The organism is Sorangium sp. So ce321 (genome assembly GCF_051530195.1).
In the GTDB taxonomy this organism is placed as follows: domain Bacteria; phylum Myxococcota_A; class Polyangia; order Polyangiales; family Polyangiaceae; genus Sorangium.
The window spans coordinates 7035498-7266183 of record NZ_CP150329.1 but is presented as its reverse complement, the minus strand read 5'-3'; the positions used below and the strand labels follow the sequence as shown (position 1 = coordinate 7266183).

General features: G+C 70.9%; 140 protein-coding genes, 1 tRNA gene and 4 pseudogenes (1 of these 145 running past the window's edge). 99 read left to right on the top strand and 46 right to left on the bottom strand.

What is annotated here, in order from left to right; all coding sequences use genetic code 11:
* A protein-coding gene (locus WME89_RS26675) for a cytochrome P450 (RefSeq protein WP_438002544.1) crosses the window boundary here: on the top strand, positions 1 to 229 show its end. 1091 nt of this gene lie to the left of the window's left edge; only the last 229 of its 1320 coding nucleotides appear in the window; its start codon lies beyond the left edge, outside the window; the stop codon is at positions 227 to 229.
* Positions 230 to 365: 136 nt separating this feature from the next.
* Here WME89_RS26675 and WME89_RS26670 read toward each other — a convergent pair whose 3' ends face one another.
* Together WME89_RS26670 and WME89_RS26665 are read right to left on the bottom strand one after the other, a co-directional pair.
* A complete protein-coding gene (locus WME89_RS26670) occupies positions 366 to 527 on the bottom strand; it encodes a hypothetical protein (RefSeq protein ID WP_438002543.1) in 162 nt (53 codons plus the stop codon).
* Between the two features lie 61 nt (positions 528 to 588).
* Positions 589 to 1320: a tetratricopeptide repeat protein gene (locus WME89_RS26665; RefSeq protein WP_438002542.1), complete on the bottom strand. Its 732-nt coding sequence runs from the start codon at positions 1318 to 1320 to the stop codon at positions 589 to 591.
* A gap of 157 nt (positions 1321 to 1477) precedes the next feature.
* Between WME89_RS26665 and WME89_RS26660 the strand changes: the two genes are divergently transcribed.
* Positions 1478 to 2770, top strand: coding sequence for a glycoside hydrolase family 1 protein (locus WME89_RS26660; protein ID WP_438002541.1), 1293 nt, complete (start codon positions 1478 to 1480; stop codon positions 2768 to 2770).
* Positions 2771 to 2796: 26 nt separating this feature from the next.
* On the top strand, positions 2797 to 4629 hold the full coding sequence (locus tag WME89_RS26655; protein ID WP_438002540.1) for a radical SAM protein: 1833 nt from the start codon (positions 2797 to 2799) through the stop codon (positions 4627 to 4629).
* 226 nt (positions 4630 to 4855) lie between these two features.
* Here the strand turns inward: WME89_RS26655 and WME89_RS26650 are convergent, their stop codons facing one another.
* On the bottom strand, positions 4856 to 5344 hold the full coding sequence (locus WME89_RS26650) for a hypothetical protein (RefSeq protein WP_438002539.1): 489 nt from the start codon (positions 5342 to 5344) through the stop codon (positions 4856 to 4858).
* 360 nt (positions 5345 to 5704) lie between these two features.
* Here WME89_RS26650 and WME89_RS26645 point away from each other — a divergent pair, with 360 nt between their 5' ends.
* The gene (locus WME89_RS26645; RefSeq protein ID WP_438002538.1) at positions 5705 to 8560 is read left to right on the top strand and encodes an AAA family ATPase; all 2856 of its coding nucleotides are present in this window, start codon (positions 5705 to 5707) and stop codon (positions 8558 to 8560) included.
* A 13-nt stretch (positions 8561 to 8573) separates the two neighbouring features.
* Positions 8574 to 9425 (top strand): mechanosensitive ion channel family protein, encoded by an 852-nt coding sequence (locus WME89_RS26640; protein WP_438002537.1) that lies wholly within the window; start codon positions 8574 to 8576, stop codon positions 9423 to 9425.
* 72 nt (positions 9426 to 9497) lie between these two features.
* On the opposite strand, the gene WME89_RS26635 is transcribed toward WME89_RS26640, so the two are convergent.
* From WME89_RS26635 to WME89_RS26620, 4 genes are all read right to left on the bottom strand, one after another.
* Entirely contained in the window at positions 9498 to 10967 is a 1470-nt protein-coding gene (locus WME89_RS26635) for a 1-acyl-sn-glycerol-3-phosphate acyltransferase (RefSeq protein ID WP_438002536.1), read from the bottom strand.
* Between the two features lie 54 nt (positions 10968 to 11021).
* Positions 11022 to 12278: an esterase/lipase family protein gene (locus WME89_RS26630; protein ID WP_438002535.1), complete on the bottom strand. Its 1257-nt coding sequence runs from the start codon at positions 12276 to 12278 to the stop codon at positions 11022 to 11024.
* Positions 12279 to 12910: 632 nt separating this feature from the next.
* On the bottom strand, positions 12911 to 13534 hold the full coding sequence (locus tag WME89_RS26625; protein WP_438002534.1) for a response regulator transcription factor: 624 nt from the start codon (positions 13532 to 13534) through the stop codon (positions 12911 to 12913).
* Positions 13531 to 15813 carry an ATP-binding protein gene (locus WME89_RS26620; RefSeq protein WP_438002533.1) on the bottom strand — a complete coding sequence of 761 codons (2283 nt, stop codon included), beginning with the start codon at positions 15811 to 15813 and terminating at the stop codon, positions 13531 to 13533. Before WME89_RS26620 ends, WME89_RS26625 begins: the two co-directional genes overlap by 4 nt.
* A gap of 348 nt (positions 15814 to 16161) precedes the next feature.
* Between WME89_RS26620 and WME89_RS26615 the strand changes: the two genes are divergently transcribed.
* The gene (locus WME89_RS26615) at positions 16162 to 16974 is read left to right on the top strand and encodes a HugZ family protein (RefSeq protein WP_438002532.1); all 813 of its coding nucleotides are present in this window, start codon (positions 16162 to 16164) and stop codon (positions 16972 to 16974) included.
* A gap of 148 nt (positions 16975 to 17122) precedes the next feature.
* The gene (locus WME89_RS26610; protein WP_438002531.1) at positions 17123 to 18082 is read left to right on the top strand and encodes a hypothetical protein; all 960 of its coding nucleotides are present in this window, start codon (positions 17123 to 17125) and stop codon (positions 18080 to 18082) included.
* A 71-nt stretch (positions 18083 to 18153) separates the two neighbouring features.
* Here the strand turns inward: WME89_RS26610 and WME89_RS26605 are convergent, their stop codons facing one another.
* Complete coding sequence (locus tag WME89_RS26605) at positions 18154 to 19440, bottom strand: PAS domain S-box protein (RefSeq protein ID WP_438002530.1); 1287 nt, start codon at positions 19438 to 19440, stop codon at positions 18154 to 18156.
* A gap of 571 nt (positions 19441 to 20011) precedes the next feature.
* Here WME89_RS26605 and WME89_RS26600 point away from each other — a divergent pair.
* The 3 genes from WME89_RS26600 to WME89_RS26590 all read left to right on the top strand — a co-directional run bounded on the left by WME89_RS26600 (position 20012) and on the right by WME89_RS26590 (position 22775).
* Complete coding sequence (locus WME89_RS26600) at positions 20012 to 20287, top strand: hypothetical protein (protein ID WP_438002529.1); 276 nt, start codon at positions 20012 to 20014, stop codon at positions 20285 to 20287.
* Between the two features lie 47 nt (positions 20288 to 20334).
* Complete coding sequence (locus WME89_RS26595; protein WP_438002528.1) at positions 20335 to 21258, top strand: PAS domain-containing protein; 924 nt, start codon at positions 20335 to 20337, stop codon at positions 21256 to 21258.
* A gap of 287 nt (positions 21259 to 21545) precedes the next feature.
* Positions 21546 to 22775, top strand: a complete 1230-nt coding sequence (locus tag WME89_RS26590) for a lysylphosphatidylglycerol synthase domain-containing protein (RefSeq protein ID WP_438002527.1) — start codon at positions 21546 to 21548, stop codon at positions 22773 to 22775.
* A gap of 118 nt (positions 22776 to 22893) precedes the next feature.
* Here WME89_RS26590 and WME89_RS26585 read toward each other — a convergent pair whose 3' ends face one another.
* Positions 22894 to 23469 carry a TetR/AcrR family transcriptional regulator gene (locus WME89_RS26585; protein ID WP_438002526.1) on the bottom strand — a complete coding sequence of 192 codons (576 nt, stop codon included), beginning with the start codon at positions 23467 to 23469 and terminating at the stop codon, positions 22894 to 22896.
* Between the two features lie 151 nt (positions 23470 to 23620).
* On the opposite strand from WME89_RS26585, the gene WME89_RS26580 reads away from it, so the two are divergent.
* Entirely contained in the window at positions 23621 to 24637 is a 1017-nt protein-coding gene (locus WME89_RS26580) for an NAD(P)-dependent alcohol dehydrogenase (RefSeq protein ID WP_438002525.1), read from the top strand.
* 204 nt (positions 24638 to 24841) lie between these two features.
* Here WME89_RS26580 and WME89_RS26575 read toward each other — a convergent pair whose 3' ends face one another.
* Positions 24842 to 25627 carry a hypothetical protein gene (locus WME89_RS26575; protein WP_438002524.1) on the bottom strand — a complete coding sequence of 262 codons (786 nt, stop codon included), beginning with the start codon at positions 25625 to 25627 and terminating at the stop codon, positions 24842 to 24844.
* 766 nt (positions 25628 to 26393) lie between these two features.
* Here WME89_RS26575 and WME89_RS26570 point away from each other — a divergent pair.
* From WME89_RS26570 to WME89_RS26545, 6 genes are all read left to right on the top strand, one after another.
* On the top strand, positions 26394 to 27062 hold the full coding sequence (locus WME89_RS26570) for a TRP-like protein (RefSeq protein ID WP_438002523.1): 669 nt from the start codon (positions 26394 to 26396) through the stop codon (positions 27060 to 27062).
* Positions 27063 to 27066: 4 nt separating this feature from the next.
* A complete protein-coding gene (locus WME89_RS26565; RefSeq protein WP_438011870.1) occupies positions 27067 to 27942 on the top strand; it encodes a DUF4388 domain-containing protein in 876 nt (291 codons plus the stop codon).
* A complete protein-coding gene (locus WME89_RS26560) occupies positions 27939 to 28742 on the top strand; it encodes a ParA family protein (protein WP_437617386.1) in 804 nt (267 codons plus the stop codon). The genes WME89_RS26565 and WME89_RS26560 overlap by 4 nt, the downstream gene beginning before the upstream one ends.
* On the top strand, positions 28714 to 29271 hold the full coding sequence (locus WME89_RS26555) for a hypothetical protein (protein ID WP_438011869.1): 558 nt from the start codon (positions 28714 to 28716) through the stop codon (positions 29269 to 29271). The genes WME89_RS26560 and WME89_RS26555 overlap by 29 nt, the downstream gene beginning before the upstream one ends.
* Positions 29272 to 29322: 51 nt before the next feature.
* A complete protein-coding gene (locus WME89_RS26550; protein WP_438011868.1) occupies positions 29323 to 29697 on the top strand; it encodes a hypothetical protein in 375 nt (124 codons plus the stop codon).
* 155 nt (positions 29698 to 29852) lie between these two features.
* Positions 29853 to 30437: a hypothetical protein gene (locus WME89_RS26545; protein WP_438011867.1), complete on the top strand. Its 585-nt coding sequence runs from the start codon at positions 29853 to 29855 to the stop codon at positions 30435 to 30437.
* A 125-nt stretch (positions 30438 to 30562) separates the two neighbouring features.
* Here the strand turns inward: WME89_RS26545 and WME89_RS26540 are convergent, their stop codons facing one another.
* The gene (locus WME89_RS26540; RefSeq protein WP_438011866.1) at positions 30563 to 31627 is read right to left on the bottom strand and encodes an SMP-30/gluconolactonase/LRE family protein; all 1065 of its coding nucleotides are present in this window, start codon (positions 31625 to 31627) and stop codon (positions 30563 to 30565) included.
* A gap of 167 nt (positions 31628 to 31794) precedes the next feature.
* Here WME89_RS26540 and WME89_RS26535 point away from each other — a divergent pair, with 167 nt between their 5' ends.
* The 5 genes from WME89_RS26535 to WME89_RS26515 all read left to right on the top strand — a co-directional run bounded on the left by WME89_RS26535 (position 31795) and on the right by WME89_RS26515 (position 37261).
* Entirely contained in the window at positions 31795 to 32436 is a 642-nt protein-coding gene (locus tag WME89_RS26535) for a LysR family transcriptional regulator (RefSeq protein WP_438011865.1), read from the top strand.
* Between the two features lie 177 nt (positions 32437 to 32613).
* The gene (locus WME89_RS26530; RefSeq protein ID WP_438011864.1) at positions 32614 to 33309 is read left to right on the top strand and encodes a response regulator transcription factor; all 696 of its coding nucleotides are present in this window, start codon (positions 32614 to 32616) and stop codon (positions 33307 to 33309) included.
* Positions 33310 to 33319: 10 nt separating this feature from the next.
* Positions 33320 to 34906 (top strand): sensor histidine kinase, encoded by a 1587-nt coding sequence (locus WME89_RS26525; RefSeq protein ID WP_438011863.1) that lies wholly within the window; start codon positions 33320 to 33322, stop codon positions 34904 to 34906.
* 49 nt (positions 34907 to 34955) lie between these two features.
* On the top strand, positions 34956 to 36191 hold the full coding sequence (locus WME89_RS26520) for a hypothetical protein (protein ID WP_438011862.1): 1236 nt from the start codon (positions 34956 to 34958) through the stop codon (positions 36189 to 36191).
* The gene (locus WME89_RS26515; RefSeq protein WP_438011861.1) at positions 36188 to 37261 is read left to right on the top strand and encodes a glycosyltransferase; all 1074 of its coding nucleotides are present in this window, start codon (positions 36188 to 36190) and stop codon (positions 37259 to 37261) included. Before WME89_RS26520 ends, WME89_RS26515 begins: the two co-directional genes overlap by 4 nt.
* A 41-nt stretch (positions 37262 to 37302) precedes the next feature.
* Here WME89_RS26515 and WME89_RS26510 read toward each other — a convergent pair whose 3' ends face one another.
* A complete protein-coding gene (locus tag WME89_RS26510) occupies positions 37303 to 38094 on the bottom strand; it encodes a class I SAM-dependent methyltransferase (protein ID WP_438011860.1) in 792 nt (263 codons plus the stop codon).
* Between the two features lie 336 nt (positions 38095 to 38430).
* On the opposite strand from WME89_RS26510, the gene WME89_RS26505 reads away from it, so the two are divergent.
* Complete coding sequence (locus WME89_RS26505; RefSeq protein ID WP_438011859.1) at positions 38431 to 39153, top strand: class I SAM-dependent methyltransferase; 723 nt, start codon at positions 38431 to 38433, stop codon at positions 39151 to 39153.
* 66 nt (positions 39154 to 39219) lie between these two features.
* Here WME89_RS26505 and WME89_RS26500 read toward each other — a convergent pair whose 3' ends face one another.
* Positions 39220 to 39891, bottom strand: coding sequence for a redoxin family protein (locus WME89_RS26500; RefSeq protein WP_438011858.1), 672 nt, complete (start codon positions 39889 to 39891; stop codon positions 39220 to 39222).
* 142 nt (positions 39892 to 40033) lie between these two features.
* Here WME89_RS26500 and WME89_RS26495 point away from each other — a divergent pair, with 142 nt between their 5' ends.
* Both WME89_RS26495 and WME89_RS26490 read left to right on the top strand, forming a co-directional pair.
* Positions 40034 to 42688, top strand: coding sequence for a MopE-related protein (locus tag WME89_RS26495; RefSeq protein ID WP_438011857.1), 2655 nt, complete (start codon positions 40034 to 40036; stop codon positions 42686 to 42688).
* A 329-nt stretch (positions 42689 to 43017) separates the two neighbouring features.
* The gene (locus WME89_RS26490; protein ID WP_438011856.1) at positions 43018 to 44319 is read left to right on the top strand and encodes an endo-1,4-beta-xylanase; all 1302 of its coding nucleotides are present in this window, start codon (positions 43018 to 43020) and stop codon (positions 44317 to 44319) included.
* A 299-nt stretch (positions 44320 to 44618) separates the two neighbouring features.
* Here WME89_RS26490 and WME89_RS26485 read toward each other — a convergent pair whose 3' ends face one another.
* The gene (locus WME89_RS26485; RefSeq protein ID WP_438011855.1) at positions 44619 to 46073 is read right to left on the bottom strand and encodes a glucuronyl esterase domain-containing protein; all 1455 of its coding nucleotides are present in this window, start codon (positions 46071 to 46073) and stop codon (positions 44619 to 44621) included.
* Positions 46074 to 47105: 1032 nt separating this feature from the next.
* On the opposite strand from WME89_RS26485, the gene WME89_RS26480 reads away from it, so the two are divergent.
* The 3 genes from WME89_RS26480 (at position 47106) to WME89_RS26470 (ending at position 51041) form a co-directional block, all read left to right on the top strand.
* The gene (locus WME89_RS26480) at positions 47106 to 47558 is read left to right on the top strand and encodes a hypothetical protein (protein ID WP_438011854.1); all 453 of its coding nucleotides are present in this window, start codon (positions 47106 to 47108) and stop codon (positions 47556 to 47558) included.
* Between the two features lie 1121 nt (positions 47559 to 48679).
* Positions 48680 to 49795: a glucuronyl esterase domain-containing protein gene (locus tag WME89_RS26475; RefSeq protein ID WP_438011853.1), complete on the top strand. Its 1116-nt coding sequence runs from the start codon at positions 48680 to 48682 to the stop codon at positions 49793 to 49795.
* 454 nt (positions 49796 to 50249) lie between these two features.
* Complete coding sequence (locus WME89_RS26470) at positions 50250 to 51041, top strand: hypothetical protein (RefSeq protein WP_438011852.1); 792 nt, start codon at positions 50250 to 50252, stop codon at positions 51039 to 51041.
* Between the two features lie 216 nt (positions 51042 to 51257).
* On the opposite strand, the gene WME89_RS26465 is transcribed toward WME89_RS26470, so the two are convergent.
* From WME89_RS26465 to WME89_RS26440, 6 genes are read right to left on the bottom strand one after another with little or no spacing between them, the layout of a single operon-like run.
* Entirely contained in the window at positions 51258 to 52238 is a 981-nt protein-coding gene (locus tag WME89_RS26465; RefSeq protein WP_438011851.1) for an NAD-dependent epimerase/dehydratase family protein, read from the bottom strand.
* Positions 52235 to 53299, bottom strand: a complete 1065-nt coding sequence (gene rfbG, locus WME89_RS26460) for a CDP-glucose 4,6-dehydratase (RefSeq protein WP_438011850.1) — start codon at positions 53297 to 53299, stop codon at positions 52235 to 52237. The genes WME89_RS26465 and rfbG overlap by 4 nt, the downstream gene beginning before the upstream one ends.
* Positions 53296 to 54069 carry a glucose-1-phosphate cytidylyltransferase gene (gene rfbF, locus WME89_RS26455; RefSeq protein ID WP_438011849.1) on the bottom strand — a complete coding sequence of 258 codons (774 nt, stop codon included), beginning with the start codon at positions 54067 to 54069 and terminating at the stop codon, positions 53296 to 53298. The genes rfbG and rfbF overlap by 4 nt, the downstream gene beginning before the upstream one ends.
* Complete coding sequence (locus tag WME89_RS26450; protein ID WP_438011848.1) at positions 54066 to 55232, bottom strand: glycoside hydrolase family 26 protein; 1167 nt, start codon at positions 55230 to 55232, stop codon at positions 54066 to 54068. Before WME89_RS26450 ends, rfbF begins: the two co-directional genes overlap by 4 nt.
* Complete coding sequence (locus WME89_RS26445; RefSeq protein ID WP_438011847.1) at positions 55229 to 56821, bottom strand: glycosyltransferase family 2 protein; 1593 nt, start codon at positions 56819 to 56821, stop codon at positions 55229 to 55231. The genes WME89_RS26450 and WME89_RS26445 overlap by 4 nt, the downstream gene beginning before the upstream one ends.
* 34 nt (positions 56822 to 56855) lie before the next feature.
* Positions 56856 to 58037: a hypothetical protein gene (locus WME89_RS26440; protein ID WP_438011846.1), complete on the bottom strand. Its 1182-nt coding sequence runs from the start codon at positions 58035 to 58037 to the stop codon at positions 56856 to 56858.
* Positions 58038 to 58232: 195 nt separating this feature from the next.
* Here WME89_RS26440 and WME89_RS26435 point away from each other — a divergent pair, with 195 nt between their 5' ends.
* From WME89_RS26435 to WME89_RS26420, 4 genes are all read left to right on the top strand, one after another.
* Positions 58233 to 58907, top strand: a complete 675-nt coding sequence (locus WME89_RS26435; protein WP_438011845.1) for an RNA polymerase sigma factor — start codon at positions 58233 to 58235, stop codon at positions 58905 to 58907.
* A complete protein-coding gene (locus WME89_RS26430; protein ID WP_438011844.1) occupies positions 58895 to 60109 on the top strand; it encodes a FecR domain-containing protein in 1215 nt (404 codons plus the stop codon). The genes WME89_RS26435 and WME89_RS26430 overlap by 13 nt, the downstream gene beginning before the upstream one ends.
* Entirely contained in the window at positions 60099 to 61205 is a 1107-nt protein-coding gene (locus tag WME89_RS26425; RefSeq protein WP_438011843.1) for a hypothetical protein, read from the top strand. Before WME89_RS26430 ends, WME89_RS26425 begins: the two co-directional genes overlap by 11 nt.
* A gap of 699 nt (positions 61206 to 61904) precedes the next feature.
* Positions 61905 to 62750: an SUMF1/EgtB/PvdO family nonheme iron enzyme gene (locus WME89_RS26420; RefSeq protein WP_438011842.1), complete on the top strand. Its 846-nt coding sequence runs from the start codon at positions 61905 to 61907 to the stop codon at positions 62748 to 62750.
* A gap of 53 nt (positions 62751 to 62803) precedes the next feature.
* On the opposite strand, the gene WME89_RS26415 is transcribed toward WME89_RS26420, so the two are convergent.
* On the bottom strand, positions 62804 to 63748 hold the full coding sequence (locus WME89_RS26415) for a LysR family transcriptional regulator (RefSeq protein WP_438011841.1): 945 nt from the start codon (positions 63746 to 63748) through the stop codon (positions 62804 to 62806).
* A gap of 125 nt (positions 63749 to 63873) precedes the next feature.
* On the opposite strand from WME89_RS26415, the gene WME89_RS26410 reads away from it, so the two are divergent.
* The 6 genes from WME89_RS26410 to WME89_RS26385 all read left to right on the top strand — a co-directional run bounded on the left by WME89_RS26410 (position 63874) and on the right by WME89_RS26385 (position 70105).
* Entirely contained in the window at positions 63874 to 64017 is a 144-nt protein-coding gene (locus tag WME89_RS26410; protein ID WP_438011840.1) for a hypothetical protein, read from the top strand.
* The gene (locus WME89_RS26405) at positions 64014 to 64511 is read left to right on the top strand and encodes an anthrone oxygenase family protein (protein ID WP_438011839.1); all 498 of its coding nucleotides are present in this window, start codon (positions 64014 to 64016) and stop codon (positions 64509 to 64511) included. Before WME89_RS26410 ends, WME89_RS26405 begins: the two co-directional genes overlap by 4 nt.
* A gap of 247 nt (positions 64512 to 64758) precedes the next feature.
* Positions 64759 to 66207, top strand: a complete 1449-nt coding sequence (locus tag WME89_RS26400) for a serine/threonine-protein kinase (RefSeq protein WP_438011838.1) — start codon at positions 64759 to 64761, stop codon at positions 66205 to 66207.
* Positions 66197 to 67195: a hypothetical protein gene (locus tag WME89_RS26395; RefSeq protein WP_438011837.1), complete on the top strand. Its 999-nt coding sequence runs from the start codon at positions 66197 to 66199 to the stop codon at positions 67193 to 67195. Before WME89_RS26400 ends, WME89_RS26395 begins: the two co-directional genes overlap by 11 nt.
* Positions 67195 to 67992: a hypothetical protein gene (locus tag WME89_RS26390; protein WP_438011836.1), complete on the top strand. Its 798-nt coding sequence runs from the start codon at positions 67195 to 67197 to the stop codon at positions 67990 to 67992. Before WME89_RS26395 ends, WME89_RS26390 begins: the two co-directional genes overlap by 1 nt.
* Before the next feature lie 244 nt (positions 67993 to 68236).
* Entirely contained in the window at positions 68237 to 70105 is a 1869-nt protein-coding gene (locus WME89_RS26385) for a CotH kinase family protein (RefSeq protein ID WP_438011835.1), read from the top strand.
* A 119-nt stretch (positions 70106 to 70224) separates the two neighbouring features.
* Here the strand turns inward: WME89_RS26385 and WME89_RS26380 are convergent, their stop codons facing one another.
* Entirely contained in the window at positions 70225 to 72012 is a 1788-nt protein-coding gene (locus WME89_RS26380; RefSeq protein WP_438011834.1) for a hypothetical protein, read from the bottom strand.
* An 839-nt stretch (positions 72013 to 72851) separates the two neighbouring features.
* On the opposite strand from WME89_RS26380, the gene WME89_RS26375 reads away from it, so the two are divergent.
* Complete coding sequence (locus WME89_RS26375) at positions 72852 to 73184, top strand: hypothetical protein (RefSeq protein ID WP_438011833.1); 333 nt, start codon at positions 72852 to 72854, stop codon at positions 73182 to 73184.
* Positions 73185 to 73327: 143 nt separating this feature from the next.
* Here WME89_RS26375 and WME89_RS26370 read toward each other — a convergent pair whose 3' ends face one another.
* Entirely contained in the window at positions 73328 to 74158 is an 831-nt protein-coding gene (locus tag WME89_RS26370) for an alpha/beta hydrolase (RefSeq protein ID WP_438011832.1), read from the bottom strand.
* 301 nt (positions 74159 to 74459) lie between these two features.
* Here WME89_RS26370 and WME89_RS26365 point away from each other — a divergent pair, with 301 nt between their 5' ends.
* The gene (locus WME89_RS26365) at positions 74460 to 76154 is read left to right on the top strand and encodes a DUF1592 domain-containing protein (protein WP_438011831.1); all 1695 of its coding nucleotides are present in this window, start codon (positions 74460 to 74462) and stop codon (positions 76152 to 76154) included.
* Positions 76155 to 76168: 14 nt separating this feature from the next.
* Positions 76169 to 77527, top strand: coding sequence for a DUF1552 domain-containing protein (locus WME89_RS26360; RefSeq protein ID WP_438011830.1), 1359 nt, complete (start codon positions 76169 to 76171; stop codon positions 77525 to 77527).
* Positions 77528 to 77606: 79 nt separating this feature from the next.
* On the opposite strand, the gene WME89_RS26355 is transcribed toward WME89_RS26360, so the two are convergent.
* Positions 77607 to 78779 carry a S1C family serine protease gene (locus tag WME89_RS26355; RefSeq protein ID WP_438011829.1) on the bottom strand — a complete coding sequence of 391 codons (1173 nt, stop codon included), beginning with the start codon at positions 78777 to 78779 and terminating at the stop codon, positions 77607 to 77609.
* A gap of 185 nt (positions 78780 to 78964) precedes the next feature.
* On the opposite strand from WME89_RS26355, the gene serA reads away from it, so the two are divergent.
* Entirely contained in the window at positions 78965 to 80224 is a 1260-nt protein-coding gene (gene serA, locus WME89_RS26350; protein ID WP_438011828.1) for a phosphoglycerate dehydrogenase, read from the top strand.
* 187 nt (positions 80225 to 80411) lie between these two features.
* Here serA and WME89_RS26345 read toward each other — a convergent pair whose 3' ends face one another.
* From WME89_RS26345 to WME89_RS26325, 5 genes are all read right to left on the bottom strand, one after another.
* The gene (locus WME89_RS26345; protein ID WP_438011827.1) at positions 80412 to 81635 is read right to left on the bottom strand and encodes an MFS transporter; all 1224 of its coding nucleotides are present in this window, start codon (positions 81633 to 81635) and stop codon (positions 80412 to 80414) included.
* A gap of 127 nt (positions 81636 to 81762) precedes the next feature.
* Positions 81763 to 82635 (bottom strand): alpha/beta fold hydrolase, encoded by an 873-nt coding sequence (locus tag WME89_RS26340; protein WP_438011826.1) that lies wholly within the window; start codon positions 82633 to 82635, stop codon positions 81763 to 81765.
* Between the two features lie 229 nt (positions 82636 to 82864).
* The gene (locus WME89_RS26335; RefSeq protein ID WP_438011825.1) at positions 82865 to 84790 is read right to left on the bottom strand and encodes a hypothetical protein; all 1926 of its coding nucleotides are present in this window, start codon (positions 84788 to 84790) and stop codon (positions 82865 to 82867) included.
* A gap of 288 nt (positions 84791 to 85078) precedes the next feature.
* Positions 85079 to 86485 (bottom strand): FAD-binding oxidoreductase, encoded by a 1407-nt coding sequence (locus WME89_RS26330; RefSeq protein WP_438011824.1) that lies wholly within the window; start codon positions 86483 to 86485, stop codon positions 85079 to 85081.
* A 50-nt stretch (positions 86486 to 86535) separates the two neighbouring features.
* Positions 86536 to 87360, bottom strand: coding sequence for a GNAT family N-acetyltransferase (locus WME89_RS26325; protein WP_438011823.1), 825 nt, complete (start codon positions 87358 to 87360; stop codon positions 86536 to 86538).
* 102 nt (positions 87361 to 87462) lie between these two features.
* Between WME89_RS26325 and WME89_RS26320 the strand changes: the two genes are divergently transcribed.
* The 3 genes from WME89_RS26320 to WME89_RS26310 all read left to right on the top strand — a co-directional run bounded on the left by WME89_RS26320 (position 87463) and on the right by WME89_RS26310 (position 90840).
* Positions 87463 to 88458, top strand: coding sequence for an alpha/beta hydrolase (locus WME89_RS26320; protein ID WP_438011822.1), 996 nt, complete (start codon positions 87463 to 87465; stop codon positions 88456 to 88458).
* Positions 88459 to 89061: 603 nt separating this feature from the next.
* Positions 89062 to 89484, top strand: a complete 423-nt coding sequence (locus tag WME89_RS26315) for a hypothetical protein (protein WP_438011821.1) — start codon at positions 89062 to 89064, stop codon at positions 89482 to 89484.
* Positions 89485 to 90015: 531 nt separating this feature from the next.
* Entirely contained in the window at positions 90016 to 90840 is an 825-nt protein-coding gene (locus WME89_RS26310; RefSeq protein ID WP_437663351.1) for a CBS domain-containing protein, read from the top strand.
* Between the two features lie 12 nt (positions 90841 to 90852).
* On the opposite strand, the gene WME89_RS26305 is transcribed toward WME89_RS26310, so the two are convergent.
* The 3 genes from WME89_RS26305 to WME89_RS26295 form a co-directional block, all read right to left on the bottom strand.
* Entirely contained in the window at positions 90853 to 92667 is a 1815-nt protein-coding gene (locus WME89_RS26305) for a hypothetical protein (RefSeq protein ID WP_438011820.1), read from the bottom strand.
* Positions 92668 to 92795: 128 nt separating this feature from the next.
* Positions 92796 to 93884, bottom strand: coding sequence for an HmuY family protein (locus WME89_RS26300; RefSeq protein WP_438011819.1), 1089 nt, complete (start codon positions 93882 to 93884; stop codon positions 92796 to 92798).
* The gene (locus WME89_RS26295) at positions 93881 to 96034 is read right to left on the bottom strand and encodes a TonB-dependent receptor plug domain-containing protein (protein WP_438011818.1); all 2154 of its coding nucleotides are present in this window, start codon (positions 96032 to 96034) and stop codon (positions 93881 to 93883) included. Before WME89_RS26295 ends, WME89_RS26300 begins: the two co-directional genes overlap by 4 nt.
* 396 nt (positions 96035 to 96430) lie before the next feature.
* On the opposite strand from WME89_RS26295, the gene WME89_RS26290 reads away from it, so the two are divergent.
* A complete protein-coding gene (locus WME89_RS26290; protein WP_436619199.1) occupies positions 96431 to 96670 on the top strand; it encodes a hypothetical protein in 240 nt (79 codons plus the stop codon).
* Positions 96671 to 96857: 187 nt separating this feature from the next.
* Positions 96858 to 96932: transfer RNA gene (locus WME89_RS26285), tRNA-Glu, on the top strand.
* Positions 96933 to 97017: 85 nt separating this feature from the next.
* Here the strand turns inward: WME89_RS26285 and WME89_RS26280 are convergent.
* Positions 97018 to 97653: a Uma2 family endonuclease gene (locus WME89_RS26280; RefSeq protein ID WP_438011817.1), complete on the bottom strand. Its 636-nt coding sequence runs from the start codon at positions 97651 to 97653 to the stop codon at positions 97018 to 97020.
* Positions 97654 to 98690: 1037 nt separating this feature from the next.
* Here WME89_RS26280 and WME89_RS26275 point away from each other — a divergent pair.
* The 35 genes and pseudogenes from WME89_RS26275 to WME89_RS26105 all read left to right on the top strand — a co-directional run bounded on the left by WME89_RS26275 (position 98691) and on the right by WME89_RS26105 (position 181747).
* Positions 98691 to 99482, top strand: a complete 792-nt coding sequence (locus tag WME89_RS26275; RefSeq protein WP_438011816.1) for a hypothetical protein — start codon at positions 98691 to 98693, stop codon at positions 99480 to 99482.
* Positions 99483 to 99950: 468 nt separating this feature from the next.
* The gene (locus tag WME89_RS26270) at positions 99951 to 100883 is read left to right on the top strand and encodes a hypothetical protein (RefSeq protein ID WP_438011815.1); all 933 of its coding nucleotides are present in this window, start codon (positions 99951 to 99953) and stop codon (positions 100881 to 100883) included.
* Between the two features lie 898 nt (positions 100884 to 101781).
* Positions 101782 to 103400 (top strand): annotated as a pseudogene (ltrA, locus tag WME89_RS26265) (group II intron reverse transcriptase/maturase).
* Between the two features lie 326 nt (positions 103401 to 103726).
* A pseudogene (ltrA, locus tag WME89_RS26260) lies at positions 103727 to 105345 on the top strand (group II intron reverse transcriptase/maturase).
* A gap of 326 nt (positions 105346 to 105671) precedes the next feature.
* Positions 105672 to 107203 (top strand): annotated as a pseudogene (gene ltrA / locus WME89_RS26255) (group II intron reverse transcriptase/maturase); the annotation flags it as partial.
* Between the two features lie 301 nt (positions 107204 to 107504).
* The gene (locus tag WME89_RS26250) at positions 107505 to 108218 is read left to right on the top strand and encodes a hypothetical protein (RefSeq protein ID WP_438011814.1); all 714 of its coding nucleotides are present in this window, start codon (positions 107505 to 107507) and stop codon (positions 108216 to 108218) included.
* A 507-nt stretch (positions 108219 to 108725) separates the two neighbouring features.
* Positions 108726 to 109982 (top strand): eCIS core domain-containing protein, encoded by a 1257-nt coding sequence (locus tag WME89_RS26245; protein WP_438011974.1) that lies wholly within the window; start codon positions 108726 to 108728, stop codon positions 109980 to 109982.
* Positions 109983 to 110102: 120 nt separating this feature from the next.
* Entirely contained in the window at positions 110103 to 111827 is a 1725-nt protein-coding gene (locus tag WME89_RS26240) for an AMP-binding protein (RefSeq protein ID WP_438011813.1), read from the top strand.
* Between the two features lie 25 nt (positions 111828 to 111852).
* On the top strand, positions 111853 to 112239 hold the full coding sequence (locus WME89_RS26235; RefSeq protein WP_438011812.1) for a DUF4280 domain-containing protein: 387 nt from the start codon (positions 111853 to 111855) through the stop codon (positions 112237 to 112239).
* 876 nt (positions 112240 to 113115) lie between these two features.
* Positions 113116 to 114204 carry a type VI secretion system protein IglI family protein gene (locus WME89_RS26230; protein WP_438011811.1) on the top strand — a complete coding sequence of 363 codons (1089 nt, stop codon included), beginning with the start codon at positions 113116 to 113118 and terminating at the stop codon, positions 114202 to 114204.
* On the top strand, positions 114201 to 115223 hold the full coding sequence (locus WME89_RS26225; RefSeq protein ID WP_438011810.1) for a hypothetical protein: 1023 nt from the start codon (positions 114201 to 114203) through the stop codon (positions 115221 to 115223). The genes WME89_RS26230 and WME89_RS26225 overlap by 4 nt, the downstream gene beginning before the upstream one ends.
* Before the next feature lie 126 nt (positions 115224 to 115349).
* Entirely contained in the window at positions 115350 to 117995 is a 2646-nt protein-coding gene (gene tssC, locus WME89_RS26220; RefSeq protein WP_438011809.1) for a type VI secretion system contractile sheath large subunit, read from the top strand.
* A gap of 46 nt (positions 117996 to 118041) precedes the next feature.
* Positions 118042 to 118617, top strand: a complete 576-nt coding sequence (locus WME89_RS26215; RefSeq protein WP_438011808.1) for a hypothetical protein — start codon at positions 118042 to 118044, stop codon at positions 118615 to 118617.
* A gap of 36 nt (positions 118618 to 118653) precedes the next feature.
* Positions 118654 to 119922: a type VI secretion system baseplate subunit TssK gene (gene tssK / locus WME89_RS26210; RefSeq protein WP_438011807.1), complete on the top strand. Its 1269-nt coding sequence runs from the start codon at positions 118654 to 118656 to the stop codon at positions 119920 to 119922.
* Positions 119909 to 120346 (top strand): type VI secretion system baseplate subunit TssE, encoded by a 438-nt coding sequence (gene tssE / locus WME89_RS26205; protein ID WP_438011806.1) that lies wholly within the window; start codon positions 119909 to 119911, stop codon positions 120344 to 120346. Before tssK ends, tssE begins: the two co-directional genes overlap by 14 nt.
* Before the next feature lie 11 nt (positions 120347 to 120357).
* On the top strand, positions 120358 to 121989 hold the full coding sequence (locus WME89_RS26200) for a hypothetical protein (protein WP_438011805.1): 1632 nt from the start codon (positions 120358 to 120360) through the stop codon (positions 121987 to 121989).
* 33 nt (positions 121990 to 122022) lie between these two features.
* On the top strand, positions 122023 to 122616 hold the full coding sequence (locus WME89_RS26195; RefSeq protein WP_438011804.1) for a hypothetical protein: 594 nt from the start codon (positions 122023 to 122025) through the stop codon (positions 122614 to 122616).
* Entirely contained in the window at positions 122613 to 124334 is a 1722-nt protein-coding gene (locus WME89_RS26190) for a type VI secretion system baseplate subunit TssF (RefSeq protein ID WP_438011803.1), read from the top strand. Before WME89_RS26195 ends, WME89_RS26190 begins: the two co-directional genes overlap by 4 nt.
* Entirely contained in the window at positions 124331 to 124963 is a 633-nt protein-coding gene (locus WME89_RS26185; RefSeq protein WP_438011802.1) for a DotU family type IV/VI secretion system protein, read from the top strand. The genes WME89_RS26190 and WME89_RS26185 overlap by 4 nt, the downstream gene beginning before the upstream one ends.
* 14 nt (positions 124964 to 124977) lie before the next feature.
* Positions 124978 to 125298: a hypothetical protein gene (locus WME89_RS26180; RefSeq protein WP_438011801.1), complete on the top strand. Its 321-nt coding sequence runs from the start codon at positions 124978 to 124980 to the stop codon at positions 125296 to 125298.
* A gap of 15 nt (positions 125299 to 125313) precedes the next feature.
* Positions 125314 to 129045 (top strand): type VI secretion protein IcmF/TssM N-terminal domain-containing protein, encoded by a 3732-nt coding sequence (locus WME89_RS26175; protein ID WP_438011800.1) that lies wholly within the window; start codon positions 125314 to 125316, stop codon positions 129043 to 129045.
* Positions 129042 to 129479, top strand: a complete 438-nt coding sequence (locus WME89_RS26170; protein WP_438011799.1) for a hypothetical protein — start codon at positions 129042 to 129044, stop codon at positions 129477 to 129479. Before WME89_RS26175 ends, WME89_RS26170 begins: the two co-directional genes overlap by 4 nt.
* 129 nt (positions 129480 to 129608) lie before the next feature.
* Complete coding sequence (locus tag WME89_RS26165; RefSeq protein ID WP_438011973.1) at positions 129609 to 130607, top strand: DNA/RNA non-specific endonuclease; 999 nt, start codon at positions 129609 to 129611, stop codon at positions 130605 to 130607.
* Positions 130608 to 131256: 649 nt separating this feature from the next.
* On the top strand, positions 131257 to 131598 hold the full coding sequence (locus WME89_RS26160; protein ID WP_438011798.1) for a hypothetical protein: 342 nt from the start codon (positions 131257 to 131259) through the stop codon (positions 131596 to 131598).
* A gap of 17 nt (positions 131599 to 131615) precedes the next feature.
* Complete coding sequence (locus WME89_RS26155; protein ID WP_438011797.1) at positions 131616 to 132155, top strand: hypothetical protein; 540 nt, start codon at positions 131616 to 131618, stop codon at positions 132153 to 132155.
* A 933-nt stretch (positions 132156 to 133088) separates the two neighbouring features.
* A complete protein-coding gene (locus WME89_RS26150; protein WP_438011972.1) occupies positions 133089 to 134396 on the top strand; it encodes a diaminobutyrate--2-oxoglutarate transaminase family protein in 1308 nt (435 codons plus the stop codon).
* Between the two features lie 46 nt (positions 134397 to 134442).
* Positions 134443 to 135864, top strand: coding sequence for an MFS transporter (locus tag WME89_RS26145; protein ID WP_438011796.1), 1422 nt, complete (start codon positions 134443 to 134445; stop codon positions 135862 to 135864).
* Positions 135848 to 145498 carry an amino acid adenylation domain-containing protein gene (locus tag WME89_RS26140; protein ID WP_438011795.1) on the top strand — a complete coding sequence of 3217 codons (9651 nt, stop codon included), beginning with the start codon at positions 135848 to 135850 and terminating at the stop codon, positions 145496 to 145498. Before WME89_RS26145 ends, WME89_RS26140 begins: the two co-directional genes overlap by 17 nt.
* Positions 145495 to 158619: an amino acid adenylation domain-containing protein gene (locus WME89_RS26135; protein WP_438011794.1), complete on the top strand. Its 13125-nt coding sequence runs from the start codon at positions 145495 to 145497 to the stop codon at positions 158617 to 158619. The genes WME89_RS26140 and WME89_RS26135 overlap by 4 nt, the downstream gene beginning before the upstream one ends.
* A 17-nt stretch (positions 158620 to 158636) precedes the next feature.
* Positions 158637 to 175688, top strand: a complete 17052-nt coding sequence (locus tag WME89_RS26130; RefSeq protein WP_438011971.1) for an amino acid adenylation domain-containing protein — start codon at positions 158637 to 158639, stop codon at positions 175686 to 175688.
* Positions 175688 to 176638, top strand: coding sequence for a fatty acid desaturase family protein (locus tag WME89_RS26125; RefSeq protein WP_438011793.1), 951 nt, complete (start codon positions 175688 to 175690; stop codon positions 176636 to 176638). Before WME89_RS26130 ends, WME89_RS26125 begins: the two co-directional genes overlap by 1 nt.
* Positions 176635 to 177789, top strand: a complete 1155-nt coding sequence (locus WME89_RS26120) for a methyltransferase (RefSeq protein ID WP_438011792.1) — start codon at positions 176635 to 176637, stop codon at positions 177787 to 177789. The genes WME89_RS26125 and WME89_RS26120 overlap by 4 nt, the downstream gene beginning before the upstream one ends.
* Positions 177790 to 177979: 190 nt before the next feature.
* Positions 177980 to 178915 carry a phytanoyl-CoA dioxygenase family protein gene (locus tag WME89_RS26115; protein WP_438011791.1) on the top strand — a complete coding sequence of 312 codons (936 nt, stop codon included), beginning with the start codon at positions 177980 to 177982 and terminating at the stop codon, positions 178913 to 178915.
* 157 nt (positions 178916 to 179072) lie between these two features.
* Complete coding sequence (locus WME89_RS26110) at positions 179073 to 180593, top strand: tryptophan 7-halogenase (protein WP_438011790.1); 1521 nt, start codon at positions 179073 to 179075, stop codon at positions 180591 to 180593.
* A 32-nt stretch (positions 180594 to 180625) separates the two neighbouring features.
* A complete protein-coding gene (locus WME89_RS26105) occupies positions 180626 to 181747 on the top strand; it encodes a cupin-like domain-containing protein (protein ID WP_438011789.1) in 1122 nt (373 codons plus the stop codon).
* Positions 181748 to 182017: 270 nt separating this feature from the next.
* Here the strand turns inward: WME89_RS26105 and WME89_RS26100 are convergent.
* The 3 genes and pseudogenes from WME89_RS26100 to tnpA form a co-directional block, all read right to left on the bottom strand.
* A pseudogene (locus tag WME89_RS26100) lies at positions 182018 to 182725 on the bottom strand (IS66 family transposase zinc-finger binding domain-containing protein); the annotation flags it as partial.
* Positions 182722 to 183144 carry an IS66 family insertion sequence element accessory protein TnpB gene (gene tnpB / locus WME89_RS26095; protein ID WP_438005459.1) on the bottom strand — a complete coding sequence of 141 codons (423 nt, stop codon included), beginning with the start codon at positions 183142 to 183144 and terminating at the stop codon, positions 182722 to 182724. The pseudogene WME89_RS26100 and the gene tnpB, both read right to left, overlap by 4 nt.
* On the bottom strand, positions 183138 to 183476 hold the full coding sequence (tnpA, locus tag WME89_RS26090; protein WP_437923758.1) for an IS66 family insertion sequence element accessory protein TnpA: 339 nt from the start codon (positions 183474 to 183476) through the stop codon (positions 183138 to 183140). Before tnpA ends, tnpB begins: the two co-directional genes overlap by 7 nt.
* Positions 183477 to 183926: 450 nt before the next feature.
* Here tnpA and WME89_RS26085 point away from each other — a divergent pair, with 450 nt between their 5' ends.
* Together WME89_RS26085 and WME89_RS26080 are read left to right on the top strand one after the other, a co-directional pair.
* Positions 183927 to 185723 carry a serine/threonine protein kinase gene (locus tag WME89_RS26085; protein WP_438011788.1) on the top strand — a complete coding sequence of 599 codons (1797 nt, stop codon included), beginning with the start codon at positions 183927 to 183929 and terminating at the stop codon, positions 185721 to 185723.
* A 31-nt stretch (positions 185724 to 185754) separates the two neighbouring features.
* Positions 185755 to 187677 carry a PEGA domain-containing protein gene (locus WME89_RS26080; RefSeq protein WP_438011787.1) on the top strand — a complete coding sequence of 641 codons (1923 nt, stop codon included), beginning with the start codon at positions 185755 to 185757 and terminating at the stop codon, positions 187675 to 187677.
* Between the two features lie 58 nt (positions 187678 to 187735).
* On the opposite strand, the gene WME89_RS26075 is transcribed toward WME89_RS26080, so the two are convergent.
* Together WME89_RS26075 and WME89_RS26070 are read right to left on the bottom strand one after the other, a co-directional pair.
* On the bottom strand, positions 187736 to 189559 hold the full coding sequence (locus tag WME89_RS26075; RefSeq protein WP_438011786.1) for an OmpA family protein: 1824 nt from the start codon (positions 189557 to 189559) through the stop codon (positions 187736 to 187738).
* Positions 189560 to 189675: 116 nt separating this feature from the next.
* Positions 189676 to 191730, bottom strand: coding sequence for a thrombospondin type 3 repeat-containing protein (locus WME89_RS26070; RefSeq protein WP_438011785.1), 2055 nt, complete (start codon positions 191728 to 191730; stop codon positions 189676 to 189678).
* A 1057-nt stretch (positions 191731 to 192787) separates the two neighbouring features.
* Between WME89_RS26070 and WME89_RS26065 the strand changes: the two genes are divergently transcribed.
* Positions 192788 to 196411 carry a hypothetical protein gene (locus tag WME89_RS26065; protein ID WP_438011784.1) on the top strand — a complete coding sequence of 1208 codons (3624 nt, stop codon included), beginning with the start codon at positions 192788 to 192790 and terminating at the stop codon, positions 196409 to 196411.
* Between the two features lie 101 nt (positions 196412 to 196512).
* On the opposite strand, the gene WME89_RS26060 is transcribed toward WME89_RS26065, so the two are convergent.
* The gene (locus WME89_RS26060) at positions 196513 to 196938 is read right to left on the bottom strand and encodes a hypothetical protein (RefSeq protein WP_438011783.1); all 426 of its coding nucleotides are present in this window, start codon (positions 196936 to 196938) and stop codon (positions 196513 to 196515) included.
* A 527-nt stretch (positions 196939 to 197465) separates the two neighbouring features.
* Between WME89_RS26060 and WME89_RS26055 the strand changes: the two genes are divergently transcribed.
* Positions 197466 to 199973, top strand: coding sequence for a GH25 family lysozyme (locus WME89_RS26055; RefSeq protein ID WP_438011782.1), 2508 nt, complete (start codon positions 197466 to 197468; stop codon positions 199971 to 199973).
* On the opposite strand, the gene WME89_RS26050 is transcribed toward WME89_RS26055, so the two are convergent.
* A complete protein-coding gene (locus WME89_RS26050; protein WP_438011781.1) occupies positions 199936 to 201309 on the bottom strand; it encodes a PAS domain S-box protein in 1374 nt (457 codons plus the stop codon). The genes WME89_RS26055 and WME89_RS26050 overlap by 38 nt on opposite strands.
* A gap of 352 nt (positions 201310 to 201661) precedes the next feature.
* Here WME89_RS26050 and WME89_RS26045 point away from each other — a divergent pair, with 352 nt between their 5' ends.
* The 3 genes from WME89_RS26045 to WME89_RS26035 all read left to right on the top strand — a co-directional run bounded on the left by WME89_RS26045 (position 201662) and on the right by WME89_RS26035 (position 204008).
* The gene (locus WME89_RS26045; RefSeq protein WP_438011780.1) at positions 201662 to 202804 is read left to right on the top strand and encodes an alpha/beta hydrolase family esterase; all 1143 of its coding nucleotides are present in this window, start codon (positions 201662 to 201664) and stop codon (positions 202802 to 202804) included.
* A gap of 35 nt (positions 202805 to 202839) precedes the next feature.
* A complete protein-coding gene (locus WME89_RS26040) occupies positions 202840 to 203061 on the top strand; it encodes a hypothetical protein (protein WP_438011779.1) in 222 nt (73 codons plus the stop codon).
* Positions 203062 to 203195: 134 nt separating this feature from the next.
* Positions 203196 to 204008, top strand: a complete 813-nt coding sequence (locus WME89_RS26035; RefSeq protein WP_438011778.1) for a response regulator transcription factor — start codon at positions 203196 to 203198, stop codon at positions 204006 to 204008.
* Positions 204009 to 204180: 172 nt separating this feature from the next.
* On the opposite strand, the gene WME89_RS26030 is transcribed toward WME89_RS26035, so the two are convergent.
* Positions 204181 to 205590 carry an aldehyde dehydrogenase family protein gene (locus WME89_RS26030; protein ID WP_438011777.1) on the bottom strand — a complete coding sequence of 470 codons (1410 nt, stop codon included), beginning with the start codon at positions 205588 to 205590 and terminating at the stop codon, positions 204181 to 204183.
* A gap of 101 nt (positions 205591 to 205691) precedes the next feature.
* Positions 205692 to 208118, bottom strand: a complete 2427-nt coding sequence (locus tag WME89_RS26025; protein WP_438011776.1) for a LamG-like jellyroll fold domain-containing protein — start codon at positions 208116 to 208118, stop codon at positions 205692 to 205694.
* Positions 208119 to 208796: 678 nt separating this feature from the next.
* Here WME89_RS26025 and WME89_RS26020 point away from each other — a divergent pair.
* Positions 208797 to 210245, top strand: a complete 1449-nt coding sequence (locus WME89_RS26020) for a B12-binding domain-containing radical SAM protein (protein ID WP_438011775.1) — start codon at positions 208797 to 208799, stop codon at positions 210243 to 210245.
* 83 nt (positions 210246 to 210328) lie between these two features.
* Here the strand turns inward: WME89_RS26020 and WME89_RS26015 are convergent, their stop codons facing one another.
* Positions 210329 to 211042 carry a YsnF/AvaK domain-containing protein gene (locus WME89_RS26015; protein ID WP_438011774.1) on the bottom strand — a complete coding sequence of 238 codons (714 nt, stop codon included), beginning with the start codon at positions 211040 to 211042 and terminating at the stop codon, positions 210329 to 210331.
* A 538-nt stretch (positions 211043 to 211580) separates the two neighbouring features.
* Between WME89_RS26015 and WME89_RS26010 the strand changes: the two genes are divergently transcribed.
* The 8 genes from WME89_RS26010 to WME89_RS25975 all read left to right on the top strand — a co-directional run bounded on the left by WME89_RS26010 (position 211581) and on the right by WME89_RS25975 (position 221479).
* Positions 211581 to 212030, top strand: a complete 450-nt coding sequence (locus WME89_RS26010; protein ID WP_438011773.1) for a hypothetical protein — start codon at positions 211581 to 211583, stop codon at positions 212028 to 212030.
* Between the two features lie 300 nt (positions 212031 to 212330).
* Complete coding sequence (gene uxaC, locus WME89_RS26005; protein WP_438011772.1) at positions 212331 to 213794, top strand: glucuronate isomerase; 1464 nt, start codon at positions 212331 to 212333, stop codon at positions 213792 to 213794.
* A gap of 17 nt (positions 213795 to 213811) precedes the next feature.
* A complete protein-coding gene (gene kduI, locus WME89_RS26000) occupies positions 213812 to 214657 on the top strand; it encodes a 5-dehydro-4-deoxy-D-glucuronate isomerase (protein ID WP_438011970.1) in 846 nt (281 codons plus the stop codon).
* A gap of 307 nt (positions 214658 to 214964) precedes the next feature.
* On the top strand, positions 214965 to 216611 hold the full coding sequence (locus WME89_RS25995; RefSeq protein WP_438011771.1) for a serine/threonine-protein kinase: 1647 nt from the start codon (positions 214965 to 214967) through the stop codon (positions 216609 to 216611).
* Complete coding sequence (locus WME89_RS25990; protein WP_438011770.1) at positions 216608 to 217948, top strand: arabinan endo-1,5-alpha-L-arabinosidase; 1341 nt, start codon at positions 216608 to 216610, stop codon at positions 217946 to 217948. Before WME89_RS25995 ends, WME89_RS25990 begins: the two co-directional genes overlap by 4 nt.
* Before the next feature lie 151 nt (positions 217949 to 218099).
* Positions 218100 to 219110 carry a LamG domain-containing protein gene (locus WME89_RS25985; protein ID WP_438011769.1) on the top strand — a complete coding sequence of 337 codons (1011 nt, stop codon included), beginning with the start codon at positions 218100 to 218102 and terminating at the stop codon, positions 219108 to 219110.
* Between the two features lie 119 nt (positions 219111 to 219229).
* A complete protein-coding gene (locus tag WME89_RS25980; RefSeq protein ID WP_438011768.1) occupies positions 219230 to 220123 on the top strand; it encodes a hypothetical protein in 894 nt (297 codons plus the stop codon).
* 165 nt (positions 220124 to 220288) lie between these two features.
* Positions 220289 to 221479 carry a LamG domain-containing protein gene (locus WME89_RS25975; RefSeq protein WP_438011767.1) on the top strand — a complete coding sequence of 397 codons (1191 nt, stop codon included), beginning with the start codon at positions 220289 to 220291 and terminating at the stop codon, positions 221477 to 221479.
* A gap of 390 nt (positions 221480 to 221869) precedes the next feature.
* Here the strand turns inward: WME89_RS25975 and bla are convergent, their stop codons facing one another.
* Positions 221870 to 222859, bottom strand: a complete 990-nt coding sequence (gene bla / locus WME89_RS25970; protein ID WP_438011766.1) for a class A beta-lactamase — start codon at positions 222857 to 222859, stop codon at positions 221870 to 221872.
* Positions 222860 to 222962: 103 nt separating this feature from the next.
* On the bottom strand, positions 222963 to 224858 hold the full coding sequence (locus tag WME89_RS25965) for a S8 family serine peptidase (RefSeq protein ID WP_438011765.1): 1896 nt from the start codon (positions 224856 to 224858) through the stop codon (positions 222963 to 222965).
* Between the two features lie 347 nt (positions 224859 to 225205).
* Between WME89_RS25965 and WME89_RS25960 the strand changes: the two genes are divergently transcribed.
* Positions 225206 to 226594, top strand: coding sequence for an NAD(P)/FAD-dependent oxidoreductase (locus WME89_RS25960; RefSeq protein ID WP_438011764.1), 1389 nt, complete (start codon positions 225206 to 225208; stop codon positions 226592 to 226594).
* A 179-nt stretch (positions 226595 to 226773) separates the two neighbouring features.
* Here the strand turns inward: WME89_RS25960 and WME89_RS25955 are convergent, their stop codons facing one another.
* On the bottom strand, positions 226774 to 230478 hold the full coding sequence (locus WME89_RS25955; RefSeq protein ID WP_438011763.1) for a LodA/GoxA family CTQ-dependent oxidase: 3705 nt from the start codon (positions 230476 to 230478) through the stop codon (positions 226774 to 226776).
* Positions 230479 to 230686 lie beyond the last annotated feature (208 nt).

Below are 230686 nucleotides of genomic sequence, written 5' to 3'. Positions count from 1 at the left end.
CCTCGAGCGTAAATTCACGCCGTTCGAGTTCTTGCCTTTCGGCGGCGGAGCGCGGCGCTGCCTCGGCGCGGCCATGGCCTCTTACGAGATGCGGCTGGTGCTCGGCACGATCCTGCGGCGCTACCGGCTGCGCCTCGCATCGCTGCGACCCGATCCGGGGAAGGTGCGCGCCGCCAACGTCGGGCCGGCGCACGGCGTACGCATGATCGTCGAGGAGCGGCTGGACTAGCTTTCCGGGATCGATCAGCGCGCTTATCGGGTCACGAGCTTCGGTGGATCGTGACATCGACGATCTCGGCCAGGAGGTCGGCCTTTCACCTGATCGTCATCGATGGCGCGACGCACCAGCTCCGCCGGGTGTGCGCCTATCCCGGGTCGCCCGCTCGCACGCGGACCACCTTCCCATCGAACGCGATGGCCATCGCATGGACCGGCGCAGCGCCGCCAGCGCGGAGCTCGAGATACCCGGCGTGGATGGGCTCGTCGTGCTCGTCGATGAGCATCCCGAACCACCGCCCGAGCCGCACTCCACCATGGTCTCTCCCCCGTTCGACAAGGACGATGATGCGGTGTCTCGGGCGGACCCGATCACCGCCCTTCGCGCCGCTGATTCGCTGTCTGTCCCCGCGCGGGCGCCGCGGCGTGGATCGCGAGCGCGCGCCGGACCGGGCCGCGGTCGCTGCCGCCCGCCCGCACGGGGTCGGCCTCGCCGACCAGGACCGACAGCGCGCGCGCCTGGGTCCTCGCCGCGGCCGCGAGGGCGGCATCGTCGGCCTGCGCGGCGAGCGCCGAGAGCCGCCGCGCCACGCCGAGCGCCGCCGGCAGCGCGCCCGCGGCCACGTACGCGGCCGCGAGCTCCTGGAGCAGCGCGGCGTCGTCGCCCCGGAGCGCCACCGCCGCTTCCAGATCGGCGATCGCCTCGTCGCGCCGCCCCTGGCGCGACCGGAGCGCCGCCCGGGCGCGGTGGCCCTCGACGAAGCCGCTCACGTGGTCCAGCCCCACGGTGTACGTGCGCTCCGCCTCGCGCAGATCGCCCGCCCGCTCATACAGCGCGCCGAGCCCGAGGTACGCCGGGCCATAGGTGGCGTCGAACCGGACCGCCTCCAGGTACCGCGTCAGCGCCACGTCGGGCTCGCCGGCCGCGGCGCGGGCCTCGGCCTGCCGCGTCAGCTCGGCGGCCTGCGCCGTGGCCCAGCCAGCCGCCTCCGCGCGGGCCGGCGCCGCCCCGTGCAGCAGCGCTCCGGCGAGCGCGAGCGCGAGGGCGCAGGCGCGCGCTCGCCGCCTCGCGCTCGCTGCACCTCCGTACCGCCCCGCGCGCACTGCCCCGATCGTAGTGGCGGCTGACCGGTCGGGCAATCGCCGCCCGCGCGGCGCGCCCGCGTGCCACGCCGCAGCGCGCCGCGGACGTGCCCCACGGACGCCGCGCACGTGTCCGGAAGGCAGCCGCCGGGCGCGAGTTCGCGTAGGATGCGCGGCCATGGGTGAGGATCTGCGCTTCCCGGACGCGTTCCTGTTCGGCACTGCCGCCTCCGCCACGCAGGTCGAGGGGCACTGCGCGCAGAGCGACTGGGCCGCCTTCGCGCGCGAGCCGGGGCGCGTCCGCGGCGGGGACACCCCGGATCAGGCGTGCGACCAGCTGCACCGCTTCCGCGAGGACGTCGCGCTCCAGGCGCGGCTCTGCATGGGGGCCCACCGGCTCTCCATCGAGTGGGCCCGCATCGAGCGGGAGCCGGGCGAGTTCGATCCGGCGGGGTGGGACCACTACCGGGACGTCCTCGGGGCGCACCGCGAGGCGGGGATCACCCCGATGGTCACCGTCCACCACGTCACCCTGCCGCGCTGGGTCGCGCTGCGCGGCGGGCTCCTCTCGCAGGAGCTGCCGGCGCTCCTCTCGCGCTTCGCCGAGCGCGCCGTCGAGGCGCTCGGCGACCTCTGCCAGCTCTGGGTCACCATCAACGAGCCGAACATGCTCGCCCTCCAGGCGCACCTGCTCGGCGTCTGGCCGCCGGCGCGCAGCTCGCCCGTCGAGGCGGTGCGCGCCCACCAGAACCTCTTCCGCGCCCACGCCGCCATGTACCGCGCCATGCACGAGGCCGCGGGCCGCCGTGGGCATTCCATCGCCGTCGGCGTGGCGCACCACCTGCGCGTCATCGAGCCGGAGCGGTTCGGGCGCCTCGCCGACCGCATGTGGGCAGCGCTCTTCGAGCGGCTGTTCAACGACGCGTTCGCGCGCGCCGTGTGCGACAGCGGCCTGCACGACTTCTTCGGGGTGAACTACTACAGCCGGGATCTGGTCCGCTTCTCGCCGGCGCACGCGCGCGCGGCGTTCTTCCGGCGGCTCGTCCCCGAGGGGGCCGAGGTCAGCGACCTCGGCTGGGAGATCTACCCGGAGGGGCTCGGCTACGTGCTCGACGCCTGGTGGCCCCGCGCCCGGGTCCCCATCTACATCACCGAGAACGGGATCGCCGACGCGGACGACGACCAGCGCCCGCGGTTCCTCGTGCGGCACCTCGCGGAGGTCGCGCGGGCGATCGAGCGCGGCGTCGACGTCCGCGGGTACATGCACTGGTCGCTGCTCGACAGCTTCGAGTGGGCCGAGGGGTACGCCCCGCGCTTCGGGCTGGTCGAGGTCGACCACGTGACCCAGGAGCGCAGCCCGCGGCCGAGCGCCGAGCTCTACGCGCGGATCGCGCGCGCGCGCCGCATCGACGCCGACGGCGCCGCCGCGGCGCGCGGCACGTCGACCGAGGGCAGCGCCGCGCCCGCCTGACCGATAAGCACCGAGAGGCAGGACCCATGCGCATCGCGCTGCTCTACCCACCGCCCTGGAAGATCCCCGCGCCCGGGGAGGCGCCCGACACGAGCGGGGACGGCCCGCCGGCCGACTACCGGGAGGGAGACCTCGACCCGGACTTCCACCAGACCCCGTACGGGCTCTTCTCCCTGGGCGCGCAGGCGATCCGCGCGGGCCACCAGGTGAAGGTGCTCAACCTCTCGTCGTACCCGTTCTCGCAGGTCGAGCGGATCGTGCGCGAGCTCGACGCCGACGTCTTCGGCCTGTCGTGCTGGACCGCGAACCGGCGCGGCGTGGCGCTCACCGTGCGGTGCATCCGGCGGCTCCACCCCGCGGCGCACATCGTCGTCGGCGGGCCGCACGCGACCCCGCTCGCGGCCGAGATGCTGCGGCACCACCCCGAGATCGACACGGTGACGCTCGGCGAGAGCGAGCACTCGTTCCTGGAGCTCCTCGACCGCCTCGAGGCCGGCGGGCCCGCGCTCGGCATCGCCGGCACGGCCTACCGGGTCGATGGCCGCGTCGAGCTCGGCCCGCACCGGGCCGCGATCGAGGACCTCGACGCGCTCGAGTCGCCGCACGACCACTTCGCCACGCACATCGTGATGACGTCGCGCGGCTGCGCCTGGGCCTGCACGTTCTGCGGCGCCGAGGCGACGTGGGGCCGCGGCTTCCGCGGCCAGTCGGTGCCTTACGTGCTCGACGCCCTCGAGGCCGCCGTGAAGAAGCTCCCCGTGAAGATGGTCCAGGTCAAGGACGACACCTTCACGACGAACAGGAAGCGCGTCATCGAGATCTGCCGCGGCATCCGCGAGCGCAAGCTCTCGTTCCTGTGGAGCTGCGACACGCGCGTCGACGTGCTCGGCGAGGACCTGCTCCGGGAGATGCGGCTCGCCGGCTGCCAGCGCCTGAGCCTCGGTGTCGAGTCGGGCTCGCCGTCCATCCTGAAGAACATCGACAAGAAGATCACGGTCAAGAAGATCATCGAGTCGACCGAGCTCGCGAAGAAGTACGGGATCCAGGTCCGCTATTACATGATGCTGGGCAACCGCGGCGAGACGGCGGAGACGTTCCGGGAGACGCTCGCGTTCCTGGAGGCGGCGAGGCCGCACCAGTACATCTTCTCGTGCCTGTCGATCTACCCCGGGACGCGCGACTTCGACGACGCCGAGGCGGCCGGCTGGCTCGAGCGCGACGTCTACTTCCGCGGCGACTTCCAGGAGCTCAAGACGCCTTTCGACGCCTCGGAGGAGGACACGGCGCTGATGAGCGCCTGGTTCGAGCAGAACAAGGGGCTGCGCGAGCTCTACCGCGAGGGGGTGGAGGAGCGCCGGGCGATCCTCGAGCGGCTCGGCGACCACCACGCCGCGCACCTGGAGCTCGGCGTCGCCTACCTGGACGCGGGGCAGCTCGATCTCGCGGAGCGGCACGCCGCGCGCGCGCTGGAGCTCGGGTATCCGTTGCCGGGGCTCGCGTACAACGCGCTCGCTTGCGTCGCGGCGGGCCGGCGCGACTGGCAGGCCATGCAGGATCACTTCACGACGGCCGCGAAGTGCGACCCGCAGCACGCCGTGCTCATCCGCAACGTGCAGGCGGCGCGGGCGTGGTACGCGAAGGGCGGGCCGGACAGGGGTCTGCCGCTCGACCTCGTCGCGCGCTGCGACTTCCAGCTCCTGGAGCGGACCGTGCAGCCGGCGCTCCCAGGGCCGCTGCCGGAGGACTTCGCTGTGTGGGCGCCGGGCGCCGTGGCCCGGCCCGCGCCGGCGCGCGCGGCCGAGGCGGGCGGACGCGAGCCGGCGGCGCAGCGCGGGCGGCTCCGGGTGGTGCCGTCGTAGCGCCGGGAAACCGGCAAAGCGCGTTTCGGCGACGTCCGGCGCAAGCGCGGAGCGATGAGCAAGCTCATGGCGCGCATGCTGCTGGATGCTCACACGATCCTCGACGAGACGGGCCTCAAGAAGCCCTGGGCGCTCTCGTCTGGCAGCCGCGGCATGCTCGTCACGTCCGGCCATCGACGCCGGCCTTGGTGGGTCGATGCTCGAGCTGGATCGGAGCGCAGGTACGCTACTGGCCGGCCTCCACGCGCCTCCCGGAGAAGGTGTCCGTGGCGAGGGGATCACCCGTGTCGGTCGACGGATCCAGCGGGTCCTCGCCGTCCTCGAAGGTGCGGACCACGAGCGACCCGGCGACGTGATCACAGCCCTGGCCGACGGTGTGAAAGGCAACGTCGATGCGGGCCGTGGTGAGCAGGTTGTTATCGTCGTCGAAGACGAACGCGAGAAGCGTGCCCTTGGCGCCGTCCGCGCCGTCCTTCTTCCAGCTCCCTTGCTGGTTGGAGAAGTTGTAGAGTGGTTGTGTGGATGTGGTTCCCAAGAAGGATCCGTCGGCCTCGAACGTCCAGAAGTCCTTCGCTCCACCATCCTCCTGGATCAGGTAGCTACCGGTGCATGCGCTCGGCGCGCTGCCTGCGAAGAGGGGCCCCGAGGGGAGAGAGAGGAAGAGGAGCACGGCGAGGCAAGAGAGCGAGAGCACGCCGGCGAGCTTGATACGCACTGGGAGGTCCTTTCGGTGATCGGTTGTTCCTCGGAGGGAGAAGGCGTGAGGGAGGGGGCTCCCCGAGCCGTCCTCGCGTCTTTCGCACGGGGAGGCGGAGTGCGAGGTCCCGGCCGAGAACGCGCCGTCCTGGCCTCTGCTTCGCCGCCGTGGCAAGCGGAATCGGCTCCGCCGAGAGCTTCCTCGGTCCGACGCCTTCACGAGCCCAGGTTCGTGAAACTCAGTTACAACGTGACCGGTCCGGCGGCGCCCCTCATCGCCCTGCACCTGCTCGACAATAACCGTTGTGATGAACGCGCATACCTTCTATGCGCGCAGGATGGACAGCGAACAGTGCTGCACGAGATGGTAGCCGCCCGGATGAGTCGACGCGGCAAGACACGCCTGGCGGGCTTTCACGAGGCGCTCGCGGCGGCGCTCCTCGTGCTCTCGGGCTGGCTGCCTGCAGCCGGCGCCGCCGAGGACGGAGGAGCGCCGGCCGTCGCGGCGCCCGCGGGGGAAGCTGTCGCGCCGGACGCCGGGCTCTCCGCGGCGGACAGCGGTCGCGACGCCGCGGCGGCTGGCGCCGAGAGCGCGGCCGCGACAAGGGACGTGATCGCGGCAGACGGTGCGGCTTCAGTCGACGCCGGCGCGCCCGCCGTGGCGGCGGCAGCCCCGGCTCCGCAGGCCGCCGGGGCTCCCGCGCCGGCGCCGGCGCCGGGTCCGGAAGGAGACGGCCTCGCCGAGGAGATCGCCCGCGCCGAGCAGGTCCAGCGCGAGCAGGCGACGCTTTCCCAGGCGCTCGAGGCGCAGCGGCGTGAGCTCGCCGACGACGAGCGACGCGCCCGCATCGAGGGGCTCGCCCGCGAGGCCCGGGAGGTGGCCCACGGCAGCGAGGCGGCGGAGGTCTTGCTCCAGCGCGTCATGGCCGAGCTGCGCTCGGTGCGGCCGGAGGTCGATGCCGCGCTCCGCGAGGTGAACGCGCCGCCCGCCGCGCCGCGCCTCGCCCCGGCGCGCGGAGCGCCGGACCCCGGCGAGGCGGCGCCCCGGGAAGAGGCCCAGCGGCTCGCAGCGCTGCGCCGCGCGCTGGTCGAGGAGGCGAACGCCCTCGACGGCGAGGCGCGCCGGGTCGCCCGAGCGCGCGCCGAGGAGGCGCTCCGCGCCGAGGAGGCGCTCGACGGGGCGCGCCTGCTGCTCCTCGCGCGGCTCCCCGAGGAGCAGCGCGACGCGGCGCTCGGCGTCGACCGCGAGGGCATGGACCAGCTCCGCGCGGAGCTCTGGCATGTCACCGCTCGGGCGCGGTGGTACGGGCTCCGCCGCGACGGCGCCCTCGTCGAGGCGCGCGACGCGCTCCGTGACCCGTACTACGCCGCCGCCTTGGCCGTGCGCGGGGGCCTCTTCCTGGCGGTGGTCCTCGCCGCTCTCTTCCTGGTCCGGCGGCGGCAGCGCCTCCTCGACGGCGTCCACGCCGCGCTCGGCCGCGTGTTCCGCAGGCCGCGCCTCGTGCGCGGCATCGGCCGCGCGCACGCCGCGCTGTCGGCGGTCTCGGGCGGGCTCCTCTTCCTCGCCGCGGTCTGGGGCATCCACGAGGCCCTCGGGCCGGCCGCCGCGCGCGTCCGCGAGGTCGAGCTCTGCTACTCCCTCCTGCTCTGGTACGGGCTCTACCGCGTCGCGCTCGCCGCCGCGCACGAGCTCGTCGCCGCGCTGGGTCCGCCCTCCGGAAGGCGGCTCGACGCGGCGACCAGCGCCAGGCTCGTCGGCTCGCTGCGGGCGCTGGGCCGCTACGCGCTCGCCGCAGGGCTGCTCCTCGTTCTGTCCGAGATCGCGTTCGGCCGGGGGTACATCCACCACGCCGTCCGGCGCCTCGCCTGGCTCGGCGCGATCCCGCTCGCGTGGCTGCTCATGCGCCGGTGGCACGAGGACATCTGCGAGGCCTACCTGCGCCTCCACGGCGCCGGGCCGCTCGCCGCGCTGGTGCGCTCGACGCGCAGCCGGTGGTACGGCTTCTTCGTCGCCGTCGCCGCGTTCCTGGCCCTCTCGCTCGCCGCGCTGAGCCGCACCATCCGGCGCTTCCTGCTCGGCTTCGAGCAGTCGCACCGGATGCTCGCGTTCATGTTCCGCAGGCGCGTCGAGCGGCGCAGGGGCGCCCAGGCCGTGACCGAGGCGCCGTCCGCGTTGCCCGACGAGCTGCTGGCGCGCCTGCCCGAGCAGCCGATCGACGATCCGGCCGTGGGGCTCGACCATTACCCCGGCCTCGACCGCTTCGAGGAGCTGCTCGCCGCCTGGAGGGACAGCTCCCGGGGGGGATCGCTCCTGCTCGTCGGCGGCGCTGGCTCGGGCAAGACGAGCTGGCTGCGCGCGGCCGAGCGCAAGCTCGAAGGGATCCCCTGCCAGCGCATCGCGCTCCGGCAGCGGCTGCTCACGGAGGGGGATCTCGTCGCCACGCTCGGGGCCGCGCTCGACGCGCCGCCCGCCGCGCGCGAGGGCGCCGACGCGCTGTCGGCCTGGCTGCGCACCCAGCCGCGCCGGGTGCTGATCCTCGATGACCTGGAGCACCTGTTCCTGCGCGGCCTGGACACGTGGGGCGCGTGGGAGGCGTTCCTGGAGATCGTCGAGCGCTCGACGCCGCGCATGTTCTGGCTGTGCGCGCTCGCCGACCATCCGTATCGCTACCTGCTCTTCGCGCGCGGCGGGGCCATCGTCTTCCGGGCGGTCGTGCAGCTGGCGCCCTGGTCCGAGCACAAGCTGGGCGCGCTGCTCGGCGGGCGGCTCCGGGCGAGCGGCTACGCGCTCTGTTTCGACGACCTGCTCGTGGACGAGGACGCGCCCGACCAGGAGGGCCATGTGGCCGCTACCGAGCGCAATTTCAGCCGCCTCCTCTGGGATTACTCGCAGGGCGTACCGCGCGTCGCCCTGTATTACTGGCTGCGATCGCTGAGCCCCGCCGGCGAGCGCCGCCTCCGCGTCCGGCTCTTCCAGGGCCCCAGCGAGGACACGCTGGAGGAGCTCAATGAGCTGGAGCGCTTCGTGCTCGCCAGCGTCGTGTGGCACGACAGCCTGACCACCGCGGAGGCGTCGATCTCGCTCGGGTACCCTCGGCTCCCGTGCGACGACGCCCTCGCCAAGCTGGTCGATCTCGGCGTCGTCGACGATCTCGGCGGCCGCCACCGCGTCACGACCCGCTGGCAGAGCGCGGTCACGACGTTCCTCGTGCGCAAGCACCTGATCCAGCGTTGACGAGAGGACGAGCATGGAACCTGACACGGACATCGCCGACAGCGCGAAGCTCATCGAGACGCTCCAGACCGGCGGCGTGCTCACCGGCATCGCGATCCTCATCATCGCCTGGCTCGCCGTCCGGCTGCTCACCGCCGCCATCGAGCGCAGCGGCATCCGGCACGTCCACCGGCGCCTCCTGCTGAACCAGGTCGCGACGCTCCTGCGCTTCGGCATCTACATCGGCGGCATCGCCGCCGCGGTCGCGGCGTCGATCAACCTCTCCCGCGAGGTCGTGCTCGCCTTGACCGGCACGGTGGCCGTGACGGTCGGCTTCGCGCTCAAGGATCTCGCCTCGTCGATCCTCGCCGGCTTGACCCTCATCGTCGACCGACCCTTCCAGGTGGGCGACCGGGTCAAGTTCGGCGATCTCTATGGCGAGATCACGACGATCGGGCTGCGCTCGGTGCGCCTCATCAGCGAGGACAACCTGCTCGTGACGATCCCGAACAACAAGTTCCTGACCGAGGCGGTGGCGTCCGCGAACCACGGTCGTCTGGACATGATGGTCGCCGTCCAGCTCTTCATCGCCATCGATCAGGACGTCGGGCTCGCCAAGCGGATCGTCGAGGAGTGCATCACCAGCAGCCGCTACGTCTACCTCGGGCAGCCGCCCTGCGTGCGCGTGAGCCAGTGCGTGCTCGGCTCCTTCACGGCGGTGCGCCTCGACGCCGAGGCGCACGTCCTCGACATGAAATACAAGCAAGATTACCAGAGCACGCTGACCGAGCGGGCGCTCAAGGCGCTCCGCGAGAAGCGTGTCCTCCTGCACGGCGAGGCGCCCGGACCGGCGCCCGCAGCGGATGGCAAGCGCGCGGCCGCGTGACGGGCGGCGGCGGGGCTCACGCGACGCGCCGAGCAGCCCTCGTCACCATGGGGTCGGAGCGCGGCAGGGCGTCTACGCTCGGGTCGACACGTTGCGCGAAGGCCTCACGAGCGCGCGCGGCGCCGCGAGCGCACCCTCCTCCCGGCTGCGGCCCCCGCCCGCGGGGGACGACGCGTCCCGACCGGCCGGCGCCGCGGCCCGGCGCGGAGCGGCGCGGCCGGCGCGGAGCGGCGCGGCCGGCGCGCGGTCGTCCGCGCCGTTCTTCGCGGGGTGTCTCGCGCGCCATCGATAGAACGTACTCTCGGAGATACCGCTCTCTCGACACAGCGCAGTCACGCTCTTTCCTTTGCTCGCCTGCGCCAGGATCGCGTGGATCCGTTGCTCGGTGAAGCGGGGTCTCCCCCGCCTCTCCGCCTTCGTCGGGCCGGCTGCCGGCCTCGTGCCCGCATCCCGGGCGAGAGGAGGCCTGTCCCCCGGCACGGCGGCCTGAATGCGGCCCGATCTCGCCAGGATCTGCCGGAAGAACTCCACGTCATGCCGCGCCTCCTCGGCGGCACGGGGAGCCACCTTCGCGACGTCGGAGCGCGGCAGTCTCCGGTCCTCGCCCGGACCGGCGATGGCGGACAGTCTGCCGGTCGCCGCCGAGATCCACCGCACGAGCTCCTCGCGGTGCCCCTCGATCCATCGCAGGAGCCGCGCAGCCGCGTCCTTCGCGACGACCAGCGGCGGACGCTTGCGCGTCATTCGTTCGGCTTCCAGCCGTGCGAGCGCGCTCTCGATGGCCCGCTCGACCTTCGCCGCGCCCGCCGCGACCCGGTCCTCGTCGCCATCGCCCGCGGCGCCCTTCTCGAAGACCATCGGCTCGAGGAGCTCCAGGATGATCTTGGAAGGCCAGGGGATGTACGGCGGAATGAACGGGCCCAGGGTCAGGCCCCAGGGAATGCTGAGGATGAGCGGCCAGGCATTGATGCCGAGCCGGCTCTTCGCGCCGAGCGCCTCTGCCAACCACGGTAGATCGTCGAGGATCATCGCCGTCGAGTGGCCGCCGACGCCGACGAAGGGCACGATGGGCACGCCGTACTTCATGGCGAGCCGGACATGGGACGTGCGGCCATCGAACCGGACGCGCGTCCTCTCCCGGTGCGGGCGCATCAGCTCCGGGGCCCCGCCCGGATAGATGAGCAGGGAATGCCCGCTCGACAGCGCGCGCGTGGCGTTCTTCGCCGTCGCCTTGATGCCGCCGATGCGCGTGAAGAACTGATTCAGGAGCGGCAGCTTGAGCGTGAGATCATGGATGAGGAAATACGGGTTCCGGCTCACCCCGTACTCGTTGAAGAGCCCGAGCATGAACAGGAATGCTTCGGCCATGTACGGGTAGCCGTTGTGGTTCCCGACGTAGATGACCCGATCGTGCCCCGAGATCCTCTCCAGGCCGCGCATCTCGAACCGGTGATAAGGCCGGAGGGTGTGGTCGAAGACGCCCATCACCCTCTTGATGAACCGAGGATCGCGGTTCTCCAGCGAATCGGGGTTGTTCAACATGCTGTCCTCCGTGGTCTGGGGGCGTCCCGGGCCCCCCGTCCCCCAAGAGCTGCGTCAGGAGACGCCCACGCCGCCCCGCGACCTCTGGCTCCCGTTCTTCGGGGCCGCGGCCTTTCGCGCGCGCGCCTGCCGAGCGGCGGCGCGGATCGGCGCCTCGAGCACGGGGGCAGGGCGCGCCGGTTGCCGCTTCGCCTGCGCGTTCGCGGAGATCTCGCGGGCGACCAGCGACCACGCGAGGCAGAACCTCTCCTCGTTGAAGTCGCCGCCGCAAGGGAGCCAGTCGGCATGGCGATCGCCGCCGGCGTTCGGGAACTGACCCACCACGTCGAGGTGGTCGCCGAGCAGCACGTCCAGCACCTTCCCGTAAGCCTGGCTCTGGCACGGGACGAGCCCGTCGTTCGACTTCTTCGTGATCTTGATGGTGGTGGACCGCTCGTCGAGGTTGAGCGTGTCGATGTCGAGGGCCGTATAGGGATACTGCTTCGACTCCGATGCGGCGATGCGGTAGAGCACCCAGAACGCGAACCTGGCCGCGGCTTCCGCCGGAGAAACCAGCTCGACCCTGGGGAAGGACGGCGGCGGCGGCGCGATGGTGATGAGCGAGCTGTAGCTGGTCCCCTGACGGTCCGCGACGGCCGCGTTGAAGAGGTGCATGGACTCCCGCGTGAGCTGGATCGACGCGCCTTGATCCTGCGACATCTCATGCAGGAAGCTCCACATCGGGTCGTCGGCGTCCTCGCCGAGCCGCTTCAGCAATTTGCGCACGAGGCTGTCCAGGAAGGTGTCGTTCCTGCCCATCCAGTCGTCGACGCGGGCCACCTTCTCGATGAAGCGCGCGAACGCCACGATAGCCCCCCTCGCCCGCTCCTTCGACGCCAGGAGCCCGATCGCCTCGAGCAGCCGGCCGAAGGGCAGCGCGACCAGCAGGTTCGCCAGCGGCGCGCCGTAATGCGGTGTCGAGATGGTGACGACCGAGCGGATTCGCTGGCCGATCCGCTCCTCGATGTCGCCCGGGATGAGCCTCACGCCCGGCGCCGCGAGGAGCCGCGCGTCCAGCCCGCCCGTCGAGTGACCGACGAGATGGATGCTCGAGGCCTGCTCTCCGCCGCGCTTCGCGATGAGCTCCAGGGCCTTCTGGGCCCTGCGCGCGATGGACCCGCTCGGGAGGGTGGGGCACTCGTGCACCTCGACATCGTCGTGGCCCAGCTCCCGGAGGAACCGGGTGAGCATCTCCGGCACGCGACGGAAGTAGGCGAAATCTCCCAGGGATTGAAAACCCATGAAGCCGGGCACGAGGTATATCTGGAGCATACTTTACCGCTTACAGTGAGCGACCCGGCTCGTCAATGACGGAGTCAGAGCAGCGGGTGCTTGCGAGTAACACTGTCGCCATCGATCTCTACTCGTCGAGACACGGCAGGAGCGCCGATTGCGCCGAGCACAAAGACCACGGCGTCGAGCTCAGACCGAGCTCGGACTGAGCTCAGCTCGACTGGAGAGCATACGTGAGCTGATCACTCCCTTCGGCGAACTCCATCCGATCTTGGATCGGTCGCGGCGCGCACGAGCGAGCGCCCGACGTGACCGCCGCTCTTCCCCTCGGCGTCCGGCCCGTGCGGCCGACCGATGCCCGCGTCGCGCTCGAGCCTCGACGTTGGGTCGAGCAGGTTCGATCGACCCTGCAACGACGTGCCGTATTCGATGTGCCTCATTGCGTTCGGGTGGCGTACACGCCTTGAATCATCGGGCTCATGAGGGCTCTCCGTCGCTATCGGGGCGGCCAGGCCGATGCGGACCGTGGCCCGGACGCGCGCGGCGACCCTAACGCCGACGCCGAGGCTCGGCCTATTGTCCATTGAGACAGCTTGAAATGCGTCGCTATCTGTGCGGTAGCCGGAGCGCCGCACGTTCGTCCGGGCAGCGCCCGGCTCCCGGCGCTGCGCTCACCCGCCCCAGCCGCGGAGCCGCTCCAGCAGCGCCGCGAGCTCCGCCGCCGACGTCACCCCGAGCTTCGCCGTCGCGTGCGCCCGGTGCTGCTTCACCGTCGACTCGGTGAGCTCCAGATCCGCCGCGATCTGCTTGTTGAGCCGCCCCAGCGCGACCTGTTCGCACACCTGTCGCTCGCGCGGCGTGAGCCCGTCGAGCCGCGCCGCGAGCACCTCGTGCTCCGCCCGCGCCGCCCGCGCCCGCGCGTCGCGCTCCATCGCGCGCCTCACCGCCGCGAGCACCTCGCCCGCCTCGAGCGGCTTCAGCAGGAAGTCCACCGCGCCCTCCTTCATCGCCTGCACCGACGACCGAACGTCCCCGTGCCCGGTGATGAAGATCAGCGGCAGGCGGCACCCGGACGCCCGCAGCGCCGCTTGCAGGGCGAGCCCGTCGAGGTCCGGCATCGCAAGATCCACGATCACGCAGCCGGCCCGCGCCTCCGGCGCGACCGACGAGAGGAACGCGCCCGCCCCGTCGAACGTCTCCACCTCGTAGCCCGACACGTCGAGCAGCCGGGCCAGGCTCCGCAGCACCGCGCCGTCGTCGTCGATCACCACGACCTTCGCCTTCACGCCCGTCATCGCTCCTCCTCATCCTCCGCCTCGCCCGGCAGCTCGAGGCGCACCACGACGCCGCCTCCGGGCGCGCGCTCGGCGCACAGCCGACCGCCATGCGCCGCCGCGATCGACCGGCTGATGGAGAGCCCCAGGCCGAGCCCCGCCGGCTTCGTCGTGAAGAACGGCTCGAAGAACCGCTCGGGGTCGTCGCCTGCGCCCCCCTCGCCCGAGTCCTCCACCGCGAGCGCCACGCGGCCGCCGGCGCGCGCCGTCCGCACGATCACGCGCCGGCCCCCGTGCGGCCGCTCCGAGACGGCGTCGAGCGCGTTCGACATGAGGTTCAGCGCCACCTGCTGGAGCTGGACCGCATCGCCCCGCACGGCCGGCAGGTCGGGCGCGAGATCCAGCACGATCGTCGCTCCGCGCAGGAGCGCGTCGTTGCCCGCGAGCCGCGCCACCTCGCGCGCCGCCTCGTTGAGGTCACAGCGCTCGATCTGCACCTCGCCCTTCTTCATCAGCGCGCGCGTCCGCCGCACCACCTGGCCGGCCCGCCGGGCGTCGGTGACGATCTCCGCGAGGGCGGCGCTCGCCCCCGCGACGTCCGGCGCCCCTCGGCCCAGCAGGATCTCCGTCGCCTGCGCGTTCGTGAGGATCGCCGAGAGCGGCTGGTTGAGCTCGTGCGCGATCGAGGACGCGAGCTCGCCCATCGCCGCGACGCGGTTGAGGTGCGAGAGCGCGCTGAGCGACGCCCGCGCCTCGTTTTCGGCGCGCCTCCGGCCGGTCACGTCGAACTGGGAGACGACCGCGCCACCGCCCCCCAGCGACAGTCGCCGCGCTCGCACCTCGATCCAGCGCTCCGTAGCGACGTGGTGGTACTCGACCGTTCCCTCGCCGTCGCGCCCCGCGAGCACCCCCTCCACGAGCTCCACGACCCGCGCCGCACCGGCGTCGCCCGCCGCCGCAGCCTGCCGGAACGCCTCGAGGTAGCTCCGGCCCTCGGTGACGCCGGCGAGCGGCCCCCACGCGTCCTCGCGGGACGGCTGCGACCATCCCTGGTTGGCGCGGCGCAGCACCCCGGCCTGGTCGAGGATGGCCACGAAGCCGGCCATCGAAGCGAGCACGGCGTCGCCCATCACCTGCGCGCGCCCCCGCCGCCGTCGCTCGATGATGAGCCCGGCGATCAGGGTGGCCTGGAGCGTGACCACGGCCGCGGCGCCCACCGCCCACCGACGGTAGAGGTCCCACAAGGACGGCATGCGGAAACGGACCTCGGCGCCCGGCGGCAAGCGATCCTCGGGGATCTTGAAGCGGGCGAGCTCGCGGGCGTCGAAGGCGAGCTCCGTCGCGTCCGCGGCGCGGATCGGGATCGACGACGCGGGCTCGCCGCCGAGGAGCCGCAGCGTCATCCCCCCCAGGTCGCGCCCGACCCGCCCGTAGTCGACCATCACCCCGCCGACTAGCCCTTTGCCGAGCCCGACGCCGTGGACTGAGAAGAACGGGCGCTGGGTGTGCGCTCGGACCCGCTCGAAGACCTGCAGACCGACGAAGCGCTGCCCGTTGCCATCCATGTAGAACGTGTCGAACAGGACGAGCGTGTCCTCCGGGAGCGTGGCGAGGCGCCGATCGAGCTCGGCGAGGGGCAGGCCCGCGAGATCGAGGAGCGCGACGCGGTCGGCGAGGGGGCTGAGCTCGCTGGCGAGCCCGGCGCGGCGCGCGCGCTCCCAGGGGCTCGCGCCCATGACGATCGCGATCTCTCGCGTATCGGGGAAGAGCCGGAGGGCTGTCTCCGTCGTCCTGAGCCACGCGAACTCGATCCAGATCCCGGTGACGTCCGGCGCGGCGGGCACCGCGAGGGCGGCGCCCTGGTCCTCGGCCAGGAAGACCACGGGCACGCCGGGCCACAGCTCGCGCCGCAGATCGAGCACGACCCGGAGCACGTCGAGCCGGAGCGCGACGATCACGCCGGGGTGGTAGCTGCTGTATTTGACCCGGTAGAAGCGGCGGAGCTCGCGCGCGTAATCGGGAGTATCGAACCACGACAGGTCGATGTATTCGAGCTTGAACGTGACCGGCCCACTCCACCCGGCCTGCACCGCCTGCCGGAGCTCGCCGGTGATCGCGGACATGGCCGGCGCGGTCGAGTCGTCCGACACAAACACCAGGACCGACGCCGGCGCTTCGTCTGCCAGCGCCGGCGTGGGCGCGCCGAGGACGATCGAGAGCGTCGCGAGCAGGAGCGAGAGCGCCGAACAAAGCCTGACCGAGCCGGCCCGCCATCCACGTACGTGTGGATCATGTTCCACGGACGAGTGAACCCCCGGCTCCAGTGATGTTGAGCGACGGGAGAGTAGATCGAGCTTTGGATGACATGTCAACTGTCGGGCTGGCTCGCTTACCCATGCGGTCTCGTCAAGGCAATAGAGACCGCCGCCTGGGGGTGTCGGATCCGGTGGTCGGGTCCTCGCGAGAGACCGTGAATCGAAGGTGCTGTCGCTCTCTCGGCATCGTGAGGATGCCGACGAGCTTGCCCGTGGTCGTGCCGTCCTCGTTGATCGCGATCGTGGAGTTGTCTTTGTGACGGCGCTGTCGAGTCCGTCGAGCGCGTGGCACGCGGGTTACAGCGGGCCTCCGGGTGTGCTACCCGCCTTGCCATGTCGACGAGCACAGACCACGGCCGGCCGCGCTCTGGCCCGCAGGCAGAGCACCCCGTTCAGAACGCACCGGCGCCGAGCCACGCCGAGCGCTGCCGCACCCTGGCGGAGCGGGCCCGCGCCGCCACGCTGTGCACCCTCGCGCGGGACCCGGCCGGCTACCCTTACGGCTCGCTCGTCACCGTCGCCGTGGACGCGCACGGGCGCCCGCTGCTGCTGCTCTCGGCGCTCGCCGAGCACACCGGCAACCTCAAGGTCCATTCCGAGGCGTCGCTGCTCCTCGCCGAGGCCGCCGACGGCCGGGTGGACCCGCTCGCGCTCGGGCGGATGACGCTGATCGGCGCGTGTCGGCCGCTCGAGGGCGCGGAGGCGGCCGCCGCCCGGACGAGGTTCCTCGCGGCACACCCGCGCGCCTCGTACTACGTCGATTTCACTGACTTTTCCTTCTACCGGCTCGACCCTGTGTCGATCCGTTATGTCGGCGGGTTCGGCCGGATGTCCTGGGTCGAGGCCGCCGAGTACGCGGCCGCCGAGCCCGATCCGCTGGCGCCCGACGCCGCGCGCATCCTCGAGCACATGAACACCGATCACGCCGACGCCATCCTCGCGTACGCGAAGGCGCTCGCCGGGATCAAGGACGCGACCGGCGCCACGATGACCTCGGTCGATCGCTACGGCTTCGAGCTGGACGTCATCACGCCGGCGGGGCCGAAGGCGGCGCGGCTCGGGTTCGACGCGCCCGTATCGACGACGGACGAGGTGCGCAAGGCGATGGTCGCGCTGGTGCGCGAGGCGCGCGGGCGCAGCGCGTAGCGGCCACCGCGTCGACGCTCCAGCGGCGATGAGGGCGAGTCGCCGCCCGCCATGGCGCCGCCAGTCCCGCAGTACGCATCGCTTGCTGGTACCACGCTGAATCCCGCATCTCCGACCCATGGCATGCGATCTGCCGATGGCGCGCCGCATGGGAAACGCCGACATCACCTTGCGCCACATCGCCCGAAGGCGCCCCGGAGACCTGGCGCGCGTTTTTGCCCCCGAGGACCGCTCGTTCGAGGTCCTCGGCTGGATCGACACCCAGGTCACGAAGCTCGAGCGACGCCTCGACAAGGCGCTGCGCCTGCGCGTCGGCGGCGAGCTGCGCGTATTGCACGTCGAGTTCTGCTTCGCGTGGCGCGACGACGTGCCCGATCGGATCTTCGAGTATCTCGGCTTCCTCTTCACCGTGCTCCGCACCGAGGCTCCAGGAGACCCGGTCCCGCCCATCGAGAGCGTCGCCGTCGTCCTCTCGGGCCCCAGGCAGCGCCTGCCCGCGACGGGCAAGCGTCGCACCGCCTGGCCGGAGCGGCGGTTCAGCGGCACGCACTTCCACATCGACGCCGTCTACCAGCGCACGATCGCTGAGCTACAGGCGCGGGGCAGCGTGTTCTGGCTGGCATTCGCCCCGCTTGCTCGGGACGCAACCGCGGCGGCAATGCGGGGAATCGTCGCGGAGATCCATGCGCGGGCGGCCGGCGAAGAGCGGGTCGAGCTATACATAGCGCTCCTGGTGATGGCAGCCATCGATCCTTGGGGACATGATCTACGGAGGGAGCTCGTCATGCTGGTAGAGGACATGGAGGATGTGGAGACGGAGAAGAAGCTGCTCAGGAGCATACCGGCCATCGGAGAGATGATCGTCGAGGCCGAGCGGCAAGCTGCGCAGCAGGCCGCGCAGCAGGCCGCCGAGCAGACCGCGAAGGCCATCGCCGAGCTGCTCGGCCGCCTCTTCGCGCGGCGGGTCGGGCGCGTGCCCACGGTCGAGGAGGAGCGCTCGATCGTGGAGCGCGCAGAGGCGATCGGACCGGTCCAGGTGGAGGACGCCCTGCTCGATCTCGAGGGCGACGCGCTGCTGCGCTGGCTCGCCGAGCCGACGCGCCGCTGACGAGCCTCGGGAGGCGCGGCCATCGAGGCGCGGCGCGCCGGCTACCCTGACAGGAGGCGCTCAGGTGTCCGTCACACCTCGCGGCGCCGCGCGCTGACTGGCCTCCGATCGCCGCGCGAGCGACCGAGCGCGTGGTGGAGCCCGCTCTGGAGCGAGCTCAGCGTGACGATCTCCTGGAGGTCGATGCCGATGCCCACCATCGTCTGCGCGACCTCGGGCCTGACGCCGGTGAGGATGACCTCGGCGCCGAGCAGCTTCACCGCCTGCGCCGCCCTGATCAGCGAGTCCGCGATCTCGGCGTCCACCATCGGCACGCCGGTGACGTCGAGGATCACCGTCGTCGCGCGCTGCGCCACCACCCCTTGCAGGAGCCGCTCGAGGAGCTGCCCGATCCGCACCCGGTCGAGCCGCCCGACGAGGGGCATGACCAGGATCCCCGCGTCGAGCGGGATGAGCGGCGTCGAGAGCTCCCGGATCGTCGCCTCCTGCGCGTCGATCATCTGCTCCTGAAGGGTGGCCCGCTCCGCCTCGGCCCGCCGGAGCTCGCTCACGTCGTACCCCTCGGCGATCACGAGGACGCTCTCGCCCGACGCGTCGAGGATCGGCTTCATCTTGAGATCGAGCGTCGCCACGCGCCCGCCCGGCCCGTGGATCTGCACCTCGCACGAGGAGGGCACGCCCGACGCGGCCTTCTGAACACACGCCTTGATGTGCTGGTCCGCGCCGGCCGCGCCGCCCCAGAACGGCGCCTCCCAGAGCGGCTCGCCGAGACCCTCGCCCTGACGAGCGCCCGTGAAGGCGGCCATCGTCCGGTTGCACTCGAGCAGGCTCCCCTCCGGGGTGAGCAGGCTGATGAACATCGACGTCTCATCGAAGATCGCCCTGAACTTCTGCTCGCTCTCGCGCAGCGCCCGCTCGCGCCTCAGCTGCTCCGTGATCGGGCGCGAGAAGGCGGAGAAGAACTCCTCATCACCGCTGCGGATGAGATGAGAGCTGACCTCCACATCGATGACGTGGCCGTCCTTGTGGATGTGCCTGGCGACGAAGCGAAGCGCGCCCTTGGCCTTGATCTCCTCGATGACCGTGGCCACCTCGTCCGGCGGCCGCGCGTCGATCTGGCCGATGTTCATCGTCAGGAGCTCGCTCCGCGAGTACCCCACGATGCTCGCGAAGGATGGATTGCAGTCGAGGATCTCGCCGTTCAGCCCGACGACATGGAGTCCCTCGATGGCCGCCTGCAGGATGAGCCGCGTCCGCTCCTCGCGGCGCCCGAGCTGCTCATGCAGCCTCTCGATCTCCTTGCGCAGTCCGGCGTTCTCCGCGCGGAGCCGCTCGATGCTGTCCTGATCTGTCGCCACCTTCGCTCTTCCTTCCGACGTCCTTGCCGCGCTCGCCCGGACGCCCCCCGGGGCGCTCTCCCGTCGTGCGCCGCGGCGACTCCGGACGATAGCCGATCCTGGCGGCGGGCCGAGCGCTCGTCGGCGCGAGCGCGCCTTTTCCACACGCGCGCGCCGCGCGGACCCCGCACAACCTCCGCTGATCGGAGGAAACCTGCGCCAGCGCTGCCCCACCTGGAGAGCTCGCCCACACCCCGCCGGCGCAGCGCGGCAATGCGGCCCCGGTACCGGCGCCTGGCTGCGCGCGCGCCGCAGGAAGGCGGCGAAGGGTCGGGGCAGAGCGCGCCGCCGGCGCGCGGCGCGGACGAGCTGGCCCCGGGCCCCTCGACGCCATCGACCCGATGGATCCGGGGCTCCGTCGCTCCAGTGTGGTCTGGATTACGCCTATTGAGTTTGAGTCAACTGCGTGGATGTGGCTGCGATCACGCTGGTTGTTGACACCTCCCGTGACAGCGAGTCCAATGTTTTCTGCGGAGCGCGACGTCGCGGCGTTGTGACGTTGTGACGTTGCGAGGCTCAAGGAGCGCGAGGCATGGGATCCCCTGACAGCACCCCTCGATGTGAGCGCGCCGAGCTGGTGGAGCTCCTCGGCCGGACGCTCGGCAGCGCCGCGGCGGCGGAGATCGTCGAGCGCGAGGGGGAGCGGCTCGGGCTGAAAGACGCGAGCTTTCCGCTCGAGGTCGCGTACGAGGTCCTCGACTCGCTGGCGGCGATGCCCGGTGTGATCGGCACCGCGGCCAGCGTCGCGCGGACCGAGCTGCGCGTCGCGGCGGTCCGGCGTCGTCTCGAGCAGCGGAATCGGCGGTAGACCCCGGGGGGCCCGCGGCCGGGCCGGAGTGACGTGAGAGGAACTTCATGCTTTCGGAACCAGTGAGTCGACCCATCCTCGTCGTGGATGACAATCCGGACATCCATGTGCTGATGGAGCGGATGCTCGTGCCCAGGTCGATCCACGATCCGGAGATGACCCGCGGGCTGCAAGCCCTCGAGTCGCGCCTGTTCGGCGCCGAGCTGCCCGAGGAGCCCCCGGATCTCCTCCACGGGCTCAGGTTCTCCATCGACTCGGCCCACTCGGGCAGGGATGGAATCGCCCTCGTCCAGGCGAACCCGAGCAGGTACTTCCTCGCCTTCGTCGATATGCGCATGCCGCCGGGCATCGACGGGATCCAGACGATCAAGGGCATCTGGAGCGTCGCGCCGGACATCTACACGGTGATCTGCACCGCGTACTCCGACTATAGCTGGGACGCGATCGCGAGCGAGCTCGGGTGGGCGCCCAACCTGCTCATCCTCCGCAAGCCGTTCGAGGCCATCGAGGTCCGGCAGATCGCCGCCACGGTCGCGCGGATGTACGACTCGCTCTCTGGCGTGAAGACGTCGGTGAACCAGCTGGAGGAAGAGCTCGTGATCGCGATGGAGAGCGTGTCGCAGCTGGAAGAGCGGTCGAGGGCGCTGCTCGCCGAGATCGCCGATCCCTGCCTCCTGCTCGACCGCGAGGGCGAGATCCTCGGCGCCAACCCGAGCGCCCACGATCTGTTCGGCGTGGACGAGAAGCTCCTCTACGGGCGCGACGTCGCGTCGGTGCTCGTCGACGTCCAGCCCCCGCTCCCGAGCGCGCGCGCTGTCGCGCGGAGCCGCCTCGTCAGCCCGCACAGCCGCGCGCTCGAGGCCAGCGTCACGCTGACCCCGCTCGGGTCGCCGCTCGGCGAGGCGGGCGAGTTCATCGCGCGCATCCGGGTGACGCAGGACGCGAGCGCGCCCGGCGGCGCGGCGACGTGACGGCGCGGCGGCTCGCGGCGCGCGGCTCGACGGCCGGGCGCCGCGGAAGCGCGCGGCGCCGTCCTGATTCGATGTCTCATCACGCGATGGCGCCCTGAATCGAGCGTGGCAGTCGCGCGACCTGCGCGCGCGTGGTCAACCTGGTCACGGCGGCGCGACCGTGCTGGCCGCGCGCGCGCCGCCGTGCCTGGATGTGTCGCGCCGGAGTTGCGCGCGTGTCATGGGGGCGAGACGGACATGCGCGATACGAGCACCCGCCCGGGCAACGGACCGGGCGCCATCGTGCGATGACCGTCCTTGCCAGCGACAAGCCGCCTTCCGGGGCGAACGAGCGCTCCCGCGCCGGCGCGATCGAGCGCTCCCGCGCGGGCGCGATCGAGCGCTCCGGCGCGGGCGCGATCGAGCGCTCCGGCGCGGGCGCGAGGGAGCGCTCCCGCGCGGGTGCCGTCGCGCTGAAGTGGCTCGGCGTCGCCGTGGCCGCGGCGGCGATGTGGAGCACGCTCCGGGGCGCGGACTTCCCCGGCGTGGCGGCGCTCATCGCCTCGGCGGGCGCGCCGATGATGGCGCTCGCGCTGCTCCCCAACCTCGCCGCGCGGCTGCTCCAGGCCGAGGCGAGCCGGCGCGTCTTCAACAACACGGGCTCGCCCGGGCGGCCCGCGCCGTTCACGCGTTACCTCTCGCTCACGCTGGCGACGGAGGCGCTGAACATGAGCGTCCCCGCCGGGGCCGCCCTCTCCGAGTCGGTCACGTTCTACCTGCTCCAGCGGTGGTGCGGGGTCCCCGGCCCGCAGGGCATTGCCGGCATCGCGGCGCGGCGGTCGCTGATCCTGCTGGCGAACGCGGTTTACGTGGGGATCGCCCTCGCGCTCGGCTTCGCGCACCTCGAGCGCGCCTCGATCCCGCTGCTCGGCGCGCCGGGGCTCCCCTGGCTCGTGGTCCTCTCGGGGCTCGGCCTGCTCGCCGCGGCGCTCGCGCTCGCGGGCGCGCTCTTCTCGGGCACGGTCGCGTCGCGGGTGTTCGCGCAGCTCAGGCGGCTGCCCGGCCGGCGCGTGAGGGGCTACGTCGAGGCGAGGGCCGCGGCCTTCGCCGCGACCGACCGGCACGCGGCCGCGCTCGGCGAGCGTCGCGGCGCGCTCGCCGCGGCGGTGCTCCTCCTCGTCGGGATGTGGCTCGCCGAGGGGCTGGAGACGCTCTTCATCCTCCGGCTGCTGAAGGTCGACGTCTCGCTCGCCGAGGTCCTGTCGTTCGAGGTCGTCCTCGCGCTCCTCCGCGCCGCCGCCTTCATGGTCCCGGCCGGGCTCGGCGTGCAGGACGCAGGCTATGTCGCCTTTCTCGGCGCGCTCGGCGTGCCCGGCGCCATGACGGTGGGCGCCGCCTTCGTCCTCATCAAGCGCGCCAAGGAGATCGTCTGGATCGCCCTCGGCCTGCTCGTCTTCTTCGGCGGACGGGCGGCCTTCCGCCCGGCGCCCGAGGGGCCGGATCCAGGGCGACTGTCCCCCCGCGCGTCCGTCCCCTGAAGGTGGCGTGGCGTGGACGGCGTCGACGGCCTCGCCGCCGTCGAGGCGCGTGGCCTGGCGACACCGCCGGGAAGCGCGTGGTGCCCGCCCAGGCGCGGGACGATCGAGCCGGAGCGCCTCAGTCGCCGCCGTCGAGGCAGGTACGCACCAGCGCCTCCAGGAGGCGTCGGCCTTGCGGCGCGTCCAGCAGCTCGATGCCGAGCACGTTGTCGATCATGTAGACCCCCGCGAGCACGCCGAGCACGGCGATCGCGCGGGGCCGCCCGGTCGCGCCGCCGAGCTCGCGCGCGAGGGGCTCCACGAACTCGCGCTCCAGGGCGCGCGACAGCGGCAGGCGCACCTCGGCGCTCGTCGCCGATCGCAGGATCAGCAGCGCGGGATCGAAGCTCGCCCTGTCGTCTCTTCGCTCGAGGACGATCTCCGAGAGGCGCCGGGCGAGCGACTCGCGCGGCGAGGCGGAGAGGAGGGGCCGGACGTCGAACGCCCCCTCGATGACCTTCTCGAAGAGCGCCTTCTTGGAGCCGAAGTACCGCTGGACGAGCGCCGCGTCCACGCCGGCGCGCGCCCCGATCTCCCGCGTGCCGAGCTGGTCGTAGCCGTGCCTCGACAGGAGCCAGCGCGCGGCGTCGAGCAGCGCGGATCGCGTGCGCGCCGAGTCGCGGCCCGGGGTGGCTGCTCTCCGCTGGGTAGACATCCGGGCGGGATCTTGCCCGTGTCCCCTCGCTCTGTCGAGCCAAGTCATCAACTGCTGACGAAATTCGCGAGCGTTCGTTGACACGGGTCGACCAGGGTGCCATTCCTCCGATGTCATCACATGATGACATGAACTCGTCGGAGGTGACGCCGTGAGCTTCAGAACCCACGCTGCCGGGGCCGCAAAGGCTCGCCTCTTGCCGTTCGAGTACGAGCCGGGAGAGCTCGGTCCCCGCGAGGTCGACGTGGCCGTGACCCATTGCGGTATCTGCCACACGGACGTCGGCATGGTGGACAACGAGTGGGGCGTGACGAAGTACCCGTTCGTACCGGGCCACGAGATCGCCGGCACCGTCGCCGCGGTCGGGGCGAGCGTCGACCCCGCGCGCCTCCGCGTCGGCCAGCGCGTCGCCTTCGGCGCGGTCTGTGGCTCGTGCATGCAATGCGAGTGGTGCGAGAGCGGCAAGCAGAACGTCTGCCCGAAGCGCGTCGACACCGTCATGCGGGGGCACCAGGGCGGGTTCGCGACCCACGTGCGCGCGGCCGACTGGCGCTTCGTCTATCCCATCCCCGACGCGATCGCGTCCGAGCACGCGGCCCCGCTCCTGTGCGCCGGGACGACGGTGTTCGCGCCCCTCTTGCGCCAGGGCGTGCGCCCCGTCGATCGGGTCGCGGTGGTCGGCATCGGAGGCCTCGGCCACCTCGCGCTGCAGTACCTGGCGAAATGGGGCTGCGAGGTGACGGCGATCTCTTCATCGCGCGACAAGGAGGCGCTCGCGCGCGAGCTCGGGGCGACGAATTTCATCGCCACGAAGGGCACCGACGAGCTGAGGAAGGCGGCCCAGTCCTTCGACTTCGTCCTGAGCACCGTCTCCGCCGATCTGCCCTGGGACGACTATCTCGGGATCCTGCGACCCCAGGGGAAGCTATGCATCGTCGGCGTCCCCGAGCGGCCGATCGCGCTCGCCCCCTTCTCCCTGCTCACCTCCGAGAAGGTGGTCGCCGGCGGGATCCCGGGGTCCATCGTCGAGACGGCGCAGATGCTGGCCTTCACGGCGCGGCACGCGATCAAGCCCGTCGTCGAGCTGTTCCCCATGGCCGAGGCGAACGAGGCGCTCGACCACACCCGCCAGGGCAAGGCGCGGTTCCGCGCCGTGCTGGTGGCGTGAACGAGCGAGGGCGGCCGCCATACCACAGATCGCCGGGGCGCAGCGGCTCCACGGGCGTCGTGATCCGGCGCATCGCGCTCGGATGGCGGTATTCGTGAAAGGACTGCATCCGCGCCTCGAGGCGCGCTCGGCGCGGGATGCGTGCTGGAGGGGAGCTGTGGAGGGGAGCTGTGGAGGGGAGCCGTGGAGGGGGGCGTGCAGTCGCTACCCGACGAGGCTCAACCGCGTTCCTTCCGCGGCGAGCACCGACGACCGGACCATCACCCGGCTCTCGCCGTCCGAGTCGGAGTCCGACACGGGGACGTTCACGCCGTGCGCGAGGGCGTACTGCAAGAGCTCGTGCGTCCACGGCTCGAACAGCGCGAACACCTCGTCGGCGAGCGCCATGTACCTCGCGCTCGTCTCCGCGTCGAGCGGGATGCGCGCGAGCTGAGCATGGTCGGCGTCCACGGTGTGGCCCGACTCACGCTCGAAATGGAACGTGCCGCAGTAGCGCAGCTGCGTGCCGAGGCGCTTCTCCATCTCCTCGGCGAGGGGGAGCATCGCGCTGAAGAGGACGTTGCCCGTCTCCTCGATCGCCTCGATGATGACGAGCCGCTCCAGGCCCGTCGTGCCCTTGAGGAGGGCGGTGAGCCGCGCGGTGAGGATCCGGTTCTGCAGCGTCTCCTCGCCCCAGAGGAAGCGCAGCCACTCCGTACCCCGCGCCTCGGCGTCGAAGCCGAGCTTCTCGAGATCCTCCAGGTACCACGGCCAGTGGTGATCGTCCTCGTGGCTGTGGACGTTGACCATCTCCTGGTATTTGTCCGCCGGGGGCTCCTCCCGCAGCACGAACCGGTTCAGATCCCCGAAGCTCAATATGAAGAAAGCCATGCACGGATAGAAGGCGAGCCGCTCGCACGCATCGACCCGTTCGTCACGCATGTGCTCGAACAGGGGTAGACGAGCGTACGCTTGCTTCTTCTCGAAAATGTGCCGCAAGACCTGCCGCATAAGCGATCTCCTTTTTCGGCTAGTTGTGTCGGTTGATCGAGCTATCCCTCTGTTTACAGCCATCCAGGCGCTCACCGAGCGCCTCGCCAGGCCTCAGGCCAAGGCCATGGGGTACCGAAATGAATGCTGCTGGATCCCACCCGGGTTGAAATCCTGCAACAAGCCTACCCCTCATGCATTCCCCATCTGCATTCCGAGCTTGCATTTCTGAAATTTTCTATCGAACCACCTCAGGCGTTTTGCAACGTTGGGGGGTGTTCTCGCTCGGTGAAGCCACTCTAGCGCAAGTTCGGCGTAAGCTGCATCCGCTATCTTCAGAGATCTCCATTGCGGAGTTGAAAACATCGGCCTGGGTGGGTGAATGGGCGCCGATGTGTGACACTGACGTTCGGTACCGGGTATCGGCTGACGCCTCATTTAAATGAGGGGCCCGAGAGCGCCCTGCGCCTCGACCCGCGGAGCGCGGAGGTGGGTCGCCTTCATCGCCCGTCTGCGTCTCCGTGGCCTTCACGTGGGCCCATGTCGCAGCGCCCATGATCGTGAGGTGGGGTCTCGCCGATCCCACACGCTCGCACCTGAACGATGGCGAGCGGGTGGATGGCGCAGGCGACCGCGGCCGTGAATGAGCAACCAAACAGCTTGAATGCTGGCAGGTGAGGCATGTAACTTGCCGAGTTGTGCCGTGAAAGACCAATACGACCCTGCCTTGGTGACGGAACCTGAGAGCCGCGCGATCCCGAAGAGCTTACCGGTGCGAGAGGAGGTCGTGCGGCTTGTCCGTGAGAAGCGCTACGAGGAGGCGCTGGCGGTGCTGTACCGGGCGCGCTCGGAATCACCGGGCGATCGCGAGCTGCAGACGAGCATCGAGCGGATCAAAGAGTTCCTGGCCGGCGCCTATGCCAAGCGGCTCGGCGGCCTGGATCAGGTGGCGGGGCCCATCCCGGTGTCCGCGGGCCGCTCGCCCGACGCGCTCCTCGTGGCGCGGTACATCGATGGCGCCTCGACATTTGACGATATCGTGCAGATGTGCCCTCTCGGGCGGCTCCGCACGCTGCAGGTGCTGGTCGGCCTTTACACGGGGAGGGAGGTGGCGTCGCCCTTCAGCGAGCGCACGCCCCAGTCCTGGCGGCGAGCGATGGACACGATGCCGGAGGGGGCCATGGAGCCGCCGCCGCCGACCGTGCCGGAGCGCGGGCTGGAGCGGCGATCGCAGGAGCCTCCTCCCGAGAGCGCGCCCTTCAGGCTGCAGGTGGTCGAGACGGAGGAGGATCGGCGCTACCGCGAGGCGTTCGCCCGCGGCACCGCCGCGTTCGTGCAGCGCCGCTTCAACGACGCCGTCGAAGCATTCGAAGCCTGCGCGCGCATGCGCCCGGGCGATAACGCGGTGGCGGTCATGCTGCGCCGAGCGCTGCGCGACCGCGACCTCGGGGGCTGACCGGATGCCCATCGTCGTGGTCGCTGAGCCCGATCTGCGCGAGCGCATGCGGTGCATTCGTGTCATTGCCGGGCAGACGGCGGTGAGCGCCCTCGGCGCCGCCACCTGGGAGGAGCTCGAGCACTCCCTCGATGGCGCGCCGCACGCGGAGCTCATCATCTACGCGCCGTCGCTCCCGGGCGCGCCGGAGGACGCCGTCGCGCAGCTGCTCCGACGCACGACGCGGCTGGTGCTCGCCGTGAACGAGGGCGTGGAGGTCCCGGGCGCGGTGAGCACCACGCGCGTGGCGTGGCCCATCGCCGAGGAGACGCTCATCCTGATGGCGCACGCCGCGGGCGCGCAATCGGCGCCGGTCGGGATGAACTTCGTGACCGTCGACTTCTTGCAGATGATCTGCATGTCCGGCGACTCGCACGTGCTCGTGGTCAGCAACGAGACCGCCGACGTGGGGCTGATCGAGGTGCGGCGCGGCCAGGTATGGACGGCGTTCGACGGCCTCGGCGTGGGCGAGGAGGCGTTCGCGCGGCTCGTCCGCCCGGAGATGCGGGTGCGCGTCACCCCGGCCCTGGGCTCGACGAAGGAGCGCACCATCTTCAAGAGCCTCGCGGAGCTGGTGCTCGACTCGCTGCGCCGCCTCGACGAGGGCAGCGTCGAGATGCCGCCGCCGATCTCGTCGAGGCGGCTCGAGGTCGCGCTCGCCTCGCCGGAGCAGGTCGCGATCCGCATCAAGCAGCTCAACAACGACGCGCGGCGCCTCTTGATGGAACGCAGCTACAGCGAGGCGGCCCGCGTGCTCAACGACCTCTCGGCGCTCGACCCCGCCTCCAGCCTCGTGCGCGCTAACCTGGAACAGCTACGCAAGCTCGGATACCCAAGATGACACGATCCATCGCATACGCCAGCCTCAAGGGCGGAGTCGGAAAGACGACCGTGGCGCTCAACTGCGCCTTCGCCTTCGCGCGCCGAGGCGCGCGCACCCTCCTCGTCGACACGGATCTGCAAGGCGCCATCGGCATGTCGCTCGACGGCGTCGGCGACCGCGCCGGCCTGGCCGCGAACCTCGCGCGGGGCGGCCCTCCGCTCGAGGGCCTCGTGAAGACGCGGGTCGCCGAGCTCTGTCTCTTGCCCATGGGCCCCGTCGACGCGCTCGACGAGGACCGCTTCGCCATCAACGCGCGCGAGGCCGACATCGTGCGGCGCATCCTGCAGAGCAGCGAGCGCGACTTCGACCTCGTCATCTTCGACACGCCGGCCGGGCTCGGCGGGATGTCGCGCCTCGCGCTGGAGGCCGTGGACAGCGTCATCGCCGTGGTGCAGTGCGAGCCGCTCGCGCTGCGGGCGCTGCCCCGGATGCTCGAGCTCCTGGCGCGGCTCCGCGAGGGTGGCTCCGGCTGCTCCCTCCTCGGCGTGGTCGGCACCATGAGCTCGTTCCGCGATCCGGTGATGCTGGCCTCGCTGGAGGAGCTGTGGTCCCTCTACAGCGAGCAGGTCTTCGACACAGCGGTCCCGCGCGACAGCACGTTCCTCCAGGCGAGCCGCGCGGGCGTGCCGCTCGGCCTGCTCAGCCGCCGCCCGCCGGCGGTCTCCGCTGTGTTCGACAAGCTGGTGGCCGAGATCGAGGAGCGCATGGGCACCACGGCAGGAGGGGAGAATGACGGTCCGATCCGTCTCGTGGACTGACGCGCAGCGGGTGAGCTCGCTGCTCGCGCGGGTGGCCCCGACGCGGCCGCGCGAGCCCGCGGGGCTCGTGAGCGCGATGGGGGCGGCGCGCGCGCCGGCGGCGGCGGCGGCGCCCGCGCCGGTGAAGGCCGCGCCCAAGGCGCCGAAGGAGGTGCCGCGCCTCGTGCAGACCTCCGACAACCCGGCCGACCGGCTCGACACGCTCGTCGCCTGGACGCTCGATCACCACGCGTGCGTGGGCGCCTTCGTCGCCGACGACAACGGCCTCACGCTGGCGGCGCACGGCATCTCCGAGGCGCACGTGTCCCTCGTGGGCCCGCTGCTGTCGGCGCTGGTCGGCGTCCGCAGCATCCCCGGCGTCGACGCCACGGCGGGCGCGCTGTGGCTGGGCGCGCAGATGATGTCCTGGGTCGAGGCGCGCACGACGCGAGGCGGCTTCTGCCTCGGGACCGTGGGCGACGAGGCCCTCTCCACGCGGGCGTTCGAGCAGCTCAAGGAGGCGCTCGAGACGACCGTGCGCGGGCTGTAAGAATCCGGTTTCTCAACGCGGGCGCGCGCGCCCAGGAGCCACGGAAGCACGATGATCGATACCAAAGTCCTCGAGGCCGCAGTCCATGATCTCCGCAGCATCCTTCGCGATGGGCTGCTGGCCACCGACATCTGGGAGCGCTCGGCGGGCCTGTCGCTCGCCGGCTTCAACCAGCAGCCGGTGGCGGTGGCCCTCTTCACGCGCATCACCGAGGAGCTTGACAGCTCGCTGCGCGACTCGAACTTCCCGCCGCTCGGGCGGTATTACCTGATGGACATGGTGGGCAACCACACCGTCGTGGTCCTCAACCACGGCAAGCTGCTCCAGGGCATGCTGGTGGACAACAAGCGGGCGAACCTCGGGATCCTCATCTCCGTGGCCATCCCGCGGATGATCGAGACCATCGCGCAGGCCATCGCGCGCTGAGCTGCTCGGCCCGTCACCGGCAGCGTGGAGCAGGCGGTTGATGATCGGAACGAGCGCGACGTCCCATCGAACGGCGGCGCCGCGCTCGCGAGCCGCGCTCTGACAGGCGGGCGAGGGGCCGCGATTCCGCTGCGCGCGCCTCGCGAGGGCCGACGGTGAGCGCGCGCATCATCCTGGTGCGACACGGCCGCTCGGGGCACGTCCACACCGGCTGGATCGACGCCGCCGGGTTCCAGCGCTGGCGCGACGCGTACGACGCCGCGGGCCTGTTGCCGGGGGAGCGGCCGCCGCCCGCGCTCGAGGCCCTGGCGAGGCAGGCGGGCGTGGTCGTCGCGAGCGATCTGCCGCGCGCCCGCGCCTCGGCCGAGCTGCTCGTCCCCGGCGCGGAGATCCCCACGTCGGCGCTGCTGCGCGAGATGGAGCAGCCGGTCCCGCCGCTCGGCGACGCGCGGGTGCCGCTCGCTGTGTGGGCGCTCGCGATCGGTCTGAGGAAGGTGCGTGGAGCGCTCCGCGCCGAGGCGCCGCCCGCCGAGACGCGGCGCCGGGCGGGCGAGGCGGCCGGGTGGCTGAGCGAGCTCGCGGCGGAGCGCGGCAGCGTGCTCGCGGTCACCCATGCATGGTTCCGCGAGGTGCTGGCGGCGGCGCTGGTCGAGCGCGGGTGGCGCCGCGCGCACGCGTCGGGGCGCTACGCGCACTGGAGCGCGTGGACGCTGATCGACGCGCGTCGGCCGGGACCGTAGCTGCCTGAGCATGACCGGGCCGACCAGGGCATGGCGTCGCTCATCCAGGATGAGCGGCTCGCTGACCGCTGAGCTGACTCTCGGTCTTCAGGCCTGAATCGGGCGGCCTTGGACCGGGCCAGCGCTCACTGGAGCGGACCGTAAGAGAGCAGCCCCGTACGGGGGGTCTTCATGGCGAGCAGCGTGATGAGACCGAAGTTCGTGACGAGCGCGTACTTCTTCGAATGCAACGTGGCGAGCGCGACGCTCGCTGGCCCGTCGAGCAACCCTTCCTCGACGAGCACGGTCGCATCCCCCTCGGGCCCGACGCGGACGAGCGCGTTGCCGGCGTTACCCGCGACGAGGATGCTCCCATCCGCGTCAGCGGCGATGCCGTCGGCGCCCTTGAGAGGTAGGCATGTCGTCGGGTCTGACTTCGAGAGCTCGACCGCGGCGTCCGGGGTCCCGTCCGCCCTGATGGGGATCTTGACGAGCGTGGCCCTGTCCGTGTTGGTGACGTAAAACGCGTTGTTCGAGAGCGCGAGGCCGTTGGCGCCGAACGGGACGCCGAGGACCGTCTTGCAAGGATTCGTAGGGGCGATGTCCCCGAGGAGCAGGGGATCAGTGATCCAGTTGGTCACCGTCGCGCCGTCCGGGCTGATCTTGAAGATCGCGCCCAGGGCCGAGTCCGTGACGAAGAGATTGCCGTCCTTGTCGAAGACGAGCCCATTGGGGACGTTCATGGTGGTATCGCTGGCGAACAGCGTGGTCACCGGGCCGCCCGTCGCCGGGACCTTGTAGATGCCAGGCTTGTACGCGGCCGAGTCGAGCGTGGCGGCGCCCACATAGAGATCGCCGGAGGCAGACTGAGTGAGGCCGGTGACGAAGCCCTTGTTCGGGGGAGGCGCCGGCACGGCGGCAAAGTCGGCCACCGTGTTGTCGGTGAGCTTGACGGCGATGATCTGGCCGGTCAGGGCATGGCCCACATAGGCCATCTTGCTATCGGCAGTGACCCAGAGCCCCTCGGGGAGCTCGACCTGCCCTTCGTTGAACTCGGCGAGGAACGTCAGCTCTGGCGTGGCGCCGCCGGTGCTTCTGTCGCCGCCGCCGCCGTTGTTCGTGGCGTCGTCGCCCCCGCAAGCGACGAAGGAGGCGGTGAGCCCAAGCGCCGTCACGAGGATCGAGCGGGAGAGTATCATGGTCGTTTTCATGAGAATTCCTTGGGTCGAAGATGACTTTTCTGCGAAGGTGGTGGCGCCGCGAAGCGCGGGCGGACTGAACATGACGCGCCTTGCGTCGTCCGAGTAGAGCCATGCGCCGATCACACTGTTCGGCCCACAGGACAATGGTGACCACCTCCCTGGATGACCTCCTCTCGATGGCGATCTTTGCGCGCGTGGTGGAGCGCAAGTCCTTCACGGGCGCGGCGAGCGCGCTCGGGCTCTCGAAGTCGGTCGTCAGCGCGCGGCTCGCCGCGCTCGAGGAGCGGCTCGGCGTACGGCTGCTCCACCGCTCGACGCGGCGCCTCACGCTCACCGAGGACGGGGGCAGGCTCTACGAGAGCTGCGAGCGTATCCTCGCGGCCGCCGACGAGGCCTCGGCAGCGATGCACGGCGTGAGCCGGGTCCCCGAGGGGCTCTTGCGCGTATCGGCGCCCGTCTCGTTCGGCATCCTGAAGATTGCGCCCTTTCTCAGCGAGTTCGCGGAGCGCTGCCCGCAGGTGCGCCTCGATCTCTCCCTCTCCGACAGCCTCGTGGATGTCGCCAGCGGGGGCTTCGACGTCGTGGTGCGCTTTGCGCGGCAGCTCGAGGAGGCGCGTGTCGCGCGCAAGATCGGGTCGTACCGCCGCATGGTCTATGCCTCACCCGGCTACCTCGCGCGCCACGGCACGCCGCAGGCGCCTGACGATCTCGTCAAGCACAACTGCCTCCTCCTTTCGGGGCAGTCGGCCGAGTGGGTCTTCGAGTTCGGCTCGGAGACGCGCGCCGTGGACAGGAGCCATCACAGGAGTGAACGTTGACGTCGCAGGCGCCAGGGGTCCGGCGTCGCCGAGCTCCTCCTCCCGAGCCCACGCCGCTCCCTCGGCGCCGAGCCACGCCGCCCCCTCGGAGGAGGGAAGGGCGGCGCCCCCCGCGACGCGCGCCCGAAATGCGCCCCCGGCGCGGTTCACCTCGGCGATAATCGCGCCCCTGTCCCCATGGCAAAGATCCTCTTCGTCGAGGACGACGCCGCGCTCGTCGACCTGCTCGCGCTCGCGCTGGAGGACGCCGGGCACACGGTCACCTCGGCGCGCGACGGCGCCGAGGGCCTCGAGCTCACCCGCGCCGAGCGGCACGACCTCGTGATCAGCGACGTGAACATGCCGCGCCTCGACGGGTTCACCCTCTGCCGGCGGCTGCGCGAGGCGAGCAACCCGGTGCCCATCATCCTGCTCACCTCGCGCGACGACGAGATCGACCAGGCCCTCGGCCTCGAGCTCGGCGCCGACGACTACGTGATCAAGCCGTTCAGCACCCGCGTCCTGCTCGCGCGCGTCGCGGCGCTCCTGCGCCGGCAGGCGCTCCACGCCGGGGCGGAGAGGGCCCGCGCCGCCGTGGCGATCGGGCTCCTCGAGCTCGACCTGGACCGGCTCGAGGTGCGCTACCGCGGCGCGCCGATCGCCACCACGCTGACCGAGTTCCGCCTCCTCGAGGCGCTCGCCGCGCGGCCAGGCGTCGTCTTCTCCCGCGACCGCCTGCTCGAGCTCGCGCGCGGGGACGACTCCCGTGTCGACGCGCGCCTCGTCGACACCTACATCCGCCGCCTCCGCCGCAAGCTCGAGGCCGTCGACCCCGCCTTCGACGGCATCGAGACCGTGATCGGCGCGGGCTACCGCTACCGGGACGCTCCCTGAGGCGATCCGCGTGCGCGCGCTCCGTCCCCTGCGCGCCCTCCGGGGGCGCACCGACGTCGCCCCGCTGCGGGAGGGCGCCGGGGTCGTCGAGCGGCGGACCTCGCTGCGCGGCCGAGCCTACGCCCTTGTCATCGCGGTGGTGCTCGCGCCCGTCGCGGTGATCTTCGGCGCGCGCCAGCTCGACGAGCTCGAGGCCGGGCGGATGCTGGCGGACGCCCGGCGCGCCGCCGAGGCAGCGCGCGGCGCCGTCGAGGCGAGCCGCGGCGCGCCGCCCGCGGCCCTCGCGTCGATCGAGGAGGCCGCCGCGCGCGAGGGAGCGCGCGTCCGCGTGCTCGACGGCGGCGGCCGGGTGCTCGCCGATCGCGACGGCGAGCCGGCGGCGTCGCTGCGCGATCGCGCCGGCGACCTCTTCTTCGGCCCAGAGGGCGCCCCGACGCTCCGGGACCACGACGAGGCGGCCGCGCCGCTGCCCGAGCGGGCCGAGGTCCGGCGGGCGCTCGAGCGCGGCCGCGACGAGGGGTGCTCGGGCGCGCTCGGCGGCAAGCTGCTCGTCTGCCACGCGGCGCTCCGGTTCGACGCCGGGGACGGGCCCGGCGTCGTGCTCGCGCAGCGGGGCTCGCCGCGCGCGATCCGGGCGCTCTACGACGTGCGCTACCCGCTCCTCAAGCTCTCGCTCTACGCGCTGCTCTCCGGGCTCGCCCTCTGCGCGCTGCTCGTGCGGCGCGTCGTGCGGCCGATCGAGGCGCTGCGCGACGAGGTGCTGAGCCGCGCCGAGGCGCCGCTGTCCGGCGAGGCCATCACGGCGCGCGCGCCGCGCGAGATCGGCGACCTCGCCGCGGCGTTCAACGCGCTCTTCGCCGCGATCGCCGAGCAGGGCCGGAGCAACCACGCCTTCATGGTCGACCTCGTCCACGAGCTCAAGAGCCCCGTCGCCGCCGTGCGCGCGGCCGCGGACGCGATGCGGGGCGGCGGCGATCTGCCCGCGGCGCGCGCCGAGCGCCTCGGCCGGGCGCTCCACGACAGCAGCCAGCGGCTCGACGCCCTCGTGACGCAGTTCCTCGAGCTCGCGCGCGCGGAGGCGGGCCTGCCGGGCGAGGAGCGCGCGGAGGTCGACGTCGGCGCGCTCGTGCAGGGCCTCGCGCGCGCCCTCCGCGAGGACCCGCGGCACGCGTCGCTCCGGGTCGACGCCGAGGTCGCCGAGGCGCGCGTGCGCTGCGTCCCGGGGCGGCTCGAGTCCGCGATCCAGAACGTGCTCGACAACGCCGCCTCCTTCGCCGGCGAGGGCGGCGCCGTGCGCGCCCGGGTGCGCGCCCAGGTACGCGTGCAGCGCGGCGCGTGCGAGATCGAGGTGACGGACACGGGGCCCGGGATCCCGGCCGAGGACCTGCCCCGCGTCTTCGACAGGTTCTTCACGCGCCGCAGCTCCGGCCGGGGCACGGGCCTCGGCCTCGCGCTCGCCCGGGCCATCGTCGAGGCGCACGGCGGGACGCTCGAGGCGGCGTCGCCGCCCGGCGAGGGCGCCTGCTTCACGATCCGGCTGCCGCTCGTTTCACACGGCGTCCACACGCAGCCCACGGACGATTCACCCGGCGTGTAGCGCGCTTTTCAAGCCGGGGTCGCAACCTGCCGTGTGGAGGGAGGTTGCGATGCGGATCGTATGGCTCGCGGCCGCGGACGCCCGCGGTCATCTGATGCGCGCTCACCTCGCGCGGCGCCTGCTCGCGCGGGTCGGGGTGCGCGTGACCCTGGTCACCACGTCGGAGGAGGGAAGGGCGTTCCTCGCGGCGCTCGGCGCGCCGAGCGAGGTCCTGTCGTGTCATTACAGCGTCGCCTTCGACGCGCGGCAGAACATGGCGCGCGCCGCGACCGAGGCGTGCGTGCTCCGGTACATCGTCACGCCGAGCCGGGGCCCGAGGGATCTGGCGCGGCTCTCGGCGCTGTGCCGGGGAGCGTCGTACGTGGTGAACGATTTTCACCCGCTCCTGCTCCTCGCCGGAGCGCGCGGGAACGGCGGGGCGCACGCGCTGCCCTGCCCCGTGGTCCACGTCCACGGCGAGAACCTGTGGCGCGCGATCGAGGGGAACTTCCATGGGCGCTGCCCCGCGCTCGTGGACCGCGGGTACGGCGCCCTCGTCCGCGCGCTGCGCGACCGGGCCCACGCGCGGATCGAGCACACGTTCGACGCGCCGTTCGCGGGCGACCGCGACCCGTCGCGGCGGAGCTACCGCCTGCTGCCGCTCATCGCCGCGCCCGGGCGCTCGGCCGCGGAGGTCCGGGCCGAGCTCGGCGTCGGCGCGGACCGCCGCCTCGCGGCCGTGTACCTGAACCCGCACTTCGCGGACCCCGCGCTCGCGACGGCGCTCGCCACGGCGCTCGCCGCCGAGGGGTACGTCGTCCACGGGGTGGCCGAGGGGCTCGCGCGCCACCCGTGCTTCCGGCCCTACGACGCGCGCTTCGCCGACGTGGCCGCGGCGGCCGACCTGCTCGTGTCCGCGCCGGGCATGGGCGCCGTCGGCATGGCGCGGCTCTTCGGGGTGCCGTTCCTGGCGCTGCTGACCGACCAGCCCGAGCAGCGGGAGAACGTGCGGTTCCTCTCCTCGTCCCCGGGGACCCCGGCGGCCTCGGGCGCCGCGTTCGCGACGGTGGAGCTCGCCGCGCCCGGAGCGCTCGCGTGCCGCCTGCGCGAGGCCGCGGCCGAGCTCGCGGCCCGGGGCCCGAGGGCCCTCGACAGGCCTTCTCCCGCCGCGGTGGTCTCCGCCATCCACGGCGTGTGGACCGATGTCCTCGCCGGGCTCGCGCCCTCGGTACCCCCGGCGCGCCCGGCTCGCTTCGTATCGAACAAGCCATCGAACAAGACAGCAACTCAGGAGGTTCATCCATGACGTCTCACGATTCACATCCGGCCCCCGCGGCAGCTCACCCTGTCGCCCTGACGACCGCCCTGGTCCTGGAGACCAACAACCTGCGTGGGACGAGCGACCCCGCGCGCGTCGTCGCGAGCCTCGAGCGGCTGCTCCGCCACCTGTCGGCGCAGTCGTTCCCGCTCGGCGAGCTCCGGGAGCTCGTGATCACCCACGACGGCCTCGGCGAGGGCGATCAGGCGCGCCTCGAGGCGGCCGCGGCGAGGAGCGTCCGGTTCGTCCGCATCGCGGACGGCACGGGCTATTACGAGGCCAAGAACCAGGGCTTCGACGCGACGACGGCCGACGTCGTGGCTTTTGGCGACGCCGATTGCTGGCCTGACCCGGCGTGGCTCGAGCGCCTGTTCGCGCCGTTCCTCTCGGATCCCGAGGCGCGCGTCGTGGCGGGGCGGACGACGTACCGCGATGATCTTCTGGGCATCGCCGCCACGTCGATCGATTTCATGTACTTTCCGAGCCCGCTCGGCGAGAGCGCGACGCGCAACTTCTACGCGAACAACGTGGCCTTTCGCCGCGAGGTCTTCGCCGCGCGGCGCTACCGCCCGGCGGAGGGCATCTACCGCGGCCATTGCCAGATCCTCGGCATGCGCCTCGAGGCCGACGGCGTGCCCGTCCGCTTCGAGCCGCGGGCGCACACGACGCACCGCTTCCCCGATGGCGCCGAGGAGCTCTTTCGCCTGCGCCTGCTCCGCGGCGCCGACACGGTGGAGATGACCCCGCACCTCGGCCGCGCCTTCCTGCCCCCGGCGTGGCGGTGGTTGAGCCGCCTGGGCCCGCTCTCCCCGCTGCTCGTGCTCGCCGTGCGCCTCGGCTTCAGCGCCCGCGCGGTGGGCCGCCAGGGGCTCTCCGACATCGGCGGGGCCCGCCGCGCCGCGGGCGTGGCGCTCATGGGCGGGATCGCCGCGGCGGACGCGGTCGGCGCCCTCGCGCGCTCGGTCGCGGGCGCCGGCTTCGGGGTCCATGATGGAGGGTTCACGCGGGGCGCGCTGTCGTATCACGGCAACGGAGATCGGTTGTCCGTCGCGGGGTAGGGCGGCCGCGCGCCAGGGGGCCGCGACGCGGGCGACGCCCGTCAGCTCGTGGCAGACGGGGCAGCGGCGGAGAGCGATGCCCCCTGGCGGAGGATGATCATGTCATCTTCCTGGCTCAGCCTATATATCCCGTCCTCGGTCCGACACCGCGCGGCGTGCTCGCGGATCTTCGCGTCGAGCTCGCGCGCCTCTGCCTCCGTCATCGCGGCGAGCTGCTCGGCGGAGACGCAGTCCGCGAGCACGAAGAAGCGACACAGCGTGACCATGTCCTCGAAGGTCGCCGCGGTGTAGGCGTTGTGGCTCCCGATCACGTCGAACGCGAGCTGCTTGCCGCGCAAGGCCTCGATGAGCACGGAGCTGTCGATGACCGTCGACGTGAAATCGCGGTGCATCTCGTAGTTCTGCCCCCGATCGGCGCCGAGGACGATGGCGCAGTACCCCGCCGGGCGCACGAACGCGAGCAGCCTGTCGATGAAGCCGCCCCATTGCGCGACGGGTACGTGATACAGCACGTGCGAGCACAGGACCAGGTCGTACCGACTGGATGACTCGAACCGCTCGAACACGTCGCGGACGATCTCCGCGCCGGCCGGCGCGAACGAGCCCAGCTGCGCGGCGTTCGGCTCGATCAGGGTCATGGCGCCGAAGGAGGGAGCGAGCCGCGCCGCGACGGCGCCTGGACCGGCGCCGACGTCCAGCAGAGACGGGCTATCGGGCAGCTCGGGGACGATGCGCTGCCGGATCGCCTCCGCGATGTTCTCCGGGTGCCTGGAGGTCTCGGAGAGGAGGCGGAACGCCGTGGCGTAGTCCTGGGGCGACATGGTGATTCGCATGCTGCTTCTCCTGGGGTGAGAGAGAGATTCCGGTCGTATCGGGCTCGCCACGCGGGGAGGGCTGGAGGGGGCGCGCGGGCGGCGTCGCGCTCGGCAAGGTGGCAGATTGGACACCCCCGGTCGCACGAACGCAAGGTCCACCGCGCCGAGGCGGCGTCGCGGGAGCGGGGATCTTCCTCATCGGGCTGACGCGGCGCCGGACGCCTTGCCCGGCGCGGGGGCCGCGACCGAAACCCCCGCCGATCGGATCGAAAGCCCCGCCCTGTCGAGGCGGCGCGAAGGGCGCTACTCCTTCTGCAGGCGGTCCGGGCGACCGTCAGCCAGGGAGAAGGCGTGATGAAGACGCACGAGCACGGAGACCACACAGCGACGTTCGGGCGCGAGCGCGCCTTGAGCTACGACGTCCAAGTGCACCGCATGTGGGCGGGCTATGGCGCCATGCACCAGGTCATCGCCGAGGTGATGGCCGCGGCGCTCGCCGACAAGGAGGCTGCGTCGCTGCTGATGGTCGGCATCGGGACCGGGAGCGAGGTGAAGCCGTTCGCGCGCTACGCGGGGGCCGGCGTCCGCTTCACCGGCGTCGATCCGTCGCCGGAGATGCTCGCCGTCGCGAGGGAGAAGGTCGCGGCGGAGGGCCTCGTCGAGCGTGCGAGCCTGCACGCCTGCGAGCTGCGCGATCTCGCGCGCGGGCCCTCGTTCGACGGCGCCCAGATGATCGGCGTCCTGCACCACGTCCCGGGGGATGAGGCGCGCCTCCAGCTCTTGCGGGAGATCGCCGGGCGGCTCACGCCGGGGGCGCCCTTCGTGATCGCCTGTCGGACTGGAGACGACCCGCTGCTGAGGGCCGTCGAGGACCGGCGGGCCCTCGCGGAGGGGCGGCCGCCCGAGGCGGCGGAGCAACGGCAGAAGGCCCTGGCGTCGTTGCGGCTCCCTGCCTCGGATGCCGAGGTCTTCGCGCTCCTGGCTCAGGCAGGGTTCGTGGCGCCTCGCTTCATCTTCGGCGAGCTGCAGATCAAGGCTTGGGTGACGCGCTACGAGCCATCCACGATCGGCGCGTGACGTGACGTGACGTGACGCGGCGGGACGCGGGGCCGCGGCTCCGCCGGGGCAGGATGCGATGGGGTGTCAGCGCGCGGGCTCGTCGAGCAGCGCGCGGACGCGCCCCTCCACGACCGCGAACTCGGGGGTATCGGGCTCCAGCTTGCCCCCGAGGTGCACGTGCCGCACCAGCCCTGCTCGATCGAGGAGGAAGCTGACGCTCGTGTATTCTCGCTTCGGGTGGCCATCCATCCACCACCGCTTGAGCGTGCGCCAGTCCGGGTCGATCGCGACCGGGAAGCTGTACCCGAAATGCGCCAGGTAGCCTTTGACGGCCCCGGGATCGAGGGGCTCGGGATCCTTGTGGTGATACATCCCGACGACGACGAGCCCTCGTGTCCGATAACGCTCGTCCAGCGCCTTGAGCGCCGGGGCGGTGGCGCTGCAGAACGGGCAGCTCGGCGACATGAACCAGCGGACGAGCACGACCTTCCCGCGCAGCTCGGCCGGGGTGAGCGGCGGTGAGTTGTACCAGGGCCCCACGTCCCACGGCGGCGGGGGCGCCCCGACGACGCCCGTCACATCGTGGTCGAAGCCCGGGTCACCGCCCGACGTGAGCGCGGCGCTCCCCGGAGGCGCCGCCGGCGCGGCGGGCCCCGCCGGCGCGGCCGCGGGCCCCGCCGGCGCGGCCGCGGGCTCCGGGGAGGCGCACGCGAGGGCAAGCGCGGCGAGGGGCAGCGAAAGCAGGCGAGAGAGCACGGCGACGTTCCCTCGCGAGACGATCGCAGCGCGGCGCGTGCGAGTCAATCCGAGCCGGCCAGCCTCCTTCTCGGGAGGAGTAAGCAGAGAGCTCGGGACGCCGGCCCATGAACGGCGCCGCGCACGCGCGCATCACAGCGGCATGCGGAAAGGCACAGCGCGGTCGGTTTCCTTCAACAATGGGGTTGCATCGCCCGGACCGGGAGGACGGTGGGCGGCGATCCTGCTCGGCGTGGTGGCCGGATGTACACCGAGCGTCGACGGCAACGGGGGCGTCGGCGGCTCCGGCGGAGCGGGCGGCGACACAAGCGTCAGCAGCTCGGGCTCCGGCGGGTCGGACGGTGGCTCCGGCGGGTGGGGCGGCGAGGGCGGCGCAGGCGGGTCGGGTGGCGACACAAGCGTCAGCAGCTCGGGCTCGGGCGGATCGGATGGTGGCTCCGGCGGGTGGGGCGGCGAGGGCGGCTCCGGCGGGTCGGGCGGCGACACAAGCGTCAGCAGCTCGGGCTCCGGCGGATCAGGTGGCGACGGCGGCGGCGGTGATGGCGGTCACGGTGGCGGCGAGGTCGTCTGCACTCCCGGCTCCCAGGTCGCCTGCCCGTACTCGGGCCCACCGGGCACGCAGGGCATCGGACGCTGCACGGCCGGGCTGCGGACGTGCGACGAGTCCGGGACCGGCTACGGCCCGTGCGAGGGCGAGGTGCTGCCGGCGCCGGAGGACTGCTCGGCGGCAGAGGACGAGGACTGCGATGGGCTGGCGGACGGAGAGGACGCCGACTGCGTCTGCGTCCCGGGAACGGAGGTGATCTGCTACTCCGGCGACCTCGATACCCTCGGCGTCGGCGCCTGCGAGGCCGGCACGGCGCGGTGCAGGGAGGACGGCAGCGGCTTTGGCCCCTGCCTCGGCGAGGTGCTGCCGGCCGCGGAGACCTGCCTCACGCCAGCCGACGACGACTGCGACGGCCAGACGAACGAGGAGGGCGCCGGCTGCGCTTGCCTCCCCGGCGAGGTCATCCCTTGCTACTCCGGTCCTCCCGGCACCGAGGGCGTCGGACGCTGCGCCGGCGGCACGGCGCGCTGCGACGCTTTGGGCACGGGCTTCGGGCCGTGCGAGGGCGAGGTGGTGCCGGCCCCGGAGACGTGCGCCACGCCGGTGGACGACGACTGCGATGGCCAGACGAACGAGGAGGGCGCCGGCTGCGCCTGCCTCCCCGATGCGGTCGTCCCCTGCTACTCGGGCCCTGCCGGCACCGAGGGCGTCGGGCGCTGCGTCGGCGGCACGGCGCGCTGCCGGTCGGACGGCACGCAGCTGGGCCCCTGCGTGGGCGAGGTGCTGCCCGCGACGGAGACGTGCCGCACCCCCATCGACGACGACTGCGACGGCCAGATGGTGACCGTGGAGGGCGAGACCTGCGTCTGCCCGCCGGGCCAGCGCGTCTCGTGCTACTCCGGCCCGCCGAGCCGCGAGAACATCGGGGCGTGCACACCTGGCACGGCGCTCTGCAACGCGCAGGGAACGGGCCACGGGCCGTGCGAGGGCGATGTGCTCCCGCAGGCGGAGACGTGCGCGACGCCGGTCGACGACGACTGCGACGGTGAGGTGAACGAGAACGGTAGTGACTGCGCTTCCAGGATCACCGCGCAATGGGTCAAGCAGCTCTCCGGCGTCTCGATCACCGCTGTCGCCGTGGACGCCTTCGACAACACCATCGTCGCCGGCTCGTTCACGAGCCCCGTGGACCTCGGCGCCGGCCCGCTCGTGCCCCGGACCGCCGGTGCCGAGGCGTTCGTCGCGAAGTTCGATCCGAGCGGACATGTCCTCTTCGCGAGCACGTTCGAGGGCGATGACCACGCGGCCCGCGATATCGCCACGGACGCGTCGGGGAACATCGCGCTGCTCGGGACCGTCTTCAAGCTCGTGGTTTTCGAGGACGAGGGCATATCGTGGACCGACCTCTATCACCGCGTCGTGAAGCTCGATCCGTCAGGCGGGCGCCTCTGGGACAGCGATTTCGTTGCGTTCGTCGAGATCGAGAACGCGGTGGCGATGAACGCCGCAGGGGACGTGTTCGTGGCGGGCGGGACCGAGACCTCTTCTATGGGGCTGACTCATGGCTTCGTCCGCAAGCTCGACGGCGCGACAGGGGCCCTCACATGGCAGACGATGCTCGGCGACGACGACGACGTCGAGAACCTCCACGACGTCACCACGCGTGAAAACGGCGAGATCGTGACCATCGGGAACGTGAACGTCGATTATGGAACCTCCAGGGCCTGCGGGGAGCTGATCGCGCTGAGCCCCGCCGGTGAGGTGCTCGACCGGACCTGCGTTGGCGTCCAAGCCGAGAGCTGGCAGCTCGCCATCGACGCGTCGGGGAACGCCGTGGTCGCGTACGCGCAGCCCGGCGAGCGCCGCGTGAGCAAGCTCGACGGCGAAGCGACCTCCCTCTGGGCCCGCTGGATGCATCGGGCCCCGGAGATGCGGCTGGGCGTAGACGGGCTCGGGAACGTCGTCCTCGCGGGCTCGTTCACCGACACCAACACGCTCGGCCTCGGCAGCGATTGGTTCACGAGCTCCGGCGGCGAGGACATGTACCTGGCCAGGCTGGACCCCGACGGCAACGTCGTCTTCGTCGAGACCTACGGCGACGCGGGCGACCAGCGCCTGATGCACCTCGCCGTCTCCGCGGAAGGCAGCGCGGTGATCTCCGGCACCTTCGCAGGCACGATCACCCTCGGGGAGAGCACGCTCGTCGCCGCGACAGCGCAGGACACCTTCCTGGCCAAGGTCAGCTTCTGAGCCACGCCTGAGCCCGCCCATCCGCGGGCAGAGAACCGCGGATCGCAGGGCGCCCCACGAGCACGGCGAGCCAGGTGTGGGGTGCCCAACCGATCCGGCGTCACATACGCATTATCATCAGAGCATAATCGTGAAATTGGCTTGGATTTTCTCCTAGGCATCTATGCCTATGGCCCCGCACCGTGAAGCTGTGGCTTGCCGATGGCGTCCGGTCTACTGTCGCCGCGGCACCACCTCGGGTGCCGCCCGTGCGTTGTGTGTACCCGGCGATGATCAAGGCACCACTCCGCGGGAATTAGGTCGAGATTTTGCCTTCGGAGGATTCCAACATGAGGTCAGGACCCGTTACCCTTCTACTCTCGGCGTTCCTGTGTGCCACCGGCTGCTCGGACAGCGGCGGGGAAGGGGAGACCGGCGGCGCGGGCGCGACGAGCGGCACGGCGGGCACGACAGGCGGCACGGGCGGCGCGACGGGGGTCACGAGCGGCGTGACGAGCGGCACGGGCGGCGCGACGGGCGTCACGAGCGGCGTGACGAGCGGCACGGGCGGCGCGACGAGCGTCGCGAGCGGCAGCGGCGGCGCTGGCGGCGGCACGGGCGGCGCTGGCGGCGCCGAGGCCAGGGTCCCTGCCGCGAGCGCCAGCACGATGAGGGAGGCCGGTGAGAAGGCGAACCCGCCGATCCTGATCGGCGCGGCCATCTCTGGCTCTGGTCTCAATGACAATGGCTACAAGAGCGTCGCTGCTGCCGAGCACAACTACGTGACGGCAGAGAACGAGATGAAGTGGAACGCGGTGGAGCCCAACGCGGGGCAGTTCAGCTGGGGCGCCGCCGACAACATCGTGAACTGGGCCGTGTCGAACCGGATGCAGGTCAAGGGGCACACCCTGGTGTGGCACAATCAGCTGCCGGGATGGGCGAGCTCGCTGAGCGGGGCGGCGCAGGTGGAGCAAGCCATGCGCAGGCACATCGAAGGCGTGATGGGGCACTTCAAGGACCGGGTCCACACCTGGGACGTGGTCAACGAGGCGGTCCTGACCGACAGCGATACAGGCGTCGGCAACCCGCGCATGAGGCCCTCGGTGTTCTTCAACGCGCTGGGGGAGGGGTTCCTCGACCTCGCCTTCGAGATCGCGAGAGAGCAGGACCCGACCGCGAAGCTCTACTACAACGATTACAGCATCGACGCGCTCAACGAGAAGGCCGACTTCGTCTACGAGATGGTGAAGGGGATGGTCGAGCGCGGCGTCCCGATCGACGGCGTCGGGTTCCAGATGCACATCGGGCCGCCGAACAACGAGGCCGGCGGAGCGGACGTGGCGGCGAACCTGAGGCGCTTCTCCGATCTGGGCCTGGAAGTGCTGATCTCCGAGATGGACATCAACCGTTGCAGCAATCAGGTCACCGCGGAGGAGCAGCTCGCTTACTACCACGACATCGTCGAGGCCTGCTTCCAGCTGCCCAAGTGCGTCGGCATCACCTTCTGGGGGATCAACGACGGCAGGTCGTGGCTCAACGGCTGGAGCGGGGCGCTGTGCAACGGGCAGAGCTCTCAGTCTCTCCTCTTCACTGACCAGTATCAGAAGAAGGAGACCTACAACAAGGTGCTGGACGCCCTCCTGGGCCGCTAGAGCATCGATCAGCTTGAAACGCCCGGGAATGAAGAGATTTGAACCACAGAGGCACAGAGGAACAACAAAAACCCTGTGCCCTCTGTGGTTGATTTTCTCGGGATTTCAACCTGTTTGATGTCCTAGCACCTCCCGCGAGCCGCGACCGGCGCTGGTCGCGGCTCGCCGGCGCTGCTCGCGGCTTGCGGGCCGCAGAACGCAGAACGGCCCGGCCACGCCTTGACGTGACCGGGCCGCAGGACGGGCCCGGCACCTCCTCTCGGGTGACCGGGCTCTGTCTTATCTCTGCAGGCTTGCCGTCACGGGAGCGTCGGGGCCGTCCAGTCCACCCACTTGGCCTGGTCGAGCGCGTTCTTCGGCTTCCAGATGTCGGTGCTCGCGCTGGCGTCTTCGAGCAAGAACTTCTTGACGAAGGCCTCGATCGCCTCCTGCTCGCCGCCCGCGTAGTCCGTCCCGCAGTGGGTGTGCCCGCTGTCGACGTACCCGATGTTCTGCTTCGCGCCGAGGGCCTCGTAGATCATCCTGGCGGCGCCGCCGGCCTGGTCTGCGTTGTTCGTGCTCAGCCACTCGTAGTTGAGGTTGCCGAGGATCAGGAGGCCGCGAGGCGCCACCATACCGACCAGCTCGTGGTGGTCGAGCGGGAGCTTGGTCACCGCGCTGCCGAATTGCTCGATCGTCTTGCTGAACCACTGCTGCTCGCCGTAGGTCCTGCTGAGGTTCTGGACGCCGGAGCTGCCGGTCCTGCCCATGTTGTCGACCTCCGAGACCCTCCACGCCGCCACGCCACCCGAGCCAGACTCCTGCGGAATGGTGAGCGCGATGCGCGAGTCCATGGCGCCGATCATCAGCGCCCCCTTGCCGTTCCGCGAGCAGCCCGTGATGGCGAGCCGCTTCGGATCGATCTGCGCGTCAGGCGTCGACTCGAGGGCGTCGATGATGCGGCTCGCGCCCCAGGCCCAGGCGATCAGCGCGCCGCTGTTCGCGTTGCCCTGAAACTTGGCGAAGATGCCGTCGCTCCGGTTCCCCTCGGGCTGCACGCCGTTGTGATTGTAGTTGATGATCGCGACGCCCATCTGCTTCAGGCGGTTGTTGTTGAGAGAGCCGCCGCTGAGCCCGATGAGCGCAGGGTAGGGCGGCGTACCGGTGCTGGGCAGGGAGATGTCGACGCTGAAGGAGACATCCTGCGCCCCACCGCCCACGTTGATCGTCAGCTTGCCGCCAGCCACGCTGCCCGTGACGGTGGCCTCCTTCACCTGCTTCGGGCCGGTCTCGTAGTGCTGGACCATCTCGGAGATTTCCCGATGCCGGCAGACCCACTGCGCTCGGGTCGTCACCTTCGTCCCGTCCATCATGGTGAACGGGTCGGGCAGCTTGTCGTTCGCCCTCAGCTCGCCGAAGGCGGGCATGCTGGGGACGGTGCAGTCCGCGCCGGGGGTCTCGATGCCCGTCAGCTCCGTGTCCCCGCCCGCCGGGGCACCGCCAGTACCGCCGCCGGTGCCTGTCGTCGCGTCCGAGCCGCCGGTGCTCGAAGCGCTCGTCGTGGAGCCGCTCGTCCCCGGGCCTGTGCCGCCGGTTCCACTGCCGGTCGTGCCGCTCGCCGACGACGTGGTGCCGCCCGACACGGCGCTGCTGGTTGCTCCGCCGGTGCCGCTGGTGCTGGGGTCTTCCCCATCATCGCTCGAGCCGCACGCGATGAGCAGGGGGAGGAGGACGGTTCCAGTGAGGAATTGGGAGTATCTCGGTCGAAAGGACATGGTGGGCCTCGCTGAGTCTAAGGGGCTCGGCATGGTCATGCTCGAAGCGGTCGTGCTGCGTTCTCTTCCGGCGGAAACACGGCCCAGCGCGACCGCGTGTACATTCCCGGCGGAAGGCATTTCGATCAGCTTCCTTGTCATCGCAATCGCCGTTCTCACGACGCTTGCGTCGAGCGCATTGCGACCCGCAGGAGCGAAGGCCTCCGCCGGAACGACCCGTCGGCTCCCGTGCCTTCGGCGCGCCGAGCGCCGTCTCCATGAGCCGCCCTGCGGCCGGTCGGATGGCGGTGCTTCTGCTGCTTACCGGGCGACGCTGCGCAACGTACGTGACTCGTCTTGTCTGCTTGCGCTGGTGGTTTGGGACGAAGTGACGAAGACCTTGGGCGCGACAGGCCGCATCCGGGCGCTCTGGCGCGGGCTGGAGGCGGCGCGCCGTCACGCGTCGAGATGCCCGCTGCGCAGCGCACGTGCCGCCTGCTGCTCTCCTCGATCCGGGTACCACACCGGGGGTCGAGAGAATACACGTTTCACGGCTGGCAGAGCGCCCGCGTGGGCTCGCTCGGCGACGTTGCGTTACCATCGGTAACACGCGGACGACATTGCGCTACGATCGGTAACACGCGCACCACGGCGCGGTACGATCGGTAAAGGGAGTGGGTCTGGCTGCGCCGCGTCACGGCGCACCTGCCGTGCGAGGTGTCGAGCCAGAGAAGGTCGGTGCATGCTGGCGCTACGCGGTGCTCGTCGCCTGTGCTCTCTTCATCTGTACGATAATTCTACGATGAATACCATGTCTTCTTGCTTACGGCGCGACCTCGCTGAGAGCGATCGGTCGTCAGGCTCCCCGAGATCCCGACGGAACGATTCCGCGAGGGCGAACCGTCGCCATCCGTCACTTCACCCGGGATCTGGGGGGCACCAGGACACCGATCGCACCCGTTCGGACGGCACGAGGCTCGACCTGCAGCACACGGCCGCTGCGGCGATCGCCAGCCGCGGGCGCTGAGCGTCCTCACGGCGCAGCTCAAGGCGGTGGAGCGGCGCCGGAGCGAGCTGGAGGACCGGACGTTCGGGCTGGCGGCGAAGCTCGACGCGAACGTGCGCGTCGCGTCCGAGGAGATCGCGGGGCTCGAGGAGCGGCGCTCGGGACGCATGCTGCGCGCCGCGCGGCGCGTCACCTCGGCCAGCGCCGCCGCGCTCGGGGCAGCGCTGCGTCGAAGGCCAGCGCCGCCGCGCTCGGGGCAGCGCTGCGCCTGGGAGCGCTGCGACGTCGGCCACGAGCCTCCTGAGGGTGATGCCGGCGCTGGCGAGCCGCTCGCGCTTCGAGCCGATCTCTTATTCTGGCGGGTGCGCAGCCGGCCGCAAGACCCTGGTAGCATGGCCGGAGCGCATGCCCACCCAGATGCTGACCTGGTGCAGGGCTATTTGCGAATGGCTTGGCGCGCGCGAAGGTGGACAGTCGCCAATCCGCCTTCCCACGCCTGAGGAGGCAGCTGCCGCTCGCGCCGCACGTCAAGCGGCGTAGCGCGGTGGTGCCCAGGCCGCCGGGCGTCGTGCACGCTCACGACCTTCCGGCGAGCGGGAACGGGACTGTGAAGCGCGATGCGGCGACGCCAAGGTGGTCACGGAGACGATCCGGATGGATCACCCCGACTACAGGCTTGTTGAACATTTGCATCCTGACCAAACGCTGCCCGCTCCGATCGTACGATTCCCAGCGATGAGCGTGATCGAATCGCCCTCCGCTGGGAATGGGCATCTGATGGTGTCGTTCCGGACAACCTTCTCCAAATCTCTCCCCCCAACGGCCCTCCTCCCCCTGTTCGGCGCGTGCGGCCACAGCGATGGCGGCATCACAGTTGATGAGGATGACACCACCAGCACCGGCAGCCCGGCCAGCGGCTCTCAAGGGCAGCTTCGCCGCTGCGCCAGCTCCGAGACCACAAGCTCCGAGACCACCGGCTCCGAGGCTCTTCCCGCCGGACCCGGCTGGACCGGAGGCGTCGTCCAGGAAGAGATTCTCCGCATCGAGCGACGTCCGCCCACCGCCGGCGACTGCAGAGAAGCCCTGAGACTTCTCGTTCGCGTGCCATTGACATTCTCACAGCGCAAATTCGCACGCGTGACGAAAGCAGCGTCACGAACGCGAAAAACACACAGACGTCCCTGACGTCTACCATAAATACGTCCGTTTTTGGCGTGTCACGTCTACGTGTCATGCACCCCGTGTCGCATTCCGCCACTGTACTCGAAACATGGAGGCATTCATGTCTGTCCGCTCTCGCGCCTCGCGCAAATTAGCCGCTCTCGCGATCCCCGTCCTCGCCCTCTTGAGCTTTCCAGGCTGCTCTTCAGAAGCAGGATCCGGCGGTACCGGGGGAGATGCTTCGGGCACAGGCGGCGGGACATCGGGCGGGAGCGGGGGAGTCACCACGGGTGGAGGCTCCGCGACCAGCGGTGCTCCCGCGACCAGCGGAGTCACCGGTACGGGCGGCGGTGCTCCGACGGGTGGAGCCGGCACGGGCGGCTCCCCGACCGGCGGGGCCAGCGGGACTGGCGGGACCAGCGCGACTGGCGGCGGTGAATTCACGTGTACCCTGCCCACCTTGCCTGAGCCAAGTGGTCTGACCGAGGTCAACCAGAAGCTCCCGGATCCGTTCACCTTCTTCAACGGAACGAAGGTCACTACCAAGGAACAGTGGGAGTGCCGCCGCAAGGAAATCCTGGCGATGGCGGCCAAGTACCTCTACGGTCCGGTCCCCTCCGAGCCGGATGAAGTGACCGGAACCGTATCCGGAGGTACCGTTTCAATCACTGCCAAGGTGGGTGAAAAAACAGAGAGCTTCTCGGCGAGCATCAGCGGATCCGGCGATGTGATCGCCCTCAAGCTGTCGGGTGGGATTTTCCCGTCAGGCAGCAAGACGCTGTCGTTTGGGAGCGGCTTCGAAGGCAAGATAAGAAATCTCTTCGGCCTGTCCGAGCTCAACACCAATATCGCCAACGGCTGGATGATTGACCGGGTGATGGACGTGCTGGAGCAGAACCCGGGCAGCGGACACGATCCCACGAAGGTGATGGTGTCGGGATGTTCCGGATGTGGAAAAGGTGCTTACCTGGCGGGTGTCTTCAGCCGTGCACCGGTGGTTGTGATCGTGGAATCGGGCGGTGGTGGTGTAGCCAACTTGCGCCAGGCAGAGTGGTTCAGGCACGGTGAAGGTAGTTCTACTTGGCAGTGTTCAGATGCCAAGCCTCAGAGCATCGACAACCTCGAAGACAGCGGCATCTGCGGCCCCTGGGTGACCAGCGCGGCGCGCTGGCTCCGAAACGACCCCTCGAAGGTGTACAACCTCCCCTTCGATACGCACATGATCCTGGCGACCATCGCTCCACGGCATTTGGTGCACTTCACGAATGCCAATGGCACGAACGCATGGTGTCACCTGGGTGGGACCTGTGAAGCGCTCTCCGCGTGGGCGGCAAAACCGGTATGGAAAGCGCTCGGTGTCCCAGAGCGCATGGGCTTTCAGATGTACAGCGCGAACCACTGCGGCGCGTCGGGCTCTCAAACCGCCCTTGCAGGCGAGATGTTCAAGCGAGCGTTCGAAGGCAATGTCAGCGCAAACACGGACGTGCTGAACATCCTGGACAATGGCGTTCAGCAGCCGGTCAGCGAGTGGAAAGACATGTGGGTTGACTGGGATATGGAGACAGTGCTGGAGTAGGGGTGCCCCCGGGGGGGCATGAAAGCCATCCTGGCCTTGCCCCCCGTTCGGCGTAGTTCCCGGGCGTCGGTCATTCGCCGCGGAGGCCCCGCTCGCTCGCCGACGAGCAGGCGACCGGCGCTACGAGATCGCGACGAGAGAAGCCTTGCTCGAAATGGGGCCATCGTTCGGATGCCGGACGTCATCGGAGGCGTTTGCCTATGGCCGGCCCTCTTGCGCTCTCCACGGATTCCATCCCATCGAGCACGTCGCGAGCGGAGCTCATCACTCCACAGCTGCGGGGTTCCCGGCGACGGGGCGCTCATCCACCCTCCGCCGCGCTCCCTCGTCACGGCCCGATCGCCTGACGCCGCGTCGGCGGCGGTCCCGCGCGGCGGTGGACCGCGCCCGCGCGGCGGTGGACCGCGCCCGCGCGGCGGTGGACCGCGCCCGCGCGGCGGTGGTAGGAGAAGATATGGCGAAGCGGCGCGTAGCATGGATGTGGGCGGCGTGGGCGCTCACAGCCGGCGGGTGCACCACGCTCGTGGGGCTGGACGACGGCTACCACCTGGCGGAAGGAGCGGGCGGCACGGCCGGCGCCGGGGCGGGCGGGGACGAGGGGAGCGTCCCCGAGGACGTCGACCTGATCGACGACATGGAAGACGGCGACGCCGCCATCGATGAGGCGAATGGCAGGGTCGGCTACTGGTACAGCTACAATGATGGAACGGGCACGCAGACTCCCCCGGATTCCACGGAGGAGCCGCCCGTCGGGTTCGTCCCGGAGGCGCTCACGCCGCCGCGCGGCGAGAGCACGATGGCGGTGCACACGTTCGGGTCCGGCTTCACGGAGTGGGGCGCCGGGGTCGGCTTCGCGCTGAACGGCCCCGACATGGGGCTGTTCCCCTACGACGCGTCGGCGTACACCGGTATCGTGTTCTGGGCCAGGCTCGGCGACGCGGCCGCGGCGACGGCCGTGAAGATCAACATCTCGGACAAGAGCTCGGAGCCCGCGGGCGGGATCTGCGATGAATCGGCGGGAGAGGGTGAGCCCGATCGGTGCTTCGACCACTGGTCCACCGTCGCGCCCCTCGGCACGGAGTGGGCCCAGATCGTGATCCCCTTCGAGGAGCTCACGCGCGCCGGCTCGGGCGCCGAGCCCACCGCCCAGGCCGTCGACCTGGCAGGGCTCTACACAATCGACTTCGGGTTCGCGCAGGGCGAGGATTTCGACGTCTTCATCGACGACATCGGCTTCTACAGGTGATCGCCTGAGGCGCGTGGCCCACGCCGCGAATGGACGGCTCGTTCGTGCGCACGGGTGGTGTGGGCTGCGCGAGATCGCGTGTCGCGGCTGCCCAAAAGAAGGTGTCGGTCACGCCGCCGGGGTGTCGTTCCCCTCGGGCGACGGCTGCACCAGCCGCGCGTGCGGCGCGGAGGGGAGCGTCGTGCGCACGGACATCGCTTGCCCGGAGGGCTGCGCTCATGGGGGCGTGGCGTACGAGCCGGGCGACAGCTCCCCGTCCCTCGGGGCTTCACGCGGGGCGAGCGAGGCGGCGACGCCGAGGGAGAGGTGCGTGCGAGGGCGCCAGCGGGTGGCGGCGCGGAAGCGGCGGGGGTCGCCGACGAGCCACGGGGGCTCGTCGGGGCGCGGCGGCCGGCCGCCGAAGTCGAGGAGGGACTCCGGTGCGCCGAGCTGCCGCGCGACCTCGAGGCAGACCTCGCGCACGCTCGTGGGGCGACCCGAGCAGACGTTGTAGGCCGCGCCGGGCTCGAGCCCCGCGGTCGTCGCGCCGAGGAGCAGCGCCTCCACGACGTCGTCCACGAAGGTGAGATCGCGGAGCTGCGTGCCGGGGGTGAGGTCGACGCGCTCCCGCGCGCGGAGCCGGGCCGCAAGGTGCGGGATGAGGCGATGGGGGGCCTCGCCGGGGCCGTAGACGCCGAAGAGGCGGAGCGTCACGAGCGGCACCGCCAGGGCCCTCGCCACGGCGCGCCCGTAGTCGTGCGCGGCGGCCTTGGCGGCGCCGTAGAGGTCCGAGGGGACGCGCGGCGCGCCCTCGTCGACGAGCTGCCCCTCGCGGACCGCGCTGTACTCCGAGCACGAGCCCGTGAAGACGACCCGCGTCCCGCCCCAGCGGGCGGCGGCCTCCAGCGTCGCGACGAGGGCCCCGACGTTGCCTTCGAGGAGCGCGCCCGGCGCCCGCTCTCCCGGGTTCACCCCGGCCGACGCCAGGTGGAAGACCACGTCCGGCGGCTCGTCGCCGACCCCATCCAGGAGCGCGTCCGACGTCAGGCGCTCGAGCGGGAGCTGACGGAGGCGCTGGCCCGGCGAGAGGCGCGCCCACCCCGTCGACCGGGCGGGCGCCGCCGCCGCGACGGCGCACCCGCCCGCGAGGAGCCGCCGGACGAGCGCCGAGCCGATGAACCCGGTCGCGCCCGTGACGACCGCCGAGCCGAGCCTCACGCGAACCCCGTGGCGATCCGGAGCTGCTCGTCGACGAGAGGCCGCGCGCGCCCGCGATCCTCGAGGTACCGCGCGTACCACGCGCTCGTGAGCTGGATGGCGTGATCGGTGTCGAGGAGCGGGCGCCAGCCGAGCCGGGACCGCGCCTTGCTGCAGTCGAGCCGCAGCGTGTTCGCCTCGTGGACCTCGCCGTCCGAGGGCTCGGAGAGCTCGAGCGAGCCCCGCCCGAGCTCGCGGACGATGGCCTCGGCGAGGCGGTGCACCGTCCGCGGCTCGGCGTCGTCAGGGCCGAAGTTCCAGGCGCCGCTGTACCGCGCCGGCTCGTCCCAGAGCCGGCGCGCGAGGAGGAGGTAGCCCGAGAGCGGATCGAGGACGTGCTGCCAGGGGCGCACGGCGCGCGGGTGCCGGATGCGCACGGCCTTGCCCGCGACGACGCTCCGGACGATGTCCGGCACGATGCGGTCCTCGGCCCAGTCTCCCCCGCCGATGACGTTCCCGGCGCGCACGGTCGCGAGCGCCGCGTCGCGCCCGTAGAACGACTGCCGGTAGGCCGCCGCGACGAGCTCGGCGCAAGCCTTGCTCGCGCTGTACGTGTCGTGGCCGCCGAGCGCGTCGGTCTCGCGATAGCCCCAGACCCACTCGTTGTTCTCGTAACACTTGTCCGTCGTGACCACGAGCACGACCCGGACCGACGGGAGGCGCCGCGCCGCCTCGAGCACGTGCGCCGTCCCGAGGACGTTCGTCGAGAAGGTCTCCAGCGGCCGCGCGTACGACCTCCGGACGAGCGCCTGCGCCGCGAGGTGCAGCACGATCTCCGGCCGCGCCTCGGTCATCGCCCGCGCGAGGCGCCCCTCGTCGCAGATGTCACCGAAGATCGAGGTGACCCCGTCGTCGATGCGCGCGTCGGCGAAGAGGCTCGGCGCGCCCTCCGGCGGCAGAGAGTACCCGGTGACCTGCGCGCCGAGCAGCCGCAGCCAGGCGGTGAGCCAGGAGCCCTTGAACCCCGTGTGCCCGGTGACGAACACGCGGCGGCCGGCGTAGAAGTCGAGGTGCTCGCTCATGACCAGCTCCTCCAGGGCGCGCGCCCCTCGTCCCAGAGCCGCTCGAGGAGGCGCTTGTCGCGCAGGGTATCCATCGGCTGCCAGAAGCCCTCGTGCTGGTAGGCCATGAGCTGCCCGCGGGCGGCGAGCCGCTCGAGGGGCTCGCGCTCGAGCGGCATCGCGTCGTCGCAGTCGAGGTAGTCGAGGGCGCCCGGCTCGAAGACGAAGAAGCCGCCGTTGATCCACCCCCCCTCGGCCTGCGGCTTCTCGGCGAACGCCGCGACCTCGTTGCCCCGGAGATCGAGGACGCCGAACCGGGCCGGCGGGCGGACCGCGGTGATCGTCGCGAGCTTGCCGTGGGAGCGGTGGAAGGCGACGAGCTTCGCGATGTCGATGTCCCCGACCCCATCGCCGTAGGTGACCATGAACGGCTCCCGTCCGAGCACGCGGCTCAGGCGGCGGATGCGCCCGCCGGTCTGGGTGTGGAGCCCCGTGTCGATGAGCGTCACGCGCCAGCTCGGGCAGTGGACGCCGAGCGCGTCGACCTCGCCGCTCCGCAGGTCCACCGTGAAGTCCGCGCGGCGCGTCCTTAGCCCCGCGAACCAGTCCTTGATGAAGTCGCCCTTGTAGCCGCAGGCCACGACGAAGTCGTCGAAGCCGTGCGCGGCGTACATCTGCATGATGTGCCAGAGGATGGGCTGGCCCCCGATCTCGACCATCGGCTTCGGTCTCTCGACTGTCTCTTCACTGAGGCGGGTCCCGAGCCCGCCGGCGAGCAATACGATCTTCATCGCTGCACCTCCTGTGCATGGTTGGTCTGTGCCGCGAGCGCGCGGCGCACCGCGCCGGCGACCGCGGGGTCGTCGGCGAAGGCCCACGAGAGCGGCTCGTGGGTCACTGTCGCGTCGCTCGCGACGTGGAAGAACAAGAGCGCCTTCACCGCGGGGTGGCGCGCCGCGAAGCCCGTCAGGGCCTCCTCGTACCAGCGCGCGCGGTCCCCGCCGGCGGCCAGCGTGCCGAGCTCGGCGACCATCAGCGGCTTGCCGAGCGGCGCGAGGCGCTCGTAGTGGCGCGCGAAGAGCTCCTGGAACGAGTACCACCTCGACCAGCGGACGGCGGTCCCGTAGTTGAGGACGCCCGTCCCGACCCAGTCGACCCACGCGTTGCCCGGGTAGTACTCCCAGTAGTTCTCGTACGAGACGCTCGGCGCCCACACCCAGAGGACGTTCGCCGCCCCGGCGGCGCGGAAGCGCTCGACGACGTGCCGCCACGCGCGGATGAACTCCTGCGGTCGCGGGTTGTTCACCGGCCCCCAGGGGTAGCGATAGCCGTCGTTCATCTCGTGCGCGAAGCGGAGGAGGATCGGGTGCCCGTGCTCCGCCGCCGCCTTCGCCCAGCCGTCGACGTAGGCGTCGTACTTGCCGTCGGCGATGTCGGTGAGGCCGCCGTGGTCCCGCGTCGCCGCCGGACGGAGCGACGAGCCCGCGCGCTGGAACGCGCTGAGCCAGGGCTCCCACGTGATGACCGGCACCGAGCCCACGGCCCAGATGGCCCGCGCGGCCCGGCTCGGGAAGCCCTGGTCCGCGCCGTCGCCCCAGGCCGCGTAGATCTGCGTGAGGAGGAGCGTCTGGCCCACCGCTTCCTCGAGCGCGAGGTACCCGCCGACCTCGCGCGGAAGCCCCCCGTCGTGCGCGCCGTAGAGGAGGCGCGTCGGGGCGCGGAGATCCTCCAGCCTCCGCGACGAGAGCTCCGCGGACAGGCGCGCCAGCCGGGCGTCGCGCTCGGGGCCGGCGGTCCAGGCGAGATCCGCGGTGGCCACGGCGGCGCTCGCCGTGCTGAAGGCCGACGAGAGCCAGGCCTCGGCGGGCGCGCGCCCGTAGGTCGAGAAGAGCACCGCGAGGGCGGCTCCTGCCGCGGTGGCGGCTGTCAGTGCGACGCGGTGTGAGCGCTTCATCGTGATCCTCCGAGGGGGGTCATGGCGGTCGTGGTCGTCGCGGCGGTCGCGGCGTCGCGCGCGGGGAGCCGCTCCCAGGGGTCGATCGCCTGGGCCGCGCGGCGCGGCGGGCACGCGGCCCAGACGATCGCCCCGAGCATCGACGCGGCCCCGAGCGCGCCGAAGAGGAGCATCGCCCAGTACGACTCCGCGTCGCTCCAGCGCTCCGCGAGCCGGTGAGCGGAGGTCCGGACCCAGAGGCTCGCGCCCATCGTGACGAGGAACGAAAGGACGACGAGCAGGTGCGGCCACGCGAGCGGCAGGAGCCGGCCGCCGAGCCCGCGCTTGGGCGTGGGCACGTAGCGGACGAGGCGCTCGACGATCGCCAGCGCCACCCCGAGCGTGTAGACGGGGAAGGCGGCGAGCTTGAGGAGGAGGGCGCGCCAGTGGAGGCCGCTCTCCGAGGCGTGGTCGCAGAACCACCGCTGCCCGTGGAAGTGGAGCGCGACCGCCGCCACGACGATGGGGGCGCCCGCGGCGACGAACCCCGCCGGATCCACGTGCATGGGCCAGGAGCCGCCCCAGAGCGCGACGAGCGGCAGGACGAGGTACGTCAGCGTGGCGGGGCCGGTGAGGTAGTACGTGCCGATGGCCACGTACGAGAGCCGCTGGCGCGCGCTGAGCCGGAAGAAGCGCGGCACCACCTCGGCGAAGAGCGCGTCGACCGCGCCGGTCGCCCACTTGAGCTGCTGGGAGAAGTACCCGCCGAGGTCGTCGGGCACGAGCCCGCGGCTGACGATCTCCGGGACGTAGACCGACTTCCATCCAGCCGCGTGCAGCCGGATGGAGGTCATGAGGTCCTCCGCGAGCCCCACGGCGTGCCCGCCGATGGACGCGAGCGCGGCGCGGCGGAAGGTGCAGTTGGCGCCGATGGCGACCGCGCTCCCGAGCCCGTGGAGCCCGAGCTGCATCGGCCCGTAGAACCCGTACGTCTGCTCGGCCGCGCCGCGGGCGATCGGGGAGTCGGCCTGGTTGTAGTAGCCCTGCGAGACCTGCACGAAGCCCACGCGCGGGTCGTCGAAGTGCCCGAGCACGCGGTCGAAGAGCTCCGGGAACGGCAGGTGATCCGGATCGAGGACCAGGACGAAGTCCTCCGTGGTCCGCGCGAGGGCCATGTTGATCTTGCCGGCCTTGGCGCCCGGGACGCCGCTCGAGTCGAGCCACACCGCGCCGTGCCGCTCGGCGAGCGCGCGGAAGCGCGGGTCGGCCGTGCCGTCGAGGAGGTACGTGCGGTGCGGGTAGCGGACGCGGGCGAGCGCCGCGAGGGTCGCCTCGAACATGGCGAGCGGCTCGCCCGGCGCGGCCGTGGTGAAGACCGCGACGGAGAGCCCCGCGGGCGCCGGGCGATGCTCGACAGGGCCCACCGCGAGGTACCCGATCCAGGCGAGGACGATGCGGCTGATGCCGTACCAGACCGCGATCGACAGCGCGACGAAGGTCGCGAGGTGGGCGACGTGGCGCTCCTGGAACCAGAAGCTCGCGAAGCCCGCGACCCCCACGAGCCCGAAGGCCACGAGCGCCCGGACGATCAAGCGATCGACGAGCCGCACGGGTGCGGCCGACGACCATCGGAATAGCTCCGGCCTAAAGCGGGAGATCGAGGCGAAGCGTCGCGTCATGGAACCGGTAGTAGAGCTGGTGGTTGTGGTGGTAGGTGACCCCCAGGCAGAGGACGCCGATGTCGAGCGATGCCCCCGCGCGGACGTCGACGTGGGTGCTGTCGACGCGCGACGTGACGCCCCAGGCGAGCGCGGTCGGATCGAGCTCGCTCCCCTGCACGGCGACGTCGCCGCTCGCGTCGACGCGGAGCTTGCCGAGCGAGAGCGCCGCGACGAGGATGGGTCCGTGGCGGCGCACGCCGAGGGGGGTGAAGTACGGCGAGTAGGTCTGCGCCGTGAGGGACCAGCGCGGGCGCGAGGTGTCGGCCCAGGCCGCGCCCCACCCGGCCTTCAGGCTCAGCGCGCCGCGCAGGAGCGGCGCCACGGCCCAGCCGTAGGCCGTGAGGCCGTCGTTCCCGTCGGAGTACCAGCGCCCCTCGCCGCGGAGCTCTCCGCTCCAGCCCTTCCAGTCGACGACGGCGAGCGCGCCGCCCGCCGCGCTGACGAACACGTGCTCGCGGATCGCCGCGTGGGCGTCGAGGAGCTCCTCGCGCCGCGCCGAGGCGCGGAGCCGCAGCGGCGAGAGCCACCGCCCCTCGATCTCGCCGCTCCCCGACACCTGCGCGCTGCCGTCCGCCCAGACCCGCGCCGTTCCCGTCGCGCTGACGTCGAGGTCCGCCCGGGCCGGGCGGAAGAGGAGCCCCACGAGCCCGCCCACCGCGTGGGCCGGCGTCGCGCCGCTGCGGGGCTCCGTCGTCTCGCCGCGCTCGTAGGAGGCGCGCGGGTACCAGAGGCCGAGCGCGCGCCCCCGCAGCTCCAGGCTCGCCGTCGGCCAGAACGACAGCCCGGCGCTCTGCGACCAGCGATCGAGCGGCTGCGTGTCGAAGAACGCGCGGGTCTCGAGCTCGAGGCGCGGCGCGAGCGCCGCGTCGAGCTGGCCGCGGAGGATCCCGGCGTCGCGCGCCGCCTCGCCCTGCGCGGGGACCTGCGCGAGGAGGGCCTCCGCCGCCGCGTAATCGGCGTTCGCGAGCCGCTCCTGCGCCTCGGCGACGTGGCGCCACTCCCCGGGGAGCGGGCGCGGCGTCGCGCCGGCGGCGCCCGCGAGGGCGGCGGTGGCGATGAAGCACGGGACGAGGGAAGCGAAGTGCATGGCAAGGGAGGGGGACATCTCGTCCCGGTCGACCCCAAGGGACCGCCTCCGCCCGGGGACGGCTCACCGGAGCGCGCAGAAAAATGCGTGAGCCGTCTCGGGCTCCTGCCGGTCCTTTGATGGAGAGCCGTGCCCACCCGCATCGAACCCCTCCGCCCCGCAGCGCCGAGCCTCGGCTCGGCGACACCGCTGCGCCCCGTCGAGGAGACCCCCGTGCCTGACGGATCGCGCTCCCCGATGCCGCACGCCTCGAACCGCGCCAGCGCCGCGCCGGGCGGCGGGCAGCTCGTCGCGCTGCCGGTGGAGCGCGACGACGCCGAGCTGCTCCGTCGCCTCCAGCGCGGGGATCCCTGGGCCAAGGCGGTCCTCTTCGAGCGCTACGGCGCCCTCGTCGAGCGCATCGCCCGCCGCATCCTTGGGACCGAGCGGCGCACGACCTTCGCGGACGTCGTCCACGACGCCTTCGTGTCGGCCTATACGACCGTCCACCAGGTGAGCGACGCGGCGGCGCTGACGTCGTGGATGAGGTCCGTCGCCGTGCACACGGCGTGCAAGAGCATCCGCCACCACAAGGCCCGGAGCTGGCTGCGCTTCTTCTCGCCCGAGGACATCCCCGAGCCCCCGGCGCGCGCCGCCGACGCGGAGCTCCGGGAGGCCCACGATCGGACCTACCGGCTGCTCGAGTCGTTCCCGCTCGAAGAGCGCGTCGCCTTCGCGCTGCGCTACATCGAAGGGATGGAGCTCACCGAGGCGGCGGCCGCTTGCGACGTGTCGCTGGCGACGATCAAGCGGCGGATCGCCCGGGCCGAGGCGCGCTTCGTGAGCGCTGCCCAGCGAGACCCCGTGCTCGCGACATGGATCGAGGAGGGCACGCGATGGAACCCGTGACACGACGCATCGAGACCCTCGGGGCCGAGGTGGCCCGCACCTCCGACCGGCGCGCCACGCCGGGCGAGACGCTCGCCGCGGCCCGCGCGCGGCTCTTCGCCGCCGAGGTCGAGGCCCCGCCCCGCCGGGCGCGCCCCGCCGTCTGGGCCGCCGCGGCTGCCGCGCTGCTGCTCGCGGCGGGTGGCGCCGCGCTCTTCCGTACGGCCTGGGCGCCCGCGGGCGGGAGCGAGCTCGCCGCCGTCGCGCCGAGCGCGGGCGCGCCTGCGCCGGGCGCGCGGGTCGAGGCGCGCGACGCGCCGCTCGCCTTCACCTTCGCCGAGGGGACCTCCGTGCGGCTCGACGCGGCGTCCGCGCTCCAGGTCCTCGCGACCGACGCGCGCGGCGCGGAGCTGCGCGTGGAGCGGGGCGGCGCGGACTTCCACGTCGTCCACCGGAGCGACACGCGCTGGGTCGTCCACGCCGGGCCCTACGCGGTGCGCGTGACGGGGACGCGCTTCGAGGCGCGCTGGGCCCCCGAGGCGCGGCGCTTCACGCTCGCGCTCGCCGAGGGCAGCGTCGAGGTGACGGGCCCGGATCTCGGGACGGCGCGGCTCTCGGCGGGCGATCGGCTCGACCTCACCGCGCCGGGCGAGCCCCCGGCGAGCAGCGCCGCCGCCGCCCCCTCGGCGGACGCGCCCGCGGTGGTCGCGGGGCCGCCGCCCGTGGACCGCGACCCGCGCCCGCCGGCGGCCGACGCGACGGGCACCGCGCCGCGCTGGCAGTCCCTGGCGAGCGCGGGGCGCCACGAGGAGGCGCTCGCGGCCGTCGAGCGGCTGGGGCTCGACGCCGTGCTCGCGCGGGCCACGCCCGAGGAGCTCCGGCTCCTCGCCGACGCTGCGCGCTACGCGGGGCGCCCGCGCGCCGCGCGCGCCGCGCTCCTCGTCCTGCGCGACCGGCACGGCGCGCGCGGCGACTCGGCGTTCCTCCTCGGCAAGCTCGCCGCCGATCAGCTCGGCGATCCCGGCGACGCGCTCGCCTGGTTCGACACCTACCTCCGCGAGGCGCCCGGGGGCGCCCTGCGCGAGCAAGCGCTCGGGCGGAGCCTCGAGCTGGAGCAGCGGCGGGACCGGGAGGTCGCGCGCCGCGCGGCGCGCCGTTATCTCGCCGAGTACCCCCACGGCGCCTACGCGCCCCTCGCGCGCTCCCTCACCGATGCGCGCTGAGCTCGCCCTCACGCGCCGCGCCGCCCGCGCCGGCCTCCGCGTCGTCGCGATGCTCGGCGCCCTGCCGGGCCTCCTCGGCGCGGCGCCGCCGCCCGAGGTGGCCAAGGCCCCGGCCAGCGCCGACGCGCCCGCGCGAGCGACGGTGGCCCTCTCCGGGGACCCGGCGGACGCGACGTTCCAGCGGATCCGCGCCGAGCTCCGCGCGCTGGAGGTGCGCATCACCACGGGCGGCGCCGAGGACGCGGACGCGCGCGTCGCCGTGACCCCCAAGCGCGTGGCGATCGCCCTCGCCGCGCGGCACGGAGGCGGCGAGATCGAGGTCGCGGTGCGCGGCGGCGAGGGCCCCGAGGTCCTCGCCCTCGCCGCCGTCGAGCTGCTCCGCGCTCGCCTCCTCCACCGCGACGCTCCCATTCCTCACCCGACCGACGCTACCGACTCCGGCGGCCAGCCCCACCCGCCCTCGGCGGCCAGCCCCGCCGGCCGCGCGCCCCCTGCGAGCTCCACCCCACCCGCCCCTCAGACCTCCCTGCACACTGGCGACGACGCGCGGCGACGCATGCGCTTCGTCGCCTCGGTCGGCCCCGCGCTGCTCATCACCGGAGGCGATGTCCCCGCGACGCCGGCGCTCTCGATCGGCGTGTCCGCGCTCTTCCGCGGCGGGTACGTCGCGGCGGGCGGGACCGCGACGCTCGGCGACACCTCGTGGAGCATCCCCGGCGGGCGCCTCGAGCACGGCGTCTGGCTCGTCGGCGCCACGGCCGGCGGCGCGCTCTCCTTCGCGAGCGGCCGTGGCCTCGCGACGCTCGGGGCGGGCGCGTCCGTGCTGCGCCTCCGCTACCAGACGCTCCTCGCGTCGCCGGTGTTCGACGGCGGCTCCGGCGCCGCGTGGGCTGCCGTCCCGCACCTCGAGGCGGCCCTGCGCTGGTTCGTCCACGATCACGCCGGCTTCCGCCTCGGCGGCCTCGCCGGCGCCGCGTTTCCGACCATCGACATCCCGCACCCCGAGCGCAACGTCGGCTCGAGCCCCGCCGCCGACGCCACCCGCTACGGCCAACCGCTCCTCGCCGCCTCCCTCTCCCTGGAGGCGCGCTTCTGATGGCTCCCGGCCCCCGTGCCCCGGAGACGTCGCCCACTCCACGAGATCTCACCCGTGCAATCGTCGTCGAGGGTCGGTTCCGTGACTGAAACCACGGAGCCAGCCCCGGCGCACTGGATCGACGGGCGTGCGCGAGGAGCGTCCGGGTCCGGGGTCGTGACGAGACAGAGCGATCTCCTGGGCCGCGCTGCGTCGCAGGCGCCCTGAGCCGCCGTTCCTGGTGCGATCGGGCCCGGAGAAGACCACGGGCGACCACGCGCCCCCATCGTGATGGATCCACGGCCAGCCAGCCGCGCGAGAGGACGTCTGGCGCGCGTGTCGCGTGCGACATCGCGTGCCGGGGTGGCCGCGCTGGCCGGCCATCCTGGCCTACCGGGCGGCCACGCCGCGGCACGACGGCGGGTCGAGCAGCCGCGTTGCCCGGCATCGCGGGGCACGGCAGCAGGCCGAGATTTTGCAATCTCAGCAGTCAGCTCCCGACGCGCGCGAGAAGGAAGATCGCGGCGAGCTCGGTTCAGCTTCCAACTTGGCCCACGTATGTACGCTGATGTAGTCAGACGTGGGAAGAAGGTTAACGTGCGAATCCTGGGCTTCACGGTAACGACACTCCTCGGCGTCGCGGCTTTGAGCTGCGGCAGTCATCTGGACACGGAGAGGGCCAACGCCCGACCCGTCGAGATTCATGAGGTTCCGGCGCAGGTGTCCGAGCCTGCGCAGGTCGCGTCCTGGCAGATGGAGACCGACGAGCCGCCGGCGGACGATCCCACGCCGACGGAGGCGCCCGTCGCGCTGCCCGGATCGACCGAGGGCTGCCCCGGCGGGATGGTGCGGGTGGAGGGGGAGTATTGCCCCGCCGTGGTGCAAGAATGCCTCGAATACCACCCCGAGTGGACGAAGCGCCAAGGTGAGCCGGGTGTGGCCGCCCGGTGCTTGCGTTTCCGCGAGCCGTCGCGGTGCGTCGCCAAGAAGAACGAGAGTCTCTCGTTCTGTATGGACCGGTACGAGTACCCGAACGTCCCGGGCGAGCTGCCGCGCACGCTGACCTCGTGGGAGCAGGCCGCCGGCCTCTGTGAGGCGCAGGGCAAGCGGCTGTGCACCGAGGCCGAGTTCAACTTCGCGTGCGAGGGCCCCGAGGCCCAGCCTTACGCCTACGGCTACCAGCGGGACGCCGAGACGTGCAATCAGGACCGGGACTACGTCTTTCCGGACCACTCGCAGCGGCTGCTCCACTACGAGGCGTGCCAGCACAACGAGCGATGCGCCGCCGAGCTGGCGCGCCTGGACGGCCGCGAGCCGGCCGGCGGGCGCGCGGCGTGCGCCTCGTGGGCAGGCGTCTTCGATCTGAACGGCAACGTCAACGAGTGGGTGGTGCGCACCGATCAGAAGGCACCCTACCGCAGCGGGCTCAAGGGTGGCTGGTGGGGGCCGATCCGGAGCCAGTGCCGTCCGATGACGACCTTTCACAAGGAAGACGACTACGGCTACGAGGTAGGCTTCCGCTGCTGCGCGGACGCCGAGCCGCAGGCCGCGAGTGAGAGCGGCTGAGCTCCCGGGGAGAGCGCCGGCGCGCGCTCCTCGGGAGCTCCTGCCGGCCATCTTCACATCTTCTTGTTGAGGGTCGGCTTGCGGGTCGGCGCGCGCTCCCCCAGGCGCTCGACCAGGAGATCCCACAGGACGCGTACGCGGGGAACGTCGCGTAGCGCGCGGTGCGCAACGAGGAAGAGCTCGTCTGACGGCCACTCTGCCGCGGACTCGCGCAGCGAGGCGCCGATCTTCACCGGGACCAGCCCGTAGTGCTCCACGCTGGGCTCCGGCACGAGGCCCACGCCCACGCCGCTCGACAGCACCGAGAGCTGCACCCTCAGGCTGTCCGACCGCACCACCGGCTCGGCCCCGCGGGCGAACGTCTCGAGCCAGCGCGCCGGCCCGATGGTCGACAGCCGTTCCCCCCAGCCGACCCACGGCGCGTCCGACCACGCCCGCAGCGTCCCGAGCTCGCGCGCGACCTCGGGCGAGGCGGCGGCGACCCAGCGCACCGACCGGAGGCGCGTCACCAGGAGATCTCCCCGGGTCGGCCGCGCCGTCCGGAGCGCGAGGTCGGCCTCGCGACGCGTGAGGTCCAGGAGCGCTTCTCCGGGATCGAGCGTGATGCGGAGCGCCGGGTGCCGCTCGAGCAGCTCGCGCAGGAACGGCACGACGACCGCCTCGGCCACGTCCGCGGGGCACGTCACCCGCACGGGCCCCGCGACCTCGCGCTCGATCCCCTCGGCGGCGCTGGTGAACCGCATCATCGCTTGCTCGATCTCCTCGGCGATGGGCAGGAGGTCCTCCGCGGCCCTGGTGGGCGCGACGCCGTCGCGCCCGCGATCGAAGAGGGACGCGTCCATCGCCTCCTCGATCGCCGCGAGGCGGCGCGACACCGTCGAGGCGTCGATGCCCAGCGTGGCCGCCGCGCTGCCGACGGTCCGGGCGCGGCACAGCGCCAGGAACAGGCGCACGTCGTCCCACTGGAGCGCTCTGCGGGCCGCGGAAGTTCGTTGCATGGGTGCAATGATAGTCTGCATCGTTGCCTGTGGCGATGCATCCACGCACGGCGCATCCTCTCCCTGTCAGCGCGAGCCAACGAGCCAGCGAGCCAGCGAGCCAGCGAGCCAAGGAGATGATGGCCATGACCGTTCAGAAGAGGGCGACGTCGAGCGTCGGGCGCACGGGCGAGGCGGGGCGCCGCGTCGCGGAGCGGCTGACCGCACGGGGGCTGCCGGCGCGCGCCGCGGGTCGCGACGCCGCGGCGGCGGGGGGGTGGCGCCGATGATGCCGCGGGCGCTGTTCCTCCTCACCATCGGGTCGACGCTCGGGTGTGGGCTGATCGCGGGGGTGTTCTTCGCTTTCTCGAGCTTCGTGATGCCGGCGCTGGCGAAGCTCCCGCCGGCGCAGGGCGTCGCGGCGATGCAGTCGATCAACGTGGTTGTCCTGAACCGATGGTTCCTCGGGGTGTTCGTGGGGACGGCGGGGGCGTGCCTGATCGTGGCTATCGCCTCGCTGGTCAGCTGGTCAGAGGCTGGCTCGCGGCTCCGCGTCGCCGGGAGCGCGCTGTATATCCTCGGCACGTTCCTGGTCACGATGGCGCGCAATGTCCCGCTCAACGCCGCGCTGGCGGGGGTCCCGCCGGAGGCCGCGGTGGCCGCGGAGACGTGGGCTCGCTACGTCCCCGCGTGGACGTCGTGGAACACCGTCCGGACGCTCGCGGCCCTCGCGTCCGCCGCCCTGTTCACGCTCGCGCTCGTCCAGAGCGCGCGCGCCGATTGACAGCGATCTGCACGGGGAGGGACGAGCGCTCGACACGTCGGCGACCGCGTCGAGGCGATGCCGACCCGCAGGCCGCGTGCTCCGCGGGAAGGGGGCTGCCGACGCGAGCCGCCGTGACATCACAGCAAGGGCAGCGCACGGCACGTGCTCGGCGGTACGATCGAGAGGTCGACAGACCGATGCGGTGCAATTGCAAAAAACGCTCATCGTGGCATATTCGATGCCCGTCTGTCACCCTGCGCTGCCCATGTCGAGCCCCGATGAGCACACGATTGCCCCTGGAGACGTCCTCCTCGGCAAGTACCGCGTGGAGAGCGTCCTCGGAAGGGGCGCCATGGGGCTCGTCGTCGCTGCGCGCCACCTCGCGCTCGACGATCGCGTCGCGATCAAGGTGCTCCTGCCGAGGTACGTGCGGGACCCGGAGATCCTCCAGCGCTTCCTGAGAGAGGGGCGCGCCGCCGTGCGTATTCGCAGCCGGCACGTCGTGCGTGTCGCCGACGTCGGCACGCTGGAGAACGGCGCGCCGTACCTGGTGATGGACCACCTGGAGGGGAGGGACCTCGCCGCCGTGCTCGCGGAGAGCGGGGTCCTCCCGGTGCCCGTGGCCATCGAGCTCGTGCTCCAGGTCTGCGAGGCGCTCGCGGAGGCGCACGCGCAAGGCATCGTCCACAGGGACGTGAAGCCGAGCAATCTGTTCCTCACGCACAACGCGGACGGCTCGCCGTGCATCAAGGTGCTCGACTTCGGGATCTCGAAGATGACGCACGCGGAGGACCACGCGCTGACGCGGGTCGGGGGAATGCTCGGTTCGCCTCTTTACATGTCCCCCGAGCAGCTCCGCTCGGCGAGCGACGTTGACGGCCGCGCGGACGTCTATTCGCTGGGCGTCGTGCTCTTCCAGCTGCTCACGGGGCGAACGCCGTTCATCGCGCAGGAGCTCGCGCAGCTCGTTTACATGGTCACCCAGGGCGAGCCGCTGCGGCCGCGCGCGCTGCGTCCGGACATCCCGGAGCCGCTGGAGCAGGTGCTCCTCGCGGCGATCGCGCGCGATCGCGACCGTCGCTTCCCGACGATCGCGGAGCTCGCGCTCGCGCTCGTGCCCTTCGCGCCGTCGCACGTGCGGGTGGCCGCCGAGCGCCTCTTCGTCGCGCTGCGCGGCTCGCTGCCGGTCGCTTCCGTGCAGCCTGGCGCTCTCCCCCTGGCCTCATCGGCCGTGGCGGCGGTCCCCGCCGCGGCCGTGCCTCCCGAGGGGGGAGCGCTCACGATCGCGCCGGTCGGCACCACGACCCGCAGGCACGCGTTCGGCGAGCGGCGCGCCCTCCCCATCGCGATCGGGCTCGGCCTCGCGGTCGTGAGCACCGGCCTCTTCCTGTGGAGCCTGCCGCGCCACGCCGAGCGCGAGGTCGCGCCGGCGGAGGGCCTTCAGGGCGCTCAGGCGGAGCCTCGCGCGGCGCAGCCGAGCGCCGCCCCGCCCGTCGCCATCGAGGTCGCCATCGAGCCTTCGGCGAGCGCCGTGCCGCCGCCGAGCGCCGCGCCCGGCGCGCCGGCCGAGGTGCCGCAGCCGGAGGCGAGCGCGACGGCCTCCGCGGCGGCGAAGGCCGCGAAGCCGAGCGGCTCGGCTCAGCCTGCGAAGCGCGCCCCCCCGCCGGTGAAGCGCACCCCGAGCGCCGACCCCTTCTCGCGCGATGTCTTCTGATACCCTCGCGCGGGCGATGGTGCCGCTGCAGACGAGGGGCCGAGTCAAGGGTGGACGCCGGTGGGTCGCGCGCCTCTGCGCGATCGGCGTCGGCCTGACGACGGCGATCGCGGGGGGACGCGCGGCGAGGGCCGAGGACAAGGCGGGCGCCGTGGCGCTGTTCAGGGAGGGGGGAGCGCTCATCGACGCTGGCCAGCCCTCGCGCGCCTGCCCCAGGTACGAGGAGAGCCTTCGCCTCTATGACAGCGTGAACACCCGCTACTTCCTCGCCGATTGCTACGAGCGCGTCGGCAAGATGGCCTCCGCATGGGCGCAGTTCCTCGAGGTCGCCGCCCGGGTGCACGCGAGCGGCGACCGGGCGAAGGAGGCGAAGGCGCGCGAGCGCGCCGCGGCCGTCCGGCCGAAGGTCTCCCACCTCACGGTGGTCGTCGAGGCAGCGAGCACGCCGGGCCTCGAGGTGAAGCGCGACGGCACGCCGGTCGGCCCTGGCCAGTGGGGCGTGCCCATGCCGGTCGATCCGGGGACCCATGTCGTCGCGGCGAGCGCGCCGGGCAAGCGGACGTGGACGGCGCGGGTCGAGGTCGGGCCGGGCGGCGCGACGTCGACCCTCGTCGTGCGCGCGCTGGCAGACGACCCCGGGTCCAGGGAGGCGGGCAGCGCGGGCGACGGGCGCCGCACGCTCGCGCTCGTCGTGGGAGGCGCGGGGGTCGTGACCGTGGGTGTCGGGACGGCGCTCGCCTTCGCGGCGAAGTCGAGGTTCGACGAGTCGAGCGCCTTCTGCAACGGCGATCGCTGCGATCGGCGCGGCATGGACATCCGCGACGGCGCCGTGGCTCGCGCGAACGTGGCGACGGTGGTCTTCGGCGTCGGCCTCGCGGCCATCGCCGGCGGTGGCGTGCTGTGGCTCACGGCGAAGAGCTCGGCGACGGGCGCGTCGATCGGGCTGACGCCCGCGGTGGGCGGCGCGCTCGTGCGAGGCAGCTTCTGATGCGTCTCCAGGTGCTCTTTCTCGGCCTCTGCGCGTCGGCGCTCGTGAGCGGATGTGGCCTCGTCCTCGGCATCTCGTCCGGCGAGTACGACCCCGATCCGTTCGGCCTCGGTGGTGGCGCCGGTGGCGCCGGTGGCGCCGGTGGCGCCGGTGGCGCCGGTGGCGCCGGTGGCGCTGGCGAACCGGACGCGGGGGCGGAGCCGCCTCCCTGCACGACGCTCCTGGACGACCTCGAGGACGGCGATGGCGCGCTCGTCCGGTGCAAGGACCGTGTCGGCAACTGGTACACGTACAACGACGGCACCCGGGGCGGCACGCAAACTCCTCTGCCCGGCCGTCCGTTCGTGCCTGTCTCGCCCGGGCACGAGCCGAGCATGTACGCTGCCCACGTCGCGGGGAGCGGCTTCGCCTCGAGGGGGGCCGGGATGGGGTTTGACCTGAACCTCGCTCCGGGGGGCGCGAAGTCGAGCTACGACGCGTCTGCGTACTCGGGCCTGACCTTCTGGGCCAAGGCCGCGGCCCCGACGCACATCTACGTGAACTTCCCCGACCGCAACACCGATCTGGAAGGCGGCGTGTGCGCCGGCTCCGGGTGTGGCGACCACTTCGGCGAGGGACTCGACATCACGACCGAGTGGGCGCAGTACACGGTCATGTTCGCGGTCCTCAGCACGGACGGCTGGGGCGTGCCGGCGCCCGCCGCGTTCGACGCGGCGCACGCCTATTCGGTGGAGTTCCACACGGCGAAGTCGACCGTGTTCGATCTGCTCGTCGACGACGTCGCCTTTGTCCCGTGAGCGCGGGGCGTCGCTGACCTGTCCATCTCGCGATCGACAGGACGCCGCTCGGGCCGATGCCGGAGGTGCAGACCTTGGTTCCATTGACCGAGACACGGAACGCGATCATCGCTCCCCCGCGCGCACACCTTGTATACGGTGCACCGCAATCTGCGCCAGACGGTGGTGGCGCGGCCTCTCGATGCGCGCGTTGGCCTCGAGAAGGCGTGCAATGCGCGTGAATTCCCTGTAAAAGGGGAGGAGCGTGAGAAAGTCATTGGCAAGTTTCTGGAGCTGGACCGGTCCACTCGCGATGTCCTTTGCGCTGCTCGCAGCGTGCGGCGATGCCGCGGAGGAGCCCCGGCCGACGGGCAGCGGCGTCGGGGGCTCAGGCGGCGGCACCGGCGACGGCGCTGGCGGCCTGGGCGGCGCTGTCGGCGGAGCCGGCGCTGTCGGCGGAGCCGGCGCTGTCGGCGGAGCCGGCTCTGGCGGGGAGGAGCCGCCGCCTCCTGATCCGGCAGAGCCGCTCTTTGCCGGCGCGAGCATCCCACGGTTCGATATCGCGCTGTCGCAGGCGTCGATCGATCAGCTCGACGCCACGCCCGACGAGTATGTCCTGGGGCAGCTCAAGGTGACGATGGACGGTGAGGTGGTAGAGCTCTCCGATATCGGCGTGCGGCTCAAGGGCGTTTTCGGCTCGTTCCGGACCCTGGAGGAGAAGGCTGCATTCCTGCTGAAGTTCGACGAGTTCACCGACGAACAGACCCTGTTCGGGGTGGAGAAGCTCGCGCTCAACAACATGGTCCAGGACCCGAGCATGACCCACGAGCGCCTGGCCTATGCGGTGTTCCGCGCGATGGACGTGCCCGCGTCGCGCGCGGCCCACGCGACGGTCTGGGTGAACGGCTCGCTCTATGGCCTGTATACCACCGTGGAGTCACCGGATAACCCTCGTTTCCTGGATCGATGGCTCGGCGGCCACAAGGGCAACCTCTACGAGGGGGCTTACGGGAGCGATCTCGATCCCTGGCTCATCGAGACCTTCGACCAGGACAACGGCGATGACGTCGCGTTCGCCGACCTGGCCGAGCTCGCGGAGGCGCTCGATGGCATGACGGACCCGGACACGTTCCTCGCGGAGGCGTCGCAGCTCATCGACATGGATCGCTACCTCGCGTTCGCCGCCACCGAGACCTTCCTCGGCCACTGGGACGGTTATGCCTGGAAGCTCAACAACTACTTCATCGCGCGGCGCCCGGACGACGGCCGGTGGACCTTCATGCCGTGGGGCCTCGACCAGACCTTCGAGGACGATCTGTACCCCTTCGGCGGCGACGCGCGCCTCGAGCGCATGTGCACCGCCTCGCCGCCGTGCCGGCAGGCGCTCGCGGCGGCGTTCGAGCGCGTGATCGAGCGCGTGTCGGAGCTCGGCCTGGTGAGCGCCGTCGAGGAGGTGCGCGCCCAGGTCTGGGCCGATGTGCTCGAGGATCCGCGCAGGGAGGTGGGTCCCGAGGACGTCGGCGAGAACATCGACGCGATCGTCGCCTTCCTGAACGACCGTCCTGCCAGCGTGCGGACCGGGCTCACCTGCGTGGATCCTTCGGGGCTCGACGCGGACGGCGACCTCTCGTCCGGCTGCGGGGACGACTGCGACGACAGCGATCCCTCCGTGTACCCGGGCGCCCCCGAGCTGTGCGACCTGGTCGACAACGACTGCGACGGGCGCGTGGACAACGATCGCTCGTGCCCGCACTGCGCTCCGCAGCCGCTTCCGGACGGCGGCTCCCTGGCGTTCTGCTTCGTGTCGGCGACGTGGGAGGACGCGGAGCTCGACTGCATCGCGCAGGGCGGGCACCTCGTATCCATCCATGACGGGGAGGCGCAGGAGCTCGTGGTCTCGGGCGCCGACGCGATCCAGCCGGGCGACTGGTGGATCGGGCTCACCGACGCGGCCTCCGAGGGGGACTTCGCGTGGATCGACGGCACGCCGTCCGACCACCAACGCTGGGCCAGCGGCGAGCCGAACAACGCTGGTGCCGGAGAGCACTGCGTGGAGCTGGCGAGCTGGGCCGACGGCCTCTGGAACGACATGCCCTGCGACGCCGAGCTACCCTACGTGTGCAGGCTGCCTTGACGTGGCTCACGCCAAGATGTTTGAGCCCAGCGCTCACGGTAGGCTGCCGGGGAGGGTGTTCGTCGCGCGGGGTGGGCACGGGGGCGCGCACCGGGGTCGGTCGAGGCGCGCTCTCCCGTTCATAAGAGCCCGATCGGCCCCGGCGACCACGGGAGCTCCACCGTCTCGCCGACCGCGGGCAGCGCGACGCGCCGGAGCTTCCCGTCGCGCCATGCGAGGAGCACGAGCGCCGGGTCCTCGAGCGGCGCGCCCAGTTCGACCTCGATCTGCGAAGGCCTCCCGTCCTCGACCTCGGCGACCCGGATCGTGGCGCCGCACTGGACGACCTGATCGCCCCGCTGGAGGGGCGCGGACGGCGCGCGGTATAGCAGCTCGAACGCGCCCGTCAGCATCGTCCGGCCGATGGGCGCGAGCGTGAACGAGGACGGGCCGGTGCGCGTGAGGCGGTGCGAGGCCTTGGTCATCGAGAGCATCGACCAGCAGGAGAGGACCTCGGGCGACTCCAGGGCGAGGATCGCCTGGGGATAGATGGACGCCATGGGATCGGAGGAGGCGGCGAGGAAGACCCTCTTGCGGGGCGGCGCCCCGATCTCGGCGGTGCGCGCGACCTCCTCGAGCTTCCGCGCGATGTCCACGCTCGACGCGGTGGCGGCCAGGAACACGACCGGCGCGAGCGCGATGTGCACGATCCCGAGGAACCCCGCGCCGCCGCGGCGGCCGGACGACACGAGCCCGGGCGAGGGGCCGCGGCGAAGCCCGCTCAGGATGATCACGGCGAGGAGCGGCGCGATCCCGAGGTCTGGTACCAGCAGGAGGCGCGACCCGGGGAAGCCTCCGAGGCTCGTGAGGACGGCGAGGAGCGCCCCGGGGACGAGCCAGCGCAGGGCGGCCCGCTCGCGCTCGGGGATCGCGGGGAGGCAAGCGCAGTAGAGCAGGGCGAGGCCGGCGGTCGCCGCGAGCCCGATGACGATGAAGGGGCCCTTGGGGAGCGCGGACGAGAGGTCGGCGGGCACGGACGCGATGGCGTTGCCGAGCAGGACGGGCAGGCGCTCTGCCGCCACGGCGGCGAACCGGAGCGGGCTGCTGAGCGGGTCGATGTAAGCTCCGGTGTTCGCGGCGCCGCCGCCGACTGCCTTGTAGGCGGCGAAGTACGCGAGGAGTCCGAGCGCCGGGAGCGCGCCGGCCGCTCGAGCGCGCCATCCGGCGGCGCGACCCGGCGGCACGGGACCGGCGAGCTGGTAGGCGAGCCAGTACGCTGCCCCGCCGAGCGCCGCCTCGCCGCCGAGGAGCCCGATCCCGAGCGCGAGCGGGCCGAGGTACCGCCCGGGCCGCCACCCTTCTTCGCGGTAGCGGAGATGGGCCAGCAGCCCGAGCACCACGGGGAGCGCCGCGAGCAGCAGGTGCTGGCAGGCGATCCAGCCGACCGACATCATGTGGTTCGCGTTCACCGCGAAGAGCAGGAGCGCGAGCGCCCCTGTCGCGCCCGGGAGCACCCGCAGGAAGAGCCTGCCGGCGGCTGCGACCAGGGCGACGTACAGCGCGATGGAGACGAGGTGGTACCCGACCGGAGCGTGGCCGAAGAGGGCGCGCTCGAGCGTCAACAGCGCGCTCGTCAACGGGCGTACGAGGTGGAGCTTGAGCTCGGGATCGGTCCACCACGGGATCCCGGAGAGGCCGATGCGCGCCTGCGTCTCCTGCGGGTCGCCGTTGAAGAAGTTATAGAGATCGTACCAGGGAGGCGAGCCAGGAATTAGCTTCTCGAGATAGCATAGGAAGACATAGTCGTCGCTGTAGAAGCCGATCGCGATGGTGGGCGCCGACAGGGCGAGCGCGAGGATCAGGACAGCTTTGAAGAAGTGACGGTGGCTGAGACACCGCTCGACGCGATCCGGCAAGTTCGGTTTCATTCCGCCTCGCCAGCAGCAGTAGGGTATCCGCCGCGCGGCGTGTAGATGGGAGCGGCCGATTCGCCTGTAGCTCGCCGCCGGCGCGCCGCCGAGGTGGCCCTCCGTCGACCTCGCCGCCGCCCGGCGCGCGCCCGGCCCGCTCCCGGCGCGCGCCCGGCCTGCTCCCCGCCGCCCGGCCGCGGTCCGCCGCTCGGGCGCGCTGCCCGCTGTCCGCGGCGGTCGGGCCTTCTCGAGGTCCGGTGGCGTCCGGAGCCTCGGCCGGCGGGCTCGGGCCTCTGCCCCGGCATGATGCGAGCTCGGCGCGTATGAAACCTCACCGAGGCCCGAGAGGCGAGGCCTCTGCGGGAGCCTGCGCTGCTCAAGCCATGCTGAGGGGAGGGGCAGCAGGAGCGAGAGACGTGGTCCTTCTGTTCTGTGCACACATGATTGTGCTCGTGCAGCTCAGAGAGCCTCTGCGCCGGCGCTGGTGGCCAGCATTACAGTCGCGCGCCTCTGCCGATGTTCGGGTTGAACTCGCGCCAAGCTCAGCGACGAGCCCTGCTCACGCTTGGGCCCATATGGCGCCTCACCTGACTCCTTCGTTAGAATCACTACACGACAGGCTCCCCCGGTGGTTTCCACGCGCGGCGCCCATGACGCAAGCCAGCTCGGTGTCCATTGACCTTTCGGAGCTGTCGACCTTGTCCTCCCGTGCGAGACCCCTTGGCGGCACCGGAGTGGGATAGTCAATGCTTTGAAATTAGTTGACCGGCTGAGTCACGCGACTACGTTTCGCGATCATGACGAGTCGACATCGCGCCTCGGTGGCGTGCGAGATGTCGACGCGGGGGGATAGGATCATGAAAAAGACCATTGGATACGCTTCGGCTCTTCTCATCCTGGCGGGCGCCTGCGGGATGTTCTTCGGCTCGGCGCAGGCGGAAGCCAGCGACACGTGGCCCAGCTCCAGCACTTACAGCGGCGGCCACGACCACGACGGCGACGACGAGAAGTGCGATGAGCTCTGCGAGTGCATCAAGGATGTCCTGAAGACCATCAAGCACGCTGACCGGAATCCGAGCGGCAAGATCAAGCACCCCGATGACGTCCTGGACAAGGTCAAGGACGATCTCAAGGAGTGCAAGAAGAAGTTCTGTAGAGACGACGGTCACGACGACGAGTCGTGTGATTGAGCGGCCGATCCCGGCCGGCCGCTGGCGAGTCAGGCGGGGCCGCGGGTCGCGCAGAACGGGCCCGAGCGCCACGCGGGGCTCCCTGCAAGACAGGGTGCTCGGGCCTGCGGAGGCGAGGAGATGAGGCTCTGCTCGTACGGCCGTCAGCGCATCTCGCCGATGGCGCCGCGGATGAGCCGCACGAGATCGCGCCGCATCTCGGCGCTCACGGTGTGGCCGACGTCCGGATAGGCCTCCAGGCTCGCCTTGACACCGAGCCTGCTGAGCGTCGTGATCGCCTCGCGGGTCGGTCCGATCGGCACGCGCCGGTCGGCCTCTCCGTGCAGCGCCACGAGGGCGGGAGTCGCCGGATCCACCGCGCCCGCGCCGGGCAGCGCCGAGGGGGGGACCCAGCCGCCGACGGGGAAGGCCGCGCCGACGACGCGCGGGTGGTGCAGGGCGAGCGCGAAGCTGAGCGCGCCGCCCTGGGAGAAGCCGGTCACGACGGCCTTGCCCCGCGTCGGCCGCTCGGCCGCGAGCCGCTCGAGCGTCGCCGCGAGCGCGCCGGCCGCGCGCAAGATGCCCTGTCCCACGTCGTCGCTCCCGAGCGCCTGCTGCAGCGCAAACCACGAGTAGCCGTCGTGGTACGGCGTGAGCCCGCGCGGCACGATGAGGCGCGCCTTGAAGTCGACGCCCGAGAGCAGGCCCGCGAACGACTCGGGCCTGTCGCCGAGCCCGTGAATGGCGACGACGAGGGGGAGCGCCTCGCCCCTGTCGGCGCCGCCGGTGACCTCTTCGAGGTACTCGACCGCGGCCGGCGCGGTGGGGACCGCCGTGCTCGCGGCCGGCGCGGCGCCCGGCGCCTGCAGCCCGGTGTCCGCCGCGCCGCCGCCCCCGGGCGGCGCAGCCCGCCGCTCGCACGCGGCGAGCGAGACGAGCGACGCGAGCGCGAGCGCGGACCAGGCGGAGCAGCGGCGGAGGCGATAGGGGCGCATGGAGGAGAGCCTGCTGAAACCGCTGCTCGGGAGCAACAGCGAACTTACCCCGGCGGCGCCGCGCCCGCCCCGACAGGAGCAGCGAGCCATCGAGGTCTCCTGCCGTATCCGGCGTTCATCGGAGGCCACACACGAGAGCGTGAGTTTGTTGCTGTTGGATTTATGTGTTTTAGGCGAACGCCGGTCGCGGCGCGGAAACCGGGAAACCGATGTCTTTTTGGTTTGTTAGTAAAGTGTCCTTCCTTCATAACTTGATCAACTTGCTTATCAGGAGAATTCGATGTTCTCATCGGCTTGTCGATTGACCAGCTCCCCGCGGTGGCGGCGGCTGCTCGGCGCGGGGGTGGGCGCCGCGGCGCTGCTTCTCGCGGGGTGCACGGGCGCCGTGGGCGATCCGCTGTCGGACGACGGCGTATCGCCGGGGGGCGGCGGCGTGTTGCCGGGCGGCGCGGCAGAGTCGCAGGTCGCCGAGCGCAGCATGTTCCCGCGGCTGAGCCACGCGCAGTGGGAGAACACCGTGCGCGATCTCCTGCGCCTCGACGACAGGCCCGGCCTCTCGGCCTCTTTCACGTCCGATCCGCTCGGCGGTGTGTTCGACAACAACGAGGCTGCGCTCCAGGTGACGCCTGGTCTCTGGGGCGATTACCAGCGCGCCGCCGAGGAGCTCGCGGCGATGGTGGCCACCGACGAGGGCAAGCTCGGCCGGCTCCTGCCCGCGGACCTGCCGGTCGAGCCGGAGGCGCGGGCGCAGGCGTTCATCGAGCGGTTCGGCGAGCGGGCATTCCGCCGCCCGCTCACGGCCGAGGAGCAGGCCGCGTACCTCGCCCTGTTCCACCGCGGCGCCGAGCTCTTCGAGGGCGAGGACCCGTTCGCCGCGGGCGTGCGCGCGGCGCTCGAGGCGTTCCTGCAGTCGCCCCATTTCGTCTACCGCGTCGAGGTCGGCGCCGGGCCGGCGAAGGGCGGGCTCATCCCGCTGAGCGGCCACGAGATCGCGACGAAGCTCGCGTATCTCCTGTGGAACACGATGCCCTCCGACGAGCTCCTGGCCGCGGCGAAGGCGGGCGAGCTCTCGAGCCCGGAGGCCGTCCGCGCCTACGCCGAGGGCATGCTGGAGGACCTGCGGGCGCGCGAGGTCGTCGGCGCGTTCCACCGCCAGCTCTACGACTACAAGATGTACCACGACCTCAACAAGGACCCTGCGCTCTTCCCCGAGTTCGTCCCCGAGATGGGCGACGACATGCAGCGCGAGGCGGAGCTCTTCGTCGAGCACGTCGTGTTCGACGAGGGCGGCGGGCTCACCGACCTGCTCACCTCGCGCACCGCGTTCGTGAACGACCACCTCGCGGCGGTCTACGGGGCCGAGGGAGATTTCTCAAGCGAATTCAAGAAGATAGAGCTCAAGGAGGCCGAGCGCTCCGGGCTGCTCACGCGCCTCGGCTTCCTCGCGGCGAAGGCGACGGCGCGGCAGCCCGACTCGATCCACCGGGGCGTCTTCGTGAACCTCAGGATCCTCTGCGCCTCGCTGCCGGCGCCGCCCGACAACGCGACATCGCTGCCGCCGGGCGAGCTCGCGACCAACCGCGAGCGCGTCACGGCCCACACGGGGAAGGGGACGTGCGGCGAGTCGTGCCACGGCGCGGTCATCAACCCTGCCGGGTTCGCCTTCGAGCGCTACGACGCGATCGGCAAGTACCGCACGACCGACAACGGGGCGGAGGTCAACTCCGCGGACGTCTACACGCTCGGCGGCCAGCCGAGGAGCTACGCGGACGCGATCGAGTTCAGCCAGCTCCTCGCCGAGAGCGGGGAGGCGCACGCTTGCTACGCGAAGCGCTGGGTCGCGTTCGCCGAGGGCCGCGACGTGCGCGCGCAGGACCAGGCGTTCATCAGCGAGCTCGCCGAGGCGTCCCGCGGCGGCGCCTCGACCAAGGACCTCATCCTCCGGATCGTCTCCTCGACCTCCTTCCTCGCTCGCGTTCCCGCGGAGGCGCAATGATCACCCGACGACGTGTGCTTCGAGGCCTGTTTGGCGTCACGGTCGCGCTCCCGTTCCTGGAGACCTTCGCGCCGCGGCGCGCCGCGGCCGGCGCGGGCGACGTGCCGCCCTTCGCGATCTTCATGCGCCAGGCCAACGGCGTGGCGCAGGCGGTCGGCGACGAGCCCGAGATGTTCTGGCCCAGCCAGATCGGCGCGCTCACCGCCGAGTCGATGGCGCAGGACAGCGACCGTGCGGTGAGCGAGCTCAAGGATCACGCGAGCAAGCTCATCCTCGTGCGCGGCGTCAACTTCGCGTTCAAGGCCAACGGGTGCGGCCACTCCGGCGGCGGCAACCAGTGCCTCACGGCGGCGCGCGTGTCGGACGACCCGTCGGGCAACGAGTCGCTCGCGATGGGCGAGTCGATCGACAACCGCATCGCGACCGAGCTCAACACGCCAGGCGTCGAGCCGCTGACGCTCTACGCGGGCAGGATGGCCGGCTACATCAACGAGGTGCTCTCGTACCGCGGGCCGAAGCAGCTCCGCGCCGCCGAGCGCAACCCGTTCAACGCGTACCAGAAGCTCTTCGGGCTCGGCGGCGCCGACGCCGGGCTCCAGCAGGCGCTGGCCGACCGCCGCGCCAGCGTGAACGACCTGGTCCGCGCGGATATGCAGGCGCTCATGCGCCGGAACGACCTGAGCAAGAGCGACCGCGAGCGGCTGGAGCTCCACTTCGACAGCATCCGCGACCTCGAGGTCACGCTCGCCTGCGGGCTCCCGCCGGAGCGGGTCGCGGAGATGGAGGCGCTCTCCCCGCAGGCCGGCGCCAACGACAACGTGGAGGCCGTCGCGCGCATGCAGATGGACATCATCGCGCTCGCGATGGCGTGCGGCGTGACGCGCGCCGCGACCCTCCAGGTGGGCGACGGCAACGACGCGACCGAGTACACGATCCACGGCGTGCGCCAGAAGAGCTACCACAAGATCTCGCACCGCATCGACGGCGACGGCTCGGAGGGCCCGCCGATCGAGGGCGCCCAGGAGCTGCACCACCAGGTCGACCGGATCCACGCGCGGCTCTTCAAGCACCTGCTCGACCGGCTCGCGGCCTACGAGCTCGGCTCCGGGACCCTCCTCGATCACGGCGTGGCCGTGTGGCTCAATGACAACGCCGACAAGTACCACTCCTACACGAGGGTCCCGTACATCCTCGCCGGCGGCGCCGCCGGCTACCTGAGGACGGGCCAGTTCGTCGACGTGAAGGTCACCATCAACAAGCTGCTCAACACCATCGGCGCGGCCGTCGGCTGCACCAACGGCCAGGGTGGCCCGCTCGACGACTTCGGCGACAGCAGCCTCGAAGGCGGCCTCATCGACGAGCTCCTCGCCTGATCGCGCTGCCGGCCCACGCGCGGCGGCGCTCGCGCGGGGGCGGGTCGGGCTCGACCGACGCCCCCGCAGCAGCCGCGGCTCAGGTGAGGAGCTCGACCGCGACCTCGACCGTCGTCTTCTGGCCGTTGCGGAGCATGTCGACCTTCACCTTGTCCCCCGGCTTCTTGGTGTCGAGCGCGTTGTAGAGCGCGTCGTAGTCGTCGACCGGCGTGCCGTCGATCCCGACGATCACGTCGCCCAGCACGAGCCCGCGGTCGCCCTCGGAGAGGCCGCGCAGGCCGGCCTTGTCGGCGGGGCCGCCCGGGATGACGCCCATCACGATGACGCCGCGGATGCCGTTGCGCCGCTCCAGGCGGTGGGCCGGGTCGAGCTGGATGCCCAGGCCGACCGTCTCGGCCTTCCCGGTCTTGATGATCTGCGGGACGATCCGCGCGATCGTCGTCGAGGGCACGGCGAAGCCGATGCCGGCGGACGTGCCGCTCTTCGAGAAGATCATCGTGTTCATCCCGATGAGGTGCCCGCTCGAGTCGAGCAGCGGACCGCCGGAGTTGCCGGGGTTGATGGCGGCGTCGGTCTGGATCATGTCGCGGATGGTCACGCCGCCCGCGCCCTCGACCTGACGCCCGAGCGCGCTGATGATGCCGGTCGTCAGCGTGTGGTCGAGGCCGAACGGGTTGCCGATCGCGATCGCCTTCTGCCCGACCTCCAGCGGCTCGCGCAGGGGCGCGACCTGGATCGGCTTGAGCATGTCCTTCGGCGCCTCGATCTTGAGCACGGCGATGTCCTTGCGCGGCTCGACGCCGACGAGCTTCGCCGGAAACGTCTTCTCCCCCTGGAGCCGGACCACGAGGGACTGCGCGTTGTCCACGACGTGGAAGTTCGTGACGATGTGCCCGTCGGCGTCCCAGACGAAGCCCGAGCCCGAGCCGGCGGGCACCTCGACCGTGGTGCCCCACATGCGGTCCACCACGAGGCGCTTCTGGGTCACGAAGACCGTCGCGGGGGCGACCTCGCGGAACACCGAGATGGTGTTGCGCTCGTCCTCGATCAGCGCGCCCTTGGAGGGCGGCGTGACGGGGGGCGGCATGGTCTCGATCGTCGAGGCCGTCGGGGGCGTCGCGGGCGCTTCGGGGACCTTCGTCGCGCTCGGCGGCGGGGGGCCGCCAGGGCTGGGCCTCTCCTTGCATCCGGAGGCAGCGGCGAGCGCGGCGACGATGAAGGCACAGAGTCGAGCGTGGCTGCGGTGGCGCATGCGTCGCAATCTAGCCTGCGGCGGGCGAGGCGTCTCCTTTGCGGAGCGCCCGGCCGGAGGCGCGGCGGTTTGCCGCGCGCAACGGATGCGCAGACGACGCGCGGACGGCGACCCATTGCGGTCGCGTCGGATCGGATCCGAGATGCAAACGGGCCAAGTTGCGGTAGTAGAGGTGGCCCTGACGGATGAAGCCCATGACGCACTCTTCGACGAAGTTTCAGACCACCCCCCCTGCCGTGAAGGAGCCCGTGAAGGTCCTCCTGCTGGAGAACATCCACCAGAGCGCGCACGAGCTGTTTCGATCGCGGTCGTTCGAGATCGAGACGCGCAGCTCCGCGCTGAAGGAGGACGAGCTCATCGCCGCGCTCGCGGGGGTCGACATGCTCGGCATTCGCAGCAAGACGCACGTCACGGCGCGCGTGCTGGAGAAGGCTGACAAGCTGCTCTCCATCGGCTGCTTCTGCATCGGCACGAACCAGGTCGACCTCGACGCGGCGAACCGGCGCGGGGTGCCGGTGTTCAACGCGCCGTTCAGCAACACGCGCAGCGTCGCCGAGATGATCATCGGCGAGTGCATCGTGCTCGCCCGGCAGATCGGCGACAGGTCGCGCGAGGTGCACGCCGGCACGTGGAAGAAGGTCTCGAAGGCCTGCTACGAGATCCGCGGCAAGACGATCGGGCTGATCGGCTACGGCCACATCGGCCAGCAGCTCGGCGTGCTCGCCGAGGCGATGGGGATGCGCGTGGTCTACTACGACATCGCGCAGAAGCTCCCGATGGGCAACAACCGCCCCCTGCCGACGCTGCAGGCGCTGCTCGCGGAGTCGGATTTCGTCTCGCTCCACGTGCCGGCCACGCCGGAGACGCACAACATGCTCGGCGCCGCCGAGCTCGCGCACATGCGCAAGGGCTCGTACCTGCTCAACGCGAGCCGCGGCTCGGTCGTGGTGATCCCGGCGCTGGCCGAGGCGCTGCGGAGCGGCCACCTCGCGGGCGCGGCGATCGACGTGTACCCGGAGGAGCCGGAGTCGAACTCGGACGGGTTCCACACGGAGCTGCAGAAGCTGCCGAACGTGCTCCTGACGCCGCACATCGGCGGCTCGACCGAGGAGGCGCAGGAGTCCATCGGCCGGGAGGTGTCGCGGGCGCTGACGCAGCTCGTGACCACCGGGGCGACGACGAGCGCGGTGAACTTCCCGAATGTGGAGCTCCCGCCGCTCAAGGGCACGCACCGCATCCTCAACGTCCACCGCAACGTGCCGGGCGTGCTCCGCGACGTGAACCGCATCGTGTCCGACGTGAACGCCAACATCGACAGCCAGGTCCTCTCGACGGACGCCAACATCGGGTACCTCATCATGGACCTGTCGCAGGACGTGTCTGCGGAGGTGAGCCGGCGGATCGGAGCGCTCGAGACGAGCATCCGGACGCGCGTACTTTACTGATCCGCGGCGGCCCGGCCGGGGGCGAGGGTGTGAGTCCTGAGCGCCAGGGAAACCGGTGGTCGATTGGGCTCACACACGGCCCGTCCCCCGCGCCCGCCGAAGGACACCCTCGCTGCCAGCTTACGGTCGATGGGTGGTGAGCCCTGATCGCCAGGGAAACCGGTGAATCGCTCCTCGCGTCAGCCCCTCACGCGGCGACCTCGAGCCGGCCCCGCTCGCCCCGCCGCGACGCCGGGTCGTCGCCCGAGAAGACGATCGTGAACACGACGAACACGGCCCACAGCGCCGCCAGGTGGTAGAGCATCGCGACCCCGCCCTCGGCCTCGTACAGGGCGCTCGACGCGGGGGGGCCGAGGAGCATCCCCGCGGCGTAGAAGACGTTGTAAATCGAGTTCGCGCGGCTGTAGTCGCGCGGCGCGGTCACGATGCCCTGGAGCGCGAGGCTCAGCGGCGAGATCGACGCGAGCGTCGCGCCCGCGATGAACACCGCCACGCACATCGCCGTGTACTGGTCGAGGTAGACGAAGCCGAGGATCATCAGCGTGCCGATCGCGCCGAGCACGCGCATGAGGGCCAGGTGACCGCGGCGATCGCCGATCCGGCCGAAGATGTTGGTGAACGAGAGCATCCCCACAGCGAAGAAGGCAGGGACGAGGATCGTCTGATCCAGCGTGACGCCCTTCGACGCCATGAGGTAGAGCGGGAGGAACAGCACGACCGACGCCTGGAAATAGCCATAAGCGAAGGTCGCGAAGCACGCGGTCTTGATGCGCCAGAGGATCGACGCGGAGGACGCCGGGGGCTCGGCGCCCGCGGGCGCGCCGGCCTCCCCGTGCGCCAGCGCCTCGGGCGGGTCGTGGTCGAGGCGCGCCAGCACGAGCAGCGCGGAGAGCGCCGAGACCACGCAGGAGACGACGAACGCCGACGGCATCGAGGCGAGCGCGACGATGCCCTTCGCGCAGAGCGGGCCGAGGACATAGCCGAGCGCCATCGCGACGGCGTAGAGGCTCGTGATGAACGCCTTGTTGTCCTTGTCCGACCGGGCGAGCAGGATCGTCTCGCAGCTCACCCAGATGCCGACCGAGCAGGCGCCGTCGAGGAAGCGCACCGCCGCGATCGAGGCGAAGCCCGGCAGAAAGGGGAAGACGCCCACCGCGCCCGCGTACCCGGCCAGCGAGAGGACCAGCGTGGTCTTCGCCGAGAACCGGCGGATGAGCGCGCCCATCGGCAGCGAGAGCAGGACGATGCCGAGCGCGAAGCACGACGCGAGCAGCCCGATGTCGCGCTTGTTGAACCCGCGCGCGTCGAGGAACACCGCCGTGAGCGAGATGGCGATGCCGTACGCGAGCCCGAGCAGGAAGATCGCGCCGTAGATGAGCCAGATGTTCCGATCAGGGATGCGGCGGAGCATGATCGAGCGCGAGGGTCGATCGGCAGCCCCGCCGTGTCAAACGGGTCCGTGGCGCCGGAAAAGCGCTTTGCCGCCGCTCCCGCTGCGCGTGTGCGCCGAGGCGCGGCGGGGCGCGATCAGGCCGGCATCACCGGAGGAACTCGAGGAGGAGCTGATTGACCCGCTCGGGCCGGTCGTAGTGCACGAAGTGGCTCGCGTCGGGGATACGGGTGACTCGAGCGTTCGGGACCAGCTCCGGATCCGGCGCGGCGAGCTCGGAGCCGAGGTAGCGGTCGTGCTCGCCCCAGATCACCAGCACGGGGGTGTCGATGCGGGGCGACTTGCCCAGGTCGCGCAGCTTGCTCGGCCGGAAGGCGGCGCGGTAGTAGTTGATCGTGGCCGTGAGCGCGCCGGGCCGCGACCACGCCTCGAGATAGCGGGCGAGATCCTCGTCGGTCACCGCGCCCGGCCGCCGCGGATCCTCCTGCACCGACGCGCGGAACAGGGCGTAATCGTTCCGCTGCGCGAGCAGCTCGGGCACCTTCGGGAGCTGGAAGAAGAACATGTACCAGCTCTTGCGGAGCTGCCGCGCCGTGCGGAACGCGGCGAAGAGCCGCGCGGGGTGCGGGCAGTTGAGGATGACGAGCCGCTCGAGGAGCGCGGGATACCGCATCGCGAACGCCCAGGCGACGCCGCCGCCCCAGTCGTGGCCGACGACGGCCGCGGCGCGCTCCGCGCCCGCAGCCTGGATGAGCGCCGCCACGTCGGCGGTCAGCTCGTCGAGCGCGTACGCCGCGACGCCCGCGGGCTTGTCGGAGAGGTTGTAGCCGCGCATGTCCGGCGCGATCACGCGGTAGCCCGCCTCGACGAGCGCCGGGATCTGGTGCCGCCACGAGTACCAGAGCTCGGGAAAGCCATGCAGGAGCACGACGAGCGGCCCCTCGCCAGCCTCGACGTAGTGAAGGCGGACTCCGCCTCGTTCGGTGAACCGGTGCGATAGCCTGGATTCGTCGAGGGTCATCGTCTCTTCCTTCCGCTGATCGGCCACCGTCGATCCGGGCCGGTCAGGCGCTGGGTATCTGGGTGTTCACGCGGTGCTTCAGGCCGCTGGAGGCTCCAGGAGGCCACGGCGAGCGCCCCCTGCCGAGCGGCGCCGCGGTTTTACCACGAAGCGGATCGATCTGCGCTGCGGCGGCAGGCGCGGCGGGCGCGCGAGCGGCGGCGCTCCGGCCGGTCCCCTCGACCGCGGATCAGGCCCGCCGGCGCGGCATCTCGAGGCCCGCCCCGAGGCGCTGCGCGCTCCTGCCGCCGCGGCCCCCGAGCGCCGCCAGGATCGCGCTCCGGGTGCGGTGCTCGTCGCAGAGCGCGCGGAGTTCGTCCTGGTCGAGCAGCCGGTCCACATGGATCTCGGCCATCACGGGGTAGGCCAGGTCGTGCGTGAGCGCGCCGAACCGCACGTCCACCTCGGGCGGCGACGCCTCGCGGCCGTCCGGCGCGAAGACCCGCACCACGGGCGGCGTCCGGAACGAAACAAGCACGCGCTGCGCGCTCCATCCGAGGAAGACCCAGGCCTTCGTCTTCTGGCGATCGAGGTCGTGGAAGACGGGCACCATCCTCCGCGCGTCCCGCCCGACGTCGAGGTCGTCCCGCGCGATCCAGCGCCGGAACGCCTGCGCGTCGTGCTCGCGCCCGCGCCCGGATCCGAGCGATCCGTCCCGGTCCGGCAGGACGTCCACGACCGCGCAGGCGTCGCGGAACGCCGGATCCATGGCCTCGTCGAGCGACATCCCGAGATCGCTCGCGACAGCGGCGGCCGCGCCGAAGAACAGCCCCTCGATCTGCGCGAGCTCCTCCGAGAGCGGGAGCTCGACCGGCCCTTCGGGGGTGAGGCGCTCGATGCGGGCGAGCGCTTCCTCGCCGAACGTGCCCTCGAGCGTCCGGCGGACGAAGCGGTATCCGAGCGCGCGGCGGAGGAAATACGACGCCGTGGGCTCGGCGGAGAGCTCCGGCAGGACGTCGATGACGACGCTCGGCCGGCGGCGCAGCGCCGGCTCGGCGCAGCCCGCGAGCGGGACCGCGAGCTGCTTGACGTGCGTCTCACGCGTGAGCGCGAGGATGCCCTTGAACAGCTCCAGCAGGAGCTCGCCGTACCTCCGCTCGAACGACAGCCGCGACGCCTCCGGCGAGCGCTCGGGCGCGACGAGCGGCTCGAGCGCCCAGGTCTGCATGTCGTGCCAGCCCGAGGCCGCGGTGGGGCGGAGGTCGACGCTGCCGTCGCGGATGCGCGCCGCGAGCTCGCCGATCAGGTCGAACCCCTCGGGGATGGACCGGTCGCCGAGGAGCCTCACCGCCAGATCGGCCTCGACGGAGCGCGACGGCGGGAAGATCGCGTGCGCGGCCCCCACCTCGACCTGGCCGCGATCGAGCGAGCGCAGCACGGACGTCAGATCGGGGGCGTCCAGCGCCCCCGTGAGCCGCGACGCGAGGGCGAGCACGCCCTCGTACGTGGTCCGCGCGGCGGCTTCTTCGCGGAGGACGCGGGCGAGCGCCTCGATCTGGCCTGGATCGCGCAGCGGCGCCTGGAGCAGCCGGTCCTGCTGGAAGACGCGCCGGAGCGGCTCGCTCCAGGTGTAGATCCCGAGCGGCTTCGAGCGGCGCTCGTCGGCGAGGAACTCGTGGGTAAGGCGCGCGACGTCGGCCGCGAGGGCGGGCGGCGCCGCCTTGACGACCCCGCCGAGCCGCGCCGCGGAGAGCAGCAGCGTGGCCGGGATCGCGGGCGAGCCGTGGGCCAGGGACGCGAGCCATGTCTCGATCAGGTACGCCTTGCCGCGCAGCCGCCCGGCGCCCTGCTGCGCGGCGACCTCGACCGCCGCGATCAGCCCATCGTCGAACTGCTTGGCCTTCTGGGCGAGCATCGCGGCCGAGACCATCCTCGACGGGAGCCGCGCCGCCCGGAGCGTGGGGAACAGCTCGGGCTCGCCTTCCTCGGCCTCGCATTCGGCCGGAACGGAGAGGCAGAGCGCCTGACGCGAGAGATCGGCCTCGACCCGGTATCCCTGGACCTTCCAGGTGCGCGTCCTCGATGGCGCGAACGGCGCTGTTGCCTCGTGGCGGCTCCGGTCATCCGTCGCTGCTGCGAAGGGGGGCACGGGCGGAGCTGCCGTGAAGGGGGGCACAGGCGGATCCGCCGCCTCGCTGCGCGGGAGCGGCGGTTCCGTCGGCGCCTGATGACCACGCCTTCGCCTGAGCCAGTCGAGCAGCCCCATACGCCTCGCGAGGGAGTATGACCGCGAGCCCACCCCCGGGCGACGCGGAGCGCACCAGCGCGGCTGCGCACGCAAACAGGAGGAAGAGACTTCGAGAGATCCGGAGAGGGACGGCTTGTGTCCGGGTCGGAGCGTGCCGCTTGCCCTTTCAGCGGCGCGCGGCGAGGTGCCTTTGCCGAGGGGCGGCCCGGGGCGCGCTCAGACGTCGATGATCTTGCCTGGATTCATGATGTTCAGCGGGTCGAGCACGCGCTTGATCGACCGCATGATCGCGAGCTCCTCGGGCGATCGCGAGTAGGGCAGGTAGTCCTTCTTGAGCAGGCCGATCCCGTGCTCGGCGGAGATGCTGCCGCGGTACTTCTTCACGAGCGAGAAGATGGCGTGATCCGCCTCGTGGGTGCGCTGCAGGAACTCCTCGCGCGTGAGGCTGTCGGGCTTCATCACGTTGATATGGAGGTTGCCGTCGCCTATGTGACCGAAGAGGGCGATCTCCCACCCTGGATAGCGGGCCTCGAAGAGGCTCTCCAGCTCGGAGCAGAAGCCCTCGAGCTCCTGGATGGGGAGCGACACGTCGTTCTTGTGCGGCAGCCCGGTCGCCGACAGGCTCTCGCTGATCCCCTCGCGCAGGGTCCAGAGCTCGGCGGCCTGCGTCGAGTGCTGCGCGAGCGTGCCGTCGGTGACCAGCCCGCGCTCGAACAGCGAGGCGATCCAGGCGTCGAGCGCCTCGGGCTCGCCGCGCTCGACCTCGATGAGCACGTAGTAGTCCGACGGCGCGGAGAGCGGCATGCGCACGTTCCGGTGCCGGCGCAGGCGCGCCTGGCACTTCTCCGTGAAGAACTCGTAGGCCATCACCACGAACGGCCCCATGCGGGCCTCGCGGAACAGCGCGAGCACGCCGGCGAGGTCCGGCACCGCGAAGAGGAACACGTTGAGCCCCTCGGGCACGCGCGTGAGCTTGAGCGTCGCCTCGGTGATGATCCCGAGCGTGCCCTCGCTGCCGATGAAGAGCTGGCGCAGGTCGAGCCCCGTGTTGTTCTTCTCGAGCGCGCCGTTCAGGTCGAGCACCGCGCCGCTCGCGGTCACGACCGTGAGCCCGAGCACCCACTGCCGCGTGAGGCCGTAGCGGATGACCTTCACGCCGCCGGCGTTCGTCGCGATGTTGCCGCCCACCTGGCTCGACCCCTTCGAGGCGAAGTCGACAGGCCACGTGAGGCCGAGCGGCGCGACGTGCTGGTGCACCGCCTCGGTCACCGCGCCGGCCTCGACGCGCACTGTCGCGCCGAGCACGTCGACCGGGCCCATCTTGCGCATCCGCTCGAGCGAGACGACGAGCTCGCCCTTGGCCGCCACGGCGCCGGCCGCGAGCCCGGTGCGCCCGCCCGAGGGCACCACCGGGACGCGGTGCTCGGAGCAGAGGCGGAGGAGGCGGGAGACCTCGTCCGTCGAGCGCGGGAGCGCGATCGCCGAGGGCCTCGGCTCGTGGACCTTGGTCCAGTCGCGGCCGAACGTCGCGAGATCGGCGGCGTCGGTCGAGAGGAGATCCGCGGGGAGCTCGCGCGCGAGGGCCGCGAGGAAGTCGCCGGGGAGGCCGGGAAGTGGGCTCATGGCCGGCTCGGTACTGCGGCCTCGCGGCGAGGGCAAGCGGCCTGCGCGGGTCAGCCGTCGCGCGGGATCTCGCCGCGGAAGTGCGCGCCGATCAGCTGCACGGCCGCGCCGACCCCGCGCAAGGCGGAGACGAGCGCGTCGTCGTCCTCGACGGTGACGAGGAGCGCTCCGGGCGCGCGCGGGGCGTGGGGGCGAATGGCCTCGAGGAGGGGAGCGGCGAGCCCGGGCGCGGCGACGCGGAACGGGAACGCGCCGGGGAGGAAAGGGTCGAAGTTGGCAAACCCCAGCGGCGGCGCGTCCGGCGCCGTGGGGTCGACCAGGCAGAGGAGCACGAGGCCGCCGCGGCCGCGGGCCTCGGCGACCTGGCCTGGCAGCAGGGCAAACGCCGCCTCCAGCGCGGCGTCGTCGGACGGCTGCGCCGGGCGGGCGACGACCGGGCGGGATGGGCGCGGGAGGCGAGCCACGGTGTCCCAGGCGAGGTGGAACGTGGTCATCGTGTAGGCGCGATCCATGCCGACGCTCCGGTAGAGCCGCACGGCAGCGGTGTTGTCCGGCTTCACGTTGAGGCACCAGCGCGTGCAGCCGCGGCCGCGGAGGTGCGCGGCGATCGCTCGCATGACAGCGCCCCCGACGCCGCGGCCGCGGTGGGACGGCGCGACGACGACGTGGCGCACGTAGCCGACGCCGCGCAGCGGCTGGACATAGGCGTAGGCGACCACCTCGCCGCGCACCTCGAGGAAGAGCGTGTCCCTGACCATGGCGCCCTCCCAGCGGTCGCGAGGCAGGACGGGATTGCCCGTGTCGAGCTCCACGAAGAGCCGGGCGAAGTGCTCGTAATCGGCCGGGACGGCGGGGCGCGCGACGAGGCGGGACATGGCGCGAGCTTACATTCGGGGGAACCGCCCGTCCCGCGGGCGCAAGCACCTCGCCGCGCGAGCGTTGCGGCGCCGCGCCCGACAGGGCACCGTGACGGAGGGATGGACAGGGCACACGGCGGGTGGATCCTCGAGGGCCGCGCGGCGGCGCTCGCGGCGCTCGCGGCGCTCGCGCTGGCCGCATGCGACGGCGCGACCAGCGGGGCGCCGCGCGCGGGCCAGACCGGCGGCGCCGGCGGCGCAGGCGGCGCAGGCGGCGCCGGCGGCGCAGGTGCGGCCGAGGAGGCGGCCGCCGGCGAGGGGGGCGGCGGCGCTTCCGTCGGCGCCCCGACGGGCAGCGGCGCTTCCGGCGGGGGCGGCGCCGGAGGGCAGGGCGGCGAGGGGGGCGCCGGCGGCGCGCTGAGCTGGGAGCCGGTCGAGACGGAGTGGTGCTCGGCAGGGTGGAGCGGCCTGGACGATCACACCTGCTTCCATGTGCCGGAGACGGCCGCGCGCGGCGCGCCGATCCTCCTTGTGCTGCACGGGGCCATGGCGCCCGACTCGCTGCCCGGGGGACTGCAGGCGATCGCCGCGGAGGCCGCCAGGGCGCTCGGGGTCGTCGCGGTGTTCCCGCGCGGAAGGCCGGGACTCTGCACCTGGGATCCGTCCGTGGAGACCCACCTCTGCTGGCCGACGCGCCGCGAGACCCTGGACGCAGCGGCGCCCGCCCTCATCGAGGAGTGGATGCGCGCCGAGGCGCTGCTGGCGCGGATCCTCGGCGGGCCGTTCGGCAGGCGTTATGTCATGGGCTTCTCCAACGGGGGCTATTTCGCGAGCTACGTGGCGCTGGAGGGGCTCGTCGACATCGACGGCGCCGGGCTCGTCGGCGCGGGGCGCATGGTCATCGAAGAGCACCTCTTCTCGCAGGAGAGGCCGCCGATCTACATCGCCGTCGGCGAGCAGGAGCTCGCCTCCACGGTCGTGAGCGCCGAGAACCTCGCTGACGTGCTCACCCAGCACGGCTGGGAGCACGAGCTCGTGGTGCACCCCGGGCGCGGCCACGAGATCCGCGCCGACGACTTCACGGGAGCGTGGCAGACCTGGAGCGCCGCGCCCTGAGCGGCCCTCCCGCGCGCGGGAGGGCCAGAGGCGACAGGCACTCACGGCAGGCATCGCAGGGCGGAAGAGCGCTGCTCCCGGGCGCTCTCGCGTGCACAGGCCCAAGAGAGATGGGCTGAGCACCGCGACAGCGGCGGCGCCGAAAGACCGAGAGCGGTGCGCGCACCTGCGTGATTGTCGTCGCCTGGATCACCTTGTGCGCGATGTGGTACCGGATCGTCGGAGACGCCCTGTCGAGGCGCCCTGCGAAGAGAAGTCGATAGCTCGGGAAAGGCGTGTCTTTGCCGGAGCCGTGGCTCCTTGCGAGGCGCCAGCGGGGCTCCGCTGCGTGGTGAGCGCGCCTGGAAGCGCCTTATCTGCCCAGTGATCCGGCGCGGGTGAAAGGGCCGTCGCTCCGGGGCTGGACGCTGTTTAGGAATGTCGGTTTGTCGGTGCCTCGCGCCCGCCGCGAGCGCGCTCGGGCGGCAGCCTCTGCACACCAGCTCTCGGGCATGAGCGCTGCTCTCTGCGAATCCGACTGACGCGACGGTCCTGCGGATGTCGCAGGCCGTGGAAGGAGGAGAAATGGTTGAGCTGGTGAATAGCAGGTGGATGCATGTTGCGATGGCGATGGCCGCCCTGACCACCGGGTGCGCGGTGGGCGAGGCAGGCGCCGACGAGATCGACGCGGATGAGGCCGAGGCCGTGGAGGTCGAGGAGACCTCCCAGGCGCTGTTCGGGAATCGGGACTGCGGCAACTCGTGGAACAACCGCCCGGGTTGGGGCTGGCCCGGCGGCGGTTTCAACAGCTTCCCCGGCGGGTGGGGCTCGAGGCCGCCCTGCGGCGGGAACCCCTGGGGCGGCAACAACTGGAAGCCGTGCGGCAACAACTACGGCAATCCTTACAACTCGGGGTATCCCACGAGCGGCTATGGCCCTTACAGCGGCTATGGCCCTTACAGCGGCGGTGGTCTCTTCAACGGCTATGGCCCCGGCTCCTTCAGCCCGAGCTACGGCTCGAGCTACGGCTGCAACAACAGGTACTAGCCAGGACCCCTCCGGGAGCGCGAAGGGGAGACGCGGCCCGGACGGCGCGACGAGATCCCGGGACGACGAGGCGGAGCCGCGGCGCGCTCGGTAGCTGACCCGCGGCGCGCCTGAGGCGCCTCCTTCGGGACCTGGTCGCCAGGAGCTCGCGGCAGAAGCACGGCTCCTGGCGGCCGGGCGACCCGGGGCCATCTCCGGCTCGGTCGCCCTGACGCTACGTTCCAGGGCTCCCCACGTGGTGCATTTTGGGACATTCCCTTCCTGGCAAACCTACATCGGTCCGCTCGCCCGAGAACTGCCCAGCTCGCCACACACCTTGGCGCAGATTGAGCGCCGCTGCGCCGCGTCTGGGCCGCGTCAACGGCGGTAAGGCGCAGCCCCCGCGCGGCGCCGCGCCAGGCCGGGCGCCTCGTGGATTGGCGCCCGACAGCGCGTGCTCACATTACGGATCGCTTCTTGCTTTTACCTCGTGGCGCGCTGATGCGCCGCCTGCCCGAGACCCCGCGCCGGCGTCTTCGAGGAATTCCCACCATGATGCGCTTTGCGACCCCCGTCTCGCGTTACATGACCTGCGAAGTCATCACGGCGCCCGACACGACGCCGCTGCCCGAGGTGCATCGCTCCCTTGGCGAGCACGCGATCTCCTGCGTTCCCGTCGTCGACGCGGCGTCTCGAGCGATCGGCGTGCTCTCCCGCACCGACCTGCTGCGGCTCGGCCGGTTCGAGACGAAGACGAACAGCCGCGGGATGCTGCTCACCTTGCCCGACGTCCCGGCGCGCGACGTGCTGCGCCCGGGGATCATCACGGTGGGGCGCACGACGCTGGTCGTGCAGGCGGCGAGCGTGCTGCTGAAACACCGCATCCACCGGGTGTTCGTCCGCGAGGGCGACAGCTTGACCGGCGTCTTCAGCACGAAGGATCTCCTCCTCGCCCTCGTGGAGGCGCGGGACACGACCCCGATCGCAGAGCTCATGTCGGCCCCCGCGTACACGATCCCGCTCGACGCGCCGCTCGCGCTCGCCGCCGATCGGCTGACGACAGCGCAGGTGAGCGGGCTCGTGGTGGTGGACCCGGACGGCTGGCCGGTGGGGATGTTCACCCAGACAGAGGCGCTGCTCGCCCACGGCGTGCTCTCCGATTCGCCGGTCGAGGACGTGATGAGCCCCGCCATGGTCTGTCTCGACGTCCGCACGCCGCTCCACCGGGCCGCGGCCGCGGCGCACGCGGCGCAGGCGCGGCGCGTGCTCGTGGTGCAGGGGCGGCGGCTCCGCGGCGTGCTCACCGGCCTCGACTTCGCGCGCGCCGTCGCCGGGACGGGCGTCATCCCCGTGGTCGCGAGGTCCAAGGCGGGGTAGCGATAGCGCGGATCACCGCGCGGCGCGGGTCGCCATGCGCCCGACCACCGCGTCGGGGTCGGCGGCCAGCCGCGCGGCGAGCGCGCGGGCGGCGGCGGGCGAGGCGGAGGCGAGCCCCTGGATCGCGCCGAGCCGCGCGCGACGGGGCAGGCGCGGGTCCGCGGCGAGCGCCTGGAGCTCCGCGAGCACCGGCGCGGAGGGCGTGGCGGCGCGGCCGGCCGCGGCGAGGGCGCGCGCCCTCGCCTGCACGGGCGCGGCCGGATCGCGGCCGACCGCGAGCAGCTGGTCGGCGTCCGCGGCGCCGGCCGCGCGGAGCAGCGCGAAGAAGTCCGCGCCGGCCGCCGCGCTCTGCCCACAGAAGTGCCCCTCGAGCAGGGTCGCGGCGCGCGGCGGGAGCGCGACCGTCCAGGCGCGATCGCCCGACGCCGTGCCGCGGCCGGCCAGATCGCGGCCGGCCTGGGCCAGATCGCGGCCAGCCGGGGCCGGGGCGCGCGCTCCGCCCGCCGGCGTGCCCGGGTCGTCCGGGAGCGGGTCCGCAGCGCCGCCGCCGTCCTCGACGACCCCGCGATAGAACGCGCTCGCCTGCACGATCGTCGTCTGCTGCGGCGTCACCTGGCCCGAGAGATCGCCCCCCGTCGGGAACATGACGTTGCCGTAATCGGGGCAGCGCTCTGCCAGCGCCAGCACGTCGTCGCACCGCGCGGTGTCGTCGAGCGGGTCGGCGAAGGTGGGCTCGAACTCGGTGGTGTGGAACAGCCCGGCAAAATGGCCCAGCTCGTGGCGCAGGATGACCGTGTCGGCGTCGGGTTGCTCGTAGAGCGCGACCACGATGCCGCTGAGATGAGTGCCGTGCTCCACGGCGACCGAGGGCACGGAGGGCGTCACGCCGGCAGCGAGCTCGAGCCTGCCGCCGAGCTGTGACACGGCGATCACGTTGAGCGCGGGCCTGCCGGCGGCGCCGGCCGTCTGCTCGAGCACGATGGGCAGCAGCTCCTCGTCGATGATGTCCCACTCCGGTCCGAGGTGATGAACCGTGATGTTGCCGACGCTGAGGCCCACGAACCCCTGGTACGCCTTGCGCAGCGCGCTCCTCATGTACTCCTCGGAGAGCGCGCGTCCGGCGATGAAGGCGTTGATATCGATCTTCCCGCCGTGGAAGCGCCCGTCGAGCGTCTGGCGGCGCCACACCGAGAGGCGCGCTGGCCCCGCCGGGACGCCGAAGCCGCCGTCACCCACCGTGATCCAGTACGTGCCTGGCACAAATGGCACGGCTGCAGCCGCGCCCGTCTGGGGGACGGCCGCTGTGCCGATGCCCTGATTGTAGAAGCTGGCCACGGTACCGAGGATCGAGTAGTCCGTCGCGAACGTCCTGCCGCCGGGGCCGGAGATCTCCGCGATCCCGATCGGATCGAAGCTCGGCCGCGAGGTCATGAGCTGCGCGATCGCCGTGAAGCCGAGGGTGCCTGGCGGGATATCCACCGGGATGGGGACGCCGATGGCGACCTCGCCGAGATCCTCCTCGACGAGGGGCGGAATCGGCGGCGCGCCGCCCTCGCCGATCTCGCCGCCTTGACCGGAGCTCGACGTGTCCCATGGGGCGGAGCTCGTGCCCCCGCCGGTCTCGTCGAAGCCTCCGGCGCCGTCGCGCGGCTCGAACCCGTCGACCACCACCTTGCCGCCGCAGGCGCTGACGGCCAGCGCGGCGAGCGCGCCCGCGGCGAGCAGCCCCCCGCGGCGCGCCGGCGTTGCCCTGCGTTCGCCCTCCGGCGTCCCGTCGCGGGGGGACGGGCGCGCGGCGCTCGATGCGGGTGCAAGCGGCTCTGTCATAAGCATGCTCCTTACAGGAGGTGAGGGCTACCCCTCACCGCGCGCGCAGTATGATCGCGTCCCTGCGCGAAGTCACGCGCCGCGCACGCTCTTCACCGCCCCGTCGCGCCGGAGGGCGGGAGTGAGGCTCATTCCACCTGCTTGACGCGCATTACCACCCGTCCCGGGGACGCGTCCGTCGCGCCCTCGAAGCGCTCGATTACGGCCACGAAGCGCGATTGGCCGTCTGCGCTCTGGATGAGCCACGCGGAGTCCTTCGCTGGCGCGGGGGGGCTCGATCCAGGCTCGATCCAGCGCCCGGTGAAGGCTGTCGTCACGTGATCGCCGCGGTAGAGGACGGAGGGATCGGTGAGGTCCGCGTGCTCGGCCGCGTCGAACCGCGCTGCCTCCGACTCGGCGGTGCGCTCCTTGACGTCGGCGAGCGACTCGGACCCTGTCTCTGCTTCCTGGAGGTCGGCGCCGCGCGTGGTCCCGGGGCCGCCCAGCTCGCCGTTGACGCTGACGAGCGACCTGCGGAAGCAGACGTGCCACTCGGTCGACTCGCGCGCCTCGGCGGGCGTGAGCATCAGCTGCCGGTTCTCCGCGAGGTCGAGGCAGGCGCTCGGCGCGCTCTCGTCGGCGTCGAGGCCGCCCGCGGTGGCGTCGAGGTTCTCGATGACGACGGTCTCACCGGGGCCGTCGGGGAGCACCTCGGCGACCCGGAGCTGGTAGAGCCCCGTGACCGGCGCCCCCTCCACCTCTCCGTAGAAGGAGAGGATCTGGAGCTTCCAGTAGCGGCCCTCGTGCTCGATCGCGTGGACGTGATAGCGGCTGAAGGCGACGTGCTGCTCGCCGTCGTAGGCGTACCACTGCGTGAAGGCGCCGCCGGCCTCGTCCGTGAGGAGGAAGGGGGTGCTCGGCAGCTCGCCTGCCCGGTAGTCCTCGAGGCTGAGCGGCAGCGCCCCGCCTTCACCCGGACCGCTGAGGCCGCTGTTGGTGAGGACGTCATATCCGGAGAGCGCGAGATCCCAGTCCGTGGACGCCGCGCCGTTGTCGGCCGGGGTGACGATCTCGGGCGTGGCGAGCCGGAGGAAGACGCGGCCGGAGGCCGGCACGTCGACCTCGATGAGCTTGCCGTCCTCGGTCGGCTCGCCCCCGCTCGAGCTCTCTTTGCCCACGTCATCGCTGCACCCCGGGGTGAGCAGGAGAAGCGCTGCGGCGATCAACCATCTTGTCATGAGTCCTCCCACGGTAGCTCGGCGATGACGCCGAGGTAAACGGTGCGCCCCTCCAGGGGCCGGTGATCGCCGCGGCGGTCAGGGGCCTTCTGCGCGCCGAGCAGGTTGCGGAGGCCCACGTAGGCCTGCGAGGAGGGCCAGAGCGGGCGCGCGAGCCGCGCGTCGAGCGTGGTGAACCCGGGCGCGCGCAGGCCGTCCTCGATGAAGGCGCCGGAGATGGTCCGGAGCCTGGTGACGAGCTCGAGCTGGAAGGGCAGGTCAGCGCGGAGCGCCGCCTGCGCCGTGTGCGGCGGCTTGCTGGAGAGCGGCCTCCCCGACTCGGTCGTATCGTCGCTCGTCCACAGGTAGGCATAGCCGGCCTCGGCCCGGAGCCACGCTGTCGCCTGGAACGTCGCCGAGAGCTCGAGCCCCGCGGTCCGCGCCCTGGCGATGTTCTTGTAGGTATACGTGTCGACGCCGGATTGCGTGTCGTCGCCGGGTTGCGTGTCGTCGTCGGGTTGCGTGTCGTCGGCGGAGGAGGAGCGGATGGGCGTCGGGTTGATGTCGATGAGGTCATCGACCCAGTTCGAGAAGGCGCCGCCCCGCAGGGTGAGTCCCTCTCTCGGGCTCCAGGTGACGTCGCCGTTCACGCCCCAGGACCTCTCCGGGGCGAGATCGGGGTTGCCCTTGAGGATGTAGCCGAGGCTCGAGTGGTCGAACGAGAAGCCGAGCTCCTTCGCGCTGGGCGCGCGGAAGCCCTGCCCGCCGGAGATGCGCAGGGTGACCGACGGCGCGGGCCGGTAGGCGAGGGCGAGGCGCGGGGCGATGACGCCGCCGCCGTAGCGCGGCCAGTGCTCGCCGCGGACGCCGGGCATGAGGGTGAGGCTGTCGGTGAGCTTCCACGCGAGCTGGCCGTAGAGCGCGGCGCTGCCGAGCTCGGTGTCGGGCACCTCGTCGAGGTCGTTCTGGGAGGTGCCCGAGGTGGAGACCGCGGTGGTCTTGAGCTCCTGGGTGAGCGACTCGACCTCGGCGCGCGCGCCGACGACCCAGGTGAGCGGGCCCTGGGCGATGGTGGCGATCGCCTCGTAGCTCTGCAGGGTGCCCGAGCGCTCGCGCTCCTCGGCGAGGGGCGAGCCGCGCAAATCGCGGCCGCTCGTCCGGAAGGCCCACTGGCGGCCGGCGGCGAGGCGCAGGTTGGAGCCGCCGCCGAGGTCGAGCGTCTCGGTGAGGTGCAGGGTGATGCGGTCGGTCACCTCGGGCAGGTCGAAGAGGTAGGGGCGGAGGCCTGGCCGTTGCAGCTGCTCGATGCCGTCCTGCTCGTCGTGGATCCACCGTGCGCGGAGGCGCACGTCGATGCCGCGGCCGAGATCGGCGCCGGCGCGCAGGCCGACGAGGTGCTGCGCGCGCTCGGGGAGCGCGGTGGCGGGGTTGCCCTCGACGAGGGAGAGGCTGTCCTCGCGCTGGAACGAGGCGTCGGCGCTGGCCCAGGCGGCCTCGCCGCGGTAGGCGCCGGACCCCTGGACGAGGAGCCCGGCGCGGCTGCGGCCGTCGAGGCGGCCGCGGCCGCTGAAGCCCGGGTGGGCGGGGGGCGCGGAGAGGACGTTGACGACGCCGCCGATGGCGCTCGCGCCGTAGAGCGAGCTGGTCGGGCCGGTGACGAGCTCGATGCGGGAGACGTCGCTGAGCGGGAGGGAGGAGAGGTCGATGGCGCCGCCGGCGTCGCCGATGACGCGCTCGCCGTCCTCGAGGACGAGGACGCGGTCGAGGTCGAAGCCCTGGATCTGGATGGCGCTCGGGTTGCCGAGCGAGCCGTAGGCGCTCGGGTTGACCTGGACGCCGAGCTCGCCGTCGAGCGCCTCGCCGACGTTGGTGGCGCCGCGGCGCTCGGCCTCCTCGCGGGTGATGACGCGCGTGCGCACCGTGGCGCGCTGGCTGCTCTCCGGGGTGCGGGTGCCGGTGACGACGACCTCGAGCGGAGGGGGCGGGGAGGGAGAGGGGGGCGGCGCGGGCTGAGGGGGCGCGGATCGCGCAGGCTCGGGCTCCGCCGGCGGCGCAGGCTGTGGGGGTGGAGGCTGCTCGGGCTGCGCGAGCGCAGGGGCGGCCGAGAGGAGCGCCGGGAGCAGGCAGGAGGCGAGCTGCGCGGCGCGCGTCAGGCGCCGGCTTCGGTGCACGGTCCTCCCGGGGACATGAGAACAGCAGGCTCGGAGCGCGGAAGAAGGAGCATGGGGAGAGCTCGGGCCCGTGTGGCGCAAGGTGGGTGGCGCGGGCCCATGGTCGCCCGATTCCCGGCGGCCGTCCAGCGGTTCGGGGCGGGAGGTCACATCGATGGCGCGCGCGCCGGCGGCGCGGGCACGGGACGCTCGGAGGGCAGGGCAGGGCCCGCGAAGGGTCGCGAAAGGCAGCGCAGGGCCTCGAGAGGGCGGGCAGGTCCCGAGAGGGGTGCTCCGTGCCGGGCGAACGGCCGACGACGACTGCGCCAGCACCTGGTCGGCGCCTCGCGCCCCTTGCGGTGCGCTTCGACGGCTCCAGGTGGTCTGGAGAAGCCGGAACAGCCCGAGGAGGTGCTCATGAAGAAGGACGAGAAGGCGACGAAGGAACAAGGGGCAGCGACGCCCAAGGGCGCGTCCCCGCAGGATCGGCAGGGCGGCGGCGAGCAACACCGGCACGTCCCGGGGGATCCGGTCGAGGGCCACGAGGCGAGGTCGGACAAGGAGCCGGAAGAGAAGGTGGACGAGACCGTGGAAGACTCGTTCCCCGCGAGCGACGCCCCCTCCTGGACGCCGGCCAAGAGCGGCGAGGCCGACTAGGCCCGCCGAGATCGAGGCGGCGACCCGGCAGCGAGGGTCGCTACCCCCGCGAAGCCCGCCGCGACGAGCCGCCGAACGGGGCGCGGTTCGAGTGGCGGGCTTCGCGGGCGGTGAGGACGGAGCGGACGGAGCTGGTAGGGCTTGCATTGCTCGACGACGGCGAGTAGGTTCCCGCGCCGCATCGCCGGTCCCCATCGTCTAGCCCGGCCCAGGACTCAGCCCTTTCAAGGCTGCTACGCGGGTTCGAATCCCGCTGGGGACGCAATTCTTGAGTAATTTCAACTAGTTGGCGATGCTTCGAGCGCCGGCCAGCAGCGTGGGTGGATGCCACCCTGAGGGCGGGAACCCTACTGGGCCTCCGGGTCGCCGAGCGCTCCCTCTCCGGATTCAGGGCCGAGTCGTTCTACCTCGCTCCAGAGCGCATCGAGATCGAGCGTGAGCCCCTCGAGGCCGGGCACGCCGTCGACGATGCCGTCCGCCGCCGAGCGCGCATGCACGTAGCGGCGATCGGTCCCGAGTTCGAGGATCTCGAGCGTTCTTTCCTGCGGGTCGATGATCCAATACCAGCGCACCCCGAAAGACGCGTACTCGTGCAGTTTGTCGACACGATCGCGGCGTGCATCACGCGGGGTAGGAGAGACCACCTCGACCATGATGTCGGGCGGAGCGCTGATTGTTCCGCGCCGAGGCGGCTTCCGACTCCCGGGCATGTACGCAGAGGCGTCGGGCTTCCGGCCAGAGACAGCGCTCACCGCGTACTTCGCTTCGGACCCCAGCACGAGCCCGCCCTGCGGGATGAGCCAGGCCCCGAGAACCCTGACCACCCAGGCCACGATGACTTCGTGAATGGCGTCCGGCGCCTCTTCCTCCACGATCCGTCCATCGACGAGCTCGCCCGGCTCGTCTTCCGGCAAACTGATCCAGTGGGCGAAAGTGACCTTCCGCTCGACCGCGGTCTCGGTGCGTGCGCTGTCGCTGATCACATCAGCATGATAGCACGACGTTGCCGCGTGTCGTCGTGCTGTGCGGGTTCCTCGAGGTGTTCCAGGCTCGCCCTCGCGTCCGCTGCCGCGCCTGGAGCTGTGATCAGCGGGCTGCCCTCGCGATGAGCATCGCCATGAGCGAGCGCTCTGCGATGAGCGCGCCCATCGGTGGGGAGCTCTGCGGATGTGTCGCGGCAGGCGGCCTGCGGGCTTCCTCCCGCGGGCGCTTCACCTGCACGTCCTGGAATGCTCGAGGGGGAACTGCACGCCGGCAGGCTCACCTGCGGGGCAGGAAGCAGGCGGGCGAGTCGCCGGCCTCAAGGCGGAGCGGTTCCTTGACCCGTCGAGGCGCCTGAGGATACAACAGATATGTCGAACCTTGGCACTGCGCTGCCAAGGGCATGCTACCCGGGGTGTTGCTGCATCCGCGCCCGGTACGTTTTCTGTTCAGTGAGCTTGTGTGTCAGCGCAAGAAGCTTGATAGAGACCCCGGCTCGGCGACGGCCAGAATCGCACCGTCTGGTTTTTGTTTGACAACGAGACGGACGTCTCGTTGTCAATCTTCGCGAACGTTCTGGACTCCAAGCATGCCGGTAGCAGGATCCGCGGGGTTGCCGATGCCCCGCCCTTGCCGGGTCTCCGCAGCGGCGGCCTATCTTCGGAGATGCGCAGATAGGTCGCGGAAGTCGCTGCCTATTCACGGGAATACGCAGATATGCCGCGGCGCTTCGCGACCTATTCGCGGGAATACGCAGATATGCCGCGGCGCTTCGCCGCCTACATGCCATAACCCGCCGCTAGGCCCTGCGACGCAACTGATTGCGACGTTGGGCGGGCCGAGCACCTTGGCCAGTCGGCGCAGCGAGCTGGGCCGGAGCGTGTATCCATTCGTACGACGCGGCGAGCCCTGAGCCCCTACCGCCGCCGCCCGCTCAGGTGAGCCACGCGCGGAGCCGGCACTTCAGCAATGGCCATTCTCGCTCCCGTCCATGCGCCTACTTGACCCGCCTCTTGGTACGAATCTATCTTCAAGATCGATGACATCGCCCTCCCGAACGCTCGCCGGTCTGCCGCACCCGGCCACCGTGGCCCAGCCGAAGGCGCCGCACCCCGCCACCGCGGCCCAGCCGAAGGCGCCGCACCTCGCCACCGTGGCTCAGTCGAAGGCGCCGCACCTCGCCACCGTGGCTCAGCCGAAGGCACCGCACCCGGCCACCGTGGCTCAGTCGAAGGCGCCGCACTCGGCCACCGTGGCTCAGCCGAAGGCACCGCACCCGGCCACCGTGGCTCAGCCGAAGGCGCCGCACCCGACGATGACCCCTCGCATTGGCGGACACTTCAACGCTGCAGCTGTGCAGCTAGCGTCGAACGAGAATTTGGAGCATGTCCGTGTCGAAACCCCCGTGCGGGTCAATACGACCAGCAAGTTCATGTACTTGCTAGAAGGCAATGACAAATATGGGCGTCAACACATTGAAAAGCATGACAGTGAAGTCGTGAATGTGGGAAGGAGACGGGGCTGGGGGGACACGGTCGTGGATGTCCTGCGGAACGCAATTACTCAGAGCAAGTATTCCGCATATGAAACGATAGAAAAAGGTGGCAGCAAGGTCGTCCGCATTCCAGTGACGGCGAGACGGGTGCTGCGCATTCCGATTGCAGACGATGGCAAGATCATTACCGTGTACGTCGAGCACAGCAACACGAAGGACATAAGGTTGTTTTGGCAGATGGCGCCCGATGTCATCGCGTCCAAGGGCTGGAAGATTGCCAAAGGGGAGATCCCTGGCGACATGGCGGACGCCCCTTGGGATTTGTATGCGGAATGATCGCGTTCGGCAGGGGCTTTCGAGATCTGCGACGGCAACTGCATAATTGCAGATGTTTTGAGCCTTGAGTCGACGAAGGTCCTCGGCTCGAAGGAGATCATCGTCTCGATTCTCGGTGCTGTAGGCGCGGTTGCGCCGATTTTGCGCTTCCTCCGGTCACGAACGTGGGGACCGCCGTCGCCGTCGGCGGGCTGCTTTGTACGCGAGCCAAGTTCGCGCAAACTCGGTCGGAAATCTTGAACGAGCATCCGATGGCCTACCTGTACAAGGCATCGGGAAGAGCTGTTCGACTCTAACCCACCACTGTGACTCGTGCGCCGCCCAACAAGGCGCTGGTGCTGACCGCGCCTGCGGCGCGGCAGCACACCGCCGCGCCGTTGGGCGGCCGGGCGTTGTGCCCAGGTGGGCCAGACGGGCAGCGCAGTTCGACGTCTTGACGCGTGCGGCCAGACGGTTGAGGATCAGCGCGTGCCCCCTCCCGAAGCCAAACCCAGCGCTCCCGCGGCCGAGGTGCGGCGGCCGGGGCCGCCGCACCTAGCGACGGTCTTGCAGCCCAAGCCGGCGTTCGGGGCGCCCGCGGCGAGGCCGCCGCACCCGGCGACGGTGGCGTCACCAGCGAGGCCGCCGCATCCGGCGACGGTCGTGCAGAAGAAGCCGGCCTTCGGGGCGCCCGCGGCGAGGCCGCCGCATCCGGCGACGGTCGTGCAGAAGAAGGCGGCCTTCCGGGCGCCCGCGGCGATCATGCAGCGGAGGGAGACGCCGTTCGGGGCACCGAGTGTGCTGCCGACGCACCCTGCCACGGTGATTCAGCGGTCGTCCAGCTCGTCTTCGTCGTCGTCCTCCGTGTCGGATCCGTCGTCCCTGCGCCCAAGCTTCTGGCGCCGCTTTCTGGAGGAGAACCAGGATGTGGCGGATTCCGTCAACATTTGGCTTGACCGTCTGCCCACCAGCCCCGACGAAGACGTCCCCACTTACGATCTGAAAAAGTGGCTTGAGGACCCGATGCTCGGCAACAAGCTGCTCCTGCGCCCCTTGACGTGGAGCGAGGACGAAATCGCCTTCGACAAGCAGCAGAAGAAGGTTATTAACGAGTATTGCGAGGGTCTGCTCGCCACGTATTCCAAGGACGTGGACGCGTACAACAAGGATCGCGTGAAGGAAGCCGTCGAGACGGCCGTCAACGTCCTCGGCGGGGAGTACGGCTACCAGCTCAGCGGCAACAAGCGTCCTGCGGTGTTGAGGTTCCTTGAGCTCGTGGAGACGGCGGGCAAGAAGCGGTATCCCCTTGAGGACGTGCCGTTCGTGAAAAGCCTCGTGACGAACGCCATCAACCTCTACCTCATGGGGGTGAGCGGCTCTGACGACGCCGACAAGTCGGCGTACGTGACCTTGCGCAGGTGACGAACCGCGCGGACCTGCGTCGACCTTCAGGCCGACTGGGGTTGCACAGCACCCGACGGTGCGGAGCAACCCAACCCAGGTTGAAGCCGAGCGACCGCCCTCACCTCACGTACCTCCGCATGATCCCCCGCAACACGCCGAGGATCGCGCCGGCCTCCGTGCGCTCCGCATACTCTCGCGACCACGAGAGCATCACGCCGAGCCGCGGTGCCGGTCCCTCGGGCCTCACCGCCGCCTCGGCGCGGACGAACGTCGAGGTGTCGCTCGCGGTGACGCAGCCGAAGACCTCCGGAGGCCCCGCGCTCCTGCGCGTGGTGTTCCCCGCCGCCGTGCTCCTCGGCGCCCGAGGGACCGCGTATGCGAGCCTTCCGCACACCCTCGCATCGGGCGAGGTGCTGACGGCGGCCAACCTGAACAACGACCTCGGCTCTGCCCCCGCGCCCGCCCTCATTCGCAGAGACTGCCCAACAAGGCGCTGCACCCGACGGTGCACCTGTGCCGCGCTACGCGCGGCACGGCGCCCCGCGGGTGAGCGCCATGCCGTTAGTGCGCCAGCCAAAGCTGGCGAATGACAGTAGGTGAGCGAAATGAGTAGAGAACTACGAGTCGAGCAAGTCCTACCCCGAAAGGAGTCCATCCACGGGAAGTCCATCTCTTGCGTTGCGTGGGGCGACCCACGGGGCGAAGCGTAGAGGGACGTATGAACGGGCCGGGCGATAGAGCCCCGAAATTGGCATCAACGCGGGAGCCGAGCCGGTTAACGACGTCGAAGGCTACCGCACCCCTCCGAAGAATGGACGTGGAGAGGGTGCTCCCGCCGGGGTCCCAGGAGTTCGGCACGTTCAGAGAGTCATTCGCACGGAAGCTGGGAGATCTCGAAGGTGCCTCGCCGTCTGTGGTGGGTGGCAGGCAGCCGCGGGAAAGCGACAAGCGACAAGCCGCGGCGGTAGCCTTCGAGAAGTCGGACGAGGCCATAGTACCGAGGAGATCGGCGAAGACGTGGGTAACGCCCGTCGAGTCGATGGAGGGAAGGGCCGAGGCCAAGGGACAGTCCGCTGCACGAAACGCGCTCCCGACACAGAGCGGGGACGGCGCGCCTACGACCCTGCAGCGGATACGGCAGCGAGCGAAAGGAAGACCAGAGGGCAGATGGACCAACCTGTTCGGTCACCTTCGGGAACCGCTCCTCTTGCAGGCGTATCACAGCCTGCGCCGGGGAGCGGCGACCGGGGTGGATGGGGTCACCTGGGAAGCGTATGGCGAACGTGTCGACGAGCGCCTTCGGGACCTGGTAGATCGCCTCCACAGTGGCCGATATCATCCGCAGCCGGTGAGACGGGTGGAGATACCGAAGGAGAACGGTAAGACTCGCCCGCTCGGCGTTCCGGCGCTGGAGGATAAGATCGTCCAGCAGGCGGTGAGATGGCTGTTGGAGCCCATCTACGAGGCCTGGTTTCTCGGGTTCTCGTACGGGTTCCGGCCGAAGCGCTCGGCGCACGACGCGCTCGATGCGTGGGGGACGGCCATGTACAGGAGGGTCAACTGGGTGCTCGACGCAGACATCCTGGCGTTCTTCGACACCATCGGCCATGGGTGGATGCAGAAGTTCGTCGAGCACCGGATTGGGGATAGACGTCTGGTTCGTCTTCTGTTGAAGTGGATGAAGGCAGGCGTCATGAAGGACGGCGAGCTCCACGAGGTGAAGGAAGGAACGCCACAGGGTGGGGTCATCAGCCCGCTTCTGGCGAACATCTACCTCCACTACGTGCTCGACCTGTGGGTCCAATCCTGGAGGAAGAAGCATGCGTTCGGCGACGTGTATGTCGTGCGCTATGCGGATGACCTGGTGATGGGCTTCCAGCGCGAGCGGGACGCGCGAGCGATGCGGGAGGCCTTATCCGACCGCATGGCGAAGTTCGGCCTGAAGCTGCACCCGGAAAAGACCCGGGTGCTGGAGTTCGGGCGGTACGCCCGGGAGGATCGCGCGCGTCGCGGGCTGGGGAAGCCTGAGACGTTCGAGTTCCTTGGGTTCCTGCACATCGCCGCGAAGGATCGGCAGGGTAGGTTTCAACTCCGACGCCACACGTCCGGGAAGAAGATGCGGGCGAAGCTTTCCCATATCAAGGACGAGTGCCGGAAGAGGCGACATGCACGCGTAGTGGATCAACATGCCTGGTTACGACGGGTCGTCGTCGGGCACGCCAACTACTACGCGGTCCCGACGAACACCGACGCATTGAAGCGGTTCCACTACGAGGTGGAACGTCTCTGGTATCGTTCGCTCGCGCGACGGAGCCAGCGCGGTCGGTGGCGTCCGGGCCAAATCAGCCGCTTCGCCGAGCGCTTTCCACTTCCTACGCCCACAATCCGGCACCCCTGGCCGACAGAGCGCTTCGCTGCTCGAATTGCCCAAGGTGGGAGCCCGGTGCGGGAAATCCGCTCGCCGGGTTCTGTCCGGGGGGCCACCTGAAAAGGTGGTCCCTACCGGAACGTGCGCCAGCCAAAGCTGGCGAATGACAGTAGGTGAGCGAAATGAGTAGAGAACTACGAGTCGAGCAAGTCCTACCCCGAAAGGAGTCCATCCACGGGAAGTCCATCTCTTGCGTTGCGTGGGGCGACCCACGGGGCGAAGCGTAGAGGGACGTATGAACGGGCCGGGCGATAGAGCCCCGAAATTGGCATCAACGCGGGAGCCGAGCCGGTTAACGACGTCGAAGGCTACCGCACCCCTCCGAAGAATGGACGTGGAGAGGGTGCTCCCGCCGGGGTCCCAGGAGTTCGGCACGTTCAGAGAGTCATTCGCACGGAAGCTGGGAGATCTCGAAGGTGCCTCGCCGTCTGTGGTGGGTGGCAGGCAGCCGCGGGAAAGCGACAAGCGACAAGCCGCGGCGGTAGCCTTCGAGAAGTCGGACGAGGCCATAGTACCGAGGAGATCGGCGAAGACGTGGGTAACGCCCGTCGAGTCGATGGAGGGAAGGGCCGAGGCCAAGGGACAGTCCGCTGCACGAAACGCGCTCCCGACACAGAGCGGGGACGGCGCGCCTACGACCCTGCAGCGGATACGGCAGCGAGCGAAAGGAAGACCAGAGGGCAGATGGACCAACCTGTTCGGTCACCTTCGGGAACCGCTCCTCTTGCAGGCGTATCACAGCCTGCGCCGGGGAGCGGCGACCGGGGTGGATGGGGTCACCTGGGAAGCGTATGGCGAACGTGTCGACGAGCGCCTTCGGGACCTGGTAGATCGCCTCCACAGTGGCCGATATCATCCGCAGCCGGTGAGACGGGTGGAGATACCGAAGGAGAACGGTAAGACTCGCCCGCTCGGCGTTCCGGCGCTGGAGGATAAGATCGTCCAGCAGGCGGTGAGATGGCTGTTGGAGCCCATCTACGAGGCCTGGTTTCTCGGGTTCTCGTACGGGTTCCGGCCGAAGCGCTCGGCGCACGACGCGCTCGATGCGTGGGGGACGGCCATGTACAGGAGGGTCAACTGGGTGCTCGACGCAGACATCCTGGCGTTCTTCGACACCATCGGCCATGGGTGGATGCAGAAGTTCGTCGAGCACCGGATTGGGGATAGACGTCTGGTTCGTCTTCTGTTGAAGTGGATGAAGGCAGGCGTCATGAAGGACGGCGAGCTCCACGAGGTGAAGGAAGGAACGCCACAGGGTGGGGTCATCAGCCCGCTTCTGGCGAACATCTACCTCCACTACGTGCTCGACCTGTGGGTCCAATCCTGGAGGAAGAAGCATGCGTTCGGCGACGTGTATGTCGTGCGCTATGCGGATGACCTGGTGATGGGCTTCCAGCGCGAGCGGGACGCGCGAGCGATGCGGGAGGCCTTATCCGACCGCATGGCGAAGTTCGGCCTGAAGCTGCACCCGGAAAAGACCCGGGTGCTGGAGTTCGGGCGGTACGCCCGGGAGGATCGCGCGCGTCGCGGGCTGGGGAAGCCTGAGACGTTCGAGTTCCTTGGGTTCCTGCACATCGCCGCGAAGGATCGGCAGGGCAGGTTTCAACTCCGACGCCACACGTCCGGGAAGAAGATGCGGGCGAAGCTTTCCCATATCAAGGACGAGTGCCGGAAGAGGCGACATGCACGCGTAGTGGATCAACATGCCTGGTTACGACGGGTCGTCGTCGGGCACGCCAACTACTACGCGGTCCCGACGAACACCGACGCATTGAAGCGGTTCCACTACGAGGTGGAACGTCTCTGGTATCGTTCGCTCGCGCGACGGAGCCAGCGCGGTCGGTGGCGTCCGGGCCAAATCAGCCGCTTCGCCGAGCGCTTTCCACTTCCTACGCCCACAATCCGGCACCCCTGGCCGACAGAGCGCTTCGCTGCTCGAATTGCCCAAGGTGGGAGCCCGGTGCGGGAAATCCGCTCGCCGGGTTCTGTCCGGGGGGCCACCTGAAAAGGTGGTCCCTACCGGAACGTGCGCCAGCCAAAGCTGGCGAATGACAGTAGGTGAGCGAAATGAGTAGAGAACTACGAGTCGAGCAAGTCCTACCCCGAAAGGAGTCCATCCACGGGAAGTCCATCTCTTGCGTTGCGTGGGGCGACCCACGGGGCGAAGCGTAGAGGGACGTATGAACGGGCCGGGCGATAGAGCCCCGAAATTGGCATCAACGCGGGAGCCGAGCCGGTTAACGACGTCGAAGGCTACCGCACCCCTCCGAAGAATGGACGTGGAGAGGGTGCTCCCGCCGGGGTCCCAGGAGTTCGGCACGTTCAGAGAGTCATTCGCACGGAAGCTGGGAGATCTCGAAGGTGCCTCGCCGTCTGTGGTGGGTGGCAGGCAGCCGCGGGAAAGCGACAAGCGACAAGCCGCGGCGGTAGCCTTCGAGAAGTCGGACGAGGCCATAGTACCGAGGAGATCGGCGAAGACGTGGGTAACGCCCGTCGAGTCGATGGAGGGAAGGGCCGAGGCCAAGGGACAGTCCGCTGCACGAAACGCGCTCCCGACACAGAGCGGGGACGGCGCGCCTACGACCCTGCAGCGGATACGGCAGCGAGCGAAAGGAAGACCAGAGGGCAGATGGACCAACCTGTTCGGTCACCTTCGGGAACCGCTCCTCTTGCAGGCGTATCACAGCCTGCGCCGGGGAGCGGCGACCGGGGTGGATGGGGTCACCTGGGAAGCGTATGGCGAACGTGTCGACGAGCGCCTTCGGGACCTGGTAGATCGCCTCCACAGTGGCCGATATCATCCGCAGCCGGTGAGACGGGTGGAGATACCGAAGGAGAACGGTAAGACTCGCCCGCTCGGCGTTCCGGCGCTGGAGGATAAGATCGTCCAGCAGGCGGTGAGATGGCTGTTGGAGCCCATCTACGAGGCCTGGTTTCTCGGGTTCTCGTACGGGTTCCGGCCGAAGCGCTCGGCGCACGACGCGCTCGATGCGTGGGGGACGGCCATGTACAGGAGGGTCAACTGGGTGCTCGACGCAGACATCCTGGCGTTCTTCGACACCATCGGCCATGGGTGGATGCAGAAGTTCGTCGAGCACCGGATTGGGGATAGACGTCTGGTTCGTCTTCTGTTGAAGTGGATGAAGGCAGGCGTCATGAAGGACGGCGAGCTCCACGAGGTGAAGGAAGGAACGCCACAGGGTGGGGTCATCAGCCCGCTTCTGGCGAACATCTACCTCCACTACGTGCTCGACCTGTGGGTCCAATCCTGGAGGAAGAAGCATGCGTTCGGCGACGTGTATGTCGTGCGCTATGCGGATGACCTGGTGATGGGCTTCCAGCGCGAGCGGGACGCGCGAGCGATGCGGGAGGCCTTATCCGACCGCATGGCGAAGTTCGGCCTGAAGCTGCACCCGGAAAAGACCCGGGTGCTGGAGTTCGGGCGGTACGCCCGGGAGGATCGCGCGCGTCGCGGGCTGGGGAAGCCTGAGACGTTCGAGTTCCTTGGGTTCCTGCACATCGCCGCGAAGGATCGGCAGGGTAGGTTTCAACTCCGACGCCACACGTCCGGGAAGAAGATGCGGGCGAAGCTTTCCCATATCAAGGACGAGTGCCGGAAGAGGCGACATGCACGCGTAGTGGATCAACATGCCTGGTTACGACGGGTCGTCGTCGGGCACGCCAACTACTACGCGGTCCCGACGAACACCGACGCATTGAAGCGGTTCCACTACGAGGTGGAACGTCTCTGGTATCGTTCGCTCGCGCGACGGAGCCAGCGCGGTCGGTGGCGTCCGGGCCAAATCAGCCGCTTCGCCGAGCGCTTTCCACTTCCTACGCCCACAATCCGGCACCCCTGGCCGACAGAGCGCTTCGCTGCTCGAATTGCCCAAGGTGGGAGCCCGGTGCGGGAAATCCGCTCGCCGGGTTCTGTCCGGGGGGCCACCTGAAAAGGTGGTCCCTACCGGAACGCAGTGCTCGCTGGGATCTGCGCGGGGGGGCGGCCCGAGTCGGCCAGCATGGCGACGAAGGGCCGTCCCTTGCCGCAACCGAACGGTCGACCCGCGACCGGGCGCACGCCCCGGACCCGTGCTTGACAACGGCCGGCACGGAGAGCGACAATCCTTTTTCGGCTTTCCGGGACAGACGGGGTGCCGTCGAGGATGCACCGCCGGACGTCGCGGCCCAGGCAGGACAGGACGAGGTGAGCCATGGCGGACAGCGCCGATACGATAGACTATGAGAAGCTGGCGAAGGACGCGAAGAGCGATCTTCAGTCCATGGAGAAACTGGCTGAGACGCTGGCCAAGGAGTGGGAAGAAGCGCAGAAGGTCCGCGAAATCACTCTGCAGATCGCGCAGCTCGACCTCAAAATCCGGGCCCTCGAGGGCGACCGCACCAAGCAGATCAAGGCGGCAGACGAGGCGGTGGCGAAGGCCCGGGCTGACCACGGTGCCAAGAAGGATGCCTACGACATGGCTAGTCAGAAGACGGATCCGGCCGTCGCCGTCAAGTTCCGCAAGGAAGCCGAGGAGGCGAAGACGAAGGCCGACGACGTGAAGAAGCAGGCCGAGGGCGCCGGCACCAGAGTCACCGAGATATCGGGCGAACTCGATAAGGCGAAGCTGGTGAAGGCGAACCTCGACAAGGAGCAGCAGGAGGCCGAGAGGGCGGCGAGGGAGAAGGAAGACGCCGCCAAGAGGGTGAGCGAAGCGCAGGCCAAGAAGACCGATAAGGACAACGACGCCACGGCCGAGGCCAAGCGCGCGGTGGAGGACGCCGCGGCCGAGCTGGCCAAGATCGAGGCCCACGCCGCTTTCCTGAGGTCGCAGGCGGAGCTAGATTTCGCGCGCGAGCGCTCCGAGGTCCGCGACCGCCAGCTTGGGCTCTGGGGCTCCCTCCAGCCGAAGCCCAAGGGCGCCTAGCTAGGCGGAGCCGCGAGGAGACGGTCTCGACGGGCAGGCCTAGCTGTCGGGCGAACTCGCTTACCTGCTCGCTCTCGCCCACGAGGATCAGCACCCGGCACTCCCGAGTGCTCCACCAACCAGAGCAGTTTCAGCAGGGCGCGCGCCTCGACCTCCCCATGGGGGGACGGCCCCTGGTCCCGGCCGGCGATGCGGGCCAACGGGTCGGCCACGGCAACCTGCCCCCGCCCGACGCCACGCAACCGGCCTCCTCGCCCCGTCGATGCCGAGAAGCTGGTCCACGGATGCCGCGGACCCCAGCGTGCTCAGCCCACGAGCTCATCGCGGCACGCTGTGCACCCGTCCGGCAGTCCGGCGAGGGCTCCCTTGCTGTCCGAACGGCCCGGGTGATACGGTGAGCAACCTGGCCGGCGTTCCGGCGCCACCTCGTCGTGAGAAGGAGGCTTCCGCTTGGCTCCCTTCGGGCCCGCTCCCAGCACTGCCGCACCCTCAGGCCCCTTGCCTCGCGTGGTCCAGGCGTTCTTCGCGGGCGGCCGCGTGCCGTCCAGGTTCCTCGGCGCCGCGTCCGCACGGGCGCCGCACCCGGCGCAGATGGCGCCGATCGCGCAGATGCGCGCGGCCTCCCGCCCGCCCCATCCGGCGACCGTGGGCCGCCCCTCGGGGCCCGAGGGGCGCCCGCACCCGGCCAAGGTCGGGCAGGCCGCGCAGCCCTTCGCGGGGCAGCCCGCTCGCCCGCCGCACCCGGCGCAGCTTCCGCTGCGCCGTCCCGCGACCGAGGCGCGGAGCGCCGCGCAGCCGGCCGCGCCCGCCGCGCAGCCGTCCGCGGGCGCGCGCGCGTTTCAGACGCCGCCGGGGTTCCTGGGCGGAGCGTCGGCGCAGCGAGGGCAGGCGTTGCCCGCGCCCGTGCAAAAGAAGATGGAGGCGTTCTTCGGCGCCGATTTCTCGGACGTGCGCGTCCATGTCGGCCCGGAGGCCGCGTCGATCGGCGCGCTCGCGTTCACCGTCGGGTCCGACCTCTATTTCGCCCCCGGCTACTACGATCCGCACAGCCAGCGCGGGCAAGAACTGCTCGGGCACGAGCTGACGCACGTGAAGCAGCAGCGGGAGGGGCGGGTCGCGAACCCGTTCGGCGACGGCGTGGCCGTCGTCCAGGATCCGGAGCTGGAGGCCGAGGCCGACCGCATGGGCAAGGCCGTGGCAGCGTCGGCCCAGCCGAAGACGGCCGCGGCGTTCCAGACGCCGAAGACGGCCGCGGCGTTCCAGACCCGGGTGCCGGCGGCGCCGCCGCGCTTCCCGGCGGCGCAGGCGAAGAGCGGGGCTTACGAGCTCATCGTGGGCACCTACCTGCACGAGGGCGGCGACCACGGGCGCCTCCCGGACGAGCTGGCGGGGCACAGCTTCGTGGCGATCCGCGAGCCGGGTGGCGAGGCGCAGGCGTTCGGGTTCTCGCCGGCCAACTTCGGCCAGTACGAGCCGCAACGCGATCTGGGCCGCCTCAAGTCAGGCGTCGAGGGCGTGGTGCACGACGACGCCCGCGCGTTCGACAAGCCGGGCGTGAAGACGCGCTCTTACCAGGTCACGCCGGCGGAGGCGCAGGCGGCGATGGCCAAGGTGGCAGAGTACCAGTCCGGCAAATACCCGTTCAGCCTCGATCGGCGGCAGTGCTCGACCTTCGCGCTCGACGTGCTCCGGGCGGCCAAGATCAGCGATCTGCCGGGGGCGCCGGTGCGGCGGCCGCGGGAGATGTACCGGCAGATCGGGTGACGGCGCGCGCGAACACGCCGTCCCTCATGACGGCGCGCCCGAGCCCGCCGTCCCTCACCGCGCCCGGAGGCGATATGCCCTACGACCTGCACGCCGTCCCTCACCGCGCCCGGAGGCGATGTGCTCCATGACCTGGACGCCGTGACGCGCGCGCTCTCTGTCGACCGCGAGGACGCCCTCGTCGTCCTCCCCTGGCTCGACGAGACCTACCGCGCGCCGGACGCGTTCTGGGCGGCCCTCTGGCAGGACTACGCAGGCACCGCGTCGCCGCCGCCCAAGAGCCGCCCCGGCGAAGGCTACGACCTCTACCACGACATGGTCGTCCGGAAGCCCTCCAAGGGCCTGGCCGCGCTCGCGTACTACGACCGCCGCGCCCGCAAGGTGCAGTCGCTCTCGTACGCCGAGCTCCACGCCGAGAGCGCCCGCCTCGCGGGCGCGTGGGCCGCGCAGAAGGCCAAGGCGGGCGACGTCATCGCCGTCGTCCTCCCGTTCGGCCGCGCCTTTCTCGTCGCCCTCTGCGCCGCGCTCCGGCTCGGCCTCGTGATCTCGTTCCTGCCGCCGCTCGGGGACCGCCACCTCGCCCGCCGCCTCGAGAAGCTCGCGCCCGCGCACATCGCCACCGACCCGGTGTACCTCGGCCTCCTCGACGCGAAGGCGCAGAAGCTCGCCCTCCGCGACACCGCCGCTGCGCCGCACGAGCGGTACGAGCGGTACGAGCGGTCGTTCACGTATCCTGCCAAGAAGCCCTGCGCCCTCGTCTTCTCGCCCCTGCGCGACCCGCTCGACGCGCCGGTCCCGCTCTCGGCCGAGGCCGCTTACCTCCGGCCCCTCCGTGACGCGCGCCTCGCCCTCTCGCTCCGGCCGGGCGACACGGTGGCCGCGCCCGGCGCACACCCGGCGCAGCACCAGCCCTGCCTCGTCCTCGCCACGCTGCTCGCGGGCGCGACCTTCTTCCACCTCGAGCTCGCGGACCTCGCGCAGGATCCCGGGCTCTTGCTCCAGTTCCCCCTGCGCGCGCTCGGCGTGACCACGGCCGCGCGCGATCAGCTCCTCCGGGCCTCGCCGGGGCCGCTCCGCAACGTCAGCCTCTGGTTCAAGAACCCGGAAGAGCCGTTCGACGCGATCACGTGGCGCGCGTTCGTGGAGGCGCACGGCCTGCAAAAGACGCCCGCCTCGATCTTCCTGTTCGACGCGGCCGACGGCGGCATGACCCATTTCTCGGCGCGGCGCCCCGAGGGCGCGAGCCTCAAGGTGCTCCCCGCCGCGGGCGTGCCCTGGGCGCTCTTCGACCCCGACGGCAGCGGGCAAGAGGCCTCGGGCGACAGCGGCCTGTTCGCGCCCACGCCGACCAAGAAGCCGGCCCAGATAGGCCATGTCCTCCTCTCGCGCGTCGCCGGCAGCGAGTTCCTTTATGCGGGCACGCTCGCGCCGCGGCGCCACGGGCGCGTGTACCCGCGCGCGGAGGTCGTCGACGCCATCGCCGATCTGCCGTTCGTGACGGCGGCCTCGGTGGTCGCGGCCCTCGCGGGCGGCGCGGCGGCGGGCTTTCTCTTCGTGCTCGTCGTCTTCACCGGCGCCGAGCCGGCCGAGGCCGCGGCGCGCGAGGAGGCCGGCCGGACCGACGCGATCCACCGCCGCATCCGCGCGCGCCTCGGCGACGAGTTCACGCCGGACCGCACGGTGTTCTATCCGCTCTACGCGCGGATGAAGGGCAAAGAGGTCGAGCACGCCTGGTGCGAGGCGCAGTTCCAGCGCGGGAGCCTGGCCCGCAAGGCGGGGCAGGGGACGTTTCAGCGGCTCACCGAGGCGCGCCAGCGCTTCGTGAAGGACGTGGGCGGGGCCTAGCGGCGAGGGGCGAGGGGAGCGTTCGATGGGAGCTCAGGTCGTCATGGGCGCGATGCTTCAGTGCAGCTTCGGCGCGGCGCCGTCGTCGCTCATCGTGCTGCCCGCCAACGGGGTGCTGGCGGGCGTGCCCGCCGCGAACATCATGGACAGCAAGCCCATCGTGAACATCCCCCCGTTCGGGATGTGCACCTCGCCCGCCAACCCCACGGTCGCCGCGGCCACCGCGGTGGCCGTCGGCGTCCTGACCCCGATGCCGTGCGTGCCCGCGACCGCGGCCCCCTGGATGCCGGGCAGCACCAAGGTGACAATCGGGAAGATGCCGGCGCTCGACAGCACCTGCAAGCTGATGTGCAACTGGGGCGGCGTGATCCAGGTGGTGAGCCCGGGGCAGTTCAAGGTGAACGACGCTTGACGTCGACGCAGTCCGGGATCGCCTTGCCTGCGGACGACATCCCCCCTCGCGCGCGTCCTCGTGATCCACCTCGCCCGCCGAAGGCACCTCGCAGGCGTCCACCGCCCGGACTGCCTCATGCATTCTGCCTCCGCAGTGTCGGATCGCGGGGTCGGACGGAGACATCTCCACCCGGGAGATGGGTCGCACCCGTGTTTTGTTGGAGGCACGTCCACCGGGAGATGGGTCGCACCCGTGTTTTGTTGGAGGCACGTCCACCGGGAGATGGGTCGCACCCGTGTTTTGTTGGAGGCACGTCCACCGGGAGATGGGTCGCACCCGTCTCCCGCGTGGAGAAGCCAGCTCCCCCGGATGGGTTCACGGCGTTCCGGCCGACCCGGGCGGGGGCGCCGGGACGGCCTTGGGGCTCCTGGCGGAGGCGTTGCGACGCGACCTCGAAGGCATGCGGCCGGCGCGGCGAGGTCTCGGTCCGGGAGGGCGGCGGGGACCAGGTCACGGCAGGGCGATGCCATCTTCTGGGATCGCGAGCTGGCGTTGTCTGTTACCTTCACCCTCCATGGCCACCCGCCGAGAAGCGCCGACGGGCTGATCGCCGGAAACAACTCTGCAGGCGGCGTCGCGCCGGACGTTCACACGCAATCACCTTCCAGAGAGATGGTCAACACCAGGTCAACAAGGGAGGCGTGGGTGTGCCTGCCGAGCGCTCCTCTCGTGCGCCTCGCGACGGTCGATCGCGCGCACGGGAAGGCCGAGAATCTGAAGACGATCAACGCGTCCTGACGAGGCAGGGGAAACGTCGCCCGCATGGCCCTACGCGCGTCTTTCGTGCAGCGGTCCAGCGACGAAGCGTGAGCCCCGCCCGGCCCAAGGTGGTGCATGCCTGACCTCGATCTCGCCGTCCTGCGCGGCCCCCTGCCGGTCTCGCCGAACCCCGGCCTCGAGAGCGACGACCCGCGCCTCCAGCGCGTCACGTACTTCGCCGGCCGCGGCGATTACGACGAGGCCGCCGCCGCGGCGCAGGCGGTGTTCCAGCGTCGCATCTACGACGTCCGGCTGATCGGCGCGTTCCTCGCCGGCGCCTTCCTCCAGGACGGCGTCGTGGCGCTGCCCGACATCCTCGCCTGCGCGACCGCGGCGCTCGGCGACGATTACCCGGCCCTCGGGCCCACGAACCGCAAGGCGGTCCTCGCCGACGCCAGCCTCGGCTGGCTCTTCCGCACGCTCCTCGACCTGCTCGAGTTCCACGACCAGCAGCGCGACGAGCCGTGGACGGCGTGGGTCCTCGCGAGCGACGACGCGCTCGTCGACAGGATCCTGGACGGGTGCGATCTCGCGCGGCACGCCGTGAAGGCGCGCCTCAAGGAGGCCGCGTGCCTCGACGAGCTCGGCAAGCTCCGGGTCTGGTTCGACGACACCTTCCGCCACGTCGTCGCGCGCCAGTCGATGCTGCCCGGGCTCACCCCCGCGGAGCCGAAGGCCGAGCCGGCGAAGCCCGTCAAGGCGCCGCCGCCGCCCACGCACCTGCCGCCCCGCGCGGCCCCTCCAGCGCAGCCGGCGGCGGCGCAGCCCGCGGCGGCGCAGCCCGCGGCGGCGCAGCCCCCCGCCTCCGTTCCCCCCGCCCCCCTCGCGGCTGTGCCGCCGGCGCCCGGGGCCGACGTCATCACGATCCCCACCTCGCCGGCGCTGAAGCTCCTGCTCCAGAAGCTCCGGGCCTTCGAGACCCTGGTCGAGCGGGGCGAGCTCCAGAAGGCGGCGATCGTCGCGCACGACGTGCGGCGCATCGTCGAGAGCTTCGACCCGAAGGTCTACCTGCCGAGCCTCTTCTCCTCCTACTTCGCGCGGCTCGCAGCCCACGTGGACGAGCTGTCACCGCACTGGGAGGGCGCCGGCAGCCTGCCCTGGCAGATCCTCGAGCAGTTCTACCAGGTCGACCTCGACGCGTTCGTCGGAGAACCGAAGGAGTGAGCCGCGAGCGCGAGATACCCGTCGATCTGAGGGACAGCATCAAGGCCCGCATCCAGGAGTTCGACGTGGTCGCGCTGATCCTGCTCCTCGAGGAGCTCGGGTTCGATCGCGCGCACATCCGCTATCTCGGCAACTTCACCTCGACCCCTCAGCCCCGCCTCCTCGACTCCATCGATTTCCAAGGCGAGGACGAGCCGCACCCGCTGCGGCGCCCGATCGACGTCCAGCGCCTCGAGGGCCGCGGCAAGCGCGCGGAAGAGATCGACGTCACCGTGACGCTCAACCTGGGCCTGCTGAGCAACCGCAGCCCGCTGCCCTCGTATTTCCGAGAGCTGCTCGCCGACCCGGACTATGCAGAGCCGCTCGAGGCGCTGCTCGACCTCCTCGACGGCGGGCTCCTTCGCGAGCGCATCGACAGCTTCCGGCCGGAGCGCGCCAGAAAGCTCGTGCCGGACTGGGCTGGGATGAAGCGCGACATGCTCCGGCTGACCTGCCTGCGCGCGCCGAGCACCCTGCGCTGGCTGTTCCAGCACATCTTCCCCGAGCTCGGCGTGGTCGTGCGCCGCGCCCCTGCGCGCCGGCCGATGCGCGTGCCGAGCGTCTGCCTCGGGAGCGCGCGCATGGGGACCGCCGCGTTCGGGGGCGAAGCCGAGGTCCAGGTCTACGGGCTGGAGGTTACGCTGATCTGCGACGACCCCGAGAGCTACGCGGGCGAGCCCTGGCCCGTCGAGGCCAAGGCGAGGCTCGAGGAGCAGGCGTTCCCGGCGCTCCGCGGCGCGGGCGTGCACTTGACGGTTGTGCTGTTGATGCGTGAGCGGGCGTCCTCAGCAAGGTTCAACGACGCGAGCTACGTGGGCTACAATCCGCTGTCGGTAGAGGTGGACAACCCCGTGCAGGTGCCGGAACGAATCGTCATCTGGAGCGGCGCCGTCCCGGGAGAGAGCCTGCCGAAGGATACCGAGAAAGACACGGGCGCGCGCGCCGGGGTGCCGCCGAACGCACGCCGTGCGAGGCGGTAATAGTTGACATCCCGGATCGCGGCGCGCGACACTCACCGGGAACGTCGGGGGTCGAACGCCTGGTACTCCATGCGCAGAGGCTCGAAACATCCCTCGTCGTCGGGCGTACAGGTGAGGAGCGGGACCGTGTACAAGTACATCCAGGATCAGTTCATCCGATCGCGGTTGAAGATCGTCTACCGGACCCACGTCGAGGGAACGCCGGTGGCCGAAGAGCTCCCCTTCCGGCTGCTCGTGCTGGGAGACTTCTCGGGCCTGCCCGTTGAAGCTCGGCCGCCGCTGCGTGAGCGTCGGGTGCTGTCGATCTCAAAGGGTGTCAAGTTCAGCGACGTCCTCGCCGACCTCAACGTTGCCTGGAAAATCACCCCCGACACCGTCAAGAAGTCGCCCGAGCTCGGCCAGCTCATCAACGGTGTCGAGGGCGATTTCCGGGCCGACATCGCCGTGGACGCCGGCGATGTCAACGACGGCAAAATCAAGGCCTCGGTCACGGTCACGCTCGAGGGCCTAAAGCTCGACGATAACATCGACAAGTGCAACGGACTCGGCGATTTCTTCGGCAGGTTCCCCGACGTGCAGATCGAGTTCCCGATCCAGACGATCGGCAACTACATCAAGATCGGCGGGGTGACCCTGAACGAGCAAACGGATGTCGAGGTGAAGCCTCTCGGCCCGATCAAACTTGAAGGGACGATCGGCGCTGACCCGAGCTGGGACTCGAGCGAGGTCGCGAGCCGTGATGTGTTGACTGGCTACGTAAATGGTAATTTTGCGTCCACGTTCACTGGCAAGGTCGCATCCGAGGGCGAGCGCAAGGTGATCCGCGGTCGGATCGAGGGGAAGGCGTGGGCCACGCTCGCGCTCCCGATCCGCAACCTCGATTCGTTCAGTCCTGACAAGATCGGCCAGTACATCCCCGAGATCCGCCGCCTCCGGCTCGTCGAGGATCTCGTCCACGAGCTGCAGGCTACCGTCCTGAGCAACCCGGCGCTGAAGCGGGCGGTGCGCGATCTCCTCCTGAACCCCGCGGACAAAGAAGCCCAGAACGCCCGTGACGACAAGCTGAAGAAGCTCCGGGACGAGCTCCGGAGCTTCGCCCCCTACGCGCAGATCGAGCCCCCGCCGTCGACGATCCCGGACCAGGCGAAGCCGCCGATCCCGCCGCAGGCAAAGACCCTCGCCGAGACGGCCTACCCGGGCACGGTCCCGAAGGGCACCGCGCTGTTCCAGCTCACCGCGCCCGCCGCGACGGCGACGGGGACGTCGGCCGCGACCGCGGTCCAGGTCCCGCACGCTGGCCTCTCGCTCTACGACCGCGTCCCGACCGTGCTCGACCAGGACCGGTTCATCAACTGCCTCGCGGCGCTCTTCACCAACCTGAGCGACGCCGACCTCGCCGGGATGAACTCCATCGTCGAGCTCAGCAACAGGGTCACGACGATCGCGTCCAAGGTCGAGGGCAGGATCAACACCTACCTCACCCGGGTGCTGCAGGACCCCACGCTCCAGACCATCGAGCGGAGCTGGCGCGGGCTCGCCGAGCTGTGCGACGAGGTCGTCGACGACAAGGTGATCATCGACGTCCTCGACGTCACCAAGGAAGAGCTCGGCGAGGATCTCACCGACAACAACGTCGATCTGCTGAGGAGCCCCTTCTTCAAGAAGCTCTATCAAGACGAGTACGACCGCTACGGCGGCAGGCCGTTCGGCGTGATGATCGGGCTCTACGATTTCGACATCACGCAACCGGACGATCTGGCGTGGATCCAGACCATGTCCAGGGTGGCGAACCTCGCGCACTGCCCCTTCATCGCGGCCGCGTCGCCCGCGTCGTTCCGCTGCAAGTCGGCCGAGGAGCTCGACGCGCTCGACGACATCGACGCGCGCCTGAGCCAGCCACAGTACGGGAAGTGGGACGCGTTCCGCCAGACCGACGGCGCCGCCTACATCGGCCTCACCCTGCCGCGCTACCTGCTCCGGCTCCCCTGGAGCGAGGACGACAGCGCGCATGGCAACCGGGTCTTCAAGTACGACGAGCTCAGGCAGTACGACGACATCAAGGGTGCGCTCGAGGACAAGGATCTGCAGAGGAAGGGTGTGCTCCAGTCGAGCTACCTCTGGGGCAACGCGGCCATCCTCTTCGCCCGCAACCTGGTGCGCTCGTTCCAGTTCACGGGCTGGTGCCAGCGCATCCGCGGGCAGAACGGCGGCGGCATGATCCAGGGGCTCAACGTCCACGAGGTCGACCGCGGCGGCGGTCGCACCGAGCTCCAGCCGCCGCTCGAGATCGCGCTCCCCGACTACAAGGAGCTTCAGCTCGCGAACAAGGGCTTCATCCCGCTCGTGTGGCGCAAGGGCACGGCGGACGCCACGTTCTTCAGCGCGCGCTCCGCGAAGAAGGCGCTGCAGTTCAAGGAGGATCGCGCCACGCAGAACGCCGACCTCATCTGCAACCTGGCCTATACCCTCTCGATCACGCGCATCGCCCATTACATCAAGCTCATGGTGCGCCCGTACATCGGTACGAGCGCGGACGGGAAATACGTGCAGAGCCTGATCGACGCGTGGCTGAAGAGCTACGTCACGACCGTCGTGAACCCCGACGATCTCACGCTGCAGCAGTACCCCTTCAAGGCCGCCTCGGTGGACGTCACCACCAGGCCGGGCCCGCTCGGCTGGTACTCCGCGAAGGTGGCCATCACCCCCCACCTCCAGTTCGAGGGGATGGACGTGGAGCTGAGCCTCGAGGCCGCCCTCGGCGGGGCCAAGTAGGGCCACGGTCCGCTGAAGAACCGGACGACGCAGGAGAAGAACGCCGATGCCCCAGTTCCGCAAGGTGTGTGACGTCTACCAGGGTTACAACTACAAGAAGGACAAGCAGACCAACGTCGGTTACATCACCGCGATCAAGGTCGGCGACACCGATCTCGCGGTCGACCAGACCACGTGCAAGGACCCGCTGAGCCCCGCCAACAACGTCGCGGTGGTGGCGGTGCTGAGCGACGTGCTCTGGGAGCTCGGCGTCACCGACGCGATCTACTTCTCCGGGCAGCTCTCGGTGTACAACAAGCAGACGCTGCTCGGGCTCATCTACAACACGATGACCAACATCGTCGTCACGTTCCAGTTCTCGGTGTACGAGTACGACCCGATCGCGAAGAAGTACTTCAAGTGCTTCCACTGCGCCAAAACCACCATGAACGGGCTGATCGAGAAGCGCGGCGAGGATCTCAACCTCTCGGTGTCCGACGACGCGTCGAAGGAGGTCCAGTCGCCGGAGAACTACGCGTTCAACATCGGCATCAAGCCGAAGCCGTCGCAGCAGACGCTCACCATCGCCACCTCGGACACGAAGAACGTGGTGAAGCCCTGGGGCCTCACGGTCTCTGGCTGATGCGATCCCGCGAGCGCGCGGGCGGGCGCCCCGGTCATGCGTGACGTCAAGCTCGCCCTGAACCGATGGTTCAACGGGCAGATCCTGCAGCCGGCGCACTTCCAGGCGCAGGAGGAGGCGCTGCTCGGCAATCTCTCTCTCTCGTCGCGGCTCCCGGGGCTGCCGCTCTACGGGATAGGGGAGCTCGACTGGGACGAGGAGGGCCTCGCCAAGGGGAGGGTGTCGGTCCGGCGCCTCACCGTCGTCTTCGACTCGGGCGAGGTCTTCGCGGTCCCCGGCAACGCCACCATCGGGACCGTCGACATCGACGTCAAGAAGATGGGTGAGCAGGCGACGCTCTACCTCCACGTGCTCAACGACGTCGAGCACGTGACCGGCGCCGACCTCTACGCCCGCGACGCGCCGGACGTCGAGCGGGTGGTCCACAAGCTCGCGCTGTCGACGAGCTCCTCGGTCGACGACGCGCGGCAGCCGCTGCAGCTCGCCGTGCTCCGCAGGCGCATGGGCTCGCTCTACCTCTCGGGCGACTACGTGCCTCCGCTCCTCCAGGTGGGGAAGAGCCCCTTTCTGCGCGCCCTGCTCGAAGAGCAGGTGGATCTCCTCAAGAACTTCGAGGCGGACCGCCGCGCGGAGCTCCGCGACGCCGCGCTGCGCGGCGAGGGGAGGGCGAGCGCCCGGCGCTGCCAGCTCGCGGCGTACCGCCTGCGCACCCTGCTCGCCGACCACGCGCGCGAGATCCACCTCCACCCGTACCATCTGCTGGAGGCGCTCCGGGCGTTCTACCTCGAGCTGTGCCTGTTCCAGGACGTCGAGCCGGCGGACCTCGATCCCGAGACGTACGACCACGACGACCTCGCGGGGTGCTTCAACCGGCTGGGGGACCGCATCGCCGAGCGGCTCCACCGCCGGCCGGTCCTGTCGCCGGAGCTCGTGCCCTTCCAGCAGAAGGAGGGAGAGCGGCTCTTCGTGGCGGCGCCGCTCCCGGACGCGCTGAAGCGCGCCGCCGAGGTCTATCTGCTCGTCGAGCGGCCGGACGCCTACACCAAGGCTCCGCTCCGGGGCCTCAAGCTCGCGAGCCCCTCGCGCCTCGATTTCGTGCACAAGCGGGCGCTGCGCGGCGTGGAGCTGACCCCGGTCCAGCACCCGCCCTCGCACGCGTTCGGGTCCAACGTCGATTTCCACGTCATCCGCCGCGACGACGAATGGGAGCAAGCCCTGCGCGACGGCGCGCTCGCCTATTACGGGAGCTCGCCCTTCGAGGCGATATCGCTCTCCCTCGGCTGGAGGGCCCGTGTCGACGCGTGACAGGCGCGAGGGCGCGTCGTTCCTCGGCAGGCTCGCGCGCTCGGGGCGGGTGGCGCAAGGCGCCGCCGACGACCCCCGCGCGCCGGCCCTGCGCGACGCCGCGGTCGAGCTCTCGAACATCAAGCGCAACCTGCGCTTCCTGCTCAACACCCGCAAGACGCACGGGAGCGTCCTCGCCGACTACGGGCTCGGCGACTACGACGATCCGGCCCGCCGGAAGGACGCCGTCGACCACCTGGGCGACGAGATCCAGGCCACCGTGGCGCGCCACGAGCCGCGCCTCGGCGACCCCCGGGTGGTGGCCGTGGCGCGAGACAGAGAGCGGCGCATCCTCTTCGACCTCACGGGCACCGTGGCAGGGGAGGAGAGGGTGATCCGCGTCGCGTTCGACACCGTGTTCCGCGGCGTCACGGTCGAGGAGTAGCGCGGCGGGCCATGTTCACCGACCGGCTGGAGCTCTCGTTGACGCTGACCATCCAGGGGACGGCGTTCACCATCCCTTCCGGCAACGTCAAGTCGTTCGACCTCGATCTCGCGAGCCACGGCTTCTCCGGCGCGGTCGAGTTCGTCGTGGCGAACGCGAAGACGCACGGGGGAGCCGAGGCGGACGCGCTGCTCGCGAGCTTCCTCGCGCCCGACATGGTCACGGTGAGCCTCGGGGTCTCGGTGGTCCACGACGACCCGGAGGCGTCGTCCTCGCTCGCGCCCGTGACCGTCGTCGGCCTCGGGCAGCGCAAGACCCTCACCGAGCAGGCGACGCGGGTGATGAAGGACCGCCCCGTCCTCTACCGCCGTTACCGCATCGAGTTCGCCGACCCGGCGGCCGTGCTGTGGAAACAGCACTTCCCGTGCGTGCTCTACACCGAGAAATCGGTGCAGGACGTCATTGAGGCGAACAAGGGCGACGCGATCTCCCTCACGTACGACTCGACCACCCTCGGCGTGACGCGCCCGCTCGTCTTCCTGCACCTCGACCCTACCTACGGAGCGAGCTTCTACGATCTCGTGCTCTGGTACCTCGACGCGAACGCGGGCGTGTGGGCGTATGATTACCCGAACGGCGCGTACAAGATCAGCGACGCGAAGGACGCGTCGGGGAAGGCGTCGAGCCTGTTCGGCGACGACGCCGGGCTCGTCACCATCGTCCTGCCGGAGGTGCCCCGCGCCAGCGCCGCGGTGCTGAGCTCGTACGCGGCGAGCCCGCAGAACAAGCCGGTGAGCCAGGCCCAGGCCGCGAGCGGCATGCGGCGGGACTACCTGATGCGCTCGGCCATCGCGCAGGACGTCGACGACCGCGTGACCCTCGAGACCAAGCGGCTCTTCGTCCGATCGAGCGAGCTCGAGATCGCCTTCCGCCGCTTCCCGACGATCGCCATCCACCCCGGCGTGCTGATCCGGCTCGAGGCGAGCGCCCTGTGGAGCAGCGAGGCGTCGAGCCTCGCCGCCACGTGGCGGGTGCGGCGCTACCGCATCGAAGGCCGCGCCGAGGACCAGGACGCGGACGCCGACCACGACGCGCCGAACGCCGGATACCGCCTCGCGGTCACGGCGCGGCTCGAGCAGCAGGACGACCCGTACGTCGAGCTGCCGGCCTTCACCGCGCCGACCTACCCCGGCTATGTCGAGGGCAAGGTCGTGAGCGAGCAGGGTGAGGCGCCGGACGTCACCTACCAGTTCTACACCGACGAGGCCACGTCGCTCGACAGCTACAAGGTGACCGTGCCCCTCTGGGACAACCAGACGATCACGGCGCCCTTCGCGCCCACCATGGGCTCCGGCAACCTCTATCTCCCCGCGTACCGCGACGCGCGCGTGCTGCTCGCGATCGGGCTCACCCGCGCCTCCATCGCCCAGCTCCTCGACTGGCGCGCGGACGCGAAGCTGGCGATGGACGTGCAAGGCGAGCAGATCTTCTTCGGGAAGTCGGCGACGAACAGCACGGCGATAAGCCACGCCTACGACGGCGAGAACCCGGTTATGAAGGTCGCCCGGATCCACGACAAGGACACGGCGACCCTCGAGATCAAAGAGGGCTCCTTGATCATCACGGTCAAGGAGGACTCCTGAGCCCACGGGCGGGCGGAGGGCGGCGAAGCGGCGATGGGCACCCTGATCTGCACCCTGGAGATGAACAAGACGACCGGGATCACGATCACGATCACGAACGACGACGACAAGATCACCCAGATCGTGACCGCGGACGGCACGACGCTCACGCTCAAGGTGCAGCGGAAGCGGCAGGGGCAGGGGCAGGAGGACACCAGCACGATCACGCAGCGGGCCGACAGCGTTGCGATCAAGTGCAAGACCTTCACCCTGGACGCAGAGACCATCACCTGCACATCGACCAAGGCGTCGACGTACGCGAGCAAGGACACGCTCGACGTGACGAGCGACAAGGACATGACCCTCGGGAGCCAGCAGAAGCTCGGGCTCAGCAGCGCGGGCGACATGTCGCTCGCGAGCCAGGCCAAGCTCGGCGCGTCGAGCGGCGCCGACATGACCCTCGCGAGCCAGACGAACCTCTCCGCGTCGGCCGGCGCGAAGGTGACCGTGTCCGCGGCCGCGGTCCAGATCAGCGCTGACGGCCAGCTCAGCGCCGAGTCCTCGGGCGTCGCCACGCTCAAGGGCAGCATCACCAACGTTCAAGGGAACCTGGTGAACGTTCAAGGGAACCTGGTGAACCTCGGATGAGCAGGGGCGACGCCTTCTACGCCGAGTTCGTGGCCGAGCTCGCGGCGCTCGACAGCTTCCTGACGACGCGGGCCGTGTCGCGGGAAGAGGCGGCGGCCGGGCCGGCGCGCCCCGGGCAGCGGAGCCGCGTCCTGCCGGTGAGCCGCCATGATCCGGACGTGCGCCGCCTGCTCGAGGCGATGGCGTACTTCAGCGCCCGCACGCGCATGCTCGCGGCCGGCGGGCTGCGCGACGCCGTGAGCCGGCTCCACCGCGGCTACTTCGACTTCCTGCTCGCGCCGGTGCCGGCGATGGCCCTGCTCCAGGCCGTGCCCAGGCAGGGCCTCCGGGCGCCCGCGGCCCTCCCGCGCGGCACCGAGGTGCGGCTCACCAGCGCGGCGGGCTCGGTCGGCCTCTTCTCGACGACGCGGCCGCTCACCGTCCTGCCCCTCGCGGTCGGCGATGCGCGGGTGATGCGCCGGGGCCGGTCCGGCTTCCGGCTGGTGATCCGGCTCGACGCCATGACGCCGATGCCGGCCGCGGCGCTCGGCCTGCTCAGCCTTCACGTCGATCACCTCGCCGATTACCACCGATCGCGCGAGATCACCCAGATGCTCACGAGCTCGCTCGAGCGCGCCTCGGTGTTCTTCGATCAGGCGCCCAGCGAGGAGGCGGACGGGGCCAGGTGCGACGCCTACTGCGGCGCGCCCAGGGGCGCCGCGCTGCCGGACGGCGACGAGCTGGAGCACCCCCTCGCGCGGATCCGCTCGTTCTTCCACTTCCCCGCGCAGGAGCTGTTCCTCAACCTCCATCTGCCCGGGAGCGAGAGCCCCTGGAGGCGCGCCTGGGTCTGCGTGGACCTCGACGAAAACTGGCCTCGGGACCTCGTCCTCAACAAAGATGTGTTCCAGCTCTTCGTGGTACCCGTGACGAACCTCCACAGCGCCCCGGCCCGCCCCATCCGCTGCGACGGGACCAAGGAGGCGTACCCGCTCCACGGGGTCAACCCGGTCGCGCTCGGCGGGGTCGAGGAGCGCCCGGGCGAGGAGATCCGGCTGCACGCGGTGACCGGCGTCTACAGGCTCACGGCGCGCGGCCAGGAGCCCATCCGGTCGGGGCTCCTGTCGGACGAGGGCGAGGTGTACGAGATCGAGGTGACCGGCGACGACCCGGACGAGCTCGAGCACCGGCTCCTGCTCAAGATGCCGGGCGCGTTCGAGGCGCCGAAGACGGTCATCGCCGCGGCGCGCTGGTATCAGCCGGCGTTCGACGCCGTGGCCACGGGCAGGCTCGACGCCTCGCTGCAAAAACGCAGCCTCAGCTCCGTGGATCTGCGGCTCGCGGGCAACCTCGCGCCCCACCGGACGAGCCCGCTCTGGAACCACCCGCTCAAGCTCCTTCACCTGATCTCGCTCCGGACCAAGGTGGACTTCAGCCGCGAGGAGCTCGCGGATCTCCTCCGGATCCTGGGCGCGGACGAGGCGAGCCTCCACCGGGGGATCGCCGACCTCGTCACGGACGTGACCGCGAGCGAGGCGCCCGAGGGCGGCCCGCGCGGCGGCGTGCGCTACGTCTACGAGCTCACGCTGCGCCCGTACGAGCCGGCGCTCCAGGGCCTCGTGGACGACCTCCGCGACAAGCTCCACGCGCTGCTCGACGCCTGGCTCCCGGGCGCGGTCGAGGTCCGGATCGCGCCCCCGGGCCGCGCGAAGCTCTTGCCCCAGGGCAGCGCGCGATGAGCGCCGCGCTCTGGGGCGAGGTCCTCGCCGCCCGCCGCGAGATCGACGCGTGCATCGCGCGCGCGCTGCCGTCGAGCGCCGACGACTCCATCGGCCCCGACGCGCTGGAGGCGCTCCGCGACGCGATCCGCGCCCGCCTCGCGAAGCTCGAGGCCACGCTCACGGGCGCGCTGGGCAGGGCCGACGCCGCGGCGGCGATGCTGCCGATCGTCCTCGAGCTCGACGAGCGGGTGATGGCCAGGCTCTCGCTCGGCGATCGGCTCGACTGGCCTCTGCTCCAGGACGGCGTGCTCCGCGACGAGAACGGCGGCGAGGTCTTCTACGCGCGGCTCGACGCGCTGCTGCGCCCGCAGGTCAAGGCGTCGATGGTCCACGAGGTGTATTACTGGTGTCTCGAGGACGGCTTCTGCGGCCGGTACGAGGAAGGCGACCCCGCGATCGAGCGGTACAAGGGCGACCTCCAGCGGGCGATGGCGAAGCCGAAGGCGCAGGCGCGGCCTGAAGACGCGCCTGCCGGCGCTGCGGCGCGCCCGCCCGGCCGGCGGCTCCCCCCGGCGGTCTACTACACGGGCACGGCGATCCTCGTCGCGCTGATCTGCGTGGCACCCATGCTCCTCTCCAACCTCTGAGACCCCGCCTCGAGATGAAGACCGCAGCCCCCGACGACCCGCGCCGCGCGCCCGCGCTCTCGTCCTCCGAGGCGGCGGCGCTCGCCTCCGCGCTCGAGCAGGAGGTCGCGCAGGCGCTCGGCGCCGGCGCGGCGAACCCGGCGCTCGCGCGCGTCCTCGCGGCGATCCGCGCCCGGGCGGCGGCGATGTTCCCCGCGGCGGGGCCGCCCCCTCCGCCCGCGGCCCTCGCGAAGCTCGGCGCGGAGATGGGCAAGGACCTCGACGCGCTGGAGGATCTCCTCGAGGCGCTCCAGCTCTTCCCTGCGCGCCCGCTCCCCGCGAGCGACGGATCGTGACCGGGGCCGCGCGGCATGCAGGGGGACACGGAGGCAGCGGGCAAGGCGGAGTCGCTCCTCGAGAGCGTCCCGGGCTGGGTGTGGGCGGCGCTCGCCGTGCTCCTGGTGGTCGGCGGGGCGGCGGTCGCGGTCTGGCTGTTCCGGCGGAGAAAGAAGGCCTCGCTCCCGGCGCCGAACAAGGCCCCTTCGCTCGCGAAGGATAGCCTCCTCGACCTCTGGAACGGTTTCCTCGACAGGCAGCCTCGCGCGGCAAGGCACTATCCCGTCTTCATCGTGCTCGGCGGCGCATGCGCCGGCAAGACGCACCTCATCGACGCCCGGATCGACCTGAAGAAGCAGGCCGCGCAGTTCCGCAAGAGCGTGGAGCAGAGCGACCTGATGCAGCTTTACCCGGGCAAAGAGCTCCTGGTGCAGGAGATCTTGGCCCCGCTCCTGCGCGACACCTCGGACGACGCCAGGGCCGCGCTCACCGCGCTCTGGGGGGCGATCCGCTGGCAGGCGCCCACGGTGGTGATGGCGCTCGACGCGCGCAAGCTCCTCGAAGACCGGCCCGACGAGCTCAGGGAGCTCGGCCAGCTCACCCGCGGCAAGCTCGATATCCTCTCCGACGTTCGCGGCAAGCGGGTTCCCGTCCGCCTCTGCCTCACGCACCTCGACGCGATCGAGGGGTACCATGAGCTCGTCAAGGTGCTCCGCGATCGGGGCGCGGCTCGGCCTCTCCCGCTCGGCGACGGCGCGAGCAGCGCCGGGCTGCACCGGGGCCTCGCCTCGCTCGACGCGTACCTGCCGGGCGCGGTGGCGCTGCTGTCGAAGGAGGAGTTCGACAGGTTCATCGGGTTCTTCGCGCGGGCGACGGACCTCCTGGGCGCGCTGTCGGCGTTCACCGCCGGGCTCGATGAGGACGTAGGCCTCGCGAACGACAGTCTTTACCTGAGCGCGCTCGACCCGGAGGAGCACCTCGGCGACCCGTTCGTGGTGGACCCGCGCACCCTGGCCGCCCTGGCGGCCGACGCGCGACAGGCCGAGTGGCGGCTCCGGACGGTCTGCCTCGCGGTCCTGGTCTTCAGCGCCACCGCGATGGCTGGGTTCTATGGCTACCACGGGTACAGGCTCGGAGAGGCGAGCGACGCGGTGGACCGCCTCGTCCGCGCCGCCGCCCAGGGCCCGCGCGCGACGGCCGGCGACGATCTCACCGAGGCCGAGCGCGCCGCCGGCGAGCAGCTCGCGGAGCTCTTCCGCTCCGAGGCCATCTGGCCTCTCCTGCGCTACAGCTTCACGGACGACAAGCAGCAGCTCCGCAAGCGGTTCGTCGACGCCGTGCGGACGGCCTACCTGCTGCCCCTGCTCGGCGGCCGGCTGGATCGGGACCGGCTCGTCTACGCGGTCGGGCTCCTCTACGCCGCGCGCGACAACGATCTCGGCGCGCTCGTGCGGCGGGTGGGCGGGGAGACCTTCGCCGAGCGCATCGGCGTGCCCGGGCCGGTGCCGGAGGACTACGTGGAGAACAGCGAGCGGGCGTGGTCGAAGGTCGCGCAGGCCGTCCCGTCCACCCCGGTCGACCCGCGCTCGCCGTCGACCGATCTCGACGTGTGGTTCGACTACCTCGCTGACCTGAACGGGGCGTATGCGCGCGACGAGCTGACGCTGTCGCAGCTCAAGGACCTGCAGCAGCGCGCCGTCCCGCTCGCCGACGTGCTCGACGCGTCGACGTGGTACCCGACGGTCCGATCGATCCTCGAGCTCCTGTCCCGCGACTGGCGGCTCGACCTCGACGCCATGTTCGGTCCGCTCGCCGCCGCGCCCACGGCGCCGCCGTGGGTGAACGACAACCACGACACGCTCGCGGGCTTGCTCGCGATGGTGCAGAACGCGAGGCTCCGGCCGACGCGGGTGGACGGGATCAGCCTCCAAGAGCTCCTGACGCTGCTCGCCCCCCAGGCGGCGCCCGCCGCGCCCGCCGCTGCCTCCGCGACGGCGGCGGCCGCGTCCTCCGTGCCCGCCGCGCCCGCCGCGCCCGCCGCTGCCTCCGCGGCGGCGGCCGCGTCCTCGGCGGCCCCGCCCGCGTCGGGCTCGGCGCCCGCCGCGAGCGCGCCGGCCCCGGCGGATCGGACCTACCGCCTCACGATCAACGAGCAGACGTTCACGTTCAGCGCCGGTGGGTGGTCCTCGCTGATCGGCCACAGCCAGATGGCGCTCCTGGTCGACGCGTTCACCGCCGATGTCGCCCGGAAGGGACGGTGGCCGTTCTTCAGCGCGCAAGCGGGCTATGCGGACGTCGGCCGCGCGGCCGTGCCGGGCAGGGGCGCGAGCGGCGCCATCGAGGGGGTCTATACGAAGGAGGCGTTCAACGCCGACGTGAAGCCGTCGCTCGAGGCGGTGGACGCCGCGCTCGCCGCCGCGCCGCTCTCGAGCGCGAAGAAGGAGTCGTTCCGCGTGTACCTGCGCGACCAGACGCGCTCGTACGCCGGTCGCCTGGAGCGGGAGCTCCGCGGGTACTACCGCAGCTTCCAGCTCACCGTGCGGTCGCAGGCCGTGCTGCAGATCGCGATCGGGGACATGAGCCTTCCGTCGTCGTGGTTCACGGGCTTCCTCGCCACCTTCGCGGACAACGCGAGCCTCGATACGGAGTCGAAGACAGCCGGCGCCTACCTCGCGCCGTTCTCCGACGATCTCGCGGCGTTCAGGCCGGTCGTCGACATCATGACCCCGCAGAAGGGCCAGTATCCGAAGCTCGACGCGTACACCGAGATCCTCGCCCCGCTCGCGGACACCGCGCCGGCCGCGTCCGCCGCCGGGGCGAGCGGCGCGGGGCTCGCCGACAACCTCTCTCCGCTGGGCAAGGCGGCGCTCGGCATGTTGCTCGCCGACAAGGACTCCGTGCTGGTCCAGGTGCAGGCCTGGCTCGACGCGAACGGCGTCGCCGGCGAGGACGCGGCGCCGTTCCTCTCGCCGGTTCACGCCGCGTACCGGTTCGGCCTCGCCGAGATCAACCAGGCGGTGGCGCGGGCGTGGCAACACGACGTCCTCGGGCCGGCCGGGCCGGTCCTGTCGCGGTTCCCGTTCGACCGGAGCGCCGGCCAGGACGCCGCGGTGGCCGACGTCGAGGCGCTGTTCCTGCCCGGCAAAGGCCAGTTCTGGGAGGCGTTCGATCGGCTGATCGCGCCGGTGTGCGTCCAGCGCGACGACGGCTGGGCCGCCCGGAGCTCGCCGCTCGGGTCGCCGGCGCTGCCGGAGGGCATGCTGGGCCAGGTCAACGCCCTCGAGGCCATGGCGCGGGCGCTCTGGAGCAAGGAAGGCAAGCGCCAGCCGCTCGCGCTGAGCGTCAGGCCGCGGCCGCTGCCGGTGGGCACCTTCGACGGCAAATCCGTGACGATGGCGTACCTCCGGACGGGGGAGGCCTCGTCGTTCGCGTTCAACCAGATGGCGTCGGTTCAGCCGCTCTCCATCGCATGGTGGGACCAGCGGAGCTCGTGGATAGGTATCCAGCTCACCTCACCGGACGGCAAGACGCGCGATCAGTCGACGGCGACGTACGACTCGACGTGGAGCTTTTACCGGCTCCTGCAGCGCGCCAGCTCGTTCAAGTACGGGGTGGCGACGTGGCCTGTGCCGCTCGACGACGCGGGCCGGGCGACGACCCCTATCAGCTTCGAGCTGAGCCCCGACCCCTGGGCGAGCGTGGCGACGGCGCAGCAGCCTGCCCCCGCAAAGCCGTCGTCGCGCGCCCAGCGCGGCGGAGGCGGATGACACGGCCCCTGCGCCGCTCCGCCCGCCGGGCCCGGCTCCGGGAGGCGCTCCTGGCCGGCGCGCTGCTGGTCACCGGCTGCTCGTCGTCGCAGCTCACGGTCTCGGTGCGGTCGACGAAGGACACGAACCAGCGCCGGCCGCTCTACATGCTCGTGCGGAGCGTCGACGCGAAGACCTACCTGGCCGAGGCGTACGCCTCGGCGGCGGACAAGGTGATCACCCCCGACGCGTCGGTGCTGGACGCGCAGGTGGTCTTCCCGGGCGTGCAGCGGGACGTCGAGGTGAAGAAGCCCGGCAAGACGCCTGTCGCCGTGTACTTCTTCTTCACGAACCCCACGGGGCGCTGGAAGATGTTGATCGAGCAGCCGCTGCCCGGCCGTGTGGATATCCAGCTCGGGGTGAACCAGGTGGAGACGCAGGGCGGCGGCGAGTGACGGTTGTGCTGCCTGCCGAGGCCGGTCAACGCGCTCGGCAGGTGCCGCAGCGACGGCCGAGCACCACGGAGGAGGCGCAGGTTGTCTCGCCCACGGCACGCGGGTACGATGCGACGAACGAGGTTGGCCATGAACGATCGCAGACACCCCCCGCATCCGGCCACGGTGAAGCCCGCTCCGGTGGCGCAGCCCTCGCTCGCCGCCTCCGCGCCTCCGCACGCCGCGACGGTGCCAACGGCGCGCGCGGCGCAACCGTCGATGCGCGCTGCGCTGCCCCCGCACGCCGCGACCGTTCACCGGCAGAGCGGTGGCGCGGAGCACGCCCCGACGAAGGTCGTCCAGCGCATGGAGATTGAATCCAGCGTGCCTTTCGTGCCCTCGAAGCAGCGTGAGGGGACGCAATCGGAACACTGGTACATGACCGCCGTCCCCGTCCTGCCCCAGCGCCCCTGGTGGGCGGGTCCGGTCACGATCCACTCGGGACGCGCGGAAGACTTCCTGCGCGGTAACCCGATCCCGAAAGGGAGGAACGCGCGGCAGGTCCATGGTTATGTGGTCCCCTGCTCGACGTGGGGGCGGCTGGACGCGCCGAGCCCGAACTCCGGCTTCGAGACCGGAAAGAAGCTCGGCACCGACAAGGGGCACCTGATGGCGCTGCAGCTCGGAGGCCCCGACGTCTCCGAGAACATCGTCCCGCAGCCGTCCAATTGGCAGGCAAGCGGCTGCTGGCGCAAGCTGGAGAAGGGGATTCACGACCTCGCCGTAGCGATGATGAACAAGTACCTGAAGCAGCCGATCTTCCCCCTGTCGACCGAGAAGCTCGCCGCGCTGAGCCTGGACTGGGAAGCGATCCCTGCTCCGGCCTTCCACGTCGAGTTCAGCGTCACCGCCTCGTCGTCGGTCGACCTGTCGACCCAGGCACCGGACTACTACAACGTGAACGTCGGGGTCAGCATGGCGAACCATGAGGGCTACCCACTCCCTGGAAGCCTCGCGGCATGGTCAGCCGAGATCGAAAGCGACAAGCCCGTCAAATGGGGTACTGTCAGCGTCAACGACAGAATTTTCGGGTACGCGGAGCAGAAGAAGATGATCCGCGAAGCGTTCGAGGAACACCTCCGCTACTGATCCTGAAGCGCCAATCCTGATTCGGTAACGGGTAGAGCCTTCAGGCCGACTCATGGTCATGCGCTGCGCGTCTAGCTGCATTCCCTGGAGACAGTGCGCCGCGGGAATTGATTGACCCATTTGCCGGTCAGCTCCTCGATGCCGCTGCCGCCGGGGAGCCTCACGCGACGACCCCCAGGGGCACCGGAAGCCGCACACCCTGCAGGCTGGCCGCACGATCCGGCGCGTGCACCACCGGGCGTACCCCGCTGGGGACGCTGCCTGTACTGCACGCGCCTCGTTGCCCTCGATGGCGACGACGGCTTCCAGGGCGACGACGCCCTCGATCCGGTATCGCTTGCCCTCCGGGGTCTCGATGGGCGTGAACCGCAGCGGGCCTCCGAGGATCGTCTCGAGCGCCTTCCGGGCTTCCTCGGGGTTCCGCTCCAGCATCGCCCGCAGGTCCCCCAGGCGCTGACGAGCCTCCTTCTCCAGCCGCCGGACTTCCAGATCGAGGGCAGATGGCGCCGCCTTGGCTGCCCGGAGGCGGGCCTCCAGCGCTGAAAGCTGGTCCTGCCGCTCGGCGATGCCGTCGAGATCGAGCCTCGTGCGATCGAGACGCGATACGGCGGGATGGCGTTGGTCGAGCAGTTCTATCGGAAGTTCGGGGGTGGCGCAGGAGATCAATCAGCGGGTTCGCGCGCTCGAGCTGCACCTTCCGTATCGCGAGGCGGGCCATGTGCTCGCCCAGGCGATGAACGTCTACGTCGGCGGGCGGTGCCTGGAGGACATGGCAACGCTGCAGAACGACGAGGCGGTGTGCAGGATGTTCGGTGCGTGCCGGCAGCCCGACCCGACGACCGCGGGGGACTTCCTGAGGCGCTTCAACGCCGACGCGCTGACTGGTCTTCGGCAGGCGATCGACGCGGTCCAGCACAAGGTGTGGAGCAAGCTCGCGCGGCACAATGGCCGGCGCTGCATTAAGCGCTCGCTCGCTCGTCGTGGCCGATAGCGACTTCGATCGAAGCGATGTACGCCAAGCATGCCAGCGAGCGGGTGCTTACTTCGCTTTCGTTGGCTGAGACGACCCAGCGAGCACGCCTTGCTGACACGATCGAGAAATGGAATCTCTTCGTGCCCCGTGCGCATCGAGAAGCCGCGCGGCGTCGCGAGCGCGAAGGGTACCGCCCGCGCAAGCGCAAGCCGAACCGACGGCGGCAGCGTGTACGCGCGCGCGGCTACACCGAGCTCCGCATGGCCAAGCAGTACGTCGGTGAGGTGGGCTGGACCCCGCGGGGCAGCCATCAACCCCTGCGGCTCGTTGTTCGCCGGCAGATCCTCGACAGCTTCGAGGGAAAGCAGGGCCGGCTGACCGACTTCATTCGCGATCGGTACGTGGTGACCAACCTCCCCCAGAGCTGGTCGGTCGAGGACGTGATCGATGAGACCTACCTGCGTTGCGACCAGGAGAACGTCATCGAGCAACTCGGCAGCGGCTTGGCTATGTGGCGCAAACGCTCTTCACCGCTCTCCTCGGCTTGTCGCCATAGCGTTGACGCCGCCCCGTAACGCACGCGTCGCATGCATATCGCATTCAAGCGCCGCTTGTAGCGGATACGTGTGTCCTCAGCCAGGGTAAAGAGCCTCCTCGAGCGGAGTTGGACCCGTTCCGCTCGTCCACGTCCCCCTCATTGCCGCTCGAAGCTCGCCGCAGCAGCACTGGAAATGTTGGGGCTGACTGCACATGGCTGACTCGTGAGTAAAGAAGTGTTGGGGCTGCCTACACATGATTGACTCGTAAGCAAAGGCGGGTCAGTTCTTCTGAGCGGTGAAGACCCGGATCGAGGGCAAGTCGGCGGCGGAGGTCTCGCGCATGACGGGATCTCGCCATACACGGTGGCCTCGCGCTTGCAAGCGCGCTGCGCGCGCTTCGTGAGGACTTGACTGCGCGAGAGCGCGCGGTAGAGCATCGACTCAGATTGAGTTCTTGGAAATTCTGAGCGGTCCGATGGAGGGATCGACGGGTTCGCATGGCCATGATCTCGTGCGCACCAAGAGGTGCATGGATGGAACGATAGTCGCCGCCGGTGGAGCTGTCGCGGCAGGAGCAGTCGCTGATGAGGCCGTTGTCACGCGTAAGGACACTGTTCGGCTTTCTCAGGCTGCACCGGCACGAGCTGTTCGACGAGGCATTCTCGGCACGGAACGCGTGACTCGCACCGTGGCATTTTGTGACGGCGTGATGTCGACCGCGCTGGCCGGCGAGCGCGGTTGGTCGAGGCGCTCCTGGTCACGACGAGTTGACGGTCGGCGGACAGGGGCCGTCTAGATGCGCGTCGATCGTGTGTCGACCAGCCGCCACTCGTGGAGCTCGTGAAGGTCCCCGTTCAGGAAACAGGCTCGGCGTACGGCTGGTCGCGCGCCGACGGCGCCAAGTAGGAGTGATCGATGTTGTCAGCAGACGTACCCACGGTCGCCGGCCTCGCCAAGACAGCAGAGGATATGTATGAGTCCGTCAAGCGACGTGAGTCCAGCGCACGGACCTATGCGTCGTCGTTCGAAGCGGTGTTCGAGAGCGGGACGGGCGTCCGCATGCGCGACCGGTCCGGGCGCGAGTTCATCGATTGTCTGACCTGCGCCGGCGCTCTGCCGCTCGGGCACAATCACCCGGAGATCCGAGACGCACTCTTACACTTCATCGGCTCGGGTCACGTGCAGCAGGCTCTGGATCTGACCACGCCGGCCAAGTGCGAGTTCCTCGACGAGCTGTTCGGCCTCTTACCAGACAAGTGGGCCGCCCGGGCGAAGGTCCAGTTCTGCAGTCCGAGTGGGTCCGATGCGGTCGAGGCGGCGATGAAGCTGACGCGCATCGCTACGGGTCGCCAGCCAATCATTGCCTTTCACGGCGCGTACCACGGCATGACCAGCGGCGCGCTGGCCGCGATGGGGAATCTCACCACCAAGGCGGCGCTGCCCGGTGCGGCTGGCGGTATCCACTTCGCGCCGTATCCGTACCAGTACCGCTGCCCGTTCGGCACCGACGGACGCGATACCGACCAGCTCTCGATCCACTACTTGCGAAATCTGTTGTGTGATCCGGAGAGCGGGATTCCCCGCCCAGCGGCGGTCATTGTCGAGGTCGTCCAAGGGGAGGGAGGGTGCATCCCGGTCTCGGACGACTGGCTACGCCAGGTGCGGCAGCTTACCCGCGAGCTCGAGATCCCGCTCGTCATCGACGAAGTGCAGACCGGATTCGCCCGGACCGGGACCATGTTCGCGTTCCAGCGCGCGCGCATTGTCCCCGACGTGCTCATTCTGTCCAAAGCCATCGGCGGTGGCTTCCCGCTGGCGGTCGTCGTGTACGACGAGGCTCTCGATCTGTGGTCCCGCGGCATGCACGCCGGAACGTTCCGCGGCAACCAGATCGCGATGGTGGCCGGAAAGGTCACGATGCAGATCTTGCGACGCGATCGGCTCGCCGAGCACGCAGCGGAGATGGGTGAGCTGCTCATGACGGGTCTGCGCCGGATCGCGAGCGACCACCCGGAGCTGGGAGACGTGCGCGGGCGCGGGCTGATGGTCGGCGTCGAGATCGTGGAGCCGTCGCCCGGCGCACGCCGCGGACGGCAAGACGGAGTGCTGAGCGCGGCGATCAAGCGAGCGGCATTCGAGAACGGCTTGCTCGTGGAGACCGGGGGCCGGCGTGGCTCCGTGCTCCGGCTGCTCCCGCCGCTGATCGTGACGAGGTCCGATGTCGGCGAGATCCTCGACCGCCTCGAGGCGGCGGTCGCTCGCGCCAAGGGGAAGTGACGCGGCCGTGGTGACGCAATCACGCGTCCGGCAGGCGTTCGCCTTGTTGTGGGCGAGCGAGACCGCCTTCGACCTCGGCTCCGCGCTGATGACGTTCGCGCTCGGAGTCTGGGTGTTCCAGCGGACGGGATCTGCGCAGCAGTTCTCGTTGGCGATCGTGGCGACCGCGTTTCCAAGCCTGCTCATGACCCCGGTGGCGGGCGCGCTGGCCGATCGGTTCGACCGGCGCTGGGTCATCGTGGGGTGCGACGCCTGCTCGGCGGTGCTGGTCGCCGTGCTCGCCGTCCTGGTGTTTCAGAATCGGATGCAGCCGGGCCACCTCTATGCGTTCAACGCCGCCAGCGCGGTCGTTGGATCGATCCGCATCCCGGCGTACCGGGCGGCGATGGGATCGATCGTGCCGCGGGAGCGGCTCACCCAGGCTGGCGCGCTGATCGGACTCACGCAGAGCGTGTTCCAGGTCGCGGTGCCCCTGGTCGCGGGTTACCTCATGGCCGCGCTCGGGCTGACCGGCATCGTCACCGTGAACATTCTCCTCGTGGCTGCCGGAGCGATCGCCGCGTTCGGCGGGCTCTCGCGGAGCCGGCAGGCCGTCCGCGGGGTCGAGCGCGCGGGGCGGTCGTCGCTCTTCCGCGAGATCGCTCTCAGCGTGCGCTCCGCGTTGGCCTATCTGCGCGAGGTGCCGATGATGGCCGGGCTTTCGATCTATGGCGCGATCCAGGAGGCCCTCGTCGTGCTCGCCGCGAGCATGATGATCCCGCTCGCCCTCTCGACGCATACCAGCGATGCGGTCGGCTGGATCCTGAGCAGCGGTGCGCTGGGAGCGGTGGCGGGGTCGGCGCTGCTGGTGGTCGCGCCGGTGCGTCGTCGCCAGATGCGCTGGATGCTCGTGGCTCAACTGTCGGTATCGCTGATGCTGGTGCTGGTCGGGCTCGCGAGCTCGACGGTCCTGTGGGCCCTGTGCGCGTTCGGCGCGTACTTCGGCGGTGCGACGTCGACCGCATGCGCCCTCGCGCTGCTCCTGCGCAAGACGCCGGTCGAAAACCGAGGGAGTCTGTTCGCGCTGAACGCTGCGCTCAACGGGATCATGTTGTGCGTGGCGATGCTGGTGGGCGGCTATTTCGCTCACCATGTCTTCGAGCCGGCGCTCCTGGCCGGAGGCGCCTGGGCGAGCACGGTGGGCGCCTGGGTCGGCACAGGCAAGGGCCGCGGTCTTGCCTTCGTCTTCATCGTGTGCGGCGCCGCTGGCGGCCTCCTGTCGCTCGTCGCGCTGCTCTCGCCGCGATTCCGAGACTTCGACGAGGGGACGCCCGATCCAGCGGATGAACCGACGACAGCCACGTCGCCGGCCGCGGCGCACCCCGAGCCGGGGGCCGCCCGAGGCCACGCGCCAGGTGTGGATGAGCTTCTCGCTTGCGAACCGATGTCACCCGAGCGCCCAGGAGTCGCCGTTGACCACTCGACATGACCTCACGTCCGTCCAGCAGGCGGTCTGGCTGGATCAGATGCTGGCGCCAGGGGTGCCTTCCTACAACATCGGGATGGCCTTTCGGATCGACGGCGACCTCGACGAGGCGCGGTTCGAGGCGGCGATCGGTCACGTCGTGGAGACCCACGACGCGCTTCGGCTGGTGATCGGGGAGGAGGCCAGTGTCCCTTTCCAGCGCGTCCTGCCGCGTGTCGGTGGCGTCGTGCCGGTGCTCGACCTGACCGGCCACGACGACGCCGAGGCGCGCGCCTGGGCCCACATCCAGCGGGCAGCGAGCACGCCGTTCGAGCTCCACGGCCGCCCGCTGTGGGAGGCGCAGCTCGTGCGGATCAGGCCGGACTGCCGGTACTTTCGTCTCCACTTCCACCACCTCGTGTCCGACGGCACCCACTTCGCCATCGTGGTGCGCGCCATCGCGGAGGCTTACGAGCGGTGCTCGCGCGGCGCGCCTGCGCCGTCCTACCTCGAATTTGCCGAGAAAGACCGGCTGTATCTGGCGTCGCCCCGCTACGAGGCCGATCGACAGTTCTGGACAGAGCGATTCGTCAGCTTGCCACCGCCGCTCCTCTCCCCGGGCGCGTTCGAGGCCATGGCCAGCGGTCGCGACGCCTGGGTCAGCGACCGTGTCATGCGGCGGATCGAGGGCCACGAGCTCGCCCGCCTGCGCGCGTATCTCGCGGCGTCCGGAAGCACGTTGCAGCACTTCGTGCTCGCCGTCGTGGCCACCTACTTCGCGCGCACGCACGGCGCAGAGGAGGTGGTGATCGGGGTGTCGGTGCACAACCGCGGCACGGCGCGCGACCGGAGCACGGCGGGCATGTTTTCCTCGATGATCCCGCTCGGGATCCAGGTCCATCGCGACCAAAGCATCGCCGAGCTGATGCAGGACGTGGCCACCGAGCTGCGGCGTTGCTATCGCCATCAGCGATTCCCGATCCAGGATCTCAACAGGTCGCTGCGCCTCGACCAGCTCGGCCGGCGGCAGCTGTTCGACGTGACGCTGAGCCTGGACATCTATCCGGAAGCAACGCCGATCGGCGCGGCGCGCTGGGCGGTGGTCGACAAGATGTACAGCGGCTTCGCTCAGGTTCCCCTGGCCGTGTGCATCAACGAGTATCCGGGGACCGACCACGCGGTCATCGAGATCGACTACAGCCGTGCGGCCTTCGAGCGCGGCGAGATCGAGCGCGTTCAGCGCCGCCTTTCGTGCGTGATGAACGCTGTGCTCGAAGGCGGCGCTGGCCAGCCGATCGGCGCGCTACCGCTGATCGACGAGGACGAGCGGCGCCAGGTGGTGGTGGGCTGGAACGAGACCGGCACGGCGTACCCGACGGGGCTGCGGGTGCACGAGCTGTTCGAGGCGCAGGTGGCGCGGACCCCGGCCGCGGTGGCGGTGGACGACGGAGCGCGGCGGCTGCCCTACGCGGAGCTCAATGCGCGCGCCAACCAGCTTGCGCACGCGCTGCGGCGGCAGGGCGTGGGCCCAGACGTGCCGGTGGGGCTGTGCCTGGAGCGCAGCGTGGAGATGGTGATCGGGCTCCTGGCGGTGCTGAAGGCGGGCGGCTGCTACGTGCCGCTCGATCCTGACCAGCCGAAGGTGCGGCTGCGCGAGATGGTCGCGGACAGCGCGCCGCGTGTGGTGCTGGTGGACGCGGTGGGGGACCGGACGCTGGCCGAGGTCGAAGGCATCGGCGCACGGCGCGTGGCGCTCTCGATGCAGGCCTGGGGCTTCTCGCACGAGCCGTGCGACGCGCCGCCGGCGGAGGGACACGAGCGCGACCTGGCGTACGTGATCTACACGTCGGGCTCGACGGGGACGCCCAAGGGGGTGATGAACGAGCACCGCGGCGTGGTGAACCGGCTGCGGTGGATGCAGCAGGCGTACGGGCTGGGCGACCGGGACGTGGTGCTGCAGAAGACGCCGTTCGGGTTCGACGTGTCGGTGTGGGAGCTGTTCTGGCCGCTGATGGCGGGGGCGCAGCTGGTGATGGCGCGTCCGCACGGGCACAAGGACCCGGACTACCTGGCGACGCTGATCGAGCGCGCGAGGGTGACGACGCTGCACTTCGTGCCGTCGATGCTGCAGGCGTTCCTGGCCGAGGACGTGGCGGAGCGGTGCACGAGCCTGGTGCGGGTGTTCTGCAGCGGCGAGGCGTTGCCAGCGCCGCTGGTGCGGCGCTTCCACGACCGGCTGCCCGGGGTCGAGCTCCACAACCTGTACGGGCCGACCGAGGCGGCCGTGGATGTCACTGCGTGGCAGTGCAGGCCGGGCGAGACGAGCGACCCGATCCCCATCGGCCGGCCGATTGCGAACACACAGCTTTACATTCTAGACGAGCGGCGGGAGCCGGTGCCGGTGGGCGCGGCGGGCGAGATCTACATCGGCGGCGTGCAGGTGGCCCGGGGCTACCTGAACCAGCCGGCGCTGACCTCAGCGCGGTTCGTCGACGATCCGTTCACGGCGGGTGGTCGGCTGTATCGCACGGGAGATCTGGGGCGCTGGCGGTCTGACGGGGCGATCGAGTACCTGGGGCGCAACGACCTGCAGGTGAAGATCCGCGGCGTACGGATCGAGCTGGGCGAGATCGAGGTGCGGCTCGCCGAGGTGATGGGGCTGCGCGAGGTGGCGGTGACGGCGCGCGAGGACGAGCCGGGCGACGTTCGGCTGGTGGCGTACTACACGGCAGAAGGCGAGCAGGCGCCGGACGCCGCGGCGCTGCGAGCGCACGCGGCGCTGCGGCTGCCAGCGGCGGCCGTACCGGCGGCGTACGTGCGGCTCGCGGCGATGCCGGTGACGGCGAATGGCAAGCTCGATCGCAAGGCCCTGCCCGCGCCGGACGCTGCGGCGTTCGCGCACCGGGTGTACGAGGCTCCCCAGGGCGCGACCGAGCAGACGCTCGCCGGGATCTGGGCCGAGCTGCTCGGGATCGAGCGGGTCGGCCGCCACGACAACTTCTTCGCGCTGGGCGGCCACTCGCTGGTCGCTATCCGGCTGATCGAGCGCATGCGCAGCGCGCACATGCACGCCGACGTGCGGGTCGTGTTCAGCGCTCCGACCCTGGCGGCGCTCGCGAGCCAGGTCGGCGCGGAGAGCGACGAGGTGGCGGTGCCGCCGAACCTCATCCCGCCGGACGCCGACCGCATCACGCCCGAGATGTTGCCGCTGGTGAGCCTCAGCCAGGCATCGATCGACGCGATCGTCGCGGCGGTCGATGGCGGCGCGGCCGGTGTGCAGGACATCTATGCGCTGGCGCCGCTCCAGGAGGGGATCCTGTTCCACCATCTGGTGCGGAGTCCCGACGACGCGGATCCGTACGTCATGTCCGGCCTGTTCGGCTTCGCCAGCCGCGCGCGGCTCGACCGCTTCCTCCAGGCGCTGCAGCAGGTGATCGACCGCCACGACATCCTGCGCACCGCCATTGCCTGGCAGGGCCTGGAGCAGCCGGTCCAGGTGGTACACCGGCGTGCGACGCTCGAGGTCGAGGTCGTCGCGCTCGATCCGGACGCCGGCGAGCTCGTCGCGCAGCTCGAGGCAGGTCACGACGCGCGGATCGACGTGACCCGGCCGCCGCTGTTTCGCGGTCGCGTGGCTGCCGACCCGACGCGCGGGCGCTGGATTCTGCACCTCCTGTTTCATCACCTGGTGCTGGACCACACGACGCTGGAGACCGTGCTCGCCGAGGCGCGCGCGATCGAGGACGGCCAGCGCGATCTGCCGGTGCCGGCGCCGTTCCGCGACTTCGTGGCGCAGGCGAGGTTGCGGGTCTCTGCCAGCGAGCACGAGGCGTTCTTCCGCGAGATGCTCGGCGACGTCGATGCGCCCACCGCGCCGTTCGGGCTGCTTGACGTGCACGGCGACGGCAGCGGCATCGCCGAGGCGAGCCGGCCCTTGTCGGCCGAGCTCGCGCGCGCGGTCCGCGATCGCGCGCGGGCGCTGGGCGTGAGCCCGGCGAGCCTCTTTCACCTGGCGTGGGCGCTCGTGCTGGCGCGGACGACGGACCGGCGCGACGTCGTGTTCGGCACCGTGCTCGTCGGTCGCGCGCAGGGCGGCGCGCGAGCGGACCGGGCGCTCGGCGTGTTCATCAACACGCTGCCGATCCGCCTCGACGTGGACGCGCGCGGTGTCGCGGACACGGCGCGAGGCACGCACGCGCGCATCGTCGAGCTGCTCCGCCACGAGCACGCGCCCCTCGCGCTGGCGCAGCGAGCCAGCGCGATCCCGAGCCAGGCGCCGCTGTTCACTTCGCTCCTCAACTACCGGTTCAGCGCCGACGACAGCGGTGCGCCACCGCTGGCGCACGTGCTGGGATCGGAGATCGAGCTCCTCGCCAGCCGCGAGCGCACGAACTACCCGTTCGGTCTCACCATCGACGATCTCGGGCAGGCGCTCGTCCTCACGGCCAAGGCGCCGCGGGAGGTGGGGCCAGAGCGGATCTGCGACTTCGTAGAGACCGCGCTACAGGTGCTGGTCCACGCGCTCGCAACGGAGCCCGCGCGGCCCGTGCGTGAGCTCGATGTGCTGCCGGCGTCCGAGCGCGAGCGCGTGCTCGCTTCCTCGAGCGACACCGCGATCGAGGTCCCACCAGGCGCGTCTGTCCACGGCCTGTTCGAGGCGCAGGTCGCGCGGACGCCACGGGCGATCGCCGTCGTGCACGGGGACGTCGAGGTGACGTTCGCCGAGCTCGATGCGCGGGCGAACCGCTTGGCGCAGGCCCTGCGCGCCCACGGCGTCGGGCCAGATCGCCGGGTTGCGATCGTGCTCGAGCGCGGGGTTGACATGATCGTCGCCGTGCTCGGCATCCTCAAGGCCGGAGGCGCCTACGTGCCGCTCGACCCGTCGTCGCCGCCGGAGCGCCTCGCGCAGGTGTTGGTCGATGCCGGACCGGTCTGCGTGATCTCGCAGGCGGCGCTCCGCGCGAGCTTACCTCCCGCACCGCCGGTGATCCTGCTGGCCGCGGGCGGAGCGAACATCGCGCTTGCCCGGGGAATGGCCGACGCGCGGCTTGATGAGACGGCAAGCGATGCGCCCGGCGCGTCGAGCGATCCGGCTCGCCAGCTGGCCTACGTCATCTACACGTCGGGATCGACCGGGCGACCCAAGGGGGTCATGGTCGAGCACGGCAGTGTGGTCAACCTCTGGGCGGCGCTGGAGCGCGCCATCCACGCGCATCACCCGCGCTGCCGGCGGGTCAGCCTCAACGCGCCGCTCGCGTTCGACTCGTCCGTCAAGCAGTGGGTCCAGCTGCTGTCTGGACGCACGCTCGTCGTCGTGCCGGCCGATGTGCGGGTCGACGGCGCGGCGTTGCGCGACTTCGTCGCCGCGCACGAGATAGACGTCCTGGACTGCACGCCGTCTCAGCTGGCGCTGACGCTGGACGAGCACGGGGCGCCTCGCTGCGCCGTCACGCTGGTCGGCGGCGAGGCGATCAGCCCGGCGCAGTGGCATGCGCTGGTCGAGCACGGCCCGACGACCTTCTACAACGTCTACGGCCCGACCGAGTGCACCGTCGACGCCACGGTGGCTCGCATCTCGGGCGGTGCGCCGCACATCGGCCGACCGATCGCGAATGTGCGTGTGTACGTGGTGGACGCGTCGTTTCGACCATTGCCTGTTGGGGTGGTCGGTGAGATCGTGATTGGCGGGGCGGGGGTGGGGCGCGGCTACCTGGGAGAGCCTGGTCTGACGGCGGAGCGGTTCGTGGACGATCCGTTCGTGTCCGGAGGACGAGTGTACCGGACTGGGGATCTCGGTCGGTGGCGAGCGGACGGGACGATCGAGTACGCAGGTCGTAACGACTTTCAGGTGAAGCTTCGAGGCTACCGTATCGAGCCAGGGGAGATCGAGGCGCGGCTCGGGGAGGTGAGCGGAGTCGATGAGGTGGTGGTGGTGGCGCGTCGCGAGGGCGGGGAGGGGAGCGATGCGCGGTTGGTGGCGTACTACACGGGCGAGGGGGACCTGGGGGACGCGCTGCGCGCGCACGCGTCGCGGCACCTTCCGTCGTACATGGTGCCGACTTCGTACGTGTCGCTCGCGGCGCTGCCGCTGACGGCGCACGGCAAGCTCGACCGCGGTGCGCTGCCCGCGCCTGAGGCGTCGGAGGTGATGCGAGGCGAAGCGCCGCGGAATCAGATTGAAGAGATCCTTGCCGGGCTGTGGAGCGAGCTTCTGGGGCGCGAGCAGGTGAGTCGGAGCGACGACTTCTTCGAGCTTGGTGGTCACTCGTTGCTGGCGATGCAGCTTGTGTCGCGTGTGCGTCGGTTGCTGGGGGTCGAGCTTGCGTTGTCCGAGGTGTTCGCGCACCCCGAGCTGCACCGGCTTGCGGCGCGCGTGAGGGTGGCGGAGCGGACGGAGCTGCCGGAGATCGGGGTGGGTGAGCGGCGTGGACCGGAGCCTGTGTCGCTGACGCAGCAGCGGCTATGGTTCTTGACGCGTCTGGAGGGCGCGAGCGCGGCGTATCACATCCGGGGTGCGTTCCGGCTGCGCGGGGTGCTGGACCGTGGCGCGCTGTTGGGCGCGCTGAGGCGAATCGTGGAACGTCACGAGTCGCTGCGCACGCGCTTCGGGGTGCAGGACGGCGTGCCGGTGCAGGAAGTGCAGGCTACGGCGGCGGTTCAGCTGCGCGAGCAGGATGTGCGGGGCTCGGCCGATGCGGCGGCAGCGGCGCGCGCGCTGGGCGAAGCGCATGCGGCGACGGCGTTCGAGCTGAGCGAGGAGCTGCCGCTGCGGGTGCTGGTCGTGCGCACGGGCGAAGACGAGCACGTGCTCGAGGTGGTGATGCACCACATCGCGTCGGACGGCTGGTCGGTGGGCGTCTTTTTGCGCGAGCTGAGCGCGCTGTACGCAGCGTATGCGTCGGGTCGAGGCGATCCGCTGCCGGCCCCGACGGTGCAGTACGCGGACTGGGCAGCGTGGCAGCGGAGCACGCTGGCGAGCGGGCAGCTTGCGCGACAGAGCGAGTTCTGGCGGAGCAACCTTCGCGGAGCGCCGAGCCTGTTGAGCTTGCCGTGGGACCGCCCGCGCCCTGCGCAGCAGGACCCTGCCGGCGCGAGCATCGATGTCGAGGTGGGAGCGGAGCTGACGCGCGGGCTGCGTGCGTTGAGCCGTCGGCACGGAGTGACGATGTTCATGACGCTGCTTGCGAGCTGGGGGGCTGTGCTCTCTCGGCTGAGCGGGCAGGAAGAGGTGGTGATCGGAAGTCCCGTGGCTGGTCGGGGTCGGGCGGAGATCGAGTCGCTGATCGGGTTCTTCGTGAACACGCTGGCGCTGCGCATCGACCTGCAGGGTGAGCCGACGGTGAGCGAGGTGCTGGGGCGTACGCGTGCGCAGGTGCTGGCAGCGCAGGAGCACCAGGACCTGCCGTTCGACCAGGTGGTGGAGGTGGTCGCGCCGCCGCGCAGCCTGTCGCACACGCCGCTGTACCAGGTGATGCTGGACTGGCACAGCACGCGGGATGCGCCGCTGACGCTGCCAGGCTTGCAGGTGACGACGCTCCCGACGGAGCTCGACACGGCGCAGTGCGACCTGACGCTGGCGCTGCAGGAGGGTGAGGAGGGGCTCGTCGGGAGCCTGAACTACGCGACGGCGCTGTTCGAGCGCGAGACGGTGGAGCGCTACCGTGGCTACTGGCTGCGTGTGCTGGAGGGCATGGTGGCCGACGATCGGCAGCCGATCGGCGCGATTGCTGTGCTGTCGCCGGCGGAGTGGCGGCGCGTGGTGGTCGAGTGGAACGACACGGGGCGTGCGCTGCCGCTGGAGCGGTGCGTGCACGAGCTGTTCGAGGCGCAGGTGGCGCGGGCCCCTGAGGCGGTCGCGGTGGACGACGGGACAGAGCGTGTGAGCTACGGCGAGCTGAACCGGCGAGCCAACCGGCTGGCGCGACACCTGCGCGAGGTGGGCGTCACGGCGGACGCGCGGGTGGGGGTGTGCGCCGAGCGCGGGGCGCCGGTGCTGGTGGCGCTCCTGGCCACGCTGAAGGCGGGCGGAGCCTACGTGCCGCTGGATCCTGCCTATCCAGACGAGAGGTTGGCCCACATCATCGAGGACAGCGCGCCTGTCGCGGTGCTGACGGCGGGTGCAGGGCGCGAGGTGGCGCGCCGTCACGTGCGCGGGACGGTCGCTGTGGTCGACGTCGAGCTGGACGCGGGCCAGTGGGCCTCGCGCCGCGATGACGACCTCGACGCGCGGGCGCACGGTGTTGGCGCGGAGCACCTGGCGTACGTGATCTACACGTCGGGCTCGAGCGGTCAGCCCAAGGGCGTGATGATCGAGCACCGCAATCTTGTGAACTACACGCTTGCGGCGATCGAGTGGTTCGGGCTGGGACCTGCGGACACGGTGCTGCAGCAGAACTCGCTGAACTTCGACCTGTCGCTGGAGGAGATCATGCCAGCGCTGCTGGCGGGAGCGCGTCTGTTGCCGAGGTCGCGCCCGTTCGGGGCCGGGGACGAGGGCGAGCGCGCGAGCGTGGTGCACCTGACGGCGGCGCACTGGCACAGCCTTGTCGGCGAGTGGAGCCGTCCGGGGGCGGGCGCGCCGCCGCTGGACGGAGTGCGCATGATGAACGTGACGGGCGATGCGCTGTCGCCGCACGCGCTGGGGCGCTGGGAGGCGCTGGGCGCGGAGACGCGGCTGATCAACACGTACGGGCCGACGGAGGTGACGGTGTCGTGCAGCGCGGCGTACGTTCGTCACGAGGCAGGCGCTGCGCGCGTGAGCATCGGCAAGCCGTTCGCGAACACGCGGATGTACGTGCTGGACCGGCGCGGCGAGCCGGTGCCGGTGGGCGTGGTGGGGGAGCTGTTCATCGCGGGCGCGCAGGTGGGGCGCGGCTATCTGCACCAGCCGCAGCGCAGCGCCGAACGGTTCGTGGCGGACCGGTTCCATCCCGGAGAGCGCATGTACCGCAGCGGCGACCTGGCGCGCTGGCGGCCCGACGGAGAGCTGGAGTTCATCGGGCGCGATGACGGGCAGGTGAAGGTGCGCGGCTTCCGCGTGGAGCTCGGCGAGGTCGAGAGCGCGCTGGCGCAGTTGCCTGGGCTCGACGAGGTGGCGGTGCTCCTGCGCGAGGACGTCTCCGGCGACAAGCGCCTGGTTGCGTACTACACCGGCGCGGCCGCGCTCGACGACGACGCGCTGCGACGTCACGCCGCCGAGAAGCTGCCGGCGTACATGCTGCCGGCGGCGTACGTGCGGCTCGCTGCGCTGCCCCTCACCCCCAACGGCAAGCTCGATCGCAAGGCGCTGCCCGCGCCGGAGGCTGCAGCATCCGGGCATCAGGCGTACGAGGCTCCCCAGGGCGCGATCGAGCAGACGCTCGCCGAGATCTGGGCCGAGCTGCTCGGCGTCGAGCAAGTCGGACGCCACGACAACTTCTTCGCGCTGGGCGGCCACTCGCTGATCGCCATCCGGCTGATCGAGCGCATGCGCCGCGCGCGCATGCACGCCGACGTCACCGCGATCTTTCTGACGGCCACGCTGAGCGAGCTGGCGGCGCAGGTGCGCGCCACCGCTGACGAACCGAACGTTCCCCCGCGCCCGATCGCGCGCCACCCGGGCGGCGTCCGCGATCAGGACGCGGCCTTCGGGCTCGACGTCGAGGAGATCCGACTGTGAACACACACGCTCTGCTGCAGCTCCTGGAAGAGAAGCAGATCCAGATCCACGCCGATGGCGGTGAGCTGGTCATTCGCGCGCCGCGCGGCGCGCTCGACCCGGCGCTGGTCGAGTCGCTGCGGAGCGGGAAGGCCGCCCTGCTCGCCGAGCTCGAGCACCGGAACGAGCGGACCACGCCCGTCTCCCGGATCACGCCGGACATGCTCCCTCTCGTCAAGCTGCCCCAGGACGCGATCGACGCGATCGTCGCGAAGGTCGAGGGCGGAGCGGCCAACGTCCAGGATATCTATCCCTTGGGTCCGCTGCAGGAGGGGCTGTTCTTCCACTACCTGCTCCAGGACGGCGGCGACCCGTACCTGTTGTCCACCGTGCTCCGCTTCGACACCCGAGCGCGGCTCGACGGCTTCGTCGCCGCGCTGCAGGAGGTGATCGATCGTCACGACATCTTGCGCACCGGCTTTGTCTGGGAAGGGCTCGACCAGCCGGTCCAGGTCGTGTGGCGGCGGGCGACGCTCTCGGTCCAGCAGGTGGAGCTGGATGCGCAGGGCGACGACGCGGCCGGACGCCTCGAAGCGCTGCACCACCCATCTCGCTATCGCCTGGACGTGGGCCGCGCGCCGCTCCTCACCTGCTACGTGGCCCCCGACGACACGCCGGCCGAGATCGCCGACGAGGCGGCAGGCACGTCGCGTGGCTCCGCGGGCGGGCCCTGGCTGCTGCACCTGCTCGCCCACCACCTGATCAGCGATCACACGACGCTGGACCTGCTCGTCGAGGAGGCGCGCATGATCGTCCGCGGCGAGCGAGACCGCTTGCCGCGGACGGTGCCGTTTCGCAACTTCGTGGCCCAGGCCTGCACGAGCGTGGGCCAGGACGACCACGACGCGTTTTTCCGCAGCCTGCTGGGCGACATCGAGGAGCCGACCGCGCCGTTCGGTGTCGTCGAGGTCCGGGGCGATGGCCGCGGCCACGACGAGGTCCGACAGATGCTCGACCCCGCGATATCGACCGCGCTCCGCCGCGTCGCGCGCGCCATGCGGGTCAGCGCGGCAAGCCTCGTCCACCTGGCGTGGGCCCTGGTCCTGGCCCGGACGACCGGGCGGCGCAATGTCGTGTTCGGCACGCTGTTGTTCGGTCGGATGCAGAGCGGCGCGGACGCCGATCGCGCGCTGGGGATGTTCCTCAACACGCTGCCGATGCGCGTCGACGTCGGCGATGACAGCGTCCGGCGCGCGCTCGAGCGCACGCACGCGACGCTCGTCCAGCTGCTCCGCCACGAGCACGCATCGCTGGCGCTCGCCCAGCGTGCGAGTGGCGTCCCCGCGAAGACCCCTCTGTTCACCTCGCTGTTGAACTATCGCCACAGCGATCGGGCCGCGGTGGATCGCAGCGGTCAGGCGCGATACCTCGGCGATGGCATCGCGCTGCTCCGCGCCCGCGAGCGCACCAACTACCCCTTGAGCGTCGATGTCGACGACCTGGGCGACGGTTTCCACCTGACCGCGCAGGCCGACGCCTCGATCGGCGCAGCACGGCTGTGCGACTACATGGTCTGCGCGCTGACCGGCCTGGTCCAGGCGCTCGAGGGCAATCCGGATCGGCCGGTTCGCGAGCTCGAGGTCCTGCCCGAACCCGAACGTGTGCAGATCATCGAGGCCTGGAGCGCGGGTGGCGAGGCCGCGGCCGACGTGGATGCGTGCATCCACGAGCGCTTCGAGCAGCAGGCGGCGCTGCGCCCCGACGCGATCGCGCTCGCGTGGGGCGATCGCCGGCTCCGCTACGGCGAGCTCAACGCGCAGGCCAACCGGCTCGCGCATCACCTCCGCGCCATGGGCGTGAGACCCGACGACCGCGTCGCCGTGTACGGTCCGCGCAGCGCCGAGATCGTCGTGGCCGTGCTGGCCGTGCTCAAGGCGGGCGGCGCCTACGTCCCGCTGGATCCGAGCTATCCGCTGGAGCGCCTGGGTCAGATGGTCGAGGACTGCGGCCCGCGGGTCATGCTCCACGTCGGGCCTTTCCCGGACGCTGTCGCGCGCCACCTGCCTCGTGTCGACCTGCAGGCCGACGCCGCATGGCAGCACGAGAGCGAGCGCAACCCCGATCGCCAGACCATCGGTCTGGGTCCGCAGCACCTCGCGTATGTGCTCTACACCTCGGGCTCCACGGGGCGCCCCAAGGGCGTGATGATCGAGCACCGCGGCGTGGTGAACCAGAACGCCGCGCTGGCCGAGCGGATCGGCCTCGGTCCGGGCGATCGCGTGCTGCAGTTCGCCTCGCTGTCGTTCGACACGTCCGTCGAGGAGCTGTTCGCGACCTGGATGCGCGGCGCCACGCTCGTGATGCGCACCGACGAGTGGCTGGCCGGTCCGCGTACATTCTGGGCGCTGTGCGAGGCGCACGGCGTGACGGTCGTGGATCTGCCGACCCAGTTCTGGGCGCAGCTCGCGCTCGATCCCGAGGGAGCGTCGATCCCGGTCTCGGTGCGGCAGGTCATCATCGGCGGCGAAGCCGTGACCGAACGCGCGCTCGCGGCGTGGTTTGCGCGCGACGGGCACCGGCCGCGGCTGCTCAACACCTACGGGCCGACCGAGACGACGATCAGCGCGACGATGCACGAAGCCGAGGGCCGCGCGGGCCAGTGGCGGATCATCGGTCGCCCGAGCGCCGGCGTCCGGGTCTACCTCGTGGATCGCGCGTTGCGGCCGGTACCCGCTGGCGTGGCGGGCGAGATCGTGATCGGGGGCGTGCAGGTCGGACGCGGCTACCTGAACCAGCCCGCGCTGACGGCAGAGCGGTTCCTCGACACGCCGAGCACGCTGGGCGCGTCGGGCGCGCGGCTGTACCGCACCGGCGACGTCGGTCGCTGGCGACCGGACGGCACCATCGAGTACCTCGGGCGCGACGACAACCAGGTGAAGATCCGCGGCTTCCGCATCGAGCTCGGCGAGATCGAGGCAGCGCTCGCGAAGGTCACGGGCGTCACGGACGTCGTGGTGGTGGCCCGCGCAATCGAGCTCGACGGGCACGGCGACCAGAAGCTGGTGGCGTACTTCGTCGGCGACGCGGCCCCGGACGCCGAGACGCTGAGGCAGCACGTGGCGCAACACCTGCCCGCTTACATGGTCCCCTCCGCGTACGTTCGCCTCGCCGCGCTGCCGCTGTCTCCGACAGGCAAGCTCGATCGCCGAGCGCTGCCCGCGCCGGATGCCGACGCGCACGTCCGGCGGTCGTACGACGCTCCTCGCAGCGGGACCGAGCAGCTGATCGCCACGATATGGGAGGACCTGCTGCAGCTCGAGCAGGTCGGACGCCGCGACGACTTCTTCGCGCTCGGCGGGCATTCGCTCCTGGCGGTGCGGCTGCTCGCGCGGCTACGCCGGACGCTCGACGTCGAGATCTCGCTCGCCGATCTGTTCGCGCACACAGAGCTGTGGCGGCTGGCCGAGCACCTGGCAGGCGCGCGTGCCTCGTCGCTGCCGCCGATCCGGCCGGCAGCGCGCACGGGGCCGTTGCCGCTGTCGCTCGCGCAGCAGCGCCTGTGGTTCCTCACTCGGGTGGAAGGCGCGAGCGCGGCGTACCACCTCACCGCGCTGGCGCGGCTGACCGGCCCGCTCGATCGCCCGGTCCTGATCCGCGCGCTGCGTCGCGTCGTGGAGCGACACGAGGCGCTGCGCACCCGTTTCCGGCTCGTCGACGACCAGCCGGTGCAGATCGTCGAGCCCGGCGCCGAGCTACCGGTCGCCGAGGACGATCTGCGCGGCGCGTCGGACGCCGCGGCCCGGGCCCTCGAGCTCGTGAAGGCCCACGCCTGCGCGCCGTTCGACCTCGCGCGCGAGATTCCGGTGCGCGCGCTGGTCGTGCGCGTGTCCGAGGACGAGCACCTGCTGCAGGTCGTCATGCACCACATCGCTTCCGACGGCTGGTCGGTGGGTGTGCTGCTCGACGAGCTCGGTCGGCTGTACCCCCTCTACCTCGCGGGCGAATCCGACCCGCTGCCGCCGCTCGCCATCCAGTATGCCGACTACGCCGCCTGGCAGCGCGCCTGGTTCATCGAGGGCGAGCTCGAGCGCCAGCGCGCGTACTGGCACCGGACCCTCGGCGGTGCGCCGATCTTGCTCGAGTTGCCCACCACCTGGCCGCGGCCCTCGGAACAGGCTCACGCCGGGGACGAGGTCGGCGTGAGCCTCGATGCCGCGCTCGTGCAGCGGCTGCGGACGCTGTGCCGGCGGCACGGCGTGACGCCGTACATGGCGGTGCTGGCGAGCTGGGCGGCGACGCTCGGGCGCCTCGCTGCGCAGCACGAAGTGGTGATCGGAACCCCGGTGGCAGGGCGCGACCGCGCCGAGATCGAGCCGCTCGTCGGTTTCTTCGTCAACACGCTGCCGATCCGCATCGACCTGCAGGGAGCGCCCACGGTGGCGGAGCTCCTCGCACGCACCCGCGCGCAGGTGCTCTCGGCGCACGAGCACCAGGATCTGCCGTTCGATCAGATCGTCGAAGCGGTCGCGCCTCCGCGCAGCCTGGCCCACACGCCGCTATTTCAGGTGATGCTCGCCTGGCAGAGCGGGTCAGAGCGCGAGCTTTGCCTGCCCGGCGTCACGGTGACGCCGCTGCGGGTCGGACAGGCGACCGCCCAGTTCGACCTGACGCTCTCGCTCGAGGACGGAGCGCACGGGATCACCGGAACGCTCAACTACGCCACCGCGCTGTTCGACCGCGCGACCGCGCAGCGCCTCGTCGCGTACTGGGAGACGCTGCTCGAGGGGTTCGTCGCCGACGGCGAGGCGGTGGTCGCTCGACTGCCGATCTTGCCGGAGGCCGAGCGCCTGGACGTGGTGGAGAGGTGGAACCAGACGCGTGGGTCGGTGAGCAGAGGGTGCGTGCACGAGCAGTTCGAGGCGCAGGTGCGGCGCAACCCCGAGGCGATCGCGCTGGTGCACGGAGCGGAGCGCGTGAGCTACGGAGCGCTGAACGCGGCGGCGAACCGCCTGGCGCATCACCTGCGCGGGGTGGGGGTGGGTCCGGAGCATCGGGTGGCGATCTGCCTCGAGCGCGGGGTGGGGCTGGTGACGGCGATCCTTGCGGTCCTGAAGGCGGGCGGAGCCTACGTGCCGCTGGATCCGGCTTACGCCTCGGAGCGGCTGGTGGCGACGCTCGCCGACAGCGACCCATCGGTGGTGCTGGTCGACGCGACGGGGCGCGGTGCGCTGGGTGAGCCAGTGTCGGGGTCGGCGCGGTGGGTCGATATCGAGCGAGACGCGGCGCAGTGGGCGGAGGCGGACGAGCGCGATCCGGGGGTGGAAGTGTCGCCGAGCCACCTTGCGTACGTGATCTACACGTCGGGTTCGACGGGTCGGCCGAAGGGCGTGATGGTCGAGCACGCGCAGGTGTCGCGGTTGTTCGCGAGCACCGAGGGGTGGTTCGGGTTCGACGAGCGAGACGTATGGAGCCTGTTCCACTCGATCGGGTTCGACTTTTCGGTGTGGGAGCTGTGGGGAGCGCTTTCGTACGGCGGGCGGCTCGTGGTCGTGCCGCTGACGACCGCGCGCTCGCCGGCGGAGTTTTATGAGCTGTTGTGCGCCGAAGGGGTGACGGTGCTGAACCAGACGCCGAGCGCGTTCCAGCACCTGATGGGGGCGCAGGCGCAGACGAGGAGTGTGCACCAGCTGCGCTGGGTGATCTTCGGAGGGGAGGCGCTGGAGCTTCGGACGCTCAAGCCCTGGTACGAGCGCAACGACGAGCAAGCGACGCGGCTTGTGAACATGTACGGCATCACCGAGACGACGGTGCACGTGACCTACCGTGCGCTGGCGGCTCGGGACGCGGAACGGCCTGGTCCGAGCCCGATCGGGGTGAAGCTGCCCGACTTGCGGCTGTACGTGCTGGATGAGCAGAGGCAGCCGGTGGCGGTGGGGGTGACGGGGGAGCTGTACGTGGGAGGCGCGGGCGTGGCGCGCGGCTACCTCGGTCAGCCGGAGCTGACGGCGGAGCGCTTCATCGACGACCCGTTCACGGGGACGGGGCGCCTGTACCGGACTGGCGATCTGGGTCGCTGGCTACCCGACGGGAGCATCGAATATCTGGGACGCAACGACTTCCAGGTGAAGATTCGGGGCTTCCGGATCGAGCTCGGGGAGATCGAGGCGCGGCTGGCCGGCGCGCCAGGCGTCGCGGAGGTGGTGGTCGCCGCGCAGCCGGTGGGCGAGAGCGCGCCGGGAGAGCGGCGGCTTGTCGCGTACTACACGGGCGAGCACGCGCCGGATGCGCGCGCGCTGCGTGAGCACGCCGCGCGGGGTCTACCCGACTACATGCTGCCAGCCGCCTACGTGCGGCTCGCAGCGCTGCCGCTCACCCCTAACGGCAAGCTCGACCGCAAGGCGCTGCCGGCGCCTCAGGGCGAGGCTTTCGCGCGTCGCTCCTACGAGCCTCCGCAGGGCCCCGTCGAAGAGCGCCTCGCGATGCTGTGGGCGAGGCTCCTCAAGCAGGAGCGCGTCGGGCGACACGACAACTTCTTCGCGCTCGGCGGTCACTCGCTGCTGGCGGTCAGCTTGCTCGAGCGCATGCGGCGCGAGGGGCTGCACGGCGACGTGCGTGCGGTGTTCAAGGCGCAGACCTTGGCGGAGCTCGCGGCGCAGGTTCGCAACGAAGATCCGGAGCTGCCTGTGCCTCCGAACCTGATTCCGGCGCAAGCCGATCGGATCACGCCGGAGATGCTCACGCTCGTCAGCCTCGACCAGGACGCGATCGACGCGATCGTCGCGTCGGTCGACGGCGGCGCGGCCAACGTGCAGGACATCTACCCGCTCGCGCCGCTGCAGGAGGGGATGCTGTTCCACCACCGGCTCGATGCGCCGTCCGAGACCGATCCATACATGGAGTCGTACACCCTGGCCTTCCGGTCGCGGGGCCGGCTCGAGCGCTTCCTGGCGGCGCTCCAGCACATGGTCGACCGCCACGACATCCTGCGCACCGGGTTCTGGTGGGACGGCCTCGAGCAGCCGGTCCAGGTGGTGCGCCGGCGCGCGGTCGTCCCCGTCTCGTGGCTCGACCCCGATGAGCTGGGCGCCGTCGACGGCGACGTCGTGCGGGCGCTCGAGGGGCGGTTCGATCCGCGGCGGCTCCGCATCGATATCCAGCGGCCGCCGCTGCTCGCCTGCCACGTGGTCGAGGACCGCGCGCAGCAGCGCTGGGTGCTGTGCATCCTCATGCACCACCTCGTCATCGACAACACGACGCTGAAGCTGCTGGCCGCCGAGGAGCGGGCCATCGAGCTCGGCCGTCTCGACGAGCTGCCGCGGCCCGCGCCGTACCGCGAGTTCGTGGCGCGCGCCCGGCAGGCGATCCGCCTCGGCAAGCACGCCGCGTTCTTCCGCGAGCTGCTCGGAGACATCGACGAGCCGACCGCGCCCTTTGGCCTCGTCGACGTCCGCGGCGACGGGCGTGGCATCGCGGAGGTGGAGAGCAGGCTGCCCGCCGAGCTGTCGCGCGCCATCCGGCGCTGCACCGCGCGGCTCGGGGTGAGCCCGGCGAGCTTCATGCACCAGGCCTTTGGCCTCGTGCTCGCCCGGGTGACCGGCCGGCGCGACGTGGTGTTCGGGACCGTGCTGTTCGGTCGCATGCATGCCGGCGCCCAGGCCGACCGGGTGATGGGGATGTTCATCAACACGCTGCCGATGCGGATCCGCGTCGACGAGCGCGGCGTCGAAGACAGCCTCCGACGCACCCATGACCTCGTGGTCGAGCTGCTGCGCTACGAGCACACGCCGCTCGGGCTCGCGCAGCGCGAGAGCCGCGTGCCGGCGCAGACTCCGCTCTTCTCCGCCCTGCTCAACTACCGGCAAGGCGCCCTCGTCGTGCAGGAAGAGCTCGACGACGCGAGCGCGCCTCCGGATCCCGGCCGCGACGACGAGATCGATTTTCTCGGTGGCAACGAGCGCACCAACTACCCGCTGGTCCTGTCGATCGACGACATGGGAGACGACTTCTCGGTCACCGCACAGGTGAGCAGCGACATCGGACCTGCGCGCGTGTGGGACTTCATGCACGAGGCCCTCGCGGGCCTGGTCCGCGCGCTGGACGAGGATCCACGGGCGCCCACGTGCGGCATCGACGTGCTGCCCGCGGCGGAGCGCGAGCGCGTGGTCGTGGAGTGGAACGACACGGCGCGGGCCTACCCGCTCGAGTCCTGCGTGCACGAGCTGTTCGAGGCGCAGGTCGCGCGCTCTCCGGCGGCGATCGCCGTGGCGCAGGGCGACGAGGCGGTCTCGTATGCAGCGCTCGACGCGCGGGCCAACCGGCTGGCCTGGCACCTGCGGCAGCTGGGCGTGCGTTCCGGGGCCCGAGTCGCGCTGTGCTTCGAACGCAGCCCCGCGCTGATCACGGCGATGCTGGCCACGGCCAAGGCCGGCGGCGCCTACGTGCCGCTCGATCCTGCGTATCCCGCCGAGCGGCTCGAAACCTTGCTGCGGAGCTCGGCTCCGGCCGCCGTGCTGACCGACGCCCATGCCCGGCTCGCGATTGGCGCGACCGCACAGCGCGCAGGCGTGCGGGTGCTCGATCTCGACCGCGATGTCGAGCTCGACGCAAGCGCGCGGCGGGGACACGACAGGGACGACACCGCTGCCGCGCCGCCGACGTCGAGCGACCTCGCCTATGTCATCTACACCTCGGGATCGACCGGCGAACCCAAGGGGGTGATGGTCGAGCACCGCAGCCTGACCAACCTGGTCGCCTGGCATACCGAGGCGTTCGGGCTTGCGCCGGGCCATCGCAGCTCGAGCACGGCAGGCGTTGGCTTCGACGCGCTGACCTGGGAGATCTGGCCACCGCTGTGCAGTGGCGGCACCTTGCTGCTGCCGCCACGGGACGTGGCGGGCGATCCGGAACGGCTACTCGATTGGTGGCGCGCCCAGGCGCTGGACGTGAGCTTCCTTGTCACGCCGCTCGCGGAGCTGGCCCACGCCGGCGGAACGGGCAACCCGCGCCTGCAAACGTTGCTGATCGGCGGCGATCGGCTGCGCCGCTGGCCGCAGGGTCTGCCGTCCGGTCAGGCCCTGATCAACAACTACGGCCCGACGGAGAGCTGCGTGGTCGCGACCTCCGGTCGGCTGCACGAAGGCGACTCCGTCCTGCACATCGGCCGACCGATCGCGAATGTGCGTGTGTACGTGGTGGACGCGTCGTTTCGTCCATCGCCGGTTGGGGTGGTCGGAGAGATCGTGATTGGCGGGGCGGGGGTGGGTCGCGGCTACCTGGGGGAGCCTGGTCTGACGGCGGAGCGGTTCGTGGACGATCCGTTCGTGTCCGGAGGACGGGTGTACCGGACAGGAGACCTCGGTCGGTGGCGTGCCGACGGGACGATCGAGTACGTGGGTCGCAACGACTTTCAGGTGAAGCTCCGAGGCTACCGTATCGAGCTAGGGGAGATCGAGGCGCGGCTCGGGGAGGTGAGCGGAGTCGATGAGGTGGTGGTGGTGGCGCGTCGCGAGGGCGGGGAGGGGAGCGATGCGCGGTTGGTGGCGTACTACACGGGCGAGGGGGACCTGGGGGACGCGCTGCGCGCGCACGCGTCGCGGAGCCTTCCGTCGTACATGGTGCCGACGGCGTACGTGTCGCTCGCGGCGCTGCCGCTGACGGCGCACGGCAAGCTCGACCGCGGTGCGCTGCCTGCGCCCGAGGCGTCGGAGGTAAAGCGAGGCGAAGCGCCGCGGAATCAGATTGAAGAGATCCTTGCCGGGCTGTGGAGCGAGCTTCTGGGGCGCGAGCAGGTGAGTCGGAGCGACGACTTCTTCGAGCTTGGTGGTCACTCGTTGCTGGCGATGCAGCTTGTGTCGCGTGTGCGTCGGTTGCTTGGGGTCGAGCTTGCGTTGTCCGAGCTGTTCGCGCACCCCGAGCTGCACCGGCTGGCGGCGCGCGTGAGGGTCGCGGAGCGGACGGCGCTGCCGGAGATTGCGGTGGGTGAGCGGCGTGGACCGGAGCCTGTGTCGCTGATGCAGCAGCGGCTATGGTTTTTGACGCGTCTGGAGGGCGCGAGCGCGGCGTATCACATCCGGGGTGCGTTCCGGCTGCGCGGGGTGCTGGACCGTGGCGCGCTGTTGGGCGCGCTGAGGCGAATCGTGGAACGTCACGAGTCGCTGCGCACGCGCTTCGGGGTGCGGGACGGCGTGCCGGTGCAGGAAGTGCAGGACGTGCAGGCTACGGCGGCGGTTCAGCTGCGCGAGCAGGACGTGCGGGGCTCGGCCGATGCGGCGGCTGCGGCGCGCGCGCTGGGCGACGCGCATGCGGCGACGGCGTTCGAGCTGAGCGAGGAGCTGCCGCTGCGGGTGCTGGTCGTGCGCACGGGCGAAGACGAGCACGTGCTCGAGGTGGTGATGCACCACATCGCGTCGGACGGCTGGTCGGTCGGCATCTTTTTGCGCGAGCTGAGCGCGCTGTACGCAGCGTATGCGTCGGGTCGAGGCGATCCGCTGCCGGCCCCGACGGTGCAGTACGCGGACTGGGCATCGTGGCAGCGGAGCACGCTGGCGAGCGGGCAGCTTGCGCGACAGAGCGAGTTCTGGCGGAGCAACCTTTGCGGAGCGCCGAGCCTGTTGAGCTTGCCGTGGGATCGACCGCGCCCTGCGCAGCAGGACCCTGCCGGCGCGAGCATCGATGTCGAGGTGGGAGCGGAGCTGACGCGCGGGCTGCGTGCGTTGAGCCGTCGGCACGGGGTGACGATGTTCATGACGCTGCTTGCGAGCTGGGGGGCTGTGCTCTCTCGGCTGAGCGGGCAGGAAGAGGTGGTGATCGGAAGTCCCGTGGCTGGTCGGGGTCGGGCGGAGATCGAGTCGCTGATAGGGTTCTTCGTGAACACGCTGGCGCTGCGCATCGACCTGCAGGGTGAGCCGACGGTGAGCGAGGTGCTGGGGCGTACGCGTGCGCAGGTGCTGGCAGCGCAGGAGCACCAGGACCTGCCGTTCGACCAGGTGGTGGAGGTGGTCGCGCCGCCGCGCAGCCTGTCGCACACGCCGCTGTACCAGGTGATGCTGGACTGGCACAGCACGCGGGATGCGCCGCTGACGCTGCCAGGCTTGCAGGTGACGACGCTCCCGACGGAGCTGGACACGGCGCAGTGCGACCTGACGCTGGCGCTGCAGGAGGGTGAGGAGGGGCTCGTCGGGAGCCTGAACTACGCGACGGCGCTGTTCGAGCGCGAGACGGTGGAGCGCTACCGTGGCTACTGGCTGCGTGTGCTGGAGGGCATGGTGGCCGACGATCGGCAGCCGATCGGCGCGATTGCTGTGCTGTCGCCGGCGGAGTGGCGGCGCGTGGTGGTCGAGTGGAACGACACGGGGCGTGCGTTGCCGCTGGAGCGGTGCGTGCACGAGCTGTTCGAGGCGCAGGTGGCGCGGGCCCCTGAGGCGGTCGCGGTGGACGACGGGACAGAGCGTGTGAGCTACGGGGAGCTGAACCGGCGAGCCAACCGGCTGGCGCGACACCTGCGCGAGGTGGGCGTCACGGCGGACGCGCGGGTGGGGGTGTGCGCCGAGCGCGGGGCGGCGGTGCTGGTGGCGCTCCTGGCCACGCTGAAGGCGGGCGGAGCCTACGTGCCGCTGGATCCTGCCTATCCAGACGAGAGGTTGGCCCACATCATCGAGGACAGCGCGCCTGTCGCGGTGCTGACGGCGGGTGCAGGGCGCGAGGTGGCGCGCCGTCACGTGCGCGGGACGGTCGCTGTGGTCGACGTCGAGCTGGACGCGGGCCAGTGGGCCTCGCGCCGCGATGACGACCTCGACGCGCGGGCGCACGGTGTTGGCGCGGAGCACCTGGCGTACGTGATCTACACGTCGGGCTCGAGCGGTCAGCCCAAGGGCGTGATGATCGAGCACCGCAACCTGGTGAACTACACGCTTGCGGCGATCGAGTGGTTCGGGCTGGGACCTGCGGACACGGTGCTGCAGCAGAACTCGCTGAACTTCGACCTGTCGCTGGAGGAGATCATGCCAGCGCTGCTGGCGGGAGCGCGTCTGTTGCCGAGGTCGCGCCCGTTCGGGGCCGGGGACGAGGGCGAGCGCGCGAGCGTGGTGCACCTGACGGCGGCGCACTGGCACAGCCTTGTCGGCGAGTGGAGCCGTCCGGGGGCGGGCGCGCCGCCGCTGGACGGAGTGCGCATGATGAACGTGACGGGCGATGCGCTGTCGCCGCACGCGCTGGGGCGCTGGGAGGCGCTGGGCGCGGAGACGCGGCTGATCAACACGTACGGGCCGACGGAGGTGACGGTGTCGTGCAGCGCGGCCTACGTTCGTCACGAGGCCGGGGCGGCGCGCGTGAGCATCGGCAAGCCGTTCGCGAACACGCGGATGTACGTGCTGGACCGGCGCGGCGAGCCGGTGCCGGTGGGCGTGGTGGGGGAGCTGTTCATCGCGGGCGCGCAGGTGGGGCGCGGCTATCTGCACCAGCCGCAGCGCAGCGCCGAACGGTTCGTGGAGGACCGGTTCCATCCCGGAGAGCGCATGTACCGCAGCGGCGACCTGGCGCGCTGGCGGCCCGACGGAGAGCTGGAGTTCATCGGGCGCGATGACGGGCAGGTGAAGGTGCGCGGCTTCCGCGTGGAGCTCGGCGAGGTCGAGAGCGCGCTGGCGCAGTTGCCTGGGCTCGACGAGGTGGCGGTGCTCCTGCGCGAGGACGTCTCCGGCGACAAGCGCCTGGTTGCGTACTACACCGGCGCGGCGGCGCTCGACGACGACGCGCTGCGACGTCACGCCGCCGAGAAGCTGCCGGCGTACATGCTGCCGGCGGCGTACGTGCGGCTCGCTGCGCTGCCCCTCACCCCCAACGGCAAGCTCGATCGCAAGGCGCTGCCCGCGCCGGACGACTCGGCCGCGTCGAACCAGCCGTTCGAAGCGCCGTGCGGCGAGGTCGAGGAGCGGCTGGCCCGGATATGGTCCGAGCTCCTCGAGCTGCCGCGCGTCGGACGCCATGACGACTTCTTCGCGCTCGGAGGCCACTCGCTCCTGGCCGTCCGCCTCATCGAGCGGATGCGCCACGAGGACCTCCACGCTGACGTCACCTCCATCTTTACCGCCGTCAGCCTCGCCGAGCTGGCGAGAGCCACCACCCGCATGAAGGAGATTCTGCTGTGACGACTCTGAACCAGCTCATGACCATGCTCGAGACCAAGGGCCTCGCGCTGACGCTCGTCGGCGACGGGCTTTCGTTGCGAGGCAACGAGTCGGCGCTCGCCGATCGCGAGCTTGTCGCATCGGTGCGCGAGCACAAGCAGGCCCTGATCGAGCTCCTCCGAGCCGGTCACACGATCGGCGCCGGCGCGCGCGCCGCCGTGCCACCCAACCTGATTCCCGACGCCGCCGAGCGGATCACCCCCGAGATGCTCACGCTGGTGAGCCTGGACCAGCCTGCGATCGACTTGATCGTCTCGCGCGTGCCCGGCGGCGCCCGCAACGTGCAGGACATCTACCCGCTCACGCCCCTCCAGGAGGGCATGCTGTTCCACCACCTGTGGAGCCCCGATGGCGACGCCTACACCGAGGGCTATGTCCTGGCCTTCCCGTCGCGGGCGCGCATGGATCGCTTCACCGACGCGCTCGAGCAGGTGGTCGCGCGCCACGACGTCCTCCGCACCAGCATCGCGTGGGATGGGCTCGAGTCGCCGGTCCAGGTGGTGCAGCGGCGCGCTGCGCTCCCCGTCGAGATCCTCGATGTCGACCCGGCTTGCAGCGACGTCGCCCGGGAGCTCGAGCTGCGCTGCGGCGCCCAGCATCTCCGGCTGGACCTCGGACGCGCGCCGCTGCTGCGCTGCTACGCCGCGCACGATGTGTCCACGGGCCGCTGGCTGCTGAGCGTCGTCTTCCATCACATTGCGATCGACCACCTCGCGCTGGAGCTGCTCGTCGCGGAGACCTGGGCCATCGAGCAGGGCCGCGGCGCCGAGCTGCCGCCGCCGGCGCCGTTCCGTGCGTTCGTCGCGGAAGCTCGGCTCGGCGTGAGCGAGCAGGAGCATGCGGCGTTCTTCACGAAGCTGCTCGGCGACATCGACGAGACCACCGCGCCGTTCGGCCTGCTCGACGAGAAAGGCGACGGCAGCGCCGTGGCGGAGGCGACCGTCCAGCTGCCGCGCACGCTGGCCAGCGCGATTCGCGCGTCGGCGCGCCGCCTCGGCGTGAGCCCGGCGAGCCTCGTCCACCTGGCCTGGGCCCTGGTCGCGGCGCGGACGACCGGCCGCAAGGACGTGGTGTTCGGCACCGTGCTGTTCGGTCGCATGCAGGCGGGCGTCGATGCAGGCCGCATGCTCGGCCTGCTCATGAACACGCTGCCGCTGCGGGTCAGCGTCGGCGACGAGGATGTCGAGCAGGCGGCGAAGACCGTCCATGCCCTGCTGGTGGACCTCATGCGCCACGAGCACGCGCCGCTGTCGCTCGCGATGCGCGTGAGCGGGGTCGCGGCGCCGGCGCCCCTGTTCACGTCGCTGCTCAACTATCGCTACAACGTCGAGGCCAAGAACAGCGGCGACCGCAGCGACGGCGTCGAGGTCCTCGCCAGCCACGAGCGCACCAACTACCCGTTGACGCTGTCGGTCGACGACCTGGGCCACGACTTCGCGCTGACCGCGCTGGTCAGCAAGCGCGTTCTGCCCGAACGGGTGTGCGCGTTCATGCAGACCGCGCTGGAGCGCCTGGTGGACGCCCTCGAACACCGTACGCCGCTCCGCCTCGTCGACGTGCTGCCGGAGGCCGAGCGCCTGGACGTGGTGGAGAGGTGGAACCAGACGCGTGCATCGGCGAGCAGAGGGTGCGTGCACGAGCAGTTCGAGGCGCAGGTGCGGCGCAACCCCGAGGCGATCGCGCTGGTGCACGGAGCGGAGCGCGTGAGCTACGGCGCGCTGAACGCGGCGGCGAACCGTCTGGCGCATCACCTGCGCGGGGTGGGGGTGGGTCCGGAGCATCGGGTGGCGATCTGCCTCGAGCGCGGGGTGGGGCTGGTGACGGCGATCCTTGCGGTCCTGAAGGCGGGCGGAGCCTACGTGCCGCTGGATCCGGCTTACGCCTCGGAGCGGCTGGTGGCGACGCTCGCCGACAGCGACCCATCGGTGGTGCTGGTCGACGCGACGGGGCGCGGTGCGCTGGGTGAGCCAGTGTCGGGGTCGGCGCGGTGGGTCGATATCGAGCAAGACGCGGCGCAGTGGGCGGATGCGGACGAGCGCGATCCGGGGGTGGAGGTGTCGCCGAGCCACCTTGCGTACGTGATCTACACGTCGGGTTCGACGGGTCGGCCCAAGGGCGTGATGGTCGAGCACGCGCAGGTGTCGCGGTTGTTCGCGAGCACCGAGGGGTGGTTCGGGTTCGACGAGCGAGACGTATGGAGCCTGTTCCACTCGATCGGGTTCGACTTTTCGGTGTGGGAGCTGTGGGGAGCGCTTTCGTACGGCGGGCGGCTCGTGGTCGTGCCGCTGACGACCGCGCGCTCGCCGGCGGAGTTTTATGAGCTGTTGTGCGCCGAAGGGGTGACGGTGCTGAACCAGACGCCGAGCGCGTTCCAGCACCTGATGGGGGCGCAGGCGCAGACGAGGAGTGTGCACCAGCTGCGCTGGGTGATCTTCGGAGGGGAGGCGCTGGAGCTTCGGACGCTCAAGCCCTGGTACGAGCGCAACGACGAGCAAGCGACGCGGCTTGTGAACATGTACGGCATCACCGAGACGACGGTGCACGTGACCTACCGTGCGCTGGCGGCTCGGGACGCGGAGCGGCCTGGTCCGAGCCCGATCGGGGTGAAGCTGCCCGACTTGCGGCTGTACGTGCTGGATGAGCAGAGGCAGCCGGTGGCGGTGGGGGTGACGGGCGAGCTGTACGTGGGAGGCGCGGGCGTGGCGCGCGGCTACCTCGGTCAGCCGGAGCTGACGGCGGAGCGGTTCATCGACGACCCGTTCACGGGAACGGGGCGCCTGTACCGGACTGGCGATCTGGGTCGCTGGCTGCCCGACGGGAGCATCGAATACCTGGGCCGCAACGACTTCCAGGTGAAGATTCGGGGCTTCCGGATCGAGCTCGGGGAGATCGAGGCGCGGCTGGCGGGCGCGCCAGGCGTCGCGGAGGTGGTGGTCGCCGCGCAGCCGGTGGGCGAGAGCGCGCCGGGAGAGCGGCGGCTTGTCGCGTACTACACGGGCGAGCACGCGCCGGATGCGCGCGCGCTGCGTGAGCACGCCGCGCGGGGCCTACCCGACTACATGCTGCCAGCCGCCTACGTGCGGCTCGCAGCGCTGCCGCTCACCCCCAACGGCAAGCTCGACCGCAAGGCGCTGCCGGCGCCAGACGTCGAGGACTTCGGGCGTCAGGGCTACGAGCAGCCGACGGGGCGCATCGAGCAGGCGCTCGCCGGGATCTGGGCCGAGCTGCTGCAGGTCGAGCGCGTGGGCCGGCGTGACAGCTTCTTCGCGCTCGGCGGTCACTCGCTCGCGGCAGTGCGGCTGGTCTCTCGCGTCCGCAAGGTCCTGGGGGTCGAGCTCGCGCTGAGCGACGTGTTCTTGCTCCCGGAGCTCGCCGCGCTCGCCGAGGCCGTCAGCCGCGCCGCGCGCGCGGCCCACCACGCGATCCCCGTCGCGCCGCGCAGCGGGCCGCAGCCGCTGTCGCTGGCCCAGCGGCGACTCTGGTTCTTGAGCCAGCTGAGCGGCGCGAGCGAGGCCTATCACATCAGCGGCGTGGTCGGGCTCCGCGGTGTGCTCGCCCGCGACGTCCTCCGCCGCGCGCTCCAGCGCATCGTCGAGCGCCACGAGGCCCTGCGCACCTGCTTCCAGGAGCTCGACGGCGAGCCGGTGCAAATCGTCCAGGACGCCGGGCTGGTCCTCGACGAGCACGACCTTCGCAGCGAAGGGGACCCCGAGGCCGCCACACGCCGGTTGATCGCGTCGAACACGGCCCGCGCGTTCGATCTCACCCGCGAAATCCCGCTGCGTGTGCTGCTCGTGCAGCGAGCCGAGCACGAGCACGTGTTGCACGTGGTCATGCACCACATCGCCTCCGACGGCTGGTCGATCGGCGTGTTCGTGGACGAGCTGACCCGGCTCTATCGCGCGTTCCTTGCCGGGCAACCCGACCCGCTGCCTCCACTCGCGATCCAGTACGCCGACTACGCGGCCTGGCAGCGACGCTGGCTCGGCCACGGCGAGCTCGAGGCGCAGGCAACGTACTGGCGCGAGGGTCTGCAGGGCGCGCCGGCCCTCCTGGAGCTGCCCATCGACCGGCAGCGCCCCGCGCGGCAGGATTACGCAGGCGCCGCGGTCGACCTCGCGCTCGACGCCGCGCTGACGGCGCGGGTCCAGGCGGCGGCGCAGCGCCACGGCGTGACGCCCTACGTGCTGCTGCTCTCCAGCTGGGCGGCGCTGCTGGGCCGGCTGTCCGGCCAGACCGACGTCGTGATCGGCAGCCCGGTCGCGGGCCGCAATCGGACCGAGGTCGAGCCTCTGATCGGCTTCTTCGTCAACACCCTTCCCCTGCGCATCGACCTGAACGGCGGACCCACGGTGCGGGAGCTCGTGGCGCGCACCCGCGATCGGGTGCTGGCTGGGCAGGCTCACCAGGACCTGCCTTTCGACCAGATCGTCGAGGCCGTGAACCCGCCGCGCAGCCTTGCGCACCCGCCGCTCTTTCAGGTGATGTTCGCCTGGCAGAACACCGCCGACGCGACGCTCGAGATGCCGGGCCTCGAGCTCTCGGACCTGAGCGTGGCGCAGCCGACCGCTCAGCTGGACTTGACGCTGACGCTGCACGAGGGCCCCGCGGGCATCACCGGCGATCTGAGCTATGCGACGGCGCTCTTCGATCACGAGACCGCAGAGCGCATCCGCGGCCAGTGGCTCACGCTGCTCGAGGCCATGCTCGCCGATGAAGAGCAGCAGGTCAGCACGCTGCCGCTCCTGTCCGAGCGCGAGCGCCACGCGCTGCTCGTCGACTGGAACACGATGGCCGAGGTGCCGGCGCTGGACTGCCTCCACGAGCGATTCGAGGCGCAGGTCCGGCAGAGGCCCGACGCCATCGCCCTGGCGCACGGCACGGCGCGACTCACCTATCGCGCCCTGAACGAACGTGCGAACCGGCTCGCCCATCACCTGCGGGCGCTGGGGATCGGGGCGGACCGCCTGGTCGCGATCTGCGTCGATCGCGGCCTCGACATGGTCACCGCCCTGCTAGCCACGCTCAAGGCCGGCGGCGCCTACGTGCCGCTCGATCCGGCGTACGCGTCCGCGCGGCTCGGCGCCACGCTGGCCGACTGCGCGCCAGCCGTGCTGCTGATCGACGCGGTGGGGCGCGAGGCGCTGGGGGCGTTCACGCCGGGCCCCACGCGCGTGATCGACCTCGACCGCGACGCCGCCGCCTGGGCTGACGCGCCCGACAGTGACCTCGAGCGTGGCGCCACCGGCGTGGCGCCGAACCACCTCGCGTACGTCATCTACACGTCGGGATCGACCGGAAGGCCCAAGGGCGTCATGGTCGAGCACGCCCAGGTCGTGCGTCTGTTCGACGCCACCGACGCGTGGTTTCACTTCGATGATCACGACGTGTGGACGCTGTTCCACTCGTTCTCGTTCGACTTCTCGGTGTGGGAGATCTGGGGTGCGCTCCTGTACGGCGGCCGGCTGGTCATCGTGCCGGCGGCGGTCGCCCGCTCGCCCCGCCACATGGTCGAGCTGATCTGCGACGAGGGCGTGACCGTGCTCAACCAGACGCCGAGCGCCTTCCAGCAGCTCATGGCGGCCGAGGCGGAGTGCGGGCGCGCGAACCGGCTGCGTACCATCATCTTCGGCGGCGAGGCGCTCGAGCTGCACACGCTGCGGCCGTGGTATGCGCGCCACGAGCACGGCCCGCGGCTCGTCAACATGTACGGGATCACGGAGACCACCGTCCACGTGACGTACCGCCCGCTCGAGGCCGAGGACGCGGCTCGGCCGGGACCGAGCCCGATCGGCGTGCGCATCCCCGATCTGCAGCTGCACATCCTCGACGGACATCGCCAGCCGGTGCCGGTCGGCGTGACCGGCGAGCTCTACGTCGGCGGCGCCGGCGTGGCGCGCGGCTACCTGGGCCAGCCCGAGCTCACCGCCGAGCGTTTCCTCGAAAACCCGTTCCCCGGCGGCGGCCGGCTGTACCGCACCGGCGACCTGGCGCGCCGGCTGCCCGACGGCAGCGTCGAGTACCTCGGCCGCAACGACTTCCAGGTCAAGATCCGCGGCTTCCGCATCGAGCTCGGCGAAATCGAGGCGAGCCTGTCGCGCGTCGGGGGCGTGCGCGACGTGGTCGTCGTCGCGCGCGAGGACGAGCCGGGCGACAAGCGCCTCGTCGCGTATTTCACGGCCAGCGGCGAATCCGCGCCGGACGCCGAGCTGCTCCGGCGGCACGCCGCGCAGTCGCTGCCGCCGTACATGGTCCCGGCCGCCTACCTTCACCTGGAGGCGCTGCCGCTCACGGGCAACGGCAAGCTCGATCGCGAGGCGCTGCCGGCTCCGCAAGCGGGTTCGTACGCGCGGCGTGCGTACGAGGAGCCGCGCGGGAGGATCGAGGTGCTGCTCGCGGACCTGTGGTCGGAGCTGCTCAAGGTCGAGCGCGTGGGCCGCCGTGACGACTTCTTCGCGCTGGGCGGTCACTCGCTGCTCGCCGTGCAGCTGGTGTCCAGGGTGCGCCGTGCGCTCGACATCGAGATCTCGCTCGCCGTCGTGTTCGAGTGCCCCGAGCTCGCCCGGCTCGCGGAGCGCCTGAACGAAGCGGCGACCTCGCGGTTACCCGCGTTCCTGCCGCTGACCGACGACGAGCGCCGAGAGCCCCAGCCGCTCTCGCTGGCGCAGCAGCGGCTGTGGTTCTTGACCCGGCTCGACGGCGCGAGCGACGCCTATCACATCGGCGGCGCCGTACGCCTGCGTGGCGCGCTCGATCGCGAGGTGCTGCGCCGGTCGCTGCAGCGGATCGTCGAGCGCCACGAGGCGCTGCGCACCACGTTCGAGCGGATCGACGGACAGCCGAGGCAGGTGGTGCGACGCGACGCGGTGCTTCCCTGGCAGGAGCGCGAGCTCGCCGCCGAGGCCTACCCCGACCGCGAGGCCGCGGCCCTGGCGCTGTGCAGCGCGCACGAGTCCGCGGCGTTCGATCTCGAGCGCGATCTGCCGGTGCGCGCGCTGCTCGTGCGGCTGTCCGCCGACGACCACGTCCTGCATTGGGTGATGCATCACATCGCCGCCGACGGCTGGTCCATGGGGATCCTGCTCGGCGAGCTGACCGCGCTCTATCGCGCCCTGGCTCGCGGCGAGGCCGATCCGCTTCCGCCGCTGGCGATCCAGTACGTCGACCACGCGGTCTGGCAGCGTCGCTGGCTCGCCGCGGGCGAGCTCGAGGCCCAGGCCGAGTTCTGGCGCCGCAACCTGGCCGGCGCGCCGGCGCTGCTCGAGCTGCCGACCGACCAGCCGCGGGTCGAGCGCAGTCACGCGGGAGCCAACGTCGATGTTCAGCTCGGCGCCGCGCTGAGCCATCGGCTGCATGCGCTGTGCCGGCGCCACGGCGTGACGCCGTACATGGCGCTGCTCGCCAGCTGGGCCGCGACGCTCGGCCGGCTCGCGAACCAGGAAGACGTGGTGATCGGCAGCCCGGTCGCCGGCCGCAGCCGGACCGAGATCGAGCCGCTGATCGGCTTCTTCGTCAACACGCTCGCCCTGCGCATCGACCTGCGCGGCGAACCGACGGTGGCCCAGCTGCTCGCGCGCACCCGCGCGCAGGTCCTGGCCGCGCAGGAGCACCAGGACCTGCCGTTCGACCAGGTGGTCGAGGCGGTCAAGCCGCCGCGCAGCCTCGCGCATTCGCCCCTGTTCCAGGTCATGTTCGACTACCTCTCCGCGCAGCCCGGCGGGCTCGAGCTACCCGGCTTGCAGCTGTCGAGCGTCGAGCGGCCGGCGGCGACGGCCCGGTTCGACCTGTCGCTGACCCTCGAGGAGGGCGACGCCGGGATCACCGGCTCTCTGGTCTACGCGACGGCGCTGTTCGAGCGCGCCACGGTGGAGCGCATCGTGGCGCACTGGACCACCTTGCTCGAGGCCATGGCGGCCGGCGACGACCGTCGCGTCGCGGAGCTTCCGGTGCTGAGCGAGGCGCAGCGCCGGCAGATCCTGGTCGAATGGAACGACACCGCCGGGGACTATCCGCGCGCGCGGTGCCTGCACGAGTTGTTCGAGGATCAAGCGCGGCGCACGCCGGACGCGACGGCGCTCGTCGCGGGCGATCAGTCGCTGAGCTTCGCCGAGCTCGACGCGCGGGCCAGCCGGCTCGCGCGATCGCTGCGCGCGCGGGGCGTCGGTCCCGACGTGCTCGTCGCGGTCTGCGCCGAGCGCGGCATCGCGATGGTGGTCGGCTTCCTCGGGGTGCTCAAGGCCGGCGGCGCGTACATCCCGGTGGATCCGCACCACCCCGTCGCGTGGCTCGCGGAGATGCTCGAGGAGGCCGCGCCGCGCGTGGTGCTGACCGAGGCGGCGTGGCAGGCGCGCTTGCCCGCCGCGCAGGCGGAGGTCGTCCTGCTCGCTCCGGGCGGCGAGCCCGTCGAGGACGTCGACCGCTCGGCCGACGCTGGCGAGCTCGACCCGCGCGCCCTCGGGCTGACCCCCCGGCACCTGGCGTACGTCATGTTCACGTCCGGATCGACCGGGCGGCCCAAGGGGGTCATGGTCGAGCACCGCGGGATCGTGAACTACACGGCCCACATGATCCGGCAGCAGGATCTGGCCAGCGGCGACGGCTCCCTCGTCCTCACCTCGCTCAGCTTCGACCTCGCGCTCACCGGGCTCTACCCGCCGCTCCTGTGCGGCAAGACCGTGCGCCTTGGCACACCGGGCAACGACGTGGAGGCGTGGCGTCGCCAGCTCCTTTCGTGCTCCAACCTCGCGCCGCTCAAGCTGACACCGTCGCACCTGGCGCTGCTGCAGCAGGTGATCCCGGCGGAGGCGCTGGCTGGCCGGATCCGCACGCTCGTGCTGGGCGGCGAGCCGCTGCGCGGCGCAGCGCTGCGCTGGTGGCGCGAGCACGCGCCCGACATGCGGATCTTCAACAACTACGGACCGACGGAGATCTCGGTCGCCTGCACCGCCCAGGAGGTCACCGATCCGCTGCCCGCGTCGGTGCCGCTCGGACGGCCCATCACCAACGCGCGGATCTACATCCTCGATGCCCGCGGCGAGCCCGTGCCGGTCGGCGTGGCCGGCGAGCTCCACGTCGGCGGCGTGGGCGTGGCGCGCGGCTACGTCAACCGCCCGGAGCTGACCCGCGAGCGGTTCCTGCCAGATCCCTTCGCCGCCGAGCCCCACGCGCGGATGTACCGCACCGGCGACGTCGCGCGCTGGCGTCCCGACGGCACCATCGAATACCTCGGGCGCAACGATCACCAGGTCAAGATCCGCGGCTACCGCGTCGAGCTCGGCGAGATCGAGGCCACGCTGCGCGCACAGGACGGCGTCGACGAGGTGGTGGTGGTTGCGCGCGAGGACGCGCCGGGCGACCTTCGCCTCGTCGCCTACCTCGCGGGCGCGCCGGTGTCACCGGAGGCGCTGCGGCAGCACGCGAGCGACCGTCTGCCGTCCTACATGGTGCCGTCGGCGTTCGTGCACCTTGCGGCGCTGCCGCTCACGGCCAACGGCAAGGTCGATCGCGCGGCGCTGCCGGCGCCGGACGGGCAGGCCTCGACCCGCGCCTACGAGGCGCCGCGCGGCGAGAAGGAGGAGCGGCTGGCCCGGATCTGGGCCGAGCTGCTCAAGCTCGAGCAGGTCGGGCGCAACGACAACTTCTTCGAGCTCGGCGGACACTCGCTCCTGGCCGTGAGCCTCATCGAGCGCATGCGCGCCGAGCGGCTGCACGCCGACGTGCGCGCGGTGTTCCTGGCGTCGAGCCTGGCCGAGCTCGCCGAGCGGGCCGGCACCGAGAGCCAGGAGGTCACGCTGCCGGACAACCTCGTCACCCCCGGGGCGACGCGCATCACCCCGGAGATGCTGACCCTGGTCCGCCTCGATCAGGAGGCGATCGACAGCATCGTCGCGGGCGTCGACGGCGGCGCGGCCAACGTGGCCGATATCTACCCGCTCGCGCCGCTCCAGGAGGGCATGCTGTTCCACCACCTGCTCGACGACAGCAGCGATGCGTACGTCGAGTCGCACCTGCTCGCGTTCCCGACCCGAGCCGGGCTCGATCGCTTCGTCGCCGCGCTCGATCACGTGATCGCTCGCCACGACATCCTGCGCACCGGCATCGCCTGGCGCGGGCTCGATCAGCCCGTCCAGGTCGTGCGCCGGCAGGCGCAGCTGCCCGTCGAGCTCGTCGTGCTCGATCCGCGCGAGGGCGACATCGCGACCCAGCTCGCCGCGCGCTGCGATCCGCGGCGCGTGCGGCTCGACGTCAGCCGGGCACCGCTCTTGCGCTGCCACATCGCGAGCGACGAGGCGAACGGCCGCTGGGTGATGAGCGTGCTGTCGCATCACCTCGTGGTCGATCACACGACCCTCGATCTGCTCGTCCACGAGGCGAAGGCCTTCTTGCGCGGCGAGGGCGACCGCCTGCCGCCACCGGTGCCGTTCCGCACGTTCGTGGCCCAGGCGCGCCTGGGCGTCAGCCAGGACGAGCACCGCGCGTTCTTTGCGCAGATGCTGGGCGACATCGACGAGCCGACCGCGCCCTTCGGGCTCGTCGATGTGCGCGGTGATGGCCGGGGCATCGGCGAGGCGCACGAGCTCCTGCCGGCCGAGCTCGCCCTGGCCATCCGACGCGAGGCGCGGCGGCTCCGGGTCAGCCCCGCGAGCCTCATGCACCTGGCGTGGGCCATGGTGCTGGCCCGGACGACCGGCCGCGAGCAGGTGGTGTTCGGCACCGTGCTGTTCGGCCGAATGCAGGGCGGCGCCCACGCCGATCGCGGCCTGGGCCTGTTCATGAACACGCTGCCGGTGCGGCTCGGCGTCGGCGAGCGCGGCGTGGCGGAGAGCGTGGCCGCGACCCACGCGCTGCTCGTCGACCTGCTCCGCCATGAGCACGCCCCGCTCGCGCTGGCGCAGCGGGCGAGCGCCGTGCCGGCGGAGGCGCCGCTCTTCACGTCGCTCCTCAACTACCGCTACACGATCGAGGATGCCGCGCCAGAGGCGCCGACGGCGGGCGATGCAAGCGAAGATCGCATCGAGCTGCTGTCCGCCGAGGAGCGAACCAACTACCCGCTCGTCCTGTCGGTGGATGATCTCGGCGAGGGCTTCGCGCTCACCGCTCACGTGCGCGAGCCGATCGAGCCCGCGCGCGTCTGCGCCTTCATGCGCACGGCCGTGGAGGCGGTCGTGCGCGCGCTCGAGCACGGAGGCGGCGCGGCCCTGCGCGAGCTCGACGTGCTGCCGGCGGCGGAGCGCGCGCAGGTCGTCGCTGCCTGGAACGCGACGGCACGGGACTACCGACGTGATCTGTGCGTGCACGAGCTGTTCGAGGCCCAGGCGCGGCGAACGCCGGACGCGATCGCGGTGATCGCGGGCGAGGCCCGCGCGACCTACCGCGAGCTCGACGAGCGCGCGAACCGGCTCGCCCACCTGCTCCGCGCCCGCGGCGTGGGCCCGGACGGCCTGGTCGGCGTGGCTGTCGACCGCGGCATCGATCTGGTCGTGGCGGTGCTCGGAACGCTGAAGGCGGGCGGGGCCTACGTCCCGCTCGATCCGAGCTATCCGCGCGAGCGGCTCGCGACCATGCTCGCCGACGCCCGGCCGAGCCAGCTCGTCACCCAGACCGCGATCGCGGCGAGCCTGCCGGCCACATCCGCGGCGCTCGTGCTGCTCGACGCGCCGGGCGCGCTCGACGGGTATCCCAGCGATCGCCCGGAGCGCGCGGAGCTGACATCGCGCCACCTCGCGTACGTCATCTACACGTCCGGATCGACCGGCCAGCCCAAGGGCGTGATGGTCGAGCACCGCAGCATCGTCAACTTCCTGACCACCATGCAGGACGCTCCCGGCATCACCGCCGAGGACGTGCTGCTCGGCGTGACCTCGCTGTCGTTCGACATCGCCGGGCTCGAGCTGTACCTGCCGCTGTCGTGCGGCGCGACCGTGGTGATCGCCACCCGCGAGCAGGTAGGTGACCCGGTGGCGCTGCATGCGCTGATCGAGGCCCACGGCGTATCGATCCTGCAAGCGACGCCCTCGACCTGGCGCATGCTCGCGCAGCACAGCTGGCCTGCGCGGTGCCGCTCGCTCAAGGTGTTGTGCGGCGGTGAGGCGTTGCCGCCGAGCCTGGCCGCGGAGCTCCTCGGTGGCGTGCCGGAGCTGTGGAACCTGTACGGTCCGACCGAGACGACCATCTGGTCGACCCTGAGCCGCCTCACCGAGCCGGTTCCGCACATCGGCCGACCGATCGCCAACACGCAGGTCTACGTGCTCGACGCGCAGCGCCGCCCCGTGCCGATCGGCGTACCCGGTGAGCTCTATATCGGCGGCGATGGCGTGGTGCGCGGCTACCTCCATCGCGAGGAGCTGACCGCAGAGCGCTTCGTGTCCGATCCGTTCACGCCCGACGGACGCCTGTACCGCACTGGCGACCTCGTCCGCTGGCTTCCGGACGGCGACCTCGAGTACCTCGGGCGCAACGATTTCCAGGTCAAGCTGCGCGGCTTCCGCATCGAGCTCGGCGAGATCGAGGCGCGGCTGGCCGAGGTCGACGAGGTCCGTGAGGTCGTCGTGGTGGCGCGCGAGGACGTACCGGGCGACGCGCGCCTGGTCGCCTATTACACGGCGCCGGCCTCCCTTACCGACGCGCTCCGGCAGCATGCCGCCGCGAGCCTCCCTAGCTACATGATGCCGGCGGCCTTCGTGCACCTTTCAGCGATGCCGCTCACCGCGAACGGCAAGGTCGATCGCAAGGCGCTGCCCGCCCCGGAGACCAGCTCGCCGGTGCGGCGTCACGACGAGGCGCCGCGCGGCGAGATCGAGCAGATGCTCGCAGGGCTCTGGGCCGACCTGCTCCAGGTGCCGGACGTGACCCGCCGCGACAACTTCTTCGAGCTCGGCGGCCACTCCCTGCTCGCCGTGCAGATGGTGTCACGGCTTCGCCGGATACTCGACATCGAGGTCCCGCTCGCCCACGTCTTCGAGCACCCGCGGCTGAGCGCGCTGGCCGAGCGGCTGAGCAACGCTGCCCGCTCGCAGATCGACGCGATCACGCGGATCGAGCGTGGCGGACCGCTGCCGCTCTCGCTGGCGCAGCAGCGCCTGTGGATCCTCGACCGGCTGGCCGAAGGCCGCCAGGCGCACCACCTCCACGGCGGCATCCGGCTGCGCGGTCCGCTCGATCGCGAGGCGCTCGCCTGGGCGCTCGCGCGGCTCGTCAAGCGTCACGAGGCGCTGCGCACCTGCTTCCGCGTCGTCGACGGGGAGCCCATGCAGTTCGTGCGGCCCGAGGCCGAGGCCGAGCTGGTCGTGGTTGCGCGCGATCTACGCGGGCGGCGTGACCTCGACGCCACGACGCTGCGGCTCGCGAGCGCGCACATCGCGGCGCGGTTCGACCTCGAGCGCGACCTGCCGATGCGGGCGATGCTCATGCGCGTTGCTGACGACGAGCACGTGCTGCACATCGTGACGCACCACATCGTGTCGGATGGTTGGTCGATGGGCGTGCTGCTCGACGAGCTCAGCGCCCTGTACAACGCGCACCGCAAGGGTGCGCCCGACCCCCTGCCCGCCCTTTCGGTCCAGTACGCCGACTACGCCGCCTGGCAGCGCCGTTGGCTGGAGCGCGGCGAGCTGGAGAACCAGGTCGAGTTCTGGCGCCGCAACCTCGCCGACGCGCCGACGCTGCTCGCGCTGCCGACCGATCGACCTCGCCCGGCCCAGCAGGACCACGGCGGCGACACCGTTGCCGTGCGGCTGCCCGTCGAGCTCGCCGATCAGCTCCGGGCGCTCGGCCGGCGCCACGGCGTGACCCTGTACATGACCATCCTGGCGAGCTGGGCCGTGACGCTGGGGCGGCTCGCCGGTCAAGACGACGTGGTGATCGGCACCCCTGTCGCGGGCCGGACCCGGGCCGAGATCGAGCCGCTGATCGGCTTCTTCGTCAACACCCTGGCGATGCGCATCGACCTCGCCGGCGATCCGACGCTCGCCCAGCTGCTCGCGCGGACGCGGGCCCAGGTGCTCGCGACCCAGCGTCACCAGGATCTGTCGTTCGATCAGGTCGTCGAGGTGGTGAAGCCACCGCGCAGCCTCTCGCACCCGCCGATCTTCCAGGTCCTGTTCGCATGGCAGAACACGCCCGCTGGCGCGCTTGCGCTCGACGGCCTCGATCTGGCGAGCTTCGAGGTGCCCCAGTCGTCGTCGCAGTTCGACCTGCGCCTCTCGCTCTACGAGACCGAGTCCGGGATCGAGGGGACGCTGAGCTACGCGACCGCCTTGTTCGAGCGCGCCACGGCGGAGCGCTTCGCCGCGCTGTTCGAGCGGTCGCTGCGCGCGGCGGTGGCCAGCGGCGCCGACACACGGCCCATCGCACGACTGTCGCTGCTCGACGCCGCGGAGCGCGCGCAGGTGGTCACGACCTGGAACGCGACCCGCGCTCCGTACCCGCACGACCGCTGCTTCCACGAGCTGTTCGAGGACCAGGTGGCCCGCACGCCGGACGCGGCGGCGCTGGTCTGGGATTCCGGGCAGCTCTCGTACAGAGAGCTCGACGAGCGCGCCAATCGACTCGCCCGCTACCTGCGCCGCCGCGGCGTGCGAGCCGAGTCGCGCGTGGCGGTCTGCATCGACCGCAGCCCCGACATGATCGTCGCGCTGCTGGCGACGCTCAAGGCCGGCGGCGCCTACGTGCCGCTCGATCCGTCGTACCCGCCCGACCGGCTGGCATACATGCTGGCCGACAGCGCACCTCAGGTTGTGGTCGTCGACTCCATCGGCAAAGCCGCCGTCGGACCACGCGCGGTGATCGACCTGTCGCGCGGCGGCGCCGCATGGGCCAAAGAGCCAGCCGGCCCGCTCGACCGAGCCGAGGTCGGGATCGGATCGAGGAGCCTCGCCTACATCATCTACACCTCCGGCTCCACCGGCCAGCCCAAGGGCGTGCTGAACGAGCACCGCGGGCTTTGCAATCTGGTGACCGCCCAGAGCGCGATCTTCGGCGTCGACGAGACGAGCCGCGTGCTGCAATTCGCGGCATTCAGCTTCGACGCCAGCGTGTCGGAGGTCGGCATGGCGCTGGTCTGCGGCGCGAGCCTGCACGTGGTCTCGCGCGACGAGCTCATGCCCGGCACGGCGCTGTCGAGGACGCTCGCGCGCCACGGGATCACCCACGTCACGCTGCCGCCGTCCGCGCTCGCGCAGTGCGACCTCAAGCAGTTCACGGCGACCACGCTGATCGTCGCGGGCGAGGCGATCGCGTTGCGCGAGGCGCAGCGCTGGTCGGCGCAGGTCAGGCTCTTCAACGCGTACGGCCCGACCGAGGCGGCGGTATGCGCGACGATCCACCGCTGCTCGAGCGTCGATGGCGCGGCCGTGCCGATTGGACGGCCCATCCCCAACGCGCGGATCTACCTCCTCGACAGCCATCGCGAGCCAGTCCCGGTCGGCGTGATCGGCGAGATCTACATCGGTGGTGACGGCGTCGGGCGCGGCTACCTGAATCGCCCGGAGCTCACCCAGGAGCGCTTCCTCGACGATCCGTGGAGCGACCGCGCCGGCGACCGCATGTACCGTACCGGCGACCTCGGGCGCTGGCTGCCCGACGGCAGCGTCGAGTTCCTCGGGCGCAACGATCACCAGGTGAAGATCCGCGGCTTCCGGATCGAACCTGGTGAGATCGAGGCCGTGCTGGCCGAGGTGGAGGGCGTCGGGGAGGTGCTCGTGCTGGCGCGCGAGGATCAGCCCGGCGACCTCCGGCTGGTCGCCTACTACACAGCGGAGCAGCCGGTGCCGGTCGGCACGCTGCGCAGGCGCCTCGCCGACCGGTTGCCGGAGTACATGATCCCCTCGGCCTACGTGCACCTCGCCGGGTTTCCGCTGAGCGCGAACGGCAAGGTGGATCGCAAGGCGCTGCCGATCCCGGAAGTCGAGGCCTACGTCAGCCGCGCCTACCTACCGCCCCAGGGCGAGATCGAGCAGAGCGTGGCGGCGCTGTGGGCCGAGCTGCTGAACGTCGACCGGATCGGACGTCACGACAGCTTCTTCGACCTCGGGGGCCACTCGCTGCTCGCGGTGCAGATGCTGGCCCGGCTGCGGGAGATCGTCGATGCGGAGGTCGCGCTGCGCGAGCTGTTCGCCGCGCCCACGCTGCTCGAGCTCTGCGCCGTGGCCGCGCGCCGGACGCCGCTGCATCTACGCTCGAACCTCACGCCATTCCGCCGCGCCGGTACCAAAGGACCGGTGTTCTTCATCCACCCCGGCCCGGGCGAGATCGGCTACGTCACCGCGCTCCTTCCGGGTATCGACCCAGAGGTGCCAGTCTATGGCCTGTCGGCCATCGGCTACCTCTCCGGCGAGACGCCGCTCGAGACGATCGAGGCCATGGCGGCCGCGTACGTCAGCGCCATTCGAGAGGTTCAGGCCCACGGGCCCTATCGCATCGTCGGCTGGTGCCTGGGCGGTAACGTCGGCTACGAGATGGCGCACCAGCTGCTCTCGGCTGGCGAGCGCGTCGAGTTCCTCGCCTTTCTCGACGCTCCCAGCAGCGGGCCGATCGATCCGTCGTGGCTGGCCACCGTGCTCAATCGGCTCCCCGATGACATCCCGGACGAGCTGCGCGCCAAGCTCGGCGAGCTCGACCGCGCGGGCGATGTGCGCGGCATGCTGCTGACCGCCCAGGCAGCCGGTTTCTTGCCCGTCAACCTGCCGATCGACGTCATCGAGCGCTACGTGACCGTCGCGCATGCCGTCAAGACCGCCAAGCTGCGCTACGTCCCGCCGCCGCTCCCGATCACGATCACGCACTATCTCGCCGCGGAGCGTGATCCGGTGTGGACGATGGATGGGTGGGAGAAGGTGGCCCAGCACGTTGTCTACGAGGAGGTCGGCGGCGACCACATGACGATGGTGCAGCCACCGCACGCCCGCGCCCTGGCCCGACGCATCTCCGAGGACATGGCGCGTGCCAACGCGGAGCAACTCGCCGTCGAAGCTCGGCCCTTGCGCGTCGAAAAACAATCACGAGCCCATGCGGGCCCAAACATTGCTGAATAATGGAAGCAATCCTTGACCGCAGCCGCATGATCTCGCGGCAACGCCTGTCCGAGCTGTCTCGGCTCGACACCGCCCGGGTCCTCCTCGCGGTCGCGTTCGACTACGCGGTGATCGTGGCGGCGGTCGTGATCAGCGAACGGTTCTGGTCGCCGCCGCTCTACGTGGCGGCGGTGATCACCATCGCCGCGCGTCAGGTCGGGGTGTTCTCGGTTGCGCTCCACGACGGCGCGCATGGCCTGCTCACGCGCGATCGGGCTCGCAATGACCGCCTCGCGCGGCGCTTGCTCGTGCCGAGCATCGTCTTCGACTTGCTCGAGTACCGTCCGATGCACTTCGACCATCACCGTCACGTCAATGCCCCGGCCGACCCCGATCTGGACGAGTTCTTGGACTGGTACGCCATGCCACCGTGGCGTCGGGCGCTCCAGCTCGCGAGCGCGCTGGTCGGCCTACGCCTGCTCGTGCCGCTGTGCCGGCTGGTGATCCGTGGCAACTGGCGGCAGCGCGTGCTCGCGATCGCGATCCCGGGCGCGCTGGTCGCCGGGGTGCTCCTGCCGGTGTGGCCGCTGCGAATCGTGGCGCTCTACTGGATGGTGCCGCTCGCGACCTGGGGAATGTTCATCAACCTGCTGCGCGCGGTCGCCGAGCACTACCCGCCGGGCACGGCGAACCGGCCGTCGGACACGCCGCTGGTGCTGCTGACCCGCGATGTCGTGCCCTCGCTGTTCGACAGCGCCTTCGTGGTCACGCGCAACGCCAACTACCACCTATCACACCATCTATTCCCCAGCGTTCCCTTCTTCCGACTCCCCGAGCTGCACCGCGAGCTCGCCCGGAGCGAGCCGTTCCAGCGCCACGCGCATGTCACTCGCGGCTACCACCGAGCCCTGCTGGAAGCGGTGTTCGACCGGGCCCCGGCCGCAGTGTTCCAGAGAGGTGCAGCACCATGATCCCGCTCGCAATCGGCTCGCTCGTCACCCTGCTCGCGCTCGGGCTGTTCCGGCTGACCCGACAGTGGCTCGCCGAGCGCCAGCGGAGGCAGCGCATCAAGCGCGAGTTCTGGGCGCGGCAGAGCCGTGACGCCGTCACGCGGTTGGTGTCGGACGCCGGGGCGGCGATCCCCGCGCCGCTCGAGGTGCTGCAACAGCACGCCGCGGTGAGCAGCACCGTGCAGGCGATCGTCGTCGCCCGCGAGCTCGGCATGCTGCGCTTTCTCGACGACCGTCCGGGAACGACCGCTGACGAGCTGGCGGCCCACTTCGGCTTTGTGGAGCGCCCGGTGCGCGCGTGGGTCGAGCTCCTGGCCGCCGCGGGGGTCCTCGAGGGCCGCGACCATGGTCTGGCGCTGACCGAGGCCGCGCGGTTCTACCTCTATCCCGATAGCCCGTTCTTCGACAGCTCGCTGCCCGCCGCGTCGATCAGCCGCTCGCTCCTCCACACGCTGCGCTCGGGGAGCGCCGGCGGCTCCAAGGCGAAGTGGTCGGCAGGCAGCGCGCACCACGCCGCGCTATGGGGACCGGCCATGCACCGGTTCTCGTTTCCGCTCGGCTTCGCGCTCGATGCCTCGGGTCTGCTCGCGGGCCGGCGCGCGATCCTCGATGTCGCGGGCGGCATCGGCTCGATGTGCGTCGCGCTCGCGCTCCGCGACCCGAGCCGGCAGCTCACGCTGCTCGAGCTGCCGGGCAGCGTGGACCTGGCGCGACAGCTGGCCGACCGCTACGGCGTGGCCGATCGCGTGCGCTGCGTCGGCGGCGACATGTTCCAGGTCGCGTGGCCCGACGGCCTCGACGCCGTCCTGTTCACCAACATCTTTCACGACTGGAACGACGAGCGCTGTCTCGAGCTGGCGCGGCGCGCCTACGCCAGCCTGAAGCCGGGTGGTCTTGTGCTCGTGCAAGAGGCGCTGCTCGACGAGGATAGGCCCGGGCCGCTGTGGACCGCCCACTTCTCGCTCATGATGGCGCTCGACATGGAGGCGCGTCAGTTTCGCCCCTCGGAGCTGCGCGCCCTGCTTGCCGAGGCCGGCTTCGTCGATCTCCGCGTCATGCCGCTGCTCGGATACAACAGCTCGGTGGTCGGTGTCCGGCCAGTCACCGGCTGAGCCGTTCAGTCACGCGCGCTCTGCGGCAACAGGCTTGACGATCGGGAGTGTTTGCATTAGATATCTCACGCGGTCCGCATGCTGGCTTTTCTCCAATCTCCGCCTGGCGCTTGACTCGTCACATCGCGATCGGCCGAACACCGGCATGTGCGGTGACGAGGCGCGCGCCGCGCGGACATGGACATGAAGAATGCTCGCCTACGACGTCCCGACCCATGCTCGCCTCGAGGACCTGGACTCCACCGGCTACGTGGTGGTGCGCTCGTTTCTGAACGACGCAGAAATCGCTCGGTTCGAAGCCGACTTCGCGGCGAGTTCTGGGGTCGACACGTCGTACGGAGTCCAGCAAGTCTCTGCCGACGCGCGGAGCGCAATCGACGACAAGCTGGCGGCCATGGCGCGCGCCGTCGCGGGCGCCAGCAGCGTGCGGGTCGACATCGCGTCGGTCTGCGCGTTCGGCAGCGCCTACTTCACGACCGAAGGCGAGATCGGGACGGCGTGGCACCAAGACGCGGTGTCGTACTTCGCCTACCAGAACCACCACGACTATCTGAATTTCTACGTGCCCATCGTGAAACCGGTGCGCGAACGGTCCAACCTTTGCGTGATTCCGTTCGATGCGTTTGCGGCGCGTAGCCCGGAGCTCGCCGCCCGGCTCCGCGGGCGCGGCGCGACGCGCTTCGTCGTGAAGGACGGCGTGACGACCGTCCACGACAACAACTCGGGCCGTGTTCACGGCGTCCTGCCTTATGTGCTCGACGAGCTGGCCGTGACTCCGCAGCTCGGCCGCGGCGATCTTCTGCTGCTGCGAGGCGACGTGATCCACCGCACCGAGGACAAGGACACGCGCCGGGTGGCGGTTTCGATCCGGATGATGAACCGAGAGACCCGGGTCCGCCGCGCCGAGCTCGTCCGCGGCGGCTACCTGAAGGCGGTCGTGATGACCCATGGACGGCGCGACTTCAAGCGGCTCTTCGACTGCTTCGATGCCGCGGGGAAGGACGAGCTGACGATCGGAGACATAGCGGGTTTCGAGGCCAGCGCGCGTCCGGCGCGAGCGACCTCGTTCGTCAGCTTCATGGCGTTCCTGATATGGAACCGGATGCGTGAGCGCCTGAAGCACTGATCACGTTGATCAACCGAGAAATGAGGCGCCGAGTACGCCAGAATTTTGTTCTCTTCATGGCGTTCTCGGCGCCCTGGCGGTTCGAAATACCGCTCTTTTCGGGCGATTCCAACCTGTTTGCCGTTCTAGCACCGCGTTCGACGAGAGGACTCAGGCGATGACAGAAGCGACAGCGCAACAAGACGAGCAGTTCGACGTGATCGTTCTAGGCGGGGGGCCCGGTGGGTCGTCCGTCGCCTCGTTCGTCGCGATGCAGGGCCATAGCGTGCTCCTGCTCGAAAAGGAGAAGTTCCCGCGTCATCAGATCGGCGAGTCCCTCTTGCCCGCCACCACCTACGGTATCTGCGGCCTGCTCGGGATCAGGGACCGGATCGAGCGGGCCGGTTTCACGCGCAAGCAAGGCGGCACGTTCCGCTGGGGCAAGAGCCCCGAGCCGTGGACCTTCCGGTTCGCCGAGAATCCCCGCGTCCCCGGCGGCTATGCATTCCAGGTCGAGCGCAGCGTGTTCGACAAGATGCTGCTCGACGCCGCGCGCGAGAAGGGCGTCGATGTTCGCGAGGAGCATGCCGTGGTGCGCGTGGAACAGGAAGACGGTCGGTTCTCTCGTGTGCGGTTCCGCGACGACCGTGGCAGCGAGCGAACCGCGACCGCGAAGTACATCGTCGACTCGGAGGGGCACCGCGGCCAGACCTACGCGCTGGTCGGCGAGCGAGTGTTCTCGCAGTTCTTCCAGAACGTGGCGCTCTACGGCTACTTCAACGATGGCAAGCGTTTGCCCGCGCCGAGCTCGGGCAACATCCTGTGCGCCGCGTTTCGCGACGGCTGGTTCTGGTACATCCCGCTGTCCGACCGGCTCACCAGCGTCGGCGCGGTCGTGTCCCGCGAGGCCGCGCAGCGGATCCAGGATGGGCCCGAGCAGGCGTTCCAGAGCTTCGTGGATTCCTGCCCGATCATCGCAGAGTACCTCGCGTCCGCCACGCGCGTGACCGAGGGCGTGTACGGCGAATTTCGTGTCCGCAAGGATTACTCGTACTGCAACACGCGATTCTGGAAGCCCGGCCTGGCTCTGATCGGAGATGCCGCCTGCTTCATCGATCCGGTGTTCTCGTCAGGCGTTCACCTGGCGACCTACTCGGCGCTCCTGGCGGCGCGGTCGATCAACAGCTGCCTCGCGGGTGACATCGACGAGGACGAGGCGTTCGAAGAGTTCGAGTTCCGCTACCGGCGCGAGTTCGGAAACTTCTACCAGTTCTTGCTGTCGTTCTACGACATGCATCAGGAGGCGGACTCGTACTTCTGGAAGGCGCGCAAAGTGCTCAACACCGAGGAGAAGGCCAACGACGCCTTCATCCGGTTGGTCGCGGGAGCATCGAGCGTCGACGAGCCGGTGTTCAACCACGCCGAAGACTTCTTTCGCTCCCGGAAGGGCATGGGCCAGTGGTTGGAGGGCATGCTGAGCAACCAGCTTGCGATGCAGGTCGACGGCCTGCCCGGCCAGGGCGCGCCAGCGACGCTCGAGGCCGGTCCGGACGCCGAGCAGTTCATGGAAGGCTTCACGGCGGAGGTGCGCCAGATCCAGACGCAAGCGATGTTCGGCCACCGCCGAGCACGCGAGAGCTCGGTGCGACCCCAGGGCCTGATCCCTTCGGCCGATGGCTTCGCCTGGCAACGCGGATAGCCGAGGCCCGCTGGTTCGACACGAGGCCACGCATGCAATCTCAACTACACACGAACCTGCACGACATCGTCCGTACGCTGCTGCCGTCGGTCGCCGACGGAAGGCCACAGACCGTCGTCCAGTTCACCGTTCGAGACAAGCGGTTGAGTGCTTATGTGATCGTCGACCGGACCGCGGACGGCGAGACGCTTCGTGTCGAGGACGGTAAGCACGGTCGTCCCGATGCGAGCATCTTCCTGTCCACGGCGGACCTCGCCGACATTGCGAGCCTGGGCTGCGTCCGCGGCCCGGTCTCGATGACCGGCAGTCCGCCGCTGCTCAGCTCGTTCCGCGATCGGTTCATGTCGATCTCGCCCGCGGGCAAGGCACGGATCGAGGAGATCACCCGGAGCCAGGTCAGCGCGGAGGTCGACCGCATCAGCGTCGCAGCGATCTCGCCGGCGGACTTCATCCAGCGCTACGCGATGGCAAGCCGCCCTGCGGTGATCGTCGACGCGATGCCCAAGCGGAGCGCCTCTCCCTGGACGATCGAACGGATCTGCTCCGAGCTCGGCGATGCGTCGGTCGAGGTGCGCACCGGCGACTATGCCGCGGACATCTACAAGGAGACGATGCAGACCAAGGAGCTGCGCCTCGCCGAGTATCTGGCGTCCCACGGTGATGGCGCGGCTGACTCCGCACAGGCCACCCCTCGTCCTTATGCCGCGAGCAATGGGGTTCCCTGGGACTGGCACCTCTGGCTCGATTATCCACCGTTCGTTCCAGAGGGCTTGTGTCAGTACGCAAAGTTCTGGATCGGCCCCGCCGGGACCAAGACGCCCCTGCATCGCGATTGGCTCGACAACTTCCTATCACAGCTGGTCGGCACCAAGCGGATCGCGCTCGTCTCGCCCCACCACGCCCCTCTGCTGTCACCAAGGGTCATTCATGCCGGGCTCGACTCGTGCAACACGGTCGATCCCTTCGAGCCACAGCATCAGGTCACCTCCAGGTGTGACCCTGTGTTCGTCACGTTGGACGCCGGTGAGATGCTGTTCTTGCCTGCGGGGTGGTTCCACGACGTCCGGTCGACGTCGTTTTCGTTCTCGGTGAACTTCTTTCTGATGCGAATCCCCTACGCCGTTTGCCCGCCGGACTTGACGACCTTGCTGTAGCGGCGCGCGCAAGAGCGCCGCGCGGGCATGTCAGTCCTGGTTGTTCCTGTATCGGGCAGCACGAACCGCGGCGACCAGGGCGCCCATCCGTTCCGCACGCGCAACGGCAGGAGGGCCGTCGTTGAGCACGACGGCTCGCGTCGCCACCTCTGACGTGCGTCGGGGCGGCGGCTCGCACGCCTTTGCTGCGGGTCGTCGAGCGCTCGCCAACTCGCGACAACGAGCGAGTCGCGGTCGTTCGTGCTCCGATCCTCGGGCGCCGGTTGTGGGTTCATCTGCCTGCCGGTCGAGCGGCATCGCGTCCTCGAACTTCTCGACGATGATGCTCGCGAGCAGCCCCGCTCCCGGGCGCCCCCGATCCATCACCTTCTCGCTGTCCGCCGTCGTAACCCCCTGCTCGGGGCAGCGCGGACAGGCGAGCTTCTCCCTCTGTTCCTCGATGATCCGGAACTGCGCAGGGACGAACTCGAGAACTTCGCTCGTATGATGACCGATGCACTTCTTGTCCGCGCCGCACTGCGGGCACTTCCGCTCGGCTTCCGGGACCGGCACAACGCGCGTCTCGCGCGGCAGGTGTGCGGGAAGCGGCGAGCGCCCACGCCGTCCTCGCGGCGGCTTCGGCGGCTCAGGAGGTTGCGGCACCAGCCCCTGCTCCGGCTGCGCAGGAGCCTCCGCGCCGGGCTCTGACGAGGGCGCGGAGTCAGCGGCCCCCTGCGGCACCTCGGCGCCGAGCTCGGCGAACAGCAGCATCAGCTGCTCGGTAGAGACCTTCTGGCTCTTGCGGCCGTACAGCTCGCGCAGCGCGCTGGCGAGCCTCGCCGACAGCGCGGTGTTCTTGTCGCGCAACTGGACCAGGAGCCCGAGCACCAGCTCGATGAGCGCCGGGACCTGCCCGTCGGCCGCGAGCTGCTCGAGCTTGCGTCGCACATCTGCCAGGTCGGCGGGGAGCTGTGCTTGGGACGGAGGGGGACTGGTCACGTGGCGCGCTGGATATCTATCCCGCGCGCATCCATCAAGCGTTGCTTCGATGGGTCGAGGTTTCTCACGCCGGGCCTCCAGCGCTTGCGCCGTACGGCCTGCGACAGGTCGAGCCCTTCGAGCATCAGCGACAGCTCCGCCGCCTCGACCTCGACGTGGGTCGCTCCCTTGGGCAGGTCGCGGGCGAGGTGGAATCGGCCGCGAGCGAGTTTTTTGGCAAATATGCAGTATCCGGTACGATCCCAGAACAACACACGAGCCTGGTCGCCTCGCCGATTCCTGAACACGAACAGATGCCCGCAGAGCGGGTCGGCTCCGAAGCGCTGAGCGACCAGCGCGGACAGGCCATCAAAGCTCTTGCGCAGGTCGGTAGGCTCGGCCGCGACGTACACGCGCACCGACGGCGGCAGCGTCAGCACGGCATCTCCTCGGCGGCGAGCGCCAGCACGCGCTCGAGCGTGGCCGGGTCGAAGCCCGGCCGAACGCGAACCACCCGCCCATTGGGCAGCGCGATCTCGATCGGCTCCACGACGACCGGCGAGACGTCGGCCACCACGTGCACCGGCAGGAAGCGCGGCGGCTCCGTCGACGACGACGGCGGGGGTTGCGGGGGCCCGTCAGCCCGCAGCTTCCAGCGCCACCAGTACAGCTGCTTCGGCTTGTACCCCTCGCGGCGCGCGAACTTCTCGGCACTCAGCCCGCTCCGCTCCCATCGCGCCACCCGCTCGGCCCACTCCACTCTCGTCGCCATCGCTTCCTCCTTCGTCGCGATGGGAACAGGTAGCCGGCCTCCCACGGATGGTCACGATGCCCTTGGCTGGGCGCTCACGGTTCACCTGCGCGAGGCCGGTTGCGCCACGGATGGACGGATGGGCTGACGGCGCTGAGCGCCGAGGCCACCATCGCGCGCGATGGCGCTGTGGCACAGCGGCGGCAGACGAGGACCAAACAGAACGGCCATCTCGGTACCGCTGCTGCCGCTGAGGACGCGGCAGCCTGGACGTACCCCGGCGCCCCCCATGGCGCGAACCCCACCCAACCTTTTGACTTCGCAGCCCTTTCTCTGGACGCGTCGGCCGAGCAACCGCGGAGGTGCCCGCACTGGAAATAATCCGGTCGCACTCGCTGTGCTCCGCTCGCTTCACGCTCCAGATGAACGTTGCTCTCCCGGGCGGGATCGCTTAAAGTCGCCCGCAGTTTTGTGATCGGCACGATCATCGACGGGAAGTACCGGATCGACAAGCTCCTGGGGGAGGGAGCGATGGGCTCGGTGTACGCGGCCGAGCACACCACAACGGGTCGGCGCTGCGCCATCAAGGTCATCAGCTCGCTGGACTTGACCCGCGACCCGAAGGTCGTTCAGCGGTTCCAGCGTGAGGCGCGCGCGGCCGGAGCCATCGATACGCAGCACATCACCCAGGTGCTCGATGCCGGGGTGGATCGCGAGACCAGGCTCCCGTTCCTCGCCATGGAGTTCCTCGCCGGGGAGGACCTGCAGCACCTGCTGCTGCGCACCGGGGCGATCGCTCCTGATGCCGCCCTGCGCATCGCCGTGCACTGCTGTCTCGGGCTCATGAAGGCGCACGAAGCAGGGGTGGTCCATCGCGATATCAAGCCGCACAACCTGTTCCTCGCCCGGCGCGATGCGGGCGAGATCATCGTCAAGCTGCTTGATTTCGGGATTGCCAAGGTGAAGATGGACCAGGTCAACGAGACCGAAGGCGCCGATCTCACCAAGACAGGCAGCCTGGTCGGCTCGCCGCTCTACATGTCGCCGGAGCAGGCGGTCGGCCAGCGGGAGATCGACCACCGCACCGACATCTGGTCGCTCGGCGCGGTCCTCTATCAAGCGCTCTCAGGTCGTACGCCCTATCACGACATCAAGGCCCTCGGGCAGCTCATCCTGGCGATCTGCTCCACGCCTGTCCCGCCGCTTCAGAGCTTTGCGCCCTGGGTTCCGCCGGAGATAGCGGCGATCGTGCACCGCTGCCTCGAGCAAGACCCCGCGCGCCGCTTCCAGAGCGCACAGGAGATGCTGAGCGCAATCCGGCCCATGCTGCCTTATGGGTGGGCCATTCAGGAGGACATGCTCGGCCCGTTGACGGAGGCCCACCGCGCCCACGTGGCCCCGCGCTTCGGGATGGGCAATCCGCAGGCGTGGCCGGGCAACCCGCGCGCGGCGATGCCTTCTGCGAACGCCAGCGGCGGGTACCCGGCGGCGGACGGCTCGGCGCTGCGCAGCGGCGGATACCCGGCGGTGGACGGCTCGGCGCTGCGCAGCGGCGGATACCCGGCGGTGGACGGCTCGGCGCTGCGCAGCGGCGGATACCCGGCGGTGGACGGCTCGGCGCTGCGCAGCGGCGCGTACCCGGCGGTCGCGCCGGCGGGCACGCAGGGCGGGCTCACGGCGTCGAGGCCGGGCGGCACGGCGCGGCTCGGGCCCTCGCTGGCGATCGCGCTCCTCGCGGGCATCGCAGGGGTCGGCGTCCTGGCAGGGCTCGGCGTGTTCGCGGCGCAGCGCTTCGCCGCGACGCCCGAGGCCACCCCGACGCCGGAGATCGTGGCGCCGGCGCCGACCGCGTCGGCCAGCCAGGTGGCGCCTCCTCCGGTCGCGCCTCCCGTCGCGGTCGTGGAGGCGCCGCGCGAGACCCGCCCTCCGCCCGGCGACCTCGCGCCGCGGCACGTGCGGGTCGTGATCTTCCCCGAGGACGCGAGCGTGGAGGTCAACGGCGAGCGCGCGAGCGCGCGGAACGGCGTCCTCGAGTTCTCCGGCCGGCTCGGCCAGCAGTACAAGGTTCGCTTGTTCAAGGGCGCGAACGAGGTGCTCGCCGACGTCGTGGTCACCGAGGGCGGGGCGCTCCCCGCGAAGATCGAGCTCCCTGTCGTCCCCCTTCGCGGGGCGGCCTCGGCGCCGAGGCCGAGCGGCTCGGCGCCGAACGCCACGCGCCCCGCAGGGCGTCAGGACTTCAAGCACGACACCAGCGAATTCACGCAGTGAACTCCGACGGACGAGAGCGGGGCGAACCAAGGTGGTAGGTGAGCTTGAGCGGCCGCTGGCCGCGCGCAGGGGGCCGAAGCACGACAGGCAGGCAGCAAACCCGCGCGGCCGCGCGGGCGCGCCGCTCCGGCGCTGGCCCGGCGCGACGGCGGCGCTGCTCGCGACGCTGCTCGCGCCGCTGTCCTCGTCCGCGCAGTCCGGTCCGGAGCCCGCGCCGGAGCAGCCCGTCCCGGCGCCGTCGACCCCCGCCGAGGCCGCGCCAGCGCCGGCTCGCGCGCAGGCGATGGAGGTCCCCGTCTCGGAAGCCGTCCGCCAGGAGGCGCTGATGCACTTCGAGAAGGGCTTCGCGCTGCTGAACGAGGGGGCATGGAGCCCGGGGCTCTCCGAGCTCCTGCTCTCTCGCAAGCTCTTTCCGACGCGCATCGCCACGTACAACGCCGCCGTCGCCCTGCGCAAGCTGCAGCGCTACGACGAGGCGCTCGACATGTTCGAGACCTACCTGCGCGACTTCCCGGTGTCCGGGGAGGAGCGGGAAGAGGCGCTGCGGCAGATCGCCGAGCTCCGGACGCTCGTCGGGACCATCGAGCTCGTCGGGGCCGAGACCGGCGCGGTGATCTCGGTCGACGGCCAGGATCGCGGACAATACCCGCCGATCCGGCCGCTGCGCGTCCCGGCGGGCAACCATATGCTCCGCGTGTTCAAGGAGGGGTACGACCCCTTCGTGATCCGCGTGGACGTGGCCGGCGGCCAGACGAAGAACGTGCAGGTGACGCTGCGCAGGCTCGCTCGGTATGGCTCGCTCCGGGTCATCGAGAGCAGCGGCAAGCCAGTGAGTGTCTCCATCGACGGCATCGTGGTCGGGAAGGCGCCGTGGACCGGAATCCTGTCGGTCGGTGATCACGAGGTCACGCTCCGCGGCGAGGGCAAGGTCGGGACGCAGCCGGCGAGCGCGTCGGTCAAGTCCCAGTCGGTCACCACGCTGTCCCTGTTGGCCGAGGAGCTCGATGCCGTGCTGCACGTGGAGCCGGTGCCCATCGGGGCGAGCGTCTGGATCAACTCCGTGAAGGTCGGCGACGGCGTGTGGATCGGCCGGCTCAAGCAGGGGACGCATCGGGTCGAGGTCAGGGCCAACGGCTATCTGGCCGACGCACAGTCGGTGACGCTGAGCAAGGGCGGCCGGCAGAAGCTGAGGGTGTCGCTCGAGCGGGACGAGGACGCGGAGGTCTGGAGCAAGCCGCCCAAACTGACGCTCGACGCGACGGCCTCGTTCCTCATCGCGCCCACCTTCGGCGGCGATCTCGCGAGCGGGTGCAACAAGGCGTGCGAGAGCTCGATCGGCCTGGGCGCGCTGGGGATGATCCACGGAGGCTACGAGTTCGGCTCGGGGTTCGGCGTGGGGCTCGAAGCTGGCGGGATCTTCGCCGTCCAGAGCCTCGAAAACCGGACGGCGACCGTCGTGCCAGTCGGAGCCTCGGCGCCGAGCGCCGGCACGGCGAACGACGCCCTGCGGCTCGGGGGCTTCCTTGTCGGCGTCACGGCGGGGTACCACCTCGGAGAGCGCTTTCCAGCGCTCTTCCGGATCGGCGCGGGCGCGCTCCTCGGGGAGGTGCGGGACGAGCGCGCGGGGACGTTCGAGCTGTCGCGAACGCCGGTGGCGGTGGAGGGCGAGCAGGCGCAGACGACGTTCGATGCGGCTCCCCAGGTCGATTTCCCGTGGGCCGCATACATCTACCTCGATCCAGAGGTCCGCTTCGGCCTCCGTCTGAGCGAGCGTTTCGAGCTCTCCGCGGGCGTGAAGCTCCTGCTGCTCCTCGCGCTCCGCAAGCCGACCTGGGACGGCACCAGGGCGATCCCGGCCGGCATCGACGGGGTCGCGACCTATCCCGCCGAGTCGGTGATGGGCGACTTCGCCCTGATGGTCGCGCCGGGGGCAAGCCTCCGGTACACGTTCTGAAGGCCCGCGCCGGGGGCGAGCCCCCGGCGTGCGTCGTGAGCTGCGCCCTCGGGTCCGCTCAAAGAGGCTTGCGGCGGACGATGAAGAACTGGACGCGTCGGTTCTCCTGCCGTCCTGTCTTTTCGCGGTTGTCGCCGAGCGGCCGGCGGTAGCTGTAGCCCTTGGCGACGAGCTTTCCCCTGGGCACGCCGGCGGCGACGAGCCAGTCGACGACCGCACGGGCGCGCTCCTCGGAGAGCGTCTGGTTGAACTCCGGGGTGCCGCTGTCGTCGGTGTGTCCCTGCACCTCGACGAGCTCGATCTCCGGGTGCTGGCTCAGCACGTCGCGGACCTCGTAGAGGAGCTCGTCGGACACGGGGGACACGGTCTGGGAGCGCGTCTTGCCGTAGAGCGTGAACTGCACGGGGATGGAGGTCACGATCTCCTCGTTGGTCACCCGCACGAACTTCGGGCACCCGTTTCTGCTGGGGTCGTCGCTCTTCGCGCCATGCTCCAGGGGGCAGGCGTCGGCCACGCCGGTGATGCCGTCGCCGTCCGCGTCTTCGGGGCAGCCGTTCTGCTTGGGTTCGGTGCTGCCGGGCCCAGGTGTCCTGGGACAGGCGTCGTTCGCGTCGAGGATGCCGTCGCGGTCCAGGTCGGGCGGGCAGCCGTTCCTGCGCGGATCCTGGTGCTTGTCGCCGGGGCTGGCCGGGCATGCGTCGGCGGCGTCGGCGACTCCGTCGCTGTCACCGTCGGGCGGACAGCCATTCTTGATCGGGTCGAGGCTCTGGGCGCCTGCGACGGCGGGGCAGGCATCCTCGGCGTCGGTCACCGAGTCGCCGTCGCGGTCCGAGGGCGGACAGCCGTCCCTGGACGGGTCTGCCGAGGGCTCGCCCTTGATCTCGGGGCAGGCGTCGGTGTTGTCGAGGATGCCGTCGTCGTCCTTGTCGCCGACGGCAGCGGGGGTATCGGCCTCCGCGCCCGTGGGACGGGTCGGCAGCGGGGTCCAGCCGACGAGGCCGACTATCCGCAGCTGGGGTGTGCCGATAGCCTCGAGCAGCCCGGGCCCTGCGGCGGCGCCGAAGGTGAGACCGTCGAGCACGCGCAGCTTGGCGCCGAGCAGGATCTCGAGATGGACACCGGCCTCGTCCTCGCGGGGCGGCGTGCCGGCGAGGACGACGGTCCTGGTGAACGGCGAGCTGCCGTAGATCTCGGGGCCGAGCTGGAGGTGATCGTCGACGAGGAGGGCCGCCGCGCCGGCGCCGAACGTGAAGCGGCTCGGGCTTGTGTCGCTGCCGAGCGCGATGCCGCCGCTCGCGTTCCAGAGGAGGCCGGTGCTCGTCCCGAGGCGGCCGCCCGCGCTCGCGTAGAAGGCGCCGCGGGTGGCGCCCTCGCCGGTGTACTGCTCCGGTGAGCCGGTCGGCGCGAACACGTATCCTCCGACGCCGACCTGCAGCGGGCTCGCGTTCTCGCCGAAGAGCCGCGCGCGCGCGCCGAACCGCATGTCGCCGAGCTGCGGGGCGTCGAGCTCGGGGAGCTCCATGTCCGCCAGCGCCGGGCGATCTCCGGCCTGGATGACGGCGAGCGGCGCGTCGATGGTGAGCAGGAGGCGGTCCCACAGGCTGACGGAGGCGTCGAGCCGCAAGAAGGCCTGATGGCTGACGACGGCGATGTCGGTGTCTTGAAGCCGGACGGGCCGCACCGCGTCGTCGAACGTCAGCGCGACGCGGGGCTCGAGGTGTCCGGGCGCGTCCGGCGAGGGGACGCCGAAGAAGATATCACCTGCGGGCGCGGGCTCGAACCGGTTGAGCGCGAACCCGCCGGCGGCTTGCGCCCGCGCCGTGCCCGCGAGGGGCATCGTGAGCGCGATCGAGGCCGTCATTGCGATGAAGGAGGACCTCATGGCGCGACCACCGTAGCGGAGGCGCGCGCGGCGTGGCAACAAGCGGTTGTCCACCGCACACTCGCGAGGAGCGCGCCGCGCGCGCGGGAGCAGGTGAGGGGAGGCGAGGCGCTGGCTCATGCTGCGCGCCTGGGGCGATCGGCAGAGCGCGAGGCGGTGGGGGCGTGCCGCAGGCGACGGAGAACGAGCCCGAGCGCGAGGAGCAGGCCAGCGAGCGCGCCGCCGCCATCGCGGCGCGCGGGCCCGAGGGCGCAATCCCAGCCGCCTTCGAAGATGGCCGGGGGCGGGGTCGCTCCTCCGGAGCCGCCGCTGCCGCCGTCTCCGGGGCCGCCGCCGGCGCCGCCGCTGCCGCCGTCGCTAGGGGCGCCGCCAGCGCCGCCGGCGCCACCAGCGCCGCCCTCGCCACCAATGGGGTCGCAGGCATCGCCGTCGCCGTCCCCGTCGCTGTCGAGCTGATCGTTGTTGGCGTCCTCGGGGCAGTTGTCGCAGACGCTTCCCAGGTTATCGCCGTCGGGGTTGGCCTGGTCTGTGTTGGCGACCCTGGGGCAATTGTCCTCGTCGTTGCGGATCGTGTCGCCGTCGGTGTCGAGGTCAGGGTCGCACGCGTCGCCAGTGTCATCGCCGTCGGCGTTGAGCTGATCCTGGTTCGCGCTGTCAGGGCAGTTGTCGCAGACGTTGCCGACGTGGTCGCCGTCGGTGTCCGCTTGATCGACGTTCGCGATCTCGGGGCAGTTGTCGTTGGCGCTGATGTGACCATCGCCGTCGGGGTCGTCGCAGACGTCGCCGATCCCGTCCCCGTCCTCGTCGCTCTGGTCATCGTTCGCCTGCAGGGGGCAGTTGTCGGGGTCGTCGAGGACGCCGTCGTTGTCGTCGTCGTCGTCGCAGACGTCGCCGAGATTGTCCGTGTCGTGGTTGGACTGGTCGACGTTCTGGAGCGCGACGCAGTTGTCGTCACCGTCGAGGACCTCATCGCGATCGATGTCCGGATCGCGGTAGTCCGGCGGTCCCATACTATCGGTGTTGCGCGGGTCCTCGGGGTCATCACCCACCTCATCGGCGTCGGGCAGCCCATCGCCGTCGCTGTCGCCGTCGGCCGCGTCGACGAGACGATCGGTATCGCTGTTGAGGGGGGCGTCGCCCGTGTTGCCAGGGGGGTCGACCTCGAACGGATCGGACATGCCGTCGCCGTCGCTGTCGATGAGGCGCGGGTTCATTCCCCAGTCGAGCTCTTGCTCGTCGCTGATCCCATCGCCGTCGTCGTCGTCGTCGCAGATGTCGCCAACCCCATCGCGGTTCAGATCGTCCTGGTCGGGGTTGGCGCGCAAACGGCAGTTGTCGTCGACGTCCAGGATCAAGTCTCCGTCGTCGTCAGTGTCGCACGCGTCTCCGAGGCCGTCGCCGTTCGGCGCGGGAGGGGCATCGGTGTTAAGCTGATCGTTGTTTGGGACGGTGTCGCAATTGTCATTTGCGTCGAGGTGCGCGTCATTGTCGTCGTTGTCGTCGCATGCGTCTCCGTCCTGGTCTGTGTCATGGTTTGCCTGGTCCGGATTGTCGACGAAGTCGCAATTGTCATCCCTGTCGGGAACGTCGTCGTTGTCGTCGTTGTCGTCGCATGCGTCCCCTGTTCCGTCGCGGTCTTCGTCCGCTTGGTTGTTGTTAGGGGTTAGGGGACAATTGTCTATGTTGTCTACGCGGTTGTCGTTGTCGTCGTCATTGTCGCACGCGTTTCCCTCCCGATCCGAGTCATCGTTTTCTTGGTCTGGGTTGGGGATGAAGTCGCAGTTGTCGTTTCTGTCGAGACGCGTGTCGTTGTCGTCGTCCTCGTCGCATGCGTCTCCAAGGGGGTCGTCGTCGTGATTGTCCTGAGCGTTGTTGCGCACTAGTGGGCAGTTGTCGTCGATGTCCGGGAAATCATCATCGTCTTTGTTTGTGTCGCATGCATCTCCAAAAGTGTCGCCGTCGGTGTTTTGCTGATTTCTGTTGTCTACGGATGGGCAATTGTCCGTCAAATCTGGAATGCTGTCACCGTCGGTATCCAATTCCTGCGCCCGTGCGCTGCCTGTGGACAGGGCAATTGCCAGCAGGATGATGACACAGCTCGTTCTTGACCCCTTGATTGCTCCACAGGAAGAGGGCGGCAGCAGGTGCGGATTCGACGGCCTTGGATGCATGGTGAAAACCTCCTGTGTAAACGTCTGTGGGGGTCGGCTCTCTTCGAGCCAAACCAAGTCACTCCGGGCTGCCAGGGTGCCGCATGATCCTCGAAGATGGCCGCTCTGCTACCAGTGCCCCACAGCTGTCGTGGTGTCCTGTCTCACTTGGCGCAAGTGTCTACGCTCGGGCTCGTGCAGTCTGCGTCGCTGTTGCATACGCAGGTGCCGTCCTTGCACTGGCCGTAGCCCGAGCAGCTCGCACTTGTGCACGACAGCACGGTGTCCGCTTTGCAGAACTTTGTTGTGCCTGTGGAGGTGCCCGTACAACTTCTTCCCTCGTCGCAGTCGCCGTCGCCCGTGCAGGTGGGGACGCAAACGTTGTTGCCGTTCACCGTGATGCAATCGAAGTTCGACGGCGCTCCCACGGCCGCGCAATCCTCTTTGCTCTGGCACTGAGGCGCCCGGCAGACGTTTTTGTCGCATGTCCAGTTGTTCGGGAAGCTCCCGCTCGCGCAGTCCGGCGCCTCGGCAGGACAGCAGTCGCTTGCCTCTTCGCAGCTCTTGACGCATCGACCGTCCGGGGCGTCCTCGCCTCCCGAGCCGGCGCTCCCCGAGCTCCCGGCAGATGTGTCGCCGCCGTCTCCGCATGCGGCGCTGCACAGCGCCGTGGCGAGACCCAGAAATACCACCGCAACCGCACGACGAACCATGCACTCGGCTCCTTGATGTGGGTGAGAAGGACGCGATGCTCTCTCGGCAGCGTACACCTGGCCGACGTTGGGGTGCAATCCGGCGCGGCTCTCTGCCTCGCCTCGCGGCGCGGCTTGCCCGGCGAGGCGCCGTCGCGGCGCGGCGCCGCCTAAAACCGACGACCCCGCGCCGTTTCTGATATCGTCCAGTCCCGCCATGGGCCGAGCGCGGCCCCGGCGACACCGAGCGCGCCGAGGGGGCGCGGGCGAACTCCGGAGAGACCAGCGTGCGTGAGCGATCGTTCGGCCCTGCCTCGGGCCCTGCATCTCGAGAACCTCGACGGGCACGATTCACGCGTGGCACAGCCTGCCTCGGCGCTGCCGCGGTGCTGCTCGCGGCGGGTTGCTCCGCGGACAGCCGCCCGGGGGAGCGCGGCCGCGCCGCGCCTCCGCCCGACCGCGCCGAGGCCGAGGCGCGCGCTCAGGCGTTGCGGGAGCTCTTCCGCGCGGCCCTCGACGAGAAGCCCGCCGCGGCGCTCCGGCGCGGGCACGCGACGGCTTCCGTGCATCTGCCCGACCGCGCGGACCGCGGCGTCCGCCTCGCCGACACGGCCTCGGGCCTCGCCATCTCCTTCGCGCTCGACGGCGCCGCGGAGGCGAGCGCAGCGAAAGCGCGGGATCTCGTGATCTACGCTCGCGCGTTCCCGTACGGCGAGGCGTCGGCGGACGTGCTCCATCGCGCCGACCCCGCGGGCGTCGAGGACTTCGTCGCCTTTTCCACGGCGCCCGCGCGCGAGGCGCTCCGCTACCGCGTCGACGTGTCCGCGGTGGCCGGTCTCCGGCTCGTGGACAGCACCCTGGAGTTCCTCGACGCGGCCGGCACGCCGCGGCTGCGGGTGGCGCCTCCGTACGCCGTGGGCGCCGACGGCGCGCGGTACGCGGCCGCGCTCTCGGTCGAGGGCTGCGCCGTCGACACGAGCCCGCGCGCGCCGTGGGGCAGGCCGGTCACGCCGCCGGGCGCGCTGGCCTGCACGGTCGCGGTGCGCTGGGACGGCGCCGGCGCGCGTTACCCGCTGCTCGTGGATCCGCGATGGGAGTCGACCGCGAACCGCATGTTCCGCGCGCGCGCGGAGATGACCGCCGTGGCGCTCCGGCCCGGCGCGCGGGCGAGCCGCGTCCTCGTGGCGGGCGGCTTCGGCGTCGACGGCAATGCGTTGAGCTCGGCCGAGATCTATGAGCCGCTCAGCAGGACGTTTGCCCGGACCGGGCCGATGCACATCGCGCGCGGTGCCCATTCAGCTACGGTCCTGAGCGAGAGCGCCGCTGCAGGAGCGCCGCCCGACGGCGAGCAACCGGTGCTCATCGCAGGGGGCAGCAACAAGCAGGACGACGCCACGAGCGGGCCCACGGGCGTCCTCGAGATCTACGATCCGGCCTCGGGCAACTTCGTGGAGGACAGCGTCCGCACCGGCGAGGGCGACGCGCTGGAGCCGCGGTTCCGCCACACGGCCATCGCCATCGCGCCCGGCGAGCCCGGCGTCCTGAGCGACGTTCTCATCGCCGGCGGCCTCGCGCCTCCGTCGAACCAGCCGGCGAGGACCGCTTATCGCTACCGGTTTCAGGGGCTCAGCGGCACGACGGTAACGAGCGAGCTCCACGCGCTCCCCGGGCCGCCCGCGGGCGCCGACCCCGAGCCGCCGTCGGGGTGGCTCCGCGTCGCGCGCGCGGCGCACGCGGCCGTCCGGCTCCGCTCGGGCCGCGTGCTGCTCTGCGGCGGCGTCAGCGCGTCCGAGGCCGCGCTGAGCAGCGCGGAGCTCTTCGATCCAGAGAGCGAGCTGTTCCATCCGATGCAGGCGGAGGGGCTCAATCCCCGTCTCGCGGATCGCATGTCGGCGCTCCGCGCGTTCCACACAGCCACCTTGCTCGACTCCGGGGACGTGCTCGTCGCTGGAGGCGTGAACCGGCGGTCGGGGACGGTCCCTTCTGCGACCGCGGATCTGTTCCGGGAGATCCCTGGTCCCGGGGAGGCGCTCGGGCGCTCTGGCTTCGTCCGGTTGCCCGCCGCCCTCACGATGAACAGCGCCCGGGCTCGCCACAGCGCCGCGCTCCTGCCCGACGGGGACGTGGTGCTCGTCGGCGGCACGGGCGGCGCAGCCACCCTCCCTGACGTCGAGCTGTTCTCCCAGAAGCCTTCACCCCCTGTCTTCTCGCCGCTCCTCGAGGTCGAGGACGAGGGTGAGCCTGCGCCGTCACCGCCGCATTCTCAGCGGCAGGACCACGCGGCGCTGCTCGTCAGCGCCGGTGGCTCCGCGGATGCGGGCTGGGCGCTCCTGGTGCTGGGCGGGAGGAACGACGCCGAGGCGCTCAACTCCGCGGCGCTCCTGTTCCGCGACAACGGCGAGGCATGCTCTACCTACGTGGACTGCGCGTCGGGGCACTGCGTCGACGGTGTGTGCTGCGACACGGCGTGCGACAGGGAGTGCTATGCGTGCACCGCGGCAGCGAAGGGGAGCGGTGCCGACGGCGAGTGCGGTCCTGCGATGGCGGGGTACGAGCTGCCGCCTCGGTGCACCAACGACGAGGTGAGCGTCGTTCACGTCGAGGTGCACAACCAGTGTAACGGCGAGGGATCGGCGGAGCCGAGCAGCGAGACCAAAGACTGCAATCCGGGCATCTGCGACCCGCAGACGAATCGCTGCTCGACGTTCTGCGACGCCGAGAATCCGTGCTCCAGAGCAGGCTGGTGCGACTTCTCCGCCGGGATGCCGGGGACCGGCGCGGGCGGCAGCGGGGGCGCGGGCGGCAGCGACGGCGCGGGCGGCAGCGGTGGCGCGGGCGGCAGCGACGGCGCGGGCGGCAGCGGCGGTGCGGGCGGCAGCGGCAGCGGCGTGGGCGCCTCGAGCAGCTCTATCAGCGCGGTCAGCAGCGGCGCGGGCGCCTCCGGCGGCAGCGGCGGTGCAGGTGGCAGCGGCGGTGCAGGCGGCGCGAGCTCCGGCGGAGACGGCGCAGGCGGCAGCGGCGGCACGGGCGGCGCCGGCGGCGGCGGCATGGACGCGAGTAGCTCCGCCAGCGCGGGGAGCGGCGGGGCGGGCGGTTCGGGCGGCGGGGGTGCGCCCCCCGTGCCGATGCGCGGCGAGTGCAAACCGAAACAGGACCCCGGCAGCGCCTGCGAGCTAAACGAGCAGTGCAAGTCCGACCACTGCGTTGACGGCGTTTGCTGCGACACCGACGAGACCGGGTGCTCCGGGCAATGCCAGGCCTGCGATGTCCCGGGCAACGTCGGCAAGTGCTCGCCTGTCCCTCGCGGCGAGCAGCCGCATCCCAACGCCACGGGCACGCCCCGCCTGCCTTGCGGCGGCAGCCTGGCGTGCGCGGGCGCGTGCGACGGCGTCATCGAGACCAGGTGCGACTATCCCGCGTCGAACGTCGAGGCCGCGGACCCGACGTGCTCCTGCCCAGACGCGGAGTGCGCCGTCGGCCCGGCGACCGAGCTCCACCTGGAATGCAACGGCGACGGCAGCTTCACCGAGGTACTCCAGAAGTGCGGCGGCTTCAGGTGCGCGAACGAGAGCCTCTGCGAGACGAAGTGCGATCCGGCGAAGGGCGATGCCGACTGCATCGAGGACTTCGTCTGCAATCCCGACACGCTCGAGTGCGAGGAGCTCAAAGGCCCGCTGTGCGACGGCAAGTTCACGCTGCGGATCCCCGACGCTGTCGACGTGGACTGCACGCCGTACGCGTGCCCCCAAGGCGCGAAGGCCTGCCCCGAGACCTGCGAGTCCGTGGACGGCTGCGTGGCGCCGTTCGTCTGCGGTAGCGAGGTCCCGCACCGTTGCGTGCTTCCACCGGATCCTCCGGCTCCGCCTCTCCCGTCCTGCTCCTGCCGGCTGCCGGACGTTGCGTCGCCCGACGCCGTGAACCCCGGCGCCATGGCGCTCGCCCTGGGCGCGCTCGCTGGCTTCTTGCAGCGGCGACGACGACGAACATCGCGTCCCTCGCAACAGTCCTGATGTCAACCCAGCCGGGTAGCGCGGCGCGTTAGCACGGCAGACGCGACAGCCTCTCTGCCTCAGCTCCGAGGCCGCGGGGAGCCACCGGGAGGCGGCCGTGATCAGCAAGGCCCGCGCGTCGTCGCTTTGCTTCGCGCGCAGCACCTCCATGAGGGGCTCCTGGCGAGCGTGCCTGTCCGTCCGGACGACGAACTGGTCGGCGGTCCACTTCTCGACCGGCGGATACCCGCCCCGGCGACCCTCAGCTTCGCCTCGGCCTCGTGGATCGCGCCGTCGAGCTGGATGATCTGCCGCAGCGCGCGCAGGTCGTCGAAGAGCGTCTCCGCGCCGCCGGCGCCCGGCCGCAGGCGGGGGAGCGCCGCGGCGGCGTCGAGCGCGCCTGTCTTCACGTCATCGACGACGTTCTCCACGGCGGCCCGCAGCGCTCGCTCCCTGTCGAACCAGCCGCGCACGCCCGAGTACTGCGCGCTCCTGCGGAGGCGGACGAGGATCGTGCACGTGCCAGGGCAGGCGCGACCGCGCGACACCCCCCGGGCCCATGATAAGCGTTCTTCGGGCGGAGGGCGCCTGCGGCATCTGATGGACTGCGCGCTTGTTGTGAGAGGCGCTTCGCCGGGGCGCGCTGCGAGCACGTTCTCCGCGCTGTGGCGAGGGACGGAGCAGCCATACCCTGCTCCCAGGCGACCAGCGCTGACGTTCCGGGCAGACGCTCGAACGCTCCGGCGCGCTGCGACCCCCATGGGAGGAGGCGCAAGGAGCCCGGCGCCACGCTGCGTTCCCACGATCCTCGCGCTGAGGCGCGTCCTTGGTCCCACAGGGCACCAGCACCGAGGCGTCGCGGCTGCCGGTCGCTCGCCGCGCGCCGAGGCCCCGGGGGCGGACGCTCCGCGGCGGCGACCATCTCGACGGGCGCGCCGCACTGCTGTAGACAGGTTGAGCTGCCCCGGGGATGACGTCGCCTGGGGGCGCGAGATAAGCGTCGAGGGGCGCGCTCGCGGAGCACGGCTGGGGGACACGAGGCCGCGATCCGCGCGTGCGGAGGAGGAGGGAGCTCATGTTGAGCGGCGCGGATGTTTCGGTCTATCAAGGCAATATCCAGTGGGATGTCTTCGCACCACAGCTGGATTTCGTCTTCATCCGGGCGACCTACGGGACCCATGCGGTCGACAAGAAGTTCGCGTACAACCGGGCCGAGGCCGCGCGCTGCGGGCTCCTCCGGGGGTACTATCATTACGCGTTGCCGCGCCTCGGCGCCGCCGAGCAGGCGCAGAAGATCTGCAGCGTGGTCGGCGACCTGGAGCCCGGGGAGCTCGATATCGTGCTCGACCTCGAGGAGATGCAGCACGAGGGCAAAGATGGCCACGTCTGGACGCCGGAGGACACCCTGGCTCTTCAGGAGTGGACCCGTGTCTTCGTACGGGAGGTGAAGGCGCGCTACCCGGGCCGCTCGGTCATCCTCTACACCCGTCACAACTTCTGGCACGAACGCCTCGGCGGCTGCTCCGAGTTCCTCGACTGCCCGCTGTGGCTCGCGAACTACACGTACGGCCTCGACTCGGTGCGGGCGAGGCCCCCGGCGAGCACGAAGGAATGGGCGGACTGGGCGCACAAGAAGCCGCTCAAGGCATGGAACCCCTGGTCTGCGTGGTCGTTCTGGCAGATCACCGCCAAGGCAGTGATGCCGGGCATCCGGGGCAACACGGTCGACGCCAACCTGTTCAATGGAACGCTGAGCGACCTGCGCCGCCTCGCCCGGCTCGAGGACGGGCCCGTGGCGTCGGCGCAGCTGCCCACGGCCGACGCGCTGTGCCAGAAGCTGCTCTCGCAGACGGAGGACAGATACATCTACGGCCACGAGGTGCGCCTGACCGATCCCAACCCCTCCGCGTTCGATTGCTCCGAGCTCATCGAGTGGGGCTGCGCCCAGCTCGGCGTGGAGCCGACGATGCCCGATGGCTCCTGGGTGCAGGCACGCCACGTCAAGGCGGCGCGGCTGCTCATGCCGGTGCAGACGGCCATCGCGACCCGAGGCGCCCTCCTGTTCCGCTTCTCGGACGAACCGTTCGCCGGCGGGCGCCCCAAGCACGCCCATGTCGCGCTGAGCCTGGGCGACGGCCGCACCATCGAGGCGCGCGACACAGCGCATGGCGTCGGGGTGTTCCCGGCGCTCGAGCGGGGCTGGACGCACGCGGGCCGGATACCTGGCCTCGACTACGGCGCTGCGCCGCCCGGCCGCGGGCTCGCGCGCGGCGCCGAGGGGCCCGAGGTGAAGGCATGGCAGCAACACCTGCTGAAGTGGCGCGCCGGCGTCCTGCCGGCCCACGGCGTGGACGGCCATTTCGGTCCAGAGACGGAGGCAGCCACGCGGACCTTCCAGCAGGAGATGGGGTTGCCCGTGACCGGCGCGGTCGGGCCCGAGACGCGCGACGCCTTGCAGCGCGCGCTGCCGCGCCCCCCCTGCGCGCTCGATCTGCCGCGCGCGCTGGGCCGCGCGCTCCTGGGCGTCGTCGACGCGCGGGCGCCCGCGGGCGGCGCGCCGAGCACGGCGGGGCCGCAGGGAGATCTCCAGGGCGAGGCGAGCAGGTCGACCGCCATGGCGCCTCCGGGCGCCGCGGGGACCGCCCCGCGCACCTACACGTTCGTGGAGAGCGGCTTCCGGTTCACTGTCACGGCCACCCCCGAGCCGGTCGCGGCTCCCCGCGCGAGCGACACCGGGGGCGCCGTCGCGTTCTTTGCGGTGTCCGACCCGTCGACCCGGGCGGCCGCGCGTCCGGCGCCCGTGTTCGACGGGACGGGCCTCGAGTGGCTGCCGCCGCGCGACCCGGCCGCGATGACCGGCACGCAGTTCTACGAGCAGGCCCGGGGCCTGTCGCTCGCGGCGCGGGAGGAGCTCTTCGCCCGGGAGGTGCTGCGCGGGAACGTGCCCGCCTTCCTGCGCCGCTTCCATCGCGTCACGGTGGAGGCGCCCGACGGAAAGCGGGGCGTCGCGCACGTGTGCGCCGACTACCTGGCGGTCGGCTCGGACGCCGATTTCCTGCGCATGCCGCTCACCGGCGTCACCGCCCAGCGCATCGCGGACGCGTGCGGCTGCGTGCTGCCGACGAAGAAGCTCGTGAAGGACATCTATGCTGCCGCGCGCAAGCAGACCGCCATCCCGTTCAGCCCCGATGACGGCACCAGGATCGAGCGCTTTCGTGAGCATCACCTGGCCATCGAGCAGCGCCGGGTCGGCGAGCTCGGCGAGCTGCTCGCGGGACACAAGAAGGACATCGTGGTGACGAACCGGCTGCACCACTATGCGCGTCGGCTGGCGCTCTACGGCTTCCACAAGGCGGACAGCAAGCCGTGGCAGCCGCTGGACACCTCGCTCCGGCGGCGGCTACCGCACGAGGACACCTACGCTGACTACAGCCACGGGGTGCGGCTGATCGGCGGCCTGGTGTCCCTCGGCCCGGAGCAGCGCTGCGCGGTCGACGTCCTGCTCGATCAGGCGCTCTGCGGTCTGCTGAGCGACGAGGGCATCATCAGCGTGCCGAGGTACGAGGTGCGCCCTCTCGGGTGAGCCCGCCCCCCTCCGCCTTCCACGTCGCGAAGAACCCGCGCGCGCCCGCCCGGGCGAGCGCGTAAGCGATCCCGCCCTGCAGCGTACCCCGCGTGGCGATGCCCTGCAGATCCACGCCGAGGCTGACCATGGTCTGGGCGACCTCCGCACGGATCCCGGTGAGCACCACCTCGGCGCCGAGCAGCCGCGCTCCTTGCGCCACACGGAGGAGCGCGTCCGCCACCTTCGTGTCGACGATCTTCACACCCGTGACGTCGATGATCGCGACCGTCGCGCCCGACGACGAGAGCCCTCCGAGCAGGGTGTCCATCGCCTGCCCCGCGCGCCTCGTGTCCAGCACGCCGATGAGCGGCATCACCACCACATGATCGGTGATCGGGATGAGCGGCGTCGACAGCTCGGCGATCGCGGTGGCCTGCAGCCGGATGAGCTCCTGCTGCTGCTCCGAGCGCAGCAGCTCCGCCTCCTTGCGCGCCGTGATATCGGTGTTGATCTCCATGACCAGGGCCTGCGCTTCGCCCGCGTCCGGCTGAGCGACCCACCGGCTCTCGACGATGACGCTCCCTCCGTCGCGCCGGGTGTGCTCCAGCTCCCCCTGCCAGTGGGCGTCCGCGCGCAGCGCCGCGTCGATCTCGGAGAGCGCTGCAGGGAAGCGCGTGCGCAGGAGCTCGTGGGATCGCGCGCCGATCGCCTCCGCGGCGGCGTAGCCGTACATCCTCTCTGCCCCCCGGTTCCAGTACGTGATCGTGCCGTCGAACCGTCGGAGGACGATCGCGTCCTGCGCGAGATCGAGCAGCTGCGCTTGCCGCCTGAGCAGGGCGGTTTGCCGATCTCGCTCCTTCTCGGCCGCCTTGCGCGCGGTGATATCGTTGTTGATCTCGAACACCGCCTCGGGGCTGCCGCTCGGGCACCGCCGGAGCACCCACCTGCTCGAGACGATGACGACGCCGCGAGGCGTCGTGTGCTCGAGGTCTCCCTCCCAGTGGCCATCCTCCAGCAAGGACCGCTCGATGGCGGGCAGCGGCGAGGGGAAGGCGGTGCGGAGGAGCTCATGGGAGGCGCGCCCGACCGCGTCCTCCCTGCGGATGCCGTACATCCGCTCTGCGCCCTTGTTCCAGTACGTGATCAGTCCATCGAGGCGCCGGACGAGGATGGCGTCGTGCGCCACGTCGAGCAGCTCCACCTGCGCCCTGAGCGCCTCGATCTCTCGCTCTCGTGCGCGCTCGGCTTCCTCCCCGGAAGCGGCGACCAGCGACCGCTCCGGCTCGCCGGTGCGCTGCTGTAAAGCGGCGAGCTCAACCGTTTCCGTGCCGCTGGGCGCACTGCTGCTGGTCATCGTCCCTCTCCCTCCCGTCAGGCCCGCAGGGACCGCCATCGCCAGCGCGGAGCCGGAGCGACCCCATGGCCGCGCCAGGCTAGTCCTCGGCCAAGTTTGCTGTCAAGCTGGACTGCCCTCACGAGCGACATGGGACCGCGAGCGCCGCGGCGCGGGGCCGCCAGGGAGCCAGCCAGGCTCAGCGGTCGAGGCGAACTGCGCAGGTGACATCGCCACGGGGGCATAGGCCAGTATGCCTATGCCTGGAGAGAGCGGACTCGGGTATGACAGTCACCCGCATCGCGTGATGCGAGCGCGTGACACCAGATCGCGGACTGACGATCTCACCCATACCGGAAAAAGGTGCTGACCCATGGTGATCGGACGAACGAGTTTACCAAAGCAGATCCTGCTGTCAGGAGCGCTCGGTATTGCCTTGTGGGGCTGCGGCGGCGGCAGCGACGGGACCACCAGCGCCGGCGCTGGTGGCGGCGATGATACCAGCACGAGCGGTACCTCGGGCAGCGGCAGCAGCACCGCGTCCGTGAGCACGACGGCCTCGGCAGGCGGTAACAGCACGAGTGGGAGCGGCACCGGAGGGAGCGGCACCGGAGGGAGCGGCACCGGAGGGAGCGGCACCGGCGGCGGCGACGCCAGTGGCAGCGCGACCGGGGGCGCGGGCGCCGGTGGCAGCGGCACTGGCGGCGGCGGAAGCGTCACCTGCCCGTCGCCCGCGCTGAGAGCTGGCGACACGAACCAGACGGTGACGGTGGGCTCCGGGAGCCGCAGCTATGTCTTGCATGTTCCCGCCGCGTACGACGGCAGCAAGCCGGTGCCTCTCGTCGTGGACTTCCACCCTCTCGGCGGCTCCGGCCCGTCGGAGCGAACGGGCTCGCCGTATCCGGCGCAGACCGACCCGGAGGGGGTGATCATGGCCTTCCCGAGCGGGCTGTCCGGACCCTCGGGCGGCGCCTGGAACGTCGGGCCCTGCTGCGTGGCCGACACCGACGACGTGGCCTTCGCCAAGGCGCTGGTGGCCCAGGTCCAGGAGACCGCCTGCATCGACCCCAAGCGCATCTATGCCGTCGGCTTCTCCATGGGCGGTGGAATGTCCCACTACCTCGCCTGCCACGCCGCCGACGTGTTCGCGGCGGTCGCGCCCGCCGCCTTCGATCTCCTGCAGGAGAACGTCGGCGACTGCGAGCCGTCGCGCCCCATCACCGTGGTCTCGTTCCGGGGCACCTCGGATCCCATCGTGCCCTATGCCGGCGGAGGCTCCTCGGTGGTGCGCGGCATGCCCGTCACCTTCCTTGGCGCGAAGGCGACCTTCGAGAAGTGGGCCGATATCAATGGATGCACCGGATCGGCCTCGGCCGAGGACGGCCAGGGCTGCTCGACCTACTCGACCTGCGAGGGCGGCGTCGAAGTCGCCCTGTGCACGAAGCAGGGCGGCAGCCACGAGCCGGGCAACGCCGCGGTCGGCTGGCCCGTCCTGAAGCGGCACACCATGCCGTAGGCCACGTCTCCACCGCGCTCAGGGGGGAGGTGCTCATGCGCTTGACTCGGCAGGATGGGAGGTATCGAGGGGAGTTCGCGAAGGCCGGTGTGGCGTGGTCGAGGTGGCACCTGCTCGGCGACGAGGGGGACACCGGCAAGGGGATGTTCCTGGGGACGTCGCGTGGCCGCTGGAGCACGGACCGGGCCATCCAGCAGAAGGGCTTCGAACAGCATCCGGGTCTGCAGCGCGATCGGAAGAATCTGCTGCTGATATAACCATCTGACCGTGGTCGCGGCTGTCCATGGCGCGCGAGCTCGCGCATTGACCGCAGGCGCCCTGATCGTTCATACTGGCGAGTGATACTTTGCGAGCCTGCTTCTGCGCGGCCTCGTCCTTCACTCGCCTTTTTATGAAGGTCAGCGGAACCACAATCCTGACGCGGAAGACGCTGATCAGCCGGAGGTTCGGCTCGGAGGCGTGGCGCGGCTTCTTTCGCGACGTGGCGCTGGCCAATCCATGGTTCCGGAGGCCGATCACGGCCAGCAGCCTGGTCCCGCTGTCCGAGTTCCTCGCGTTCCACGACGAGCTCGTTCGTCGGTTCTACCCGGACGGCAAGGACGCGCTGTTCGAGCTCGGGGCCGAGTCGGCGCGCTGGGCGCACGTCGACGGTCCGCTGAATCGCTTCGTCCAGGATCCCGAGATCACCTCGCTGGTCGCGGCGATTGCGAACCTCTGGCATCGTTACTTCACCGAGACGGACAGCCGCTCCGAGGCGAGCCTGAACGACGCCGGCGTCGAGTTTCGAGTCCGTGACCTCCCCGCCTGGCACCCGTATCTCGAGCAGTTCGTGATCGGGTACACGAAGGAGATCCTGGAGATCTATTGCGCGAACCCGATCTGGACGCATCGCCTCACCGGGGAGCGCGGGACGACGTACGGCTATCTGTTCGCCACCGATCCTGCGCCGGTCGCTCCTCCGAGCAGCAAGCGCCCCGGCGCGGGGCACGGCCGGCTCCTCCGGCCACGAAAGGTGCTCACGGCCCGCGAGCTGGAGGTGCTGCGGCTCGTCGGGGCCGGCAAGACCAACCGCGAGATCGCCTTCGTCCTGCGCATCTCGGAGAAGACCGTGCAGCACCACGTCGCCCACGCCTACGACAAGCTCGGCATCTACAGCCGCGCCGGCGCGACGCTGTGGCTGGCCGAGCGAGGGCTCCTCGGCTGACCCGGTGGCAAGGGCGCGCCGCTCGTCCGTCGGCTCAGCGCCTCGCTGGTCGAGCCAGGGCGCTGCCCGCGGGCGCGCGCCCGCGTCCCTCGCCACGCGCGCCCGCGCCCCTCGCCGCGCGCGCCCCTCGCCGCGCGCGCCCCTCGCCACGCGCGCCCCTCGCCGCGCGCGCCTACCTTCGCTGCACCGCCTTGCCGGTGCGATCCAGGAACACGTCGCGCACGCTCACGATGTCGTCGCCTGACAGGAAGCCGCTGCGCCCGAGGAGCCGCCCGCGCTCCCAGTTCGTCAGGCCGAGCTCCGGGCGATCGTAGGCCCACTGTCCGTCGACCCACCGCGTGAAGCCGTTGCTGACGTACGGGGCGTCGACGGCGGCGTAGAGCTCCTCGAAGGCGCCCGGGCGCGTGGAGACGATCGACGCGACGAAGCGCGGGCTCGACGTGTTGAAGCGGCGCGCGGCCTCCTTCAGGTCGTCCACGAGCAGGAACGAGACCTCCGGCACGCGCTCCCACTCCCACTCCGTCCCGAGCCCGCCCTCCGGGAAGCCCTCCTCGCCGGTGACGACGCCCTCGGACCCCGCCACGACGTGCACCTTGGCGCCCACCTTGCGCAGCGCGCGCTCCACGACCGGACCGAGCGAGCCCCTCGCCGCGCGCTCGAGCAGGAGCACGTTCAGGGTGTTGCAGACCTTGCGATCGAGGCTGTTCACGATCGCGCCCTCGAGCGCCTCGGGATCGGCGCTCTGCTCGACGAACATCCACGCGCCGCCCGTCCCGTGCAGCGACGCGGGGATGCCGTGCTGCTCCGCGATCGCGCCGAGCAGCGCGACCGTGGCGCCCGAGCCGCGCGCGACGGCGAGGCGCACCCTGGGCAAGGTGAAGAGCGCCTGCCCGGCGCCGTGCGCCTTGTGCCGGACCAGGCGCACCGCGCCCTCGGGCAGGCCCGCCGCCAGCAGGGCGGGGCGGAGCGCGTGGGCCTCGATGGCGAGCGCCGTCCCGAGCGCGTCGGCGCCGATGCGCATCACCGCGGCGTTGCCGTTGCGCACCACGCCGGCGCCGTCGGCGAACACGTTCGGCCGCCCCTCGAAGACGAACGCGACGACGCCGAGGGGGGCGCGCCGGCGCTCGATCACGTAGCCCTGCCGCTCGCGGCGCTCGATCACCTCGCCGACGCGGCTCGGCGTGCTCGCCCAGTTGCGCAGGCCGGCGACCATGTCGGCGCGCATCTTCGGCGTGGCCACGAGCCGCGTGGTGCTGCGGCCGCGCGCCTCGGCGCTCGCCACGTCCTCCGCGTTGGCCCGCGCCACGTGCGCCCACACGGCGTCGTCGGCCAGGCGCTCCGCGAAGCCCAGGAAGAAGGCGTCCACGGCGCTGCTCGGCGCCCCGGCGAGGGCCTCCACCGCGGCGGCCGCCTCGTCGACGGCGGCGCGCGCGGCCTCGTAGGCCTCCTCCGAGATGACGACGAGCTCGCCGGTCCGCACGACCGGCACCACGCGGTCGGTCGGCTTCACGGCCGGCATGGGCACGACGTTCTGACCAACGACGACGGGAGTCCCAGCGGGGATGGTGGCGATCGACGACATGGCAGCATGGCGTGATACGCCCCGCGCCGGGGGGCCGCAACCGCGGAGCCACCCCCCGGCGCTGATCTGCGGCTGGATCGAGGGCGGTGGTCTGCCGGGGATCAGTGAACGCGCCCGATGCCGCGGCGGACGAACGCCGAGCGGCCGGTGGCCACGCCGGCCCGCGCCGCGGTCGCGGCGCCCGCGGAGGCCGGGGCGGGCTCGCAGACCAGCGCCTTCAGATCCAGGTTGCGGCGCGCGAGGTCGTTCAGGTTGCGCACCTCGCCGGTCACCGGATCAGGGATCTCGATGCCGGTCATGAAGCCGGACAGCGTCCCCTCGTTCCCGGGCGCCCTCACGTTCACGTGCAGGAACCCCGTCCCGGTCTCCGCCCCGCCGTGGCACCCGTTGCATGTGTTGAGCGAGAACTTGTGCCGCGCCTCGTTGTCGAGGATGCCTGGAGCGGTCCACGCCGTGAGGTTGTTGAGCGACGAGCCGCCCAGGAACGGGCTCCCATCGAACGTGTCGGGCACCGTGTGCTGCTCCGCGATGATCGCGGCCTCGTTCTGGTTCACGAAGGCCGCGAGCGTGGCCGTCCCGTCGAGGCTCAGATCCGGCGTCAGCTTGACCGTCTCCGGGCGCAGGAAGCCGGTCTCCGGCGAGAGGACGAACTCGCGCAGCTCCCACGGCCCCGCCAGCGCGATCTCGTTCGTGCGGAGCTGCCCCAGGGAGCTCCCGTTCGGCTTGCCGGGCGCGGCGTTCCGGCCCGCGAAGCGCGTGGTGATCTCCTGGAGCGCGGCGTTGTACTGCTCGGACGGGAAGGGCAGGCTGCCGAGCGCGTGCCACGCGTTCGCCCAGTCGAGCACGTCGGCCTCGGTGGACGCGGGGAGCTTGTACTCCAGGATCAAGGTGAACTGCTGCGCGAAGCCCTGGCTGAAGACGCCGAACACGAACCGCCCCTCGCCGGCGTGGCCGTCGGCCAGGTTCCTCACGTCGATCCTGTTGACGATGCCGAGCAGCATCAGCGGCGCCTGCCGGAGGTCGAGCGACCCGTCAGGGCTCCTCGGCCACTCGTCGAGCACGACCTGTTGAATCGTCGGGCGCGCCGGCACCGTGAAGCCGTTCACGACCTGATCGGTCAGCCAGGTGCTGAAGAGCTGCTCGACCATCGCCGGCGCGTCGGCCGGCGTGGGCGCCATGTCCTCCATGAGCCGCGCGAACGTCCAGGCGCCCGTCCGGGGATCGCCGACCGGCCCATTGAACGTCGTGCGGATGGGATCTTCGACAACGCTGAGGTGCTTCACGAAGATCTCGCGGCCCGTCCGGACGAAGCAGCCCGCCGGCTCGGCCAGCTCGTAGACGAGGTCCCCTGACGCGACGAAGAAGTTATCGGGCGAGTCGGGGTTGATCACGGAGTACGGGAGCCGATAGACGCCGGGGTCCACGGCCAGGTTGCCGGTCACGGTGACGGGGAACGTCGCCGTGCTCCCGGGGGCGACGCCAGGGATGGACGAGATGTCCTGGGAGAACTTGATCCCCGGCTGGGTGGTAACATTGAGGGCGTAGTTCCGGGCGCTGCACGTGCTTGTATCGTTGTTGGTGACCGCGACCTGGTACGTCACCGGCGTGTCGGGGGCGACGGGGCCGCTGCTCTCCGGCGTGACGACGACCGTGGCGGGGTGCCTGAGGCAGGTGAGCTGGGCGATGTCGGCGTCGGTCAGCGGGCTGGCGGAGAGCCAGACCTGGTCGATGAGGCCCGTGAAGCGCTGCCGCTGCGGGTTGTTGCCGATATGGATGGGCGCGTTGATGTCGCGGATCGCGCCCGTCGCGCTGACCTGGCCCACCTGCTGGCCGTTGAGGAAGAGCCGCACGAGCCTGCCGTCGTAGACGCCCGCGACGTGCGTCCACACGTTGGCCTGGATCGGGGCGCGCGAGGTGACCGTCTGCCCGTTGCTCAGGGTGACGGCGAACCTCGCCTCGTTGCTCTGGACGACGAGCGAGAAGCTCGAGCTGCCGGTGTTCCGCTCCTGCACGATCGTCCGCGCCGCCGACCCGGACACCGACGTGGGGTTGACCCACGCGGCGACCGCGAGGTTCTGCCCGAACGTGAAGCGGGGAGCGTCGTTGACCGTGACGGTGTCGTTGCTGTTGTCGAAGGCGATACCGAGGCCTTTGATGCCCTGCGCGCAGGCCGCTCCGGCCGAGCGGGTGGCCGCCGAGCCGTTGTCCGACGAGTCGAGCAGCTCGGTCGTCGAGCCGTCGCAATCGTCGAACTGCCAGGAGCCGAGCGCCGCCGGGCCTGCCGCGGGCGGGGCGACCGGGCCGGCTCCGCTGTCGTCGCCAGCGCCAGCGCCGGACACGCTGCCCGCGATCGCCGAGCCAATCGGCTCGTCGGCCTCGTCGAGCGCGAGCCCCGTATCACCGAATGAGCCTTCACCGACGCCGTGGCTTCCGCAGGCGGCGGCGCCGAGGGCGAGCAGGGCGAGGACCGCAGCCGAGCTGGTCTTGGTCGCAAGAGGATGGGCGAAGCCGAAGGAGAGATTCCGCATTGACGTTCTCGTTGGGTGAGAGTTGACGCGGGCGCCGGCCGAGCGCCGGCCGAGCGCAGCGCGCGCTGCGAGCGGTGACGCGAGCAGGTGCCCGTCTGGCTCGATCGGGCTGTTCGGATCTGGGCGCTTTGCGAATCGTGAGCGCAAATGTCGGCCGCAGCCGCGCTGACATCGAGCGCTTCCGCCTGGCAGCTCGCGCTCCAGGTGACCGACGACCGCAGCTTCCTTAGCTAGCTGAGCTGCTCAATTCAATGTTCCAGCACTCCTGGAGCAAGAACCTGACGTTTTTAACGAACCTTTACAAAGTCCAGTCAGGTGAGCCAACGTCTAGTCGCGAAACGGTGCTCTTCCAGCTCATATCGATCATGTGGCTCATGCGATCAATTCATCTTGGCTCGCTCCGGCATGGCGTCTCTCCGCCGACGCCGCGCTGGTGGCGGAGGAGGGGGCCGCGCGGCGGCGGCCGGGCGGCGCGGCGCGCGCGGTACCCCGGTAGCGAGCCTCTGCCTTCCGGGACGCTCGTTCCTCGGCTCCCGCACGCGCCCACCACCGTCCTTCCACGGTAGCTCCTCCCGCTTCTGGAATCGACAACGGCCGACTTCCGTTATTCTGAGCGCGTCTCATCGAGTCTCCGTGCGGGCCCGGCCCGATGAGGCGCATGATCCCGAGGAGGCGCTCATGAAGGTGAGGATTGTCGTGAGTTACGTCCCCCGCTATCGCAGGGGGCACCACTTCCACTTCGTCCCGCCGGTCACCGGGATCCACCTCGCGGCGATCACCCCGCCGGAGCACGAGGTCGAGCTCTTCCACGAGCAGGTGCGCCCTGTCCCTGTCGACGCGGCGCCGGACGTCGTCGCGCTCTCTTTCTTCTCCGGCTTCGCGCGCCGCGCCTACGCGCTCGCCGATCGCTACCGCGCCCTCGGGGTGCGCGTCGTCGCTGGCGGGCCGCATGTCTCGTACTGGATCGAAGAGGCGCTCCAGCACGTGGACGTGGTGGTCACCGGGGAGGCCGAGACGGTCTGGCCCAGCGTCCTGCGCGATCTCGAGCGAGGCACGCAGCGCCGCGTCTATCACGGCGAGCCGGCCTCGCTCGCCGGGCTGCCGACCCCTCGCTACGATCTGCTCGAGGGCCGCTTCCTCGTCCCCCGCGTGCTCCAGGCGACGCGCGGCTGCCCGTTCACGTGCAGCTTCTGCACGGTGCCCGACCTCAACCCCGGCTTCCGCGTGCGCCCCGTCGACGAGGTGATCCGCGACATCGCCGCCACGCATTTCCCCCGCTTCTGGCAGGAGAAGGTCGCCTGGTTCTGGGACGACAACCTGCTGGTCCAGCGCCGCTGGGCCAAGGAGCTCCTGCGCGAGCTCGCCGGGCTCGATCGCTGGTGGCTGACGCAGGCCTCCATCGATATCGTCAAGGACCGGGAGCTCCTCGACGCGATGGAGCGGTCCGGCTGTATCGGCATCTTCCTCGGCATCGAGAGCCTCGACGAGGCCGATCTGAAGAGCGTCGACAAGCGCCAGAACCGCGTGCGCGAGTACCGCGAGGCCATCCGCAAGCTGCACGATCGCGGCATCTGCGTGATGGCAGGGTTCATCTCGGGCTTCGACGATCAGACGCCGGAGGTCATCGCCTCCACGGCCGATCGGCTGAACGAGATCGGCGTCGACGTCCCGTTCCTGAGCATCCTCACGCCGTTCCGGGGCACGCCGCTGTACGACGAGCACCGGCGGGACGGGCGGATCCTGGAAGAGCGCGACTGGCCCCATTACAGCGGCTACGGGGTCGCCTTCCGGCCGGCGCGCATGTCCCCCGAGCAGCTCCTCGCCGCCCACCGCCAGATGTGGAATCGCGCCTTCGGCCCCGCGGCGGTGCTCGAGCGCCTCGCGCGCGGCGCGCTGTCGCTGAGCCGCGGCGCCATGATGCTGTCGGCGACGATGAACGGCTTTTACGGCCTGAAGCAGCTCACCGGCAACGAGCCGGCCGCGCCGCCGCTCGAGCCGCGGGGGACGATCCGGCACCCCGCGCCCGGGGACGCCCCGGCCCGGCTCTCGCGCCTCGGCCTGAAGCGGGCGGAGGCCGTCGTCGTCGACCCGGAAGGGCCACACGACGCCGTCACCTCGCCGGAGTGACACGCAGATGTTCGTGGAACATCCTGCTGGGGATGCCCTCGGCGTCAGGTCCGCGTCGCCGATCGTGGACCGGCGATGGGCGCTCAGCGCCTCCTGCCGCCTGTCCCGGTCGCCCGTTCCGGCGGCGCTTCCTCGGGCGCCGTCGCCGTCGGCTCACCAGCGGCGCGCTGGCGCGGCGGCTCGTCGTCGGTCCGGACGTCGGCCGTCTCGCGGCGCACGGTGGCCCGCGCCGTCTCCTGGCCGTGCACCACCTCCTTGCCGATGCGGAGCTCTTCCTTCACCACGGGCTGCGTCGAGACCTCCACGCGCTCCTCGCGGATCGGGATGCTGAGCGACCCCTCCTCGAACATGGTGCCGGCGGCGGCCGGCCGCTCCTCGCTCACCGGGACGCGCTCGACGTGCACCACCTCGCGCGCCACGGGGACGGTGACCTGCTTCTCCTCGGTGATCACCTCTTTCGTGACCTGGACCCGGCCGACCTCCTGCACGGTCTTCCCGACGACGATCTCCTCTTCCGCCAGCGGCACGCGGATCTCCTCGCCCTGGTCGATCGCGGCGCCGGCCTCGCGCGCCTGCCCTCGGGCCGCGGCGAGCTGATCGCGAGCGTGCGTGAGGATGACCTCCCCTGCCCGGATGCCGGCCACCTCGTCGTAGCGCACCGCATACTCCTTCGGGAAGAAGAAGCCCTTTTCGATCTCGAATCGGTCCTCGTCGAGCCTCACCACTTCGCCCAGCTTCTCGCCGTCCGAGCTCCGGACGACCATCCCACGCTTGATCTCCTCATGTGTGACCATCATGCACCTCCGACCGGGCTCTTCCGGTCCGTGCATCAGAGCGGCGGCGTCTCAGGCACCTTGTCTCACGTCGAGGGCGCCGGCCGCCGTCGCTCCCTCCGATGCTCCCCCCCCACGCTCCCCCTGTACTCCCTCCTTGTGCTCCCTCCTTGTGCATATGCAATTCGTACACCTGCGCTCTCGATGTCGAGCTCGCCCGGAGGTCGCCGAGCCAATCGCGCTTCGGCGAGCCGCCGCGTCCAGACGACGCCATGTCGTGAGCTGCCTGCCCCGGCCGGCGCTCGTCGCGCCGCTCGCGCGGCCCGCCCGTCAGCGGATCGCTGCAGGTCGGAGCGAGCGTTGCCCGGTCGTGCAACCGCTCGTCTCGTCGCCACCCGGTTCACATGCCATCCCGGCACAACGCTTGCTGAAACCGCATGAACGAACACGGCGAGGAACCACCATGAAACGGCCGGGCGGCTGCGGTGCCGGCCAGCCGGGAGTCGATGTCGAGGTGGGCCACGGATCCGCCGTGGAGCAGAAAGGCGAGTGAGGTGGCGATATGAAACACGTTGACGCGAGACGACCCTCCGGCCGCCGGACAGGGCTCCTGCTCGGTCTCCTCGCGAGCATGGCGCTCGCAGGCTGCGGCGGCCCGAGCGAGCGGGTCGTCCAGGGCACGCAGCTCGCGCCCGGCACCGATGCGCACATCACCGCCGACATCAACTCCGACGCCGCGACCACACGACTGGCGGTGGACGTCGTCCACCTCGCGCCGCCCGAGCGGATCCAGGCAGGCAGCAAGCATTTCGTCGTCTGGCAGCGCCCGAGCTCCGAGATCCCCTGGCGGCGGGTCGGAGTGCTCGACTACGACGCTGGAAACCGGGGCGGCAAGCTGGTCGAAACCACGGTGCCCTATGCGAGCTTCGAGCTGCTCATCACCGTCGAGCAGCAGATGAGCCCTCAATTCCCATCGTCCGCCGCCGTCATCGGGCCGACGTCCGTGGAGTAGTGGAGAGGGCGGAGAGGGGAGAGGCCGCGCTCGGGGCGCGCGCAGCGCCGGCACCTGCAGGCGCCCGACCGGGAGCTGGGTCACTGGTCGGCGCCATTCCAAGGGTTTCTCGTGCCCCGGGCCCCGGCTCTGTCAACCGCGACTGTCAACCCGCGCGCACCACGGTTGACAGATCGACCCGGTTTTCATATGCCAACACAAGAAAATTCCTGCCCCTCGGTCTCGTGAAGCGTCTCGTCGCGCCGGTCCGGCGCGTCGCATGGCGCTGGCTCGCGGCGTGCAGGCGCAGGCGGAAGACAGATGCCCAGGCCGCTGACGCTGCACGAAGACCGTCTGTTCCCGGCCGATGCCAAGACGCGCCCCATCGCGCGCCGCCTCCACGCCGAGGTGAAGGGGCTGCCGATCATCAGCCCGCACGGCCACACCGACCCGGCGTGGTTCGCCGGCAACGCGCCGTTCCCCAGCGCCACCGAGCTGCTGCTCGCGCCCGATCACTACCTCTACCGGATGCTCTACTCGCAGGGCGTGCGCCTGGAGAGCCTCGGCGTGCCGTCGCGCTCGGGGCCCTCGAGCGCCGACCCGCGGATGGCGTGGCGCACCTTCGCCGCCCACTGGAAGCTCTTCCGCGGCACGCCGTCGTCCCTGTGGCTGACCCACGTCTTCGTGGAGGTGTTCGGCCTCGACGTGGCGCTCTCGCCGGCGACGGCGGACCTCTACTTCGACACGATCAACGCGAAGCTCGCGACGGACGCGTTCCGGCCGAGGGCGCTCTTCGAGCGGTTCAACATCGAGGCGCTCGCCACCACCGAGAGCCCGTCGGACACCCTCGAGCACCACCGGGCGATCCGCGCCAGCGGCTGGGCCGGCCGGGTGATCACCGCCTACCGCCCGGACCCCGTGATCGACGCCGAGCACGAGGACTTCGCCACGGCCATGGAGCGCTTCGCCACGCTGTCGGGCGAGGACGTGACCACCTGGCGCGGCTACCTGGAGGCGCACCGCGTCCGGCGCGCGGCGTTCAAGGAAGCGGGCGCCACCTCCACCGACCACGGCCACCCCACGGCCCGCACCGCCGACCTGACGGCCGCCGAGGCAGAGGCGCTGTTCCAGGTGGTCGTCTCCGGCAAGGCCACGCCCGAGCAGGCCGAGCTCTTCCGCGCGCAGATGCTCACCGAGATGGCGAGGATGAGCCTCGACGACGGCCTGGTCATGCAGCTCCACCCGGGCTCGTTTCGCAACCACAACGCCTGGCTCCACGCGCGCTTCGGCCGCGACAAGGGCGCCGACATCCCCACGCCCACCGATTACGTGCGGGCGCTCAAGCCGCTCCTGGACAGGTACGGCAACGAGCGCGACCTCAGCCTCATCGTGTTCACGCTGGACGAGAGCGCCTACGCGCGCGAGCTCGCCCCGCTCGCCGGCCATTACCCGATCCTGAAGCTGGGCCCGGCCTGGTGGTTCCACGACAGCCCCGAGGGCATGCGCCGCTTCCGCGAGCAGACCACCGAGACCGCCGGCTTCTACAACACGGTGGGCTTCAACGACGACACGCGGGCCTTCCTGTCCATCCCGGCCCGCCACGACGTCGCCCGCCGGGTGGACGCCGGCTTCCTCGCCCGCCTCGTCGTCGAGCACCGCCTGGACGAGGACGACGCCAGAGACCTCCTCGTCGATCTCACCTACAACCTGCCCAGGCAGGCTTACCGGCTGGATTGCAGCCAGCCCGGGAGGCCTGTCCCTGGCGCCCGAGAGCACTCCCCTTGACCACGGAACGACAGAGCATGTTCAACAAGACCTACCAGGCCACGCATCCGGACATGATGAAGGGCGCGGACAACCAGGCGCTCCGCGACCGCTATCTCGTGCAAGGCCTCTTCGTTCCCGGCCAGATCAACCTGAACTACAGCCACAACGAGCGCTTCGTCATCGGCGGCGCGACGCCCGCGAAGGAGACCCTGAGGCTGCCGGTCCAGACCGAGCCGAAGGGCTCGAAGGGCCGCCCCTTCCTGGAGCGCCGCGAGCTCGGGATCGTCAACGTGGGCGGCGCCGGCCGCGTGACCGTCGACGGCCAGGCCCACGACCTGAAGCCCCGCGACGGCCTCTACGTGCCCATGGGCGCGACGGACGTGACGTTCGACAGCGCGGACGCCGCGTCGCCGGCGCGGTTCTACCTGGCCAGCCTGCCGGCCCACACGGCCTTCCCGTTGAAGAAGATCTCCATCGACCAGGCCAATCCGCTGGAGCGCGGCTCGCCCGAGCAGTCCAACGAGCGGACCATCTACCAGTACATCATCCCGGGCGTCTGCCAGTCGGCGCAGCTGCTGCTGGGCGTGACGTTCCTGAAGCCGGGCAGCGTCTGGAACACGATGCCGCCGCACCTGCACGATCGCCGGTCGGAGGTCTACCTCTACTTCGACCTGGCAGGCGAACACCGCGTGTTCCACTTCATGGGCCAGCCCGACTCCATGCGCCACATCGTGGTCGGCGACGGCGAGGCGGTGATCTCGCCGCCGTGGTCCATCCACATGGGCGCGGGCACCTCGAACTACGGCTTCATCTGGACCATGGGCGGGGAGAACGTCGACTACACCGACATGAACGTCCTCGATGTCTGCCAGCTGAAGTAGGGCGGCTCGGGCGCAGCCCAGATCCGGGAGGCGCCGCGCGCTCGGCGGTCGAGGGCATCGATCGCGGCGTCGCTTTGGAACTTGCAAATTTCCTGAATGTATGCCGGCTTGCGCTTCGCAATGCGCGCCGCATCGCGCGCACGCCGGGGCTCGGGCGTAGGCCCTGCTGGCGGGACGTCGCTGCGACACCATCGCACCCGCGCTTCCTCGGGGGAGGCGGAGTAAAGCAGCGGCGCACGGTCGGGGGCTCGAGACCGCGCTGAATCCGTCTGGTCTCGGCCGTTTTCTTCGTGCCATCATCGGACAGATGAACGTGGATAGGTCCAGCGCCGCGCCCGAGGCTGGGCATCATCTCCTGCTCGAGCTCGGGCGGGGAGGGACCGCGCAGGTCTTCCTCGCCGTGCAGAGCGGCGCGGAGGGCGTGGACAAGCTCGTCGTCCTGAAGTTTCTCAGGCCCGACCTGCTGGACAACCCCGAGATGCGGGAGATGTTCATCAACGAGGCGCGGTTCTCCGCTCGCTTGAACCACGCGAACATCGTCCAGACGAGCGCGATCGTCCAGACGCCCCGCGGGGCCGCCATCGTGCTGGAGTACCTCGAGGGCCAGCCGCTCTCGGCGATCCGGTCGCGCGCGCGCACGAAGCTCCCGCTGGAGATGCACCTCCGGATCATCGTCGACGTGCTCCGCGCCCTCCATTACGCGCACGAGCTCACCGGCTTCGATGGCGAGCCGCTCGACGTCGTGCACCGCGACGTCTCGCCGCACAACGTCTTCGTGACCTACGATGGCCACGTCAAGCTCATCGACTTCGGCATCGCCAAGCTCATGGGCGGGGGGGTCGAGACGGCGACGGGGGTGATCAAGGGCAAGATCGGGTACATGCCGGCCGAGCAGATCGAGGGGAACCACATCGATCGGCGCGCGGATCTCTATGCGGTGGGGGTGATGCTCTGGGAGGCCGCGACCGGCGAGCGGATGTGGAAGGGGATGGCCGACGTCGCCATCATGAACCAGGTCTTGAACGCGAACATCCGGCGGCCGCGCGAGGCCAACCCCGACGTGCCCGAGGAGCTCGAGCGCATCATCCTCAAGGCATTGTCGTTCGCGCCGGAGGCTCGCCACGCCACGGCGCTCGAGCTCGAGGCCGAGCTCGAGGCGTTCATCGGCGGGATGACGCCCGTGACGAGCCGCGACATCGGCAGGTTCGTCGCGCGCGAGTTCGAGGAGGTCCGCGCGGAGACGAGGCGCATCATCGGCCGTGAGATGAAGCGCCGGGCGTCCATGGCGCGCTCGTCCGCGCCGCCCGACGCCGTGCTGCCGCCGCCGCCGCAGATGCCGCAATCGCTCGCGCCCGCCGGCTATACCACGACGACGGGCTCGACGCCGAGGAGCACGGAAGCGCAAGGGCCGGCGCCGCGCCCGTGGCTGAAGGGGGCTCTCCGCTCGCTCGTCATCGTGGCCGTGCTGGCGATCGGCTGCGGCGTCGTGCTGGGCGCCATCGCCCGTTCCTCGCGCTCCACGCGCTCGTCCGAGGGCGCCGCTGCCTCGGCGGCGGTGCCGCAGCCGTCGCCCGTGCCGGCGGCGCCCGCCGCTGCGCCTGCGCCTGACGATGCGGCGCCTCCGCCGGGGGAGGGAGCGGTCCCGCCGCCGGGCTCCGTGGTCGTCGCGGCGGCGGCTGCGCCATCGGCGAGGCAGGCCGAGCCGCCTGCGACGCCGGGCGCGGCGGCGGCGAGGCCGGGCGTGCCGGCGGCGAAGCCGGGCGCGGCGGCTGCGAAGCCGGGCGCGGCGGCCGCGAAGCCGGGCGCTCCGGCCGGGCGCGAGGCCGCCGTGCCCTCGGCGCCGCCGCCCGAGCCCACACCCACCGCGCCGGCCAGCCCGCCGAGCGTGCGATGCGACCCGCCGTACACCATCGACGCCGAGGGGATCAAGCGCTTCAAGGTCGAGTGCATGTGAGATCGCGAGTCGACACGACCACGAGCACGGGGGCGCTCTCCGCGCTGGCCCTGACCGTGATGAGCGGTTGCGGGACAGGCGGAGACACCGGGGCACAGGGCGGCGACGGCAGGCCGGTGGCGGCGACCGTGTCGAGCGGTCCCTGGGAGGGCGCCGGGAGCGCGGGCGGTGGGGGCGAGGGCGCTGCTGCGGGCACCGGAGGAGCGGGGACCTCTGCGGGCTCCGGGGGCGCGGGCACCGACGGAATGGGGACAGCTGCGGGCACCGGCGGAATGGACGCTGCTGCGGGCTCCGGCGGAATGGACGCTGCTGCGGGCACCGGCGGAATGGGGACCTCTGCGGGCACCGGCGGAATGGGGACCTCTGCGGGCACCGGCGGAATGGACGCTGCTGCGGGCTCCGGCGGGGCGGGGGGTGGCGGTGGTCCCTCCATCGGGACGGACCCACTTCCGGTCGCGCTCGCCCTCAGCGGAGACATCCAGGGAGTGCACGACCCGTCGATCGTCCGGGAAGGGGAGCTGTATCACGTCTTCTCCACCGGCCCCGGGATCGCGATCCGGACCTCGGCGGACCTCGTGCACTGGAGCCTCGCCGGCGCCGTGTTCAGCGCCACGCCCGAATGGGTCGCGAGCGCGGTGGGGGCCGTCGACGCGCTCTGGGCGCCGGACATCTCGTACTGGGGCGGGCTCTATCATCTGTATTACGCGGCGTCGTTCTTCGGGACGAACCGCTCCTGCATCGGTCACGCGACAAGGGGCTCGCTCCAGGCCCCGGAGAGCCGCTGGCTCGATCACGGCGCCGTCGTCTGCAGCGAGGGCACCGATTACAATGCCATCGACCCGAACGTCGTGATCGACGAGCGGGGCACGCCCTGGCTCGTCTTCGGGAGCTTCTGGTCGGGGCTCAAGCTCATGCAGCTCACCCTCGCGGGCGCTCCCGTCGCCGGGACGCTCACGTCGATCGCCTCACGGCCGAGCACGGCGATCGAGGCGCCGTTCATCGTGAGGCGAGGCGAACATTATTACCTGTTTGCCTCGTTCGACACCTGCTGCACCGGCGCGAGCAGCACGTACAAGATCATGGTCGGTCGGTCCGAGGCGCTCGCCGGCCCTTACGTGGACAGGCTGGGGAACCGCATGCTCGACGGCGGCGGCTCGCGCGTGCTGACCAGCAGCGCGAGGTGGCGTGGGCCCGGCAGCAACGGCTTGCTCCGAGCTGGTGAGTCCTGGTACAACATCTACCATTCCTATGACGCCGACGCGGACGGCATGTCGGTCCTGCGCATCGCCGAGCTGAGCTGGGACACCGGCGGCTGGCCGGAGTCCGGCGGGCCGTGAGCCGGCATGCTGGGGTGGCCCATGCGTCGGTCCGATGCGGGAACCCGGCTCTTTCCCCTATACTCCGGCGGCGGCCGTGGTCCTCGAGCCACGACAGCTGCATCGCACGCGGTCGGGAGACACGTCAATCTTGGTGAGAGGTGACATGAACATGGCAGGTCATGGAAGGATGCTGGCCAGCCCTGCGGCACGTCGTCCGGCGGCGCGCGCGCTCCTGACGATCGCTCCCCTTTTCCTCGGGGCATGCTCGCTCGAGAGCCTGTCCTATCTCCAGGAGGAGAACACGGGCGGCGGAGGCGGCGCTGCGACGCAGAGCTCCAGCGAGAGCGCCAGCAGCTCGGGAGGCGGCGCCGGCGCCGGAGGTGCGGGGAGCGAGGGCGGCGGCGGGGGCACCGGCGGTGTCGGAGGCGTGGGCGGTGTCGGGGGCGCCGGAGGGGCCGGCGGCGAGGGCGGCGCCGGAGGAGCCGGCGGTCACGGCGGTGCTGGAGGCGCGGGGGGCGCCGGGGGCGGCCCCCTGGTCGAGCTCGAAAGGGGGCTCTTCCTGCACTACACGTTCGACGAGACCGAGGGAGGCATCGCGGCGGACGCTATGGGCGACATGTCGCATGACGGGGTGGTCCTCGGTGGAACGTGGGGGCCGGGGCACATCGGAAATGCGCTGTCCCTCTCGGGGGACGCGCAGTACGTGGAGGCCCCGCCTGGCATCTTGCAGACGCTCAACGAGATCACGGTGTCCCTGTGGGTCTCGCTCGACCGGCAGCTGGTGTGGCAGCGGATCTTCGATTTCGGATCCGGCGACGTGGCGTGGATCTACCTGTGCCCGAAGGCGGCGAATCCCGTGGGCCTCCGCTTCTCGGTGAACTCCCCTGCGGGCGTCGAGGAGTATACCCAGGACTGGACCATGCCGATCCAGGTGTGGACGCACGTCGCGGTGACGGCGAGCTTCAACCCGAGCCGCTCTTCGATTTACATCGACGGGGTCGAGGTGGCGAGCAGCGACAGCATACACACCAGGCCCTCGGAGCTGGGGAACACCACCCAGAACTTCATCGGTCGCTCTCAGTTCACGTCGGATCCCTACCTCAAGGGGAGCGTCGACGACTTCCGGATCTACGACCGCGCGCTCTCGGCGGCCGAGGTGGCGGCCCTCGCGGCGATGTGACGGGGCAGCGGGCCGCGCTCGCTGCGCCCGGCGCACCGCCGGAATCTTGCTCGACAGGCTGTCAGGTGCGAGTCTGCTGGACACGAGAGGAGCTCGGCGTGATGGCTGGGGAGACTGACATGCTGCGATTGGGGAGGCCTTCCGGGGTGGGGCGCGGCCGGGGCGCGGTGCTCGCGCTCGTGGCGACCTCCCTCTGGTCGAGCGCGGCCCTGGCGGACGAGCCCGCGGCGCCGGAGCAGGGGGCGGAGTCGGCTGTAGCGCAGTGTGTCGCGGCGCACGCCGAGGTGCAGAAGCTCCGGAAGAGCCACCAGCTGATCGAGGCAGGCCGCGCGCTGAAGGGCTGCGCGCGGTCGGAGTGCCCGGCTCCGGTCCTCCGCGATTGCGGGGCGTGGCTCGACGAGCTCGAGCAGGTGACGCCGTCGGTCGTCTTCAACGTGACGAGCGCCGGCGAGCAGGTCGTCGGCTCGAGGATCCTGGTCGACGGCCAGCCGGTGGAGCTTTCATCGAGCGGCGCGCCGCTCAGGCTCGACCCGGGGAAGCACACCTACCGTGTCGAGCACGACGGGTACAGGCCAGTGTCCAGGGAGCTCATCCTCTTCGAGGGGCAGCGCTTCTTGCAGCTGAGCGTCGCGCTCGAGCCCCTCGCGGACGCCCCGGACCCGAAGCCTCAGGCCCCCGCGATGGAGACCTACCGTCCGGTGCCGGCGCTGACCTATGTGCTGGCGGGCGTGGGGGTCGCGGGCGCGGCGAGCTTCGCTGTGTGGGGGACGGTGGGCCGGTCCGAGCAGGACGACCTCGAACAAACCTGCAGGCCGAGGTGCAGGGACAGCGATCTGGCCGGTGTGCGTACGAAGTACCTGATCGCCGACATCTCTCTGGGTGTAGGCGCAGCAGCGTTCGTGGGCGCCGCGCTGACGTACCTGCTCCGCCCCACGAAGGAGAGGCCGGTCGTCGTGTCCGTGGAGCCGAGCCGGACCGGTGTGTATGGTACCGTGTCGTTCCGTGGCATGTGAGCTGGTTTCATCTCTGGAACGGGCTCTGGGATCCTTTTGATTCGAGGGTCGCCCTCGCCGGCGCGACCTGCTCAGCTCCACAACCAGATCGAGCACCGTCGGACCGTTCCCCGATGCTCGACGAATCGGCGTTCATTGGAGGATGCTATGAGAGAGGCATCGATCTTGTCGGGTAGTCTCGGCGCTGCGCTGCTCGCGGCCCTCGTGCTCGGAACAGTCGCCAGCGGATGCGGCTCGGACGCCGAGGAGAACCCGGGGAGCGGCGGCAGCGCGGCGACGTCGGGTGGGGGCTCATCCACCAGCGGCAGCGGCAGCGCGACAAGCAGCGGCAGCGGCAGCACGACAAGCAGCGGCAGCGGCAGCGGCGGCGCGACCGGCAGCGGCGGCGCGACCGGCAGCGGCGGCGCGACCGGCAGCGGCGGCGCGACCGGCAGCGGCGGCGCGACCGGCAGCGGCGGCGCGACCGGCAGCGGCGGCGCGACCGGCAGCGGTGGCGAGGGCGGCAGCGGCGGTGCCACCGGTAGCAGCGGCAGTAGCGGCGCGACTGGCAGTGGCGGCGCGACTGGCAGCGGCGGCGCGACCGGCAGTGGCGGCGCGACCGGCAGCGGCGGCGCGACCGGCAGCGGCGGTGCAGGCGGCAGCGGCGGCGCCACTGGCAGCGGCGGTGCAGGCGGCAGCGGCGGCGCAGGTGGCACTGGCGGCGCTGGGCCGGATTCGACGCTCGTCGTGCACTATACGTTCGACGAGGAGGCCGGCCTCGTGGCCCACGACGCGTCGGGTAACGGGCATGACGCCACGCTCGTCGGGAGCGCCGGATGGACGACGACCGGGCGAACGGGCGGCGCGCTCAGCCTGCAGGGCGCTGACCCGTACGTCGATCTCCCCGACGGGCTCACCGACTCCCTCGACGATCTCACCATCGCGACCTGGGTCAGGCTGAGCAGCATCGACAGCTGGTCTCGCATCTTCGATTTTGGTGGCACTGGCTTCATGTATCTCACGCCGTCCGGCGACACCGGGGTCCCGCGCTTCTCGGTGTACGAGAACAGGATCGTGGACGACGCGCACGAGGCGACCGTGAGGGGCCCGAACCCGCTGCCCGTCGACGTCTGGAAGCATGTGGCGGTCACGATCGGGAGCGGCACGTACCAGATATGGGTCGATGGTGTATCCGTCGCCTCGACCACTCCGGTTCCTCCGGACGATGTGAAGCCGTCCCACCTCGCGCCCACGGCGAGCAACTACATCGGCAAGTCGCAGTTCCCGGATGCGTTGCTCAAGGGCTATATCGACGACTTCCGGATCTACGATCGCGCCCTCTCGGCCGACGAGATCGCGGCCCTGGCCGCGCCGTGATCGCGGTCCTGGCCGCGCTGTAGCCAGAGAGGACGTGCGAGGGCCGGCGGGATCCGTCAGGAGCTTCGCGCGCCGAGCGCCAGCGCAACGCTGGCTACCCATCACATCAGCGCCCCGGCGGCGCTCCAGTGGCGCAGCGGGCAACGCACCGACTGAACGGGCGGCCGGCCGAAAGGCCGCGTCGCCCGCACACGAATGGCACGGATCCCCCGTACTGGTCTGCCGAACGTCATGGCGATGATCAGCGGGCAAAGCCCGCCTGATTCACGAGGGGCGGCCGTCACCGGCGGACTGGGCGTCGTGCTCCCCTCTGCGCCGGCCTGCCCGGCGCTGCCTTCACCGGACGGCAGATGTACAGAAGCCGTGGCGAACGAGCCGCCGCGCCGGCTCTCAGCCGAAGGCCTCGGTGACGATCCGGGCGACCTCGGCGTGCGCGGCGTTCCGCGCGTCGGCGCTCGCCGACGGCGCCTTGACGAAGCTCGCGATGACGATCGGCGCGCGCGACGGCGGCCACGCGACGGCGACGTCGTTCGCGGCGCCGTTCTCGCCCGTCCCGGTCTTGTCGCCGACGGTCCAGTCTTTCGGCAGGCCCGCCCGGAGACGGGTGAGGCCGGTGGTCGCCCGGACCATCCACCCCACGAGGCGCGCGCGTGAGGCCTCCCGGAGGGCGCGATCGCCGACCAGGAGGACTCGACACGTGTCGGCCATGGCGTCGGGGGTCGTCGTGTCGCGGGGATCGCCGGGGAGGTCCGTGTTGAGGGCCGGCTCGTTCCGATCGAGGCGCGTCACCTCGTCGCCGAGGCCGCGGAGGTAGGCGGTGAGGCCGGCGGGGCCGCCGATCTGCGCGAGGAGGAGGTTGGCGGCCGTGTTGTCGCTGACCTCGACGGCCGCCGCGCAGAGCTCCTCGACGGTCAGGCCGCCCTCCGCGAGGCGAGCGCGCGTGACCGGCGCGTGCTCGAGGAGATCGGACTCACGGTAGGTGACGCGGCGGTCCAGCGTGAGCTGGCCCTGGTCGACGCGCGCGAGGATGCTCGCCGCGAGCAGCGCCTTGAAGGTGGAGCACATGACGAAGCGCTCGGCGGCGCGGTGACCGATGCGCGCGCCGGTCGCCGTGTCGAGCGCGGCCACGCCGAGGCGGCCGCCGAGCTGCGCCTCGACGCGCGCGAGGGCCGGTGCGGCCTGCGCCTGCGGCCCGGGGGACGCTGCTTGCGAGGAGGTGGCCGGAGCGGCCGCGGCCGCCGGGGAGGAGCTCGCCGAGCTGGCGCTCGATGCCTCGGCTCCGGTGGGCCGCGGCGGCGGTGCCCCTCCACAGCCGATGAGGAGGATAGAGGCGGCTCCACCGAGGAAGCCGCGGCGTGACGAGCGAGGAAGTTCTTGCATGCGGGCTGCCGTACGCCCGCGAAGCGAAGCTTATTCCCGAGGAGGCGACGCGAGGCAGGCGACGCGAGGCAGGCCTCCCCGGGGCCAGCCGGCGCCGTCGCCCTCACTGCGCGACCACGGACAGTTCGTCGGACTGGGGCGACACGCCCAGGTCGTTGCTGCACGAGATCTTGTAATGATAGGTGACCCCGGCGGTGACGCTCGTGTCCTCGTATTTCCACTCGCTCTGCGGGAGCGTCGCGACCTGCGTATAGGTGCCGCCGGGGGACGTGGCGCGGAAGACCCTCGTATCGACCGAGCCCGGCGAGCAGCCCACCCCGACCGCGATCTTGCCCGGCACGACGTCGAAATAGTAGGGCGGGTACGGCTGCTCCGGGATGCCTGTCAGGTACTCGATCGCGTCGATCTTGAAGCCGTAGGTCGTGGCCGACTCGTCCGAGGACACCTCGAAGAAGAGCTCGCCGGGCTTCCAGTGCGTCCAGAACCCGCTGGCGTAGCTCCCGGTCAAGTACGTGTCGTCGCCGTCGTTGACCATGTACTGGAGCACGACCCCCGGGGCGAGCTCCACCTTGCTGAAGTGGGCGCGCAGCAGCTTGGCGTTGCGCTTGGTGACGTGGCCAGTGAACCCATCCTCGCTGTCGTACGGGTGGCTGCTCTCGAGCACGTACGCCTCTCGCGTCGGATCCTGCACGACCTTCTTGAGGACGCGGTAGCTCCACGGGGTGCTCGAGCCGCTCACCGTCGCTCGAACGCGGTAAACGTGCGTCGAGCCGGTCACAAGGCCGCTGTGCACATAGCTCAGGGCGTTGCCGACGTTGACCGTGGAGCCGTCCACCTCGACGTCGTACCTGGTCGCGCCGGACACCGCCGGCCATTGCAGCGTGACGGTGCCCGGGACCGAGCTGGCGGCCGGTGCCACGGGGCCGACGTCCTTCAGGGCCGCGTAGGCGTCGAGCATGGCGCCTGTCTGCACGACGCCGGAGAGGCTCGTCAGCTTCATGCCCGTGCGCAGGATGCGATCGCGGATCTGGGTCACCGTGAGGCTCGAGTACTTGCTGCGGAGCAGGGCCGCGACCCCGGCCACGTGGGGCGCCGCCATCGAGGTACCATCCATGTACCCGTACTGGTTGCCCGGGAGGGTGCTGTAGATCCCCTTGCCCGGCGCGCCGATGTGCACGTGCGCCTCGCCGTAGTTGCTCATCGGGGCGACCTCGCCGGTCGGGTCGACGTTGGCCACGGAGATCACGTTGGGGAGCGCGTACGCCGAGGGGTAGTTGTACGCCGCCGTCGAGTCGTTGCCCGCCGAGCAGACGAACAGGATGCCCGAGCTGGCGATCGCCGCCTTCACGCTCTCGTTGTAGAAGTCCGCCCCGCCCTGGCTGACGCTGATGATCTTCACGCCGACGCTCCTGGCATAGTCGATGGCGTCGATCATCGAGTCATCGTCGGCGCTGGCCCTCATCGGCAGGATCTTCACCTTCGGCGCCACGCCCACGACGCCCTGCGAGTTCGAGAGCCGGGCGGCGATGATGCCCGCTATATGCGTGCCGTGAGCCTGCGGCATGTTCATGCCGTCGCCATCGACGAAGTCGCAACCGGACGAGTGCCCGCACGGGTAGATGTTGGTGATCAGGTCCGGGTGCGTCAGGTCCGTGTCCCCCGGATCGATGATGCCCACGATGACCGAGGTGGACCCCTGCGAGATGTCCCATGCCGCGCGAGCGTTGATGTCGACGGGCGAGACGGCGACAACGTCGGTGGTGCCGCCGCCGATCTCCTCGATCGGGACCGTCTGGCCCTGGTTGTAGAGCGACCACTGCTTCGAGAAGTGCGGATCCGTCGGCGTGAGCGCGCTGCTCGCGGCCGCGATCTCTGCCGCCGGGGACGAGCCCGGATCGTCGTCCAGCTCCGTGTCGACGCCGCAGCCACCGGCCCCCAGGCCGATCGATGACGACGCGACCAAAGAAACAAGAAATTGACCAGTACGATTCGTTCGCATGGGTGTCCTCTTCCCGCTGACTGCCGTTCGTCGGCTCTGCCCATCACGCGTTGAGCGGGTTCGGCGAGCTCGACCGGCGTCGGATTGCGCCAACGTGTATCACATCAACGCTGAACGTAAATGGGTCCATGGTCGTAAATCGGTCCAGGGGAACGAACCGGTTAAGTCAAGGCCGTCACTCGCGACGAAACTTTGCTCTTAACAGTAAATAACGCGCGGAAAGGGGGCGCTTCCGGCCGGGTTCAAGTGAGGCGTCGAGCCATCGAGTTCGCGCCATGGCGGCGGTCGCAGGGCCCGTGCTGGCCGGCGCGGCTTGCTGTCCCGGCGCGATGGAGCGAGCGTGCCTCATGCCGAGAGGAGCCCCGCGCCCGGGGCGATCGCACGGAGAGCTGCCGGCGCGCGCGGACGTCCTGGTGCTCGGCGGCGGCCCTGCCGGCGCTTCCGCCGCGATCGCGCTGCGTCGCCGTGGCCTCTCGGCGCTCGTCGTCGAGCGTGCCGAGGGGCCGGGCGTGCGGCTCGGCGAGCACATCGCCCCGCCGGCCCTCCCGCTCCTCTCGCGGCTCGGCGTCCTCGACGGGGTCCTGGCTGGAGGGCACCGGCGCTCGGCCGGCGTCCGGTCCGCGTGGGGCGAGCCCGTGCTCCGGGACCGCGACTACGTCTTCTGCGCCGAGGGCGAGGGCTTCCACCTGAGCCGCGCCGTGTTCGACGCCATGCTCCTCGAGGCCGCCGAGGCGGCCGGCGCGCGCGTGATCCGGGGGGCTCACCCGCCGCCCCTCGTGAGGCGCGGGCCTTCGGGCTGGGTCGCCCGCATCGGCGGCGGTGAGCTCACGTTCTCCGTGGTGGTCGATGCGACAGGGCGGACAGCGTCCTTCGCCCGGGCGCAGGGGGCGCGGCGGCGCGCCTTCGATCGGCTCGTCGGCGTCGCCGCCTTCCTCGCCCCGCGCGCCGCTGTCGCGCTCGATGACGCGCTGTGGATCGAGGCGGTCGAGGGCGGCTGGCTGTACTCGGCCCCCCTCGCGGGCGATCGGGTGGTCGTGACGCTCTTCGCGGACGCGGACGCCGACGCGCTCGCGGCGGGCGGTCCGGCGGCGCTCGCCGGCGCGCTCCTCGCGCAGAGCACGCACACCGCCGCGCGCATCGCGCCGTTCAGCCCCGCGCGCGAGTGGCACGTGCGCCCGGCGTGCAGCGAGGTGTCCGACCCGATCGCGGGGCCGGGCTGGCTCGCCGTGGGCGACGCCGCCACCGCGCGCGATCCGCTCTCCTCGTCGGGCATCGCGCACGCCCTGGAAGACGCGATCGACGCCGCCGCCGCCGTCGAAGCCCACCTCGGCGGCGACGCACAGTCCTTCTCCCGGTACGCTGCGTCCCGCCGCCGCGCGTTCGACGACTACCTGTCGATGCGGACTCGATACTACCGGCTGGAGCAGCGCTTCCCGGGCTCACCCTTCTGGCGGCGCCGGTGGTGGTCCAGCCCGGAGGAGGCGCCTGTCTCCCTGGATCCGCGCGCTCGCCTCCGCCTCGCGCCCCGCGGCTCGCAGCGGGCGCGCAGCGCCTCCCCGGACCTGCCGGCGGGCGTGGATGTCGAGGCGCTCTGCAACGCGGCCGAGCAGGGCGCGCCGGCGCACGCCATCGTCGCGGCGTACCGGGCAGCCCACCCGGCCGGCGCGTCCGATCGGGCCGTGATCGTGGCCGTGCAAGCGCTGCTCGCGCGCGGGATCTTCGAGGCGGTCGGGTAGGGGTCCCGGAGGGGACCGCGCCTGGGGCGGGGGTGGTGCGGTCATCTGAACATGAAGGCGGAAGGCAGGAAGAAGTCTTGATAATCTTCCTGACTTCACGCCTTCATGTGAAACCCCTCTGGGTAGATGACAGCACCACCCGGGCGGGCGGGGGTCGAGCGCACCGACCCCCGGGGAGCTCAGTGCAGGAAGCCCTTGCCGCGGACCCTCCTCTGGATCTTCGGCTCTCTGGCGATGCGTGCGTCAGCCGCCGCGGCCCGGAGCACGTCAGCCGCCGCGGGCCGGCGGGGCGCCTCAGCCGCCGCGGCCAGGGGCACGTCAGCCGCTGCGGCCAGCGGCACGGCCGCCGCGCTCGGCGCGCCTTCGGCCTTCGGCTGCGTCCCGACCGGCATCGGGCAGCCGCGGTTGATCCAGGTGACGACCACGTCGCGATAGCTCCTGTCCCTCTTGTCGGGCGACCTCGCCTGGAACGCCTTGGCCATCGCGCCGTTCCCCGAGAGCATCTGCATGACCAGCGCGCTCCGGCCGGCAGACCAGGGCACCACCCAGCCGTTGTTCGGGTCCCTCAGCACCTTCATGAGCGTCAGCGTGCGCGCGTCGACCTCCTCGGGCTTCCCGGGCAGGTCCCCGGCCGGCCGGCCGGGCCGCTCGAACCAGGATGACAGCGACTTCACCGCGCATTCGCCCGGCTTCGCGTCCGGGTCGGCGAGGAGCACGCCGTGGCCCCCCGCGCCGGCCTGCCGCTCGCGGAAGGTGTCGAGCAGCCGGGCCATGGCGAGGCCCACGTCTTCGTCCATCACGGTCGGCTCCTTGCCGGCGAGGGCGCGCGTCCAGTCCCTCAAGACCTCGAGCTGCTCGTCGGTGAAGACCTTGTACATGGGCCCTCCGAAGCTCGTCAGCTGGAAGAACGGGCTCAGCTCCGGCTTGCCGTCGACGATCATGCCCGCGCGCCGCAGCTCCTCGAGCAGGCCCTTGGGATCGTGGAACCAGTTGTTCAGCAGGTTCGGGCCGAGGCGCTTGGTCCCGTGGTTGCGGTTCGCATAAGGCCTCTTCTGCTCGATGATCGCGATGACCTGCTCCTCCAGGGACTCGAGCCTGGCCTTGCTCCTCCTCGTCTCTATTTTTTCCTGGATGTCCTGGAACAGCGTGCCCGTGGTCGCGAAGGCCACGTAGCCGTTCCAGATCCGCCGCCAGGTCTCCTGCACCGCCTCCTCGCCGCGCTGGACCCGCACGTCGTCGAGGTAGAGCTCCACCGCGGTCCTGGCCTGACCGCCGTGACCGGAGACGGCGTTGTCGATGGCGATGTGCAGCTCGTAGAAATGCGGGTCGATTCCGTAGCTCAGGAGCTGCTCCCGCGTCGTGACGAGCACGGGAGCCTCCCACTCGAGCTGGAGCGTCATGCCCAGGATCTCGGGGAGGAAGTCCTCCGAGAACTGGGAGATGGCGAGCTGGAAGACCCCCACCGTGTATGCGGAGTCGAGCATCTTCGGGTTTTGCGCGTAGGCCTCCGACTCGACGGGCGGCAGGTAGAAGCCGACGCTCTGGAGCAGTGAGGTGTAGATGTTGCAGTGGTTCTTCGCCGGATCGCCGTTGCCGACCTCGTCGGACCAGATGGAGAAGAGCAGGGCGTGGACCTCGTCGATCGGGCCGGCGCGCGTCACGTTGCGCAGCCAGGCGCCGTCGAGCTGGTTGAACGGCGCGAACTGGTAGAGCCGATCGAGCATGTCCTCGTACGACTGGATCAGCTCGTCGGTGGTCGGGTCGTACTCTGCGCCGTTGGAGACATGCTCGTCGTAGATCGCCTCGAGGCGGGCGGCGAGCGCCTCCTTGCTGTACCGGAAGGGCAGGTGGAGCGGTAAGCAGTCCGGCGACCGCTGCAACGCCTCGGCCTGAGCGAGGAAGTCGAGCGCGAGCTCCCGCGCCTTCGGCAAGAAGGCCCGGTTCTGCTCGATGTTGAGCAGGATGTTGAACCACTCCCGGTGGTTCTCCGCGACGTTGCGGCCCACGAAGGGAGCGCGCTCGGTCTCGACGAAGACCTCGTCGCCGTTCCGGCCCTGCTTTCGCACCACGAAGCCGAGCTGGTGCCAGAGCTCGACCATGTCGTTGTCGCCGACGTAGGCGCGCAGCTGCCTTTGGTTCTCGGCTTCATCTTCGTTCGCGTTCGCGTCTTCGTCGTCATCTTTGTCTTCGTTCGGGCGGAGGCCGCGATCCCAGGGCGCGCGGCCGTCGAGCAGCTCGAGCAGGATGCCCGGGCGGTCCTGGGCGCCGACGCGCGCCGAGACGCGCTCGAACTCGGCCTGGGTGACGACGTCATCCGGCCGCTGCGCGGGCCACCAGTGCGTGTTGCACTCGTAGAAGTCCGCCTGCCACGGGAGGGCCATGTGCTTCGTGACGTCGCCAGGCCCGAAGGAGGGTGAGAGCCGGAACGGCTCGGCCCACGACCGCCGATCTGCGGCGATGTAGGTCATCTCGATGCCCGGGTAGAAGGGCCCGCCGACGCACCGCTCGAGCGCCGCGCGGTCGAGGGACTCCGGCTGCTGGTCGACAGGGTAGCTCTCGAGCCGATCCCTCGGCGCCGGGCGCTCACCCGGCGTGAAGTCCCCCTCCGCCCAGCGGCGGAGGATCTCGTACTGGCTGGGGAGCAGGGTCATCCATTTCGGCGGTTTGCCCTGCTCGGGATCGCCGTCGTCGCCGGCCAGGATGGGCATGAACTGCGCGTAGGCCTGGTCCCTGGCGAGCGGCGTGTCGATGCGCTTCCACGCCGGCGCTGCCTCGGTCGGCTCGGTCTTCCGAGGAGGGGCGAAGAAGGCGATGTCGTCGGGGCCCGCAAGGGCGGACGCCGGGAGGTCGTTGGGGTGGAATGGGACCGCGGCCGGGTTGCGGAGGCGCCTGAAGATCTGCTGGCGGAGCGCGGCCGACTCCTCCCCCGGGCTGGCGAGCCGCTTCTCGATCTCTGGGTCGAGGAAGTCGCCGCCGCGCCCGCGGCCGTGGCCGCGCAGCGCGTCCGCGTTGACCCAGCGCAGCTCGGCGATGCGCCGCAGGATCGGCAGGACATCGCGGTAAAATGCGACCTGCGCCGGCGGGTCGGGGGACCATGCCTCGCGCGCGACGTCGTGGAGCGTCACGATGTTGCCGAGGTCGGGCGCGAAATCCGGCGGGGCGACGAGGACGTGGGCGTTGCCTCGCACCTCGATCGATCTGTTGTCCACCTCGACGGTGGCGCTCACCGGTCCGTCGGAGATGTCGTCGTACCAGCCCACGTTGTTGGCGTAGTTGTTGGGCTGCTCCTTCGTCCCCGTCTTCGGGTTGCCGACGGGGTTGTCCGGGAGCGCCGAGGCCGACTTGCCGAAGCCGCCGAGGACGAGCAGGCGGCCCGCCGCGTCCGTCTGCAGCTCGCCGAGGGGGACGTTCCTCGTCTCGTGCTTGCCCTGTCCGAGAGGGTAGCGGAAGGTGCCGCTGTCGAAGCGGTACGCCGCGCCGCGCTCGCTCTTGCCGGTGATCACGCGCGGCCCTGGTCGGATCTCGAGGCCCGCGCGGTCCTCGCCCTTGACATCGGGGTTGCGCTCTCCCGCCTTCGGGTCGTCATATTTGCCCTTGAAGCGCGTGAAAGACGCCTTCTTGTTGGCGAGCTCGACACGCCACGTGATCGTCGCGTGGGCCGCTGTCAGCTCGCCGAGGGCGCGGCCCCGTGCGTCATAGGCATAGACGCGGAAGCGGGCGGCCTGGCGCTTGACGCGGCCCTGGGCGTCCTTGTAGCCGCCCGGGACCTCGGCGGGCGCGCCCGGGTTCTCCGGGCCGATGAAGAAGGCACTCGGGCTGTTGCCGACCCGGGCGATGCCGAGCCCCGGGTATATCTTGCAGCAAGCGATCAAGCTCGTGTCCATCGTCTCCCCTTGAAAGACGTCGATCTCCCGCGGTGAAGTGCGTCGTTGTCGGGTGCGCCTCGCGAGAGCGGGTCTCCGGCGCGCCCGCCGCTCGAGCTGGCCGTCCTCGGTGGCAGCCATACCACGGCCGCGCTGGGCGCCGCGAGCGCCGTTGTTCATTCACTATGGCGATCGGACAGAGCAGCGCGAGCCGCGAGCTCCGCGGCGT

Coding starts and splice junctions, on each gene's coding strand:
- WME89_RS26130 (WP_438011971.1), top strand. CDS start 158,637: ATGACCATGCTCGAGACCAAGGGCCTCGCGCTGACGCTCGTCGGCGAC.
- WME89_RS26310 (WP_437663351.1), top strand. CDS start 90,016: ATGATGCGCTTTGCGACCCCCGTCTCGCGTTACATGACCTGCGAAGTC.
- WME89_RS26340 (WP_438011826.1), bottom strand. CDS start 82,635: ATGACCCTCGACGAATCCAGGCTATCGCACCGGTTCACCGAACGAGGC.
- WME89_RS26405 (WP_438011839.1), top strand. CDS start 64,014: ATGATGCCGCGGGCGCTGTTCCTCCTCACCATCGGGTCGACGCTCGGG.
- WME89_RS26505 (WP_438011859.1), top strand. CDS start 38,431: ATGAAGACGCACGAGCACGGAGACCACACAGCGACGTTCGGGCGCGAG.
- WME89_RS26125 (WP_438011793.1), top strand. CDS start 175,688: ATGGAAGCAATCCTTGACCGCAGCCGCATGATCTCGCGGCAACGCCTG.
- WME89_RS26595 (WP_438002528.1), top strand. CDS start 20,335: ATGCTTTCGGAACCAGTGAGTCGACCCATCCTCGTCGTGGATGACAAT.
- WME89_RS26425 (WP_438011843.1), top strand. CDS start 60,099: ATGCGCGCTGAGCTCGCCCTCACGCGCCGCGCCGCCCGCGCCGGCCTC.
- WME89_RS25995 (WP_438011771.1), top strand. CDS start 214,965: ATGAACGTGGATAGGTCCAGCGCCGCGCCCGAGGCTGGGCATCATCTC.
- tnpA (WP_437923758.1), bottom strand. CDS start 183,476: ATGGCGACGAGAGTGGAGTGGGCCGAGCGGGTGGCGCGATGGGAGCGG.
- WME89_RS26415 (WP_438011841.1), bottom strand. CDS start 63,748: ATGCAACGAACTTCCGCGGCCCGCAGAGCGCTCCAGTGGGACGACGTG.
- WME89_RS26550 (WP_438011868.1), top strand. CDS start 29,323: ATGATCGATACCAAAGTCCTCGAGGCCGCAGTCCATGATCTCCGCAGC.
- WME89_RS26430 (WP_438011844.1), top strand. CDS start 58,895: ATGGAACCCGTGACACGACGCATCGAGACCCTCGGGGCCGAGGTGGCC.
- WME89_RS26170 (WP_438011799.1), top strand. CDS start 129,042: ATGACACGGCCCCTGCGCCGCTCCGCCCGCCGGGCCCGGCTCCGGGAG.
- WME89_RS26030 (WP_438011777.1), bottom strand. CDS start 205,590: ATGTCGTCGATCGCCACCATCCCCGCTGGGACTCCCGTCGTCGTTGGT.
- WME89_RS26010 (WP_438011773.1), top strand. CDS start 211,581: ATGAAACACGTTGACGCGAGACGACCCTCCGGCCGCCGGACAGGGCTC.
- WME89_RS26355 (WP_438011829.1), bottom strand. CDS start 78,779: ATGCGCCACCGCAGCCACGCTCGACTCTGTGCCTTCATCGTCGCCGCG.
- WME89_RS26660 (WP_438002541.1), top strand. CDS start 1,478: ATGGGTGAGGATCTGCGCTTCCCGGACGCGTTCCTGTTCGGCACTGCC.
- WME89_RS26600 (WP_438002529.1), top strand. CDS start 20,012: ATGGGATCCCCTGACAGCACCCCTCGATGTGAGCGCGCCGAGCTGGTG.
- WME89_RS25955 (WP_438011763.1), bottom strand. CDS start 230,478: ATGGACACGAGCTTGATCGCTTGCTGCAAGATATACCCGGGGCTCGGC.
- WME89_RS26370 (WP_438011832.1), bottom strand. CDS start 74,158: ATGCGCCCCTATCGCCTCCGCCGCTGCTCCGCCTGGTCCGCGCTCGCG.
- tssK (WP_438011807.1), top strand. CDS start 118,654: ATGCGTGACGTCAAGCTCGCCCTGAACCGATGGTTCAACGGGCAGATC.
- WME89_RS26165 (WP_438011973.1), top strand. CDS start 129,609: ATGAACGATCGCAGACACCCCCCGCATCCGGCCACGGTGAAGCCCGCT.
- WME89_RS26635 (WP_438002536.1), bottom strand. CDS start 10,967: ATGTTGAACAACCCCGATTCGCTGGAGAACCGCGATCCTCGGTTCATC.
- WME89_RS26590 (WP_438002527.1), top strand. CDS start 21,546: ATGACCGTCCTTGCCAGCGACAAGCCGCCTTCCGGGGCGAACGAGCGC.
- WME89_RS26560 (WP_437617386.1), top strand. CDS start 27,939: ATGACACGATCCATCGCATACGCCAGCCTCAAGGGCGGAGTCGGAAAG.
- WME89_RS26120 (WP_438011792.1), top strand. CDS start 176,635: ATGATCCCGCTCGCAATCGGCTCGCTCGTCACCCTGCTCGCGCTCGGG.
- WME89_RS26330 (WP_438011824.1), bottom strand. CDS start 86,485: ATGAGCCCACTTCCCGGCCTCCCCGGCGACTTCCTCGCGGCCCTCGCG.
- WME89_RS26320 (WP_438011822.1), top strand. CDS start 87,463: ATGGACAGGGCACACGGCGGGTGGATCCTCGAGGGCCGCGCGGCGGCG.
- rfbG (WP_438011850.1), bottom strand. CDS start 53,299: ATGAGCGAGCACCTCGACTTCTACGCCGGCCGCCGCGTGTTCGTCACC.
- WME89_RS26195 (WP_438011804.1), top strand. CDS start 122,023: ATGGGCACCCTGATCTGCACCCTGGAGATGAACAAGACGACCGGGATC.
- WME89_RS26300 (WP_438011819.1), bottom strand. CDS start 93,884: ATGACAAGATGGTTGATCGCCGCAGCGCTTCTCCTGCTCACCCCGGGG.
- WME89_RS26490 (WP_438011856.1), top strand. CDS start 43,018: ATGAGGTCAGGACCCGTTACCCTTCTACTCTCGGCGTTCCTGTGTGCC.
- WME89_RS26585 (WP_438002526.1), bottom strand. CDS start 23,469: ATGTCTACCCAGCGGAGAGCAGCCACCCCGGGCCGCGACTCGGCGCGC.
- WME89_RS26020 (WP_438011775.1), top strand. CDS start 208,797: ATGAAGGTGAGGATTGTCGTGAGTTACGTCCCCCGCTATCGCAGGGGG.
- WME89_RS26290 (WP_436619199.1), top strand. CDS start 96,431: ATGAAGAAGGACGAGAAGGCGACGAAGGAACAAGGGGCAGCGACGCCC.
- WME89_RS25985 (WP_438011769.1), top strand. CDS start 218,100: ATGGCAGGTCATGGAAGGATGCTGGCCAGCCCTGCGGCACGTCGTCCG.
- WME89_RS26175 (WP_438011800.1), top strand. CDS start 125,314: ATGCAGGGGGACACGGAGGCAGCGGGCAAGGCGGAGTCGCTCCTCGAG.
- uxaC (WP_438011772.1), top strand. CDS start 212,331: ATGCCCAGGCCGCTGACGCTGCACGAAGACCGTCTGTTCCCGGCCGAT.
- WME89_RS26190 (WP_438011803.1), top strand. CDS start 122,613: ATGAGCAGGGGCGACGCCTTCTACGCCGAGTTCGTGGCCGAGCTCGCG.
- WME89_RS26155 (WP_438011797.1), top strand. CDS start 131,616: ATGTACGCCAAGCATGCCAGCGAGCGGGTGCTTACTTCGCTTTCGTTG.
- WME89_RS26535 (WP_438011865.1), top strand. CDS start 31,795: ATGGCGATCTTTGCGCGCGTGGTGGAGCGCAAGTCCTTCACGGGCGCG.
- WME89_RS26610 (WP_438002531.1), top strand. CDS start 17,123: ATGGGAAACGCCGACATCACCTTGCGCCACATCGCCCGAAGGCGCCCC.
- WME89_RS25965 (WP_438011765.1), bottom strand. CDS start 224,858: ATGCGAACGAATCGTACTGGTCAATTTCTTGTTTCTTTGGTCGCGTCG.
- WME89_RS26075 (WP_438011786.1), bottom strand. CDS start 189,559: ATGAGGTCCTCCTTCATCGCAATGACGGCCTCGATCGCGCTCACGATG.
- WME89_RS26520 (WP_438011862.1), top strand. CDS start 34,956: ATGCGGATCGTATGGCTCGCGGCCGCGGACGCCCGCGGTCATCTGATG.
- WME89_RS26575 (WP_438002524.1), bottom strand. CDS start 25,627: ATGCGGCAGGTCTTGCGGCACATTTTCGAGAAGAAGCAAGCGTACGCT.
- WME89_RS26515 (WP_438011861.1), top strand. CDS start 36,188: ATGACGTCTCACGATTCACATCCGGCCCCCGCGGCAGCTCACCCTGTC.
- WME89_RS25960 (WP_438011764.1), top strand. CDS start 225,206: ATGCCGAGAGGAGCCCCGCGCCCGGGGCGATCGCACGGAGAGCTGCCG.
- WME89_RS26235 (WP_438011812.1), top strand. CDS start 111,853: ATGGGAGCTCAGGTCGTCATGGGCGCGATGCTTCAGTGCAGCTTCGGC.
- WME89_RS26230 (WP_438011811.1), top strand. CDS start 113,116: ATGCCTGACCTCGATCTCGCCGTCCTGCGCGGCCCCCTGCCGGTCTCG.
- bla (WP_438011766.1), bottom strand. CDS start 222,859: ATGCAAGAACTTCCTCGCTCGTCACGCCGCGGCTTCCTCGGTGGAGCC.
- WME89_RS26105 (WP_438011789.1), top strand. CDS start 180,626: ATGCAATCTCAACTACACACGAACCTGCACGACATCGTCCGTACGCTG.
- rfbF (WP_438011849.1), bottom strand. CDS start 54,069: ATGAAGATCGTATTGCTCGCCGGCGGGCTCGGGACCCGCCTCAGTGAA.
- WME89_RS26380 (WP_438011834.1), bottom strand. CDS start 72,012: ATGAAACCGAACTTGCCGGATCGCGTCGAGCGGTGTCTCAGCCACCGT.
- WME89_RS26035 (WP_438011778.1), top strand. CDS start 203,196: ATGAAGGTCAGCGGAACCACAATCCTGACGCGGAAGACGCTGATCAGC.
- WME89_RS26015 (WP_438011774.1), bottom strand. CDS start 211,042: ATGATGGTCACACATGAGGAGATCAAGCGTGGGATGGTCGTCCGGAGC.
- serA (WP_438011828.1), top strand. CDS start 78,965: ATGAAGCCCATGACGCACTCTTCGACGAAGTTTCAGACCACCCCCCCT.
- WME89_RS26305 (WP_438011820.1), bottom strand. CDS start 92,667: ATGACAGAGCCGCTTGCACCCGCATCGAGCGCCGCGCGCCCGTCCCCC.
- WME89_RS26495 (WP_438011857.1), top strand. CDS start 40,034: ATGCGGAAAGGCACAGCGCGGTCGGTTTCCTTCAACAATGGGGTTGCA.
- WME89_RS26555 (WP_438011869.1), top strand. CDS start 28,714: ATGACGGTCCGATCCGTCTCGTGGACTGACGCGCAGCGGGTGAGCTCG.
- WME89_RS26375 (WP_438011833.1), top strand. CDS start 72,852: ATGAAAAAGACCATTGGATACGCTTCGGCTCTTCTCATCCTGGCGGGC.
- WME89_RS26395 (WP_438011837.1), top strand. CDS start 66,197: ATGTCTTCTGATACCCTCGCGCGGGCGATGGTGCCGCTGCAGACGAGG.
- WME89_RS26470 (WP_438011852.1), top strand. CDS start 50,250: ATGGCGAAGCGGCGCGTAGCATGGATGTGGGCGGCGTGGGCGCTCACA.
- WME89_RS26510 (WP_438011860.1), bottom strand. CDS start 38,094: ATGCGAATCACCATGTCGCCCCAGGACTACGCCACGGCGTTCCGCCTC.
- WME89_RS26045 (WP_438011780.1), top strand. CDS start 201,662: ATGGTGATCGGACGAACGAGTTTACCAAAGCAGATCCTGCTGTCAGGA.
- WME89_RS26390 (WP_438011836.1), top strand. CDS start 67,195: ATGCGTCTCCAGGTGCTCTTTCTCGGCCTCTGCGCGTCGGCGCTCGTG.
- WME89_RS26250 (WP_438011814.1), top strand. CDS start 107,505: ATGGCGGACAGCGCCGATACGATAGACTATGAGAAGCTGGCGAAGGAC.
- WME89_RS26645 (WP_438002538.1), top strand. CDS start 5,705: ATGAGTCGACGCGGCAAGACACGCCTGGCGGGCTTTCACGAGGCGCTC.
- WME89_RS26055 (WP_438011782.1), top strand. CDS start 197,466: ATGTTGAGCGGCGCGGATGTTTCGGTCTATCAAGGCAATATCCAGTGG.
- WME89_RS26325 (WP_438011823.1), bottom strand. CDS start 87,360: ATGTCCCGCCTCGTCGCGCGCCCCGCCGTCCCGGCCGATTACGAGCAC.
- WME89_RS26110 (WP_438011790.1), top strand. CDS start 179,073: ATGACAGAAGCGACAGCGCAACAAGACGAGCAGTTCGACGTGATCGTT.
- WME89_RS26200 (WP_438011805.1), top strand. CDS start 120,358: ATGTTCACCGACCGGCTGGAGCTCTCGTTGACGCTGACCATCCAGGGG.
- WME89_RS26565 (WP_438011870.1), top strand. CDS start 27,067: ATGCCCATCGTCGTGGTCGCTGAGCCCGATCTGCGCGAGCGCATGCGG.
- WME89_RS26530 (WP_438011864.1), top strand. CDS start 32,614: ATGGCAAAGATCCTCTTCGTCGAGGACGACGCCGCGCTCGTCGACCTG.
- WME89_RS26070 (WP_438011785.1), bottom strand. CDS start 191,730: ATGCATCCAAGGCCGTCGAATCCGCACCTGCTGCCGCCCTCTTCCTGT.
- WME89_RS26215 (WP_438011808.1), top strand. CDS start 118,042: ATGCCCCAGTTCCGCAAGGTGTGTGACGTCTACCAGGGTTACAACTAC.
- WME89_RS26400 (WP_438011838.1), top strand. CDS start 64,759: ATGTCGAGCCCCGATGAGCACACGATTGCCCCTGGAGACGTCCTCCTC.
- WME89_RS26315 (WP_438011821.1), top strand. CDS start 89,062: ATGGCGATGGCCGCCCTGACCACCGGGTGCGCGGTGGGCGAGGCAGGC.
- WME89_RS26485 (WP_438011855.1), bottom strand. CDS start 46,073: ATGTCCTTTCGACCGAGATACTCCCAATTCCTCACTGGAACCGTCCTC.
- WME89_RS26150 (WP_438011972.1), top strand. CDS start 133,089: ATGTATGAGTCCGTCAAGCGACGTGAGTCCAGCGCACGGACCTATGCG.
- WME89_RS26275 (WP_438011816.1), top strand. CDS start 98,691: ATGACATCGCCCTCCCGAACGCTCGCCGGTCTGCCGCACCCGGCCACC.
- WME89_RS26115 (WP_438011791.1), top strand. CDS start 177,980: ATGCTCGCCTACGACGTCCCGACCCATGCTCGCCTCGAGGACCTGGAC.
- WME89_RS26450 (WP_438011848.1), bottom strand. CDS start 55,232: ATGAAGCGCTCACACCGCGTCGCACTGACAGCCGCCACCGCGGCAGGA.
- WME89_RS26630 (WP_438002535.1), bottom strand. CDS start 12,278: ATGCTCCAGATATACCTCGTGCCCGGCTTCATGGGTTTTCAATCCCTG.
- WME89_RS26345 (WP_438011827.1), bottom strand. CDS start 81,635: ATGCTCCGCCGCATCCCTGATCGGAACATCTGGCTCATCTACGGCGCG.
- WME89_RS26180 (WP_438011801.1), top strand. CDS start 124,978: ATGAAGACCGCAGCCCCCGACGACCCGCGCCGCGCGCCCGCGCTCTCG.
- WME89_RS25980 (WP_438011768.1), top strand. CDS start 219,230: ATGCTGCGATTGGGGAGGCCTTCCGGGGTGGGGCGCGGCCGGGGCGCG.
- WME89_RS26615 (WP_438002532.1), top strand. CDS start 16,162: ATGTCGACGAGCACAGACCACGGCCGGCCGCGCTCTGGCCCGCAGGCA.
- WME89_RS26640 (WP_438002537.1), top strand. CDS start 8,574: ATGGAACCTGACACGGACATCGCCGACAGCGCGAAGCTCATCGAGACG.
- WME89_RS26185 (WP_438011802.1), top strand. CDS start 124,331: ATGAGCGCCGCGCTCTGGGGCGAGGTCCTCGCCGCCCGCCGCGAGATC.
- WME89_RS26625 (WP_438002534.1), bottom strand. CDS start 13,534: ATGACGGGCGTGAAGGCGAAGGTCGTGGTGATCGACGACGACGGCGCG.
- WME89_RS26410 (WP_438011840.1), top strand. CDS start 63,874: ATGACCGTTCAGAAGAGGGCGACGTCGAGCGTCGGGCGCACGGGCGAG.
- WME89_RS26040 (WP_438011779.1), top strand. CDS start 202,840: ATGCGCTTGACTCGGCAGGATGGGAGGTATCGAGGGGAGTTCGCGAAG.
- WME89_RS26025 (WP_438011776.1), bottom strand. CDS start 208,118: ATGCGGAATCTCTCCTTCGGCTTCGCCCATCCTCTTGCGACCAAGACC.
- WME89_RS26655 (WP_438002540.1), top strand. CDS start 2,797: ATGCGCATCGCGCTGCTCTACCCACCGCCCTGGAAGATCCCCGCGCCC.
- WME89_RS26050 (WP_438011781.1), bottom strand. CDS start 201,309: ATGACCAGCAGCAGTGCGCCCAGCGGCACGGAAACGGTTGAGCTCGCC.
- WME89_RS26540 (WP_438011866.1), bottom strand. CDS start 31,627: ATGAAAACGACCATGATACTCTCCCGCTCGATCCTCGTGACGGCGCTT.
- kduI (WP_438011970.1), top strand. CDS start 213,812: ATGTTCAACAAGACCTACCAGGCCACGCATCCGGACATGATGAAGGGC.
- WME89_RS26440 (WP_438011846.1), bottom strand. CDS start 58,037: ATGTCCCCCTCCCTTGCCATGCACTTCGCTTCCCTCGTCCCGTGCTTC.